The organism is Streptomyces sp. ASQP_92 (assembly GCF_025399895.1).
Lineage (GTDB): Bacteria > Actinomycetota > Actinomycetes > Streptomycetales > Streptomycetaceae > Streptomyces.
In genome coordinates this window covers 457,492-687,166 of record NZ_JAODUA010000001.1, presented here as the reverse complement: position 1 = coordinate 687,166, position 229,675 = coordinate 457,492, and the positions used below count along the sequence as shown (strand labels likewise).

Genomic DNA, 229,675 nt, shown 5'->3' with positions numbered 1-229,675 from the left:
CGACCTCCTCGGGGGTCGGCTCGTAGCCGCGTTCCTGGAGCATCCGGCGCTGGACGCGCACCACGCGGTTGATGAGTTCGACGACATGCACGGGGACGCGGATGGTGCGGGCCTGGTCGGCGAGCGCCCGCGACATGGCCTGGCGGATCCACCAGGTCGCGTACGTCGAGAACTTGTAGCCGCGCGCGTAGTCGAACTTCTCGACCGCCCGGATCAGCCCGAGGTTTCCCTCCTGGACCAGGTCGAGCATGGTGAGTCCGCGGCCCACGTACCGTTTGGCGACGGAGACCACCAGACGGAGGTTGGCCTCGATGAGGCGCCGCTTGGCCATCCGGCCCATGACGACCAACTTGTCGAGATCCAGGGCCAGTTGGGAGTCCAGGTCGGGGGCGCCGGCCAGCTTCTCCTCGGCGAACAGGCCCGCCTCCACGCGCCGCGCGAGCTCGACCTCCTCGGCCGCGGTGAGCAGCGGGATGCGGCCGATCTCGCGCAGATACTGGCGGAAGAGGTCGGAGGACGGCCCGCCGGTGTCCGCCCGGCCCGGACGCGGTTCGGGCACCTCGGGGGCCTCTTCCTCGGTGAGCGGCCCGGCCACCGGGCCCGCCGGCGGCCCGCCCGGCTCCGCCTCGGGGTGATGGACGGCCCGCGACTGCTGCGGTACGGCCGTGACGACGTCGTTGTCGGTCAGGGTCTGGGTCTGCACGGGGGCGACCTCCAGGGTGATCGCTGCCGGATCGGGGGCGCCCGGCAGCGGGACGGGGGCGGCCGGGCCGCATTCCGTCCCGTACACATCGAGCGGATCCGCGGGGGCGAGGTGCCCACCTCCCGGGGTGGGCCGGCCGCGCTCCGAGGACTCAGGCACCGCACCCCAGTGTGGGGTACGACACACACTCGCCGCGACGGGCGTGCGACCACTTTCTGAAGCCGGTGCGTGACCGGGCGGTTACCCGGACGGATATGCCACCGCGCGCGCCCGGATCGCCCCGGAGGCCCTAGAGGGCCGCGACGCCCTTGTTGCGCAGAGCCTGCCCGTACTGCTGAAGGACCCACAACTCGTTCTGCACGGCGGCCAGTTGGGCCGGGTCGCCGTTCTGGCCCAGGCGCGCCAGGGTGCCCTGGATGTCCAGGAGGCGGCGGTCGACGGCCCGGCGCCGGACCGCCACCAACTGCTCGCCCGCGTACGCCTCGTCGACCGTGCGGGCGTGGATGGCCTCGACGGCGAGCTCGGTGACCAGGGCGCGCACCACGTCGTTGGGCGCGGAGTCCATCACGGCCGGCAGATAGTCGGAGGGCGCGTCGGTGGCGCCGCCCGCGTCCTGGATGCACTGGCGGACCGCGGCGTAGGGCGGGGCGGTGAACTCGTCGATGCCGTACGCGTCGAACGCCGGGGACACCAGGTGCGGGTGCTGCAACGCCAGCTTGAGGAGCTCGCGTTCGGTGCGGTGGGCGGGGCTGCGCAGGTTCAGGGCCGGGCCCGGGCCGCCGGCGGGGCGCGGGGTGGCGCTCTCGTACTGCTGACGGCGGTGCTGGGCGGGCGCGGGGCCCTTGCCGCCGCGGTCGCGGGCCCAGCGGGCGAGCTGGGCGACCCGCTTCACCACGAACTGGGTGTCCAGGATGCCGAGGATTCCGGCGAGTTGGACGGCCACCTCGTGCTGGGACGCCACGTTCTTGATGCGGGCCACGATGGGGGCCGCCTCGTCGAGGGCGGCGGCGCGGCCCGCCGGGGTCTCCAGGTCGTAGCGCTGGACGATCTGGCGGATCGCGAACTCGAAGAGCGGGGTGCGGGGCTGGACCAGGTCCGCCACCGCCTCGTCGCCCTTGGCCAGGCGCAGATCGCACGGGTCCATGTTGTCGGGCGCGATCGCGATGTAGGTCTCGGCGGCGAACTTCTGGTCGTCCTCGAAGGCGCGGAGCGCCGCCTTCTGGCCGGCCGCGTCCCCGTCGAAGGTGAAGATCACCCGGGCCGAGCCGTTGTCCATGAGGAGCCGGCGCAGGATCTTGATGTGGTCGACGCCGAAGGCCGTGCCGCAGGTCGCGATGGCGGTGGTGACGCCCGCCAGATGACAGGCCATGACATCGGTGTAGCCCTCGACGACCACCGCGCGGCTCGACTTGGCGATGTCCTTCTTCGCGAGGTCGATGCCGTACAGGACCTGGGACTTCTTGTAGATCGGCGTCTCGGGGGTGTTCAGGTACTTCGGCCCGTTGTCGTCGTCGCGCAGCTTGCGCGCGCCGAAGCCGACGACCTCGCCCGACACGTCGCGGATCGGCCACATCAGCCGGCCGCGGAAACGGTCGATGGGGTTGCGCCGGCTCTCCTGGGCGAGCCCGGAGGTCAGCAGTTCCTTGTCGGTGAAGCCCTTGCCGCGCAGGAAGCGGGTCAGATGGTCCCAGCCGGCCGGGCTGTAGCCCACCCCGAAATGAGCGGCCGCCGCCTGGTCGAAGCCGCGCTCCGCCAGGAACTTACGGCCGATCTCCGCCTCGGGACTGTCGAGCTGCTCGATGTAGAACTGCGCGGCCACCTTGTGCGCCTCGACCAGACGGATGCGCTCACCGCGCTGGTTGGACGGGTTGTAGCCGCCCTCTTCGTAGCGCAGCGTGATGCCCGCGGTGGCGGCGAGCCGCTCGACCGCCTCGGAGAACGACAGGTGGTCGATCTTCCGGATGAAGGCGATCGTGTCGCCGCCCTCCTGGCAGCCGAAGCAGTGGAAGAGACCCTTGCTCGGGCTGACCTGGAAGGACGGCGACTTCTCGTCGTGGAAGGGGCACAGGCCCTTGAGGTTGCCTCCCCCGGCGTTCCGCAGCTGGAGGTACTCGGACACGACGGCGTCGATCGGGACCGCGTCCCGTACCGCCTTCACGTCGTCATCGTTGATCCTGCCTGCCACGCGTGAAGTCTACGGGGACGGCAGGACCCTCAGGGTGCGAGGGAGTCGAGCGGGACGGACGGATCGGCGAGCGCCTCCGCGTCCACCGGGGCCCCGCCCCGGATCAGCGCCTGGATCGGCGCTGTGACATCCCACACGTTCACGTTCATTCCGGCCAGCACCCGGCCCCCGCCCAGCCAGAACGCGATGAACTCCCGCTTGCCGGTGTCGCCCCGGATCACCACCTGGTCGTAGGAGCCCGGCGGCGCCCACCCCGAGTACTCGAGCCCGAGGTCGTACTGGTCGGAGAAGAAATAGGGGATGCGGTCGTACGTCACGTGCTGGTCCAGCATCGCGCGAGCCGCGGCCGGTCCGCCGTTGAGCGCGTTGGCCCAGTGTTCGACGCGCAGCCGGGTGTCGAGCAGCGGATGGTGGACCGCGGCCACGTCGCCTGCCGCGAAGATGTCCGGGTCCGAGGTGCGCAGCGAGGCGTCCACGGCGATGCCGCCGCCATGCCCGCGGTCGACGAGGGCCAGCCCGGCCGTCTCGGCGAGCGAGGTGCGCGGGGCGGCGCCGATCGCGGCGAGCACGTCGTGCGCCAGGTGCTCCTCGCCGTCGTCGGTGCGGGCCGCCAGGACCAGGCCGTCCTGGCCGATGATCTCGGTGAGGCGGGCGCCGAAGTGGAAGCGCACCCCGTGCTCGGCGTGCAGGTCGGCGAAGAGCTGGCCCAGCTCGGGGCCGATCACGTTGTGCAGCGGGGTGGGCTCCGGCTCGACGACGGTGACCTCCGCGCCATACCCCCGGGCGGCGGCCGCGACCTCCAGGCCGATCCAGCCGGCGCCCGAGATGACGAGATGGCCGTTGTCGCGGCCCAGCGCCTTCAGGACGTGCCGCAGCCGCTCGGAGTGGGCGAGGCGGCGCAGATGGTGCACGCCCGCCAGGTCGGTGCCGGGGATGTCGAGGCGGCGCGGCTCGGCGCCGGTGGCAAGCAGCAGCCGGTCGTACTGGATGAGGGCGCCGTCCCCGAGCCGGACCGTCTTGGCCTCGCGGTCGATGGCGGTGACGGTCTGGCCCAGGTGCAGCTCGATGTCGTTCTGCGCGTACCAGGCGGCCTCGTGCACGAAGACGCTGTCGCGCTCCTCCTTGCCGGAGAGGAACCCCTTGGACAGGGGCGGGCGTTCATAGGGGTGCTCGCGCTCGTCGCCGATGAGGATCACCCGCCCGTTGAAGCCCTCGGACCGGAGCGTCTCGGCGGCTTTCGCCCCCGCGAGACCGCCTCCGACAATGACGAATGTCCGATCTGCGTCGACCACTTGATGCCTCCTCGGTGCTTGCTGCGCGGCGCCGCCACCTGCGAGCGTCCCGCACGGAGCGTGATGGGGGAAGAGGGCTTGCTCCGTCGGGACGCGGGGACGGCCGGGATTACCGGTGGTGCACGGTGAGTCTGGAGTGCAGCGAACGGGCCGCCGCGTCGGTGAGCGAGGCGATCTGATCGACGATCACCCGCTTCCTCGTCCGCTCGTCGTCCGCCTCCTCGTACAGCGCCCGGAACTGCGGGTCGAGGCCCTCGGCGGGCGCCCGGGCGGTCAGCGCGTCCGCGAGCTCGGCCAGCACCACGCGCTGGTCGGCGCGGAGCCTCTCCTGCTCGTCGCGCTGCATCACATAGCGGTCGGCCACCGCCTTCAGCACGGCGCACTCGTTGCGGGCCGCGCGCGGCACCACCAGCTCCGCGCCGTACCGGGTCAGGTGCCCGGTGCCGAACGCGGCGCGCGTCGCGCCCTCGGCGGCCAGGCAGAACCGGCCGATGAGCTGGCTCGTGGCGTCCTTGAGACGGGCCTGCGAGACCGCCGAACCGTCGTAGCGGTGCGGCCACCACTCCTGCTCGATCAACCGCTCCAGGGCCTCGGCCAACTCCTGCGGGTCGGTGTCGTCCGGTACGTAGCGGCCGATGGCGACCCGCCAGATGTCGGCCCGCTCCGCCTCCGAGCGCAGCGCGCCCGGGTCGATGTGCCCGGCGTGCAGACCGTCCTCGAAGTCGTGGACCGAGTACGCCACGTCGTCGGACCAGTCCATCACCTGGGCCTCGAAGCACTTGCTGTAGGGCGTGGCGCCCTCCCTGACCCAGGCGAAGACCGGCAGGTCGTCCTCGTACACGCCGAACTTCACCGACGCCGGGTCGGTGGGGTGACCGCCGCGCGCCCAGGGGTACTTGGTCGCCGCGTCCAGCGCGGCCCGCGTGAGATTGAGGCCGACACTGACCGGTTTCCCGCTCTGCGCGGCACGTACGAAGCGTTTCGGTTCGAGCCGGGTCAGCAGGCGCAGCGACTGGGCGTTGCCCTCGAAGCCGCCGATGTCCTTGGCGAAGTCGTTGAGCGCCTGCTCGCCGTTGTGCCCGAACGGCGGGTGGCCCATGTCGTGGGCGAGACAGGCGGCTTCGACCAGATCGGGGTCGCAGCCGAGGGCGGCGCCCAGCTCGCGGCCCACCTGGGCGCACTCCAGCGAGTGCGTCAGGCGGGTGCGGGGGCTCGCGTCCCAGGCCTGACTCCGTGAGCCGGGCGTGACGACCTGGGTCTTGCCGGACAGACGGCGCAGCGCCCCCGAGTGCAGCACCCGCGCGCGGTCGCGCTGGAAGGCGGTGCGGCCGGGCCGCTTGTCGGGCTCGGCGGCCCAGCGTTCTGTGTCGGCCTCGGCGTAGAACTCCATGCACCGACAGTAAACGGAGTCACCGACAACTGGGCTCAAGGGTGCGTCGAGGCTCGCCCGGGACGCGGACGAACGCGGAGGTCACGGCGGTGTCGCCGAGGACCGGGGAATACGTCAACGCCTGTGCGTAGCGGTGCAGTACGAGCCGCGCCATGGCCGGATGCGCCCCCATGGGCGCCGCGGCGATCCACGGCGCCCGCGCCGCGCTCTGGGCCGCGAACCGTCCCGGCGCAGTGAAGTACGAGGCGATCGCGACCCGCCGCATCCCGCGTGCCGCGAAGGCGTCGAGTGCCTGGGGCACGGTGGGCGAGGCCGCGGAGGCGTACGCGGGCAGCACGGGCACCCCGCCGAGCCGCTCGCCGAGCAGCCGCGCCGTACGGCGGGTGTCGGCTGCCGATTGGGGATCGCGGGACCCGGCGGCGGCGAGGACGACCCCCGTGCCGCCCCCGCCGGGCCCGTCGAGATCCCAGCCCGCTTCGAGGAGCCGCCCGTACAGCGCCTCGACGAGCAGCGGATGCGGGCCGAGCGGGGCGGCGACACGGGCGGTCAGATGCCGGCCCGCCACGGCGAGGGTCCCGGGGATGTCGTGCTTGACGTGGTAACCGCGGCCGAGCAGCAGCGGTACGACGACGGCCTCGCCCCGCAGGTCGGCGAGGGTGTCGGCCAGCAGCGGACGGTTGATCTCGATGTGGCCGAGCCGTACGTCGAGATCCGGGCGCAGGGCACGGACCCGCTCCAGGAGCGCGGTGACCGTCCGCAGCGCGCCGGGATCGCGGCTGCCGTGCGCGACGGCGACGAGGGCGGGGCGGGCGGTGGTCGTCATGCGCCGATCCTGTCGTGTCCACGTTGCCGGGTCGTTGCGGGGCGGTGACGGGTGATTTCGGCGGCCTCACGCGCGAACGAACCGGGGCGACGCCTTTGGCGTCCCTCTTCTCGTCAACCGATGGAGATCACCACAGGGGGCCCCATGTCGCACCCGCGACTCGAACGGTCGCGCCTGCGGGTCGAGCGACCCCGGCTGCCGCGCACACGCGTCGGCAAACGGCGCCTGGTGCGGGGCGTCGTCGTCGCGTGCGTCCTCGCGCTCACGCCCGCGACCTGGTTGTACGCGAGCACCGGCGACCGGGTCGGCACGGTGGCCGACGCGCCGGCGGCCGGGGTCGCGGTCGTCTTCGGGGCCGGCCTGTGGGACGGAAAGCCCTCGCCGTATCTGGCCCACCGGCTGGACGCGGCCGTGGCGCTGTACCGGGCGGGCAAGGTGAAGGCCGTTCTGGTCACCGGCGACAACAGCCGCGCCACCTACGACGAGCCCGACGCCATGCGCGGCTACCTCGTGCGGCACGGGGTGCCGGACACGAGCGTGGTCAGTGATTTCGCGGGCTTCGACACCTGGGACTCGTGCGTACGGGCCAAGAAGATCTTCGGCGTGGACCGGGCCGTGCTGGTCAGCCAGGGATTCCACATCCGGCGTGCGGTGGCCCTGTGCGAGGCCGCGGGCGTGCGCTCCTATGGTGTCGGCGTGGACGCCGTGCACGATATGACCTGGTACTACGGTGGCGCCCGCGAGATCTTCGCCGCGAACAAGGCGCTGCTGGACGCCGTGTTCCGTCCGGACCCGACGTTTCTGGGCCCGAAGGAGCCGGGGGTGGGGCGGGCGCTGGCGGATGACAGATGACAGATGACAGACAGCAGGTGGCTCATGCCCCATGGCAGTCGCCGACCCTCAGCCGGCAGCCGGCAGCCGGTCACCGCCGCTCCCCCGCCCCCGAACGAACCCCGAGCCCCGGCCCCCACCCCTCCTCACCATGCCCCCTCCCCCACAATGAGCCCCCCGCCCCGGCGGCGTAACCCGAGGGCGGGGGCGGGCGTAACACGGTCGGCGCAGGCTGAGGGCATGCTCACCGATGCTCTCGCGCCCGCCCCCGTGACCGCCACCCACTGCCCGTACTGCTCGCTCCAGTGCGGCATGGGGCTGCGGGCGGCGAGTGACGCGGCGGGCGGTCTCGATGTGGTTCCGCGCGACTTCCCGGTGAACCGAGGCGCGCTGTGCGGCAAGGGCAGTACCGCGCCCGCCCTGCTCGCCCGGCCGCTGCGGCTGACCGAGCCGCTGATCCGGCGGCCCGCGTCCGGGCGGCTCGAACCGGCGGGCTGGGACGAGGCGTTGGCGCTGGTCGCCGAGCGGCTGGGCACCGTACGCCGCGACCACGGCGCCGACGCGGTCGGCGTGTTCGGCGGGGGCGGGCTGACCAATGAGAAGGCGTACGCGCTGGGGAAGTTCGCGCGGGTGGTGCTCGGCACCTCGCAGATCGACTACAACGGGCGGTTCTGCATGTCGTCGGCGGCCGCCGCGCATCAGAGGGCGTTCGGTGTCGACCGGGGGCTGCCGTTTCCGCTGGAGGACGTGGCGCGGACCGGGTGTGTGATCCTGACGGGCTCGAACATGGCCGAGACCATGCCCCCCGCCGTGCGCCACCTCCGTGAACTGCGCGAGAACGGCGGCACGTTGATCGTCGTCGATCCGCGCAGGACGAAGACGGCCGAGCTGGCGGATCTGCATCTCGCGCCCCGCCCCGGCACCGATCTGGCGCTCGCGCTGGGCCTGCTGCACCTCGTGGTGGCCCAGGGCCACGTCGACGAGGAGTTCGTGCGGGAGCGTACCGCCGGATGGGAGGCCGCGCGGGCGGCGGCGATGGCGCACTGGCCGGAGCTGGTGGAGAAGATCACCGGCGTTCCGGTTCCCCAGCTCCGGGCCGCCGTGGACCTGTTCTGCGGGGCGGCGGACGGCATGGTGCTGACCGCGCGCGGCGCCGAGCAGCACAGCACGGGCACGGACACGGTCGGCGCGTGGATCAACTTCTGTCTCGCGACGGGCCGGGCGGGCCGCCCGCTGTCCGGATACGGCTGTCTCACCGGCCAGGGCAACGGGCAGGGCGGCCGTGAACACGGCCAGAAGGCCGACCAGTTGCCGGGCTACCGCAAGCTGGTGGACCCGGCGGCGCGGGCCCATGTCGCCGGGGTGTGGGGGGTGGAGCCGGACTCGCTCCCGGGCCCCGGCCGCAGCGCCTACGAACTCCTCGACGCGCTGGGCGGCGAGGTCAAAGCGCTGCTCGTGATGGGGTCGAATCCGGTCGTGTCGGCGCCGCGCGCCGCGCATATCGAGGGCAGGCTGCGGGAGTTGGACTTCCTGGCCGTGGCGGACGTGGTGCTCTCGGAGACCGCCGCGCTCGCGGACGTGGTGCTGCCGGTGACCCAGTGGGCCGAGGAGACCGGCACGATGACCAATCTGGAGGGGCGGGTGCTGCTGCGGCGGGCCGCGATCACGCCCCCCGAGGGCGTACGCAGCGATCTGTACGTCCTCAACTCCCTTGCGGCGCGGCTCGGTTCCCCGGAGATGGCCAAGGGGTTCCCGGCCGATCCGGAGGAGGTGTTCGAGGAGTTGCGGCTGGCGTCGGCGGGCGGGGCCGCGGACTATTCGGGCATCAGCTACGCGCGGATCGAGGCGGAGGACGGGGTGTTCTGGCCGTGCCCGCGGGAGGGGCATCCGGGTACGCCCCGGTTGTTCCTCGACCGGTTCGCGACGGACGACGGGCGGGCCAGGTTCGTGGAGGTCTCCTACCGCGAGGTGGACGAGGAGACCGACGCCGCCTATCCGCTGGTGCTCACGACGGGCCGGGTGCTCGCCCAGTACCAGTCGGGCGCGCAGACGCGGCGGGTGCCCGCGCTCAACGCGGCGGCGCCCGGCGCGTTCGTCGAGATGCATCCGCTGCTCGCGGACCGGCTCGGGGTGGGTGACGGCGATCCGGTGACGGTGACCTCGCGTCGCGGGCGGGCCACGGCCCCGGCCCGGGTGACCGGCGCCATCCGGTCGGACACGGTGTTCATGCCGTTCCACTGGGCGGGCGAGGGCCGGGCCAACAACCTGACGAACCCGGCACTCGACCCGGTCTCGAAGATGCCCGCGTTCAAGGCCTGCGCGGTACGGGTGGAGCGGGCCGCGCCGGCCGGCTGAGCCAGTCGCCGCCGGGGATCAAGGCGCCGTGGGCCAGCAGCTCGCGGGTCAGGCGCGGGGCGGCCAGATAGACCCAGGACCGTATGGGCTGCCCGTCGACGACCGCCTCGCGCTCCAGGCGGTCGTAGACGTTGCGGGGATGGCCGGGGCCCGCGTACTCCTCCAACTCGTCCAGCGCGGCGAGGAGTTCGGGGTGCGCGTCGGGGCCGACCTCGATCAGGACGCCGGTGATCGTGCCGTTCCCGGCTATGGCGTAGGGGTAGCCGGGGCCGTCGTACAGGAGGGCGCCGGGCAGGAGCGCGGGGCGCTCGCGCAGGGTGCGGCCGCGCAGGAAGCGCTGGTGGTAGCGCTGGCCGGGGCGGAGCGTGCCGTACACGAAGAAGGGGAGCGGGGGCTCGGCGGCGGAGGTCATCGGGCGACCGTCTCGGCGGTGATCCAGGACAGATAGGCGGGGCTGCCGGCCACCACGGGGGTGGCGATGATCTCGGGGGTCTCGTAGTCGTGGGCGGCCAGGAGGTGGCGTTCGAGCGCCGGGTAGCGGGCGGCGGTGGTCTTGAAGAGGACCTGCCACTCCTGGGTGGTCTCGATGCCGCCGGCCCAGTGGTAGACGGAGGTGACGGGGCCCGCCACCTGCGCGCACGCCGCGAGGCGGGCCTCCACCGCGCCCCGGGCGAGCGCCGCCGCCTTGTCCTCGCTGTCGGTGGTCGTCTGCACGGTCAGCGTTTCGGCCGATGTCATGGCTTCCTTCCTCGGTCGTGCGGCCGGGTCCGGCCGGGACGGCGGGGGTCGTCCGGCCGGGACGTCGGTCCCGATCCTGCCGGACGGGGCGGGGCATACGCACGGCTGCTACCTGGTGTCGGCCACCAGCCCATGACGGCCAGGCTGCCGGGATACGGAAGGACGAGGCCACCGGCCCGTGACGGACGGGCTGCCGGGGTGCGGAAGGGCGAGGCCACCGGCCCGTTACGGACGGGCTGCCGGGGTGCGGAGGGGGGCCGCCGGGAGGCAGGGGCGCTGGAAGGCAGGGGCGCCGCTCGCTCAGCCGGCGTACGGCCGCACCGCCTTCGCCTGGCGCAGGGCCCGCGCCCACCACGCCACCTGGTCGAGCATCTTCTTCACGGCCGCGTCCGCCTGCGAGGGCTCCCGGTGACGGCCGTCCTCGTCGAAGAGGCCGTGCACATGCTGGAAGCTGACCGTGTCCCGCACCGTGACCGCGTGCAATTCGGCGAAGACCTGCCGCAACTGCTCCACCGCGCGCAGGCCCCCGGAGATCCCGCCGTACGAGACGAAGCCGACCGGCTTGGCCTGCCACGGCGCGAAGTGCCAGTCGATGAGGCTCTTGAGGGCGGCGGGGAAGGAGTGGTTGTACTCGGGGGTGATCACGACAAAGGCGTCGGCGCCCGCCAACTTGGGTGACACTACGGCCAGTTGGGCCTGCACGGCGGGCGAGGGATGGTGGGAGAGGGCGGTCGGCAGGTCGGTCTCGGCGAGGTCGAGCACCTCGATGGCGAAGCCCTCGTGCTCGCGGGCCCGGGCGAGGAACCAGTCGGCGACGACCGGGGCGAACCGGCCCTCGCGGTTGGAGGCGACGACGACGGTGAGCTGAAGAGCGGCCTGTTCGGCCGTGGCGATGTCCATGCCGAGAAGGATTCGACCTCAAGTCAACTTGAGGTCAAGCCCGGCCGGGCGGCCGAACTATCTTGTGCCGCATGACACTTCCGTACGTCGAGATCGACGGCCGCCCCGCCGATGCCGAGAACCTGCTCGTCCCCGCCCTGAGCGGCGGCTACGGCCACTTCACGGCGATGCAGGTACGGGACGGAAAAGTGCGCGGCCTCGCCCACCATCTGAGCCGGCTCGACCGGGCCAACCGCGAACTGTTCGGACCCGGCCTGGACGGCGAACGCGTCCGCTCGCTGATCGCCCGCGCCCTCGACGGCTTCGGGCACACCGACGCCTCGGTACGGGTCCAGGTGTACGGGCCGCCCGACGCGCCCACCCCCATGGTCGTCGTGAAGGGGCCCGCCGAGATGCCGTCCACCGCGCAGTCGCTGCTCTCGGTGCCCTATGAGCGGCCGGTCGCCCACATCAAACACCTCGGCGGCTTCGCCCAGGGCTACTACAGCCGGCTCGCCCGGCGCCAGGGGTTCACCGAGGCGCTCCTGACCGGCCCCGGCGGCGTCGTCGCGGAAGGCGCCATCACCAACATCGCCTTCTGGGACGGCACTTCGGTGGTCTGGCCCGACCGTCCCGCGCTGCTCGGCATCACCAAGGCGGTTCTCGACCCGCGGCTCGCGGCGTACGGCCTGAAGTCGGCGCGGCGCGAGGTGACCCTGGCCGGGCTCGACGCGTACAGCGCGGCGTTCGTCACCAACGTGCGGGGCATCGCGCCGGTGGGCCGGATCGACGAGCACGCGTTCGCGGTCGACGCGGAGCTGATGAAGGTGGTGTGGCGGGCGTTCGAGGAGGCCCCCTGGGATGTGATCGCCCCCGGGTGACGGTCACCCGTACGGCCCACCCCCTCACTCTTTCGTCCCCCTCCGACGGGCGGAGCGGCCCGTACGCCTCTTGGGTCGTAGGCAGAAGCACTTGCCGCGCCCCCGGAGGATCCATGCGTTCTGCCCGAATCCTGACCAGTGCGCTGCTGACGTCCACCGCCGTGCTGGGCCCGGCGGGTGCGCTCGCGTACGCCGACAGCCCGCCCGGCGGCTCCCCCGCATACGCGGAGAACGCGCCGGGCGGCGCGCTCGAACTGTGGCCGACGAGCGCCTCTCCGGGGACCACGGTGACCGCGAACACCACGGCCTGCGGGTCCTCGGGGCGCGCCACGGGTGACGCGAACGCGGTGGGCTCGGGCGACTTCCCCCTGACAACCTCCACGCACAAGGAAGTGCTGGCCGGGCAGTTCCAGGTCGCGTCCCCCACCAAGCCGGGCAGCTTCCCCATCCGCGTGAGCTGCGAGAACGGCAAGGTCGTCGAGGCCCGGCTCACGGTCACCGGCAAGAGCGATCATGAGCACGACCAGTGGACGAAGGACAAGCCGTGGGACCCGGGCGCCCAGCAGGGCCGCGACAAGGGGTGGGGCCACGACGACCAGCACGGCCGCGACAAGGGCTGGGGCCACGACGATCCGGCGGGCCGGGACAAGGCGTGGGAGGGCAACGACCCGCACGGGCATGTGAAGACCGGAGTCGGCGGCAGCATCGGCCCCGACACCACCGAGATCGCGGCGGGCGTGGCGGTACTGGCCGCGGCCGCCGTGGGCGGCACCTGGCTGCTGCGTCGCCGGGCGAGCGGCGCGCAGGGCCGGGGCTGACCGCCCTTGCCGGCCCTGGCCCCCGTCCCGCCCCGCGCCCCGGCCTCGGTCCCGGTCGCCCGGCGCAACGCGGGCTGGCTGGTGGTGGTCGCCGCGTTCGTGGGGCTCTGGCTGATCGAGCACGGCCTGGAGTCCGTGGAGCCGCCGCGGCCGTCGTCCGCCGAGGCGTTCGCGGGGGGCCCGGCGGCCGCCCGTGACGGCCTGGGCGCCTCTCCCCCGGCGGGGTCCGCCACCCGGGCCCGGCTCGAACTCCCGCCCCCCGACGGCCTCCTGCCCTCCCCGCCCGTGCGGATCAGGATCGCCTCGATCGGGGTGGACGCGCCGGTGATGGGCCTCGGGCTCGGCGCGGACCACAGCCTGGACGTGCCGCCTGCGGGGAGCACCCACAAGGTGGGCTGGTACAAGGACGGCACCGCGCCGGGCGTCCGGGGCACCGCCGTGCTGGCCGGCCACGTCGACGACTCCCGCGGACCCGCCGTGTTCTACGCGCTCGGCGCCCTGAGGAAGGGCACCCGGGTCGAGGTCTCCCGCGAGGACGGGCGGACCGCGGTCTTCGACGTCGACGCGGTCGAGGTGTACGAGAACGAGGCGTTCCCGGACTCCAAGGTGTACGGGCCCGCCGCGCGACCCGAACTGCGGCTGATCACCTGCGGCGGCGGCTTCTCGAAGAAGACCGGCTACCGGGGCAATGTGGTCGCCTTCGCCCACCTGACCGGAGTGATCGAGACCGCCCCGCCGGGACATCCGGCGGACGTCCACTGAGCCCGCCCCGCCCGACTGCCCCTCCTCTGTCGCCCTTTCCGTCCCTACTGCCTTCCGGACGCCTGGGCGAGGTCCGGGCCGGGGGCGGTGGGGGCCCGGTCGGGGGCGGGTGGCGCGGCCGGGGTGACGGTGACGGCCAGGAAAGTGGCCGCGAGGGCGCTGACGGCGGTGAGCCCCATGGCGAGCCGGCGCCGGGCGCGGTCGAGGGGAACGGGGGTGGCGCACTTGCGGTGTCGGGCCATGGTGCGGCGATTTCCTCGTGTTCTGAAGGACCCTTCACAGGGCTCGCTGGGCTGTGCGGGACGGGGTGTTCGGGACGGGGTGTTCGGGACCGGGTGTTCGGGGCGGCCGGCGCTCTCGGCGCGGCGGGTGTCAGAAGCTGAACCGCTCGGTGTGGATGTGCTGTTGGGGCACACCGGCCTTGACGAGCGAGGCGATCGCCGCGTCCGCCATGGGTCCGGGACCGCACAGATAGACGTCGTGTTCGGCCAGGCCGGGGACGAGATTGCGCAGTGCCTGCGGGGCGAGCGGGTCGAAGGACGCGTCGGAGGGCCCCAGCAGATAGTGCAGCGCGGCCCCGCGCCCGGCGGCGATGGCCTCCAGCTCGTCGCGCAGCACCAACTGTGCGGCGTTGCCGGCCCGGTAGAGCAGGGTGAGGTCACCGGGTGCCGCGGGCAGCGTCTCGAACAGGACCCGCATGGGCGTGATGCCGACGCCGCCCGCCACCAGCAGCACTTTGCGACGGGTGCGGCGGTGCGCGGTCATCGCGCCGAAGGGACCGCTCGCCAGCACCCGCGTACCGGGACGAAGCCGCCGCATCCGCCGGCTGTGGACACCGAGGGCCTTCACCGTGATCCGTACGGTGTCGTCCCTGACCGGCGCGGACAGCGAGAACGGCAACGAGGTGTACCAGAGCCTGCGCTGCACGAACCGCCAGCGCAGGAACTGCCCGGGTTCGGCGCGCAGCGCGTCGAGCCCGGCGCCGCGCATGACGACGGACACGACGTCCGGGCTCTCGTCGCGCACCTCGACCACCCGCAGACCGTGCCGCAGCGCCTGCCGTACCGGGACGATGCCCCGGTACCAGACGATCAGCACGGCGACCGTGGCGTGCAGCATCGCCCAGACCCACACGGTCGGCGGACCGGAGGCCACGTCGGGGCCGACGAGCTGGTGGGCGAAGGCGAGCGCGGCACCCAGATAGGTGAGGAAGTGCAGCGCGCGCCAGGTCTCCCGCGAGAGCCGCGCCCGGGCCGCCCGCACCGAGCTGACCCCGGCGACGCCCAGCGCGGCCGTGCCGAACGCGGCGGCCACAATGCCCGGGTAGCCGAGCAGTCGCGCGGCCGAACGCAGCAGATCGTTCCCGGTGTACGCGGCGTATCCACACAGCGCCAGCACCATGTGCGCGCCCACCAGGCTCAGGACGTAACGGCCACCCAGCGCGTGCCAACGCGCCAGCCGGTCGGCGCCCACCCCGTGTTCGACAGCCGGCACGCGCGCCATGAGCGACAGCATCACCAGGATTCCGTAGCCCGCGAGCAGCCCCGACAGATGGGCCCCGCTCGCGAACAGCGCGTCCAGCCGCGCGGAGGGCTCGGCCTGGCTCCCCCACAGCAGCCCCACGGCCCCCGCCCCGGCCACTATCCCGCGCCGCATCACCCGGGGCCGAACCCGCAGCGCCCCCACACCACCACCCGGCCACGCCCGATTCCCCTCTCCGGCCCCCTCGCGCGCAGGGACACTCCCCTGCTGCGACTGGTGCGACTGGTGCGACTGGTGCGACTGGTGCGCAAGATAGGCGGACAGCGCCGGGTAGGCGGCTAGTTGCGGGTCGGTGGCCTCGATCGTCACGCCCGGCAGCCTAGGTCGGCCCAGCGCCCCAAAGGCCCTGGTCAGAGCCGGACCGGGGATCCTTAAGGCGCCCTTGAGGAGGGGCTGACCGCCGATTAAGCCGACCGGGCGCCCCCCTCACTCGGCGACCGCTCCGGTGGCCGGAACGGGCCGGTGATCGACGATCTCCCCGCCGCCCGATCACGTCACGTCCACCACCCCCACCCCTCAGTTCACGTTCCGGTCCAGATAGCGCAGGACCGCCAGCACCCGCCGGTGGCCCGACTCCGAGGGCGGCAGGTCCAGCTTGGTGAAGATGTTCGCGATGTGTTTCTCCACCGCTCGCTCCGACACCCCGAACCCCTCGGCGATGGCGTGGTTGGTACGGCCCTCCGCCATCAGTCCGAGCACCTCGCGCTCGCGCGGGGTGAGCCCGTCGAGCGCGGCGGCCCGCCGGCTCGCCCCGAACAGCTGGGCCACCACCTCCGGGTCGAGGGCGGTACCACCCGCCGCGACCCGCTCCAGCGCGTTCACGAACTCCCCGATGTCCACGACGCGTTCCTTCAGCAAGTAGCCCACCCCCGCCCCGCCGTCCCCGATGAGCTGCGCCGCGTACGTGGTCTCCACGTACTGCGAGAAGATCAGCACCCCGGTGCCGGGTGCGGTGCGGCGGATCTGCACGGCCGCGCGCAGCCCTTCGTCCGTCTGCGTCGGCGGGAGCCGGATGTCCACCACCGCCGCGTCCGGACGGTGTTCGGCGACGGCCGCGAGCAGCGCCTGCGCGTCCTGGACCGCGGCCACCACCTCCACTCCCCTCATCTCCAGGAGCTGGACGAGTCCGTCGCGCAGGATCGAGGAGTCCTCGGCGATGACGACGCGCATGAATGACCCACCCTGCTCTCGGCGTTCGCACCGTTCCCCGTGCGCGGACCGCTCACCTTTTCACCCTCATCTGAAAGGCAGCAGCACGCTCACCACCGTAGGCCCTCCCGGTGGGCTGTCGCAGGTCAGCGAACCGTCGACGGTACGCACCCTCGCCCGCAGCCCCGCGAGGCCGCTGCCCGCGCCGACCACCGCTCCCCCGCGCCCGTTGTCCTCGACGGTGAGCAGCAGGATCTTCGCCGCCCCGTGCACGGTGACGCTCACCTCCGAAGCCCCGCTGTGCTTGGCCGCGTTGGTCAGGAGTTCCGCCGTGCAGAAGTAGGCGATGGACTCGATCGCGGGGCTCGGTCTCCCCTCGATCCCTCCACTGACCCGCACGGGGAGCGCGCTGTCGGCCGCGAGGGTGGCGAGCGCCGTCTGTAGCCCCTGGTCGAGCGCGGGAGGGTGGATGCCCTTGACCAGGTGCCGCAGATCGGCGACGGCCTGCTTGGCGTTGCCTTGTGCCGTCTCGACGGCCTTGAGGATCCTGTCCCGCTCCGCGCCGCCCGCCACCAGTTCGCGGATCATCGTGAGGTGCATGCCCAGGCCCACCAGGCGGGCCTGCGTCCCGTCGTGCAGGTCGCGTTCGATGCGGCGCAGGGTGGCCGCCGCGTCGTCGACGGCCTGGGCGCGGGTCTCCTCCAGGGTCCGAATGCGCTGGTCCGCGCGGTCCGGCCCGAGGAGGGCGGTGAGCAGCAGCCGGTGCGGGGTGAGCGCGTGCCGGATCAGCCACGGCGCCGCGTACAGGAGCAGCAGACCGGCGGCGAAGGGCAGCAACCACCGGGGCCAGCTGTCCAGTTCCACTCCTCCCACCTCCAGGCCCACATGCCGTACGGAGCCGTCGGACTCCCGGATCGTGAAGTAGTTCCAGCGCTTGAGTACGGGATACAGGGTCAGCAGCACCCCCTGCACCACGCCGAGGTACACGGCGAGCAGAGGCAGGAGCGCGGTCAGCGGGGCCGCCAGGGCGCAGCCCACCGCCCGCCAGCCGGGCCGCCCGCCCAGCACCGAGCGCCGCCAGCCGAACACCCCGCTCCCCTCCATCCGCTCCGGCGGCTCGATGCCCAGCCCCAACAGCCGCCGCGCCAGGGCTCGTTGCACGCCGCCCAGAAGCAGCGCCCCGTGGACCGCGGCGGCGACGAGCCAGAGGCCGAGCGCCGTCCACGACAGCACCGCGCCGACGAACAGGACCGCGAGGACCAGGGCCAGGCCGGCCAGTGCGAGCGGCAGCGCGATGAGCGAGTAGAGCGCGGCGCGGGCGACCTGGGCCGGCCGGTCGCGCCGGTGCATGAAGTCCCAGGAGCCCAAGAGGCGCAGGCGGTGCATGAGGATCAACCCTAGGGGCGCGCCGGTCAGAGCTGGTGGATCACGGGTATGGACAGGAGCACGCAGAACGCGGCCACGGCGAGGGCCACACCTGTCGCCCCGAACAGCCCGGCCCGGTCGGCACCGAGGAAACTCTTGACCAGGCGGGCCTGGAGCAGGGTGAACCCCCTCATCACCCAGGGCGTGATCAGCAGGAACGACACGCCGCCCGCTATGCCGTGCAGCGCCCACGCACCGGCCATGGTGGGGCCGCCCCACGCGCTCGTCGGGTCGCTGTCGGGCCGCAGCGGATAGGCCAGGTTGATGACGACGACGGTCCAGAAGTAGCCCGACACGACGAGGGCGGTCAGATTGAGCGGCACGCTGATCACGGCGTGGGCCAGGGCGAGCGGCCCGGTACGCCGGGGCTCGGCCACCTCCACGCCGAGCAGTCTCCGGGCGAGCCCCCGCTGGATCCGGCCCGCCGGGCCGCCGACCAGGGCTATGGGGACGCACAGGATGCCGAGGGGCAGAGCGAGCAGGAGATAGGAGAAGCGCCGCCATGTCGCGGCACGGAACGGCTCCTGGAGCACTGTCCGCCACGGTGCGAGGCCGCCCGGGGTCCGTGCGGGTCGGCGGTCCTGGCCGGGTGCGGGGGCGTCCGGGGTGGGTGCGGGATGTCGCTGGTCGAGGTCCATGCGTCAAGGCTCCCGCCCCCGCCCCGCCGTTTCGATCGTGCCAGCACGGAACTTCATGGTTCGGTTTACCCCACCCCACCCCACCCCGCATCGACCTCCGCCGGCCCCCACCGCCGTGCCTCGCCCTCACCGGCCCCCACCACCGCACCGCGACCTCACCGGCCCCCACGTCACCCAGCGCCACCACCCCCCTCCCCGGGGATCCCGCGAGGGCGCGACGGCGGCCCGGCCCTCACACCTCGCCCTCCGACCCGCTGAGCTCAAGGTTCCCCCGTGGAAATCGGCGGGATGCGGCCGGGTAACAGCCGTCGCGCACGCTGGGCACATGAGTACGGACATCGTGGTGATCGGCGGCGGCACAGCGGGTGCCCGCCTGGCCCGGCATGTCCCGGTGACCGTCATCGGCGAGGAGAGCCACGCCCCGTACAACCGGGTGCTCCTCGCGGAGGTCCTCGCCGGGCGGTACGGGCCCGAGGTGATCGCGCTGCCGCCGGTTCCGGTGCGGCGCGGGGTGCGGGCGGTGCGGATCGACCGCGCGGCGCGCAGGGTGCACTGCGACGACGGGAGCGCCGTCCCCTACGGCCGCCTCGTGCTCGCGACCGGCTCGAACCCGGTGCTGCCGCCGCTGCGGGGACTGCGCGAGGGACGGCTGCCCGAGGGCGTCCACCCCTTCCGCACGCTCGACGACGCCCTCGCGCTGCGCGAGAAGGCGCGCGCGGGCACGCGTGCGGTGGTCATCGGAGGCGGGCTGCTCGGCGTGATGGCCGCCCGGGCGCTCGCCGAGTGCGGAGCCCAGGTCGTCCTCGCCCAGCAGGGCGAGCGCCTGATGGAACGGCAACTGGACGCCGAGGCATCCCTGTTGGTCCGTGCCCATCTCGAACTCCTCGGCGTGGAGGTACACACCGAGTGCCGGGTGCGGGGCCTGACCGGCCCGGCCGGCACGGACGTCGAACTCGCCGACGGATTCGTCCTCGGCGCCGAACTCGTCGTCCTGGCCACCGGCGTGCGCCCCCGGACCGGGCTCGCGCTCGACGCCGGCCTCGACGTCCGCCAGGGCGTCGTCGTCGACGACGAGCTGCGCACCTCGGACCCGCACATCCACGCCGTGGGCGACTGCGCCGAGCACCGGGGAACGGTGTACGGGCTCGCGGGTCCGGCGCTCGAACAGGCCGACGCGCTGGGCGCGTTGCTCTCGACCGGGCGCGGCTCCTACTCCGGGACGCGCGGTCTGACCCGGCTCACCCTGGGCGGCCCGCGCCCGCTGGACCTCGCCGCCTTCGGCGAGCCCACACCGCGCCCCGGTGACGACGTGGCGCATCTCGCGGACGCGACCCGGGGCGCCTACCGCAAGGTCGTCGTGCGCGGCGATCGCCTGGTCGGGGGCGTACTCCTCGGCGATCTCGGGGCGGTCGGGGCGCTCGCCCGGACCTGGGAGGGCTACGAGCCCGTTCCGGACGCGCCCCTGCTCCACCTGCTCACCCACGACGGAGGTTCCTGACGTGTCCACCGAACACCTTTCCACCCTCGTGGTCATCGGCCACGGCATGGTCGGCCAGCGCTTCCTGGAGGCCCTCGCCGAGCGTGGCGCCACCGAGAGGACCCGGGTGGTGGTGCTGTGCGAGGAGCCCCGCCCCGCCTACGACCGGGTCCAGCTCACGTCCTACTTCCAGGGGAAGACGCCCGACGAACTCAGCCTCGTTCCCGACGACTTCATGGCGCGGTACGGGATCGAGCTGTACGTCGACGACCCCGCCGAGTCGGTCGACCGGGCCGCCCGCACGGTCACCGCGCGCTCGGGGCGGACCTTCGCCTACGACACGCTGGTGATGGCCACCGGCTCGTACCCGTTCGTGCCGCCCGTGCCCGGCAAGGACCTCCCCGGTTGTTTCGTCTACCGGACGATCGAGGACCTCCTGGCCATCGAGGCGTACGCGAAGACCGCGACGACCGGTGCGGTGGTGGGCGGCGGGCTGCTCGGACTGGAGGCGGCCGGAGCGCTCGACGGACTCGGACTGGCCACCCACATCGTGGAGTTCGCGCCCCGGCTGATGCCGGTGCAGGTCGACGAGGGCGGCGGCGCGGCCCTCCTGCGCACCATCGAGAACATGGGCCTCACCGTGCACACGGGGGTCGGCACCCAGGAGATCACGGCCGACGACGAGGGCCGCGTCAATGGAATGACCCTTTCTGACAGCTCTCATCTGTCGACCGATCTCGTGGTGTTCTCCGCCGGTGTCCGTCCGCGCGACCAGCTAGCCCGCGACTGCGGCCTCGACGTCGGCGAGCGCGGCGGCATCGTCGTCGACGAGCAGTGCCGCACCAGCGACCCCGCCGTGTTCGCGATCGGCGAGTGCGCCCTGGCCGCCGACGGCCGGGTCTACGGCCTGGTAGCGCCGGGGTACGACATGGCCGAGACGGCCGCCGACGCGATCGCCGCCGCCGGCTCCCGCGCCTTCTCGGGGGCCGATCTGTCGACGAAGCTGAAGCTGCTCGGCGTCGATGTGGCGTCGTTCGGCGACGCGCACGGCACGGCCGACGGCTGCCTGGACGTCGTCTACTCGGACTCGCGCTCCGGCGTCTACAAGAAGCTCGTGGTCTCCTCCGAGGGCGTGCTGCTTGGCGGCGTCCTGGTCGGCGACGCGGACGCGTACGGCATGCTGCGCCCGCTCACCGGGCACGTGCCGCCCGTCGCCCCCGAGCAGCTGGTGCTGCCGGCCGGGCTGGGCGCGCCCGCGGCGCTCGGCCCCGAGTCCCTGCCGGACGACGCCGTCATCTGCTCCTGCCACAACGTCACCAAGGGCGCGATCACCGCCTGCTCCTCGCTGCCCGAGGTCAAGAAGTGCACCAAGGCCGGTACGGGCTGCGGGAGTTGCGTCAAGACGATCGGCATGCTGCTCCCCAAGTCCGGCGACGGCGGCCTGTGCACCTGCTTCGCGCAGACCCGTCAGGAGCTGTACGAGATCGCCCTCGCGCTCCGCCTGACCTCGTTCACCGAGCTCCTCGACGGGTACGGCCGCGAGGCGGCGCGCGGCGGCGAGGGCTGCGAGACCTGCAAGCCGGCGATCGCCTCGATCCTGGCCGCCCTCGGCAACGGGCACATCCTCGACGGCGAGCAGGCCGCCCTCCAGGACACCAACGACCACTTCCTCGCCAACCTGCAGCGCAACGGCTCCTATTCGATCGTGCCGCGCATCCCGGGCGGCGAGATCACCCCCGACAAGCTCATCGTGATCGGCGAGGTGGCCCGGGACTTCGGTCTCTACACGAAGATCACCGGTGGCCAGCGCATCGACCTGTTCGGCGCGCGCGTCGACCAACTCCCCTCCATCTGGACCCGGTTGGTGGACGCCGGCTTCGAGTCCGGTCACGCGTACGGCAAGTCGTTGCGCACGGTCAAGTCATGTGTGGGACAGACCTGGTGCCGCTACGGAGTGCAGGACTCGGTGCGGATGGCGATCGATCTGGAGCTGCGCTACCGGGGTCTGCGCTCGCCGCACAAGCTGAAGTCGGCGGTATCCGGCTGCGCCCGCGAGTGCGCCGAGGCCCAGTCGAAGGACTTCGGTGTGATCGCCACGGCCAATGGCTGGAACCTGTACGTCGGCGGCAACGGCGGAGCGAGCCCGCGCCACGCCGATCTGCTGGCGCAGGACCTGACAGATGACGAACTTGTCCGTCTGATCGACAGGTTCCTGATGTTCTACATCCGCACCGCCGACCGCCTGGAGCGCACCTCCGTGTGGCTGGAGCGGATCGAGGGCGGCCTCGCCCACGTCAAGGACGTGGTGGTGAACGACTCGCTCGGCATCTGCGCCGAGCTGGAGGCCCTGATGGCCGCGCACGTGGCGGGCTACCGCGACGAGTGGGCCGAGACCCTCGACGACCCCGAGCGGCTCTCCCGCTTCGTGTCCTTCGTGAACGCGCCCGGCGCGCCCGACCCCTCGGTCCGGTTCGTTCCCGAGCGCGATCAGATCAAGCCCGAACTCCCCCTCCTCACCCTGGGAGCAACCCGATGACGATGGTCCAACTCAAGCTGGACGAAGGCTGGTTCGAGATCTGCGAGGCCGCCCGCCTCACCCCCGGGCGCGGGGTCGCGGCGCTGCTGCCCGACGGCCGCCAGGCCGCCGTCTTCGCCGACCGGCGCGGCCGGACGTACGCGATCGACAACCGCGACCCGTTCACCGGCGCCTATGTGCTCTCGCGCGGGCTGCTCGGCTCGACGCCGGAGGGCCGCCCCTATGTCGCCTCCCCGCTCCTCAAGCACCGCTTCGACCTGGAGACGGGAGCCTGCCTCGACGACGAGGCACAGGCCGTCCAGACGTACTTGACCGATCGTTCCAGTAAGTCGTAGCGTTCCGGTGTGGCCAGGACCAAGGAATTCGACCCGGACGCCGCACTTCAGTCGGCCCTGGAGCTGTTCTGGCGGCGCGGCTACGAGGCGACGTCGATGGCGGACCTCGTCGACCACCTCGGCATCGGCCGCGCCAGCATCTACGCGACGTTCGGCAACAAGCACGAGCTGTACCTCAAGGCGCTCGACCGCTACAGCGAGCACCACGACCCCCGGCTGCTGACCGAGCTTTCGGGCCCCGGCGCCGCACTGCCCGCCGTGCGCGGCGTGGTGCGGCGCTTCGCCGCCGAGTCGACGGCGAGCGGATCCCGCGCGGCCGGCTGCTTCCTCACCAACACCGCGGCCGAGCTGGGCCCGCACGACAGCGCCGCGGCCCGGCGGGTCGAGCGCGGCTGGGAGCACCTGGAGACGCTGCTGCACTCGGCGCTCGTGCGGGCGCAGGCACAGGGCGAGCTGGCACCCGGCCGCGATCCGCGCGGGCTCGCCCGGATGCTGCTCGTCTTCCTCCAGGGGGTACGGGTCGTCGGCAAGGCGTCCGATGAGCCGCGCCGCGTACGGGATGCCACCGAACAGATTCTGACCATCCTCGACTGACACCTGCCATCAGCGGACGGCGGGATCACTCGCACGTCCTCATAACAGAACGATTGGTCAAGAATATGCAGGCCCCCATGCAGGCCCGTTTCGCGCACAAGACCGTTCTCGTCACCGGCGCCGGCTCCGGCCTCGGCCGTGCCGTGGCCCTCGCCTTCGCCGCCGAGGGGGCCCGGGTCGCCGTCGCCGGCCGTACGGCCGCGTCCCTCGACGAGACGGCCGCACTGATCACGCGGGCGGGTGGCACGGCGGCCGCGTTCGTCGCCGATGTCTCCAGCCCCCCGGCCGTACGCGCCCTGGTGGCCGGAGTGGCCGAGCGGTACGGCTCCCTCGATGTCGCGGTCAACAACGCCGGCGTCTTCCGCGGTGGCACGCCCCTCGTCGAGCTGTCGGAGGACGACTGGCAGACATTGATATCCGTCAACGTCACCGGCGTATTCCATGCCCTCCAGGCCGAGATCGCCCGGATGCGCACCCAGCCGTCCGGCGGCGCCATCGTCAACATCGCCTCCAACCTGGGCGCCCACAGCAGGCGCCCGGGGCTTGCCGCGTACGCCGCGTCCAAGGCCGCCGTCAGCGCGCTCACCAGGGGCGCCGCGCTCGACCACATTCGGGACGGGGTGCGGATCAACGCGGTGAGCCCGGGCCCCCTCGACACCACCATGTCGCTGCGCCCCGGCGAGAGCGAGGCGGATCGGGCGGCCCGGATGAAGGAGAACCAGCCGCTCGGCCGGGTCTCGACCACCGCGGAAGCCGCCGCGGCCGTGCTGTACCTGGCCTCCGACGACGCCGCCTCGGTCGTCGGTACGGATTTCGTCATCGACGGCGGCGCCTCCGCCTGACCCTCCGGGGTGCCCCTCCCGCCACGCCCTGCCCACTCGGCATACCGACCGGTACGGTGGGAGCATGACACAGGGGTGGAGTGCTCAGGACATACCCGACCAGGGCGGCCGCACGGCGGTCGTCACCGGGGCGAACAGCGGCATCGGCCTGGTCGCGGCCCGGGAGCTGGCTCGCAGGGGCGCGCGCGTGGTGCTCGCCTGCCGCAGCGAAGCGCGCGGACGGCAGGCCGAGGCGCGCGTCAGGGACGAAGTCCCGGGTGCCGAGGCCGAGTTCCGGCGGCTCGACCTCGCCGATCTGTCCTCGGTCCGGGACTTCGCGGCGACGTTTCCGTACGAGCGGCTCGATCTGCTCATCAACAACGCGGGCGTGATGGCACTCCCCTACGGCAGGACGGCCGACGGGTTCGAGACACAGTTCGGCGTCAACCACCTCGGCCACTTCGCGCTCACCGGGCTGCTGCTGCCGCGGCTGCGGGCGGCCGGGGCCGCGCGGGTGGTGAGCGTGTCCAGCGGGATGCACGCGCTGGCCAACATCGACCTTCGTGATCTCAACAGCGAGCGGGGTTACCGCCGTTGGGTGGCCTACGGGCGGTCCAAGACGGCGAACCTGTTGTTCATCCACGAGTTCGCGCGCCGGCTGCGAGCGGCCGGCTCGGACGTCGTCGCGGCGGCGGCGCACCCCGGCTATGCCGCGACCAACCTCCAGACGCAGGGCGTGCGCATGGAGGGCCGCAGGCGAGCCGAGCGGGTGGTCGCCCTCGGCAACCGTGTCCTGGCGCAGCCCGCCGAGGACGGCGCGCTGCCCACGCTGTACGCGGCGACCGCGCCGGGGGTGGGGCCCGACTCGTTCACGGGCCCGTCCCTGATGATGTGGCGCGGCGCGCCCGCCAGGTCCTGGCGGGCGAAGTGGACGCTGAACGACGTCGCGGGTGAGCGGCTCTGGGAGGCCTCGGAGCGGCTCACCTCGGTGACGTACGACCTGCCCTGAGGGCTCCGGCCCCAGGTTCGGCTCAGGCGGCGACGGCGGCCGGGTCCATGTACATGACCTCCCAGTGGTGGCCGTCGGGGTCCAGGAACGAGCGGCCGTACATGGGGCCCTGCTCCATCGTGTCCTGGGCGGGCGAGCCGCCGGAGGCGAGGGCGGTGTCGACCAGGCGGTCCACCTCCTCGCGGCTGTCCGCGCTCAGGCAGACGATCGACTCGACGGTGGTCGCGGTGTCGGCGATCTGGCGGCTCGTGAAGCCCTTGAAGAACGGCTCGGTCAGGAGCATGGCGTAGATCGTCTCGCTGATGACCAGGCACCCCGCGTTCTCGTCGGTGAACTGGGGGTTGAAGGAGTAGCCCAGCTTGCCGAAGAAGTCCTTCGAGCGGTCCAGGTCCTTGACCGGCAGATTGACGAAGATCATGGTGGGCATGTCGTGCTCCCTCGTGGGCTGTGGTGTCGCTTACGTAGGGGTAGACGGCGGCCCCCACGAAAACTCATCGCCGCACCGCGATTATTTTTTCGACGGCGGCAGAGTGCCCCCGTCCGGCCCCGGGCCGGGGCCCAGGGCGCAGTCCGGCCGCGCCCGGCCCGGTCGACACACCGGCGCAATACCCCTGTCGTAATCCCCCTGCATGGTTGATCGTTGAGCCGTACAGCGGAATGACGAACAGGGGGCGTACGCCATGACGATCAGCCGCCGGACACTGCTCGGCACCGGGGCCGCACTCGGCCTGCTCACCGCCTGTGGCTCCAACTCGGGCCGGGACAAGGGAGGTTCTGCGGACGGGAAGGTCGCCCTCGACCACTGGTACCACCAGTACGGGGAGGCCGGGACGGAGGCCGCGGTGCGCCGCTACGCGGCCGCGTACGGCCGGGCGAAGGTCGCCGTGCAGTGGCGGCCCGGTGCCTATGACCAGCAGACCGCCGCCGCGCTGCTCACCTCGTCGGGGCCGGACGTCTTCGAGGTCAACGGGCCGACCCTGGACCAGATCCAGGGGGGCCAGGTCGCCGATCTCACCGCGCTGCTCGACGGGGTGAAGGACGACTTCAACCCCGCCGTCCTCGCCCCCAAGACCTACGACGGCAGGATCTGGGGCATCCCCCAGGTCGTCGATACCCAGTTCCTCTTCTACCGCAAGAGCCTGCTGGCCCAGGCCGGCGTCCAGCCGCCGACCACGCTCGACCAACTCCTCGACGCAGCAAGGGCGTTGACCCGGAACACGGTCAAGGGCCTCTTCCTCGGCAACGACGGCGGGGCCGGTGTCCTCGGCGGTACGCCCCTGTACGCGGCCGGGCTCAGCCTGGTCGGCGCCGACGGCAGGGCCGGCTTCGACGACCCGGCCGCCGCGCGCACCCTCGGCAAGCTGCACCGGCTGTACGCCGACAAGTCGCTGCTGCTCGGCGCCCCCTCGGACTGGTCGGACCCCTCGGCGTTCATCCAGGGCCTCACCGCGATGCAATGGTCCGGGCTGTGGGCGCTGCCCGCCGTGCACAAGGCGCTCGGCGACGATTTCGGGGTGCTGCCGTTCCCCAAGGACGGGCCGGCCGGGAAGCCGTCGGTGCCGGTCGGGGCGTACGCGGCCGCGGTGTCCACCCGCTCGAAGCACCAGGCGGAGGCGAAGGAGTATGTGAAGTGGCTGTGGGTGGAACAGGCCGATTTCCAGACGGACTTCGCGCTCTCCTATGGTTTCCACATCCCGGCCCGGCTCTCGCTCGCCAAGAAGGCGGCCAAGCTGCGCGAGGGCGCGGCGGCGGACGCGGTGGCGTATGCGACGGACCACGGGTACGCCCAGCCGCTGCTGTGGACGCCGGTGCTCCAGACCGCCTACCAGGACGCGCTGAACCGGATCATCAAGGACGGGGCCAACCCTGATGGCGAGCTGAAGGCGGTCGTCCGCAAGACGAACGAGGAGCTTCAGCGGGTGAAGAGGCGCTGAGGGTGGGGTGGTTGGGGGGCGGTGGTCGCGGGATGACCGGCGTCGGACGACGGATGACGGATGACAGGGAGGCGCTGACAAACGTGCGACGACGGATTTCGGACAACACCCTCTGGTTCTGGATCTTCGTCGGCCCCTTCGCCGCCGGCCTCGCCCTCTTCACCTACGTCCCGCTCCTCTGGAGTGTCTACCTCAGCTTCTTCGACGCCCACAACACGGTCTCCCCCACCGACTTCGTGGGCTTCGGCAATTACACGGCGATGCTGCGCGACGGCGCGTTCACCTCCAGTCTGGGCACGTTCGCGGTGTTCTCGCTGTTCATTGTTCCGGCGACCTACGCGCTCGCGCTCGCCCTCGCGCTCATGGTGAACCGGCTCCGCCGCTTCCAGGCGTTCTTCCGCTCGGTCTTCTTCCTGCCCGCGGCGTGCTCGTACGTCGTCGCCGCGCTGATCTGGAAGTTGTCGATCTTCAACGGGGTGCGGTTCGGCCTGGCGAACACCGTGCTGGGCTGGTTCGGCGCCGATCAGACGGCCTGGCTGTCGACGACCCATCCGCCCTGGTACTGGCTGGTCATCGTGACCGTACGGCTGTGGCTCCAGGCCGGGTTCTACATGATCCTCTTCCTGGCGGGGCTCCAGCGGATCAGTCCGCGTCTGTACGAGGCGGCGGCCGTGGACGGTGCCCGGCCCGGCTGGCAGGTGTTCCGGCACATCACCTTCCCCCAGCTTCGGACCACCTCGGTCGCGGTGGTGCTGCTTTTGGTGATCAACGCGTTCCAGGCGTTCGACGAGTTCTACAACCTGCTCTCGGACGCCCGCGGCTATCCGCCCTACGCCCGGCCGCCGCTGGTCTATCTCTACTACACCGCCCTCGGCCAGGGGCAGAACCTGGGGATGGGCAGCGCGGGCGCGGTGATCCTCGCGTTGATCATCGCGGTGGTGACGGTGTTCCAGGCCCGCTGGTTCGGTCTGGGCGGGAAGGAGGCCGACTGATGACCGTGCCCCGTGCCACCGGCGGCGGTGGCGGCAAGAGGCCCGCCGGGAGCCGGCCCGAGGAGTCGCTGCTGCGGGTCGGGCGCGCGCTGCGGCTGGTGATCCTGGCCGCCCTCGCGCTGCTCTTCCTGGTCCCGTTCTACCTGCTGGTGCGCAACGGCCTGTCGGCCGAGCCGGACATCACCTCGCCCGGCTGGACGTTCTTCCCGTCCACCCTGCACTGGTCGAACGTGGCCGAGCTCTTCGCCGACCCGGCGGTGCCGATGGCGCGCTCGCTGCTCAACTCGGCGCTCATCGCCGTCGCCACGACGCTTGGGACGCTGCTGTTGGCCTCGCTCGCCGGGTACGGCCTGGCGCGCATCCCGTACCGGTTCGCCAACCAGGTCTTCTACGCGGTGATCGGCACGTTGATGGTTCCTTCGGCGGTCACGTTCGTACCAAGTTTCGTTCTTGTTTCGTCCCTCGGGTGGGTGTCGAGCTTGCGCGGGCTGATCGTGCCCACCCTGTTCTCCGGGTTCGCGTGCTTCGTCTTCCGCCAGTTCTTCACGGGATTTCCACGAGAGTTGGAGGATGCGGCGCGCGTCGACGGACTTGGATATTGGCGTACGTACTGGAGGATCGTCGTGCCCAATGCGCGTCCGGTCTTCGCGGCGGTCGGCACGATTGTGTTCATCGGCGCCTGGAATTCCTTTCTGTGGCCGCTGGTCATCGGCCAGGACCGGGACGCCTGGACGGTACAGGTGGCGCTCTCGACGTTCACCACCGCCCAAGTGGTGAACCTGCACGAGCTGTTCGTGGCGGCGGCCGTCTCCATCGTCCCGCTGGTCCTGGTCTTCCTGCTGCTCCAGCGCTACATCGTGGCGGGCGTGGAGCGCTCGGGGATCGACGACTGACGCGGCCTCGGGACGCGGGGGGTGCCGCCGCACAGCAGGGCGGAGCCGAGTGGGGTGAGGGTGTGCAGGACGGAGTTGCCGTGCCGGAGCGTGACGAGGAGGCCGGCGTCGCGCAGGACTCCGGCGTGCTGGCTGGCGGAGGCGAGGGACACGCCTGCCCTGCGGGCGAGTTCGCTGGTGGTGCAGCCGTTGCCGATGGACTGGAGCACGCTGGAGCGGGTGTGTCCGACGAGTCGGCCGAGTGAGGCGCCGCGGTCGGGGCCCGGCGGGGATTCGTAGGGGGCCTGGGTGTGGGTGACGGGGTAGACGAGGACCGGGGGCAGGGTCGGGTCCTGGAGGGCGACGGGGGTGCGGCGGCAGAAGAACGAGGGCTGGAGGAGCAACCCCCGCCCGCCCAGGTGGAGTTCGCGGTCCACCGGGTAGTCGGCTTCGAGGACGGGGGCGCGCCAGCGCAGCATGGGCGGGAGTGAGGCGAGGAGTTCGTCGGCGCCGCCGTCGAGGAAGGCGCGGCCGCGGGTGGCGCGGTCGGCGTCGACGCGGGTCTGTATGTGGGCCCAGTACGGGGAGACGGACGCTTGGTGGTAGGCGTTCAACGCGTCGGCGAGGCGGCCGAGTTGGGTGGTGCAGCCGTCGGCGAGGGAGGCGGCCCAGCCGGTGGTGGGCCGGCCGCCGGGGAGCCGGGAGAGTTCGGCGCCGAGCCGCTCGGGCGCGGTCTCGCGAATTCGTTCGAGGCCGGCTTCGAGGGAATGCGGTCCCTCGGGCGGCGTGAGAAAGTCGGGGAAATATCCTCGGCATGGGACGATTGCGGAGAGCAATCGTGTTTCTCCGCTCAGCCGGCCGCGAGTTTCCTGTCGCCATTCACCGAATACCGAGGAACCCCTGCGGTCCCTCAAACGGTGAAAGCTGAGAATCGTTTCCCACAGCGTGTCGGGACCCGGCGCCATACGGAGCCGGGCCAGATCCTCGCCGGTGAAATGAATGCGCAGCACCGAAACCCCACCTGTCCGCTGTGGTGCAACCTGTTGCCTCGTGTTGCACCCGCAATTGATCCCCCGATCGACTCGACTGAGTATGCCGCCCGTCACTGCCCGTGACCACGGGCCTTTCAGCCACAGTTGAAAGGCCTCGCGGAAGGGGTGCCGGGGACGAAAGGCTGTACCTCGTCGGGCACGACACCGGGCCGACCGGAAAGATTCTGCGAAGACCGTGGGGGGCTTCACAGTGTCTGGCGGCGGTGGGCGTAGGTGGCGGCTCCGTGCTCGACGCGGTTGACAGAGTGCGGTTCACGGGTGGGGATCCGTGAACCGCACTCTGCATTTCCGGCCACCACCCCGTTAAATGTCCGCCATTCAACAGGAATTAGGCGGCCGCACACCTGGGTGGTGTAGTGGGGACGCCCTCGGCAAACGCTTACGGGGCCGGGACGGCGGCGGGAAGGCAAAAGGGGCAGCCACCCCCGCACAGGGTTGCTGCCCCTTCTTGGTGTTCCGGAGCCGCCGCCGGATCGGTGGTGAGGGTCGGGGACCCGGCGGCGGCTCCGGGGTCTCAGCGGGAGTCGCTGCCCTTCGACTCGGCTGCCGCGCGGCCCGCTTCGAGGCGGGCGACGGGGATGCGGAACGGCGAGCAGGACACGTAGTCGAGGCCCACCTCGTGGAAGAAGTGCACCGACTCGGGGTCGCCGCCGTGCTCGCCGCAGACGCCGAGCTTGAGGTCGGGGCGGGTGGCGCGGCCGGCTTCGACGGCGGAGCGCACGAGGGAGCCGACGCCGTCCTTGTCGATGGTCTCGAAGGGGGAGACGCCGAAGATGCCCTTCTCCAGGTACGCGGTGAAGAAGCTGGCCTCGACGTCGTCGCGGGAGAAGCCCCACACGGTCTGGGTGAGGTCGTTGGTGCCGAAGCTGAAGAACTGGGCGGCTTCGGCGATCTGGCCGGCCGTCAGGGCGGCGCGGGGCAGTTCGATCATGGTGCCGATGGTCAGCTTGAGTTCGGTGCCGGTGGCGGCCTCGACCTCGGCGATGACGGTGTCGGCCTCCTCGCGGACGATCTCGAGTTCCTGGACGGTGCCGACCAGCGGGATCATGATCTCGGCGCGGGGGTCGCCCTTGGCGTTCTTGCGTTCGGCGGCCGCCTCGGCGATCGCCCGTACCTGCATGGCGAACAGGCCGGGGATGACCAGGCCCAGGCGTACGCCGCGCAGGCCGAGCATGGGGTTCTGCTCGTGCAGCTTGTGGACGGCCTGGAGCAGGCGCAGGTCGTTCTCGTTGGCGTCCTTGCGGGACTCGGCGAGGGCGACGCGGACCGACAACTCGGTGATGTCGGGCAGGAACTCGTGCAGCGGCGGGTCCAGCAGGCGGACGGTGACGGGGAGTCCGTCCATCGCCTCGAACAGCTCGACGAAGTCCTTCTTCTGGAGCGGCAGCAGGGCACTGAGTGCCCCTTCGCGCTCGTCGTCGGTGTCGGCGAGGATGAGCCGCTCGACCATTTCGCGCCGCTCGCCGAGGAACATGTGCTCGGTGCGGCACAGGCCGATGCCCTGGGCGCCGAAGCGGCGGGCCCGCAGGGCGTCCTCGGCGTTGTCGGCGTTGGCGCGTACGCGCAGGCGGCGTACGCGGTCCGCGTACGCCATGACGCGGTGCACGGCGGCGACGAGTTCGTCGGCGTCGTCGGCGCCCGCGTGCATGCGGCCCTCGAAGTACTCGACGACCGGGGACGGCACGACCGGTACCTCGCCCAGGTAGACCTTGCCGGTGGAGCCGTCGATGGAGACGACGTCGCCCTCTTCGATGACGGTGCCGGCCTGGGTCGTCATGCGGCGGCGCTTGGTGTCGACCTCCAGCTCCTCGGCGCCGCAGACACAGGTCTTGCCCATGCCGCGGGCGACGACGGCGGCGTGTGAGGTCTTGCCGCCGCGCGAGGTCAGGATGCCCTCGGAGGCGATCATGCCGTCGAGGTCGTCGGGGTTGGTCTCGCGGCGGATCAGGATGACCTTCTCGCCGGAGCGCGACCACTTGACGGCGGTGTACGAGTCGAAGACGGCCTTGCCGACGGCGGCGCCGGGCGAGGCGGCGATGCCGCGCCCGATGAGGTCGCTCTTGGCCGCCTCGTCGAAGCGGGGGAACATCAGCTGGGCGAGCTGGGCGCCGTTGACGCGCTGGAGCGCCTCGGCCTCGTCGATGAGGCCCTGGTCCACGAGCTGGGTGGCGATGCGGAAGGCGGCACCGGCGGTGCGCTTGCCGACCCGGGTCTGGAGCATCCACAGCTGGCCGCGCTCGATGGTGAACTCGATGTCGCAGAGATCCTTGTAGTGGTTCTCCAGGGTCTCCATGATGCCCATGAGCTGGTCGTACGACTTCTTGTCGATCGACTCCAGGTCGGCGAGCGGCACGGTGTTGCGGATGCCGGCGACGACGTCCTCGCCCTGCGCGTTCTGGAGGTAGTCGCCGTAGACGCCCTGGTGGCCGGAGGCGGGGTCGCGGGTGAAGGCGACGCCGGTGCCGGAGTCGGGGCCGAGGTTGCCGAACACCATGGAGCAGATGTTGACGGCGGTGCCGAGGTCGCCGGGGATGCGCTCCTGGCGGCGGTAGAGCTTGGCGCGGTCGGTGTTCCAGGATTCGAAGACCGAGCAGATCGCGAGGTCCATCTGCTCGCGCGGGTCCTGCGGGAAGTCGCGGCCGGCCTCGGTCTTGACGATCTTCTTGAACTGCTTGACGAGCTTCTTCAGGTCGCTCGCGTCGAGGTCGGTGTCGACGGCGACCTTCTTGGCGGCCTTGGCGTCCTCGAGGGCCTCCTCGAAGAGCTCTCCGTCGACGCCGAGGACGGTCTTGCCGAACATCTGGATCAGGCGCCGGTAGGAGTCCCAGGCGAAGCGTTCGTCGCCGGACTGCTTGGCGAGGCCGGTCACCGACTTGTCGGAGAGGCCGATGTTGAGGACGGTGTCCATCATGCCGGGCATGGAGAACTTGGCGCCGGAGCGGACGGAGACCAGCAGCGGGTCGTCGGCCTGGCCGAGCTTCTTGCCCATCGTCTGCTCGAGGGTGTCGAGGTGTGCGCTGACCTCGTCGCGCAGCTCGGCGGGTTCGTCACCGCTGTCGAGGTAGACCTTGCACGCCTCGGTGGTGATCGTGAACCCGGGGGGGACCGGGAGACCGAGGTTGGTCATCTCGGCGAGGTTCGCGCCCTTTCCGCCGAGGAGGTCCTTGAGGTCCCTGTTCCCCTCGGTGAAGTCGTAGACGAACTTCTGGGTGTGCTGGAGGTCTTTGTCTTCCGACACGGGTCTCGACTCCTCGAATCCGCGGTGGCTGCCCTGACGGCGAGGAACATACCCAGATCGAAGGTGTCTGGGTACGTCCACTTGCGCGTCACGGGGTCGTAACCACTCGTCCGCCCCCGGATCGAAAGTGACTGGCGCGTAAAGGCCCGCCCTGGCATTCCTTCATCACTTGAACGCAGTGCGGGTTGACTGGCCCGATATCCGCTCATGTGAGCGTTACGAGCGCCATTCGAGTTCACTAGTTGAACACCTAAGGGGTGGCACTGAGTGCCACCCCTTTCAGAGATGCAGCCACGCGAAAAGCGCTCATCTGAGCGCAACCCCTATCAGGGGTGGCGAGAATCACGCGCTCAGTCGAGCGGAATTCCAGCCTTCGGACCGCTCTTTGGACCGGTCCGGGCCGGTCCGGACCGTCGTGGATCAGCCGCCGGAGGTGTCCAGCTCGGCTTCCATGCTGAGGCCGGAGCAGTCATAGGGGTCCTTCAGCCAGCCGTCGGGCAGGACGACCCGGTTGTTTCCGGACGTTCTGCCGCGCGGGCCGTCGGCGCCCTCGGGCCAGGACTGGTCGAGGTCGAGCTCGCTCAACTGAGCGCCCAGTTCGGCCAGCGACGAGGTGACCGCGAGGGACTTGCGCATCTCGGAACCGACCGCGAACCCCTTCAGGTACCAGGCGACGTGCTTGCGGAAGTCGATCACACCGCGCGTCTCGTCGCCGATCCACTCACCCAGCAGCGTCGCGTGTCGCAGCATCACCTCGGAGACCGTGCGCAGCGTGGGGCGCGCGAAGGAGTCGGTGCCCTCGAAGGCGGCCACCAGGTCGCCGAAGAGCCAGGGCCGCCCGAGGCAGCCGCGGCCGACGACGACGCCGTCGCAGCCGGTCTCCTTGACCATGTGCAGGGCGTCCTCGGCGGACCAGATGTCGCCGTTGCCGAGCACGGGGATCTCCGGGACGTGCTCCTTGAGGCGGGCGATGGCGTCCCAGTCGGCGGTGCCGCCGTAGTGCTGGGCGGCGGTGCGGCCGTGCAGGGCGATGGCCGTGACGCCTTCCTCGACGGCGATCCGGCCGGCGTCGAGATAGGTGATGTGGTCGTCGTCGATGCCCTTGCGCATCTTCATGGTGACCGGCAGGTCGCCCGCGCCGGTGACGGCCTCGTGCAGGATCGCGCGCAGCAGCGGCCGCTTGTAGGGCAGGGCCGAGCCGCCGCCCTTGCGGGTCACCTTGGGCACCGGGCAGCCGAAGTTGAGGTCGATGTGGTCGGCGAGGTTCTCGTCCACGATCATGCGGACGGCCTTGCCGACCGTGACCGGGTCCACTCCGTAGAGCTGGATCGAGCGCGGGGTCTCGGTCTCGTCGAAGTGGATGAGCTGCATGGTCTTCTCGTTGCGCTCGACCAGCGCCCGCGTGGTGATCATCTCGCTGACGAACAGGCCCTTGCCGCCGCTGAACTCGCGGCACAGGGTGCGGAACGGAGCGTTGGTGATGCCGGCCATGGGTGCGAGCACCACGGGCGGCTGCACGGTGTGCGGGCCGATGGAGAGCGTGGTCATCTGTTCATTGTCACCCATGTGTGCCCCACCCCCGGGGAGTCATTAGTTAGGCGTACTATCGAAGCCATGTCCGAGCCGAATCACCGTCGACGGATGCTGATCCTGGCGATCTGCTGCATGAGTCTTCTGATCGTCAGCCTCGACAACACCGTCCTCAACGTCGCCCTCCCCTCCATGCAGAAGGAGCTCCATGCCGGGGTCTCCGGAATGCAGTGGACCATCGACGCCTACACCCTGGTCCTGGCCTCCCTGCTGATGCTGTCGGGCTCGACGGCCGACCGCATCGGCCGCCGCAAGGTCTTCAAGGCGGGCCTGATCGTGTTCACGATCGGGTCCGTGCTCTGCTCGCTCGCGCCCAACCTGGAATCGCTCGTGGCCTTCCGGATGGTGCAGGCGGTCGGCGGCTCGATGCTCAACCCCGTCGCGATGTCGATCATCACCAACACCTTCACCGACCCCCGCGAACGGGCCCGCGCCATCGGCGTCTGGGGCGGCGTCGTCGGCATCTCGATGGCCGCGGGGCCCATCATCGGCGGGGTGCTCGTCGAATCGGTCGGCTGGCGCTCCATCTTCTGGCTCAACCTGCCCGTCGGCCTGCTCGCCCTCGTCCTGACCTGGCGCTACATCCCCGAGTCCCGCGCCCCCAAGCCCCGCCGCCCCGACCCGGCCGGCCAGCTCCTGATCATCGCGCTGCTCGGCTCGCTGACGTACGCGATCATCGAAGTGCCCAGCGCGGGCTGGGACTCGCCGCAGATCCTGGCCTTCGCCGCGATCGCCGTCGCCTCGCTCGCGACCCTCCTGGTGTACGAGCCCCGGCGCGCCGAACCCCTCATCGACCTGCGCTTCTTCCGCAGCGCCCCGTTCAGCGGCGCCACCGTCATCGCGGTCGCCGCCTTCTCCGCGCTCAGCGGCTTCCTGTTCCTCAACACCCTCTACCTCCAGAACGCCCGCGGACTGAGCGCCTTGAACGCGGGGCTCTACATGCTGCCGATGGCCGCGCTCACCTTCGTGTGCGCGCCCCTGTCCGGACGCCTCGTCGGCAGCCGGGGGCCGCGCCTGTCGCTGCTGGTCGCGGGGGTCGCGATGGCCGCGAGCGGGCTGCTGTTCGCCGCCTTCGACGCGGAGCGCACCACGGCGCTGCTCTTCACCGGGTACGTCCTGTTCGGGCTGGGCTTCGGCATGGTGAACGCGCCCATCACCAACACCGCGGTCTCCGGGATGCCCCGCTCCCAGGCGGGCGTGGCCGCGGCCGTCGCCTCCACCAGCCGCCAGATCGGCCAGACCCTGGGGGTCGCCGTGATCGGCGCGGTGCTCGCGGGCGGCATGGCGGGCGTGGCCTCCGGCGCGTACGCCGAGCACTTCCCCGACGCGGCGCGGCCCGCCTGGTGGATCATCACGGGCTGCGGTGTGAGCGTGCTGGGCGTGGGCCTCGCGACCAGCGGGCGCTGGGCGCGCGAGTCGGCCCGGCGGACCGCCCGGAGCCTGGAGGCGCCCGCCGTTCAGACCCCGGCCGACGCCAACGCCTGACCGGACTCCGCGAGCGCCCGCAGCCGCTCCAGGCGCTCGCGGGTCTCGTCGTCCGCGGGCACGTACATCACCAGGCGCGGGCCCGCCGAGGGGCCGAGCCACAGATTGGTGTGCTCGACGCACAGCAGCCCGACGTGGGGGTTGCGCAGATACTTCACCTTGCCGCCCTGGCCCACCACCTCGTGCCGGGCCCACACCTCGCGGAACTCCGCCGAAGCGCCCTCCAGGCGCGCCAGCAGCGCCTTCCAGGCCGGCTCGGTCAGATGCTCGGCCATCGAGGCGCGGAACTTGGCGGCCATCACCCGGTTCATCTCGGCGAGATCCACCACCGAGGCCCGCCAGTCGGGGTCGGTGAAGGTCAGCCACAGGCAGTTGCGGTCCTCGGGCGCGAGCTTGTCGAGGTCGCACAGCAGCCGCCCGTAGGTGGCGTTGTAGGCGAGGATGTCGTACCGGCTGTTCTGCACGCAGGCCGGGATCGGGCCGAGCTGGTCCAGCATCGCGCGCAGCGCCGGGGTCACGCTCGGGCACGGCGTGTTGGGCGCCGGGTCGAGGGAGCCGGCCAGCGCGAAGAGGTGGCTGCGCTCGCTGGGGTCGAGCAGCAGGGCCCGCGCGAGGGCGTCCAGGACCTGCGGGGAGACCTGGATGTCGCGGGCCTGCTCCAGCCAGGTGTACCAGGTGACCCCGACGGCGGAGAGCTGGGCGACCTCCTCGCGGCGCAGCCCCGGGGTGCGCCGGCGCCGGCCGGGGGGCAGGCCGACCTGCTCGGGGGTGATGCGCTCGCGGCGGCTGCGCAGGAATTCGGCCAGCTCATGACGGCGGACATCGCTTGCCGGGGCCACAGTGCTCATGATCTCAGGGTGCCGCACCCGGCCGCCGTTGTCAGCGGGTTTCCGGGTAGTGCTGGTACCAGGATAAGGAGACTCTGGTACCAGGCTCAGGATCGGAGGATGGTCTTGTCCGTGAGTGAAACAACGGTACGGACGACCTCCCACCCCTCCCCCTCCTCCCTTGCTGCCCCGGTCACCCACCATGGGGCGGTCATCGGGCCGCTCGGTCTCTTCACGGTGCTGCTGGGCGCGGCCCTTCCTCTGATCGACTTCTTCATCGTCAATGTCGCCCTGCCGGCCATGGACAGCGACCTCAAGGCGGGCCCGGCCCTGCTGGAACTGGTGGTCGCCGGATACGGCGTCGCCTACGCCGTCCTGCTCGTGCTGGGGGGCCGCCTCGGCGACATGGCCGGGCGGCGCAGGCTCTTCCTGATCGGCATGGCGGCCTTCGGCGTCACCTCGCTGGCCTGCGGACTCGCCCCCAGCGCCTGGACCCTGGTCGGCGCGCGGGTGGCACAGGGTGCCGCGTCCGCGCTGATGCTGCCGCAGGTCCTGGCCACCATCCAGGCCACCACCCAGGGCCCGCGCCGCGCCAAGGCCATGAGCCTGTACGGGGCCACCGCGGGCCTGTCGATGGTCGCCGGGCAGATCCTCGGCGGTGTCCTGGTCGCGGCGGACGTGTTCGGGTCCGGCTGGCGCTCGGTGTTCCTGGTGAACGTGCCGGTCGCCGTCGTCGGACTGTTCCTCGCGGCCCGTACGGTGCCCGAGACCCGCTCGGACCGGCCGGCCACCATCGACGTGGCGGGCACCCTGCTCCTGGCGCTCTCGCTGCTCTCGCTGCTGCTGCCGCTGACCGAGGGCCGGGCCGCGGGCTGGCCGCTGTGGACCTGGATCTCGCTCGGCGTCTTCCCGTTCGCGGCCCTCGCGTTCTGCCAGGTGGAGCGGCGCGCGGACCGGCTCGGGCGGACCCCGCTGGTTCCGCCGAGCCTGCTGGACCTGCCCTCGCTGCGGCGCGGTCTGGTGATGGTGGTGCCGTTCTCGATCGGCTTCAGCGGCTTCATGTTCGTGGTCGCCGTGGTGCTCCAGCAGGGCCTGCGGCTGGGCCCGGTCGCGGCCGGCCTCGCCCTGGTGCCGATGGCGCTCGCCTTCTTCGCCGCCTCGCTCGCCGGGCCCCGGCTCATCGGCCGGTTCGGCACCCGCGTGGTGACGGCGGGCGGAGTGATCCAGGCCGTGGGCATCGCGCTGCTCACGCTGACCGTGTGGCAGGGCTGGCCGGGCCTGGGTGTCGCCGAACTCGCGCCGGGTGTGGCGATCGCCGGCCTCGGCCAGGGTCTCCAACTCCCGGTCCTCATCCGCCTGATGCTCTCCGACATGCCTGCCGACCGGGCCGGTGTGGGCGGCGGCGTGGTGGTCACCACCCAGCAGTCCGCGCTCGCCCTCGGCATCGCCACCCTGGGCACGCTCTTCCTCGCGCTGGCCTCCTCCCTCGGCATGCGCGACGCGCTCGTGGTGACGCTGCTCGTCCAGCTCGGCCTGATCGTGGTGACGGTGCTGCTGAGTCTGCGACTGCCGCGCGTCATGCGGTGACCGGGTGCGCCCCGACGGCGAAGGGCCCGGAACGTCTGTCACGTTCCGGGCCCTTCGCCGTTGTGCGCCCCGCACTCGCCGGGCGCTGCGGGTCAGCTCTCGTTCGACTCCGTCACCACGGGGTTGGCGCGCTCGCGCATCTTGCGCAGCAGCTCCTCCTTCTTGTCCACGGCCGCCTTCCGGTCGGCCGCACTCCCCTGGACCGAGCCCTGGTCTCCGTTGCCGGACACCTTCTTGCGCTGTCCACCGACACCGAGCAGGTTGTTACGACTCTTAGCCATGAGGGCGACGGTACCGGGCGCGAGGGGGTGGGGCGTACCAGTTATTGCCGATGGGGGACGGCGGTGGGGGTGAGGGCGGGGGTCGGAGTGGGGTTGGAGCGCGGGTGAGAGCAGGCGCGGGTGAGAGCAGGGGTGACGGGTATCAGGTGACAGGTGACAGATATTGAAATCTGTCACCTGTCATGTCATGGTGGAGAGGAACCACCCCCTCCACTCCCCACCCCCAAGGAGCCCCCCATGCGCACCCTCACCCTCGGCGCCACCGGCCCCCGCACCTCCGCGCTCGGCCTCGGCTGCATGGGCATGTCCGCGCTGTACGGCGAAGCCGACCGGGACGAGTCGATCGCCACCATCCATGCCGCACTGGACGCCGGCGTGACCCTGCTGGACACCGGTGACTTCTACGCGATGGGCCACAACGAGATGCTGATCGGCGAGGCGCTGCGCTCCGCCCCCGCCGCGGCCCGGGAACGGGCGCTGACCAGCGTGAAGTTCGGCGCCCTCCGGGACCCGGACGGCGGCTGGTCCGGGTATGACGGGCGGCCCGCCGCGGTCCGGAACTTCGCCGCCTACTCGCTCCAGCGGCTCGGTGTCGACCACATCGACGTGTACCGGATCGCCCGGCTCGACCCCGATGTGCCCGTCGAGGAGACCGTCGGCGCCATCGCCGAGCTGGTCCAGGCCGGTCACGTACGCCACATCGGTCTGTCCGAGGTGGGGGCGGACACGCTGCGCCGGGCGGCCGCCGTGGCACCCATCTGCGATCTGCAGATCGAGTATTCGCTGATCTCGCGCGGCATCGAGGACGAGATCCTGCCGACGGCGAGCGAGCTGGGCATCGGCGTCACCGCGTACGGGGTGCTCTCGCGGGGTCTGATCAGCGGGCACTTCTCGCGCGAGAGGCAGTTGGCGGCGGGCGACTTCCGGGGGATGAGCCCGCGCTTCCAGGGTGAGAACCTCCAGCACAACCTCGATCTCGTCGAGGCGCTGCGCAAGGTCGCCGAGGACAAGGGCGTCTCGGTGGCGCAGACCGCCATCGCGTGGGTGCTGGCGCAGGGGCCGCGCCATGGCGCGGACATCGTGCCGCTGGTGGGCGCGCGTCGCCGGGACCGGCTGGCGGAGGCGCTCGGCGCGCTGGAGGTGGAGCTCGGTGCGGCCGATCTCGCGGCGATCGAGGCGGCCGTTCCGGCCGGCGCGGCCGCGGGCGACCGCTACCCGCAGGCTCAGATGGCCCATCTGGACAGTGAGCGGTGAGCCCGTCGAGCGCGGTGTCCGGCCCGCGGAGGTGACCTGTGGACAAGCCGTTCACCGGTGTTGTCCACAGGCCCCGCGGGGCCTTTCGAGCGGCAGGTAACGTCATGGCCATGAGTACGGAACCACTGACCGCCGAGCGCATCCTCGTCGCGACCGAGGAGGTGCTGCGCCGCCACGGCCCGGCGAAGGCCACGGTCGTCGATGTCGCGCGTCAGCTCGGGGTGAGCCATGGCAGTGTCTACCGCCATTTCCGTACGAAGGCGGCGCTGCGTGAGGCGGTCACCGAGCGGTGGCTGAACCGTTCGACGGATCTGCTGCGCGACATCGCGTCGCGCCGGGATCTGGAGTCGGCCGTTGTGCTGCGTCTGTGGCTGAGCGAGTTGTTCCTGGCGAAGATGGCCAAGGCGGGCGACGATCCGGAGTTGTTCCGGACGTATGAGGTGCTGCTCCGGGAGAACAGCCGGGTCGTGGAGGAGCACATCGGGGAGCTGGTGGGTCAGCTCGCCGCGATCATTCAAGTCGGTGTGGAGCGGGGTGAGTTCGCGGTGCCGGACACGGCTGCCGTCTCGGCGCGGGCGGTGTTCGACGCGACGGGCCGCTTCCACGATCCGGTGTATGCGGCGGAGTGGTCGCGCCCGTCGATCCGGGACGATTTCGGCGCGGTGGCGGATCTGTTGCTGAACGGGCTGAAGCGCTAGGAGGGGTTCGGGGGCCGGGTCAGAAGCCCGGGTAGCCGACGTTCACGGAGCCGGAGCCGGTGGAGAGCTTCAGGAGCCGGTCGGAGTTGTTGTCGAGGAGTTCGTCCTGGATGTCGCGGCTGCCCGAGCCCGAGCTGCCGCTCACCCGGTAGCGGGTGCCTTCGGGCACGGTGACCGTGACGGAGCCCGATCCGGTGCGGGCCGTCACCTGGCGGGGCGCGGCCGAGAAGGTGGCGTCCAGGGATCCGGATCCGGTGTTCAAGGTGACGTATGGGGAGGTGAGTTGGGATGTCCGGAGTTCTCCGGAGCCGGTTTTGGCCGAGACGGTGCCCGCGAGTCCTGTCAGCTTGATGGAGCCGGAGCCGCTCCGGATGTCGACCGGCGCGCTCAGGTCGCGGATCACGGTTTCGCCCGAGCCGCTGCGCACCGTGAGGCGGGTCGTCGCGGGGATGGCCAGGTCGAGGTCGACCTGGCAGTTGCCGAAGACCTGGTCCACGAAGCCGACGCACCGGGTGCGCAGCTTGAGGGTGTCGCCGTCCCAGGTGCGTTCGACGCTGGGCCGTTTCACCGCCCAGGTGAGTCTGCCGTTGAGGGTGACGTGGTCGGCGGCGCTGGCCTTCACGGTGATCCGTGCGCTCCCGGCGTCCACTTCGACGGCGGAGACGGGGTGGGCGTGGCCGTTGTCGGGACTTTCGTAGCGGGCGGTCTGGCTGACGGAGTCGGCGAGCGTCCAGTAGAGGGAGGGTGCCACGACGAGCAGGGCGCCGAGGAAGGCGACGACGATCCAGGCGGTGCGGTGGCGCGGGCGTCCGCCGGTGGCGGTGTCGCCGGTCGCTGAGGCTCCTGCCGGTGGGGCGCCGGCCCCTCGGGTGGGCGTCTGGTGCTGCTCGGTGGTGCTCATGCCGGTCCGCCGTTCAGGAAGCGCAGGACGGCGAGGACGCGGCGGTGGTCGCCGTCGGCGACGGGCAGGTCGAGTTTGGCGAAGATGTTGTTGATGTGTTTGGCGACCGCGCTTTCGCTGACGACGAGTTCGGCGGCGATTCCGGCGTTGGAGCGGCCCTCGGCCATCAGGGCGAGGACTTCGCGTTCGCGGGGGGTGAGCCGTTCCAGCGGGTCGGGGCCGCCGCCGCGGCGGAGCAGCAGTTGGGCGACGACCTGGGGGTCGAGTGCGGTGCCGCCGGCCGCGACGCGCTTGAGGGCGTCGATGAACTCCTCGACGTCGGCGACCCGTTGCTTGAGGAGGTAGCCGATGCCGCCGGTCTGGGTGGCCAGCAGGTCGGCCGCGTACCGTTCCTCCACGTACTGGGAGAGCAGCAACACAGCTGTACCGGGCCACTGTTGACGGATCATCAGGGCGGCGCGGACGCCTTCGTCGGTGAAGCCGGGGGGCATCCGGACGTCGACGAGGGCGAGGGTGGGGCGGTGGTCCTCGACGGCCTTGAGCAGGCTGTCGGCGTCTCCGGCCTCGGCGGCGACGTCGAACCCGGCCATTTCGAGGACTTTGACGAGTCCGATGCGCAACAGCACGGAATCTTCGGCGATCACAGCCCGCACGGCAGCTCCACAGTGATGACGGTCGGGCCCCCGTGGGGGCTGTTGATCCTGATGGTTCCGTCGACCGACCCTACGCGCTTGCGCAGGCCCAGCAGTCCGGTGCCGCCCGCCGGGTCGGCGCCGCCGACGCCGTTGTCGCTGACGGTGATCGTCAGGAGCTGGGCGCGGCGGCGGACCTGGACGGAACAGCGGGTCGCCCGGGCGTGCTTGGCGACGTTGGCGAGGGTTTCGGACACGACGAAGTAGGCGACGGCCTCGACCGTGGGGGTGGGGCGTTGGGGCATGTCCACGGTGAGTTCGACGGGGAAGGTGGCGCGGGCGGCGATGCCGGAGATGGCGGCGTCCAGGCCGCGGTCCTCCAGGACGGCCGGGTGGAGTCCTCGTACGAGGTTGCTGAGTTCCTCGATGGCTTCCTTGGCCTCGCGGTGGGCTTCGTCGATGACGGCGCGGGCTTCGGGCGGCAGGTCGGTGAGGGTGGCGCGGGCGATGCCGAGGTTCATGGCGAGGGAGACGAGGCGCTGTTGGGCGCCGTCGTGCAGGTCCCGTTCGATGCGGCGGCGTTCCAGGTCGGCGGCGTCGAGGATGTCGGCGCGGCTCTCGGCGAGGTCCTCGACGCGGCGTTCGAGTTCCTTGGCCCGGTTGGGGCCGAGCAGGATGATCGCCGCGTGGGTGTCGAGCCGGGCGACGAGGGCGGCGAGCCAGGGCGTGGCGATCAGGAGCAGGGCGCCGAGGACGGTGAAGGCGACGTAGTCCTCGGTCCAGCCGGTGGGCCGGAGTCTGAGGGGCAGCGCCCATACCCAGGTGAAGACGGACGCGAAGGCGGCTCCGGTGACCCAGCCGAGGGTGACGAGGGCGCCGCCGAGCGCCGTGAGCGGGGAGACGAGCAGGTGGTAGCCGTACTGGCGCCAGGTCGACTCGGCGCGCAGCCGGCGGATGACGCCGTGGGGGTGGTACCAGGGGTGGGGCCAGTGGATCTTCGGGATGTCCCGTCCGGCCAGTGACCACAGGCGGCCGCGTTGCAGGGCGGTGAGCAGGGGGCGCAGCAGGAGGACGGAGCCGAGTGCTTTGAAGAGGTGCCCGGGCTCGGCGACCGTGTAGGTGAGCGCGAGGACGGCGGGGACCGCGACCGGTATGGACGCCGCTACGAGGGCGGTGTTGCGCCAGGCCCACGCCGACCACGGCGTGTGTGCCGCGGTCCAGTCGTATGCGCGCCGCAGCGGGCCGGGAGTTGCCATGGGCACAGCGTAGTTGGGCTGGTCAGAGCGCTGCCATCATGCTGCTGCCCGGGCGGGGGTATAGCCAGCACCACCCCGGGTTCGGACAGCCGCGCTACTGACCGGGGCGGCTCGGCGGGCGAGTGTTGGGGCTGTGCTCGGGCGGAGGGACCGCCGGGCCGGAAGGAGCGCCCGCCGCCATGACTCTCGTCGCCCCGCAGATCCGTACGCGCCGTAACTCCCGTGCTGTTGCGGGTACTTGGGCGTGGGCGCGCCGCCGGCCGCGTCTCGCGACGGTGCTCACGGGCGCCGGGGTGGCGCTGGTGCCGTGGATGGTGGTGTTGGCCAAGACGCTGCCGGCGACCACGGAGGTGTCCAACTGGTCGACGGCGTGGGTGGGTCTGGACGCGCTGCTCGCGGTGGGTCTGACCGGTACGGGTGTGCTGCTGGGGCGGAACGACCCGCGGGCCGCGCAGGTCGCCGCGGCGACCGCGGCGATCCTGGTGGTGGACGCCTGGTTCGACGTGACGACGGCGTCTCCCGGCGGGGAGCTCGCGACGGCGCTGACGCTGGCGGTGGCGGTGGAGCTGCCGATGGCGGTGACCTGCGCGGTGGTGTCCCTACGCAAGCCCTGACCCGAGTGCGCGCCCGCACGGTGGACTCCGCCCCCACCCCCCTGCCGCTCGTCCTCAAACGCCGGACAGGCTGAAATGCCTCCATGCAGGCCAGCACCAGCACTGCCAGGGGCGCGAGGAACTGCGCGAGACGCGACCACGGCCCGCAGCCGAAACCGGGGCTCTTGGGGCTCCGCCCCAGACCCCGTATCGCGCCTGAACGGCGCTCGTCCTCAAACGCCGGACAGGCTGAAATGCCCCCACGCAGGCCAGCACCAGCACTGCCAGGGGCGCGGGGAACTGCGCGAGAAGCGGGCACGGTCCGCAGACGGAGGGCTTGGGGGCGCGAGGAACTGCGCGAGAAGCGACCACGGCCCGCACACGACCGAGGGTATTGGGGGCGCGAGGAACTGCGCGAAAAGCGACCACGGCCCGCACCCCACCGAGGGCATTTGGGGGCGCGAGGAACTGCGCGACCAGGGTCCACCACCCGCGCCCGACAACGCAGTTGGGGCTCGCCCCCCGCAGGGGGAAGCCCCGGACGGGCCGCACCCCAGGGGAAGACCCCCCGGGGTGCGGCCCGGGTTCAGCAGCCGAGGAGGCGGCTGCCGAGGTACTGCTGGATCTGGTCCAGGGAAACCCGCTCCTGGGCCATCGTGTCGCGCTCGCGCACGGTGACCGCGTTGTCGTCGAGGGTGTCGAAGTCGACGGTGACGCAGAACGGCGTGCCGATCTCGTCCTGGCGACGGTAGCGGCGGCCGATCGCGCCCGCGTCGTCGAACTCGATGTTCCAGTTCTGCCGCAGGTCGGCCGCGAGGCCCTTGGCCTTCGGGGAGAGCTGCGGGTTGCGGGAGAGCGGCAGCACGGCGACCTTCACGGGCGCCAGGCGCGGGTCGAGGCGCATGACGGCGCGCTTCTCCATGACGCCCTTGGCGTTGGGCGCCTCGTCCTCGCTGTACGCGTCGAGCAGGAACGCCAGCATGGCGCGGCCGACACCGGCGGCGGGCTCGATGACGTACGGCGTCCAGCGCTCGCCGGCCTCCTGGTCGAAGTAGGCCAGGTCGTGGCCGGAGGCCTTGGAGTGGGCGGTGAGGTCGTAGTCGGTGCGGTTGGCGACGCCTTCGAGCTCGCCCCACTCGCTGCCGCCGAAGCTGAAGCGGTACTCGATGTCGGCGGTGCGCTTGGAGTAGTGGGAGAGCTTCTCCGCCGGGTGCTCGTACCAGCGCATGTTCTCCTCACGCAGGCCGAGGCCGGTGTACCAGTTCCAGCGCTGCTCCATCCAGTATTCCTGCCACTGCTCGTCCTCGCCGGGCTTGACGAAGAACTCCATCTCCATCTGCTCGAACTCGCGGGTGCGGAAGATGAAGTTGCCCGGCGTGATCTCGTTGCGGAAGGACTTGCCCATCTGGGCGATGCCGAACGGCGGCTTCTTGCGGGAAGCCTGGAGCACCTGGCCGAAGTTGGTGAAGATGCCCTGGGCGGTCTCGGGGCGCAGGTAGGCGACCGAGGCGGTGTCCTGGGTGGGGCCGAGGTGGGTGGAGAGCAGGCCCGAGAAGCTCTTGGGCTCGGTGAAGGTGCCCTTGTTGCCGCAGTTGGGGCAGTTGAGGTCGGCGAGGCCGCCCGCGGGGGCCTTGCCGTGCTTCTCCTCGTAGGCCTCTTCGAGGTGGTCCGCGCGGAAGCGCTTGTGGCAGGAGGTGCACTCGGTGAGCGGGTCGGTGAAGGTCGCGACGTGACCGGAGGCCTCCCAGACCTCGGAGGCCAGGATCACCGACGAGTCGATGCCGACGACGTCCTCGCGCGAGGTGACCATGTAGCGCCACCACTGGCGCTTCAGGTTCTCCTTCAGCTCGACACCCAGCGGCCCGTAGTCCCAGGCGGCCTTCTGGCCTCCGTAGATCTCGCTGCACGGGTAGACGAAGCCACGGCGCTTGCTCAGGTTGACGATGGTGTCGATCTTGTCGGCGGCCACGGTGCTCTCTTCATTAACGACGACGTGAACGGGGAACGGCGAAGCCTTCAGATTAGCGGCGGCCGCACCCCCTCTATCAAATCGGTTGCCCCGCGGGGCCCGTGCAGGGGGCCACCCGTACTGATTATTGACAACCGTTTCCATCTTTGTTGAAAATGGATGTCATGAACGTACGACGCCTCATACCCGCGGCCGCCCTCTCCTGCGCCGCCCTGCTCGGCCTCACCGCCCTGACCGCCTGCGGTTCCGGCGCGGCGGGCGAGGGCAGGAAGGACGGCAGGCTGGACGTGGTGGCGTCGTTCTATCCGCTGCAGTTCCTCACCGAGCAGATAGGCGGGGACCATGTGTCGGTCTCGGGTCTGACGAAGCCGGGCGTCGAGCCGCACGACCTGGAGATCAGCGCCCGCCAGACCGCCAAGCTCAACGACGCCGACGCGGTCGTCTACCTGCGGGGCCTCCAGCCCGCCGTGGACGCGGCGGTCCGCCAGGCCGAGGTCACCACGAAGGTCGACGCCTCGACGCTCACGTCGATGGAGAAGCACGGCAACGAGGTGGGCGGGCATGCCGCGGCGCACGACCACGCCGCCGGCGAGGACAACCACGGCGACGACCACGGCCACAGCCACTCCGAGTCCGGCGACGACCCGCACATCTGGCTGGACCCGGTGAAGTACGCCGAGGTCGCCCGGGGCATCGGCGCCGCCCTGGCGAAGGCCGACCCGGCGCACGCCGCCGACTACAAGAAGAACACCGACACCCTGGTCGGCAAGCTGGACGGCCTCGACAAGGAGTACGCCGCCGCCCTCGGCAAGGCCCGGACCAAGGTCTTCATCACCACCCACGCCGCCTTCGGCTACCTCGCCGAGCGCTACGGGCTGACCGAGGAGGCCATCAACGGCCTCGACCCCGACTCCGAGCCGAGCCCGGCCCGGATCAAGGACCTCCAGAAGATGGCGAAGGCCGACGGCGTCACGACCGTCTTCTACGAGACGCTGGTCAGCGACAAGACCGCCAAGACCCTGGCGTCGGACGCCTCGCTCAAGACCGATGTACTCGACCCCCTCGAAGGCATCACCGACCAGTCCAGGGGCACCGACTACTTCTCGGTCATGCGGTCCAACCTGACCGCCCTGACGACCGCGCTCGGCACCAAGTGACCACCCGCCCCTCTCCTGTGGAGGAAGCCGCCATGGAGCCCGTCATATCGCTCACCAAGGTGAGCGCCGAGCTCGGCTCGCGCCCCGTCCTGCGCGGCATCGACCTGGCCGTGCACCGCGGCGAGGTCGTGGCGCTGCTCGGCGCGAACGGTTCGGGCAAGTCCACCGCGATCCGCACGATCATCGGGCAGGTGCCGCTCAGCGGCGGCTCGGTGGAGCTCTTCGGCACCGCCCGCCGGCGCTTTCGCGACTGGGGCCGGGTCGGTTACGTACCGCAGCGCACCACCGCCGCCGGCGGGGTGCCCGCCACGATCCGCGAGGTCGTCTCCTCCGGACGTCTCTCGCGCACCCGTTTCGGGATCCTGCGCAGGGCCGACCGCGAGGCCGTCGACCGGGCCATCGACGCGGTGGGCCTGGCCGACCGGGCCAGGGACTCGGTGGACGCCCTCTCGGGCGGTCAGCACCAACGCGTCCTGATCGCACGGGCATTGGCCGCCGAACCGGAACTGCTGATCATGGACGAGCCCATGGCGGGCGTCGACCTCGAAAGCCAGGAGATCCTCGCGGCCACCCTGCGCGAACAGGTCGCGGCCGGCGCCTCGGTCCTGCTCGTCCTGCACGAACTCGGGCCCCTGGAGCCCTTGATCGACCGGGCGGTGGTGCTGCGCGACGGATGCGTCGTGCACGACGGGCCGCCGCCGAGGGCCGTGGGCCAGCACGCCCTGCCCGGCCACGACCACGTACATCCGCACACGGCCGCCGAGCCGGTACGCACGGGACTGCTGAGCTGACCATGATGGACATCCTGAACTCCCCCTTCATGCAACGGGCGTTGATCGCCGCGGTCCTCGTCGGGATCACCGCGCCCGCCGTCGGGATCTACCTGGTCCAGCGCCGCCAGGCCCTGATGGGCGACGGCATCGGCCATGTGGCGATGACCGGCGTCGGCCTCGGCTTCCTGCTCTCCACCTCGCCCGTGTGGATGGCGACGCTGATCTCCGTCCTGGGCGCGGTCACCATGGAACTGATCCGCTGGTACGGCAGGACGCGCGGCGACATCGCGCTCGCGATGCTCTTCTACGGAGGCATGGCGGGCGGCGTGCTCTTCATCAACCTCGCGCCGGGCGGCTCGACCGCCAACCTCAACTCCTACCTCTTCGGCTCCCTTTCGACGGTGTCGCGGTCCGACGTGTGGGCCATCGGCTTCCTCGCCGCGTTCGTCCTCGTGGTGACGGTGGGCCTGCGCCGCCAGCTCTTCGCGGTCAGCCAGGACGAGGAGTTCGCCCGGGTGACGGGGCTGCCGGTGCGCGCCCTGAACCTCCTGACGGCCATCACGGCGGCGGTCACGGTCACGGTCGCGATGCGGGTGGTGGGACTGCTCCTGGTGTCGGCCCTGATGGTGGTGCCGGTCGCGGCCGCCCAGCAGCTCTCCCGCAGCTTCGCCCTGACCTTCGCGATCGCGGTGGCGATCGGGGTGACGGTGACGCTGAGCGGGACGGTCGTCACGTACTACGAGGACGTGCCGCCCGGCGCCGTCATCGTGCTGTTCACGATCGCGATCTTCATCGTGCTGACGGCGCTGGCGACCCCGCTCGCCAAACGGCGGGCCCGTACCCGGGCGGCCGCGGCCGCCGAGGGCGAGTGCGGGCTCGACGTGCCCGCCCCCGCGAAGCCTCAGGCCGGCGAGGTCACGGCCTGAGCGGGAGCTGGCACAATGGCCCCAGGAGAGTTTGTACGGGTCGAGGCTTGGAGGCACCTGTGACGACAGCGCCGCTCGGCGGGTCGAATACCGCCCCCGTACGAGGCCGGTCGACCCGGCAGCGTGCCGCGGTGGCGGCGGCGCTGGACGAGGTCGACGAGTTCCGCAGCGCGCAGGAACTGCACGACATGCTCAAGCACCGGGGTGACTCGGTGGGCCTGACCACCGTCTACCGCACGCTCCAGTCCCTCGCGGACGCGGGCGAGGTGGATGTGCTGCGCACCAGTGACGGGGAGTCGGTGTACCGGCGCTGCTCCTCCGGTGACCACCACCATCATCTGGTGTGCCGGGTGTGTGGGAAGGCGGTGGAGGTCGAGGGGCCGGCGGTCGAGAAGTGGGCGGAGTCGATCGCGTCGCAGCACGGGTATGTGAATGTGGCGCACACGGTGGAGATTTTCGGCACGTGTGAGCCCTGCGCCAACCCCGCGACCGCCTAGCACCCCCTCCCCGGGGGCTCCCGCCCCCGGTCCCCCAACCCCCTTTCGTCCGCGAACCGTGCTCGCTTCTTGCGCAGTTCCCCGCGCCCCTGAAACCCGCTTACGGCTGCGGATCGTGGGCGCTGCTCGCGCAGTTCCCCGCGCCCCCCGCCGGGGTCGGCGCCGACCCGCATGAGCCTCTTCAGCCCGTCCGGCGTTTGAGGACGAGCGCCGTTCAGGCGCGAACGGGGTCTGGGGCGGAGCTCCAGGGGGTTAGGGGCGGGGGGCGTCGCCGGACTTGTCCAGGGCGGCGAGGGCCTCGTTGGGGATGGCACCCCCGAAGCGCCGGTCGCGGGAGGCGAACTCCAGGCAGGCCCGCCACAGGTCACGCCGGTCGAAGTCGGGCCACAGAACGTCCTGGAAGACCATCTCCGCGTAACTGGACTGCCAGATCAGGTAGTTGGAGGTGCGCTGCTCACCGCTGGGCCGCAGGAACAGGTCGACGTCCGGCATGTCCGGGTAGTACAGGTACTTCGCGAACGTCTTCTCGTTCACCTTCGACGGGTCGAGCCTCCCCGCCGCGACATCACGCGCGATGGCCTGTGCCGCGTCGGCGACCTCGGCGCGCCCGCCGTAGTTGACGCAGAAGTACAGCGTCATCGCGTCGTTGTCGACGGTCTGCTCCTGGGCGACCTGGAGCTCCTGGACGACCGACTTCCACATCTTGGGCATGCGGCCCACCCAGCGGATGCGGATGCCGAGGTCGTTCATCTCGTCGCGCCGGCGCCGGATGACGTCGCGGTTGAAGTTCATCAGGAAGCGGACCTCTTCGGGCGAGCGCTTCCAGTTCTCGGTCGAGAAGGCGTACAGGGAGAGGTTCTTGACGCCCATCTCCAGGCAGCCCTTGAGGACGTCGAGGACGACGCCCTCGCCGACCTTGTGGCCCTCGGTGCGGGGCAGCCCGCGCTCCTTGGCCCAGCGGCCGTTGCCGTCCATGACGCAGGCCACGTGGTTCGGCACCAGCTCGGCCGGGATCTTCGGCGGCACCGCGCCCGAGGGGTGCGGCTCGGGGGTCTTGTAGTCGCGCCTCGACCGCCCGCCCAGGATTCCGCGTACTGCCATGTGGAGCTCTCTCCCTAGATGCTCAGATGCTGCGCTGTACCGCTCAGTTCTTCTCTACGTACCGCAAGGAGCGCAGGCCGCGCTCCAAGTGCCAGTGCAGGTAGGCCGATACGAGCCCGCTGCCCTCCCGCACATGCCTCGGCTCGCTCGCGTCCGCGGTCTCCCAGTCCCCCGTGAGCAGCGCGCTGAGCAGGCCGATGGCCTCCGCAGAGGGTACGACGCTGCCGGGTACGCGGCAGTCACCGCATACGACGCCGCCGCCCGCGACGGAGAAGAACCGGTTGGGGCCGTGGATGCCGCATTTCGCGCAATCCTCGAAACTCGGGGCGTATCCGTTCACGGCGAGCGAGCGCAGCAGGAAGGCGTCCAGGATGAGGTGCGGGGCGTGCTCGCCCCGGGCGAGGGTGCGCAGGCCGCCCACCAGGAGCAGGTACTGCTGCACGGAGGGTTCGCCCTCGTTGTCGGTGAACCGTTCCGCCGTCTCCAGCATGGCGGTGCCCGCCGTGTAGCGGCCGTAGTCGCTGACGATGCCGCCACCGTAGGGAGCGATGGTCTCGCTCTGGGTGCACAGGGGCAGCCCGCGGCCGACCAGTTCGCTGCCGCGGGCGAAGAACTGCACGTCGACGTGGCTGAACGGTTCGAGGCGTGCCCCGAACTTCGACTTGGTCCGCCGTACGCCGCGGGCCACGGCGCGGATGCGGCCGTGGTTGCGGGTGAGGAGGGTGATGATGCGGTCGGCCTCACCCAGCTTCTGGGTGCGCAGCACGACGCCATCATCCCGGAACAGACTCATGCCCCCATTCTCCTGCACGCCCCCGGGGCTCCGCCCCGGCCCCCGCCATCGCGCCTGAACGGCGCTCGTCCTCAATCGCCGGACAGGCTGAAGGTGCCCCAGCACCGAGTGGTCAAGGGGCGCGGGGAACTGCGCGACCAGCCCCGCACGGCCCGCACCCGAAGGCGGGGTTGCCTGGGGCTCCGCCCCAGACCCCGTTCGCGCCTGCACGGCGCTCGTCCTCAAACGCCGGACAGGCTGAAATGCCCGATGCGGGCCAGCACCAGTACTGCCAGGGGCGCGGGGAACTGCGCGACCAACCACGCACGGCCCGCAGACCGGAGGGCTTTTAGGGGCGCGGGGAACTGCGCGAGAAGCGGGCACGGTCTGCGGACGGAGGCGGGGTCAGGGGCGCGGGGAACTGCGCGAGACGCGGGCACGGTCTGCGGACGGAGGCGGGGTGAGGGGCGCGGGGACCTGCGCGAAACGGTCACCCCCGGCCCCGGGGAGGAGAGGCCCCCCAGCACCCGGCCCCCTCCCCCACCCCCGCGGAGCGACGTGGCAGGGATCACCCCCCGCCCTCCACCCCTTGCCGCCCAAGCTCCCCGGACGCGCCCGGGTGCCCCGGTGAGGCCGGTTCGCGGCATGGGCACAGAACGATGGGGCACCATGGCGCCAAGCACGCGGGTTCTCGCCGTGTGCCGATGCCCCACTCCCCCTGGACGGACCGGAATGCCGCTGCCCACGACCGGCCGCCACGCCCGCGCGGCGGTGGCCTGCGCGCTCGCCGTGGTGGCGCTCGCGGGGTGTTCGGCGGGCGAGGGGGTGCGCGACGGCGGGCCGGCGGCCACGCCCTCCGCCTCGGTGACCGCCTCGCCGCTGTGGCCCGGCCACACCGCCTCCGCCGCGCCCGCCAAGCCCGGCCAGGGTTTCCACGCGCGGGGGCCGGTGCCGGGGGTGACGGTGCCGGACGGGGATCTGACGCGGGTCGAGGGGGCGCGGCTGCTGGCCGCGGACCCGGCCACCGACGAGGCGGTCAGAAGCAGCCTCAAGGAGTGCCCGGACCGTTCCTCGTGCCGGTTGCGGCCGCCCGCGTACGCCGATCTCACGGGCGACGGCAGGCGTGAACTCGTGCTGGCCTACGACGACTTGGGGCGCAGCATCCTGTGGGTGTACACCGCCGCGGGTGAGCGGGCGCACGCCGTTCTCGAATACGCGGGGCGGCCCGGGACGAGCGCGGAGACGCTGGGTGGTGATCTGGTGGTCACCGAGCCCGCGGGCGGCCGCGACCGCCGGTCGGAGACCACCCTGCACTGGAACGGCACCGAGCTCGCCCCGCTGCCCGCGGTCTCGGATTCGGCCGGGGGCGCCGCCAGGGCGCGGCCCTCGGAGGACTCCCTGATCGAGCCGGCCGACGGCACGAAGGAGCCGGGCAGGGGCTGAGCCCGGCGGGCCTCACGCGCCCGGCACCACGAGCCCGGATTCGTACGCCAGGATCACCAGCTGGGCCCGGTCGCGTACCCCGCACTTGCCCATGATCCGGCTGACGTGGGTCTTGGCGGTGAGCGGGCTCAGGGCTAGCGCGTCGGCGATCTCGGTGTTGTTGAGGCCGCGCGCGACCAGGGTGAGGACTTCGCGTTCGCGGTCGGACAGGGCGGACAGCGTCGCGGGCCCGCCGCCGGCCGCGGGGCGCGGGGCGCGCAGCACCCGGGCGATGAGGCCCGCTGTGGGGCCGGGCGAGAGCAGTGCGTCGCCGGCGGCCACCGTGCGGATGGCGTCGAGGAGTTCGGCGGGCCGGGTGTCCTTGACCAGGAATCCGGAGGCGCCGGCCCGGAGCGCGTCCAGGACGTTCTCGTCGGTGTCGTAGGTGGTCAGGACGAGTACCCGGACCTCGGCGAGGTCTTCGGCGGCGGCGATCAGCCGGGTCGCCTCGATGCCGTCGGTGCCCGGCATCCGCAGGTCCATGACGACGACGTCGGCGCGGGCCGAGTGGGCCAGCGCCACGGCTTCGTCGCCGGTGCCGGCCTGGCCGACGACGGCCATGTCGGGCGCGGACTCGACGAGCATCGCGAAGGCGGAGCGCACCAGGGTCTGGTCGTCGGCGAGCAGCACCCGGATGGGGTCGCCGGGCAGCGCGGTCATGCGGTCGCCTCCGGGGGGTGGCTGTGTGGGGGTGGTGGCGCGAGGGGCAGGTGGGCGGTGACCCGGAAGCCGCTGTCGGGGTGCGGGCCGGCCTCCAGGGTGCCGCCGACGCTGCGGGCCCGTTCGCGCATGCCGAGGATCCCGAAGCCGCCGAAGCCGGGGCCCTCGGCGGCCGGTCCCCGGCCGTCGTCGGTGACGGTGACGGTGAGTGCCCGGCCTCTCGCCTGGACGCGGACCCGGGCGGTTGTGCCGGGGCCCGCGTGGCGGACGGCGTTGGTGAGCGACTCCTGCACGATGCGGTAGGCGGCGGCGCCGACGGCGGGCGGTATCCGGGCTCCGTCGGTGTCCAGGGTGAGTTCCGCGTTCGCGCCGCGGGCCAGTTCGGGCAGGCCCGTGAGGTCGGGCAGCGGGCCGTGCTCGTCGGCGCGCAGCACGGTCAGGGTGGTGCGCAGTTCCGCGCGGGCCTCGCGGCAGGTGTCGGCGATGGAGTCCAGGGCGGCGGCGAGGGCCGCCCGGTCGATCCGGTCGGGGGTGGTGGTCAGGACGTGGGCGGCGACCGCGGTGCGTACTCCGATCAGGGTGATGCTGTGGGCGAGCAGGTCGTGCAGGTCGCGGGCGATGCGCAGGCGTTCCTCGGCGCGTCGGCGTTCGCTCTCGCGGGCGGCGGCGGCCCGCTGTTCGGCCACGTAGGTACGCGAGTTGCGCAGCGCGACGCCGAAGACGAGCGCGGCGACCAGCCAGCCGGAGGTGCGCAGCACGTCGAGGGCGTGGTGGACGCCGTTGAAGGACATGCCGGTGATGGCGAGGCCCACGACGCAGGCGCCGACGGTGGCGGTGCGGCGGACCGTGCCGGTGGCGGCGACCGTGTACATCGCGGTCATCGCGAGCGGCATGGGCCCCATGTGGGCGTTGTCGAGCAGTTGGTAGGGGGCGATGCAGGCCACGACCACGGCCAGGGTCGCCACGGGGTGGCGGCGCCTGGCCACCAGGGCGAGGGTGGCCACGGTGAGCAGGGCCCAGCCGGTGGTGTCCGGGCGCAGCGCGGTGTCGGCGTAGGCGATGGCCGCGCCGAGCAGTCCGGCTCCGGCGGCGAGCGCCGCGTCGGCCCGCAGCGGGTGCGCGCTGTCGCGCGGGTCGCGGTGCGTCATCGCGGTCACCCACGCGCCCGGCCCGGACCGCGTGCCGCTCGGTGTGTTCACGTCGCTCACCGGGCCATCCTCGCCCTCACCGGGCGGCGCTGACCAGCGCGGGGTCCGGCTCGGTGGCTCGCGGGGCGCGGGCGAGGCGTCCGGGCCACCACACGCGGCGGCCGAGGAGGAGGCCGGCGCCGGTCAGCAGGTAGGTGCGGACGAGGAAGGTGTCCAGGAGGACGCCGACGGCGATGATCGTGCCGAGTTCGACGAACATCACCAGCGGCAGCGAGGCGAGCACCGCGAACGTCGCCGCGAGTACCGTCCCGGCCGAGGCGATGACCCCGCCGGTGGTGCGCAGCGCGGTCAGCGCGGCCTCGTGCGGGCCGGCCCCGCGCAGGGTCTCCTCGCGGGTGCGGTGCATCAGGAAGATGCCGTAGTCGACGCCGAGGGCGACCAGGAAGACGAAGGTCAGCAGGGGAAGACCGGGGTCGAGGCCGGTGAAGCCGAGGACCGGTCCGAAGACCAGGCCGCCGATGCCGAGGGCGGCCCCCCATACGGCCACGACGGCGGCGACGAGCAGCAGCGGGGCGATCAGGCTGCGCAGCAGCAGGGCGAGGACGAGCAGGACGGAGGCGAGGACGAGCGGGATGACGATGAGCCGGTCGTGGGCGTTGGTGTCGGCCAGGTCGAGGGCCTGGGCGCTGGCGCCGCCGACGTGTGCGCCGGTCAGTCTCTGTCGCAGCCGCTCGATGGTGGCGTTCTCGGCGGCCGATTCGGGGGCGGCCCCGGCGGTGACGGTGATCTCGGTCCAGCCGCCGCCGCTGCGGCCGCGTTCGGCGCTCGCGACGCCGTGGACGGAGCGGGCGTCGGCGAGCGTACGGTCGGCCCGGCCGGTCGGGGTCATGACCTGGATGGGCCGGCTGCCGCGGTCGGGGAAGGCGGTGGCGAGGGTGCTCATGGCGCGGGTGGACTCGGGCTTGCTGGTGAAGCTGTCCTCCTGCTTGAGCGCGCCGGGCAGGTGGAACGTGCCGATCGCGAGAGCGCCCAGGAGCATAACTCCCGTGAGCAGTACGGTGGTTGGGCGTTTGGCGGTGGAACTTCCCATCGCGGCGAACAGGTTGCGGCGGCGCGCCGCGGGCTCGCTGCCGTAGGCGGGGATGAGCGGCCAGAACACCCGCCGGCCGAGCAGTACCAGGAGGGCGGGCAGCAGCGTCAGCATCGCGGCGAGCGCGCAGACCACCCCGACCGCGCCGACCGGGCCGAGCCCCCTGATGTTGTTGAGGTCGGCGGCGAGCAGGCAGACCAGGCCGGCCACGACCGTTCCGGACGAGGCGAGCAGGGCCGGTCCGCAGCCGCGCAGGGCGGCGCGCATCGCGTCGTACGGGAGCGGGGTGCGGCGCAGTTCGTCGCGGTAGCGGGCGACCAGGAGCAGCGCGTAGTCGGTGCCGGCGCCGAAGACGAGGACGGTCATGATTCCGGCGCTCTGGCTGGTCACGGTGGTCCCGAAGGTGGTGGCGAGGCCGTACACGGCGGCCCGTGCGCACACCGCGCCCGCGCCGACCGCGAGCAGGGGGACCAGCCACAGTACGGGGCTGCGGTAGGTGAGGATCAGGAGCAGGGCGACCACCAGGCCGGTGGCCAGCATCAGGGTGGTGTCCAGGGAGCCGAACACGCCGCGCGCGTCGACGTCGAGGGCGCCGTCGCCGCCGACCCGCACGGTCATCCCGTCGCTGTCCGTGGCCCGCGCGCGTACGTCGTCGACGAAGGTCTTGCGCGCGTCGTCGTTCTTGGCGGGCGCGGCCGTGGACACCGCGTACATGAGGGTGGCGCCGTCCTTGGACGTCACGGCGGGGCCGTGGGTGACGGCCGCGAAGTCCTTGGGATCTTGGGCGGTGCCCAGTGCGGCCGGCGACTTGGCGGCCTGGACTCCGGGCGCGACGGTGATCGCGGAGAGCTGCCGGGCGGCGGTGGCCCGGTCGGCGGCCGTCAGACCGCCGTCGCGGTGGTAGACGAGCACCAAGGAGGTGATCTCGCCGCCGGGCAGCTGCTCCTGGAGCGCGGCGGCCCGCGTGGAATCGGCGCCGGCCGGCAGGTAGTCGGCGGTCTGGTCACGCTGTACGTCCCCGAGCCGGCCGGCGAACGACCCGGCGACGGCGAGCACGATCACCCACAGCGCGAGCACGCCCCAGGGAACTGCCCTCCGCCGGCGCCCAGTTGACGACTGCGCCGTGACACCCGGCCCCGCTGCGTCCTTCGCGCCCGCCGTGTCTTTCGTGCCCGCCGTGTCCTTCGTGCCCGCCGTGTTCGACGTCCCCGCCGTGTTCGACCCCATCCCGGGCCCCCTCCGGCCGGACATCTCGGAAGGGCCCGTGCGGCCGGCCCGGCTGGTCCCAGCGTCTCGCCCGCCCGGGCCGTGTTCGTCCCGCCGGCGACCGAGATCGCGGTACTTCCCGGGGTGTCCGTGTGCCGGCCGTTACTCCCGGGGGAGTACGCGGCCGGACGACGGTACGAACGACGGGCGGTGGGGCTCGTCGCGGCCCCGGGGGCGGGGACTACCAGCCCACCCCGATCTGCGCCCGGTCGCCCAGGGCCGAGCCGGTCGTGCCGGGGTAGAAGTAGAGGGCGCCGGTGGCGGAAGCGGGGGCCTGGACCGCGTCCACGTCGCCCTTGCCGTCGCCGTTGAAGTCCGCGCCGACCAGCTGGCGCATGCTGTCCCAGCCGGAGCCGACGCGGGTGCGGGCGCCCAGGGTGGCGGTGCCGTTGATGGCCCCGGTGCCGGGGTAGCTCCACAGCGCGCCGGTGCGGTCGACGGCCACCAGGTCACCCTTGGCGGGGCTGGTCAGCTCGGTCATGGAGTCCCAGCCGGAGCCGATCTGGGCGCGGGAGCCCAGGGTGTTCGTGCCCTGGAGCGAGCCCGTGCCGGGGTAGACCCACAGCGCGCCGGCGCGGTCGATGGCGACGAGGTCGGCGCGGCCGTCGGCGTTGGCGTCCAGGGCGGTCAGCTCGCGCAGGTCGTTCCAGCCGGTGCCGATCCGGGTGCGGGCGCCGAGGGTGTTCATACCGGCCGCGGTGCCGCTGCCCGCATAGACGTACAGGGCGCCCGTGCCGGTGTCCACGGTGATCAGGTCGGCCTTGCCGTCTCCGGTGTAGTCACCGGCGGCGAGCTTGTCCATGGCACCCCAGCCGGAACCGATCTGGACCCGGTCGCCGAACGTGCCGTCGCCCTTGCCGGGGTAGAGCCACAGTCTGGCGGTGGCCGCCTCGACGCCGACCAGGTCCTTGCGGCCGTCCCCGGTGAAGTCGGCCGAGGTGACCTTGACCATGCCGGCCGGGGCCGGGGCGTCGGGCCAGGGGGTGTGGGCGACCACGCGCCCGCCCGGGACCTCGTTGACCATCCACAGCTCGTCGCTGCCCGGCCAGTACGAGAGGTTCTCCGTGTTGACGGCGGTACGGGTGACCAGGCGTACGGGCTGGTCGGCGCGGGCTTCGTAGAGGCAGCTCGGGTAGTTGACGACGGGCCTGTCCTTCGGCTGGTTCGCGGCCGCGATCCACTCGGGGCAGGCGCCCGAGAGGGCGAAGCGTCCGTTGTGCATGGCGACGCCCTGGACGCCGCCCATCGGCGAAGCGTAGGCCGCGGAGGCGGTGACGTGCCCGGCGGCGTCGGCCTTCAGCTTGCCGGTGGCCAGGTCGATGGGCCAGCGCACGATCGGGGCGGCGCCGCGGCCGAAGTCGGCCTCGGTCGGCTTCTCGTCGCCCTCGGCGGTGACCAGTGCGGGCGAGTCCCCGGAGGTATCGAGGGAGGCCGAGGTGAGGCAGGGCCGGTCGGGCACTCCGGCGTAGGCGCCACAGCCGCCGCCCGCGCCGGTGTAGGCGTAACTGCCGGTCCGGGGCAGGACGTAGGTGAATCCGCCGCCGTGCGTCCGGCCGTTGGCGTCCAGCCCGACCGTCGTGTCGGAGGTCGTGTCCATCTGCCACACGTCGTTGAGGTCGAAGACGTCGAAGCCGCTGCCGATCGACGACACGTACAGCCTGCTGCCGGACCAGACCACGCTGTTGGCGTGCCCCCCGGCGAGCTGTCCGAAGGTCCTGCTGTCGTCGGACAGGCCGGCCAACAGGGCGTGTTTGTAGGTGACATGGGCCGGGTCGGTCACATCGGTGAAGGTGACCCGCTCGCCCGCGTCGCTGGGGGCGTGGGCGCTGCTGATGAGCACCTTGCGGCCGTTGACCGACTGGGCGGCCTGCGGTGACTCGCCGGATCCGGTGAGGCCCTGGGGCACCCAGGGACCGCCGTCGTCGTCCGAGGACGGGCAGAAGCCCTGGGCGCCGGCGATGTTGGTGGGGTGGCACAGCGGTCGTGCGGCGATGTCGGCCCCGGAGTTCGCGAGGAGGCCGTTGACGGTGGTGCGGGTGAGGCCGGGGTGGGCTGACTCGAAGGTCGACACCCGGCCCGCGTCGCGGCCGTTGTCCCACTGGAAGCCCATGCCGGAGGCGTCGATGCGGGTGATGGCGTTGTAGGTGGCGATGGATCCGTCGGATATCGCGGTGGAGTCGGCGGCGGCCGGGCTCCCGCTCAGCGTTCCCGCGACGAGCGAGGTGAGCACCGCGACGGCGGCGCCTGTGGTGGTGCGGAAGCGGGTCTTCATGGCGGTGCTGGTCCTTTCGGACTCGTACGGGGCGGGGTGCGGGACGCGGGACGGGCCCGTCCGCGCATCGCAGTGACGCGCGAACGGGCCCAAGTGGTACGGAAGTTGAGCGCAATGCCCTACCAGCCGGTGCCGATCTGGGTGCGAGCGCCGAGGGTGTTCATGCCGTTGACGGCGCCGGTGCCGGGGTAGACGTAGAACTTGCCGGTAGCGCCGGGAGCCGCCTCGACCGCCGCGATGTCGCCCCTGCCGTCACCGTTGACGTCGGCACCGACGATGTCGGTCATCGCGCTCCAGCCGGAGCCGATCTGGGTGCGAGCACCGAGGGTGTTCGTGCCGTTGAGGGAGCCCGAGCCGGGGTAGACGAAGAGCTTGCCGGTCTCGTCCTTGGCGACCAGGTCGTTGATGCCGTCGGCGTTGAGGTCGCCGGGGGTGGTCAGGCTGCTCATCGAGTTCCAGCCGGAGCCGATCTTGACCCGGGCGCCCAGGGTGTTGGTGCCGGCGAGGGTGCCGGTGCCGGGGTAGGCGTACAGGTCGCCGGTGGCGGTCTCGACGGCGACGACGTCGGCCTTCCCGTCGTGGTTGACGTCCATGCGGGCCACGTCGTGCATGCTGGACCAGCCCGTGCCGATCTTGACGCGGCTGCCGAGCGTGCCCATGCCGTTGACCGCGCCCGTGCCCGGGTACAGGTAGAGGTCGCCGGCGGCGGAGTCGGTGGCCAGGACATCGGCCTTGCCGTCGCCGTTGAAGTCACCGATGGTCTCGTTGGTCATGGTGTTCCAGCCGCTACCGATCTTGATCCGGTTGCCCAGGGTGCTGGTGCCGTTGATCGAGCCGGTGCCCGGGTACATGTAGAGGTCGCCGGTGGTGACCTCGGTGGCCAGGACGTCGTGGGTGCCGTTGGCGTCCAGGTCGCCGCCGGCCAGGTGGGTCATGCCCGCCGCCGACGGAGTCGCCCCGGCATCGCTGTTGAGCACCGGCGAGATGTACCCGCTGATCGTCTGGCCCCAAGGCGCCGAGCCCACCGACCAGTTGGTGGTCGACTCGCGCTGGACGATGCCCTCGCTGTGGCCGCTGTTGTGGCCCTCGTTTCCGCCGACGACGGTCACCGTCGTGCCGTCGAATCCGGTCACCATCGCGACGTGGTCGGCGTACCCGCCCCGGTAGTTGTAGACGACCGCGTCGCCCACCTTCGGGGTGTCGTGCAGGGTGCCGTTCGCCTGTCCGTAGGCGAAGAAGCTGGCGGCGCCGTCGGTGAGCGAACCGATGTGGGCCACGTCGTAGTGCGACCAGACCCAGCCGACGAAGTCCGCGCACCAGGCGTGGGACTGGGTCCCGCCGCCTCCGCAGCTGTTGTTCTGGCTGTTGTTGTGGCTCCAGTAACCGCCCTGGCCGCAGGGGCCCTGGCCGATCTGACCGGCGGCGGTCGAGGCCATGGAGGAGGTGGCGTCGGCGTGGGCGGGGGCGGCGGTCAGTCCGGTGACGGCCGCGGCGGCGACGAGGCCGGCGAGGGAGGACTTCTTGAGCTTGTCGGCGATCTTCGACATGGTGGGTGTTCTCCAGGGAGGTCGATCCCCGGGCGCGCCGAACGGTGCGCCACACGGGGGAAGTTGAGGGCGTTGCGGGTGCTTCGGGATGCCGCGGCCGGCGCGAAGTCGGTGCCGGCCGGGGCCGGGGGCCTACCAGCCGGTGCCGATCTGGGCGCGGTCGCCGAGGCCGCCGCTGCCGTTGCCGGGGTAGAAGTAGAAGGTGCCGGTGGAGCCGGAGGGGGCCTGGACGGCGTCGAGGTCGCCCTTGCCGTCGCCGTTGAAGTCGGCGCCGACGAGCTGGTGCATGGTGTCCCAGCCGGAGCCGATCTGGACCCGGCCGCCGAGCGTGCCGGTGCCGTTGAGCGAGCCCGTGCCCGGGTAGTTCCAGAGTTTGCCGCCCTGGTCCACCGCGACGAGGTCGGCCCTGCCGTCACCGTTCAGGTCGCCGGGGCTGGAGAGTTCGGCCATGGTGTCCCAGCCGGAGCCGATCTGGACCCGGCTGCCGAGCGTGCCAGTGCCGTTGAGCGAGCCGGTGCCCGGGTAGGCCCACAGTGCACCGTTGTTGTCGATGGCGACGAGGTCGGGCTTGTTGTCCTTGTTGACGTCGAGGGCGGTGAGGTCCCGCATGGAGTTCCAGCCGGAGCCGATCTGCACCCGGTCGCCCAGGGTGTTCATGCCGCCGGCGGCGCCCGAGCCGGGGTAGACGTAGAGCTTTCCGGTGGCGTTCTCGACGGCGGCGAGGTCGGCCTTGCCGTCACCGGTGTAGTCGGCGGCGGCCAGGCCGCTCATGCCGCCCCAGCCGGAGCCGATCTGTACGCGGTCGCCGAGGGTGCCGTTGCCCTTGCCCGGGTACAGCCACAACTTGCCCGTGGCCGCCTCGATCCCGACGATGTCCTTCGTTCCGTCGCCGTCGAAGTCGGCCGCGCTGAGCTGGACGACACCGACCGGGGTGGGCGGTTCGGCCGGGTACGGGTCGGCGTGGTCGTTGGCGATTCCGCTGGGGCCGCCGCATACCGGCCAGGGGGCGGCGCCCCGGGCGGCCAGGAGCTTCTCCCCGATGAGGATCTGCTGCTTCTTGGTGGCCTGGTTGGGATACGTGGCGTACTGGCGGCCGCCGTAGGCGTTCCAGGTCTGGAGGTCGAACTGGAGCCCGCCGTAGTAGGTGTGGGTCGAGTCGACGATCGTCCAGTCGCCGGACCCTCGCACTGGGCGAGCTTGTCCCAGGTGGCGACGGACGCCGCACCGGCCGGGCCGGCTCCGGCGAGGGTCAGGGCGCTCGCGGCGACCCCGGCGAGGGCCAGGGCGGCGATGGCCGTCCTTCGCCTGGCAGGACGGGAGTTCGTTTCCGTGCCGGACGTACCTGTGCCGGACGTTTCAGTGGCGAGCGTTCCTGTTCTGGGCATGACAGATCCTCGGAGCTGGTTCGACGGAGAAGTCGCTGAAGGGTGGGAGCGGCGCGGCGCAAAGGGGGCCGCGGCGGGCCGGGCGGACCGACGTGTGGGGTCGGATGGACGGCTCGGCCCGGGTCGGGCTCAGGTCGGCGAGCCGGGCGGGTCAGCCCCAGATGTAGTCGGCCGGGGTCACGGTGGCGGTGCCCGTGGTGACGGCCGGGACGGCGGTGGTGGTGGCCGCGGGGGCGGAGGCGGGGGCCGGGGTGGCGGCGGGGGCCGCGGCCGGGGCGGTGAAGGAGTGACCGGCGAAGGCGGCGGCGAGACCGAAGGTGGCGACCGCGGCGGCCTTGGCGATACGGATGCGCAGCATGGTGGTTCCTTTCGTGCCGGGCGGCCGCTGGGCGACCGGTGCCGGCTCTGACGGCGATCGGGGTGTCCTGAACCGGTGCGCATCCCGCGGTGGTGCTTCCCGGTTTTTGCCTGCCGGGTGGTGTTCCCTGCCGGCGAGAACTACTTTCGTCGCTGGTCAGAAGGGGCGGAAGAGGTTTCCGGTGGCCCGAAGGGGCCTTGACCCTTTCCGTCCAGGCCCCCTCCCCCTGGCCGTTTTCGTCCAGGCCGCCCGTCCTCCCACGGTCCTTCCCGTCCAGGCGCCCCTCCCCCGGGCCCCGCCGTCCGGCGTGCTCATACCTGCCGGCCCGTACCGTCCGGCTCGAAGGCGCCGAGGGCGGAGGCGGGGGCGATGGCGGTGGAGAGCGCGTCGTAGAACGGGCCGACGAGGGGGACGTGCGCGTCCAGCAGCGACCAGCCGTCGAACACCCGGGTCGTCAGGGTGCGCCGGACCAGCGCGAAGGCACGCGCCTCGGCGGAGGCCAGGTCCGCCGCGCGGACGTACAGGCCGATCACGGGGTGCGGCCGGGCGTCGGCGTGGACCGTGACGTGCTCCAGGCCGTCCCGCGGTCGCGCCTTGACGTTCACCAACTCCCGGGCGGCGGCGGGCATGGGGGTGCCGGGGGGCCCGAGCAGTCGGGCATGCACGAGGTACATGGAGCCGACCCTCTCAAGCGGACAACACCCCTGGCCGCCGGGCGACATGGCCGGTTCGGGCTTTGGCCGGTTGTGTCCAGGCCCGTACGCGGATCGCTCCCGGCATGCCCTGGTCCAGACCGGCCGTGGCATGATCCGGAGAGTCGGGGGAGGGGGGGAGCTGGGGAGCTCTCCGCGTACTGGGGGGTTGGGGACATTGCTGACGACGTTGGGGCTGGACGCGGTCGCGGAGGCCGTCTACCGCACGATGCTGGCCGATCCGCAGGGTGGGGTGGCCGAGCTCGTGGCGGTGACGGGGGCGCCGGAGGCGGAGGTGCGCCGCGCGCTGGACACGCTGAGCGAACTCGCGCTGATCCGGCCGTCGGCCGAGCAGCGGGGCAGGCTCCGCGCGGTCTCGCCCGACATCGGGATGGAGATCCTGATGGCACGCCAGCAGGCCGAACTGGCCGCGCAGCAGCAGAAGTTGGAGGCCTCGCGGGCCGTCGCCGCCCAGCTGATCGCGGAGTACGCCGATCTGCGTCCGGCCGCCACCAGCCCGGGGGTGGAGCAGCTCATCGGGCTGGACCGGATACGGGACCGGCTGACCCGGCTGGCCCGCGAGACCCGTACCGAGGTCGCCACGTTCGCGCCCGACGGCGGCCAGTCGCAGGAGAACATCGCGGCGGCCAAGCCGCTGAACGAGGCGCAGCTGCGGCGCGGGATCCGGATGCGCACGGTGTATCTGGACAGTGTCCGCAACAGCCAGGTCACCGTGGACTACGTCAACTGGATCGCCGCCCTCGGCGGGCAGGTCCGCACGGTGCCTTCGCTGCCCACCCGGATGATCATCGTGGACCGTGCCACGGCCGTCATCCCGGTCAGCAGCAACGACACGGCGGCCGCGGCCGTGGTGCTCAACGGCCAGGGCACGCTCACCGCGCTGTGCGCGCTCTTCGACAGCGTGTGGGAGGGGGCCCGGCCGCTCGGCGCCGCGTCCGCGCGCGACGAGCACGGGCTGAGCCCCCAGGAGTCGACCACGATCACTCTGCTCGCGCAGGGGCACACCGACGAGGCGATCGCGAAACGGCTCGGGGTCTCCCAGCGCACCGCGCGGCGGATCGCGACGGACCTGATGGAGCGGCTGGGCGCGCGCAGCCGTTTCGAGGCGGGCGTACGGGCGGTCCAGCACGGCTGGCTGCCCACGCAACCCTCCTGATCGCGCGGGGAGTTCGGGCCGGAACGTCAGGAGGGCGTACGGGCCGCCGCGAGCAGCCGGGCGGTGTCGTCCGCGCAGAGCGAGAGCGCGCCGCCGACCGTGCTGAGCACCTCGCGTTCGGCCGGGCTGTACGGGCCGTCCGCGAGCGCGATGCGGGCACCCTGGAGCAGGATCGACTCGCGGCCGGCGGGGGCCAGGTGCGGGGCGAGCGGTTCGAGGGCCTCGTGGAGTTCGATCGCGAGGGCCGCGCCGCAGGGGTCCGTCTCGTCGACCGGGTCGGTGAGGAAGCGGCCGGTGTCGGCGGCCAGGGCCTCGATGAGGGCGACGAGCTGATCCTCGGTGCAGTCCTCGAACCCGGCGGCCCGCACGGTGGCGACGGCGGTGCCGGTGACCGTACGGGACGAGGTGCCGCCCGCAGCGAGGACGGCGAGGGCGACGGTGTGCACGGCGTCGCGCAGCATCGCGGAGAAGCGGGTCGTGGTGGGGTGGTCCAGGGCTTCCGTACCGAAGTGGCCCTGGCAGGCGGCGCACTCGACGACGGGGCCCGCGGCGCCGCGGGCGACGAGCGGGATGCCCAGGATCGTGAGGCGCTTGCGGCCGGTGCGGCGCTGGTAGTTCCGGTCGCCTCCGCAGTCGGGGCAGAAGAACTCGCCGTCTCCCACGGTGTGCCACTGCGTGCGGGTGGACCACAGACGGGGGCGGGGGCGGGTGCCGGGCGTGGGCCCGGTGCTCAGGTTCGTACCGTTCTGTCCCCGTGCTGGCCGCACCGCGCACCTCCGTAACGCTCCGGCAACGTTGCCGCGTTGACGTGATGTTAGCCACATCCGCGATGTGGCGTCAGCACCCCGGAAGAAGGCCCCCCCTCGGATGGCGAATTCCCGCCGCCCCTGGGGCTCCGCCCCAGACCCCGTATCGCGCCTGAACGGCGCTCGTCCTCAAACGCCGGACGGGCTGAGGTGTCCCATGCGGCCCGGCACCGAGTAGCTAGGGGCGCGGGGAACTGCGCGAAAAGCGACCACGATCCGCGGTCGAAGGCGGGTTTCAGGGGCGCGGGGAACTGCGCGAACAGCGAGCACGGCCCGCAGGGCCGAGGGGGGAGGGGCGGCGCGGCGCCGGGCACCCCCGCAGGGGGGCCCGGCGCCGGGGGTCAGCGGGCGGCGCGGTTGACCGCGGAGATGACCGCCTTCAGCGACGCCCGCGTCGTGTTCGCGTCGATCCCGATCCCCCACAGCACGACCCCGTCGATCGCACACTCGATGTACGACGCGGCCAGCGCGGACGCGCCCTCGCTCATCGTGTGCTCCTGGTAGTCCAGCAGCCGCGCGTCCACCCCCACCGCCGCCAGCGCGTCGAAGAAGGCCGAGATCGGTCCGTTGCCGGTGCCGGTCAGGACCGTGTCCGTGCCGTCGACGACCGCCTCGACGGTCAGGGTGTCGCGGCCGTCCTTGTCCGTCGTCGTCTGGCCCGAGCGCAGCTGGATGCGGCCCCAACGGGCCTCGGCGTTGTCGGGGTTGGGCAGGTACTCGTCCTGGAAGGTGGACCAGATCGCGGCGGGGGTGACCTCGCCGCCCTCCGAGTCCGTCTTCTGCTGGATGATCTTCGAGAACTCGATCTGCATCCGGCGCGGCAGGTCCAGCTTGTGCTCGTTCTTCAGGACGTAGGCGATTCCGCCCTTGCCGGACTGCGAGTTGACCCGGATGACGGCCTCGTAGGAGCGGCCGACGTCCTTGGGGTCGATGGGCAGGTACGGGACCGCCCATTCGATGTCGTCCACCGACTTGCCCGCGGCGGCCGCGGCCGCCTCCATCGCGTCGAAGCCCTTCTTGATGGCGTCCTGGTGGGAGCCGGAGAAGGCGGTGTAGACCAGGTCGCCCGCGTAGGGGTGGCGCGGGTGGACCTCCATCTGGTTGCAGTACTCGCTGGTGCGGCGGATCTCGTCGATCTGGGAGAAGTCGATCTGCGGGTCGACGCCCTGCGAGAACAGGTTCATGCCCAGGGTCACCAGGTCGACGTTGCCGGTGCGCTCGCCCTGGCCGAACAGGCAGCCCTCGACGCGGTCCGCGCCGGCCATGATGGCCAGTTCGGCGGCGGCCACCGCCGTGCCGCGGTCGTTGTGGGGGTGCGCCGACAGGCAGACGTAGGCGCGGCGGGTCAGGTTGCGGCTCATCCACTCGAAGCGGTCCGCGTGCGTCGAGGGGGTCGAACGCTCCACCGTGGCGGGCAGGTTGAGGATGATCTCGCGGCCCTCCTCGGGCTGCCAGACGTCGCACACCGCCTCGCAGACCTCCAGGGCGAAGTCAAGCTCGGTGTCGGTGAAGATCTCCGGCGAGTACTGGTAACCGAAGATCGTCTCGTCGCCCAGGATCTTGTCCGCGTACTCCATGACCAGCCGCGTGCCGTCCACGGCGATCTGCTTGACCTCGTCCCTGGTGCCGCGGAAGACGACCCGGCGGAAGGTGGGGGCGGTCGCGTTGTACAGGTGGACGGTGGCGCGGTGGGCGCCGCGCAGGGATTCCACGGTGCGCTCGATGAGCTCTTCGCGGGCCTGGGTCAGGACGGAGATCGTCACGTCCTCGGGGATCGCGCCCTCTTCGATGATGGAGCGTACGAAGGCGAAGTCGGTCTCGCCGGAGGAGGGGAAGCCGACCTCGATCTCCTTGTAGCCCATGCGCACCAGCAGGTCGAACATCTCGCGCTTGCGGGCGGGGCTCATGGGGTCGATCAGCGCCTGGTTGCCGTCGCGCAGGTCCGTGGAGAGCCAGCGCGGCGCCTTGGTGATGCGGGCGTCGGGCCAGGTGCGGTCGGGGATCTCGACGGCCTCGTAGCGGCCGTACTTGTGGATCGGCATCCCGGAGGGCTTCTGCGTCCGGGTGGCGTTGGTGATGGGGGTGGGGCGACCGACGGGCTGAGACATGGCGTGCGGCTCCTCGAGGCAGAGGGAGGGACGGCCGACTGTCGAGCGCAACACCAGATCCCGCGGGGAGGGGGTCGGCCTACGACTACAGGCCCTCGCCGCGGCAGCTAAGAAGAAGCAGCCCGATACGCATGATGCCGCAGCCTAGCCGAGGGACCGCGCGAGCGCGGGTCCCGTATCAGTATGCGGGACGCAGGCCTCGATTCGGACAAACGTGATGTATCCCTCGTCGAAGGCTCGGCATCCCGCGCGGCCGTGCGGGATCGGTCCGCGCACCCGCGTTCCGTCGCCGGGACCGCGGCCGCAATGGCCGGGAACAGACGTAGAAAAAGCACGCTTCACAATCATGGTGGCGACTGGTGACAGGCCCGTCACCCGGTGCCACATTGCCCGGCATGGACGCCACCACCTACCCGGTCTTCTGCACCATCGTCCCGCCCCACGTCTTCGACCGCCTCATCGAGGCCGAGGACCCCGCGCTCGTCCGGATCGCCCGCAGGACCCTCGTCGCGGACGCCGCCCAGCGCACCGAACGCCGCCTCACCACCGTCCTGGGCGCCGAGCCGCCCGCCGAGCCCGCGGACGCGAGCGCCGACCAGCCCCGGCGCACCGTGTACGACGCCGGGCACACCACCACGCTGCCCGGCCGCAGGGTGCGCGGCGAGGGCGAGGCCCCCGTCGCGGACGCGACGGTCAACCGTGCGTACGCGGGCCTCGGCGCGACCTTCGAGCTGTACCTCACGGCGTATCTGCGCCACTCCATCGACGGCCGGGGGTTGCCGCTGGACGCGACGGTCCACTTCGACCACAGCTACAACAACGCGTTCTGGAACGGCACCCAGATGGTGTTCGGCGACGGTGACGGCCAGATGTTCCTGGACTTCACGCTGCCGGTGGACGTCATCGGCCACGAGCTCACCCACGGCGTGACCCAGCACTCCGCGAACCTGACCTACTTCGGCCAGCCGGGCGCCCTGAACGAGTCGATGTCGGACGTGTTCGGCTCCCTGGTCAAGCAGTACTCCCTGGACCAGGACGCCCACCAGGCGGACTGGCTGATCGGCGAGGGACTGCTCGCGCCGGGCGTGCACGGGGAGGCGCTGCGTTCGATGAAGGCCCCCGGCACCGCCTACGACGACGTCGTGCTCGGCCGGGACCCGCAGCCCGCCACGATGGACCACTACGTCACCACGGGCCGCGACAACGGCGGCGTACACATCAACTCGGGCATCCCCAACCACGCCTTCTACCTGGTCGCCGACGCCCTCGGCGGCAAGGCCTGGGAGCGGGCCGGACAGATCTGGTACGACGTGCTCACCGGCGGGCACCTCGGCCCGCAGGCGATGTTCAAGGACTTCGCCGAGCTGACGGTGGCCGCGGCCCGGGCGCGCTACGGCGACGGCGCCGAGACGCAGTCGGTCCTGAAGGCGTGGGCGCAGGTGGGGGTTCCGGCCTCCTGAGGCGTTACCCGCTGACGTACCGCGCGAGGGCTGCTAGACAGAGGCCATGCGTATCCAGGTTTCCCGTTCAGGAGGATTCACCGGCATCGAGCGCCGGGCCGAGATCGACACCTCGGGCCGGCCCGATGCCGCCGCGTGGCGCACGCTCGCGAAGGCGGCGCTGGTCAAGGCCCACACCGGGCCGACGGCCGGCGTACCGGACGGCTTCCACTATGTGATCACCGTCGACGGCCATACGGTCCACTGCGCCGACCCCGACCTCACCGAGGCCCAACGCGAGCTGATCTCAAGGGTGTTGAAGGAGGGCGCGTAGGCGGCGCCGAAAAGGCGGGTGCGCGGGCCTGTCGTCACTGCTTTGATGCGCACCATGAGCACCACTTCCCACACCGCCCTGGCCGCTCTCGAGCGCTACTACGATGCCGCGCCCAGGAGTTCGGCGCGCGCCGAGGACTTCGGGCCGCTGACCCTCTTCGTCCGCGAGGGCGCCGGCTGGCCCTTCTACGCACGACCCACCCTCGGCCACGACGGGCCCGTCACGGCGGCCGACGTGGACGCGGTCCGGGCCCGCCAGCGCGAGGTCGGGGCGCCCGAGGCGTTCGAGTGGGTGGCCGAGGTGAGCCCGGGGCTGCGGGCGGCGGTCGAGAAGTCGGGCCTGGTGGTGCACGAGCACCCGCTGATGGTGCTCGACCCCGCGACACCGGCCGCCGAGCCCCATCCCCTGGTACGTGTCCTCGGCCCGGCCGACCCGCTGCTGCACGCCGCGCTGGTCGTGCCGCATCTCGCGTTCGCCGCGCCCGGTACGGGAGTTGGGCCGGCGGGCGCGGCCGAGCTGGCCGCGCGGATCACCGCCAGCGCCGGTGACGGCCGGGCCGAGCAGGTCGCCGAACGCATCCGCACGGGCCGCTCCGCGCTGGCGGCGGCCGTCGAGAACGGGCTGCCGCTGTGCTCCGGGATGCACAACCCGGTGGGCGCGGTCACCGAGATCGTGGCCGTGGGCACGCTGCCCGCCGCGCGCCGCAGGGGACTTGGACGCGCGGTCACCGCGGCACTGGTCGCCCACGCGAGGGCGGCCGGGGCGACGACGGTGTTCCTGTCGGCGGGCGACGCCGACGTGGCCCGGATGTACGCGACCCTCGGCTTCCGCCCGGCGGGCACCGCGCTGATCGCCGAACCGGCCGACGCCTGACGGCAGTTGGGGCGGCGTCGACCACCCCGCTCCCCAACTCCTTTCCCTGGCAACCGACTTCCCTTCTCCTGCGTACACCGTGCGCTTGCGTACACACAGCCCCGTGCGTACGCTGTTCGCACATGGGGGACGCTGTACGCATTCGGGAGGGGCGCGATGTCGAAGAACGTGAGCTGGGACCAGCGGGGGAACTGGCGGGCCGAGGGCGGATGGGGTGTCGGCGACTCGGGCGGCGAGCACTTCTACCGCGACCAGTGGCAGGCCCGGCTCGACCGGCTCCGCCGCACCCACCACGTGCCCGGCGCCACGCTCGCCGTGCTCACCCACGGCACGATCCACGAGCTGGCGAGCGGTGTGCTGCACACCGGGACCGGGGTGGAGGCCACCACCGACTCGGTCTTCCAGCTCGGCTCGCTCGCCAAGACGTACACCGCGACGCTGATCATGCGGCTGGCCGACGCCGGCAGGCTGGACCTCGACGCGCCGGTGCGCACGGTGCTGCCGGACTTCACGGTCGCCGACGAAGAGGCGGCCCGGACCATCACACCCCGCCAGTTACTCTCCCACACGAGCGGTCTGACCTGCGACTTCACCTTCGACTCGGGTCGCGGTGACGACTGCCTTGAGCGGTACGTGGACGCGGCCGCGGGCGTCGCCCTCGACTGCCCGCCCGGCAGCGCCTGCTCCTACAGCAGCCTCGGCTACAACGTGCTGGGCCGCATCGTCGAGGTACTGACCGGCACCACCTGGGACCAGGCGCTCAAGGATCTGCTGCTCACCCCGCTCGGCCTGACCCACACCATGACGCTGCCCGAGGAGGCGCTCGCGTTCCGGACCGCGATGGGACACCTCGGCGAGTACGGCCACGCCCCCGAACCGGCCCCGGCCTGGGACCTCATGCCGCGCTCGGCGGGCCCCTACGGCCGGGTCCTGGCCACCGCGGGTGACGTGGCCCGGTTCGCGCGGCTGCACCTCGCGGACGGCACGGCCCCCGACGGGGCCCGGCTGCTCAGCACGGACAGCGTGAGGGCGATGCGGACCCGCGAGGTCGACTCCCCCGACAAGTGGACCGTCCACGCGGACGGCTGGGGTCTGGGCTGGACGCTGTACGACTGGAACGGCGTGCGGGGCTTCGGCCACGACGGCGCCTCGATCGGCCAGTACGGCTTCCTGCGCGTGGTGCCGAGCGCCGGGGTCGCGCTCGCCCTGCTCACCAACGGCGGCGACGCCCGCCGCCTCTACGAGGAACTCTTCACCGACCTCCTCGCCGACCTGGCCGGGGTGCGGATGCCGCCGCCGTTCGGGCCGCCCGCCGCGCCGGTCCCGGTGGATTGCGCGCCGCTGACCGGGACGTACGAACGCGAGGGCGTCCTGATCACCGTCTCCGCGCGCGAGGACGGCAGGCCGCACCTGGTGTACGAGTTCGTCGGCGGGATGAAGGACTTCTCGCCGCCGCTGGAGATGGACCTCGTGGCGGTGACGGACACGGTGTTCGCCGGCGCGGGCTCCGGCGCGTACAGCGCGGACTGGATGCCGGTCGTCTTCTCCACCCTCCCCGACGGCACGGCCTGCTGCTACATCGGCATGCGGTGCGCTCCGAAGGTGTCCTGACGCGGGTCCCTCCCGGTACGCCTCCACCCCCGCCGGGCACTTCCGGCGGGGGTGGAGGCGTGCGCCGGGTCAGAAGCCGAGCTTGCGCAGTTGCTTCGGGTCGCGCTGCCAGTCCTTGGCGACCTTGACGTGCAGGTCGAGGAAGACGGGCGTGCCGAGCAGTGCCTCGATGTGCTTGCGGGACTTCATGCCGACTTCCTTCAGGCGCTTGCCCTTGGGGCCGATGATGATGCCCTTCTGGCTGGGGCGCTCGATGTAGACGTTGGCGTGGATGTCCAGGAGCGGCTTGTCGGCGGGCCGGTCCTCGCGCGGAATCATCTCCTCGACGACGACCGCGATGGAGTGCGGCAGCTCGTCGCGTACGCCCTCCAGGGCCGCCTCGCGGATCAGCTCGGCCACCATGACCTGCTCGGGCTCGTCGGTGAGGTCGCCCTCCGGGTAGAGCGGGGGGCTGTCCGGGAGCAGCGGGATGATCAGGTCCGCGACGAGCTGGACCTGCTGGTCGCCGACGGCCGAGACCGGGACGATCTGCGCCCACTCGAAGCCGAGCTCCGTGGAGAGCTGGTCCACGGCGATGAGCTGTTCGGCCAGCGTCTTGGAGTCGACCAGGTCGGTCTTGGTGATGATCGCGATCTTGGGGGTCTTCTTGATCCCGGCGAGTTCCTTGACGATGAACTTGTCGCCGGGGCCGAGCTTCTGGTCGGCGGGCAGGCAGAAGCCGATCACGTCGACCTCGGCCCATGTGGTGCGCACCACGTCGTTGAGGCGCTCGCCGAGCAGGGTGCGCGGCTTGTGGAGGCCCGGGGTGTCGACCAGGATCAGCTGGGCGTCCGGGCGGTGCACGATGCCGCGCACGGTGTGCCGGGTGGTCTGCGGGCGGTTGGAGGTGATGGCCACCTTCTGCCCGACCAGAGCGTTCGTGAGGGTGGACTTGCCCGCGTTGGGGCGGCCGACGAAGCAGGCGAAGCCGGCCCGGTGGGGCTGGGCGGCGGCGGTGTCAGCGGCAGGGGTACGAGCGCTCATGCGGCCATTCTCCCCGATCCCGACCCCGGCGCCGCCCAGCACCCCGCCCCGGGGGGTTTCGGCCCCCTCGCCCGCCCACCCGCCCGTGCGGCGGGGTTGGCTGGTTCCGGCCCACCTGGGGCTCCGCCCCAGACCCCGTATCGCGCCTCAAGGGCGCTCGTCCTCAAACGCCGGACGGGCTGAAGATGCCCATGCGGGCCCGCACCGGTCCTGCCAGGGGCGCGGGGAACTGCGCGAGACGCGGGCACGGTCCGCGGATCACCGGGGTTTAGGGGCGCGGGGAACTGCGCGAGAAGCGAGCACGGTCCGCACACGACCGAGGGTTTAGGGGCGCGGGGAACTGCGCAAGACGCGAGCACGGTCCGCACACGACCGAGGGTTTAGGGGCGCGGGGAACTGCGCAAGACGCGACCGCGGGCCGCAGGGTGGGGGGCACCGTTCACGGGCGCCAACAGCTGGGCGGAAGCTCAGGCGCGAGCCGTCCGGTGGCGGCGTACCGCCCGGTGGGTGGGGTAGGCCAGGGCCGCCGCCAGGAGGACCGCCAGGGGCAGCCAGGGCAGGGCCACGAAGGAAACCCCGGCGGAGCCCTGCGCATCCCTCGCCGTGGCCCTCAACTTCACGTCCCCCCAGTCGAGTTGGGGCGCCCCCCGCCACACCTCCGTGAGCGTGACCCGCTGCCCCGGCAGCAGTTCGGACGGCACCTTGGCAAGGCCGCGGCTGAGCAGCGTACGGCCGAAGAGCCCCGTCGCGCTCAAGGCGACCTTCGGGGTGAGCGTGACATTGCCCCGGTTGTGCAGCGTGTACGTGATGTCGGCGCGGCTCTCCCCCACGCCGGGCACCAGCGGCCGGTGCTGGGAGAGCGAGACGTCTTCGACGGCGAGCGCGGGCACGGTGGGCCCGCCGACCCGCAGATAGATCCGCGCCCCCACCGCCTGCTGGATGCCGACGGCGACCTTCCCGTCGGCGCCGGAGCCGGGCGCGACCCGGTCGTCGAGCGCGACGAGGGCGCCGACGTGGTCGCCGGGCTCGGCGTCCGGCGGCACGGTGAGCGTGAAGGCCACGGTGACCTGGGACCGGGCGGGCACGGTGAGCGTGGTGCGGCCCGGCTTCGCCCAGGCCCCCACCCCCGTCTGCCGCTCCTTCTCGGTGCGCACGGCGAACCCCCCGTCGCGCTCGGTGTTGTACGCGTCGGCCCCGTACAGCCGGAAACTCAGCGGCGCCGCCGTCTTGTTGGCGACGGTCACCTTGTCGTCGAGGGTGGTGCCGGGGTCGGCGGAGAGGTAGAAGTACGGGCGCTGGGCGGCGCCCGTGGACGCGGGGAAGACGGACCAGTTGCCGTTGTCGGCGGCGTGCGCCGCGGGCGCGGTGAGCCACCCGAGCGCGGTGAGCCAGGCGAGTACGGCGGCCAGGAGGAGTGCGGACGGCTTGCGCACGGTGCGGGACCCCCGGGGGCTGGTGGGCGGGGCGGGTGCGCGCCCGGCCCACGGTGGACGTCAGGTGAGGGTGAGGGTCAGTACGCCGCTGTAGGCGCCGGGCGCGGTGAACGCCGGCACGTCGAGCGAGAGCTTCGCGTCCACGGTGAACTCGCCGCCGGTGAGCGCCGCGTTCGGGGTGGAGGCGAGGGTCGCGCCCGCGCTGCCCACACTGCCGGCCGAGCCCGCGGCACACACGGACGGGGAGCCGGCCTTGGCGGAGCACGCCGGGGTCCAGCTCAGCCGGCCCGCGTCGATGGAGCCGGCGGGACCGGTGAAGTCGGTGACCTTGCCGGTCAGGGACCAGCCCGCGGGGCCGCCGCGGAAGTCCTGGACCGTCACCGTCTTCAGATCGCCGGTGGAGGCACCGCCCTTGCCGAAGTCGACGGCCTGGAGGTCGACGCTGTCGCCGGCCTGGGACATCGCCAACGTACCCGCGTTCACCGAGGTGTTGAGCTTCTGGGCGGGTCCGGTGGGCGGGGGTCCGCTGTTGACTTTGTACGCCACGGGGCCCGCGCCGTGCGCCGGATCCCAGGCCGCTCCCTCGTAGGCCACGATGCCGGTGGTCGCCGGGTCCGTGATCTTCGGGCGGGCGGTGAAGCCGCCGTTGGCGTCCGACTTGAAGGTGATCTTGTCGGCGGTGGTGGCGCTGCCGTTCCAGCCCGCGACGGTGACATCCGCGTTCGGGGTGAACTTGGACCCGGTGACGGTGGTGCGGTCACCGGCGTTGCCCGAGGCCGGGTCAGCCGCGATGGCCCGCTCGTTGACCTGGCCCCCGCCGTCCGTGGCATTGACCGTCTCGGAGACGGGCGCGGGCGGATTGGTGACCGTGCAGGGGGTGTCCAGCTCCATGATGTAGCTGGTGTGGATGTTGTAGTCGCCGGGCGACAGGGTGATCGCGCCGGCCTTGGTGGCGGTGAAGCTGCCGCTCATGGAGAACGCCGGGAACGCGCCCTTGCCGGGCACCGGGTCGTTCTTCTTCGGCCCGGCCACGTCGACCGAGCCGGTCTGGGCGCCCGCGAGGGTGACCTTGCCGGTCGGCGTCATGATGTCGGCGGGCAGGGCGATGTCGACCGGGTTGCTGGCGGCGGGCTTGTTCACCGTGTACGTGACGGTGACCTTGTCGCCGACCTTGGGTGCCGCGTTGTCCACGGTGATGGTCGCGTTCGTGGTGCCGTCGATGGGCGGGATGCCGGCGATGGCCGGCGGGATGCAGTGCGTGGCGAAGTCCACGGGCGTCGCGGCCAGCGCGCTCGCGGGCGCGGCGAGCGCGCCGGTCCCGGCGGCGAGTGCGACCGCCCCCAATACGGCGGCCAGACGCCGTCTTCGACGTTCCGACATGGGCGTGCCCCCCTTCGTGAAGTGGCACAGCGCGGCTCGGCTGCGCCGACAGGGGGCCATTGACGGCTCGGCGCGAGAAGAAGTCAATGGAATCCCGGTGCATCAACTGATGACCCATCAGATACTGTCAAGATCCCGGCATTTCACGTCTCCGGCGGGTGGGTACGGCAGGGTCGGCCTTCCGGGCCATGCCGGTCCTTACCGGCCCTTGCCGGACCTCGCGTGGCCTTGCCGGACCTCGCCGAACCTCGCGTGGCCTCGCCGAACCTCGCCGAACCTGCCGGGCCCGGGGTACGCGAAAGCCGGCGCCGCCCGGGACGGCACCGGCTCGTTCTGCGTGGGCGGACGTCAGAAGACGAACGGGCCCGGGGACTGCGAGGTCGTGGCGTCGCAGTTCACCGCGACACCGAAGATCGTCATCTTCAGTGCGGTACCGGCGAAGTACGAGTTGAGGCTGTCGCCGGCGGCGACCGTGCCCTTCAGCGGGCCGATCTTGACGGCGCTGCCCGCCGGCAGGGCGGGGTTGGCCTTGCCGCTGAACACCCTGGTTCCGCCGCCGCCCCGGGCGAGGGTCAGGGTCGCGCTGATCTGGTTGGCGCCGACGGCGACCGGGGTGGTGACGGCCGAGGTCAGCGTGATGGTCGCGGCCGTGCCGCTCTGGGTCGCGGTGAGCGTGGCGCCGCCGCCACCCCAGGCCCCGCAGTCGTACGTGGCGGTGGCCGTGGTGGGCGTGACGGCGGCGGCGCCCGGCGCGAAGGCGAGGCCCGCCACGGCCACCGCCCCCACGGCGAGTGCGGCCCGCGCGACCGGCCTGCTGGTGCTCCTACGCATGATTCCCCTTCCCATGACAGGGAGTTGATCGTCTGCCGCGTCCATCGACACACGACCGCGCAGCGGCCCCCGGCCCACGTGCACGGGTGCGCGGGCGTGCGGGCATGGCTGTACAGGGGCTGCGGTTCGCTGCGCGTCGGGAGCGCGTCCGACTCCGGTGCGGGGTTGCGGCTCTGCACCCCACGCCGGCCCGTCACCTTGACCTGACGGTCCGTCGGATCGACTGTCGTCCATTGATGCGCGGGGGTGTGTGGATTGCAAGGGGCATCGCGTTGATTCTTAGGGGGTGCCGGCCCCCGGGGGGGGTGGGGGCGGGGCCTGGTGCGGCTGCGGTTGCGGCGGGGCTACGGCTGCGGGCCGTGCGGGGCCGCTCGCGCGGTTCCCCGCGCCCCGGGGGGGTGGCCTGGGGCGGGGTTCTGCGCAGTTCCCCGCGCCCCAAAACCCGATTTCCTCCGCGGGCCGCGGGTGGCTGGTCGCGCAGTTCCCCGCGCCCCTGGGGGTGACCCGGGCCCGGGGTTTGCGCAGTTCCCCGCGCCCCTGAACCCGCCTTCGTCCGCAGACCGTGCCCGCGTCTCGCGCAGTTCCCCGCGCCCCCAACCCTCTCGATCCTGCGGACCGTGGTCGCTTCTCGCGCAGTTCCCCGCGCCCCTAAAAGCCCTCCGGTCTGCGGGCCGTGCGTGGTTGGTCGCGCAGTTCCCCGCGCCCCTGGCGGTGCTGGTGCTGGCCCGCATCGGGCATTTCAGCCTGTCCGGCGTTTGAGGACGAGCGCCCTTAAGGCGCGAACGGGGTCTGGGGCGGAGCCCCAGGGTCCCGGAACCAACCAACCCCGCCGCACGGGCGGGTGGGTGGGAAAACACCCCCGGGGCCGGGTCAGGAGGTCGGAGACCTCAGGGTGCCGTCGGGGGAGGCCAGGAGGATGGGCGCGCCGGGCCCCCCCAGGTCCCGTACCGCCGCCACATCCGCCTCCGCCAGCCCAACCGCCTCCGTCACCACCGCCGCCGCCTCCAGCGACCCCGCCCCACTGGCCACCGCCATCGCCACCGCGGTCTGGAGCGCGGAGAGCTTCAGGGAGGCCAGCGACACCGTGCCGGCCACATATGTGCGGCCGGTCTCGTCGCGTACGGCCGCGCCCTCGGCCACGCCGTTGCGGGCCCGGGCGCTGCGCGCCAGCGTGATGATCTTGCGGTCCTCGGGGTCGAGTTCGGTGCTCTCAGTCATGCCCCGAGCATAAGGAGTGCCGGGCCCGGGACCGCTGCGGGGCTCAGCCCTTGACCGCCTGGTCCAGCTTCTTGGCGACCGTGGCCGTGATGGTCTTGAACTCCGCGCCCGCCGCGCCCCCCGGCGTCTTGCTCTTCGTGGAGAACGTGCTCAGCGCCGCGCCCTTGCGGACCACGTAGTTGTCGAAGGCCATCTTCACCTGGGTCAGGTCGAGGACGAGCTGGTAGCCGTGGGCCTCGTCGCCCGCCTTGTCCAGGGTGAGCGGCTTGAGGGTGGCGGGGTACTTCTGGCCGTCCACCTCAACGCCGAAGGAGGCACACTGCGCGAGGCTCGCGTCGAAGCCCTTGAGGTAGCCGGCGGCCTTGTCGCCGTCGAAGCCGAAGACCTGCTGGCCGCCGTCCTCGAAGTTGACGGTCTGCCGGGCCGCGGCGCCCAGCGGGGCCGGCTCGCTCTGGACGATGTCGAGGAACTTCTGGCACTCGGCCTTGTCGGCCTTGCCCATGGTGGAGCCGCCCTCGGGGTCCACCTTCCAGCCCGCCGGAACGTCCTTCGTCGTCAGCAGGGCCGCCTTCAGCTGCGCCTCGGAGACGGTGCCACCCGCGGCGCCCGGGGCGGAGGCCGAGGGTGCCGAGGACTTGGCGGTGTCCTTGTCGGCGGCCTTGTCGCTCTTGCTGTCCGAGCCTCCGCACGCGGCGGCGAACAGCAGGGACGAGGCGACCAGGGTGACGGCGGCGGCGCGTCGGGCGGAGCGGGAAGCGGACATGGGCATGCGGGATCCCCCCAGGGATGGATGACTGTGGATCGCGCGCCTGACGGCGGGCTACCTGTGGACTTTATGTGAAAGGCGGCCCGCGCCGCCTCCCGATACCCGCCCGTGCGGCCAGGCCCACACCTGCCGCGGCCGCCGCACCTGTCTCATCCCGCCGGCACCCCGCGCCTCACCGGCCCCACTCGAAGCCCGCACCCGCCCCGCCCGTCACCCCGCGATCGGGTACATCGAGCCGCGCCGCCCCTCCGGCGAGGTCAGCCACTCCAGCTTCTCGGCGGTGTCGGTGTTCGGCAGCGGGGTGTGCAGCACGATCACCAGGTCCGGGCGGGCCGGCACCTGCAGCTGCGTCGACTCGACATGCAGGGCGCCGACCACCGGGTGCTCCATCTCCTTGCGGACCTGCCCGCCGGGCATGACGTCGCGCCGCTCCCACAGCTCCACGAACTCCGGGCTCAGCGCCCGGGTCTCCTCGACGATCGCCTGGAACCCCTCGTCGTCGGGCCGCTCCGAGCAGGCCGCGCGGAACTGGGCGACGACCGTGCAGGCGATCTCCTCCCAACGCTTGGCGCGCGAGCGGTAGATGGGGTCGGTGAAGAACGCGACCAGGCAGTTCTGCACGATCTCCGGGCGCATCCCGAGGACCAGCGCCGCCGCGTCGTTGTACATGACCGTGTTCCAGTACGCGTCCATGATGTGCGCGGGGAACGGCATCCAGGCGTCGATGAGCCGTTGCAGACCCTGGCACATGTCGGCGTTGGCCGGATCGACCTCGGGGGCCGGCGGGTTGAGCCCGGCCAGGACGTACAGGTGCCGGCGTTCGGCGCTGGTCAGCCGCAGCACCCGGCCCACCGAGTCAAGGACCTGCGGGGACACCGTGATGTCGCGGCCCTGCTCCAGCCACTGGTACCAGGACACCCCCACCCCGGCGAGGACCGCGACCTCCTCGCGGCGCAGTCCCGGGGTGCGGCGCCGGCCTCCGCCGTCGGGCAGTCCCGCCTGCGTCGGGGTGATCCTGGCGCGCCTGCTCATCAGGAACTCGCGGAGCTCACTGCGGCGGCGCTTGTCGATCGGTGTGGCCACGAACAACTCCCCCTGTCGGCTGCCTGGTGGTGCCGGCACCAGCATAAGTTCCCTCTCTCCACGGGCATTCCCGAGCCGCGAGGGTGGTGGACATGGCGATCGACACACCGACCACAGTCCCCGGGCCCGACACCGCGGCCCCCTCCCCCACCGCACCGCCGCCCCCGGCCGGCGTCCGGCTCAGCGGCCGGGCCAAGCTCGTCCTCTTCGTGCTCTGCGCCGCCCAGTTCATGGTGGCGCTCGACTTCTCCGTACTGAACGTGGCGCTGCCCGCCCTCGGCGCGGACCTGGGTCTGAGCCGGTCCGCGCTCCAGTGGGCGGTCACCGCGTTCGCGCTGCCCTCGGGCGGCTTCCTGCTCCTGTTCGGCCGCATCGCCGACCTGTTCGGCCGCAAGAAGCTGTTCCTGACCGGCCTCGTCCTGTTCGGTACGGCCTCGCTGCTCGCCACCCTCGCCTGGGACCCGGCGTCCTTCCTGACCGGGCGGGCGCTGCAAGGCCTCGGCGCGGCCGTGATCGTGCCGACCGGCATGTCGCTGCTGACCACGACGTTCCCCGAGGGTCCGCTGCGTGACAAGGCGCTCGGCATCTCCGGCACGCTGCTCTCGCTGGGCTTCACCGTCGGCATGGTGCTCGGCGGCGTCATGACCGACACCCTGGGCTGGCGCTCCACGATGGGCCTGCTCGTGGTCTTCGCGGTGGTCGTCCTGGCCCTGGCCCCCGGCCTGCTCCCCGAGTCCCGCACCCCCGAGCGCCCGCGCCTGGACGTACCCGGCGCCGTCACCGTCACCGGCGGTCTGCTCGCGGTGATCTACGCCCTGTCGACGGCGGCCCAGCGCGGCTTCGGCGGTGCGGACGTCCGGGGCACCCTGCTCGTGGGCATCGCCCTGCTCGTCGCGTTCGTCGTCGTCGAGTCGAAAGCGTCGGCGCCGCTGGTCTCGCTGCCGATGCTCAAGCGCCGCACGGTGGCCTGGGGCAATCTGGGCGGCCTGGTCACCTTCTCGATGATGTCGACGGTCGTCTTCGTGCTGACCCTCTACCTCCAGGAGACCCTGGGTCTCTCCTCGTTCGAGACGGGCCTGGTCTTCGGCGTCCAGGGCGTCGCCTCGGCCGTCGCCGGTTCCTACGCCGCCCGTCTGATCGGCCGCTTCGGCGCCCGCCGTGTCCTTGCCGGATCGCTGCTCGGCCAGGGCGCCTTCATCGCGGCGCTCCTCGGCCTCGGCACCCACTCGGGCGCCCTGCTCGCGACCGTCGCCGTCTCGCTGGCCAGCATGTGCCACCTCGGCGCGATCATCTCGTACGGCGTGACCGTGACCAGCGGGGTGCCCGACGAGGAGCAGGGGCTCGCGACCGGCCTCGTCACCACCACCCAGCAGGTCGGCCTGACCGTCGGCATCCCGCTGCTCGGTGTCCTGGCCACCACGCGGGGCTCCCTGTTCGACGGGGTGCGCACGGTCCTGTTGATCGACGCGGTGATCGTGGTCGCGGCGGCCGCGCTGGTGGCGGTGGGCCTCGGGCTCGGCCGCGGCCGCGGGAAGGCCTAGTGACCCCGGCGGCCGGGGCCCCCGGGGTGCGGGCCGTGAGAAGGCCCGGCGCCCTGGCGGTTCAGGCCCGGTCGAGCCGGAGCCGCTCGGCCTTCGGCAGGCCGGCGACCACCAGGTCGTACGAGTCCTCGATGAGCTCCCGGACCATCCGGTCCGGGAGTTCGGCCACGTTCACGGTGTTCCAGTGGCGCTTGTTCATGTGCCAGCCCGGCACGATCGCGGGGTGTTCCTCGCGCAGCCGGATCGCGTCGTCCGGGTCGCACTTGAGGTTGATGGTGAGCGGCTTCGCGTCGAGGGCGGTGAGCGCGAACATCTTGCCGAGCACCTTGAAGACGGACGTCTCCGCGTTGAACGGGAACTCCTCGGTGGCGGCGTTGAACTCCAGGCAGAACGCCCGCAGTTGCTTCGGGTTCACCGCGCTCCCTCCTTCTCCTCGTCGTCGTCCTTGGTCGGCTCCACGAGTACCGTGACGATCTTGTTGCGGCGGCCGGCCGGCGACTCGGCGGTGAGCCGCAGCCGGCGCGCGTCGGGCAGTTCGACCACGGCCGTGGCGCCGGCGATCGGCACCCGCCCGAGCGATTTGGCGAGCAGCCCGCCGACGGTCTCCACGTCCTCGTCGTCGTACGCGTCGAAGCCGAACAGCTCGCCCAGATCGCCGATGTCGAGGCGGGCGGTGACCCGGAAGCAGCCGTCCGCGAGCTCGGTGACCGGCGGCAGTTCGCGGTCGTACTCGTCGGTGATCTCGCCGACGATCTCCTCCAGGATGTCCTCGATGGTGACGATGCCGGCGGTGCCGCCGTACTCGTCGATGACGACCGCGACGTGGCTGCGCTGCTGCTGCATCTCGCGCAGCAGGTCACCGGCGTTCTTGGTGTCGGGCACGAAGGCGGCGGGCCGCATCGCGGAGGAGACGAGGTCGGCCTCGGAGTCCCGGTTGATGTGCGTCTTGCGCACCAGGTCCTTCAGATAGACGATCCCGACGATGTCGTCCTCGTTCTCACCGGTCACCGGGATGCGCGAGAAACCCGAGCGCAGGGCGAGGGTGAGCGCCTGGCGGATCGTCTTGTAGCGCTCGATGCACACCAGGTCGGTGCGCGGCACCATCACTTCGCGCACCAGGGTGTCGCCCAGCTCGAACACCGAGTGCACCATGCGGCGCTCGTCGTCCTCGATCAGCGACTCCGCCTCGGCGAGGTCGACCATCGCGCGCAGCTCGGCCTCGGAGGCGAACGGTCCCTTGCGGAAGCCTTTTCCGGGGGTCAGCGCGTTGCCGAGCAGGATGAGGAGCTGCGGGATCGGCCCCATGATCCTGGCCAGCGGCAGCAGGACGTACGCGGCGGCCGTCGCGGTGTTCATGGGGTGCTGCCGGCCGATGGTGCGCGGCGAGACGCCGACGGCGACGTACGACACGAGGACCATCACGGCGATGGCGACGAGCAGCGCCGCCCAGGTCTCGCCGAACTCCTCCAGGCACACATAGGTGACGAGGACCCCGGCGGCCATCTCGCAGGCGACCCTGACGAGCAGGGCCACGTTGAGGTAGCGCGTGGGGTCGGAGGCGATCTGGGCGAGCTTGGCGCTGCCGCGCCGGCCGGTGCGTACCGCCTCGGCGGCGCGGAAGGAGGAGATGCGGGCGAGCCCGGCCTCGGCGCAGGCGGCGAGCCAGGCGACGACGACCAGGGCGACGGCTCCCGCGATCAGTTGCCCGGTCATGAGACGGTCGGCGCCGGGGAGGGACCGGTCAGGCCCTTCTCCGCACGCCAGCCGTCGACGATGGCCGCCTGGAGGCCGAACATCTCGGCCTTCTCGTCCGGCTCCTCGTGGTCGTAGCCGAGCAGGTGCAACACCCCGTGGACGGTGAGGAGTTGGAGCTCCTCGTCCATGGAGTGCCGCGTCTCGGCGTCCTCGCCCTGCTGCTTGGCGACCTCGGGGCACAGCACGATGTCACCGAGGAGCCCCTGCGGGGGCTCCTCGTCGTCCTTCGACGGCGGCCGCAGCTCGTCCATCGGGAAGGACATGACATCGGTCGGCCCCGGCAGGTCCATCCACTGGATGTGGAGCTGCTCCATGGCCTCGGCGTCCACGACGATCACCGACAGCTCGGAGAGCGGGTGGATCCGCATCCGTGTGAGGGCGTAGCGGGCGATGTCGAGGATCGCCTGCTCGTCGACCTCGGTTCCGGACTCGTTGTTGACGTCGATCGACATGGTGCGCTCTGCTCTACTTCCCGTTGCGGCCGCTGTGACCGTTCTGGTCCTGGCGGCTGTCGTACTGCTCGTACGCGTCGACGATACGGCCGACGAGCTTGTGCCGTACGACATCCTGCGAGGTGAGCCGGGAGAAGTGCACGTCGTCGACGCCGTCCAGGATGTCCTGGACCTGGCGCAGACCGCTCTTGGTGCCGCCGGGCAGGTCGACCTGGGTGACGTCACCGGTGATGACGATCTTCGAGTCGAAGCCGAGGCGGGTCAGGAACATCTTCATCTGCTCGGTGCTGGTGTTCTGTGCCTCGTCGAGGATGATGAACGCGTCGTTGAGCGTACGGCCCCGCATGTACGCCAGCGGGGCGACCTCGATGGTGCCGGCGGCCATCAGCCTCGGGATCGAGTCCGGGTCGAGCATGTCGTGCAGCGCGTCGTAGAGCGGGCGCAGATACGGGTCGATCTTCTCGTAGAGCGTGCCGGGCAGGAAGCCGAGGCGCTCGCCGGCCTCCACGGCCGGCCGGGTCAGGATGATCCGGGTGACCTGCTTGGACTGCAGGGCCTGGACCGCCTTGGCCATGGCGAGATAGGTCTTTCCGGTACCGGCGGGGCCGATGCCGAAGACGATCGTGTGCTTGTCGATCGCGTCGACGTACCGCTTCTGGTTGAGGGTCTTGGGGCGGATCGTGCGGCCGCGGCTGGAGAGGATGTTCTGGGTGAGCACCTCGGCCGGGGTCTCGCCGTTCCCGTCGGCGGCCGCCTGGCCGCCGTTCGCGTTGCCGCTCGCCCGGAGCATGGCGATCGAGCGTTCCACTGCGTCCTCCGTCATCGGCTGTCCGGTGCGGAGCACCAGCATCATCTCGTCGAACAGGCGCTGGATGAGGGCGACTTCCGTCGCGTCCCCCACGGCGCTGATCACATTGCCCCGTACATGGATGTCGGCCGACGGGAAGGCCTTCTCGATCACGCGCAGCAGGGAGTCGCTCGAACCCAGAATGGTCACCATGGGGTGCTTGGCCGGGATGGTGATCTGGGCGTGCGCCTGCGGGTGTGTGGGTGTCTGCGTCATGGGCCGGCCCTGTGGCCTGCACATACCTCCCGTTGCAGGGTTCTCGCCGCTCGAGAGCCTCTGGAATACCAAGCGTACGACTTACGCCCCGGGGGTCCGAGCCCTTTTCCCCGGGCCCCGCCCCCGACCCGTTTCCCCCGGGCCCCCACCGGGATCGCCCGGCTCCACCCCTGAGGCCTCCCCCGCCCCCCAGGGGCTCCGCCCCCGGACCCCCGCTCCTCAAACGCCGGAGGGGCTGAATCGCCGGGATTGCGCTCGGCCCTCCCCGCCGCCTCCCTCGCCCCCGCTGTGGGCAATCGTCCCGCAGGGCGGGACGGGTGGGCACAGCCCCCGGTGCCGGGCACCGCATCGGTTCCGCCGTCACGCCCCCGCGGACCGCGTCCAGGGGCTCCGCCCCCGGACCCCCGCTCCTCAAACGCCGGAGGGGCTGAATTCGCGCCGGCCAGGGTCGGAGAGGGACCGAGGCCGGGAGCAGGGCGTCCAACCCCCGCGGGGTTGGACCGGCCAGGACCGGGAGGGCGGGCATCCAGGCCGCGCGGGATTGGGCCGGGCAGGGTCCAGCGACCCGGGCCGGAAAGGGAGGTCAGGACGGTGTGCGGAAGCCCAGGGTGGGGACGGCTCGGCGGAGGGGCCAGGTGCGGGCCGCGCCGGGGAGGAGGTCGGAGAGGAAGGCGTAGCGGCGCAGCGCCGCGGGGTCCTGGTTCTCCAGGGTCCGCACCCGCTCCCACCACCCCGCGATCTCCGCCCACCCCGGCGCCGACAGCGAGCCCCCGAACTCCTGGACCGAGAGCGCCGCCGTCAGCCCCGCGAAGGCGAGCCGGTCGGGCAGGGGCCAGCCCGCGAGGGTGCCGGTGACGAAGCCCGCCACGAAGACGTCGCCCGCCCCGGTCGGGTCGAGGGCCTCGACCTCGATGGCCGGCACGTCCGCCGTCTCCCCCGTCGCCCCGTCCACCGCGTACGCCCCCTCGGGCCCCAGCGTCACCACCGCGAGCGGCACCTTCTCGGCGAGCGCGCGGGCCGCCGCCCGGGGGCAGTCGGTCCCGGTGTAGCGCATCGCCTCGGCCGCGTTGGGCAGGAACGCCTCGCAGTGTTCGAGCTCGGGAAGCTCCGCCAGGTCCCAGCGTCCGGTGTCGTCCCAGCCGACGTCCGCGAAGATCCGCGCGCCGGAACGGGCGGCGTCCGCGATCCACCCCTCGCGCCGCCCCGGCACCAGGGAGGCGACGGCGGCCCGGGCGCGCGGCGGGCAGTTGGGCGCGGACAGTTCGTGGGGCGCCTCGTGGCCATGGGTGACCATGGTGCGTTCGCCCTCGTACGCCATCGAGACGGTGACCGGCGAGTGCCAGCCGGGCACGGTGCGCGACGGCGTCAGGTCGATGCCCTCGCCCTGTTCGAGCGCGTCCCAGCAGTATTCGCCGTAGTGGTCGTCGCCGAAGGCCGCGGCCAGGGAGGTGTGCAGGCCGAGGCGGGCCAGCGCGGTGGCCATGTTGGCGATGCCGCCCGGGCTCGAACCCATGCCCCGCGCCCAGGACTCGGTGCCGCGCACCGGCGCCGAGTCGAGCCCGGTGAAGATGATGTCGAGGAAGACCGTGCCGGTGAGGAAGACGTCGCAGGGCGGGTCGCGGGGGTCGCGCAGCCCGTCGAGCGGGTCGAGCCGGGAGGCCGGGCGCGGTTCGGCACTGGGAGCGGGCCGCCGGGGGCTCCGCTCCGACGGCCCCGACGGCCCCGACGGCTCGGCCGGACCGCCCATGCCCGGCCGCCCGGGCTCGTGGTGCGGGCCGCGGGGACGGTGCGACTGGTGGTGCGAGGGGTGGGGCGGCTGTTGGGGCGACCGCCCTCCGCTGGGTGGTGTCGTCACGGCGGACTCTCCGTTCGCGTACAGATCTGGCAAGTCTGCCCGATGTACGCGGGAGAGGTCCGGACGGCAGCAGGGCTGCCGGCGCGGGAGTCGCCCGGGGACGGCCCGGCGGCACGCACGCCCGCCGGACTTCCCGGAACGCGCTCCGGCCGCCCGCTACCAGCGCGGCAGCGCCGGAGTCGTCCAGTCGGCGTGTTCCGGGGCGCGGCGCATCGCGGCGGCGTCGTCGCGGTCGCGCAGGGTGCCGTCGTCGTCGAGCCAGCGGCGGTGCAGCCGGGCCAGTTCGACGCGGTCGAGCTGGACGCCGAGTCCAGGGGCGTCGGACACCGCCAGGCGCCCGTCGCGGAACTCGGGCCGGACGGTGATCACGTCCTCGGTACTCCACGGGTAGTGGCTGTCGCAGGCGTAGTCGAGGTTGGGGACGGTCGCCGCGACCTGGGTCATCGCGGCGAGGCTGATCCCCATGTGCGTATTGGAGTGCATGGACAGGCCGACCCCGAACGCCCGGCAGATCGCGGCGAGTTCACGGGTGTTGCGCAGCCCGCCCCAGTAGTGGTGGTCGGACAGGACGACCTGGACCGCGTCGGTCAGGAACGCCTGCCTGATCTCGGGGAACGTCGTCACGCACATGTTGGTGGCGAGCGGCACCCGCGCACCCCGGGCCACCTCGGCCATCGCGGCCGTGCCGGGCGCCGGGTCCTCCAGGTACTCCAGTACGTCCACGAGTTCGGCGGCCACCCCCAGCGAGGTCTCGGGGGTCCAGCCGCCGTTGGGGTCGAGCCGCAGCGGACGGCCGGGGAACGCGGCGGCCAGGGCGCGGATCGCGGCCACCTCCTGCTCGGGCGGGAAGACGCCGCCCTTGAGCTTGAAGGAACGAAAGCCGTACGCGTCCACGAAGCGGCGGGCCTGTTCGACGATCCCCGCGGGGTCGAGGGCCGCGCCCCAGGCGTCCTTGTGGCCGGCCCCGCCCGGGTGTTCGGCCCAGCGGTAGAAGAGGTAGGCGCTGTACTCGACCTCGTCGCGGACCTTGCCGCCGAGCAGGGTGTGGACGGGCACGCCCTGGATCTTGCCGAGCGCGTCCAGGCAGGCCACCTCGAAGGCGGAGACGACGGACAGGCGCAGCTTGTCGGCGGTCTGGACGCCCCGCAGTCCGCCCACGTCCACCGCGTGGTCGACCCGGGCCTCATCGACACCGATCTCGTTCACCAATGTGAACAGTCCATTGAGGTCGGCGATGTCGTGGCCGATCAGCGCGTCGGCGTAGGGACGGGCCAGTTCGAGGTATTTGGTGTCGCCGTACGTCTCACCGACCCCGGCCACCCCCTCGGCCGTGACGACCTCGACCACCAGCCGGGGGGTATAGGGCTGGTGCACGCCCTGGACGTTGAGGAGAGGCGGGTCGCCGACGAGGACCGGCGTGAGCCGCACCTCGGCGATCCGCTGCCCCCGCACCGCGGCCACTCGATTCATGACGCCCCGCCCATCCACCGTCCGTCCGCCATGCCGCCATGACGGATCACCATCCACTCATGAGAATGGAGACTAGGTATGTGAACAGGCATCGTCAAGGGTGACCGGTCTCGACCAGGGGCCCTCAACTCCCATGCCCCCGTGCGAAATTCGCGCTTTTACCCGACGAGACCCGGGGCAAACGAAACGTGACCCAGATCACTCCGTCCCAGCTTTTCGCGCACTCGGGACGCTTGATACAAATTGGGCCCGCGTTCCCGTACAACACCGGGCGCATCCCCCCTCTTTGACCTCCCTGCCCCCGGGCCCTGTTCCTTGGAACGCGCATGTCCGCACGCCCTCGTGCCGCCTGGCCCCTGGTCGCCGTCTTCACCGCCGGTTACCTCGCCGCCTATCTCCTTCCCACCGTCGTCGGCCGGCTCTCGGCCGGCCTCGGGCTCTCCCCCGCGGAGGCCGGACTGGTCGGCTCGACGCTGCTGTTGAGCTCCGCCATGGCCGGCTTCACGCTCGCCTCCAGAGTCGAACAGCAGGGCCCGCGCCGGCTCGCCCGCTGGGGCCTGCTCCTCGCGATCACGGGGTACGGCGGCGCCGCCCTCACCACACTGATGCCGGTCGTCGTGGCGGGCGCGGTGGTCGGCGGACTCGGCTCCGGCACCGCGACGGCGGTCGCCGCGGCCGGTATCGCCGCGCAGCGCGACCCCCACCGCGCCTCGACCCTGGGCCTGCTCTCCGTCTCGGCGACGGCGGGCGCCCTCTATCTGACCATCCCTCACCTCGGCGGCGGCCACGCGACCCCGCTCGCCTCGATCGCCCTCGTCGCGGCCCTGGTGTGGCCCGCGACGCGGTGGCTTCCGGGCGGGAGTGGGGTCGGTGTCGGTGCCGGTGGGCTCGGCGCGGGCCGAATGGCCGACTCCGTTGCGCCGCTCGAACCCGTCACGGCCGGCGAGGGAGCGGGCGGGCGGCTGCCGCACCGGCGCTCCGGTACGGTCCTGGCCGCGACCATGCTCTGCTGGTCCCTCGCGCAGAACGCGCTGTGGGGGGTGAGCGGACGGATCGGCCTCACCCAGGCCGGGCTGAGCGAGGTCACCGTGGGCATGGTCTTCGCGGCCGGGCTCGGCGCGGGGCTGCTCGGCGTGCTCGGCGCGGGTGCGCTCGGCGCGCGGCTCGGGCGGGCGGTGCCGATCGGCGCGGGTACGGCGATCATCGCGGGCTGCATCGTGGTCAGCGCCTCGGCGCGGGGGCTGGTGTCGTTCGCGGCCGGCGAGGTCCTGTGGAACGTCTTCTACCCGGTGGTCCTGTCGTATCTGATCGGCCTGTCCGCCTCGCTCGACCCGCGCGGACGCTGGGCGGTGCTCGCCGGCTCGGCGTCCTCGCTGGGGGTGGCCTGCGGGCCGCTCACGGGCAGCCTCCTGTCCCAGTACGCGGGGTACCGGGGCATGGGGATCGTGCTGTGCGCGCTGCTGCTGCTCATCGCGGCGCCGATGAGTGCGGTGGCGCTGCACACGTCGGGGCGGCCGCTGGTGCCGGGGTCCATCCGGCGTCGCGGCGGTACGCCGGCGGCGGTTGTCGCGGGGCGGGTGGGGGCGTCGGGGGCGGGGCTGCTTCCGCAGATCGGGGTGCGGGAGCAGGAGGTCGCGGAGATCGCGATCCGCTCCCGGGCGAGGAGGCGCCGCAAGGTCTTGGCGTCCTGAGTTCCCCCCACCCCGCCCCTCCCCGAAACCCTCCGGAGGCATGGCGGGCGCGCCCCCCACTCCCCTGGGGCTCCGCCCCAGACCCCGAGCACCATTGCCCACCCACCCGCCCGTGCATCGGGGTTGGATGGTTCGGGCCATCCTGGGGCTCCGCCCCAGACCCCGTATCGCGCCTGAACGGCGCTCGTCCTCAAACGCCGGACGGGCTGAGGTGTCCTGCGCTGGCCGGCGCCGAGTAGTTAGGGGCGCGGGGAACTGCGCGAGAAGCGACCACGGCCCGCAGGCGAAAACGGGTTTTGGGGGCGCGGGGAACTGCGCGAGGAGCGAGCACGGCCCGCAGACCGAAGGGCTTTCAGGGGCGCGGGGAACTGCGCGAGCAACCACGCACGGTCCGCAGACGAAAACGGGTTTTGGGGGGCGCGGGGAACTGCGCGAAAAGCGACCACGGCCCGCAGACCGTGACGCCGCTGAGGGCACGCCTCACCCACCCCGCACCCCCTGCGGAGCTACTCCGCAGAGAAGTCGTACGCCTCCACCTCCGCCAGATACCCCGCCCGCCTCCCCTCCTCGTCGTCCAGGAACGCCGCCAGGAAGGAGTTCCGGGCCAGCTCCCGCAGCCGCCCCCGGTCCAGCCCCAGCGCCTCGCGCACGGCGTGGAACGTGTCGTCCACGTACCCCCCGAAGTACGCCGGGTCGTCGGAGTTGACCGTGCACAGCAGACCCGCGTCCATCATCGCCGCCAGCGGATGCTCCTCCAGCGTGTCGATCGCGCGCAGCCGTACGTTCGACAGCGGGCACAGGGTGAGCGGGATGCGGTCCCGGGCCAGGCGGGCCACGAGGTCCGGGTCCTCCAGGGCGCGCAGGCCGTGGTCGACGCGCTCCACACCCAGTACGTCGAGTGCCTCCGTGATGTACGCCGGCGGGCCCTCCTCGCCGGCGTGGGCCACCCGGCGCAGACCGAGGGCCGCCGCCGCCTCGTACACCTCGCGGAACTTGGCCGGCGGGTGGCCGACCTCCGCGGAGTCGAGGCCCACGCCGGTGATCCGGTCCAGATACGGCCGCGCCGCCTCCAGGGTGAGCAGCGCCGACTCCGCCGACTCGTCCCGCAGGAAGCAGAGGATGAGCCGGGTCGAGATGCCGTGGCGTTCCTCGCTCGTGGACAGGGCGCGCCACAGCCCCTCCACCACCGTGCCGATCGGCACACCCCGCGCGATGTGCGCCTGCGGGTCGAAGAAGATCTCCGCGTGGCGTACGCCCTGAGCTGCGGCCCGGGTCAGATAGGCGTCGGCCAGCGAGGCGAAGTCGTCCTCGGTGCGCAGCACCCGCATCAGCGAGTAGTACAGGTTGAGGAAGGACTGGAGGTCGTCGAAGAGGTACGCCTTGCGCAGTTCCTCGGTGTCGGCGTACGGCAGCTCCACGCCGTTGCGTGCGGCGAGTTCGAAGGCCAGCTCGGGTTCGAGGGTGCCTTCGATGTGGAGGTGGAGTTCGGCCTTGGGGAGAGGCATGGGGGGCTTCCTAGCGGTCGTGCGTGATGCTTCAGAGCTTTGGGTACGTCAGGTGGGGCGGGAGCGGCCGGTCGGGCAGGAGCGGTAGAGGTGGCCGGTGTCCGGGGGCGCCAAGTATCCGGGGAGCACCAGGTATCCGGGGGCGCCAGGGTGTCTCAGGCCGGCGTGCGTTTGGGGACCGGGATCCGGACCAGGTCCGCGGCCACCGTCAGTTCGCCGGTGAATCCCGCGGCCCGGGCCTGCCGCTCGAACTCGTCGGGGTCGGAGTACCGCTGCGAGAAGTGGGTGAGTACGAGGTGGCGCACCCCGGCGTCGCGGGCCACCGCAGCCGCCTGACCTGCCGTCAGGTGGCCGTGGTCCAGGGCCAGTTGGGTGTCTCCGTCCAGGAACGTCGACTCGATGACCAGCATGTCGCAGCCCTTCGCCAGCGCGTGGACGCCGTCGCACAGGCGGGTGTCCATCACGAACGCGAACCGCTGGCCGCGCCGGATCTCGCTGACCTCGTCGAGGGTGACGCCGTTCAGCTCGCCCTCCCGCTGGAGGCGCCCCACGTCGGGGCCCTTGATGCCGCGCTCGGCGAGCAGTTCGGGCAGTATCCGCCGCCCGTCCGGCTCGACGAGTCGGTAGCCGTACGACTCGACGGGGTGCGAGAGCCGGCGGGCGTCCAGGGTGTACGCCGGTGTCGTGGCCAGCACCGCGCCGTCGCCCGCGACCGGCGCCTGGCCGAGCGGGACCGACTCGCGGTAGGCGGTGGCGTACCGCAGGCGCTCGAAGAAGTGCTCGCCGCTGAGCGGGTAGTGCGCGGTGACCGGGTGCGGGACCCGGTCGAGGTTGATCCGCTGGATCACTCCGGCCAGGCCCAGCGAGTGATCGCCGTGGAAGTGCGTGACGCAGATCCGGTTGATGTCGTGGGCCGCGACCCCGGCCCGCAGCATCTGGCGCTGGGTGCCCTCTCCGGGGTCGAAGAGGATGCCCTCGCCGTCCCAGCGCAGCAGGTAGCCGTTGTGGTTGCGGTGCCGGGTGGGAACCTGGCTGGCGGTGCCGAGGACCACCAATTCACGTACGGACACGGTGAGTTGCCTTGCTGTGCGGGCGGAGCTTATCCGGGCGGCCACTGGAGGCCGCGGCCTCCCAGGACGTGCGCGTGCGCGTGGAAGACGGTCTGGCCCGCGCCGCTGCCCGTGTTGAACACGATCCGGTACCCGGAGGCGTCGATGCCCTCCTGGGCGGCGACGTTTCCGGCCTCGCGCAGCACGTCCGCGGCGATGGCCGGTTCCGCGGCGGCGAGGGAGGCGCCGTCGGGGTGGTGGACCCGGGGGATGACCAGGACGTGGGTCGGCGCCTGGGGGTTGATGTCACGGAAGGCGACCGTGGTGTCGGTCTCCCGCACGACGGTCGCCGGGACATCGCCCGAGACGATTTTGCAGAACAGGCAGTCCGCCTGCGGCTCTCCGGCCACGATCCGGTCCTCCTTGGTCGCGTTGATCAGGTAACCGCATGCTACTCAACGCGTACGGGCGGGGGCGGGGGCCTCTTCGGGTGGGGGCGCCTCACTTGCCCTGGAAGGACTGGGTGACCGTCACGGTCACCGTCACGGTGGGGTGGCCGCCGGGGGCGGGGGTGACGCGGGTCGTGGTCGGGGCGGGCGCGGTGCAGTCGCCGAGGACGGAGGCGCGGAACACGGTCCTGTCGGCGACCTTGGCGGTCAGGTCGCCCTTCACACAGCGGCCCTCCACCTCCTGCGTGACCGTGCCCCTGACCGTGATCGGCCTGCCGTCCTTGGTCTCGCCGTCGCACGTCACGTCGGCGACGTCCTTGGTGGCGCTGCCGGCCGAAGGGGTCGCGCGGGGGCCGTTGTCGAGGTGGGCGGTGCACGTCAGCCACTTGATGTCGACGTGCTGGTGCTGGAGCGCCGCGGTCGCGACCTGGTCGGTGGTGACGGCGACGGCGGCGGAGTTGAGGCCGCCGACGGGGTCGCAGGCGGTGGTGAGCGCCAGCGCGGCGGCGGCGATGGCGGCGGCCAGGGCGGGGTGCGCCGCGCGGCGCGGGATGCGGTGTGACCTCGTGGCCCCCATGGGGGTCAGGGTGCCACCGTGTTCCCGCGCGCGGTAGACCTCTTGCGGCCATCCTGGCCCCGGGTCGAGGCGCGCCCCTCGCGCCACGCCCCCCGCTCGGCCCGGTCCGCGCCCCGGCGGACACGGGGGCTCCGCCCCGGACCCCGCTCCTCGAACGCCGGAGGGCTGAACGCGCGGCCGGGCGGAGAGGCGGGCCCGCGTCAGGACCAGCGGCCCGTTCGGGACATCAGGACCGCCGCCGCCACCGTCCCGGCCGTCGACGTGCGGAGCACGCTCGTTCCCAGGCGGTGGGGGCGGGCGCCCGCCTCGGCGAAGGCGGCGAGTTCCTCGGGGGACACGCCTCCCTCGGGGCCGACGACCAGGACGATCTCCCCGTGGGCGGGCAGCTCGGCCGTGGACAGGGCGGCCGAGGCGACTTCGGGGTCCTCGTGCAGGACCACGGCCAGGTCCGCCTCGGCCAGCAGGGCCGCGACCTGCTTGGTGGTCAGCGCCTCGCGCACCTCGGGGAAGCGGACGCGGCGCGACTGCTTGCCCGACTCGCGGGCCGTACTGCGCCATTTGGCAAGGGACTTGGCGCCGCGTTCGCCCTTCCACTGGGTGATGCAGCGCGCGGCCTGCCACGGCACGATCGCGTCCACGCCGGTCTCGGTCATCGTCTCCACGGCGACCTCGCCCCGGTCTCCCTTGGGCAGCGCCTGCACCACGGTGATCCGTACGGCGGGCTCGTCCTCGCTCGCGTACCCGGTGACGCGTACGGTCAGGCGGTCCTTGCCCTCGGCGGACACCACCACGGCGTCCGCCCGGTTCCCCGCGCCGTCGGTCAGGGTGACCCGCTCGTCGGGGCGCAGCCGTTTGACGGAGACGGCGTGGCGGCCCTCCGCGCCGTCCAGGACGAACTCGCCGCCGACGGGCACCGTGTCGACAACGAAGACCGGGGCGGTCATGACGCACTCCTCAGGTTTCTCAGGTTCCGCAGGGTCGCGGTCAACTCGGCTGCCGCGTCGTCGAGTTCGGCGGCCAGGACCTCGACGAGCCGGGCCGCCGGGAGTTCCCGGGCAAGACGGTGGCCCTGGCCCGCCCAGAGCGCCATGCCCTGCGGGTCACCGGCCTCGGCCGCGGCCTTGCGCAGGCCGAGGGTCAGCTGGTGCACCTGCGGGTAGGCGGCGGGGGCGTACGGGCCGTGCTCGCGCATGAAGCGGTTCACCAGGCCCCGCGCGGGCCGCCCGGAGAACGCCCGCGTCAGCTCCGTACGCGCGAAGAGGGGGTTGGTCAGCGCCTGCTTGTGCGGCGCGCTCGCGCCCGACTCGGGGCAGGACAGGAACGCCGTGCCCAACTGCGCCGCGTCCGCGCCCGCCGCGAGGACCGCCGCGATCTGGGCGCCGCGCATGAGTCCGCCGGCCGCGACGATCGGCAGGGGTACGGCTTCGCGTACGAGGGTGATCAGCGTGAGCAGTCCCAGTCCGGCGCCACCGGACTGCGGGTCGTCGCGGTAGGTGCCCTGGTGGCCGCCCGCCTCGACGCCCTGCACACACACCGCGTCCGCCCCGGCCCGGTGCGCGGTCTCCGCCTCCTTGGGCGTCGTCACGGTGACGATCGTGTACGTGCCGATCTTCGCGAAGGCGTCGAGCACCGTGCGCTCGGGGCAGCCGAAGGTGAACGAGACCACCGGCACCGGGTCCTCGCGCAGGATGGCCAGCTTGGCCTCGTAGTTGTCGTCGCCCCCGGAGTCGGCCTCCCCCAGCGGGGTGTCGTACCAGGTGGCCTCGCCCGCGAGCTGATGGCGGTATACCTCGACGGCGGCGGGGTCGGTGGCCGGTTCCTGGGGCATGAACAGGTTGACGCCGAAGGGCCGGCCGGTGAGCCCGCGCACCTGCTTGATCTCCTGGTACATGCCGTCGGCCGTCTTGTAACCGGCGGCCAGGAAACCGAGGCCCCCGGCCTCGGAGACGGCCGCGGCCAGCGCCGCACCGGAGGCGCCACCCGCCATGGGCGCCTGCACGATCGGATACCGGCAGAGATCGGTCAAAGCCATGTCCGCATCGTGCCACGGCGTTGCTCTCGCGCCGAATCGCCGGTTCCGGCCCCGCGCGCGTCCTCACCCGCGAGCATTCTCCCCGGCCCGGTTCCTTCCCCGCGCGGTTCCTCCCCCGGCGCGGTTCCTCCCCGCTCGGGCGGGGCGGGCGCCTGGTCGCGGTCCTGTCCCCGGGGCCCTGCTCCCGTAAGCCGACGAAAAGACGAAAAAAAGGAGGCCGCGGGGATGATCCCCGCGGCCCCCCTCCACTCGGCTCAGCGTCCGTTGAAGGCGTCCTTCAGACGGGAGAACAGACCCTGCTGACCGGGCTGGAACTGGCCCGTGGGCCGCTCCTCGCCGCGCAGCTTCGCCAACTGGCGCAGCAGATCCTCCTGTTGGGGGTCGAGCTTGCTCGGGGTCAGGACCTCGACGTGCACGATGAGGTCTCCCCGGCCGCCGCCGCGCAGATGCGTGATGCCGCGGCCGTGCAGCGGGATGGACTGGCCGGACTGGCTGCCCGGGCGGATGTCCACCTCCTCCATGCCGTCGAGCGTCTGGAGCGGCACCTTCGTGCCGAGGGACGCCGCCGTCATGGGGATGGTGACCGTGCAGTGCAGGTCGTCGCCACGGCGCTGGAACACATCGTGCGCCACCTCGTGGATCTCCACGTACAGGTCTCCGGCGGGGCCGCCGCCGGGGCCGACCTCGCCCTCGCCCGCGAGCTGGATCCGGGTGCCGTTGTCGACACCGGCCGGGATCTTCACGGTGAGGGTGCGCCGCGAGCGGATGCGGCCGTCGCCCGCGCACTCCGGGCACGGGGTGGGGACCACGGTGCCGAAGCCCTGGCACTGGGGGCACGGGCGTGAGGTCATGACCTGGCCCAGGAAGGACCGGGTGACCTGGGACACCTCGCCGCGACCGCGACACATGTCACAGGTCTGCGCGGAGGTGCCGGGGGCCGCGCCCTCGCCCGAACAGGTCGTACACACCACCGCGGTGTCGACCTGGATCTCCTTGGTGGTGCCGAAGGCCGCCTCGTTGAGGTCGATCTCCAGGCGGATCATGGCGTCCTGGCCCCGGCGGGTCCGCGAGCGCGGGCCGCGCTGCGAAGCCGTGCCGAAGAAGGCGTCCATGATGTCCGAGAAGTTGCCGAAGCCGCCCGCGCCGAAGCCGCCCGCGCCACCGCCGCCGCCCGACGACGACAGCGGATCGCCGCCGAGGTCGAAGACCTGCTTCTTCTGCGGGTCGGAGAGGACCTCGTAAGCGGCGTTGATCTCCTTGAACCGCTCCTGGGTCTTCGGGTCGGGGTTCACGTCGGGATGGAGTTCCCGCGCGAGCCTCCGGAAGGCCTTCTTGATCTCGTCCTGTGATGCGTCGCGGCGCACGCCGAGTACGGCGTAGTAGTCCGTGGCCACTTACGACTCCGCCAGGATCTGTCCGACGTAACGTGCCACTGCGCGTACCGCTCCCATCGTTCCGGGGTAATCCATGCGGGTCGGTCCGACCACGCCGAGTTTGGCGACCGCCTCGCCGCCGGAACCGTAGCCGACCGAGACGACGGACGTGGAGTTCAGGCCCTCGTGGGCGTTGTTCTCGTGCCCGATGCGTACGGTCATGCCCGATTCCTTGGCCTCGCCGAGCAGCTTGAGGAGCACGACCTGCTCCTCAAGTGCCTCCAGCACCGGCCTGATGGTCAGCGGGAAGTCGTGTCCGAAGCGGGTGAGATTGGCGGTGCCGCCGATCATCAACCGCTCCTCGGTCTCTTCGACCAGGGTTTCGAGGAGGGTGGCGAGGACCGTCGACACGGTACCCCGGTCCTCCGGTTCAAAGGACTCCGGCAGGTCCTGCACCAGTTGCGGCACGTCCGCGAAGCGGCGCCCCACCACCCGTGCGTTGAGCCGGGCCCGCAGGTCCGCGAGCGCGGCCTCGCCGAACGGCGCCGGGCAGTCGACCATCCGCTGCTCGACCCGGCCGGTGTCCGTGATCAGCACCAGCATCAGCCGGGCCGCCGCGAGTGAGAGAAGCTCCACATGCCGCACCGTGGACCGGGTCAGCGACGGGTACTGGACGACCGCCACCTGCCGGGTCAACTGAGCGAGCAGCCGCACCGTGCGGGCCACCACGTCGTCCAGGTCCACCGCGCTGTCCAGGAAGTTCTGGATGGCGCGCCGCTCCGGCGACGACAGGGGCTTGACACCCGCGAGCCGGTCGACGAACAGCCGGTATCCCTTGTCCGTCGGGATCCGGCCGGCGCTGGTGTGAGGCTGGGCGATGAAGCCCTCCTCCTCCAGGACCGCCATGTCATTGCGCACCGTCGCCGGCGAGACGCCCAGCGCATGCCGCTCCGTGAGGGCCTTGGAGCCCACCGGTTCCTCGGTGCCGACATAGTCCTGGACGATGGCGCGCAGCACCTCGAGCCTGCGTTCACTGAGCATCGCGCACACCTCCCGTTGCCGTCCGTTTGGCACTCACTGCGTTCGAGTGCCAGCAATCCCCGGCCAGTGTACGGCCGACCGGTACGCACCTAGCAAGGGCGGCCGACCACGCTACCGTGCGGCGACGTCCCGCGATTGCGGATAGCGTCGCGTCATGGACGTCCGTTGGGAAGAGTTCGGCTGGGAGCGGCTGGGTGACGGGGTCGGGCGCAGACGCCTGCCGATCTGGGACGCGACGGCCGCGCTGGTCGCCGGCGAGGACTCCCTCCTGCTGTGCGACACCGGGGCCACGCTGCGCGAGGGCGCCGAGCTGCGGGCCCAGGCCGAGGCCCTCTTCGGCCGCCGTGTGACCCACATCGCGCTCAGCCACCCGCACTTCGACCACGTCCTGGGGACGGCCGCCTTCTCCGGCGCCCAGGTGTACGGGGCGGTCGGCATCGAGCGTGCGCTGAGCCGTGAGGCGATGCGTGCCGCCGCCGTCGGCCACGGCGTGTCCGGACAGGACGCGGCCGAGGCCGCCGACGTACTGGTCCTGCCGCACCACGCGGTGTGCGGCGAGTGGACGCTGGAACTCGGCGGGCGCCAGGTGCTGCTCGCCAACGTGGGCCCCGGGCACAGCGGGCACGACCTCGCGGTCCTGGTGCCGGCGCGCGGCGACTCCCCGGAGATCGTCTTCTGCGGCGACCTCGTGGAGGAGTCGGGCGAGCCCCAGGCCGGCACGGACGCGCTCACCTCCCGCTGGCCGGCCGCCCTGGACCGGCTGCTCTCGCTGGGCGGCGAGGACGCGGTGTACGTGCCGGGGCACGGGGCGGTGGTGGACGCGGCGTTCGTACGGGCGCAGCGGGACCAACTCGCGGTGCGGTTCGGGGTGTCGTAGCGGAAGCGACTCGCGGGGGCGGTTCGAGGAGTCGTGGTGGAAGCGACTCGCGGGGCGGTTCGGGGTGTCGTGGCGGGGTACGGCCGTACCGTTCCGTCTTCTCCGTCTTCTCCGTCGTCTCCGTCGTCGCACTCTCCGGTCCGTCCGCCCCGCACGAATGATCTTTCCCGAATAATGAGGCCATGCGCAGCTACAGCCCTGATCTCACCCCGCCGTGGAAGAAGAAGCAGGCGCCCGTTCCCGAGGTGCCGGCCGAGACCGACCTCGTGGTCGAGGAGGTCTCCACGGGATTCTGCGGAGCCGTGATCCGCTGCGAGAAGACGGCCGAGGGGCCGACGGTCACCCTTGAGGACCGCTTCGGCAAACACCGGGTCTTCCCGCTCGCGCCCCGCGGGTTCCTCCTGGAGGGCAAGGTGGTCACCCTCGTACGCCCCTCCGCCTCCGCACCCGCCCCGCAGCGCCCCGCGCGCACCGCCTCGGGATCGGTGGCCGTGCCGGGGGCGCGGGCCCGGGTGGCACGGGCCGGGCGGATCTACGTCGAGGGGCGCCACGACGCGGAGCTCGTCGAGAAGGTGTGGGGGGACGACCTGCGGATCGAGGGCGTGGTCGTGGAGTACCTGGAGGGCATCGACGACCTTCCGGCGATCGTCGCCGAGTTCGCGCCCGGGCCGGACGCACGGCTCGGGGTCCTGGTCGACCACTTGGTCCCGGGCTCGAAGGAGTCCCGTATCGCGGCGTCCGTGAACCATCCGGACGTCCTGGTCGTCGGGCACCCCTACATCGACGTGTGGGAAGCGGTGAAGCCGGCGTCCGTGGGGATCGAGGGGTGGCCGGTGGTGCCGCGGGGTCAGGACTGGAAGACGGGGGTGTGCCGGGCGTTGGGGTGGGCGGAGAACACGGGGGCGGCGTGGCAGCGGATTCTGGCGGGGGTGCGGACGTATCGGGACCTGGATCCGTCTCTGCTCGGCTCCGTCGAGCACCTCATCGACTTCGTGACGGCCCCGTAGCCCCCTGGGGAGTTTCCCCACCCACCCGCCCGTGCAACGGGTTGGTTGGTTCCGGCCCCCTGGGGCTCCGCCCCAGACCCCGTATCGCGCCTGAACGGCGCTCGTCCTCAAACGCCGGACGGGCTGAAATGCCCCGATGCGGGCCAGCATCAGTACCGCTTAGGGGCGTGGGGAGCTGCGCGACCAGCCACGCACGGCCCGCAGATGAAGACGGGTTTTCTTAGGGGCGCGAGGAACTGCGCGAGAAACGACCACGGCCGCACGCCGACAGCGGGTTTAGGGGCGCGGGGAACTGCGCGACCAGCCACGCACGGCCCGCACGCCGACAGCGGGTTTAGGGGGCGCGGGGAACTGCGCAAGAGGCGGGCACGGGCCGCAGGATCGAGGGGGTCAGGGGCGCGGGGAACTGCGCAAGAGGAACCCCGGGCCGGGTCAGTCGACCAGGGCTCGGACGAGCGCGTCGGCCAGGAGCCGGCCCCGCAGGGTCAGAACCGCCCGCCCCGCCGAGAACGCGGACTCCGACAGCAACCCCTCCCCCACCGCCCCCCGCGCCGCGGAAAGCCCGGCCGGCCGCAGGATGTCGAGGGGGCACCCCTCGCGGAGGCGGAGTTCGAGGAGGATGCGCTCCACCCGGCGGTCCTCCGCGGACAGCAGCTCCCGCCCGGCCCCGGGCGAGCGCCCCGCCGCCAGCGCCGCCGCGTACGCACCGGGGTGCTTGACGTTCCACCACCGCACCCCGCCCACGTGGCTGTGCGCGCCGGGCCCCGCCCCCCACCAGTCCGCCCCGCGCCAGTACAGCTCGTTGTGGAGGCAGCGGCCCGCCTGGGTGGTGGCCCAGTTGGAGACCTCGTACCAGGAGTAGCCGGCCGCGCCGAGCACCTCGTCCGCGATGAGGTAGCGGTCCGCGTGCTCGTCGTCGTCGGTCATGGGCACCTCGCCGCGCCGGATCCGCCGGGCGAGCTGGGTGCCCTCCTCGACGATCAGGGCGTACGCGCTGATGTGGTCGGGGCCCGCGCCGACGGCCGCGGCGAGCGAGGCGCGCCAGTCCTCGTCGCTCTCGCCGGGCGTGCCGTAGATCAGGTCGAGGTTGACGTGGTCGAAGCCCGCCGCGCGGGCCTCGGCGACGCAGGCCTCCGGGCGCCCGGGGGTGTGGGTGCGGTCGAGGACCTTCAGGACGTGCTGCCGGGCGCTCTGCATGCCGAAGGAGACCCGGTTGAAGCCGCCCTCGCGCAGCTCCGCGAGGTACTCCGGGTTCACCGAATCCGGGTTGGCCTCGGTCGTCACCTCCGCGTCGTCGGCGAGGCCGAACTCCTCGCGTACCGCCGCGAGCATCCGTACCAGGTCGGACGCCGCGAGCAGGGTGGGTGTGCCGCCGCCGACGAAGACGGTCCGCACCGGGCGGGGGTCCCCGCCGAGGACCTTGCGGGCGAGGCGGATCTCCTCGACGACCATGTCCGCGTAGTTGTCGCGGGAGGCGAGGACGCCGCCCTTGCCGACCAGTTCGCTCGCCGTGTACGTGTTGAAGTCGCAGTAGCCGCAGCGCGTCGCACAGTACGGAACGTGCAGGTAGAAGCCGAGCGGCCGGTCCCCGGCGCCCTCCAGGGCATGGCGGGGCAGCGACCCGTCCTCGGGCATGGGCTCACCATCGGGCAGTACGGAAGGCATGACCCCATTGTCCGGCACGCGCGGCGCTCCCCGGGCCGGACGGGGTGAGGACCTGGCCGTACGGGTGCGGACCGGGCCCGCGGGGCGGTTCAGCCGGCCCGGAGCACGAGCAGGGCGAGGTCGTCGGCGGGCGGGGTGTCGCCGAACGCGTACACCGCCTCCTTGATCCGTTCCGCCACCTCGGCCGCGGTCAGTCCCGCGCAGCCGGCCAGCACGGTGGCGAGCCCGTCGGCGTCGTCGAACATGCGCCCTCCCGAGCGCCGCTCGGTGACCCCGTCCGTCACGCACAGCAGGGTGTCGCCCGGGTCGAGGCTGAGGCTCTCGCTCTCGTAGCGCGCGCCCTCGATGACGCCGAGCAGGATCTGCGGGGCGGCGGCCGCCCGTACCGAGCCGTCGGGCCGCAGCAGCAGGGGCAGCGGGTGGCCGGCGCTGGCCAGGGTGCAGCGCACCGGGCCTCCGTCGGCGTCCGGTACGAGCTCCCCGTACAGCAGGGAGAGGAAGCGGGCCTGGGGGCCCTCCAGCGGATCGTGCGGTCCGGGCGGCCCGGCGCGGGGAGGGGCCGGGGCGAGGCAGACCGCCGCCTCGGCGGCTTCGGTCGCGTCGTCGACGAGGAGCTGGTTGAGCCGGTGGAGCACCTCGTGGACCGCGTGCCCCTCGCGGGCGAGCAGCCGCAGCCAGGGCCGGGCGAGGCCGGTCACCACGGCGGCTTCGGGCCCGCTGCCCTGGACGTCGCCGAGCGCGAAGCACCAGCGTCCCTCGGCGCCGGGGAAGACGTCGTAGAAGTCGCCGCCGGCGAGCGCCTCGTCGCTGGGCTGGTAGATGAAGGCGCTGTCGATGCCGGGGATCACGGCGACGCGGCTCGGCAGCAGGCCGCGCTGGAGCACCCGGCTGATGGTGGCCTGCCGGGTGTACTGGCGGGCCGCTCCGATCGCGAGCGCCACCCGGCGCAGGAAGTCCTCGATCAGGCCGGTGATCTCGTCGGGGATGCGGGCCGGGCCTGCCTGGCCGAGCAGCAGCACGCCGACCTCCCGGCCGCCGGTGACGAGCCGGTACGCCAACGCCGCGCCGTCCGGGCCGAGTTCGGCCACCGAAGGCCAGGGCATCGGTACCGGTCCGCCGCGCGCGGCGGCGGACAGCCGGGGCGGTTCCTTCTCGACGGCGGCCCGCAGGGGCTCGACGGCGGCCTCCCTCGCGTGCCAGACGCGGGCGAGGCGGGGCGCGGCGAGCGGGCCGCCGGCCGCGTCGTCGAGCCAGATCGCGCACCAGTCGGCGAGCCGGGGCACCAGGAGCTGGGCGGCGAGCGTCGCCACGAGGTCCTCGTCGAACTGTCCGGCCAGCAGGTCGGAGGCCTCCGCGAGGAAGGAGAGGGCGCCGCGGTTGACCCAGTCCCGGTCATGGCGGCGGGGGGTGCGGTGGGGGGCGGGAGCGTGGGCGTCGGTGGCGCGCGCGGCGCGGTGGAGCGTTTCGCCGGGCCGGCGCGTCTCGTCGTGGTGGTCGGCGCCCTGCTCCGGCGGCTCGCCGTTCACGGTGAGCCGGGCCCAGACGGTCTTGAGGCCCGGGCGGTAGGTGATGCCCCAGCACTCGGCGAGCGCGGCCACGACATGCAGGCCGCGCCCGTGCTCGTACGCGAGGAGCTCGTCGTCCCGCACGGACCGCGGTGCGCCGCGCAGCGCGCGGGCGGGGTGGTGGTCGGAGACCTCGATGACGAGGGCGGCGGGTTCCGTGGCGTCGCCGCTCTCCAGGCGGCACAGCAGATCGACGGAGGTCCCGGCGTGCACGACCGCGTTGGTGACGAGCTCGTTGACGAGGATCCCGGCCTCGTGGACGAACTCCTCGCCGCAGTCCTGGAGTTGGGCCGGACCCCGCGGTCCCGGCTCGGCCCAGTCGGCGAGCGCGGCTCGTATGAAGCGCCGGGCCGCTCCCGGCGCGAGCGGGTTGCCGGGCAGGCTGGTGCGGGCGGTGGGGTGGGGGCTGGGAGCGGCGCCCGGGGCGGGCGGGCCCGGCTCCCCGGGAGCGGCGTGCGGCGCGGCGGGTGGGCTCGTCTCCGGGGCCGGGGCGGGAGCGGCGCAGGGCGCGGGGGCGGCGGAGTGCGGGCCCGGCTGCTCCGGCGCGGAGGGGGTCGGGGCGCAGGGGCGGTTCACGCTGTCCCGCTGGGCTGGAAAGGGTCCCACGGTGCGGCTCCTGACGGGTTCTCACAATGCGCCGCTCACGGCTTCGACAGAGTGACAGACTGAGCGGGCCCATAAGCGCCGAGTCACCGAAGTGGGCCCGCATGAACGAAGACAGTGCTATGCCGCCCGAGGGCGGCGGCTGGATCCGCGCCTGCGAACTGCGGCCGCTGCTCGCCGCGTTGACGGCGTTGCGTGACGGCGACTTCCGGGTGCGGTTGCGGGAGACCGACGAGGGGCTCCCGGCCGAGCTGGCCTCCTTGTTCAATCAAGTGGCCGCGCGCAACCAGCACTTCACCGACGAGCTGACACGGGTGCGCCGCGAGGTGGTCCGGCACGGGCGGCTCGACGAGCGGCTGGCGGCCAGCCCCGGTCAGGGCGCCTGGACCACCGGGATCGGTCATGCGAACACCCTGCTCGACGCCCTGGTGGTGCCGGCGGCCAACGCGACGCGGGTGCTGGACGCGGTGGCGGGCGGCGATCTGACCCAGCGGGTCGATCTGCACGACGGCAGCCGCCAGTTGCGCGGCGATCTGCGCCGGCTGGGCCGGGCGGTCAACACGATGGTCGACCAGTTGTCGCTGTTCACCGGCGAGGTGACGCGGGTGGCGCGCGAGGTCGGCACCGAGGGCCGGCTCGGCGGGCGCGCCAAGGCGCAGGGCCTGAGCGGGAGTTGGCGTGACGTGACGGAGGCCGTGAACACCATGGCCGCGCGTCTGACGGCCCAGGTCCGTGACATCGCGGCGGTGACCACGGCGGTCGCCCGGGGCGATCTGACGCGTACGGTGACGGTCGAGGCCACCGGTGAGCTGCTCGAACTGAAGCTGACCGTGAACACGATGGTGGACCAGCTCTCCGCCTTCGCCGACGAGGTGACCCGGGTGGCGCGTGAGGTCGGCACGGCGGGCCGGCTGGGCGGGCGGGCCCAGGTGCGGGGCGTGTCCGGGGTGTGGAAGGACCTCACCGACAACGTCAACTTCATGGCGTCCAACCTGACGTCGCAGGTACGCAACATCGCCCAGGTCACCACCGCCGTCGCCAACGGGGACCTCTCGCAGAAGATCACGGTCGACGCGCAGGGCGAGATCCTGGAGCTGAAGTCCACCATCAACACCATGGTCGACCAGCTCTCCGCCTTCGCCGACGAGGTGACCCGGGTCGCCCGCGAGGTCGGCACCGAGGGCAACCTCGGCGGGCGGGCCCAGGTGCGCGGGGTGTCCGGGGTGTGGAAGGACCTGACCGAGAACGTCAACTTCATGGCGGACAACCTGACCTCGCAGGTCCGCAACATCGCCCTGGTGTCGACGGCGGTCGCCCAGGGCGATCTCGGCAAGAAGATCACGGTGGAGGCGAAGGGCGAGATCCTGGAGCTGAAGACCACCATCAACACCATGGTCGACCAGCTCTCCGCCTTCGCCGACGAGGTGACGCGGGTGGCCCGCGAGGTCGGCACCGAAGGCAACCTGGGTGGTCAGGCGCAGGTGCGCGGGGTGTCGGGGGTGTGGAAGGACCTGACGGACAACGTCAACTTCATGGCGTCCAACCTGACCTCACAGGTGCGCAACATCGCCCAGGTCACCACCGCCGTCGCCAACGGCGATCTGTCGAAGAAGATCACGGTGGACGCCCGGGGCGAGATCCTGGAGCTGAAGGACACCGTCAACACGATGGTGGAGCAGTTGCGCGCCTTCGCCGACGAGGTGACGCGCGTGGCCCGCGAGGTCGGCACCGACGGCCGGCTCGGCGGGCGCGCCCAGGTGCTCGGGGTGTCCGGGGTGTGGAAGGACCTCACCGACAACGTCAACTACATGGCCGACAACCTGACGTCGCAGGTGCGCAACATCGCCCAGGTCGCCACGGCGGTGGCCCAGGGCGACCTGTCGAAGAAGATCGACGTGGACGCGCGCGGTGAGATCCTGGAGCTGAAGACCACCATCAACACCATGGTGGACACGCTGTCGTCGTTCTCCTCCGAGGTCACCCGGGTGGCCCGCGAGGTGGGCTCGGAGGGCCAACTCGGCGGCCAGGCACGGGTGGAGGGCGTGTACGGGACGTGGAAGCGCCTGACGACCAACGTCAACGAGCTGGCCCTGAACCTCACCACCCAGGTCCGCGCGATCGCCGAGGTCGCCTCGGCCGTCGCCCAGGGCGACATGTCGCGCTCGATCACCGTGGAGACCCGGGGCGAGGTGTCCGAGCTGAAGGACAACATCAATCTGATGGTGTCCAATCTGCGCGAGACGACCCGGGCCAAGGACTGGCTGGAGTCCAACCTGGCGCGTCTGGCGGGCCTGATGCAGGGCCACCGGGACCTGATGGAGGTCGCCGACCTGATCCTGCGCGAGCTGACGCCGCTGGTGAACGCCCAGTACGGCGCGTTCTTCCTGGCCGACCCGGACGGAGACGGCACCCCCTCGCGCACCACCAGCGCCACCAAGGGGCTCGCGTTCATCGCGGGGTACGGCTCGGCGCAGGGCGCGACCGTGGACACCACCGGCATGCCGGGGCACGGCCTGGTCCGGCAGGCGGCCCTGGAGAAGAAGCGGATCCTGCTCGAAGAGGCCCCGCCGGACTACATCAAGATCAATTCAGGGCTCGGCGAGGCGTCGCCCGCCAGCGTCGTCATCATCCCGATCCTCTTCGAGGACAAGCTGCTCGGGGTGATCGAGCTGGCGTCCTTCTCCCGCTTCTCCGATGTCCACCTGGCCTTCTTCGACCAGTTCGTGAACACGATCGGCGTCGCGATCAACACCATCATCGCCAACTCCCGCACCGAGTCACTGCTCAGCGAGTCCCAGCGCCTGGCCGTGCAGCTCCAGGAGCGCTCGGACGAACTCCAGCGCCAGCAGGCCGAGTTGAGACGCTCGAACTCCGCCCTGGAGGAGAAGGCGGCCCTGCTGGCCACCAGTTCCCAGTACAAGTCGGAGTTCCTGGCGAACATCTCGCACGAACTGCGCACCCCGCTCAACTCGCTGCTCATCCTCGCCCGGCTGCTCGCCGACAACCCGGACGCCCACCTGTCCGAGCAAGAGGTGCAGTTCGCGGCCACCATCCACCGCTCGGGCTCCGACCTCCTCCAGCTGATCAACGACATCCTCGACCTGTCGAAGATCGAGGCCGGCCGGATGGACGTACGCCCCACCAAGCTCCCGCTCATGAAGCTCCTCGACTACGTCCACGCCACCTTCCGGCCCATCACCCTCGACCGCGGCCTCGCCTTCGACGTGGCGGTGGGTGAGGACGTGCCGCGCGAGATGTACTCCGACGAGCGGCGCCTCCAGCAGATCCTGCGCAACCTGCTCTCCAACGCGATCAAGTTCACCTCGTCGGGCCGGGTGGAGCTGCGGGTCGACCGGGTCCGGGATCAGCGCGACGCGGCGGCGCCCGGCGAGGACCTGGTCGCCTTCGTGGTGCGGGACACCGGCATCGGCATCGCGCCCGAGAAGCTGCCGGTGATCTTCGAGGCGTTCCAGCAGGCGGACGGCACCACCAACCGCAAGTACGGCGGCACCGGGCTGGGCCTCTCCATCAGCCGCGAGATCGCCGGGCTGCTCGGCGGCCGCATCGTCGCCGAGAGCGAACCGGGCCGCGGCTCCACCTTCACCCTGTACGTCCCCGTCCTGCACCCCGGGAACGCCCCCGGCGAACCGCAGCCGGGCCCCGAGCCCGCCCTGGACGCCTCCGAACTGCTCTCCCGCGAGCACCTGGCGCTGCCCGACCAGGACGACGACTGGCCGGCCGGCGGCGAACTGGAGGAGTGGCGGGGCGGGCGGGCCGGTCAAGTCCTGTCCGGGCGGCGGGTGTTGATCGTCGACGACGACATCCGCAACGTGTTCGCACTCACCCATGTGCTCGGCCGGGTCGGCATGCCGGTGCTGTACGCGGAGAACGGGCGGGAGGGCATCGAGGTCCTGGAACGCGAGCCCGGCGTCGAGCTCGTCCTGATGGACATCATGATGCCGGAGATGGACGGCTACGAGACGATCGAGGCGATCCGGCGCAGTCCGCTCTGGGCCGACCTGCCGATCGTGGCTCTCACCGCGAAGGCGATGCCCGGCGACCGGGAGAAGTCCATCGCCCAGGGCGCCAACGCGTATGTGCCCAAGCCGGTGGACGTGGACCGGCTCCTGGGCGTGGTGTGCGCCCTGCTCGACCCCGACGGCGGGGCCGAGGGCGCCGGGAATGAGCGGGAGGGGAACGGCGAGAGCGGTCCGGAGGCGGCCGGGCCGGAGTCGGGTGAGGCCGACCCCGCCATCCCGGCGCAGCCGGACCGCCCCCAGAGACCGGCCACCACCCCACCGGGTGCGTGAGGCCGCGCGCCACGGGTAGCCCTGCTTGCGCAGTTCCCCCCGCCCCCAGAACCCGCGGTCATGTGCGGCCCGTGCCCGCTGCTCGCGCAGTTCCCCGCGCCCCTCAACCCTCTCGAACCTGCGGGTCGTGGTCGCTCCTCGCGCAGTTCCCCGCGCCCCTTAGCGGTACTGGTGCTGGCCCGCAGCGGGGCATTTCAGCCCGTCCGGCGATTGAGGACGAGCGCCCTTAAGGCGCGAACGGGGTCTGGGGCGGAGCCCCAGGAAACCCCGGTTCCGGCTGCGGACCGTGCTCGCTTCTCGCGCAGTTCCCCGCGCCCCTGGCAGGACCGGTGCGGGCCCACCTCGGACACCTCAGCCCGTCCGGCGATTGAGGACGAGCGCCGTTCAGGCGCGAACGGGGTCTGGGGCGGAGCCCCAGGAAACCCCGGTCCCGGCTGCGGACCGTGCCCGCTCCTCGCGCAGTTCCCCGCGCCCCTGGCGGGGTCGATGCTGGCCCGCATCGGGGCATTTCAGCCCGTCCGGCGATTGAGGACGAGCGCCCTTAAGGCGCGAACGGGGTCTGGGGCGGAGCCCCAGGAAACCCCGGTCTCGGCTGCGGGTCGTGGTCGCTCCTCGCGCAGTTCCCCGCGCCCCCGGCAGGACCGGTGCGGGCCCGCATCCACGCACCTCAGCCCGTCCGGCGATTGAGGACGAGCGCCCTCAAGGCGCGAAGCGGGGTCCGGGGCGGAGCCCCGGTGCGGGGGTCAGGCCTCGCGGGAGCCTGCGTACATCTCGTCGATAAGCGCCCGGTACTCGCGCTCGACAACCGGCCGCTTCAGCTTGAGGCTGGGCGTCAACTCGCCGTGCTCCACGTCGAGATCGCGCGGGAGGAGCCGGAACTTCTTGATCGTCTGCCAGCGCTGGAGCCCCTCGTTGAGGCGCTTGACGTAGCCGTCGACCAGCTCCACCGTCTGCGGGGCCGCCACGACCTCGGCGTACGAGCCGGTGATGCCCTGCTCCGCGGCCCAGCCGAGGATGGTGGGCTCGTCGAGGGAGATCAGGGCGGTGCAGAAGTTCCGGTCGGCGCCGTGCACCAGGATGTTGGAGACGAACGGGCAGACCGCCTTGAACTGGCCCTCGACCTCGGCGGGCGCGATGTACTTGCCGCCCGAGGTCTTGATGAGGTCCTTCTTGCGGTCGGTGATCCGCAGATAGCCGTCTGCGGACAGCTCGCCGATGTCACCGGTGTGGAACCAGCCGTCGGACTCCAGCACCTCGGCGGTCTTCTCGGGCAGCTGGTGGTAGCCCTCCATGATGCCGGGGCCGCGCAGCAGGATCTCGCCGTCGTCCGCGATCCGCACCTCGGTGCCGGGCAGCGGCTTGCCGACCGTGCCCGTGCGGTACGCCTCGCCCGGGTTGATGAAGGAGGCGGCCGAGGACTCGGTGAGCCCGTAGCCCTCCAGGATGTGGATGCCGGCGCCGGCGAAGAAGAAGCCGATGTCGGGGGCGAGCGCGGCCGAGCCGGAGACGCAGGCCCGCAGCCGCCCGCCGAACGCCTCGCGGATCTTGCTGTAGACGAGCGCGTCGGCGACCTTGTGCTTGGCCGAGAGGGTGAAGGGCGCCCCGGGGCGACCGGTGCGGCGGAAGTTGTCCTGGCTGACCTTCGCGTACTCGCGGGCCACCTCGGCCGCCCACTGGAAGATCTTGTACTTGGCGCCGCCACCCTCCCGGGCCTTGCTCGCGACGCCGTTGTAGACCTTCTCGAAGATGCGCGGCACCGCGGCCATGTAGGTCGGCTGGACCACCGGCAGATTCTCGATGATCTTGTCGATGCGGCCGTCGACCGCCGTGACGTGACCGACCTCGATCTGGCCCGAGGTGAGCACCTTGCCGAAGACATGGGCGAGCGGCAGCCACAGGTACTGCACGTCCTCGCCGGTGACCAGGCCGGTCGCCGCGATCGCCTTCGCCATGTACGACCAGTTGTCGTGCGGCAGCCGGACGCCCTTGGGCCGGCCGGTGGTGCCGGAGGTGTAGATGAGGGTGGCGAGCTGGTCGGCGGTGATGGCCGCGATCCGCTCCTTGACCGCCCCGGGGTTCTTCTCCAGGTGGGCGGCGCCGCGCGCCTCCAGGTCGGCGAGGCTCAGCACCCAGCCCTCCGGGTCGCCCTCGACGGGCTCCGCGCCGGTGGGGTCGACGACCACGACGTGGCGCAGGTTCGGCAGCTCGGCGCGCCGCTCGCGGGCCTTGGCCAGCTGGCCGGCGTCCTCGGCGATCAGGACGCGGCTCTCGGAGTCGGCCAGGATGAACGCCGACTCCTCGGCGTTGGTGGAGGGGTAGATCGTGGTGGTGGCGGCTCCCGCGCACATCACGCCGAGGTCGGCCAGGATCCATTCGACCCGGGTGGAGCAGGCCAGCGCGACCCGCTCCTCGCTGAGCACCCCGAGCTCCGCGAGGCCGGCGGCGATCGCGTAGACCCGCTCGGCGGCCTGGGCCCAGCTGAGCGACTTCCACTCGTCGGGGGTCCGACCGCTGCCCGGTACCGGGTAGCGGTAGGCCTCCGCGTCCGGCGTGGCGTCCACGCGCTGGACGAAGAGGGTCGCCACGGACGGCGGCCGGTTCTCGATCAAGGTCTGTGTGTCGCTCACGACGTCCTCCGGGCTGGCCTGCGGCAAGGCTGCGCGACTGGCTGGTTGTCCGAGTGCTCTGGCTGTCCGACGCTTGTTTAACTGGCGAGTAACCATCGGGCCGTGATCAGAGTAGAGCGCCGTCGGCCCCCGCGTAAGGGGCAACGGAGAGTGGTTTCATAACGAACGGACCCCCGTGCGAAGGCGCGGGGGTCCGTTGTGGCGGCCTTGCGAAGAGCCGGTGATCGTGGGCGTCCTACTTCTTCTTGGCGCCCGACTCGTCGCTGGAGAGCACCGCGATGAAGGCCTCCTGGGGGACCTCCACGGAGCCCACCATCTTCATCCGCTTCTTGCCCTCCTTCTGCTTCTCGAGCAGCTTGCGCTTACGGGAGATGTCGCCGCCGTAGCACTTGGCGAGGACGTCCTTGCGGATGGCGCGGATCGTCTCGCGGGCGATGACCCGGGAGCCGATCGCGGCCTGCACGGGCACCTCGAAGGCCTGGCGCGGGATGAGTTCGCGCAGCTTGGCGACCAGGCGCACGCCGTAGGCGTAGGCCGCGTCCTTGTGGCAGACGGCGGAGAAGGCGTCGACCTTGTCGCCGTGCAGCAGGATGTCGACCTTGACCAGGCTCGCGGCCTGCTCGCCGGTGGGCTCGTAGTCGAGCGAGGCGTAGCCGCGCGTCTTGGACTTGAGCTGGTCGAAGAAGTCGAAGACGATCTCCGCGAGCGGCAGGGTGTAGCGGATCTCGACCCGGTCCTCGGAGAGGTAGTCCATGCCGAGCATGGTGCCGCGCCGGGTCTGGCACAGCTCCATGATCGAGCCGATGAACTCGGAGGGGGCGAGGATGGTGGCCCGCACGACCGGCTCGTGCACCTCCGAGATCTTGCCCTCGGGGAACTCGCTCGGATTGGTGACGGTCACCTCCTTGCCGTCCTCCAGGACGACCCGGTAGACCACGTTGGGCGCGGTCGCGATCAGGTCGAGGCCGAACTCGCGCTCCAGGCGCTCGCGGATCACGTCGAGGTGCAGCAGGCCGAGGAAGCCGACGCGGAAGCCGAAGCCGAGGGCCGCGGAGGTCTCCGGCTCGTACACCAGGGCGGCGTCGTTGAGCTGGAGCTTGTCGAGGGCCTCGCGCAGGTCCGGGTAGTCCGAGCCGTCCAGCGGATACAGACCGGAGAAGACCATCGGCTTCGGGTCCTTGTAGCCGCCGAGCGCCTCGGTCGCCCCGTTGTGCAGGCTGGTGATGGTGTCACCGACCTTGGACTGACGGACGTCCTTCACGCCGGTGATGATGTAGCCCACCTCGCCGACGCCGATGCCGTCGGCGGGCGTCATCTCGGGGGACGAGACGCCGATCTCGAGGAGCTCGTGGGTGGCGCCGGTCGACATCATGCGGATGCGCTCGCGCTTGTTGAGCTGGCCGTCGATGACACGCACATAGGTGACGACGCCCCGGTAGGAGTCGTACACCGAGTCGAAGATCATCGCGCGGGCGGGCGCGTCGGCGACGCCGACCGGGGCGGGCACGTCGCGCACCACGCGGTCCAGGAGCGCGTCCACGCCGATGCCGGTCTTCGCCGACACCTTCAGGACGTCCTCGGGCTGGCAGCCGATGAGGTTCGCGAGTTCCTCGGAGAACTTCTCGGGCTGGGCGGCCGGCAGGTCGATCTTGTTGAGGACGGGAACGATGGTGAGGTCGTTCTCCATGGCCAGGTACAGGTTGGCCAGCGTCTGCGCCTCGATGCCCTGGGCGGCGTCGACGAGCAGGACGGTGCCCTCGCACGCGGCGAGCGAACGCGACACCTCGTAGGTGAAGTCCACGTGGCCCGGGGTGTCGATCATGTTCAGGATGTGGGTCCGGCCCTGGCCGGGGCCCTCGGTGGGGGCCCACGGCAGACGGACCGCCTGGGACTTGATCGTGATGCCGCGCTCGCGCTCGATGTCCATGCGGTCGAGGTACTGGGAGCGCATCTGCCGCTGGTCGACCACGCCGGTGAGCTGGAGCATCCGGTCGGCAAGGGTCGACTTGCCGTGGTCGATGTGGGCGATGATGCAGAAGTTGCGGATCAGCGCCGGGTCGGTACGGCTCGGCTCGGGCACGTTGGGAGGAGTCGCGGGCACGCAGGGTCCTGATTCTTGAGACGCGCGGGGTCGATCGCGACGTCTCGTCTCGGGTCGACGACGGTTCGATACATGAGGAACAGCCTCTATCGTCCCACGGCCGCGGGCCTGCGCCCGGTTTGGGCCGGTCGGGAAGCGGCTGGTAACGTGGACAGCTGTGTCTCGTCACCCTCGTGGCGGCAGGCACGACCGAAGATCGAATCATCGAACCTGCAAAGGCTCTTTCGTGGCGAACATCAAGTCCCAGATCAAGCGGAACAAGACGAACGAGAAGGCGCGCCTGCGCAACAAGTCCGTCAAGTCCTCCCTGCGCACCTTCATCCGTAAGGCCAACGAGGCCGTCGCCGCCGGTGACGTCGAGAAGGCCACGGCTGCGACCCGCGCCGCTTCGCGTCAGCTGGACAAGGCTGTCTCGAAGGGTGTCATCCACAAGAACGCCGCCGCCAACAAGAAGTCGGCGCTGGCGCACAAGGTGGCCGGCCTCCAGGGCTGACGCACCCCGCTTCATCTGATCGACCGCCCGACGGGATCAAGCGGCCCCTCTACCGCTCCCCGACGGCACCCCAGTGCCGCGCGCGGACGCGTTCGCCACGCGGGCGCGGTGCTAGTGAAGACGTAACGCGAAGGCCCCCTCGCCTCCTTCCCCAGGAGTCGAGGGGGCCTTCGTGCCGTCCGGGCCCGCTCAGTGCGGTACGCGGCCGACCAGGTCGACGACCTCGCCGAGGAAGCCCTCGTCGAGCATGGTGGAGACCGCCGTGTCCCCGTCGTCGCGCAGCCCCGCGTCGTGGCAGGCGACCCCCACCAGATAGCCGCCGTCGAGTTCGAAGGTGGCGAAGGCCCACTCGCCGTGCGAGGCGGGCTCGCCCTGGGGGGTGAGCAGGCTGGTGGCCTCGGCGTCGAAGCCGAACTGGGTGAAGCCCATCCGCATGCCCTGCCCGAGCGCCTTGGTGTACGCCTCCTTCAGCGTCCAGGTGCGCACCAGGCCGCGCTGCTGCTCGGCCTCCTCCAGGGTGCTCAGCCAGCGGCGCTCGGCGGGGGTGCACAGATGGCGCTGGACGGCGGAGTACTGGATGCGGCGGTCGGCGAGCTCGGTGTCGACGCCGATCCGGCCGCGCCGGTTGAGCCCCACCACCAGCAGGTCCCGGGTGTGACTGAGGCTGACCTCGATCTGGTCGCAGCCGCGCAGATAGGGGCGCCCGCCCGCCTTGGAGGCGAGCTCCACGGTCTCGGGCGGGGTCTGGAGGGCGGCGCCCGCGGTGTACTTCACGAGGAGGCGGGAGGCGGCGAAGCGGTCGCGGGCCTCGGGGTCGGGGAGGTTGTTGAGGCGCTGCCAGTCGCGGGGGCCGAGCAGCGGGCGCAGCTGGGGGTCGGCGATGGCCGCGGGCAGCCAGTCCCGCCAGTTCGCGTGCACCACCACATGGCCGTGCCACGCCATGGACTGCCGCACCCGGCTCCATGGGCTGTCGGGTCCCGGCATCAGAAGGGGTTCGGCGATGCCCGTCCGTGCGAGGGGGCTCATGGGGTACCTGCTTCCGCCAGAGGCGCGTCGTGGAGATCGAAACCGCGGCCGGCGCGAAAGCGCGCCAGCAGCTCCTCCGCCACCCGGTCGACGCAGTCCGGTGGCAGCGGAGGAAGGGTGAGGCCGAGCCTGCGCCCGTAGCGGTGCAGGGCGACCACCAGCCAGGCGGGGTCGGCGAGGAACCCGGAGCCGCGGCGGTGGTGCTCCCACACCGCGAGGGCGGCCCCGGCCGCGGACAGGACGGAGTGCCGGTCGGCGAGCGCGGCGGTGGCGGGGCTCGCGAGCGCGGCCCGGTCGCCGGGCTCGATGGCCAGGCACGCCTCGCGCACGGCCAGCAGGTCGGCGTGGAAGGCGGCCGCCATCGTACGGAGCGCCTCGCCGTGGGGTCCCTCGGGCGCCGCGCCGGCCAGGCGCGCGGCCGAGGCGGTGAGGGAGGCGGCCAGGAAGTCCCCGCCGCCCGCCACTTCGAGGGCGCCGATGTCCAGGTGGGGCAGGGGCTCGGCGGTGTCGTACAGGGCGGCGGGCGGTTCGGCCTCGCGACCCCACGCATGCCGGGCCAGGACCGGGAGCTGGGGAATCACCACGGCCTGGCAGGAGGCGGTTCCGGCGTGTCCGAGCCCGGCGGCGGGCAGGTCGCGCAGGAGTTTGCCGAGCATGCCCTGGTCGGTGTCGCGGCTGTAGCCGCCGGCGCCGAGCACCGTGGCGAGCTCCTCCAGGTCGTCCCTGAGCAGGTCCGGTACGAGGTACTTGAGTTCGGCCGCGGCCAGATGGGCCGCCCCGGGCAGCAGGGACAGGGCGCGCAGGACGGAGGTGGCCATGGCGTCCCCGGCGAGCAGGTCCGCGAACACCCCGGCCAGGACGCCGCGTTGGCGTCTTCCGAGGGTGCCGCCGGAGAGGGCGGCCCGCACCGAGGCGCGCAGCACGGTGTCCACGGAGGCGATGACGGCGCCGGTGATCAGGGTGCGGTTGAGCTGGAAGGTGCGCAGGGCAAGGCGCACCCCGGAGCCGAGGTCACCGACCAGTGCCTCACCCGGGACCTCGCACTGGTCGAACTCGTACCCGGCGAAGCGGCAGCCGCGCATACCGGTGGTGGGCTGCCGCTTGAGCAACCGCACGCCGTCGGGCGGGAGTTGGGCCGGGTCGAGCAGGAACACGGAGTGGGAGGCGGGGCCGGGGGCGGGGTCGGTGCGGACGTGGGCGACGACGGCGCCCGCGCGTTCGGCGTTGATGACCACGTCCTTGCGGCCGTCCAGGACGAAGCCGCCGGAGTACTGCATGGCGCCGAGCTCGCCGCGCAGCATCGCGCTGCCGTGGGCGAGCGAGCGGTGCACGATGGCCGCGCGGCCGCCCGACACCAGCAGGCGGGCCACGCTCGCGCGCTGGTCGGGCGAGCCGGCGGCGAACACCGGGGCGGCCGCGAACAGCGAGGTGATGCCGTAGCCGAAGGCGAGGGCGACATCGCGGCGGAAGACCGGGCGCAGCATCCGCATGAGCTCGTCGGCGTCGCGCAGCCGGCCGCCGAGCGCGCGGGGCACCAGCTCGGCGCCGAAGCCCTCCTCGTCGAGCAACTCCTCGGCTGCGGACAGGAGTTCACTGTTCCCGTCGGCGGCGAGCAGGGCGCGGAAGCCCAGGGGGTTGGCCGGGTCGCAGGGGTCGCCGAAGCGGAATTCCAGCCGCTCGGCGCGGTGGCGTACGTCCGGGTCGGTGACCCGGACGGCGGCGATGGGCATGGGCTCAGCCTCCTTCTGCGGCGTACGGAGGCGCCGATGCGTACAGCGGGCGCAGTTCGCCGCGCAGATAGAGCTCGCGCATGAGCGAGCGGCGGACCTTGCCGCTGGTGGTGCGGCGCACGGTGCCGGGGCGGACCAGGACCACGCCGCCGAGCGAGGCGCCGAACTCCTCGTGGAGGCAGCCGCGCACCCGCTCGGCGAGGTCGGCGAGCTGGCCCCGGCTCCAGCCGGCGCCCCGGATCTCCTGGATGGCCACGATCTCCTCGTGCTCGGCGGGCGTGGCCAGGACCACGGCGGAGCCGAACGGGGCTCCGGACTGGGCGAGTTGGCGTTCGGCCTCCTGGGGGTGCAGGGTGCGGCCGTCGACGAGCAGGGCGTCCTTGATGCGGCCGGTCGGATAGAGCTCGCCGTCGCGCAGTGCGCCGAGGTCGCCGGTGCGCACAAAGCCGTACTCGCCGGAGGTGGTGGCGTGCCCGAAGGCGGCGGCGGTCTCCAGGGGGCGGCGCCAGTAGCCGTCGGCGACGGCCTCGCCGCGCACCCAGATCTCACCGACCGACCCGTCGGGCAGCACGGCGCGGCTCTCGGGGTCGACGATGCGTACGGTGACGCCCCGCGCGGGTCCGCAGCTCGCCAGGGTGCGCACCGGGTGGCCCGGCACCGGCGGCGTCAACGCGCCCCGCTCCAGGCCTTCGGCGGACACGGTGGCCGGTGCGGGCGGCAGCCGGTCGGCGAGGCTGACCAGAAGGGTGGCCTCGGCGAGCCCGTATCCGGCGGCGAGCGCGCCGGGGCGCAGGCCCGCGGCGGCGAAGCGGTGGGCGAAGGCGGTGAGGGTGACGGCGGAGACCGGCTCGGAGGCGTTGACGGCGGTGGTCAGGGCGCTCAGGTCGAGGCCGGCGAGGTCGTCGTCGGTGACGGCGGCCAGGCACCGGGCGTACGCGGAGTCGGGGGCGGCGGTGACGGTGACGCCGTGCCGGGCCACCGCACGCAGCCAGCTCAGCGGGTCGGCGGCGAACCGGCGCGCGGGCATCAGGACGGCGGTGGCGCCGAGCCAGAGCGGGTGCAGGAGCTGGCCGATGAGGCCGAGGTCGTGGTGGAGCGGGAGCCAGCCGCCGATGCGGGAGTTCTCGTCGGTGCCGAGCGTGGCGCGCAGCGTCTCCATGGTGGCGAGGAGGTTGGCGTGGGTGACCTGGACGCCGCGCGGGGCGGCGGTGGAGCCGGAGGTGTACTGGAGCAGCGCGATGTCGGTGCCGTCCAGGGCGGGCGGCTGCCAGTCGGCGCCGTCCTCGGGCAGACAGTCGACGGCCAGGCACACCACCGCGGAGCGCCCCGCCTCGGCGAGGCGGCGGGAGAGTTCGGGGGCGTGCGCGGACTCGGTGAGCAGGACGGCGGCGTCGGTCTCGGCGGCGATGGCGTGGGTGCGTTCGGCGGCGGCCCGCGAGGCGTCCGGTGGCGGCACGGGGACGGCGACCGCGCCCGCGTACAGGCAGCCGAGCAGGGCGGCTACGGTGTGCGGGCCGCCGTCCATGGAGATCAGGACGGGCCGGCCGGCCGCGCGGCGGCGCAGCAGCGCGGCCGCGACGGCCCTGGCCCGCGCGTCGAGTTCCCGGTAGGTGTGCCCGTCGGCGTTGCCCTCACCGTCCAGGCGGAGCAGCGCGGTCCGTGCGGCTCTGTCGGCGAACCGGGCCGCCAGTGCCTGCGTGAAGCTCTTCGCTGGGGTCATCCTCTGCTCCCTGGTGCTCGGACGGATGGTTGGTCCTCCTACTCTGTTCCTCCGCCCTCGACGGGTACTTGAAGATCAACTGTGCTGGGGCGGCCGGGCCGCTCATCTTCTGTGTCCGGGCACCTCGTTCAGCAGGTCCTGCAGGAGCATGAGTTCCTGGCGGGTGAGCGGGACATCGGGGCGCAGCCGTTCGGGGTGGCCGGGCGGCGGCCCGTCGGCGTCGGTGCGCAGCATCAGACGGAAGCCGCTGTCGAGCGAGTGCAGCCGGGCCCGGTTCCCGTCGGCGGCGGTCAGATACATGTCGACACCGCCATGGACCATGAGGGCCTCGCCCACGGGTCGCAGACAGCGGCCGATGAGGCGACGCCAGCGGCCCTTGGGGCGGCGGCCGGAGCTCTCCGGTCCGTCCGGAACATCCTGGTTCTTCCGGCCGGGCATGTCAGAGAACACCTTCCGAGCTGGGGTGTCCGTTCATGTTCACGTCACCTCTCCCTTCCCCCTGGCCGCCGGACGGCGCCTGGGTGGAGGGAGGATGGGAGCAACCACTTGAGCCGTGGTCGGGTTCTGGCTGAAAGGCGCGGGTGCGGAATCCCTCGTACCGGTCCTGAAACGGCATGTGCCCAATTGGGCTCGGCCCCGGGTCCCGGCCCCGGCCTATTGCATAATCGCTACGACCGACCCATGATCCAGCACAACGGGGGGCACCATGGTGCGAGTTCTGATTGCCGAAGACATGCATATGCTGCGCAAGGCATTGGTGTCGCTCATTGAACTGGAGCCCGACCTGGAAGTCGTGGCCGAGCTGTCGTCCGGTACGGACATCGTGCCGACCGCGATGGCGATGCGGCCGGATGTCGCCGTTCTCGACATCGATCTGCCCGGCACCGACGGCATCACCGCCGCGGCCGGATTGCACACCTCGGTACCGGAGTGCCGCACGCTCATCCTGACCAGCCTGGGCAGACCGGGAAACCTCAGACGGGCGCTGGCCGCCCATGTCTCGGGGTTCCTGCCGAAGGACTCCGACCCCGACAGCCTCTGCGCCGCGATCCGCCAGGTGGCGGCGGGCGAGCGGGTCATCGACCCCCAACTGGCGCTCGCCACCCTGGACTCCGGCCCCTCCCCGCTCACCGACCGCGAGCGGGAGGTGCTGCAACTGGCCTCGGGGGGGATGGAGGCCGGCCAGATCGCGTCCCGGCTCCATCTGTCGTCCGGCACCGTACGCAACTATCTGACCTCGGCCGTCAGCAAACTCAACGCGCGTAACCGGGTCGACGCGATCCGCATCGCCCGCGAGGCGGGGTGGCTCCACTCGGTCTGACCGACCGGTCCGGGACAGGACCCGTGCCGTACGCGGAAGCCGGCGTCCCAGCACCGCGACCCAACCATCAAAACAGCGCCAGCACCGGCCCCAGCCCCAGCCGAATCGTTTCTGCTCCGCCGGGGCCGGGCCCGTGCGCTCTCCTCCGGCCAGGGGGCCCGGCCCGCCCGCTCTCCCGCGCCGGGGCCGGGTGGTCCCGTCCGCTCACGCCGCGAGCAGGGCCACCTCGGCGCGCAGCTCGAACCGGCCGTCCGGCCGGGGCCCCGCCGTCAGGCGGCCGTTGACCGCCTCGACCCGGGTGGTCAGATTGCCGATCCCGCTGCCGCCGCCCACCCGCGCGGCGACCGCGGCCTCGCCCACCCCGTACGCGCCGTCGTTGACGAGGGTCAGCCGTACCGCGCCCGCCGTGCGCTCGGCGGTGATCTCGCAGCACTCCGGCTTGCTGTGCCGCAGCATGTTGGTCAGGCCCTCGCGGACCATCGTGGCGAGCACCGTCTCCACATCGCCGGGCAGCTCGCCGCAGTCGAGGCGGACGGTGGCGTGGATGCCGGCGCCGGTGAGCATGGCGATGGCGTGCTCGGTCTCGTCGGTCAGACACATCCGCAGACTGCCGCCCGCCACCGTGCGCACATCGGCGAGCGCCTCGCGGACGATGCCGAGCACCTCGGTCAGCTCGTGCCGCGCCTGGATGGGCCGGGTCGGTGCGAGCCGGCGTACCAGCTCGCACTTGAGCGTGATCGCCGACAGGCTGAACCCGAGCAGATCGTGCAGGTCGCGCGCGAAGCGGAGCCGCTCGGTGCTCACCGCGAGGCGGGCGATCGCGGTGCGGGAGCGGTGGAGTTCGGTGGCCACCTGGGCCATTCTGGTCAGCCCGAAGACGACCACCGCGCAGATCGGGGTGTACGCGGCCTCGTAGATCACGTCCTGCACGGGGACGCCCACCGCGTACTGGGCGGCGGCGCTCGCGGCCGTGACGAGGACCAGAACCGGCCACGCGGCCACCGAGGGCAGCACGAGCAGCGCCGACCCGGCGAGGAAGCCGGGCAGCCCCGCCCACTGCTTGCCGAACGCCAGGAACGGCACGAACTGGAGAAGCGCCTGCGCCCCCAGCGCCCCGTACCGCAGCGGGCCCCGCCGGCGCGGCCCCCAGGAGTGGCGCCAGTGGAAGGACTCGGCGAGCTGGAGCGCGAGCGAGCCCAGCAGACAGAACTCCACGGTGGGCAGCCCGCGCGCGTACGGGGCGTAGGACCAGCCCTCGGCGGAGTACGCGAAGAAGTAGCCCACCAGCACCGCGAGGGTGATCGCGCCGGCCGCGCGGGGCATCACATCGGTGCGCCCGGGCCGGGCCGCCCTGCGCCGGTCGCCGCTCGGGCCGCGCCGGGCCGTGCACCCGGCGCGGGGCAGCCCCGCCTCATGCCGCAGCGGGACGACCGCCCGCAGTCTGAACCAGCCCCGGCCGTCGGCGCCATGGGTCAGGGTGCCGCCGAGTTCGCGCAGCCGGGAGTCGAGCGCGGCGAGGCCGCTGTGCGGCCCGGGCCGGCCCGAACGGCCGCCGCCGACACCGTCGTTGGCGAGGACGAGCACGGCGACGCCCCCGCCGCGCTCGGTGGTGATCACACAGCGCTCGGCCTTGCTGTGCCGCAGCATGTTGGTCAGGCCCTCGCCGAGCACGGTGGCGAGGATGGTGTCCACGGTCGCGGGCAGTTCGCCGCAGCGGTGGCGCACGGTGGTGTCGATCCCCGCCGCCGAGAGCATGGAGACCGCCGCGTTCGCCTCGTCCGAGAGGGACATCTGGCGGTAGCCGCGGCTGACCGACCGCACATCGGCGAGCGCCTTGCGCGCGGTGCGCAGCACCTCGCCGACCTCCTCCTGCGCCCGGGCGGGGGTGTCCGCGAGCAGCCGGTAGGCCAGCTCGCACTTGAGGGAGATCGCGGAGAGGCTGAGCCCGAGCACCTCGTGCAGATCGCGCGCGAACCGTAACCGCTCCCCCGCCACCGCGAGCCGGGACAGCTCCTCGCGCGAGGCGTGCAGCCGGTCGATCATGGCGGACATCCGCGAGAGCCCGATGACGACGAGCGGGATCAGTACCGCCTCGATGCCGCCGTACACGAAGTCGCCCGCGTCGAACCGCAGATGGTGGAAGAGCACGAACTCGCCCGCGACCGCGCACGCGAAGAGCGGCCAGCCCACCGCCGCGGGGAAGACGAGCACCGCGGAGGCCGCGAAGAACTCGGTCATCCCGCTCCAGGCGGCCCCGAACACGGCGATCGGCCCATACGAGAGCAGCCCGAGCAGCACCCAGGTCGCATAGCGGTAGAGCCCGAGCCGGGGGATGAACCCCGGGAAGGAATGGACCAGTTGCAGCCCCATGATCCCGGCGAAGCCGAACACGGCGGCCGCGCCGTGCCACACCGGGGGGTGCTCCGCCCAGACATGGCTGGCGTCGATCACGATGAAACCGAGCAGCACCCCCGCGGTGATGGCGACCGCGGTACGCCGCGGCAGCGCCCGGCCGTCCCCACGCGCCGGTGCCGGGCCGGCGCGGCCGACTGCGTCGGTCCTCCCGCCTCGCCCCTGCCCGCGCAACGGTCTTCCGTCCGCGCGGCCGACTGCCTCGGTCCCCAAGTCTCCCCCGTGAGCTTGCTTCTTCGATTGTGGTGATGCGTGACGCGTCCGGCGCGCCGGCGCCGCGAGCCCTCGGGCCTCAGGCGGCCGTGGTGAGGAGCGCGACCTCCGCCTTGAGCTCGAAGCGGCCGTCCGGTCGCGCCCCCGCCACCAGCCGGCCGTTCACCGCCTTGACCCGCGTGGTCAGATTACCGATCCCGCTGCCGCCGTTGACCTTCGAATCGAGACCCGGTGCGGCACCGCCGTCCACGCCGTCGTTGACCAGGGTCAGGCGCACTCCGGCCGGGGTGCGCTCCGCGGTGATCTCGCAGTGGACGGCCCTGCTGTGCCGCAGCATGTTGGTCAGGCCCTCGCGCACCATGGTCGCCAGGACGGTGTCCACGTCGCCCGGCAGCTCTCCGCAGTCGGTGTCCACGGTCGCCCGGATCCCGACACCGGCGAGCATCGCGGTGGCGTTCGCCGCCTCGGCGGTCAGGCTCATGCGCTGGCGGCCGTCGGCCACCGTACGCACGTCGGCGAGAGCCTGACGCGCGATCCCGAGCACCTCGGTCAGCTCGGCCTGGGCCTGCACCGGCTTGGTCTGCGCGAGCCGGCGTACGAGTTCGCACTTGAGTGTGATCGCCGACAGGCTGAAACCGAGCAGATCGTGCAGGTCGCGCGCGAAGCGGAGCCGCTCCGTCGTCACCGCCAGGCGCGCGATCTCGGCGCGGGAGCGGTGCAGTTCGGAGGCGAGCTGGGCCATGCGGGACAGTCCGAAGACCACGAGGCCGCACATGACCGTGTAAGCGCTCTGGTAGGTGATGTCCCACGTGGTGTTCCCCGCCAGGTGCAGCTCGACGCCGCACGCGGCCGTGACGGCGGCGACCAGCGGCCAGGCGGCCGCGGCCGGCAGCGTCAGGAAGGCCGCGCCCGCGACGAAGCCCGGCAGTCCCACCCACGTCGGGCCCAGGAACAGCGGCGGCACGAACTGGAGCAGCACGAGCGCGCCCAGGGCCGCGTACCGCAGCGCCGGGGGCCTGTGGGCCGTCCGGGCGAAGCGCCCCTGGAAGGACAGGACGAGCTGGATCACGAGCGTGGCGGAGAGGCAGAGCTCCACCGCCAGCCCGTGTCCGAAGGTGGGGTGATAGGCCATGGCGACTTCCGAGTACGCCAGGAAATAGCCCATCAGAACCGCGAAGGTGATCGCGGCGGCCGCGCGCGGGACCATGTCGGGGTGGCCGAATCCCCTGGCCGAGAGCGTCGGCCGGTCGGCGTCGTCGGCTTCGGGGACGACCGGTTTGCTCGTGCCGGGTTCGCGGTCCATCTGCGCGGGCAGGGGCACGACGGCTTCCAGGCGGAACCAGCCCTCGCCGTCGCAGCCGTGGGTGAGGGTGCCGCCGAGTTCCTGGACCCGGGAGCCGAGCGCGGCCAGTCCGCCGTGCGCGCCCGTCTTCGGCAGCCGTGAGCGGCCGATGCCGTCGTTGGCGAGGATCAACGCGGCTGCCCCGTCGCGCCGTTCGGCCGTGATCTCGCACTGCTCGGCCTTGCTGTGCCGCAGCATGTTGGTCAGGCCCTCGCGCAGCACGGTCGCCAGGACGGTGTCCACGGTGACGGGCAGGGCCCCGTCGTCGACCTTCATGCTGGTGCGGATGCCCGCGGCCTGGAGCATGGAGGCGGCCGCGTTGGCTTCGCCCGACAGTGACATCTCGCGGTAGCCGCGGCTGACGGAGCGCACATCGGCGAGCGCCTTGCGCGACGTGCGCAGTACCTCGCCGAGTTCCTCCTGCGCCCTGGCGGGCGCGTCCGCCAGCAACCGGTAGGCCAGTTCACACTTGAGGGAGATCGCCGACAGGCTGAAGCCGAGCACATCGTGCAGGTCACGGGCGAAGCGGAGCCGTTCGCTCGCGACCGCGAGACGGGAGAGCTCCTCGCGCGAGCGATGCAGTTTGACGATCATGTCGGACATCCGGGAGAGCCCGATCACGATCAGAGGAATCAGCACCGCCTCGATGACCGCGTACACGGCGGTCTCCCAACCGGTCCCGAAGTGGAAGAAGACGAGGCTGTCCCCGGCCGCCGCCAGACAGAACAGCGGCCAGCCGATCGCCGCGGGGAAGACCAGCACCGCGGAGGCCGTGAGGAACTCCGTCATCCCGCCCCAGCCGACCCCGAACGCGAGGATCGGCAGATACGTGAGCAGTCCCTGGAGGGCCCACGTCCCGTACCGGTAGCGCGGGGGCCAGGGCGCGAGACTCGGAAAGGAATGGCCGAGTTGCAACGCCAGGATTGCGGCGAAACCAAGGAAGGCGGCGGCGAGTTCCCACCGCGGAGGATGCTCGAACCACACATACGAGCCGTCGATCACGAAGAAGCCGAGCAGCACCCCAGCCGTGATGGCTATCGCTTTGCGAGGTGGCAACACCTGACTGCCGACATCGGCGGAGAAGACCTCCGCCTGGTCGGCTACTTCTGATTTCAACTGTCCCCCATGGTTTTCGGTGCTTGGTCAGAAGCACGTCTCCGGACCGGATCATAAGTAATCCGGAGGCCGAATCTGTAGTGCTCGACCGGTTCTCACAGTCGGACGGCACCGTTGAGATCCACCGCGGAGAGCATGCCGGCGGCGACCGCGTAGGCGCGGGCCGCCCGGACGACACTCCCCGGCAGCGGCCCGTCCAGCGGTGACCGGAAATCGCCCTCGCTGCCCTGCAGGTGGAGCAGCAGGCGCGGGCCGTCGGCTCCGTGCAGCTCGACGCGGTGGTCGCAGCCCTCGTACGCCAGCACGGGATCGTGTCCCGGTCTGCGCAGCACCACGCTCGTCGGCACTCTCAGTTCACGTCCGGGCGCGACCGGCGGCGGGGTGAAGGTGGCGTCGGGCGAGAGCGGGACCACGCTCAGGACCGGCGAGGCGCCGATGGCGATATGGCGCACGATCAGGTGCTGGAGCGGCGCGAGCGCGCCGAGCAGCTCCCGCGAGGCGTCGTTCCACTCGTCCTCGGGCACGTCGTAGCCGGGAAACCCCGGCACCACGTTGGCGAGGGACACCGGGCCGAGCTGCATCCGGTGCAGCGCCTCGCGCAGCAGCGCCCCCGGGCGCTCCAGGCGCAGCTCCCCCCATGGCGTGCGCAGCACGGTGCTCTGGCCGAAGAGCACCGTGACGTCCTCGCGCAGCGACCAGAACTCACCGAGTTCACGGGCCGCGAGGCGGTCGATACGCATGAGAGGGGGTCCTTCCACCGGCAGGTGTGGCGTTCGTGTGCGTCGTACGGATTTCAGAGGAAGAGCGGGACCGGGTTGAGCTCCTCGTAGGGGGTCGGCGCGGCCAGTCTGCCGAGTTGTACCGGGACGTCGAAGAGGCGTCCGGGGGCGAAGCGGGCCCAGTGCGATCTGAGTCCGGGCACCACCACCTTGACCACCGGCAGCCCGACGTCGGGTCTTGTCTGATCGAGGACGAGCAGTTCCATGCCCTTCCCGCGCAACAGCTCCACGACCGTCTCGATGTCTTCGTACAGGTCGTCGTGCGGAGTGTAGGCGTGCGTGGCGGGCCCGGTCGGGGCGCAGTCGGCGGGAAGCAGATAGGTGTGCTCCTCGACGGTCGCCGTACGCAGCCACTCGCGTACGTCGGGGTCCTCGGCGGCGGCGCGGGACACGCTTCCGTCGGGGGCCACCACATGGGGCATCATCTGGTTCAGCTCGGTCAGGGCGCGGCGGAGCGCGATCGCGGGGTCGAAATGGGCGCCGAAGCCGAACATGATGTCCTGCCGCTGCCCGGTTTCGGCGTCGGCAATCCTCGAAAGCGCCGCCATGACCGGGATGCCGAGGTCGGCGGTGAGATCGAGGACCCACACCTCGCGCCCCAACGAGGCGTGTACGCGCCGCAGTTCACCGATCCAGGGATCGTCGAAGGCGTCCAGGTCCACGGCCGGGTGGCGGGTGCGGTTGTACCACCACAGGGCCAGCGCGTCGCGCTCGACGAGTTCGAGGAAGCCCTGGAGCACGGCGTCCTCGATCGTTCCCCCGGCGGCGGTGCCGTTGGAGGTGGCCAGGCAGGAGAAGGCGCCGGATGGCTGGGGCGCCCCGTAGTAGAGCAGCGCGGTCGGGAGCAGCTTGTGGCGCTGCTCGGTCACCGACCACAGCGGTGTCCAGTCGGTGGGTCTCTCCCCTTCGAAGGGGTCGGCGACGTACTGGAAGGGCCCGTGCCGCTCGTTCCACTCGGCGCGGTCGGCGTACTGCCGCTCGTCGTAGAGCTGGACGGTGTCGGGGTGGATCGCGTTCGCGGCCAGCTCGCGGTAGGTGCCGCGAACCGTGGACTCGCCGCCCTCGAAGTGACCCGAGTGACGTTCGAGCGCCTCGGCCAGGGCGCTGACCCTGGCCTGGATCTCAGTGGCGCCCTTGCCTCCGCAGGAAGCTCGCAGCCCGCCGCGTATCGCGCCCAGGCCCTGGGTTCCGGCGGCCGGGTTGAGGCCGGCGGAGAACGAGTTGAAGAACTCCGGGCCGCAGGCGTGGCGGTTGATTCCCCGCACCAGGCCGGTGACCGGATCTACCAAGTGGCCGAAGCGGTCCAGGAGTTCCGCGGGTGTAAGACTGCGGTGGCCGTTGCCGTCGGTGTCCCGCTTGATGCGGGAGCGCAGCACGACGGGCGCCTCGACCTGGGCCGTGGTCATGCCGGGCTCGCCGCAGCTCGAACATTGGGGTCGGCGCACCACGGGGTGGAGTTCCCCGGCAAGGGTCAGTCCGTCGAGCGTGCGCAGCGCCTGCTGGGCGGCGTCACGGTATCCGGCGAGCCACTTGGCGGCTTCGAGGCCGGCCAGTTGCAGGGCGGCGAGCCGGGCGGCGGGCAACGTGCACGAGGGCCGGGGCACCGGGCCCGAGCGGCCCAGCATGCGCTGGACGTGGGCCTCCACCGGGCGGGTCCGCCACAGGCGTTCGGCCAGACACGCCCAGCAGGCCCCGTCGAGATCCCCGAAGAAGGGGCCGATCCACATCTCGGTGCCCTCGGTCTTCACGGGCAGCCACCGCCTGCCCGAAGCCCGGAACTCGGCGTCCAGGACGGCGAGTTCGGGATCCAGGTAGTCGTCGCACAGGACGAGGGTGAGCTCCGCGGGGCTGTCGGTGACGGTGAGCCCGGCGGCCGTGAGGCTCGCGGACAGTTCGGCGGCCTGTGTGCTGCCCACCGATACGACGCGTACCGCACCGCGGGCCAGGGCGGTCGCCGCCCTGTTTCCGTCCAGTCCCGCCGCTTCCCAGTACGCCTGCTCGGCGGTCTCCCGCTCGCTCACCTGGCGCTCACGGCCGCACAGCAGCCCGGCGCCGGTCAGCCGCGACACCAGCCGGGCGGCCTGCCCAGAAGGAAGCGCGTCCGCGGTGTCCTGGGCTATGCGCTCCAGGGGGCGGGTGCCGTCGAGGAAGGGGGCGAGCCGGGCGATCTGCTCACCGTGCAGTGCGGTGACCCGCTGGTCGGAGATCAGGTACACCGCTTCGCCGGGCACCTGCTCGACCCGCAGGTGCGGCTTGAACCCCAGCAGCGGGGCGGCGGTCTGGACGGCCGCCATCAGGCGGTGTACCGAGACGCGTCACGGGCGCCGGCCACGGGTACCGGGGTGACACCGGTGAGACCACAGGGAACCGAGGCCTGTCCGACCAGGAAGTGCCGCCCGAACTCCTCGATGACAAGGTCGTCCCCGGCGGTCACGACAAGACTGAGGTTCGCGTTCATCTGGATATTCCCCCTGGCAGACACTGATGGAGGCTCGGGGGCCCCGCCCCCTAGCCGTCGGCTCTCGACTCCTGGTCGGGCTGACGTCCAGAACTCTGCCGGGTCGGCCGAATCCGCCCCAGTGCCGCGGTCACGGGATGCACATGAAACTTTCATACTCGTCCCCAGGACACTCACATGCCGGGTTCAGGAGCCCGGCACTGCCCCAAGTCGGGTCCGGGTGACAGCTTTTGAGGGTGCTTGGAGCCGGGTCCGAAAACCATCGGGTCATCCGGCAGATCCGACCCCGGAGGAATCCCATGGAGATCAAGGTTCTCGGTCCGCTCATGGCCGAATCGGGCGGCACGTCGGTCGTCCCGAGCGCCGGCAAGCCCCGGCAGATACTGGCGTTGCTGTCCGTGTACGCCAACCAGGTCATGCCGGTGCCGACGCTGATGGAGGAGATCTGGGGCGCCGACATGCCCCGCAGCGCGCTCACCACGTTGCAGACGTACATCCTCCAGCTGCGCCGGCTGATCGCGGGAGCGCTCGGCCCGGACAGCCCCTACACCGCACGTGAGGTGCTCGCGACCCGGCACGGTGGCTACCTCCTGGAAGTGACGCCGGGCTCGGTGGACGTGCACGAGTACGACCACCTGGTGGCGACCGGGCGGAGCGCCGCCGAGCGCGGTGACGACGAGAGCGCCGCCGCGCTCTACCGCGACGCGCTCGCCATGTGGCGCGGGCCGGCCCTGGTGGATGTGCGCCTGGGCCCGCTGCTGGAGATCGAGCTCGTGCGTCTGGAGGAGAGCCGGCTCGGTGTCCTGGAGCAGCGGATCGACTCCGACCTGAGACTCGGCCGCCACATGCAACTGCTCGCCGAACTCACCTCGCTGACGGCCCGTCACCCGCTGCACGAGGGCCTGCACGCCCAGTGCATGGTGGCGCTGTACCGGTCCGGACGGCAGTGGCAGGCGCTGGACGTGTTCCAGAACCTGCGGCGCGGGCTCGCCGACGAGCTGGGGCTCGACCCCTCGGCGCGGCTCCAGCACCTGCACCGCGCGGTGCTCGCCGGTGACCCGGCGCTCGACTCGCACCTGGCCCGGCGTCGCCCGGTGCTCGACCTCTTCGCCGCCTGAGCGGCGCACGGGCGGCCTGACCGCCCGGCAGCAACGCGTCCGGACCCCGCCCTCTCCCCCCACAGGGCGGGGTCCGACGCGTGCGCGGCTCGATCCGGCCTCTAGGCCGTCGCCGCACAGTGCCCCCCGAACGTCGCCAACGACACTGGGGGTTACCTTGCGAGTCATCGATCTGTCGTCGCCCGTGGACGCGGCCGGCTGGGAGCCGGACCCCATCGTCCACGAGATCATGACGCCGGCCGAGGGCGCCGCCCACATGGCGGCGGAGATGAAGGAGCACTTCGGGCTCGACTTCGACCCGGCCGACCTGCCCGGGGGCGAGCTGCTCTCCCTCGACACACTCACCCTGACCAGCCACACCGGCACCCATGTGGACGCGCCCTCGCACTACGGCTCGGTCGGTGACTACGGCCGGCCCCGCAACATCGACGAGATGCCGCTGGACTGGTTCCTGCGCCCGGCCGTGGTGCTGGACGTGAGCGATGTCGGCATCGGCGCCATCGGCGTGGAGCGCATCGAGAAGCAGATCGCCGAGATCGGGTACACCCCGCAGCCGCTCGACATCGTCATGCTGCACACCGGCGCCTCCCAACACGCGGGCACACCGCGGTACTTCACCGATTTCGCCGGGCTCGACGGGCCGGCCACCGACTTCCTGCTCGACCTCGGCGTACGCGTCATCGGCACGGACGCCTGGAGCCTGGACGCGCCGTTCGGGCACATGATCCGCACCTTCCAGGAGACCGGCGACCAGTCGGTCCTGTGGCCCGCGCACTTCGCCGGGCGGCGCCGCGAGTACTGCCAGGTCGAGCGGCTCACCGCGCTCGACACCCTGCCCACGCACGGCTTCCGGGTGTCCTGCTTCCCCGTGAAGATCGCCGGAGCGGGGGCGGGCTGGACCCGGGCCGTCGCCCTGATCGACGCATGAGATCCGACACCGCGGTCCGCGAGGACACCGTGACGCCGTGGCTGTTCTGCTTCCACCACGCGGGCGCCGGGATCTCCTCCTTCGCCAAGTGGCAGAGGATCCTGGGCGACACGGCCGAGGTGGTCCCGGTGCTGCTCCCGGGCCGCGGCCCGCGCGCCAAGGAGGCCCGGATCACCGACGCCACCGAACTCATGAATGAACTGCGGGAGTTGATCACCCCGCTGCTCGACCGGCCCTATCTCCTGTACGGGCACAGCCTCGGCGGTCTCGTCGCGCACGCGCTGACCCGGACCCTGGAGGACGACGGCCTGCTGCCGCCGGCCCGCCTGGTGATCGGCGCCGTACCGCCGCCGCATCTGCGCAACACGCTGCTGCGCGGGGCGCGCCTTCCCGACCATGAACTCATCGATCTTTTGGTCGACCTGGAGGCGGCGCCCCCGGCGGCCGCCGGGCGCGACCGTTCGCTGTGGCAGCGCCAGGTGATCCCGGCGCTCCGGGACGATCTGCGACTGGGCGAGGCGCTCTGCCAGGTCAACGCCGACATGGCGGTGGGCACCCCGCTCACCGCGCTGGCCGGCCGGGACGACCCCATCGCGCCGCTGTGGGAGATGGCCGAGTGGGCCGACTACTCGGTGACCCGCTTCCAGCTCCAGACACTGCCCGGCGGCCACTTCTTCGTCCGCGAGCGCGGGGTGCCGGAACTGCTGCGCGAAGTGGCGCTCGAGCTGCGGGCGTCGCTCCAGGGGGAGTACGGCGGTGAGTCGAGCAGGCGTCAAGAGGGCGGGACCAGACTCCTTCCAACAGCGGATCTCACAGCGGACCTATCAGAGAGGTGACGCAGCCGTGCTGCACATTCCCGGGGCGCACCCCCAGGCCAAGACCCACGAGGGGGACAGGTGAGCCGACGCGTAGTCATCACCGGAATCGGTGTGGTCGCCCCCGGGGGCGTCGGCACCAAGGAGTACTGGTCCCTGCTGACCGCGGGACGCACCGCGACCAGGGCCGTCACGCTCTTCGACGCCTCGGCCTTCCGGTCGAAGATCGCCGCGGAGGTGGACTTCGATCCCGTGGCCCAGGGGCTCACCGAGGAGCAGGCGGGACGCCTGGACCGGGCGGCCCAGTTCGCTCTGGTCGGCGCCCGTGAGGCGGTCTCGGACAGCGGTCTGGACATGGCCGGCCTCGACCCGTTCCGTACCGGCGTCACCATCGGCAGCGCGGTCGGCGCGACCACCGGGCTCGACTACGAGTACGCGGCGGTCAGCAACAACGGCGCCGAGTGGCTCGTCGACCACGAGCGGGCCGTGCCGCACCTGTACGACTACTTCGTGCCCAGCTCGTTCGCGGCCGAGGTGGCCTGGGAGTTCGGCGCGCAGGGTCCCACCGCCGTGGTCTCCACCGGCTGCACCTCGGGCCTGGACTCGGTCGGCCACGCCGTCGAGCTGATCCGCGAGGGCAGCGCCGACGTCATGATCGCCGGGGCCACCGAGGCGCCGATCTCGCCGATCTCGGTCGCCTGCTTCGACGCCATCAAGGCCACCTCGAACCGCAACGACGAGCCGGAGACGGCCTCGCGCCCCTTCGACAAGTCGCGCAACGGCTTCGTCCTCGGCGAGGGCAGCGCGGTGTTCGTCCTGGAGGAGTACGAGCAGGCCGTGGCGCGCGGCGCGCACATCTACGCCGAGGTCGCCGGGTTCGCCTCGCGCTCCAACGCGTACAACATGACGGGGCTGCGGGCCGACGGCGCGGAGATGGCCGAGGCCATCGGCGCCGCCCTCGCGGAGGCCGGCATCCCGGGCACCGACATCGACTACATCAACGCGCACGGCTCGGGCACGCTCCAGAACGACCGGCACGAGACGGCCGCGTTCAAGAAGAGCCTCGGCGACCACGCGTACAACACGCCCGTCTCGTCGATCAAGTCGATGATCGGGCACTCGCTCGGCGCCATCGGCTCCCTGGAGGTCGCCGCGTCCGCGCTGGCCATCGAGCACGGCATGGTGCCGCCCACCGCGAACCTGCACGAGGCCGACCCCAAGTGCGACCTCGACTACACACCGATCCACGCCCGCGAGCGCGCCATCGACACGGTGCTCAGCGTGGGCAGCGGCTTCGGCGGATTCCAGAGCGCGATCGTGCTCACCAAGCCCGAGCGGAGGAAGACGGCATGACGAGCGAGCTGCTCGAACGTACGGCGGTGCGCTCCGCCACCGCGGTGTTCACCGGGATCGGCGTCACCGCCCCCAACGGGCTTGGTACACAAGCCTGGTGGGAGGCGACGGTGGCCGGCGAGAGCGGCATCCGCCCGGTCTCCCGCTTCGACGCCTCCGGCTATCCGGCGACGCTGGCGGGCGAGGTGCCCGGCTTCGACGCCGCCGAGCACATTCCCAGCAGGCTGCTGCCGCAGACCGACCACATGACCCGGCTCGCCCTGACCGCCGCCAAGGAGGCCCTTGAGGACTCCGGCGCGGACGTGGCCGAGATGCCGCCGTACTCGGCGGGCGCGGTCACCGCGGCCTCCGCGGGAGGCTTCGAGTTCGGCCAGCGCGAGCTCCAGGCGCTGTGGAGCAAGGGCGGCCAGTACGTCTCCGCGTACCAGTCGTACGCCTGGTTCTACGCCGTCAACACCGGCCAGATCTCCATCCGGCACGGGCTGCGCGGGCCCAGCGGCGTCCTGGTCACCGAGCAGGCGGGCGGCCTCGACGCGGTCGCCCAGGCCCGGCGCCAGCTGCGCAAGGGCAGCAAGCTCATCGTCACCGGCGGCGTGGACGGCGCGGTCTGCCCCTGGGGCTGGACCGCGCAGCTCGCAGGCGGCCGGATGAGCCCGGTCGCCGACCCGGCGCGCGCGTTCCTGCCCTTCGACACCGAGGCCAGCGGTTACGTCGCCGGAGAGGGCGGTGCCATCCTCGTCCTGGAGGACGCCGAGGCGGCCCGCGAGCGCGGCGCCCGGATCTACGGCGGGCTCTCGGGGTACGCCGCCACGTTCGACCCGGCGCCGGGTCGCGGCGGCGAGCCGGGCCTGCGCCGTGCGGCCCAACTCGCCCTGACCGAGGCCGGGTTGAGCGCGTCCGACGTGGATGTGGTCTTCGCCGACGCGTCCGGGGTGCCCGAGCTCGACCGCCAGGAGGAGGCCGCGCTCACCGCGCTGTTCGGCCCCCGCGGTGTGCCGGTGACGGCGCCGAAGACCATGACGGGCCGGCTGTCGGCCGGTGGCGCCTCCCTCGACCTGGCGGCGGCGCTGCTGTCCATCCGGGACGCGGTGATCCCGCCGACCGTCAATGTCACCTCCCCGGTCGCGGCCGACACGCTCGACCTGGTGACCGAGGCCCGGCGCGGGCCCGTACGCACCGCACTCGTCCTGGCCCGCGGGACCGGCGGCTTCAACGCCGCGGCCGTGGTGACCGCGGCGAACTGAACTCCACTGTTGTCATTGAGGATTGAGAGAGGCGAGCTTCATGAATCTCAAGGAACTGACCACGTTGCTGCGTGAGTGCGCGGGTGTCGGCGAGGGGGTCGATCTGGACGGGGACGTTCTGGACGTGCCGTTCGACGACCTCGGGTACGACTCGCTGGCGATCCTTCAGGTGACGGGGGTCATCGAGCGGGACTATCAGATCCAGCTGTCCGACGACACGGTTGCGGAGGCGTCGACGCCTCGGGTGTTGCTGTCGTTCATCAACGAGTGCCTGTCGTCTGCGACGGCGGCGGCGTAACCCCTCCCGGGCCCCGGGCCCCCTCGGCTGCCGCACCCCCCACGGGCGTGCGGCAGCCGTCGTCGTGCCCCGGGACGCGTTTCCCCACCCACCGACCCGCGCGGGGGGTTGTCAGGCCCCGGCCCCCCTGGGGCTCCGCCCCAGACCCCGGGACGTTTTCCCACCCACCCGCCCGTGACGGGGGTTGGATGGTTCCGGCCCTCCTGGGGCTCCGCCCCAGACCCCGTTCGCGCCTGAACGGCGCTCGTCCTCAAACGCCGGACGGGCTGAGGTGCCCTGCGCTGCCCCGCACCGAGTAGTTAGGGGCGCGGGGAACTGCGCGACCAGCCACACACAGCCCGCAGGCGAAGGCGGGTTTTCTTAGGGGCGCGGGGAACTGCGCGAAAAGCGACCACGGTCCGCAGGATCGAGAGGGTTCAGGGGCGCGAGGAACTGCGCGAAAAGCGACCACGGCCCGCAGGATCGAGAGGGTTCAGGGGCGCGGGGAACTGCGCAGGAAGCGCGCGGCCCGCACCCGAAAGGTTCCCCCTGCCGCGCACGCGAAAACGTTGCCCCACCCCCGCCGCGCACGCGAAAGCGCCCGCACGCCGGGGGATTCGCGTGCGGGCACTCGTCTCGGGGGGCCGGGCGCCCAGGCAACCGGGGCCAGGGGCAAGCCCGCAGCCGGGGGGCCGGGGGAAGCCCCAGGCACCGGGGGCCGGGGCAGGCCCGGGTGACCGGGGTCGGGGGGAGCGGCGGGGGTCAGATCAGGTCGTCGCGGGTGATCTGGCGGTCCTGGATCTGCCAGGCACCCCCCACCCGAACCACCCGGTCCACACACAGCGTGCTCGCCTTGATCTCCGGCCGCCCACCCCGCGGGGTCTCGATGACCAGGGCGTAGCAGCGGGCCGTCACGACGTCGCCGTCGACGCCCTCGACCGAGACCATGCCCAGCCAGTGGCGGCGCTGGACGCCCGCCTTGGCGTACGCCTCGGTCGCGGCGGCCGCGGCCGCGGTGATGGCCTCGCGGCCGACCGCCGGCACCGGCTGCGCGTTGGCGGCGAACACACCGTCGGTGGTGAAGGTGTGGGCCCACTCCTCGACCCGGCCGTCGTCGAGCAGATGCATCTGCTGCGCGTAGAACTGCTGGATCTCCGTGTACAGCCCGGCGGTGGTCGCCTGCGGCAGCTCGGTGACGCTCATGGGGGTCCTCTCCTCCTGGATCTTCCTGCCCCCTGAGCATCCGGGCCGCCACTCGACCCGTACTGGTGCCCCGGTGGGGGCCGCGCCCGGCCCTCGGGTTCCAGCCCGGCTCGATACCCGTTCGAGTGCCCCGGCGCACGTTGGCCGCGTACACCAACTCATCCGAGGAGATTCGTATGACTCAGCCCAAGGCCACCAGCGAGCGCCGGGTCGCGCTCATCACCGGGGGGACCAGCGGGATCGGTCTGGCGTCGGCGCGGGCGCTGGGCCAGGCCGGTCTCGCGGTGTTCATCTGCGCGCGCAGTGCCGAGTCCGTCGAGCTGACCGTGAAGGAACTCCGTGAGGAGGGCCTGGAGGTGTCGGGCGCGACCGCCGACGTGCGCAGCCCCGAGTCCGTCAAGGAGTTCGTGGCCGCCGCCGTCACCGCGTACGGCCGCGTGGACGTCGTCGTCAACAACGCCGGCCGCAGCGGTGGCGGGGTGACCGCCGACGTGTCGGACGAGGTGTGGGACGACGTGATCGACACCAACCTCAACTCGGTCTTCCGGGTCACCCGCGAGGTGCTCAACGCCGGCGGGATGCGGGAGCGCGGCTGGGGCCGGATCATCAACATCGCCTCCACCGCCGGCAAGCAGGGTGTGGTGCTCGGCGCCCCCTACTCCGCGTCCAAGCACGGCGTGGTCGGCTTCACCAAGGCGCTCGGCAACGAGCTGGCCCCGACCGGGATCACCGTGAACGCGGTGTGCCCGGGCTATGTCGAGACGCCGATGGCGCAGCGCGTACGGCAGGGCTACGCCGAGGCGTACGACACCTCCGAGGACGCCATCCTCGCCAAGTTCACCTCGAAGATCCCGCTGGGGCGCTACTCCACCCCCGAGGAGGTCGCCGGTCTGGTCGGCTACCTGGCCACCGACACCGCCGCGTCCATCACCGCGCAGGCCCTGAACGTCTGCGGCGGCCTCGGCAACTTCTAGCCGGCCCCCGAACTCCCCGATCAGAGAAGGAATTTCCCGTGTCCGTGACCGGAACGAAGCACCACACCCTCCACAGCGTCGCCGTCGCCGCCCCCGCCGAGGTCGTGTACGGCATCGTCGCCGATGTCACCAAGTGGCCGCTGTACTTCGGCCCCAATGTGCACGTCGAGCACCTGGAGCAGGACGACCGCGCGGAGCGCATCCACATCTGGGCGACCGCCAACGGCGCCGTCAAGAACTGGATCTCGCGCCGCACCTTCGACCCGGAGCGCCTGCGGATCGACTTCCGCCAGGAGGTCTCGACACCGCCGGTGGCGGGCATGGGCGGCGCCTGGGTGGTCTCCCCCGTGGACGCCGAGACCTCGCTGCTCGAACTCCACCACGACTTCGAGGCCGTCGACGACACCCCGGACTCGGTGGCGTGGATCAACGAGGCGGTGGACCGCAACAGCGCGGCCGAGCTGAACAACATCAAGGAACTCGCCGAGCGGCACGCCCAGTTGGACGAGCTGGTCTTCACCTTCGACGACACCGTCCACATGAAGGCCGACGCGGCCGATGTGTTCGACTTCCTGAACCGGGCCGACCTGTGGCCCGAGCGGCTGCCGCACGTGGCGCGTCTCGACCTCACCGAGGACGAGCCCGGTGTGCAGGTCATGGCGATGGACACCAGCACGGCCGACGGTTCGGTGCACACCACGGAGTCGATCCGGGTCGTGTTCGCACCGGACCGCATCGTCTACAAGCAGACCACCGTGCCGGGTCTGATGACCGCGCACACCGGCCGCTGGACGATCGTCGAGGTGGAGGGCGGCGTCGACGTCACCTCCCGCCACTCGGTCGCGCTGCGCACCGACACCATCGAGAAGTACCTCGGCGAGGGCAAGACCGTCGCCGACGCCCGCGCCTATGTGCACCGCGCGCTGTCGACCAACTCCACCAACACCCTGAAACTGGCCCGCACTTACGCGGAGGCGCTCCGTGGCTGACACCCTGCCCGAGGTGCCGGACCGGCTCGACCAGTTGCTGTCCCGGGCCGCCGCCGCGCACCCCGCGCGGGCCGCCGTGGTCACCGACGACTTCGCGATGGACTACGCCGCCTTCGACGCGCGGGTGACAGCTGTGGCCGCCGGGCTCCAGGCGCTGGCGCCCGAGCCGTCGGTCGTGGCGGTCGGCACCGTGCTGCACCCGGACGTCGCGGTCGCGTACTACGCGGCCGTGCGGGCCGGGCACACCGTCGCCGTGGTCAATCCGCTGCTGCGCGAGGACGATCTGCTGCATGTGCTCGGTCTCGGCGGGGCCCGCGTGGTGCTGCTCGACCCGGCCCTGAACGCGCGTCTTGAGAAGGTTCGGGATCAACTGCCCGAGCTGCGTGACGTCGTGCTCATCGGCGCCGGCACGGACGGCCTCGACCTGCTCGCCTCCGACGCGCCGCTCGCCGCCCACGCCAAGGGGCCCCAGGACACCGCGGCCCTGCAATTCACCAGCGGAACGACCGGACGGCCCAAGGCGGTCCGGCTCAGCCACCGCAATGTGACGGTCAACGCGGCACAGATCGCCCAGGCGCACCGCCTGGACGGGGACACGGTCAGCCTGAACCATCTGCCGACCTACCACCCGATGCACCTCAACTCGGCGATCGCGGCGGGCGCCACCCAGGTGCTGTGCGCCTCGCCCGAGCCGTACGCGGCGCTGATGACCGCCAACCGGCACCGGGCCACCATCCTGTACAGCCTGCCCGTGCGTCTGGCCCGGCTCGCGGCCGACCCGGATCTGGACTCGGTGTCGATGACGTCGGTCCAGCGGATCGCCTCGGGCGGCTCGGGCCTCGCGGTGCCGGCCGCGCGCCGCCTGTCCAGGCGGTTCGGGGTGCCGGTCTTCCAGGGGTACGGGCTCGCCGAGACCTCCCCGCTGACCCACAGCGACGACCCCGACCGGCCGGTGCACGGCTCGGTCGGCACCCCGGTCGCCGGGACCGAGTGCCGGGTCGTCGACCTCGACTCGCGCGCGGTGCTCGCGCCGGGCGGTGTCGGGGAGGTGCAGTTGCGCGGCCCGCAGGTGATGCAGGGGTACGCGGGCGGGCCCGACGGCGCCGGTCTGGAGCCCGACGGCTGGCTGAACACCGGCGATGTCGGCCGGATCGACGAGGACGGCCGGCTGTTCCTGGTGGACCGCCTCAAGGACGTCTTCAAGTGCGACAACTTCCTGGTCGCCCCCTCGGACGTGGAGCGCGTGCTGCGCCGGGACGAGCGGGTCCGCGATGTCGTCGTGGTCGAGCTCGCCGACGCCGGGCACGGTGCGGTCGCGGGCGCCCTGGTGGTGCTCGCCGACGGCCACACCGAGGCGCTCGCGGACGTCGTCGCGCGGGCCAATGACGCCCTGCCGTACTACCAGCACGTACGCGACGCCATGACGCTCGACGCGATCCCGCGTTCGGGCAACGGAAAGATCCAACGCCGGGTCCTGGCCGAGCAGTTGACCAGTCGCCTGCCCGTCGCGGGCTGAGCCGGAGAGGCACCGCATGTCCTTCACCGTCATCAACACCTTCACCCTGCTCGACCCGGCCGGCGCCGAGGAGTTCGAGGCCCGCTTCCTGTCCCATGTGGAGTGGATGCGCGCACAGCCCGGCTTCCTCGCGCACCAGGCGGTCCGCTCGGCCGACCGTCCCGAGGTGTACGTCAACCTCGGCTGGTGGGAGCGGCCCGAGGACTTCCAGCGGGTGCTGGCGAGCGCCACGTTCCAGGAGCACGCCGAGGAGTTCCACAAGATCGTCGCCGTGGAGGCGGACCCCTCGATGGGGGTCGCCCGCTTCGACGGCGCCCCGGGCGAGTCCGGCGATGTCGTGTTCGTGGACTCCTTCACCGTCGGGGGCGACGCCACCGAGGCCTTCGTCGGCGCCTACCAGGCCCACGCGCGGGCCGCCGCGGAGCTCGACGGCTTCGTCGCCGCCGACCTCGCCAAGTCGCTGTTCGCGCGGCCCGGCGGATTCACCGCGCTGAGCCGCTGGCGCGACGCGGAAGCCGCGCTCGCGGCGACCGGGCTGCCCCAGTACGCGGCGCTGGCCGCTCTCGCCGAGGTGCGCACCGTGCCCGCCACCCATGTCGCGGGCAACCGCGCCGAGTTCGCTCCCGCCGGGGCCTGAGGGCCCGGGAGGCGGGAGTCGACCGGAAACAGAAGGGATTCACCATGGAGTACCGCCGTCTCGGCGTCTCGGGGCCGGTGGTCAGCCGGGTCGCGTTCGGCAACTCGCTGACCGCGGGCAACCAGTTGGACGACCGGGCAGCCGCCGCCTGTGTGCGGGCCGCCCTGGACGCGGGCATCACCACGTTCGACACCGCGGACGCGTATGCCGAGGGCCGGGCCGAGGAGCACCTCGGCCGGGCCCTCGCGGGCGTCGACCGGGACACCGTCGTGATCTGCACCAAGGTCGGCAGGGGCGGCGGACCCGGCCCGGGCGCCCTGTCGCGCACCCGGATCGCCGCGTCCCTGGATGCCTCGCTGCGCCGGCTCGGCACCGGGCACATCGACCTGTACCAGGCGCATCTGTACGACGACTCGACGCCGCTCGACGAGACCATGGGCGCCTTCGCGGACGCCGTCGCCGCGGGCAAGATCCGCTATGTCGGCGTCTCGGAGTGGGCCGCCGACGAGATCGAGCGGGCCGCCGCCCTCGCCCGTGAGCTGAACATCCCCCTGGTCTCCAACCAGCCGCAGTACTCGATGCTGTGGCGGGTCATCGAGACCGAGGTCATGCCGGCCTGCGCGCCGCTCGGCATCGGGCAGATGGTGTGGTCGCCGCTGGCCGGCGGCGTGCTGACCGGGAAGTACAAGCCGGGCCTGAAGGCGCCCGCCGGTTCGCGGGCGGTGGCCGCCAAGGGCGGTGACGTCTCGATCCAGCGCTATCGCTTCCTGTCGGACGAGGTCCTGGCGGCCGTCGCCCGCGTCGGCGAGCTGGCCGAGGAGACCGGTCTGACGACGGCGCAGCTCGCGCTGGCCTGGGTGCTGCGCAACGCGCAGGTCGCCACGGCCGTCATCGGCGCCTCGGCGCCCGAGCAGATCGCCCGCAACCTCGCGGCCACCGAGGCGGTGCTCGACCCCGAGCTGCTCGTCCGGGTGGACGCGGCCCTCGGCCCGGTCGTGGTCACCGATCCCGAGCTCACCTTGAGCCGCATGCTGCGCGCCAAGGCCGCCGCCGCCCCCTCCCCCGCCACCCTCTGAGAGGTTCTGCTGTGAGCACTTCCACGACCGACAGGGAGATCCACCGGACGCGCGCCGGGATCGAGATCGACGCCCCGGCGGACACCGTCTACCGGGCGCTGACCGAAGTGGCCGACTGGCCGCTGCTCTACCCCTGGATCGCGTACACCGAGGTCCTGACCCAGCAGGGGCAGGACGACGAGGTGAAGTTCTGGGCGGTGCGCCCGGGCCCCGAGGGCGGTCTGCGCGTCTGGACGTCCCGGCGGACCCTGGACCCGGTGGCCCTGCGCATGGACTTCACCCAGCAGGGCTCGGTGGGCCCGATCAAGGAGCTCGGCGGCACCTGGGACTTCCTGCCCCGGCCCGACGGCGGCTGCCGGGTGGTGTCCGGGCACTGGTTCACCACCGACGCCGACCCGAAGGAGACCGCGGGCGAGCTCGACCGGCACGGCGGTCTCCAGATGCGCACCCTCAAGTCCAAGACGGAGCAGCCCAGTTCGCTGACGTCGGACGTGATCCGGGTCGAGGACAGCGTGGTGCTCGCCGGTTCGGTGACCGAGGCGCACGCCCGGCTCCTGGCCGCGCTGCCCGCCCGCGAGGGCGAGGAGAGCGCCTGGTTCGGCACCCAGGACGGCGCCCCGGCCGTGCAGATCGAGCACGGCGGCCACACCCTCGTACAGAAGCTGCTCACGCCGCCCGAGCCGGCCGAGCTCTACCGGCGCCGCTGGCGTCTGGCGGCGGCGCCCGGCGGGGTCTCGGTGACGGCGGACGTGCTCGCGGTGGCGTCCAACGGCCGCGACCGGGTGCTCGAACGCGCCGCGGGTGACGTGCGTGCGGCGCTCGCGCTGGCGGGGCAGCGATGACCGCGGCCGCCGAGGAGGTCCGTGCCGGGGCCCGCGCCGACGAGGAGCACCGCAGTGACGTGTGCGTCGTCGGGGCGGGCCCCGCCGGCCTGACCCTCGCTCTGCTGCTGCTCAAGTCGGGGGTGCGGGTGACCGTGGTGGAGCGTTCCCGCTCGCACCAGCGGGAGTTCCGCGGCGAGATCCTCCAGCCGGGCGCGATGACGGTCCTGGACCGGCTCGGGGTGCTCGCCGGGGCCCGCGCGCGCGGCTGCCACGAGCACGACCGCTTCCGTCTGGTGGAGCGGGACCGGGTGCTGCTCGACATCGACTACCGGGCTCTGCCCGCCCCCTACGACCACCTCCTGTCCATTCCGCAGTCCCATCTCCTGTCCGAACTCCTCGCACACTGCCGGGAGTTCGCCGATTTCGAGTACGTGGACGGCTGCCGGGTCAACGCGCTCGTACGGGACGAGCGGGGGCGGATCACCGGGGTCGCCGCCGACGGGCACGTCTTCCACAGCACCGTCGTGGTCGGCGCCGACGGGCGGTTCTCCAAGGTGCGCCGGCTGGCCGGGATCGAGGCGGGCCGCAGCGAGGCCTTCGACCAGGACGTGCTCTGGTTCAAGCTGACCAGCCGCACGCCCCAGGTCAGCCATGACGTACGGGTGTTCAGGAGCGCGGGCACCAGCCCGGCCCTCGCCTACGGCTCCTGGCCCGACCGCATCCAGGTCGGCTGGACGCTGCCGCACGGCGGCTACAAGCACGTCGTCTCCCAGGGCCTTGCTCATGTCAAGGCCGAGCTGGCGAAGGCGGTGCCGGAGTACGCGGACCTGATCGACGAGCAGATCACCTCGCTGCGCGATCTCAGCCTGCTCGACGTGTTCTCCGGGCGGGCCGAGCGCTGGGCCGACGACGGGCTCGTCCTGATGGGCGACGCCGCGCACACGCACAGCCCAATCGGCGCGCAGGGCATCAACTTGTCGGTGCAGGACGCGGTCGTGCTGCACCCGCTGCTCGTCGAGGCGGTCGGCCGCCAGGACGCGAGCGCCGCGTTCCTGTCCCGGTTCGAGGAGCGCCGGGCGCCGGACATCGCGACGATGATGCGGCTCCAGGGCATGCAGTCCAAGGCGATGCTGTCGACCGGTACGTTCGCGACCCGGGTGCGCCCCAAGCTGGCGGCCGTCGTCAAGCACACCCCGATCTACCGCAAGGTGCTGCGCACCATCGCATTCGGCAACCCCGCGATCGAGGTGGCCGACGAGCTCTTCACCGCTCGCTGAACCTCGTGACACGAAAGGCGGGCCGGGTCCTGAAGGACCCGGCCCGCCTTTGGTGTGCGGTGGTTCAGACGGCGACCTCGGTGCGGGCCGAGTCGACGACCGCGGTGTACAGGCCGCCCTTGACCTCGGCGTGCACCGCCATGATCGCCGCGTCGGCGGCCATCTCGGGGCTGCGCAGCACCGGCAGATAGGCCTGGGGGCCGCTCCACCAGCCGATGTTGACGTAGGCGCCGGTCTCCCGGTTGGAGTGCACGAGCTGGTGGCCGAGGAAGCCCTCGTGGCCCTTGACGAACGACAGATGACCGAGGAAGGAGCCCTCGAAGGCCTGCTGGTCGGCGCCCTCGCGCAGGGTGAAGGTGGTCAGCGCGACCGCCGCGTCCGCGGCCGGCACGGCCGTCCCGCCGAGCCCGTCGGCCGCGTTCTGGCCGGCCAGGACCGGGCCGTGCACGCTGGTGATGGAGGCGAGGTAGACGAAGCGGCTGGAGACGGCGGTGAAGAACTGCCAGTCGCCGACGACGGTGCGGTGCGCGTCGGCATCCCGCCACCAGGTGAGGATGACGAAGTTGTCGGGCTCCTTGATGCCGCGCAGCAGCGCGGTGCGCAGCAGGCCGTCCTTGGCGGCGACGGCGTCCTTGTACTTGAGGTAGGCCTTCTCGAACTCGGCGCCCTTCGCCTTGTGCTTGTCCTTGAGGACGAAGTGGGCGACCGCGACGACGGGGCTGTTCTCGCTCATGGGGTGTACCTTCCGCTTCTTGGGTTGGAGGGGTTACGCGGTGACGGGCTGGTGCGCATAGGCGTGGACGTACTTGTCGAGGACGCCGCGGTAGTAGTCGGGTCCGAAGCCGAGCCCGTACACCGGCGGCACGAGACGGCAGAGCTTGTCGATGGAGACGGGCTGCGCGCCGGACGCCTCCACATAGGACTTCTCGGCACGGGTGTCGAGCAGGTGCTCCATGTGCGTGACGATGTCCTCGATGCGCGGGGCGTGGCCCGAGGCCACGTTGACGACGTCGCGGGTGCGGCCGTCCACGAGCAGCGTGTGCACGATCTTGATGACGTCCTCGACGTCGATGAGGTCGCGCTGCGCGCCGCGGTAGACCTGGATGCGCCCGTCCATCAACTGCCGTACCAGGGCGGGCAGAAGCTGGTGGGCCGGCTGGTGGAAGCCGACGACGTGCGACAGGCGCAGGATCAGGTACTCGACGTCCGAGGACTTGACGACCGCTTCGAGGGACAGCTTGTGGCGCCCGTACGGGGTCGCCGGGTAGACCGGGCCGTCCTCGCGACCGGGCGAGGCGTCGGGCACCGAGTACATCCCGGCGGACGCGGTGGAGAAGAACACCAGGCGTTTGCCGGTCTTCTCGCAGTGCCGCAGCACCTCGTACAGGCGCTTGGACTCCCGGGTGTACTGCTCCGGCGGGATGTCACCGGCGGCCGAGACCCCGGCGGCCAGCGCCACCACGTCCCGGTGGTGATCGGCGATGCCTGCCAGGTGTCCGGCCAGGAAGCCCCTGCCGACTATCTCCATGGGATGTGCCAACTCCTTGTGACGGGCGGCTCGTTCAGGCCGCGGCGGGTGTGGCCCAGGCCGGGATCTCAAGGATTTCCAGCACGGCGGTGGTGATGGTGTAGCCGGCTCCGCCGCCGTAGAGCATGACGTGGTCGCCGGGCTTCAACTCGCCCGTGAGCAGCAGGTTTTCGAGCCCCGCGGCCCAGTCGCCGGCGCCGATGTGGCCGCTGCGGCGGGCGAACTCCCAGGTCGTCTCGGACTCGTCCACACCCAGCAGGTGGTGGATCTGGAAGGGGCCCTTGATACGGCCCGTGGAGGGGATGATGACGTACGCGATGTCGTCGATCCCGATTCCCGCGTCGTCCAGGACGGCCTGTTTGGCCTCCTGCATCACCTTGCCGAACCGGATGTTGGTCATCGTCTCGTCGCTGACGGCCTTGTGGGCGTCGCCGCGTGCGGTGAGGTCGATCTGGCGCTCGGCGGCGCGCGAGACGGGGCCGAACCCCTCGTCGCCCCGGGCCATCGGCTCAAGGGAGTTGTCGGCGACGGTCGCGGTGGCCACGAGGCGGGCGAAGCCCCCCTCGGTGGACAGGATGGTCGCGGTGGCGCCGTCGGCGTAGGCGTTGCCGTGCCGCAGCTGCCAGCGGTCGGCGCCGGGGCCGCCGAAGCGGTCGGCGGTGGTGAGCATGACCGCGCTGCCCTTGCCGTAGCCGACCGTGAGGTGGGCGGCGGCCAGGTCGAGCCCGCTGATGCCGATGTTGCAGCGCTGCTGCACGTCCAGGCCCGGCACGGTGGCGCCCACGGTCCGCTTGGCGATGTAGGACGCGGCGGGCCAGATGTCGAGGCCCTGGAACCAGGTGCTGCCGTGCAGGAGCAGCGAGTACGCGGACTTGTTCAGGCCGGAGCGCTCATGGGCGGTGCGGCCGGCGGCGACCGCCATGTCCGGCGGCGCGGTCCAGCCCTCCTCCTCGCTCTCGCGGGCGATCCGCACGGACTCGTACCCGAAGTCGTCGATCCACTCCTGGCCGCACTCCCCGGCCGCGACGGCCTCGGCCACCGGGACGGGCTCGGGCAGCCAGCTGCCGAGCGAGGCGACATAGATCTCGTTCCAACGCATCCAGCTACTCCCCTGTTCGGCGGTTCGGTCGAATCCTTCGGGCATACGGCATGCGCCCAAGGTCGCCACCGCCTCTCGAATCGGACTTGAGTGCGGCAGGGGAAAGCCCGGCCAAGGGCGGCTCGAGTCCGAATCGAGTGGAGGCCGTCACGCTCTGGGGCATGACCGACGGGCGGCCCTCAAGGGGCCGCTCCCACCCCCCAATCGGAGACCCGCCGTGCGCATCCTGTTCACCGCCCATGCGGGCAAGTCGCATCTGCGTCTGCTGATCCCCCTGGCCCAGGCAGCCGTCCGGGCCGGGCACACCGTCGCCGTGGCCGACGACGAGTCCATGCGCGAGGAGAGCGAGAGGTACGGACTCCCGTTCTTCCCGGCGGGGTTCGACTGGTCCAAGGACCCGTTCTGCATCGAGGCGATCGCACTGCCGCTGTTCCGCGGCGACCAGGAAGCGTACGAGGACGGTCTGGTGCGCTGTGTGCTGGGGCCGCCCGCCCTGGCCGCGGCCCGCGACATCCTCGCGATCGCCGCCGACTGGCAGCCCGACCTGATCGTCCGCGAGGGCGAGGAGATGGGCGGTCTGCTCGCCGCGGAGAAGCTCGGCATCCCGCACATCGCGGTGGCCGGCGGTTCGACGCATCTGCTGCCGCCCGCCGTCACCCACGCCCCGCTGAACGCGCTGCGGGCCGAACTCGGCCTGCCCGAGGCGGCGCAGGACAACTGCGCCTACCGGCACGGCCTGATCAGCTGGCTGCCCGCCGAGTGCACCGGCGACGACCTGGACCCGCGCACCCTGCGCCACTACCGCCAGACCGCGCCCTACCGCAGCGACGACACGGCCCTGCCCTGGCTCGCCGAACTGCCCGACGACAAGCCGGTGGTGTACGCCTCGATCGGCACCATGGCGCCGTCCATGCCGTGGAAGTCCGACGAGGTGCTGCACGCCGTGATCGAGGCGGTGTCCGGGCTCGACTGCACCGCCCTGGTCTCGATCGGCGTGGGCCGCGACCCCGACGAGTTCGGCGACGTGCCCGCGCACGTACGCCTGATCACCGAGTGGGTTCCGCAGGACGTGCTCCTGGAGGCGGCCGACGTGTTCATCACGCACGGCGGCCACAGCAGCATCCGCGAGGGCCTGCGCAGCGGTACGCCGATGCTCGTCACGCCGATGTACGACGACCAGCCCAACTCGGCCGAGCACGTCGCCGACGTCGGCAGCGGCCTCAGCGTGCCGGCCTACTGGGTGACCGAGGAGACGGTCGCCGAGGCCCTGGAGCGGCTGCTCACCGAGCCCTCCTTCCGGCTGCGCGCGGCCGCCGTGCGGCGCTCGGTCCTTGCCTGCCCACCGGTGGAGCAGTTGGTCACCGATCTCGAAGCCCTTGTTGCCGCGACCGCCCAGGAGGAGACATGCGCGTCCTGGTGACCGCACTGGTACCCAGCCACATCGTGCCGATGGTGCCGCTGACGTGGGCGCTGCGCGCCGCCGGCCACCAGGTGCTGGTGGCCGGTGACGCCGAGCTCGTGAAGTTCGCGGCCGCGGCCGGCCTCGACACCCGGCTGGTCGGCGGCGGCGAGACCCGCCAGCGGCTGACCCGGCCCGGCGCCGTGGCGATGCCCGACCGGGCCGGCATGGACCGCCGCGCCGACTCCGAGTGGGACGCGGTCGGCGAGCGCTGGCGCACCCGGCTCGGCGGCTACATCGACGACCTGGTGACGCTCGGCCGGTCCTGGGAGGCCGACCTGGTGGTGACCGACCCGGTGGAGTTCGGCGGGCTCGTCGTCGCCGGCGCCCTGAAGGTGCCCGGTGTCATCCACCGCTGGGGCCCGGACGACTTCACCAGCCCCCTGCTGAGCCAGGCCAAGGTCCAACTCCACGACCTGTGCGCCGAGTTCGGGGCCGAGGGCTTCCCCGACCCGGCGCTGATCATCGACCCGAGCCCGGCCTCCCTGCTCCCCGAGGGCGACAACACCCCGGGCCTGCTCTCGCGGTACGTGCCGTACTGCGGCACCGCCGAACTGCCCGACTGGGCGGTCCAGCGGCCCGCGCGGCCCCGGGCCCTGCTCTGCCTGGGCATGTGGCACGGCCGGGTCCTCGCCGAGACGGGCGAACTGCCGCTGGGCTTCCGCCACGTCCTGGACGCCTGCGTCGAGCAGGACCTGGACGTGCTGTTCCCGATCGACGCCCAGTACCACGCGGCGCTCGCCGGCATCCCGTCCTCGGTGAAGGTCGTCGACCGCTTCCCGATCGGCCCGGTGATGCGCCACACGGCGCTCGCCATCCACCACGGCGGCAGCGGGACCAGCATGACGTCCTTCGCCTCGGCGGTCCCGCAACTGGTACTGCCCGGCGACAAGCCCTTCCTCCAGACCACCGGCCGGCTCGTCCAGGAGTCCGGCTGCGGCATCAGCCTCGCCACCGAGGCCGAGCAGCACGACCCCCAGCTCGTCCGTGACGCCCTTAAGGGCCTCCTCCAGGACGAACGTCACCGCAAGGCCGCGCTCGACGTACGCGCGGAGATCGAATGCCTGCCAGGCCCCACGGAACTGGTCCACACCTTGGAAGGGCTGATCTGACATGCGTCCACTCACACAGGAAAGGGAACAGGTGCCACCCCCCATGGCAGAACAGCACGGCCCGCCCGCGGTCGTCTTCAAGGATGTCGTCAAGGAGTACGGCGGCGTCCGCGCCGTCGACGGGATCGATCTGACGATCCACCGCGGTGAGACGGTCGCGCTCCTCGGCCCCAACGGCGCCGGCAAGTCCACCACCATCAACATGCTCCTCGGCCTGTTCCCGCCGGACCAGGGCCACATCGAGGTCTTCGGCAAGAAGCCAGAACTGGCCATGCGCGCCGGGCACTTGGGGGCCATGCTCCAGGAGGGGAAGATGATTCCCCGGGTGTCGGTGCGCGAGCTGGTCGACTTCGTGCGCCAGACCTACCGCAAGCCGCTGCCGCTCCAGGAGATCCTGGACCTCGCCGAACTCACCAAGATCGCCAGTCGCAACGTGGACCGGCTCTCGGGCGGTCAGGCCCAGCGGGTGCGCTTCGCCCTCGCCCTGGCCGGCGACCCGGACCTGGTGGTCCTCGACGAGCCGACCGCCGCCCTCGACGTGGAGTCGCGGCGCGAGCTGTGGGCCGCGATGCAGCGGTACGCGGAGCGCGGCAACACCGTGCTGTTCTCCACGCACTACCTCGAAGAGGCCGACAACAGCGCCGACCGCGTCGTCGTCATCGCCTCGGGCCGGGTGGTCGCCGACGGCACCACCTCGCAGATCAAGTCCATGATCGAGGGGCGCACGGTCAGCTTCGTGCCGCGCGGCGGCCAGAGCGGCTTCGACATGCTGCCGGGCGTCAGCTCCGTGGAGTACCGCGGCGGCCGCATCCACCTGCGCACCAGCGACTCCGACTCGACGGTGCACGCGCTGTCGCGCGCCGACGCCTTCAGCGACCTGGAGGTGTCGGGCGTGGGCCTGGAAGAGGCCTTCATCGCGCTCACCCACCAGTCGCGCCACGCGCCCGCTCCGGAAGGACGGACCAGCTGATGCTCGGTTACATCCGCCTCGAAATCCTGCGGCTCGTCCGCAACGGCGGCTACCTCATGATGAGCCTCATCATGCCGGTCGGCCTGTACGTCACCCTCGCGGGCGGCGGCCCCGACCAGGAGTCCATGGTGCGGGCCATGGTCGGCGCGGCCGCGTTCGGCGCGCTCGGCGTGGTCATCACCAACGGCACCGGCATCGCCGAGGACCGCTCGCTCGGCTGGCTGCGCCAGCTGCGGCTCACCCCGCTCTCGCCGGTGCAGGTCGTCATCGCCCGCGGCGCCGTCGCCACCTGCCTGGGCATCCTGCCGATCGTCGTCATCGGTCTGATCGGCAAGTTCTACCGGGGCGTCGAGCTCTCGGCCGGAACCTGGCTGGAGATCTTCCTGCTGCTCTGGGTCGGCATCGCCCCGCTCGCGATGCTCGGCATCGGCATCGGCTATCTCTTCAAGGCGCAGATCGCGCAGATCGCCGGCACCGTCTCGTATCTGACGCTGACGCTGCTCGGCGGCCTGATGATGCCGACCGACACGCTGCCCAGCTGGCTTCAGCCGCTGTCGCGGGAGACCCCGGTCTACCGCTACGCGCAGCTCTCGTGGGACGCGGCCGCCAACTCCGCGCCCAGCGGCACCGGCCTCGGTGTGCTCGCCCTGTGGACGGCGCTGCTCGCGGCCTTCGCCGCCTTCGCCTACCGCAGGGGCGGTCGTCGCGCCTGACCCGTACCGCGTCCGAAGTGCCCGCAGGGACTCCCCCTGCGGGCACTTTCGTGTTCGTACCGGACGCGAGTCGCATTCGAGCGGGTGACCCCACCCTTGCCCTGCCACTGACCGTACGCGATGGAGTGAGGCAACTGAATGCGCGTGTTGTTCGTGGGGCACGGCCCGGCCCATGTCCCCTGGATCATCCCGCTCGCCTGGGCCTGCCGCCTTGCCGGCCACGAGGTACGGGTGGCGGTGCGGCCCCAGTGCGTGGCCCCCGTCACCCGGGCGGGCCTGGTGGCCGTGCCCGTCGGCGACGAGGCGGCCACCGGGGCGGTCGCGGCCCGCCAACTCGGCCTGGGGCCGGGCAGGTTGAAGGCCGCCAACGCCTCGGCGGCCGTCCTGGACGCCGATCTGAGCGAGGCGCTCATCGAGAAGATGATCGCCGTCGCCGACACCCTCACCGACGACCTCGTCGACTTCGCCCGCTTCTGGCGCCCGGACATCGTGGTGCACGACACCGCCGCCGCCGCGGGCCTGGTGGCCGCCGCCGCGGTCAAGGTGCCGGCCGTCGGGCACACCTGGGGCGTCTCGCTCGGTGTGCACTGCGAGAGCGAGGCGGAGCTGCGCCCCTCCTACGCCCGGCTCTTCGAACGCTTCGGCGTGGAGCCCGTGGTGGGCCCCTCGGTGTGGATCGACCCGTGCCCGCCGGGCCTGCGCCCGCCGCACGGGGTGCGCCGCGCCAACATGCGCTACGTCCCGTTCGCCGGACCGGCCGCGCTGCCCGGGTGGCTGCGCTCGGAGCGCCCCTCGGGGCGCCCGCTGGTCTGTGTCACCGGCGGGGTGACCACCTCCGCCCTGGACGAGGTGCGCGACCACGTGGTCCGCTCGCTGCTCGCCCTGGACACCGATGTCGTCCTCGCCGTCACCCCCGAGCAGGCGGCGGGCGCCGGTCAACTCCCGGACGGCGTACGGATGGTGGAGTCGTTCCCGCTGGACGTGCTGCTCGCGCACTGCGACGCGCTCGTCCACCACGGCGGCGTCGGCAGCGGCCTGATCGCCGTCACCCACGGCCTTCCCCAGCTCCTGCTGCCGCGCAACGCCTTCCAGGAGCACTGGTCGGATCTGGTCCGCGCGTCCGGCGCGGGCACCGCGCTGCCCGCCGACGCCGAGGAGGGCGCGGTCGGCACGGCCGTCCAGGACCTGCTGACCCGCCCCTCCTACCGCGAGCGCTCCCGCGCGCTGCGCGCCGAGACCGACCGGATGCCCACCCCCGACCAGCTCGTGGGCTTCCTGGAGGAGTGCGTGAGAGCCGGTCGTACGGACGTACCCACACCTGAGGAGACAGGAAGACGATGACCGTACTCCTTGAGCCCACGACGGGCACGCACCACCGCTTCGTGCGGGGCGCCACCATGCACGGCCTGTTCCAGGACGCGGCCCGCCGCTTCCCCGAGGCGATCGCCGTCTCCCACCGCGGGTCCGGCGTCTCCTACCGCGAGCTCGACGCCGCGTCCGACGGCTACGCGGCGCTGCTCCAGGCCCACGGCGTGCGCCGGGGGCACCTGGTGCCGGTGCTCATGGAGCGCGGCACCCCGCTGATCGCGGTGCTGATCGCGCTGTTCAAGTGCGGTGCGGCCTATTCGTTCCTGGACGCCCGGTGGCCCGTCGACCGGCTCGAGGCGGTGATCGGCCAGCTCGGCGCGCCGCTCCTGGTGACCGGCGTGGAGGGCGACTGGCCGGTGCCGGTGTGGACACCGCCCGCCGAGGACCTCGCCGTCACCGCGGCGCGCGGTCTGGCCCCGGCGCCGGTCGCGGTGGACGGCGCGGACGCCTGCTCGGTGTTCTTCACCTCCGGCTCCACCGGCACCCCCAAGGGCGTGGTGTCCAGCCACGAGAACGTGGTGCGCCTCTTCGACGGCGACGACTTCTACGCCGAGCTGGGTCCCGGCACCGTGATGCCGCAGACCGCCCCGCCGACCTGGGACGGCTTCGCGCTCGACTGCTGGAGCATGCTCCTGACCGGCGGCCGCACGGTGCTCCTCGACGAGACGGTGCTGGTGCCGCGCACCCTGCGCGCGCTGATCGCCGAGGAGGGCGTGAACGCGGCGTTCATGACGACGCAGCTCTTCAACATGCTGGTCACCACCGATGTGGGCGCCTTCGCGGGGATGAAGTGGCTGTCCATCGGCGGCGAGCGGGCCGCCCCGACCCGGGTGCGCGCCTTCCTCGCCGAGCACCCCGGCATCCGGCTTCTCAACGTGTACGGGCCCGTGGAGTGCGGGGCGGTCGTCACCGGGCACCCGGTGCGCCCCGAGGACTGCGACGACCCGGCCGGCATCCCACTGGGCCGCGCGCTCGCGCACACCGATGTGTACGTCCTGGACGGCACCCGGGGGTGTGCTCCCGGCGAGACCGGGGAGCTGTGCCTGGGCGGCCCGGGCCTCGCCCTCGGCTACCTCGGCAACCCGGACCTCACCGCGGAGGTCTTCGTCACGGTGGAGATCGAGGGCCGACCCCAACGCCTGTACCGCACGGGCGACTTGGGTCACCGTTCGGCGGCGGGCGTCTTCCACTACACCGGCCGCGGCGACCGCCAGATCAAGATCCGGGGACATCGGATCGAGCCCGCCGAGGTGGAGCGCACCGTGGAGCGGGTGGCGACGGTGACCGGCGCCGCGGTCGTGCCGATGCCCAAGCCCGACGGCTCCTACCACGGGCTCGCCCTGTTCTACACGCGGAGCGAGGACGGCACCGGGCCCGAGGCGCTGCGCGAGCGGCTCGTCGCGCTCCTTCCCGAGTATCTGGTGCCCCGGCGCGTCCATCTCCTGGACCAGTTCCCCCAGTTGGCGAACGGCAAGATCGACCGGCGCGCGCTGGCCGCCCAGATCCGCCCGGAGCACGACCGTTCCGAGGCGGCGCAGGAGTCGTTCGAGGGCACGGCGGCGCTGGTCGCCGACGGGTTCGCCTCGGTGCTCGACCTCGACCGGGTGCCGGGCGACGTGTCGTTCTTCGAGCTCGGCGGCAGCTCCCTGGAGGCGGCCCGCCTGTGCCAGCACCTGGACGCGGTGCTCGGCGCGGCCGTCCAGCCCTCGCAGATCTTCCGCACCCCGAGCGTGCGCCGGCTCGCCGCCTGGCTGGACGCCACCGCGCGCTCCGCGCGGGCCGCCGACGCCCCGGTGCCGGGCCTCGCGCCCGGCGAGATCCTGCTGCCGCCCGAGCAGTCCGGCTTCCTGTTCGCCGCCGCCCACGACAAGGACGGGCTCGGCGGGCTGTGCCGGATGACCTGGTGGATCGAGGGCCCGCTCGACCTGGACGCCCTCGCGGCGGCGGCCGGTGACGTCCACGGGCGCCATCAGGCCCTGCACGCGCGGTACTTGATCCGCGACAACGAGATCGGGTACGCGGTGGTGCCGGACCGTCCGGCCGGGGCCGAGGTGCTCCGGCTGTCCGACGCCCCCGACGAGGGGGCCGCGGTCACCGCCTGGCTGGCGGCGGCGTTCACCCCGCTCGCCGTGCGCGAGGCGCGGGTGTGGCGGTGCGCCGCCGTACGCGCGAAGGACACCGGGCGCACCCTGTTCGGGCTGGTCGCCCACCATGTCGCCTTCGACGGGGCGTCCGAGACGGTGCTCGCCCGGGATCTGTCGCTGGCCTACGCCGCCCGGCGCGCGGGCCGTGCCCCCGCCTTCCCGGCGCCCGCGCCGACCCTCGCCGAGGTGTCCGCCGACCACCGCCGGGTGATCTCCCGGGTGGACCTGGCGGCGCAGGCGGAGTACTGGGAGGACCACCTGGAACTCCAGGAGCCCCTGGAGCTGCCGGGCCGCGCCGACAACGACCTCAACGCCGGTCCCGGCTACTCCCCCGCGCTGACCGTGACCCGGGCCGAACTCGCCCGCTGGGACGAGCGGGCCCGCACCCTCGGCACCACCCGCTTCGCGTTGCTCGCGGCCCAGTTCGGCCTCGTGCTGCGCGAGTTGACCGGCCAGCAGGACATCGCGGTGAAGGTCCCGGTGGCCCGGCGCGGCAGCGAGGTGCTCGCCGGCGCCGTCACCTGCCGGGTCGACCTGCTGTTCCTGCGTTTCTGGCCGCCGCACAAGGACGACGGCTCGGGCCTGCTCGAACAGGCCGTCTCCCATGTCGACGAGGCGCTGGCCGCCCAGGAGACCGGCGGCGCCCGCCTCGCCCGCACCGTGGTGCTGACCGGCGGCGGCGAGTCGCTGCGCCCGATGCCCAGCTTCCTGATGCAGGACGACCCGGACCCACGCCTCGAACTCGCCCACTGCACCGCCCAGTTGTCGCGCATCGGCGCACCCACCATGTTCACCGAGCTGGAGCTGGATGTCCGCACCACCGCGGACGGCGCCCTGATCACCGCCTCGGTACGCACCGACCGGATACCGGCCGAGATCGCCGACCGGGTGGTGACCGCCTACACCGAGGGCCTGCGCCGCGGCCCCGGCGCACCGGCCGAAGCCCCCGCCGCCTCCCTCACCTCCAAGGACACCTCATGCGTGTACTGATCCTGAGCAGCCCCGAGTCCACCCACTTCACCTGCATGGTGCCGCTGGCCTGGGCGCTGCGCGGCGCCGGGCACGAGGTGCTGGTCGCCGGGCAGCCCGACATCATCCCGATGGCGCGTTCCGCGGGACTCAACACGGTCTCCGTGGGGCGGCAGTTCTTCGGCAAGGACCTGCTGAGCCCGCCGCTGCCCCCCGACAAGCGGCCCATCGAGATCGTCGGCCCGCTCACCCCGAAGATGACCATGATCGGCTCCCGGGTGTGGGTGCTGCACACCCGCTACATGGCGCCCAAGTACCTGGAGGTCGCGAGCCGGTTCAAGCCGGATCTCGTCATCTCGGAGATCTTCGACTGGGCCGCCTGCCTCATCGGCGGCGTCCACAAGATCCCGGTGGTCTCGCACCGCTGGGGCGTCGACCCGATGAGCCACCTGATGCGGGCCACCGCCGAGGACCTGCTCCAGGGCACCTGTGAACGGCTCGGCATCGAGGGCGGCCTGCCCAGGCCCGATCTGCTGCTCGACCCGGCCCCGCCGCAGCTCCTCGTGGAGGGCGCCCCGGCCGGCGCCCCCATCCGGCACATCCCGTTCAACGGCGCGGGTTCGGTGCCCGGTTGGCTGCGCCGGCGCGGCGACAAGCCGCGGGTCTGCGTGACCATGGGCCGCCAGACCATCTCGCTCGGCGGGCTCCCGATGTTCCGCGGCATCGTCCAGGCCTTCGGTGACCTGCCGGAGACCGAGGCGGTGATGACGGTGCAGGAGGAGTTCGTCGACGAGCTCGGCACCATCCCGTCCAATGTGCGCGTCATCGCGCCGACCCCGCTCAACGGCTTCCTCGACACGACGGACGCGGTGGTCACCCACGGCGGCGCCAACACCCTGCTCACCGTGGCCGGTTTCGGTGTCCCGCAGTTGATCATGCCGCAGCTGGTCGACCAGTTCGAGGGCGGCGATCTGCTGGCCGCGGCGGACGCCGGCCTCACCCTGCGCACCGCCGACGCGCAGAACGACCCCGCCCAGGTGGCCGAGGCCGTGCGCACCCTGCTCGCCGACGAGCGGATCGCCAAGGGCGCGTCCGTCCTCGCCGAGACCATGGCCGCCATGCCGAGCCCCGCCGCCGTCGTCCGTGACCTGGAGAACCTCCGATGCGCGTACTGATCATCGCCACCCCCGTCGACACGCACTTCCTGCCCATGCTGCCCCTGGTGCGGGCGCTCACCGACGCGGGCCACGACGTGCTCGTGGCCGGGCAGCCCGATGTGACCGGGCCCGCCGAGGCGGCGGGCCTGGCGACCGCCACGTTCGGCGAGGCCTTCCACTACCAGGACCTGCGCCGGGGCCGGCGGCGGAAGGGCCTGCGCCCCATCGAGGTGGTGGGCCGCCCGCCGGCCCCGCAGATCGACGGCGCCGCCCAGATGTGGCGCAACCACGCCCCCTACTTCCTGTACGACTACCTGGAGCTGGCCCGTGAGTGGCGGCCGGACCTGGTGCTCGGCGACCACATGGAGTTCGCGGGCCCCGTCATCGCCAAGGCGCTGGGCGTCCCGAGCGTCTGGCACCGCTGGGGCACCGCACCCACCAGCACCTTCATGCTCGGCCAGACCCGGATGTGGCTGGGCCCGCTGTGCGAGCGGCTCGGCCTGGACTCCGTACCCGAACCCGATCTGACGCTCGACCCGGCGCCGCCCTCCCTCGCGAGCACCGACGCACCGCCGGCCCGCCCGATCCGCCCCGTGCCGCACACCGGCGACGGCACGCCCTGGACCTACACGGCAGTTCCCGGGCGCCGGGTCGCGGTGGCCCTCGGCGGCTACACCCTGGACCTCGACGGCGCCCCCTTGCTGCGCCGCGTCCTGGACGCGCTGGCCGCGGCGGGCGGTGTGGAGGCGGTCGTCTCGGCGGCGCCCCGGCACCGCGCCGCGATCGGCGAACTGCCCGAGGGCATGACGTACACCGACCGGACCGAGCCGGGCCTGCTCTTCAAGGACGCCGACCTCGTCGTCCACCACGGCGGGCCCGGCTCCACGCTGGCCGCGGCCGCGTTCGGCGTCCCCCAGCTGGTCCTCCCCCAGCTCGACGAGACGTTCGTCGCGGGCGACCGGGTGGCCGCGGCGGGCGCCGGCGTCAGCCTGGACACCGCCGAGCTCCAGAACGACGACGCCCAACTCGCCGACACCGTCCACGCGTTGCTGACCGAATCCGGCTTCCGCGAGGGCGCGCTGCGCCTGCGGACGGAGGTCGAGGCCATGCCGACCCCGGCCGACACGGTCCCCCTGCTCGAACAGTTGACGACACGCCAGGAGGTACTCGCGTGAGCACCGACGTGACCGCCGGAGCCGCCAGCGGCACGGCGACGGAGAAGCCGGCCGCCCAGAAGGAGGCCAAGGAGAAGAAGCCCAACCCGTACGGCATGAGCGACGTCAAGGTCCTGGTGTTCATCGCCTGCGCCATGGCCATCATGACGCTGGCCCTGCTCGACGGCTCGATCATCTCCTCGGCCGTGCTGCCCATCGTGCGCGACCTCGACCCCGCGCACGGCATCGACCGCTTCCCCTGGCTGATCACCGCGTATCTGCTGGCCGCGACGGCCGCGCAGCCGCTGTACGGCAGGCTCAGCGACAGCTACGGGCCGCGCCGGGTCTACCTGGCCGCGCTCGCCACCTTCCTCGCCGGTTCCGCGCTCTGCGCGACCGCCGGCTCCCTCACCCAGCTCATCGTCTTCCGCGCGGTCCAGGGGCTCGGCGGCGGCGGCCTGATGAGCATGACCCTGATCGTCATCGCCACCCTGTACCCGCCCAAGTCGCGGGCCGGACGCTCCAACGCGGGCGGCGCGCTCATCGCGGCCGGCATCATCGCCGGGCCGATGATCGGCGGCCCCCTCAGCGAGAACCTCTCCTGGCGCTGGATCTTCCTGTTCAACGTGCCGGTCGCCGGACTCGCGCTCATCGGCGTGGCCTGGGCGCTGCGCCTTCCGGTGAAGGGCACCCGGCAGAAGGTCGACATCCTCGGCTCGGTGCTCATCGCGGCCGCCACCTGCGCCCTGCTGCTCGGGGTCAAGGAGTACGGCGAGACCCACTCGTTCTCCGGGTCGGTGCTGCCCTACTTCTACGGCGGCGTGCTGATGGCCGGCGGCTTCGTGACCCGGCAGCTGAAGGCGGCCGACCCGCTGATGCCGCTCACCCTGTTCAAGGACAAGGTGTTCCGGCCCGCCGCGATCCTCCAGTTCGTGGGCGGCTTCGCCCTGCTGTCCCTGCCGGTGTTCTTCATCAACTACCTGAACATCGTGCGGGGTGTGTCCCTCGACGCCGTGGGCCTGCATCTGATCCCGCTGGCCGTCGGCGTGGTCCTGGTCTTCCTCGGCTGGGGCAAGCTCATCGCGCGTACCGGCAAGTGCAAGTCGGTCCTGGTGGCGACGACGGCGACGGCGACCGCCTCGGTGGCCGGGCTCGGCCTCACCGTGACCGACGCGCCCGTCTGGCAACTCGACGTCCTGCTCCTGCTGCTCGGCGTGGGCCTGGGCGGCGTCACCTCGATCGCCCTGTTCATGACCCAATCGGCGGCCTCCGCCGACCAGTTGGGCGTGGTCACCACCACCTCGCGGTTCGCCACCATGCTGGGCACCACCATCGGCGGCACCGTGCTCGGGGCGGTGCTCAGCGCCCGCTTCGCCTCGGCCGCGGGAGCCTCGGGCATCAAGGACCCGGACACCGCCGCGGCCCAGCTCACCGGACTCGACGCGGTCCACCGTCACCTGGTCACGGACGCGTTCGCCCACGCCACGTCCACGCTGCTCCTGACGGCCGCCGGACTCCTCTCGATCGCCCTGGTGACCGCCCTGGTCATGAAGGACGTCGACGTGAACGCCCTGGCCGCGGCGGCCGAGACCCCGGCCGAGCAGCCCGCCGCCCCCGCCCACGCCACCCCCGAACCGGCCGACGAGGCCCCCCGAGCGTCCGAGGAGGACGACGACGATGCGCGTACTGATGCTGAGCACCCCCTTCCCCACCCACTTCACCCCCATGGTGCCGCTGGCCTGGGCGCTGAGGGGAGCGGGTCACGAGGTGACGGTCGCCGCGCAGCCTGACGTCACCGACGCGGCCCGCGCCGCCGGGATCTCGGCCGTCGACATCGGCGACCGCTTCCACGGCCTGGACGTCCTCCAGCGCCATCTCCCGGACGGCGTACGCCCGTTGGAGCTGATGGGACCGACCCCGCCGGAGAAGATGGCGGGCACGACCAAACTCTGGGAAACCCACGCCCGCTATCTGGTGAGCTCCTACCTGGAGTTCGCCCGCGACTGGGGGCCCGACCTGATCATCTCGGAGCAGATGGAGCTGGCGGGCCAGCTCGTCGCGGGCGCCCTCGGCATCCCCTCGGTGCAGCACCGCTGGGGCGTCGACCCGCTGAGCGGCCCCTCGCGCGCCTCGGCCCGCAACTTCCTGTACGGGACCGCCGAGCGGCTCGGCCTGGACGGGCTGCCCGACCCGACCCTGCTCCTCGACCCGTGCCCGCCCGCGCTGCGCCACCCGAGCGCGGCGCCGGGCGCGCCGATCGGCTACGTCCCGTTCAACGGCACCGGCACCGTGCCCGACTGGCTGCACCAGCCGGCCGCCGACGGGGTGCGCCGCGTCGTGGTGTGCCTGGGCCGCCAGACCCTCGTCCTCAACGGCACCGGCCTGTACCGCTCGATCATCGCGGCGTTCGAGGGCCTGGAGAACGTCGAGGCGGTGGTGACGGCGGACGCCGCCTTCCACGCCGGCTTCGGCGCGGTGCCGGACAACGTCCGGGTCGTCGAGCCGGTCCCGCTCAACCTCTTCCTGCGGGACTGTGACGCCGTCATCCACCACGGCGGCGCGAACACGACCCTCACGTCGTGCTCGTTCGGTCTCCCCCAGGTGGTGCTGCCCCAGATCGTCGACCAGTTCGCCTCGGCCGAACTGCTCGCCGCGGCCGGCGCGGCCCGGGTCCTCGGCGAGGCGGCCCCCCAGAACGACCCCGCCCAGGTCCGCGAGGCGATCCGGGACGTGCTTGACGATGCGCGCTATCTGAAGTGCGCGCAGGAGTTGCGGGCGGACATGGTGGAGATGCCGAGTCCGGCGCGGGTGGTGGAGGACCTGGAGCGCCTGGCCACGGCCTGACCCCCCCCCTCGCCCCCAGGGCCCTCGCCACCCCGGCGGGGGCCCTCCAGCACGCCCGGCCCGGCCCCGTCGAACCCTCAACCCCTCCCGACCCTGCGGACCGTGGTCGCTTCTCGCGCAGTTCCCCGCGCCCCTGAACTACTCGGTGCCGGCCAGCACCCTCAGCCCGTCCGGCGATTGAGGACGAGCGCCGTTCAGGCGCGATACGGGGTCTGGGGCGGAGCCCCAGGAAGGCCCGAACCATCCAACCCCCGTCACGGGCGGGCGGGTGGGCAAAGGTGCCCGGGGTCTGGGGCGGAGCCCCAGGAAGGCCCGAACCATCCAACCCCGATGCACGGGCGGGTGGGTGGGCGAGGTGCCTCGGGGTCTGGGGCGGAGCCCCAGGAAGGCCCGAACCAACCAACCCCGGTGCACGGGCGGGCGGAGCCGCGGGCGCATGCGGAAGGGGCCCGCCGGCCATGAGGCACGGCGGACCCCTCCGGGTCCCGCAGGCGTACGGACTAGCCGCGACGCTTCTTGAGCGCGTCCCCGCCGAACTTGATGACGAGGCAGACGACGACGGTGACGGCGAGACCGATGATGAGGTGGCTCATGGTGTCCTCCAACGGACGTTAAGGGGTGGGGGGTTGGATGGTGCGGCGGAAACCGGGGGTCGGGTCAGGCGCGCTGGGCGGCGAGGACCGCCCACAGCGCACCCGGCGACGCGAAGGTCGCGGACGTGAGCTTGTCCTCGGGAATCTCCACGTCGTACTGGTCCTCCAGGCGGACCAGAAGTTCGATCGTGGCCATCGAGTCGAGGCCGACGGCCTTGAGGTCGAGGGCGGGGTCCAGCGGGCCCGTGACACGCGGCAGGACCGAGGTCAGCAGCTGCTCGAAGCCGGCGTCCCACGAGACGTCAGTGGTGGTCATGGCTCAATCTCCTTACGGGGTGACTTCAGTCACTTCTGTTCGCGGCGCAGGCGCTGCTTGTCGGTCTTGCCGTTCGGGGTGAGGGGAAGCGCGTCGAGCAGATGGCAGGCGGCGGGGACCTTGGCGGCCTCCAGACGCTCGGTGAGCTGCGCGAGCACCTCGTCGGCCGAGAGCTCGGTGACGGCGTACAGCGTGAGGTCCTGGCCCTCGGCCGGGGCCAGGGCGGCGGCGGCCGTGACGCCCTCGATGTCCAGGGCGGCCGTCTCGATCTCCAGGGTGCCCATGCGGACGCCCTTGCGCTTGAACAGGTCGTCGCGGCGCCCCTCGAAGTAGAGGTGGCCGTCGGTGTCGAGGTGGCCGTAGTCGCCGGTGTGCAGGGTGGTCTCGCCGGTCACCGGGTCGGGGCGGAACCGCAGCGCGGTCTGCTCCGGGGCCTGCCAGTAGCCGGTCATGATGTGCGGTCCGCGTACGCAGATCTCGCCGACCGTGCCGGGCGGCAGGAGCCGGCCGTCGTCGTCCAGGATCAGCACCTCGGTGCCGTCCAGGGCGCGTCCGACCGAGCCGGGGCGCGCGATGTCGCCGTCCGGTTCGAGCACGGTGATGCGCTTGCACTCGGTGGTGCCGAACATCGGCGACACCTGGGCGGCGGGGAACGCGGCCCGCAGCTGGGCGATGACGGGCCCGGTGAGGGCCGCGCCGGTGTTGGTGAACAGCCGCACCGGGGGCGCCTCGCGGCGGTCCCGCCTGGAGAGCGTGAGCAGCATCTCGCCGAGCGAGGGCACCAGCGGAACGACCGTGACCCCGTACTCGTGCAGCGTGGACAGCAGCCGCACATGGCGGTCCGGCGAGGTGAGCACCACCTGGGCGCCCGCGATGACGGACAGCAGGATCTGGTAGAGCCCGTAGTCGAAGGAGACCGGCACCGCGACCAGGACGACGTCGTCCTCGCGGTAGTCCAGCCGGGCCTGGATGGCGCGGGCGGCGAAGACGATCGGGGCGTGCGTGCTGACCACGGCCTTGGGCGCCGAGGTGGAGCCCGAGGTGTAGATGAGCAGACCGAGGCCGTCCGGGGCGACGGGCGCCTCAAAGGCTCCGGGGGCCGCGTCGTACAGCGCCTCGGCGCCGAGGCGTACGTCGTCGAGCTCGAAGACCGGACGGTCCGTCAACTCCCGTAGGACCGCGGTGTCCTGGGCGTCCTGGCCGATCACGAGGACCGGGTCGCAGTCCGGCACCACGGTGTTCAGGTGGAACCGCTTCATCGCCGGGTTGACCGGCACGAAGGCGATGCCACGGCGCAGCGCGCCGAACATCAGGGCGGTGAATTCACGGGTGTTGCCGACGCGGACCAGGATCCGGTCCGCGTGTCCCACACCCTGGGCGGTGAGCCAGTCGGCGTACGCCCGTGACCAGGCGTCCAGTTCCGCGTAGGTCCACACGCCCGAGGCGTCGCGCACCGCGGGGGCGTCGGGCCGGGCGGCCACGGCGGCCGCGAGCAGTCCGTGGACGGTGTCGGTGCCGGTGTCCGCGGCAACCAGCGTCTGAGTCGTCATCCAGCAACCTCGTGGTCATCGGAACGGAAGGTGGTCACCCTGAGCGTGGGGGGGTTGTCTCGACCCCGGGTCGAGTGGCGGTGGACACGGGCCCGCGGAGCCGGAACCCAGCACCTTCCGGGTGCTCGTCTTCGGCTGCGGTCCGTCCGTGGCTGGTCGCGCAGTTCCCCGCGCCCCTTGGCGGGCTGGTGTCGCCGCGCACCCCATGTCGAGCCCTCCTCGGATCTCGCTCGAATCCATCACAACGGGGCCCGCTCGCAGCGCACTTGAGCCGCACTGGAGCGGCGCGGGCCTGCCCGGGACTCAAGTCCGGTGCGAGGAGGGCGTCCCATGGTGTCGCCGGGCAGCAAGCCCCCATGGTGACGACCCCGCCGCGACGACGTCCGACGGGGAAGGAGGCAGCGCTAAATGAACGCGGATTCCCGGCAGACCGGCAGCCACGGTGCGCACGGCTCGGCAGGTGAGCGGCCGCTGGACTTCGGTGTCTTCTTCTTCGCCGCGGTCGGCGACCGGGCTGAGGAGACCTACCGGCTGATGCTGGACGCGGCCCGCCGCGCCGACGAGCTGGGCTTCGGTTTCGTATCGACGCCCGAGCGGCACTTCCACCGCTTCGGCGGTGCCTTCCCCAACCCGGCGGTGACCTCGGCGGCCATCGCCGCGGTGACGAGCCGGATCCAGATCCGGGCCGGCAGCGTCGTGACGCCGCTGCATCCGGCCGCCCGCATCGTCGAGGACTTCGCGATGGTGGACGGCATCTCGGGCGGCCGGGTCGCGATCTCGGTGGGCTCCGGCTGGAACGTCAACGACTTCGTGATCGCACCGGAGAAGTACGAGACCCGGCGCGAGCAGATGATCAAGGATGTCACCGACATCCGGACCGCCTGGCGCACCGGGCACTGGACCGGGCCCAACCCGCTGGGCGTCGAGACCACCCTGCCCGTCTTCCCGCGCCCGGTGCAGGAGGACCTGTCGGTGTGGGTGACCGCGTCCCGCAGCGAGGGCACCTTCCGCGAGGCGGGCCGGCTCGGCTGCAACATCCTGACCCATCTGGAGAACCAGGACGTCGAGTCGCTCGGCGACAAGATCGCCCTGTACCGGTCGGCGCGCGCCGAGGCGGGCTGGGACGGTCCAGGCAAGGTCACGGTCATGATGCACACCTACGTCGCCGACGACGCGGCGACCGCCCGCGAGGTGGGCGGCGGCGCCCTGCGCGACTATCTGCTCTCCGCCATCGACCTGGAGGCCCTCGCGGTCGAGGCCGGCGGCCGGATGAGCGGCAACAAGCAGGGCCGCGAGGTGCTGTCCGCCGTGAAGGCCCAGCGCAAGCTCGCAGAGCTCGGCGTCAACCGTTATCTCTCCGGAAACTCGCTGATCGGTTCGGTCGAGGAGTGCACCGAGACCGCCCGCCGGGTGCGCGCGGCCGGCGTCGACGAGATCGCCTGCCTGGTGGACTTCGTCGCCGACCCGCAGCTGGTGCTCGCCTCCCTGGAGCGCGTCGCCGCGGTACGCCGCGAGGCAGCGAGGGCCGCCGAGCCGGTCCTGGCCGCCTGACCCCCGGGCGGCGTGCCGCCCCCCAGCGTCTGTCCCCATCCTCGATCAGGAGGTTGTCCATGGCGACGATCCTCGCCGTCTCCGGCAGTCCCTCGCCGGTCTCCAGCACCCACCAGGTACTCACGCTCGCGGCGGACCGGCTCGCCGGCCGCGGGCACCGGGTGGAGACGCTCGCCGTGCGCACCCTGCCCGCGGCCGAACTCCTACGGGCCGATGTCCACCATCCCCAACTCGCCGCAGCAGCCGAGCAGTTCGCGCGCGCCGACGCCATCGTGCTGGCCACCCCCGTCTACAAGGCGGGCTACTCGGGGCTGCTCAAGTCCTTCCTGGACGTACTGCCGCAGTTCGCCCTGGAGGGCAAGGTGGTGCTGCCGCTGGCCACCGGCGGCTCGCTCGCCCATGTGCTGGCCCTCGACTACGGGCTGCGCCCGGTGCTGATGTCGATGAAGCCGCGGGCGGTCTCGGAGTCCTTCTTCGTGCACGCGGGCGGCATCCGCAAGGGGCCGGGCGGCTTCGCCGGCCTGGAGCCCGACACCCAGAGCCTGCTGCACCAGGCCACCGACACGTTCGCCCACCTGGTGGAGCACCTCACCGGGGCCACCGCCCCGGCCGTCCGGCTGGTGCCCGCCGCCTGACCCGCGGCCTCGGGGGGCGTACCGCTCCCCAACGTCCCTCATTCATCCGCCTGTTGATGCGTTGATCACGACAGTACCCGGCAAGAACCCCACGGAAGAGGACCCTCCATGAAGGCTCTGGTTCTGAGCGGCGGTACGGGAAGCCGACTGCGCCCGTTCAGCTACTCCATGCCCAAGCAGCTCATCCCGATCGCCAACAAGCCCGTCCTTGAGCGGGTGCTCGACAACATCCGCGACCTCGGTGTCACCGAGATCGGCATCATCGTCGGCAACCACGTCGAGGAGATAGCCGAGGCACTCGGCGACGGCTCCCGGCTCGGCGTCGCGATCACCTACATCCCGCAGGAGAGCCCCCAGGGGCTCGCCCAGTGCGTGCAGCTCGCCCAGGACTTCCTCGGCGACGACGACTTCGTGATGTACCTCGGCGACAACATGCTCCCCGACGGCATCACCGAGGCCGCCGCCGAGTTCCACGCGCTGCGCCCGGCCGCGCAGGTCCTGGTCGCCCAGGTCGAGGACCCGCGCGCCTTCGGCGTCGCCGAGGTCGACGCGACCGGCGTCGTGGAGCGGCTCGTCGAGAAGCCCCCGGTGCCGCGCTCCAACCTGGCGCTCATCGGCGTCTACTTCTTCACCCCGGCCATCCACGAGGCCGTCGACTCGATCGTGCCGAGCGCGCGCGGCGAGCTGGAGATCACCGACGCCATCCAGTGGCTGGTGACCAACGGCTCCACCGTCCGGGCCCAGGAGTACCGCGGGTACTGGAAGGACACCGGGCGCGTCGAGGACGTCCTGGAGTGCAACCAGATGCTGCTCGACGCCATCGAGCGCCGGGTGGACGGCGAGGTCGACGACCAGAGCGTGCTGATCGGGGCGGTCGTCGTCGAGGCCGGCGCGAGGATCTCGCGGTCCTTCGTGGAGGGCCCCGTCGTCATCGGCGCGGGCACGGTCCTGGAGGACAGCCACGTCGGGCCGCACACGTCCATCGGCCGGGACTGCGTCCTGTCCGGCACCCATCTCGACTACTCGATCGCCCTGGACGGTGCGACGATCTCCGCGGTGCGGGGCCTGCACGGCTCCCTGCTCGGCAGGTCCGCGGCGGTCACGGGCATCGACCTGGCCAGCCGCCACCACCGCCTCGTGGTCGGCGACCACACCCGCGTGGAGGTCGCGGCATGACGCACCCCGGCACGGAGAAGAGCGGCACGGACATGAGCGGCACGGAGAAGAGCGGCATGAACAAGATCCTGGTCACCGGCGGCGCGGGCTTCATCGGCTCGCACTACGTCCGCACGCTCCTCGCGGGCGGCTACGAGGGGTACGAGAACGCCGAGGTCACCGTCCTCGACAAGCTCACCTACGCGGGCAACCGCGAGAACCTGCCCGCCGAGCACCCCCGCCTCACCTTCGTCGAGGGCGACATCTGCGACCTGGAACTGCTCCTGGAGCTGTTCCCCGGCCACGACGCGGTCGTCCACTTCGCGGCCGAGTCCCATGTGGACCGCTCCCTGGAGTCGGCCGCCGAGTTCATCGCCACCAACGTCGGCGGCACCCAGAACGTCATGGAGGCCGCCCTGCGCGCCGGCGTCCGGCGCGTCGTGCACGTCTCCACCGACGAGGTGTACGGCTCCATCGACGAGGGCTCCTGGACCGAGGAGTGGCCGCTGCTCCCCAACTCCCCCTACGCCGCCTCCAAGGCCGGCTCGGACCTGATCACCCGCGCCTACTGGCGCACCCACGGCCTGAACGTGTCGATCACCCGCTGCTCCAACAACTACGGGCCCTACCAGCACCCCGAGAAGCTGATCCCGCGGTTCGTGACCAACCTGCTCGAAGGCGAGACGGTCCCGCTGTACGGCGAGGGCGCCAACATCCGCGAGTGGCTGCACGTCGACGACCACTGCCGCGCCATCCAGCTCGTCCTCGCCAAGGGCCGCGCGGGCGAGATCTACAACGTGGGCGGCGGCAACGAGCAGACCAACCGCCAGATCACCGAACGTCTCCTCGAGCTGACCGGCAACGACTGGTCGAAGGTGGTCCGGGTCGCCGACCGCAAGGGTCATGACCTGCGCTACTCGCTGAGCGAGGCGAAGATCGCCGAGGAGCTCGGCTACGCGCCGCGCATCTCCTTCGAGGACGGCCTGGCCGAGACCGCCGCCTGGTACCGCGACAACCCCGGCTGGTGGAAGGCGGTCAAGCACGCGCCGCAGGAGGGCCAGAAGTGACACAGCTCGACATGACGGCGCCCGCACCCCAGGTGCTGGTCGTGGGCGCCGGGCCGGTCGGGCTCAGCGCCGCCCACGAGCTGGCCCGGCACGGCGTCCGGGTCCGCCTCGTGGACGCGGCGGCCGGCCCGGCCACCACCAGCCGGGCGCTCGCCACGCACGCCCGCACCCTTGAGACGTACGACCAGATGGGCATCCTGGACGAGCTGCTGCCGCGCGGCCAGCGCGTGGAGCACTTCACGCTGCACCAGAACGGCCGGCGCCTGATCCGCTTCGACACGGACTACAGCCGGCTGCCCACCCGCTTCCCCTTCACGCTGATGGTCGACCAGGTCATCACCGAGGAGGTGCTGCGCACCGCGACGGCCCGCCGGGGTGTGGAGATCGAGTGGGGCGTGCGCCTGACGGAGTTCGAGGACCTGGGCTCCGACGGCGTACGGGCCCACCTGGTCCACGCCGACGGGTCCACCGAGACCATGACGGTCGACTGGCTGGTCGGCACGGACGGCGGACACAGCACCATCCGCAAGCAGCTCGGCCTGAAACTCGAAGGTGAGTCGAGCGAGACCTGGCTGATCGCGGACGCCACCGTCCACTGCGACCTGCCCAAGGACAGCATCCACTGGATGCGCACGCCCACCGGCACCGTGATGATGGTGCCGTTCCCCGAGCCCGGCAAGTGGCGCCTGCTCGACACCGCGGAGACGTCCTACGGCGGCGACGACGCGATGGTGGCCCGGCGCTTCTCGGCGAAGATCAGCACCGGTACGGGCAGGCCCGCGGTGGTCGAATCGCCGTCCTGGGTCTCGGTGTTCACCATCCAGCAGCGCATGATCGGACAGATGCGCAACGGGCGCGTCCTGCTCGCCGGTGACGCCGCCCACGTCCACAGCCCGGCCTCCGGGCAGGGCATGAACACCGGTGTCCAGGACGCCGTCAACCTCTCCTGGAAGCTCGCCACGGTCCTGCGCGGCGAGGCCCCGGAGACCCTCCTGGACAGCTACAGCGACGAACGGGTCCCGGTGGGCGCGGAGTTGCTGCGCACCACCAAGATGGCGACGATGCTGGTCCAGTTGCGCAGCCGCAAGGCGGCGGCCGCGCTGCGTGCCGCGTTCACGGTGCTGCGCTCGCTGCCGCCCATCAAGGGGCGCATCCAGCGCAAGATCATGGGCGGCATGTCGGCGCTCGGCCTCGGCTACGCGGCGGGCCCCCTGGCCCACGCCTCGACCCCGTCCGCCGGGGTGCGTCCCGGCGAACGCGTGGCCCGCGTCACCACCCCGGACCTGGCCACCAGCCCCGGCTGGCAGGAGGTCATCGCCGAACTCCAGCGCCCGCAATGGCTGTTGCTGACCTTCGGGCCGGCCCCCGAGGACCACTACGGCCCCTCGGTACGCGTCCGCACGGTCAACACCCCCGGCCCGGACACCCTGTCCGACCCGTCCGGCCACCTGTCCACCGCCCTGGGCGCCCCTTCGGGCACCTGGCTCCTGATCCGCCCCGACGGCTACCTGGCCGCCCGCGGCACAGCGAAGGAGTCCCCATCGACCGCACTGACCACCCTGGGAATCCACCCCGCGGCGTCGCCTCAACTCACCCACTGACCACACGACTTGGGCCCGCCCCCGGAACTCATCCGGAGGCGGGCCCAAGCGATGCGACGCCGGACGGGCCGAGGTGTCTCGATGCGGGCCGGCACCGGTCCTGCCAGGGGCGCGAGGAACTGCGCGACCAGCCCCGCACGACCCGCAGACGCAAGGGCACCTCGGGGCTCCGCCCCAAACCCCGTTTCGCGCCTAAAGGGCGCTCGTCCTCAAACGCCGGACAGGCTGAAAGTGCCCCAGCACCGAGCACTTAAGGGGCGCGAGGAACTGCGCGAGAAGCGACCACCGGGCCGCACCCGAAAAAGGGGGCTCCCTGGGGCTCCGCCCCAGACCCCGTATCGCGCCTAAAGGGCGCTCGTCCTCAAACGCCGGACAGGCTGAAAGTGCCCCAGCACCGAGCACTTAAGGGGCGCGGGGAACTGCGCGAGAAGCGACCACCGGGCCGCGGCCGAAAGGGGGCTCCCATCGCCGGACGGGCTGAGGCGACCCATGCGGGCCGGCACCGGTCCTGCCAGGGGCGCGGGGAACTGCGCGAGAAGCGACCACCGGGCCGCAGCTAAAAAGGGGCCCCGGGGCTCCGCCCAGACGCCGAGGTGTCTCGATGCGGGCCGGCACCGAGTAGTTAAGGGGCGCGGGGAACTGCGCAAGAGGCGACCACCGGGCCGCAGGCCGCCGAGCGCCCTGCGGCCCCTACGCCGCCCGGCGCGACCCCTCCGAACCCCTCCCGTAGAGGGAAACACACTGCGCATACGTAGGAAGCAACCCGAGCTCCAGGGCCTCCGCGACGGTAGGAGCCCCCGCATCCTTCTCCGACAACACCGGCTCCCCCGTGAGCCACCGCGCCCAGGGCAGCCCCAACTCCGGGTCGAGCGCCCGCAGATCGAGCTGCGTACCCGGCACGTACTCGGTGGAGCAGAGATAGCTGATGCACGTGTCGTCGGTCAGCGCCACGAACCCGTGCGCGAGCCCCTCCGCCACGAACATGGCCCGCCCCTCCCGCGCGTCCAGGATCGTGGTGATGTGCTCACCGAAGGTGGGAGACCCCACGCGCACGTCGACGACCACGTCCAGGAGCGCCCCGCGCACACAGCTCACCAGCTTGGCCTGGCCCGGCGGGATGGCCACGCCGTGCAGCCCGCGCACCGTATTGCGCGAGGAGGCCGAGTAGTTGACCTGGCGCGGCACGAACTCGTGCCCGGTCTCGGCGGCGAGCAGGTCATAGCGGTACGACTCGTGGAAACTGCCGCGGGGGTCCGTCAGCAGCTTCGGCATGATGCGGTACGCGTCCGGTACGGCGGTCTCTTCGATCCTCATGGTCCCGGACGGTAGGCGCCCCGACTCAAGTTCCGGTAGCGCCACCCACCACCTCCAGCGGTCCCCGAGCGCCACCCGTCACAGTGCCGCTCAAACCGCGCATACAGGAGGTAGCCACGGTGTCGGTGAACGACCGAAGAACAGGCGGCACAGAAGGCGGCGGCGCCGGATCGGTGGTGGTGCTCGGCGCCACGGGGTTCGTGGGCCGGCACATCTGCGAGGTGTTCGACGCGGCGGGCTGGACGGTGACCGGCGTCGCCCGCAGCACCCGGAGCACGTCAACTCCCCACCACATACGCCCACTTGACGTGGTGAGCGCCGAGCCGGAGCGCATCGCGGAGCTGCTCGCCGAGTGCGGCGCGCGGGTGGTGGTGAACGCGGCGGGCGCCGTGTGGCAGGCCACCGAGGACGACATGACGCGCGCCAACGCCGACCTGGTGGAGCGCCTGGTCGCCGCGACCGCCCCGCTCCAGGCGCCGCCCCGGCTGATCCAGCTCGGCTCGGTGCACGAGTACGGCCCGGTGCCGCGCACCGGCATCACCGAGGACACCCCGACCGCGCCGGTCACCCCGTACGGCCGCTCGAAGCTGGCCGGGGCCCGTGCGCTGCTCGACGCGGCGGCGTCGGGGCGGGCGCGGGGTCTGGTGCTGCGGGTCTCCAATGTGTCGGGGCCCGGAACGCACCGGGCGAGCCTGCTCGGCATGGTGGCCCACCACCTCGTCACGTCCGCCCCCGAGCCTCTGCGGCTCGCCCCGCTCCTTGCCCACCGCGACTTCGTGGACGTGCGCGACGTGGCGGACGCGGCGCTCGCCGCGGCCGGCTCCGACATCAGCGGCCAGGTCCTCAACATCGGGGGCGGGCAGGCGACATCGGTGCGCTCGCTTGTGGCCCGGCTCACCGAACTCGCGGGCGCCACCGCCGAGATCATCGAGGCGCCCAGCGCGGGCGGCCGGCCGCCCGAGGCCGAGTGGCAGCGCATGGACATCGGCCGCGCGAAGCGGCTTCTGGGCTGGTCACCGCGGCGGAGCCTGGACGATTCGCTGCGCGATCTGCTGGCCCACGCCCGCCTCGCCGCGCATCGCGAGCCGTTGTCCAGTGCCCTTCAAGTCGTTCCCACAACGATGGCCGTGTCGGATCACCGCTGAGGGCTTCGTGCCGAACTGACGACCATGGAGGCAGCCAAAATGAGTGACACCAAGGCACGGATTCTCGAACAGGTGCGGGAGTACCACCTGGAGAAGGAGCCGTCCCATGAGTTCGTGCCGGGAGTCAGCGAGATCTGGCCCTCCGGCGCGGTCCTGGAGCCCGCCGACCGAGTGGCTCTGGTGGAGGCCGCGCTGGACATGCGGATAGCCGCCGGCACCAGCTCCCGCAAGTTCGAGTCCCGCTTCGCCCGCTACATGAAGCGGCGCAAGGCCCACCTGGTGAACTCCGGTTCTTCGGCCAACCTGCTCGCCATGTCGGCGCTCACCTCGCCGCACCTGGAGGACCGCCGCCTCAAGCCCGGCGACGAGGTCATCACGGTGGCCGCCGGCTTCCCCACCACCGTCAACCCGATCCTCCAGAACGGCCTCGTCCCGGTCTTCGTGGACGTCGAGCTGCGGACGTACAACACGACCGCGGAGCGCATCAAGGCCGCCGTCGGTCCCAAGACCCGCGCCATCATGGTCGCGCACGCGCTCGGCAACCCCTTCGAGGTCGCCGAGGTCGCGCAGATCGCCGAGGAGAACGACCTCTTCCTCGTCGAGGACAACTGCGACGCGGTCGGCTCCCTCTACAACGGTCAACTCACCGGCACCTTCGGTGACTTGACGACGGTGAGCTTCTATCCCGCGCACCACCTGACGATGGGTGAGGGCGGCTGCGTGCTGACCTCGAACCTGGCGCTGGCCCGGATCGTGGAGTCGCTGCGCGACTGGGGCCGGGACTGCTGGTGCGAGCCGGGCGAGAGCGACCGCTGCTTCAAGCGCTTCCAGTACCAGCTGGGCACGCTGCCGGCCGGCTACGACCACAAGTACATCTACTCGCACATCGGTTACAACCTGAAGGCCACCGACCTCCAGGCCGCGCTCGGTCTCACCCAGCTCGACAAGGTCGACGATTTCACCGCGGCCCGCCGCCGCAACTGGCAGCGTCTGCGCGAGGGCCTGGAGGGCGTGCCGCACCTGATCCTGCCGGAGGCGACCCTCGGCAGCGAGCCGAGCTGGTTCGGCTTCGTGATCACCGTCGACCCCGACGCGCCGTTCAGGCGCAAGGAGTTGGTGAACTTCCTCGAAGAGCGGAAGATCGGCACCCGCAACCTGTTCGCCGGCAATCTGACCCGCCAGCCCGCCTACGTGGACGCCCCGCACCGCGTCGTGGGCGACCTGACCAACTCCGACATCATCACCGAGCAGACCTTCTGGATCGGCGTCTATCCGGGGCTCACCGATGAGCACACCGACTTCATGACGTCTTCGATCCGGGACTTCGTCGCCGGCTGGTGACGGACCCCCGACACCCCTCCACCCCAGCACCCTGACGAGGAGAGAGCGTACATGTCGTCGACACTTGCGGAGCTGACTGAGCTTCAGCCGGTGGTCCAGCCCCGTGAGCCGGTGTCGGTAGCCGACCGGATCGCGGCGTCCGCGGCCACCACCGGCGGGACCCTGTCCACCTGGGACTTCCACCAATGGTTCGCCGAGCGCCGCAGGACGGGCGGCTTCCGCATCGAGCGGATCCCCTTCTCCAAGCTGCGCGGCTGGTCCTTCGAGCCGGGCACCGGGAACCTGGTGCACTCCAGCGGCCGTTTCTTCAGCGTCGAAGGGCTGCACGTCACCACCGACGACGGCCCCCACAAGGAGTGGTACCAGCCCATCATCAAGCAGCCCGAGGTCGGCATCCTCGGCATCCTGGTGAAGGAGTTCGACGGCGTACTGCACTTCCTGATGCAGGCCAAGATGGAGCCGGGCAACCGCAACCTGCTCCAGCTCTCCCCCACCGTGCAGGCCACCCGCAGCAACTACACCAAGGTCCACCAGGGCACGGACGTGAAGTACATCGAGTACTTCACGGGCGGTGGGCGCGGCCGGATCCTCGCCGATGTACTCCAGTCCGAGCACGGCTCGTGGTTCTACCACAAGAGCAACCGCAACATGATCGTCGAGGTGGACGGCGACGTCCCGCTGGACGACGACTTCTGCTGGCTGACGCTGGGTCAGATATCCGAACTCCTGCACCAGGACAACCTGGTGAACATGGACTCGCGCACCGTCCTCGCCTGTCTGCCGGCGTACGGCGCGGGCGCCGTGCGGGGCGACGAGTTCAGCCAGTCCCTGGCCCGCTCGCGCGACCCCGAGGCGGGCGCCCTGCTCACCGATGTCGACCTTCTGTCCTGGTTCACCTCCGAGCGCTCGCGCTACGACGTGCGCGCGGAGCGGATCCCGCTGGACCACGTGCCGGGCTGGACCCGTGACGAGGCGCGCATCGGCAAGGACGACGGCCGCTGGTTCAACGTGGTCGCGGTCGAGGTCCAGGCCGGCAACCGCGAGGTGACGAGCTGGACGCAGCCATTGATCGAGCCGTGCAGCCGGGGCATCGCGGCCTTCTTGACCCGTTCCTTCGACGGCGTGCTGCACGTCCTGGCCAACGCCAAGGTCGAGGGCGGCTTCCTCGACACGGTCGAACTGGCCCCCACCGTGCAGTGCTCCCCGGACAACTTCGAGGGCCTCCAGGTCCGCCCGCCGTTCCTGGACCTCGTCCTGGAGGCGGCGCCCGAGCGGGTCCGCTACGACGCCATCCACTCGGAGGAGGGCGGCCGCTTCCTGTACGCGGAGAACCGCTACCTCGTCATCGAGGCCGACGAGCGGGACGCACCGATCGAGCCGCCGACCGGCTACCAGTGGGTGACGGTCAGCCAGCTCACGGCGCTGATCAAACACGGGCACTACGTCAATGTGCAGGCCAGGACGCTCCTCGCCTGCCTCAACGCCATGGGACATCTGACGGATGACTGAACGACCCCTGCGCATCGCCGTCCTCGGCACCGCCGACATCGCCCGCCGACGGGTGCTGCCCGCCATGGCGGCCGACCCCGACATCGAGCTGACCGCGGTGGCGAGCCGGGACGGCGGCCGCGCTCGGGAGGTCGCGGACCGGTTCGGCTGCGCGCCCGTCGAGTCCTACGACGCGGTCCTCACGCGGGACGACGTGGACGCGGTGTACGTGCCCCTGCCGATCTCCCTGCACGCCGAGTGGGCGGGCCGGGCGCTGCGCGCGGGCAAGCACGTCCTGGCCGAGAAGCCGCTCACCGCCGACCGGCCGACCACCGAGGCGCTCCTCGACCTGGCGCGCGCCTCGGGCCTGGTCCTGATGGAGAACGTCATGTTCGTCCATCACCCCCAGCACTCGGTCGTACGGGAGCTGGTGACGAGCGGGGCGATCGGTCAACTCCGGGCGTTCAGCGCCGCGTTCGCGATCCCGGGCCTGCCCGCGGGCAACATCAGGCACCGCCCGGAACTGGGCGGCGGCGCCCTGCTGGACGTCGGCTACTACCCGGTGCGGGCCGCGCTGTACTTCCTCGGCGCGGGTCTGGAGATCGTCGGCGCCGCGCTGGAGAACACGGGCGGCTCGGCGGTGGAGACCTCGGGCGCGGTACTGGTCCGCTCCCCCGCCGGGGTGCTCGGCCAGCTCGCCTTCGGCATGGAGCACGCCTACCGCTCGGCGTACGAACTGTGGGGCAGCGAGGGCCGGATCCGTGTCGAGCCGGCGTTCACGCCGTCCGCCGACCACAAGCCGATGGTGTGGATCACGGACGCGCACGGGCCCCGCGAACTGACGCTGGCCCCGCACGATCAAGTGGCCGCCACCGTCCGGGCGTTCGTGCGCGCGGTGCGCTCCGGCGCGCTCCAGTCGCCGGACGCCGGGGAGTGTCTGGAGCAGGCGAGCCTGCTGGACGCGGTCCGCGCGCGGGCGACTCACGCGTGGGCTCCGCGTCCATGACGTGCCGCCGCGCGCCGCGTTCCCTCTCGACCTCGACCCACTTCGACTCCGGATATGAAAGGACCGACCGTGACCGTGACTGAGCAGCCGTCGCCGGGGACCGCGGCCGTACGCGTGGCCGAACTGCACGTCCTGCGCGAGCAGGCCAGGCTCGGCCCGAGCGAGAAGGCCACCGAGGCGCAACGCGCCAAGGGCAAGCTGACCGCCCGCGAGCGCATCGACCTGCTCCTGGACCCGGGCACCTTCCAGGAGGTGGAGCAGTTGCGCCGCCACCGGGCGGTGGGCTTCGGCCTGGAGGCGAAGAAGCCGTACACCGACGGCGTGGTCACGGGCTGGGGCACGGTGGAGGGCCGCACGGTCTTCGTGTACGCCCACGACTTCCGTATCTTCGGCGGCGCGCTGGGCGAGGCCCACGCCACGAAGATCCACAAGATCATGGACATGGCCATCGCGGCCGGCGCGCCGCTGGTCTCCCTGAACGACGGCGCGGGCGCCCGCATCCAGGAGGGCGTCAGCGCTCTCGCCGGCTACGGCGGCATCTTCCAGCGCAACACCAGAGCCTCCGGGGTGATCCCGCAGATCTCGGTGATGCTCGGCCCGTGCGCGGGCGGCGCCGCGTACTCGCCCGCCCTCACCGACTTCGTCTTCATGGTCCGCGAAACGTCCCAGATGTTCATCACCGGCCCCGACGTGGTGCAGGCGGTGACCGGCGAGGAGATCACCCAGAACGGGCTCGGCGGCGCCGACGTGCACGCCGGGGTGTCGGGCGTGGCCCACTTCGTCCACGACGACGAGGAGACGTGCCTGGCGGAGGTCAGGTATCTGATCTCGATGCTCCCCTCCAACAACCGCGAGATGCCGCCGGCGCTGCCCCCGGGCGACGACCCGGCCGACCGGCGCAACGATGTCCTGCTCGACCTCGTACCGGCCGACGGCAACCGCCCGTACGACATGCGCAAGGTCCTGGAGGAGATCGTCGACCACGGCGACCTCCTGGAGGTCCACGAGCAGTGGGCCCGCAACATCATCTGCGCGCTGGCCCGGATCGACGGCCGGGTGGTCGGCATCCTGGCCAACCAGCCCCAGTTCCTGGCGGGTGTCCTGGACATCGAGGCCTCCGAGAAGGCGGCCCGCTTCGTCCAGCTCTGCGACGCGTTCAGCATCCCGCTGCTCACCATGGTCGACGTGCCGGGCTTCCTGCCGGGTGTCTCCCAGGAGCACGGCGGCATCATCCGCCACGGCGCGAAGCTGCTGTACGCGTACTGCAACGCGACGGTGCCCCGCATCTCCCTGATCCTGCGCAAGGCCTACGGCGGCGCGTACATCGTCATGGACTCCCAGTCCATCGGCGCGGACCTCACCTACGCCTGGCCCACCAACGAGATCGCGGTGATGGGCGCGGAGGGCGCGGCGAACGTCATCTTCCGCCGGGAGATAGCGAGTTCGGACAATCCGGAGGCGGTCCGGGCGGAGAAGATCGCGGCGTACAAGTCAGAGCTGATGCACCCGTACTACGCGGCCGAGCGGGGCCTGGTGGACGACGTGATCGACCCCGCCGAGACGAGGAAGGTCCTCGCCGCCGCGCTGTCGATGCTGCGCACCAAACACGCCGACCTGCCGTCCCGCAAACATGGCAACCCCCCGCAGTAAGGAGCGAGCGTGTCGAGCGAACCCCTGTTCCGCGTACTGAAGGGCTCCCCCACGGAAGCCGAACTGGCCGCCCTGGCGGTGGTCCTCCTCTCCCTCACCGGAGAATCCCCCACCCCCGCCCTGGCCCCCGTAATCCCCCTGGCCGCCTGGCGCCGCCACCCCTACCACCCCCCCGTAAGCTGGCGCCGAGCAGCCTGACCCAAACCCCTTGCGCCCCCCGGCCCCGGGTCGTGGGGCGCGGGGTTCATCGGGGGTGCGGGGGGTTCGGCGCAACCAGGCCCCTTGGGGGCGCGGGGGGGCCGGCGCAGCCAGGCCCCTCAGGGGCGCGGGGAACTGCGCGACCAGCCCCGCACGAACCGCAGCCGAAAAGACCCGGGGGCGGTCTCCACCAGCCCTTCAAGAACGCCGGGGGCGTGCGCAGCCAGGCCCTCCGGGGGGCACGGCGGGGCCGGCGCAGCCAGACCCCTCAGGGGCGCGGGGAACTGCGCGAGCAACCCCGCACGAACCGCAGCCGAAAAGACCCGGGGGCGGTCTCCACCAGCCCTTCAAGAACGCCGGGACCGACGCAACCAGCCCCTCCGGGGGCACGGCGGGGCCGGCGCAGCCAGACCCCTCAGGGGCGCGGGGAACTGCGCGACCAGCCCCGCACGAACCGCAGCCAAAGGGGCCCGGGGCAGAGCCCCGACAAAACCCCGCTCACCCCCGACCCGAAGCGGAGCGCTACCGCCCCGCCCGAGCCGCCCGAGCAATCGTGACCACGGCCTTCTCCAGGGCGTACTCAGGATCATCCCCCCCGCCCTTGACCCCCGCATCCGCCTCGGCCACGGCCCGCAGGGCCAAGGACACCCCGTCCGGCGTCCACCCCCGCATCTGCTGCCGCACCCGGTCGATCTTCCACGGCGGCATCCCCAACTCCCGTGCGAGATCGGCCGGTCGGCCGCCCCGCGCCGAGGACAGCTTCCCGATCGCCCGCACCCCCTGCGCGAGCGCGCTGGTGATCATCACCGGTGCGACCCCGGTCGACAGCGACCACCGCAGCGCCTCCAGGGCCTCCGCGGCCCGCCCCTCCACCGCCCGGTCGGCGACGGTGAAGCTGGACGCCTCGGCCCGTCCCGTGTAGTAGCGCCCGACGATCTCCTCGTCGATCGTCCCCTCCACGTCCGCGCAGAGCTGCGACGCCGCCGAAGCCAGCTCCCGCAGATCGCTGCCGATGGAGTCGACAAGCGCCTGGCACGCCTCGGGCGTGGCCGAACGCCCCAGCGCCCGGAACTCCTGCCGGACGAACGTGAGCCGCTCGGCCGGCTTCGTGGTCTTGGGACACGCGACCTCCCGCGCCCCCGCCTTGCGGGCCGCGTCGAGAAGCGCCTTGCCCTTGGCGCCGCCCGCGTGCAGCAGCACCAGCGTGATCTCTTCGGCGGGCGCGCCGAGATACGCCTTCACGTCCTTGACCGTGTCCGCCGACAGGTCCTGCGCGTTGCGTACGACCACGACCTTGCGCTCGGCGAAGAGCGAGGGACTGGTCAGCTCGGCCAGCGTGCCGGGCTGCAACTGCTCGGAGCTGAGGTCTCGCACATCGGTGTCGGCGTCGGCGGCGCGGGCGGCCGCCACCACCTGCTGCACGGCGCGGTCGAGCAGCAGGTCCTCCTGGCCCACGGCGAGCGTGACGGGGGCGAGCGGATCGTCGGTGGAATTCTTCCTGGTGGCCATCGCCGTCCAGCATCCCACGCCCCACTGACAGCCCCCTCCTGCCGCCGCGGCCCCGCGCCTCATGCCGGAGAATGGCCAGGTGAACGATGTGACCCGACACGTACTGGTACTCCCGGACCGCGACACCGCCGAGGAGGTGTCGACCGAGCTGACCGACCTGTTCGGCCTCGCCGAGGAACCTCAGCTCGTTCGCGACGCCCTGGCCGGCGAGGACGACGCCGAGGACGCCCAGTGGCTGGTCGTCGTCGAGGACCCGAGCGCCCGGCTCGACCCGAAGGCCCTGGACGCGCTGGCCGCCGAACACGACGGCTGGCTCGAAGCCCCCTGAGCCGCCGGGCGTGCGGGCACGCGCAGAGGCACAGGCACGGCTCCGGCAGGACCTCGGCCATGGGCACATGCAGCACAGGGGGGAGAGAGTAAGCCTCGCCCCCACGCCCGCCACCACCACCCCCGCCCGGGGTCAGCCCGCCTTGGGGACGACCTGAATGTCGAGGTCGATCGAGATCGAGGACCCGATCGCCGCGATCCCCCGCGCCAGCATCGTCTGCCACGTGAGCGTGAAGTCCTCGCGGTGCAGCTCGGTACTGGCCCGGCAGGCCCCCCTGGTCTCGCCGCCGAGCCCGGTCCCCAGGCCCAGGTACTGCGTGTCGAGCGTCACCGTACGGCTCACGCCGTGCAGCGTCAGGCCGCCGATGATCGCCCACCGACCGCCACCCCGGTGCACGAAGCGGTCGCTGTAGAACTCCATCGTCGGATAGCTGCCGACGTCGAGGAAGTCGCCCGACCGCAAGTGGTCGTCGCGCATTTTCACCCCCGTGTCGATGGAGGCGGTGTCGATGACGACGTGCATCGCCGCCCCCTCCATGCGCTCACCGATCCGGATGGCCCCGGCGAACGTGTTGAACCGGCCGTGGATCCGGGCCAGTCCGATGTGGCTCGCGGTGAAGCCGATCTGGGAGTGCGTCGGGTCGAGCTCCCACTCCCCCGGGTCCGGCAGCGTCGGCGGGGCGGCGACCTGGAGCGTGATGTCGCCGAGCGAGGCGAGCCCGCTCGCGGTGACACTGGCGTTCCCGTAGAAGGGCGTGTACCCGTCGGCCGTGACGGCCAGCCGATATTCGCCCGCCGGAACCGTCGTGACGACCGTCCCGAACGGGTCGGTCTCCCCGGCCACGACCTTGCGGCCCGAGGCGTCGCTGACCGTGAACTCGGCCCGCTGGACGGGCTCGCTGACCGGGTCGAGCACCCGGCAGCTGAGCACGCCCGCGGTCGGCGGGACGGAGAGCCCGGCCAGGGGCCCGGAACGAAGCGGAGAACTGGTCGAGCTCCTGCCGAACCAGCGGCTGAACACTGTGCACGCACCCCCGTGCGAAGAAGTTTCTGTCGGGCCGCGCGGGGGCCGGACCTCCTCGTCCGTCCCCGCCACAACAGGTCCCCGGCCCCTTGACGAAGACGCATTCGATCACTGATGTGCCGTTCGAGGCAAACGCGGTACGTGGGCGATGATGAGGCACCTGTCACCAGAGGCCCGAATTGGCCATTCCGTTTCCCCGGGCCCCTCGGACCGCGTGCCACCCCCACCGCACCCGGCCCACCGCCATCCGACCTAGGACTAGCGCCCGAGGCACGACGTACCCAACGCCCATTAGCGTGACCCGACATGACGACATCAGAGCCGCCGCGCAGTCGCGAACAGCGCAAGCAGGACGTCCTGACCCGCCTCGAAAAGGACGAGGACGCCTGGGTCGCGACCGCGTCCGCCGCCGGTGAACCGCATCTCATGCCTCTCTCCTTCGTCTGGGAACAGAGCACGCTCCTGATGTGCACCCGCATCACCAACCCCACCCTGCGCAACCTGGAGTCCGGCGACCGTCCGGTCCAGGTCACGCTCGGCCACACCCGGGACGTCGTCCACATCACGGGCACCGCCGTCCTCGTCCCGACTCCCGAACTCCCCTCCGCATCGGCCGATGCCTTCGCCGCCAAGGTCGTGTGGGACCCGCGTAACAGCGACCCCTCGTACACCTTCTTCCGTGTCGTCCCCCAGCGCGTCCAGGCCTGGCGCGAGGCCAACGAGATCCCCGACCGCGACCTGATGACCGACGGCACCTGGCTCGTCTGAACAGCAACTCCGGTTGACCACAAGGCAGTTGGACCCTACGGCCCTCGATCCCGGGGCACGGCCCTCAGCCCGTCGCCCACCCCCGTCACCGCCACGGCTCCGTCCGTGTCCGTGCGCAGCACCGCCGCTCCCGCCGCGCGCAGTACGGCTACGGTGCGGGGCGCCGGGTGGCCGTACCGGTTGCCCCGTCCGACCGAGATCAGCGCCAGCCTCGGGCGTACGACCCCGAGCAGCGCAAGATCCTGGTGCGCCGAGCCGTGGTGGGCGACCTTGAGGACGTCCACCCGCGGGAGCCCCGGGTTCTGCCTCAACAGGCCCTGCTGCGAGGCCGGTTCGAGATCGCCGGGCAGCAACAGCGTCAGCCCGGCGGCGGTGCGGGCGAGCAGGGTGACGCTGGCGTCGTTCGGGCCGTCCGGGGCGGGACCCGGCGCGGGCGGGGGCCACAGCACCTCCCAGGAGAGCCCGCCGAGCGCCCGCCGCTCGCCGTACCGGGCCGGCACCACCGCCACCCCGTCCGCCGCCGCGGTCCGCCGCACAAAGGCGGCCTGGTCGGGCGGCTCACCGAACCCCGTCGTCTCGATCACCCCGACGGACCGGCCCCGCAACACCCCGGCGAGGCCGCCCACATGGTCGGCGTGGAAGTGGGTGAGCAGGAGCAGCGGGACGCGGCTCACGCCCAGCTCATGCAGGCATCGGTCGACCGGCTGGGGCTCCGGCCCGGCGTCGATCACCACCGCGGTCCCCGCGCCCGCCGCCAGCACCGTGGCATCACCCTGGCCCACATCGCACATGGCGTACGACCAGTCCGGCGGCGGCCACCCGGTGACGATCCTGGTCAGCGGGACTGGACGCACCACCGCGAGCAGCAGAAGCAGTGCGAGCGAGGCGGCCACCCAGGGATGCCGGAGCAACCTCCGCCCCACCAGCACCACGAGGCCGGTCGCGACGGCGAGCAGCAGCCCCCCGCCCCAGCCTCCCGGCCACTGCGCCTGCGCTCCGGGCAGAGCCCCTCCGGTGCGGGCCACCGAAGCGATCCATCCCGTGGGCCACCCCGCACACCAGGCGAGGAGTTGGGCAAGCGGCATCACGACCGGCGCGGCGGCGAGGGCGGCGAAGCCCAGGACCGTGGCCAGCGCCACCGCCGGCTCGGCCAGCAGATTGCAGGGGACGGCGACCAGGCTGACCCGTGCGGCGAACACCGCCACGACGGGCGCGCAGACCGCCTGCGCCGCTGCCGCCGCGGCCAGCACCTCGGCCATCCCGTTCGGCACCCCGCGCCGCCGCAGCACCGCACTCCATCCCGGCGCGATCGTGAGCAGCGCCCCCGTGGCCAGCACCGAGAGCAGGAACCCATAGCTGCGGGCCAGTTCGGGCGCGTACAGCACCAGGAGCAGTACGGCGGCGGCCAGGGCGGGGATCAGCGATCTGCGCCGGCCCGTACCGATGGCCAGCAGGGTGACCAGGCCGCAGGCGGCGGCCCGCAGCACGCTCGGCTCCGGCCGGCACACCACGACGAAGGCGAGCGTGAGCGCCCCGCCGAGCAGTGCGGTGGTCCGCAAGGAGATCCCGAGCCTCGGCGCGAGACCACCCCGCTCGGCGAGCAGGGCCCGCCCCGGCGTCCCGATCAGCAGCGCGAGCATGATTGCCAGATTGCTTCCCGACACGGCCATGATGTGCGTGAGGTCGGTCGCCCGGAACGCGGCACGCAGTTCGGGAGTGACCCGTGAGGTGTCACCGACGACAAGCCCCGGCAGCAGCGCCCGCACATCCGGCGCCAGCCCTCCGGCCGCCTCGCGCAGTCCACTGCGAAGCTCACCGGCCCTTCGCTGCACGGCAGTTGGTGGCCCGGTGATACGAGGCGGCCCGTTCGGCGCTCTCAGTACGGCGGCGACATCCCCCTCGCCCGGCGCGAGCCGCCCGCTCACCCGTACCCGCGTCGACGGCAACAGGCCCTGCCAGCTCGCGGGTGCGATCACCAGGACCGGCGTATGGACCCGCTCCGTCCTACCCCCCGGCCCGAGGACCTTCTCCACCTCGGCGTCCACCGCGTACGAGGCGCCGCCCCAGCCCGCCGACCGGGTCGCCTTCGGATCGGCGCGGACCACCAGCTCCACGGTGGCCTGACGGAACCCGGCCGCGAGCCCGGGCAGCGGCCCCCTCCGCGCCTCGGCGGCATGCAGCCCTCCGGCCAAGATCCCGGCCGCCGCGCAGACCAGCACCCCGGCGGCGGCGCCCCGATACCTCCAGACCGCTCCACTCCCCGCATCCCCGTCGCGCCCCCGGCCCCGTTCACCCCGGCTCCCTTCGTCCTGCCCCCGATCCCTCTCACTCCGATCCCCCTCACCCCGGCTCCCTTCGTCCCGGCCCGGCTTCTCCTCTCCCCGCGGCCTGGTGTCGGCTGCCCGCAGCGGGACGGGCCTCGATGTCAGGGCCCCGCGCCGCAGGCCCTTTCGCGGGAGTGCCTCTCGCGTGGGCAATCCCCGGGGCAGCGATCCAAGGCGCAGAGCCCGGCGTACGGCCGGCGCCACGAGGGCCACCGCTGCGGCCAGGCACAGCGCCGATCCCCAACTCGCTTCGGCGGCAGATGAGTTCAACGCTGCGGCCGCACCGCCCCAGGCACCCAGGGCGGGTCCGATCAGGCGCAGGTCCGTCGGCCCCTCCCGGTAGGGGTTGGCCGAGCCCAGCCGGTGGTCCGCCCCGGCATGGACCTCCAGGCGGTTCACAGCCGCACCAGGGATTGCAGGTCGTTGAACCGTCGGGCGCCGATCCCATGGACCTCGCGCAGTTCGCCGACGGAGCGGAAGCCGCCGTGCTGGGCGCGGTAGTCCACGATGTGCTGAGCGAGCACGGGGCCGACCCCCGGCAGCCCGTCCAACTGCTCCACCGAGGCGGAGTTCAGGCTGATCGGCCCACCAGAACTGCCACCCGGGCCACCGCCGCCACCCCCGCTTCCACCTCCGCCGGCACCACTTCCCGCCCCGGAAGCAGCCCCTCCCGGGACCCCGGCCAGCACCTGCTCGCCGTCCATGAGCGGCCGCGCCCGGTTGAGGCTGGTCAGATCGGTGCCGTCCCGCACACCGCCCGCTGCGGCCAGCGCGTCGGCCACCCGGGATCCGCTGGGCAGCCGGTAGATCCCCGGGTGTCGTACCTTTCCGCCCACGTCCACCACGAGCGCTCCCGCCGGTGTGGGTGCCGCGTTCGCCACCGGGCGGGGCGTGGCGTCGGAGCCCGTGCCTCCGGAGCGGGCCGGTCCGGTCCCGCTGCCCGCACTCTTCGCCTCGGACAGCGGGGGCGCCGGTCCCTCGACGAGGTCGGGGGCTCGTACGGACTGGGGGCGCCCGGCCCAGAAGTGGTGCACGGCGAATCCCGCGGCCACCAGCAGGACCAGGCACAGGGCGGCCAGACTGCGCGGCGCGAGGCCGCACCTCGTCTGGGCCCACACCGGAAGCCGTTCACGCACCGCTGCCAAGGCCCTCTCCCGCACCCCGGGAGCGCCGAGGCCGGGCCGCGCGCCGGATGACCGTCCGACCTCGTCCCGATCGGTGGCGTCGACCGGTTCGGCGAAACCGTCGCGGGAGGCGAAGGCCGACTCCCCGAGGGCGCGCGTCGTCGGGGAGGCGGGTTCGTGCGGTGGGGCGGCCGTGCCCGGTGGGGGCGGGAGGAACAGCGCGTCCGCGCGCCTGCGGGCGGTCAGGACGGAGAGTGGGGCGTCGGCGGCCCCGTTGCGGTGACCGCGACCCGTGCGGGCCCGGCCGTCCGAACCGGGGGCTCGGCCCGGTCCGCTCGTGGCGGTGCGTGGTGATCGGATTGCCATGTCACGAGAGGCTAGACACCTCGGCCGGAACCCGCTGATCACCATCAATTTCCGTGGACAACCTGCCAGTTGTGGATAACTCGGTCACCCGGAGGAGGGAGCGGGGCAGTCGGAGGGCACGTCGGGGTGGGCGCCCGCGAAGGGTTCGGCAGGTCGGGGCGGCGTCGCTCAGCGCGGCGGCGCGGCGGTGCGGCGGTGCGGCCCGAAGACTTGGCGCAAGCCCGGCGTTTGGGCATGCGGCCCGGCGTCTGGGCATGCCGCCGAGGTCTGGGCATGCGGCCCGGCGTCTGGGCATGCCGCCCGAGGGCTGGGCACGCGGCCCGCGCAGTGGGGAAAGCCATGCACTGACGCCTCCCGGCCGGGCGCCCCGCTCAGCGCGGCGAGACGATGGCCCCCAGCAGGCCCGGCCCCGTGTGCGCGCCGATCACCGCTCCGACCTCGCTCGTGTGCAGGTCGACCAGGCCCGGTACCCGCGCCCGCAGCCGCTCGGCGAGGGTGGCGGCGCGTTCCGGCGCGGCGAGATGGTGGACCGCGATGTCGACCGGGGTGCTCCCCGCCCGCTCGACCACGATCTCCTCCAGCCGTGCGATGGCCTTGGAGGCGGTGCGTACCTTCTCCAGCATGTCGATCCGGCCGCCGTCGAGCTGGAGGAGCGGCTTGACGGCCAGGGCCGAGCCGAGCAGCCTCTGCGCGGCACCGATCCGGCCGCCGCGGCGCAGATAGTCCAGGGTGTCGACGTAGAAGAAGGCGGAGGTCGCGCCGGCTCGCTTCTCCGCGGCGGCCACCGCCTCGTCGAGCGTGCCTCCCGCCTCGGCGACTTCGGCCGCGGCCAGGGCGCAGAAGCCGAGGGCCATGGCGACCATCCCGGTGTCGACCACGCGCACCGGCACGGGGGCGTCGTGGGCGGCGAGCACCGCGGCGTCGTAGGTTCCGGAGAACTCGGCCGACAGATGCAGCGAGACGATCTCGGTCGCACCCGCCTCGGCGATCTTGCGGTAGGCAGCCGCGAACACCTCGGGGCTGGGCCGGGACGTGGTGACGGGACGTCGTTTTTGCAGGGCGAGCGCCAGGGAGCGCGCCGAGATCTCCGTGCCCTCCTCCAGCGCCTGGTCCCCCAGGACGACGGTCAACGGCACTGCGGTGATGCTGTGCCGCTCCATCGTCTGCGGCGGCAGGTAGGCCGTGGAATCGGTGACGATCGCGACATGGCGGGACATGAGCGGGAGGTTACCCGCCGAGGCCGCCGCGCGGCAGCCCGGCCCTGGCGCAATGATCGGTTCGGGGCAGCCCCGACCGCCCTGCCGCACCGCCTTGACCTGCTGTTCGCCGGCTCAACTCGTGGCTTCCGGGCGGGGTGCCTTCTGCCAGGGGTAGGTCACCGGCGGCTTCGCCGCGCCTATCGCCTGCGGTGCCTGGGCGGCCGGCCCCGGTCGGTCCGTCGCGTCCCGCTCGGCCGACGGCGAGGACGACGAACGGGATGAGCCCGCCGAGGACGAGGCGCCGTGCGAGGGCGCCGGGTTGTCCGAAAGGGCGTCCCAGGAGGCGGGTTCGCCGTTGGTTGGGCCCTTGGTCGACCAGTCGCGCAGGGCGCCCGACTCCATCTCGATCTGCTGGCTGAGCGCGGCAAGCTCGTCGTCGGCGAACTGCCGGGCCCGGTCCCGGGCCGCCCAGCGCAGCGAATCGGCGGAGTGCGTGATCCGCTCGGTGCGCTCGCGGAGCTCGGGCATGCGCTCCGCGGTCCTGCGCCGGTCCGGCTCGCGCTCCAGGCGCCTGAGCTCGTCGTCCAGTTCATGACCGTGCGCGCTGAGCCGCTCGAACAGGGCGATGGACTCCCTCAGCGACTCGTCCTCGGCCACGCGCGCGTGGAGCGCCTCCTGGGTGGCCCGCATCGAGGTGCGCAAGGAAAGCCGCAGCTGGGCGAGGTGTCCCGGGACGCCGGGCTGGCCCACGCTCTTGGCGCGCAGCGTGGTGTCCTCGACCGTCCTGCGGGCCTGGGTGACCGTGCGCTCCACCCCGCGCTTGGCGGCGCCGACCGCCTTGACCGTCACGTACACGCCGAGCGCCACGAAGGCGACGAACAGCAGCGCCATGATCAGGATCGCGGCTTCCATGAACGTCCCCTCGGTCGGTCGGCATCGTCCCCTCCACCGTAAACGGAACGGGCAGGCCGTGGGTTCCCGCGGAACCCTCAACCTGCCCGTAGGGGAAAGCCCCCAGTGCCGCTTCGGCCCTTACGCGGGGACGATGTTCACCAGCTTCGGCGCGCGCACGATGACCTTGCGGATCCCCGCGCCACCCAGCGCGGCGACGACCGCCTCGTCCGCCAGGGCCAGCTTCTCCAGCTCGTCGTCGGAGATGGCCGGCGGCACCTCCAGGCGCGCCTTGACCTTGCCCTTGACCTGAACGACGCAGGTCACGGCCTCGTCCACGACATACGCCGGGTCGGCGACGGGGAAGGCCCGGTGCACCACCGAGTCGGTGTGGCCCAGCTTGCGCCACAGCTCCTCGGCGATGTGCGGGGCCAGCGGCGCCATCAGCAGCACCAGCTGTTCGGCGACCGGTCGTGCCAGGGGGCCGCCCGTCTTGGTCAGGTGGTTGTTCAGTTCGGTGATCTTGGCGATGGCGGTGTTGAACCGCAGCCCCGCCAGGTCGCCGCCGGCGCCGTCGATCGCCTTGTGCAGGGCGCGCAGCGTCGCCTCGTCGGGCTCGGCGTCGGTGACGGTGACCTCACCGGTCGCCTCGTCGACGATGTTGCGCCACAGCCGCTGCAGCAGCCGGTACTGGCCGACCACGGCCCGGGTGTCCCAGGGCCGCGAGACGTCCAGGGGGCCCATCGCCATCTCGTACAGGCGCAGCGTGTCGGCGCCGTACTCGGTGCAGATCTCGTCCGGAGTGACCGCGTTCTTCAGGGACTTGCCCATCTTGCCCAGCTCGCGCTTGACGGGCTCGCCCTCGAAGAAGAACTTCCCGTCGCGCTCCTCGACCTCGGCGGCGGGCACCGGGAAGCCGCGGCCGTCCCGGTAGACGTACGCCTGGATCATGCCCTGGTTGTACAGCTTGTGGTACGGCTCGGCCGAGGAGATGTGGCCCAGGTCGAACAGCACCTTGGACCAGAAGCGCGCGTACAGCAGGTGCAGCACGGCGTGCTCGGCGCCGCCGACGTACAGGTCGACGCCGCCGGTCGGCATGGACTCGCGCGGGCCCATCCAGTACTGCTCGATGGCCGGGTCGACCAGCTTGTCGCTGTTGTGCGGGTCCAGGTAGCGCAGCTGGTACCAGCAGGAACCGGCCCAGTTGGGCATGGTGTTGGTCTCGCGGCGGTACTTCTTGACGCCGTCGCCCAGGTCCAGCTCGACGTTGACCCAGTCCTCGTTGCGGGACAGCGGGGTCTCGGGCGAGGTGTTGGCGTCGTCGGGCTCGAAGGTGCGCGGCGAGTAGTCGTCGACCTCCGGCAGCTCCAGGGGCAGCATCGACTCGGGCAGCGGGTGGGCGATGCCGTCCTCGTCGTAGACGATCGGGAAGGGCTCGCCCCAGTAGCGCTGGCGGCTGAACAGCCAGTCGCGCAGCCGGAAGTTGACGGTTCCCTCACCGATGCCGCGCTCGCTCAGCCAGTCGGTCATCCTGGCCTTGGCCTCGACGACGCCCAGGCCGTCCAGCGAGATCTCGTCGTTGGCGGAGTTGACCAGCTTGGCCTCAGAGGAGGCGAACGCCTCGTCCCACGTCGAGGCGTCGGTGCCGCGGTCGTCGGAGGGCTGCACGACGCAGCGCATGGGCAGTTCGAAGGCGCGGGCGAAGGCGAAGTCACGGCTGTCGTGCGCCGGCACCGCCATGATCGCGCCGGTGCCGTAGCCCATCAGCACATAGTCGGCGATGAAGACGGGAACCTTTTCGCCGCTCACCGGGTTGAGGGCGAACGCTCCGGTGAAGACGCCGGTCTTCTCCTTGGCGTCGGCCTGGCGCTCCACGTCGGACTTGGAGGCGGCGAACGCGCGGTACTTGGCGACGGCCTCGGCCGGGGTCGCGTGCCCACCCGTCCACACCTCGTGGGTGCCTTCGGGCCAGGCCGCCGGAACGATGGTGTCGACCAGCTCGTGTTCGGGCGCCAGCACCATGTAGGTGGCGCCGAACAGGGTGTCCTGGCGGGTGGTGAAGACGGTGATGGCGTCCGATTCGCCGACCTTGAAGTCGACCCGGGCGCCCTCGGAGCGGCCGATCCAGTTGCGCTGCTGCAACTTGATCGCGTCCGGCCAGTCCAGCGCGTCCAGGTCGTCCAGCAGACGGTCCGCGTAGGCCGTGATGCGCATGTTCCACTGGCGCAGCTTGGACTTGAACACGGGGAAGTTGCCGCGCTCGGAGCGGCCGTCGGCGGTGACCTCCTCGTTGGCCAGCACGGTGCCCAGGCCGGGGCACCAGTTGACCGGCGCGTCCGAGGCGTACGCCAGGCGGTACTCGCCCAGGACGTCGGCGCGCTCGGCGGCGCTCAGGGCGGCCCAGTCACGGCCGCCGGGGACCTCGCGGCTGCCGTCCTCGAACGCGGCGACCAGCTCGGCGATCGGGCGGGCCCTCTTCGCGTCGGCGTCGTACCAGGAGTTGAAGATCTGCAGGAAGATCCACTGGGTCCACTTGTAGTACTCGGGGTCGATCGTCGCGACCGACCGGCGCTTGTCGTGGCCCAGACCCAGCCGGCGCAACTGCCGCTTCATGTTGTCCATGGCGGCCTCGGTCGACACCCGGGGGTGCGTGCCGGTGGCGACGGCGTGCTGCTCGGCGGGCAGGCCGAAGGCGTCGAAGCCCAGCGTGTGCAGCACGTTGTGGCCGGTCATGCGCTGGTGGCGGGCGTAGACGTCGGTGGCGATGTAGCCCAGCGGGTGGCCGACGTGCAGTCCCGCGCCCGAGGGGTACGGGAACATGTCCATGATGAACTTCTTGGGCCGGGCGGCGACCTCGGGGTCACCGGCCAGGTCGCCCGTCGGGTTCGGCGCCGCGTAGGTGCCGTCGGCGTCCCAGAAGTCCTGCCAGCGTGCCTCGATGTCGGCGGCCATGGCCGCCGTGTAGCGGTGCGGCGCGGCCGTCTCTGCGGCGGCAGCGGTGTTCGTCTCGCTCATGTCCTCAAAGCTCCATCGATCGTCTCTGCCAGCGGTTACGAGCGTTCGTCCGTCGATCCGCCATCGAATCGCCAAACGAAAAAACCCCTCGCACAGGAGGGGGCGCCGCGCCGAGTCCGACCGGATCTCTTCATCGGTCGGGAGTGTTCAGCGCGGCTCGCTAAGCAGAAGGCGTACGGCACGCATGGCGTCAGGGTACCGCAGGCCCCACAAGGCCCGCACAAAGTACCCGTGGGGGGTTCCGCAGGCCCCTCCGGGAGGGTCGCGGGGCGAGGTTACTCCGCGTACCGCCCTCTTCTGGGGCAACCGTTCAAACCCCGTACTGGCTGGTATGGGGCGACCTAGCATGCCGCCACGGGACCGCTTTGCCGAACCACTCGGAGTCGCCCCACCATGAAACCTCGCAATCCGCTCAACCCGCACCATCCGCGCCACAATCCCGCCCGGGGCCGTCCGCCCCGCAGAGGCGGGCTCTCCGCCGCCGCACTGGGCGTCGTCGCCCTCCTCATACCGCCGCTCGCCCTCCTCTCGTCGGGGGCCCTGCGCGCCGCCGTGGACTTCACCTCCGGCGTCCTGTCCCTGGTCTCCCTCACGGCCTCCGTCGCCTGGGGTCTGCTCGCCACCGACCGGCTGCTCCTCACCCCGCGCGACCGCCTCTTGGCCCAGGGCGTCCACCGGGCGACCGCCGTCGCCTCGATCGGCTTCCTCCTGCTGCACGTCACCGTCAAGATCGCGCTGGGGCATGTGGGCCTGCTGGGCGCCGTGGTGCCGTTCGGGCTCGGCCTGACCGGCTCGTCCGGGCTGATCGGCTTCGGGTCGCTCGCCGGGGTCCTGATGGTCCTCACGGCCGCGACAGGCGCGATGCGCAGCGCCTTCACCACCCCGGGCCGCATCGCGGCGCGCTGGCGCGCGGTGCACATGCTCGCCTACCCGGCCTGGTGCTCGGCGCTTGTGCACGGCCTGTACGCGGGACGCCCGCCGGCCGCCTGGGTCGTCACGATGTACGCCCTGAGCCTCGCGGGGGTCGCCGGCGCGCTGGCCGTACGCGCGCTGCCCCGCCCGGTCAAGCGCCGCATCGCCGCCCGGCTCGCCCCCTTCAGGCCGCGCCCGGAGAGCGAGCCCGCGGAAACCCCCGTACCGCCACGGCCCACCACGCCGCCCTCTTACGAGGCTTCCGCGATGCCGCCCCGGCCGCCCTCTTATGACCCCGCTTACGCGACGCCGTACGACACCTCTTATGAGGAGCAGTCCACGCAACCACTACGTGGTGTCAGGCCCCCGCGCGAAGTCCTGGAAGAGGCGCGGCAGTTCGAGGGGGCCGGGTACCAGCCGCCGCATGAGGCGCTGCCCCGCTACCGCCCCTTCGAGGCGGCCCGCGGCGGTGCGGGCACCGGCATCTCGGCCGCCTATCGCGCGGTTTCCCTCGCGCCGTCCACCCCTGGGGCCCCTCGCTGGCCGGCGCCCTCGCCACGCCCACCGGAGTCGATGCCCGCTCCCGCGCCGTCCACGCCCTATCAGCCGCCGGCCGCCGGCGAGCCCTGGCACAGCCAGCCGGGCCCCTCGGAAGAACGCCCGTGACGGTGCCCGCAACAGCAGGAGTACGACCATGAACACGCCCCTCCCCGATGTTCCCGAGGTCCGCGTCGTGGGCCTGCCCCATCTGACGGCGGGTTTCGATCTCGTCGAGCGCCTGGCCCTGCCGATGCACCTCAAGGTGCACGGCCCGCTGAAACCGGTCGACGGCGAACGTCTGGCCAAGCTCGCCGACGACATCTCCCTCAACGGCCGCGGCGGCGCCGGTTTCCCCTTCGGCCGCAAACTGCGCGCGGTGGCCTCCGCCGCGATCCGGCGCGGGATACGCCCGGTCGTCGTCGTCAACGCCAGCGAGGGCGAGCCCGCCTGCCGCAAGGACACCGTCCTGGTGTGCCGGGCCCCCCATCTCGTCCTGGACGGCGCTCTGCTGGCCGCCGAGGCGCTCGGTGCCCGCACTCTGGTCGTGGCCGTCACCCGTGATTCCACGGAGGCCTCGGTGCGCGCGGCGCTCGCCGAGCGCGGCCTCACCGACAAGCGCGGCCCGGCCCTGCGCGCGCGGGTGGTGCGCACCCCCGAGCGCATGGTGTCCGGCGAGGCCTCGGCGGTGATCCGGGCCGTCGACGGCGGGCCCGCCCTGCCACCCGGCCGCCGCGAGCGGGCCGCCGACTCGGGTGTCGGCGGCGCCCCGACACTGCTGTCCAACGCCGAGACGTTCGCCCAGCTCGCGGTGGCCGCCCGGCTCGGCCCGCAGCGTTTTTGCCACACCGGCGAGCCGACCGAGCCCGGCACGGTGCTGCTGACCCTGTCCGGTGCGGTCGCGCGCCCGATGGTCGTCGAGGTCCCGACCGGGGTGCCGCTGCGCTACGTCCTCCAGCTGGCCGGGGCACCCTCGGTGCCGCAGGGCGTACTGACCGGCGGCTATCACGGAAGCTGGCTGAACTCGGTGGCCGCCCACGACGCGGCCGTCTCGCGCGCCTCGCTGTCGGCGCTGGGGGGTGCTCTCGGGGCCGGCGCGATCCTGCCGATCGGCCCGGGTACGTGTGCGCTCGGCGAGGCGCTGCGGGTCGCCAACTGGCTCGCGGCCGAAACGGCGGGCCAGTGCGGCCCCTGCCGGCTGGGGCTTCCGGCCGCGGCGGGCGGGCTCGCCGATGTGCTGAACGGCGGCGGCCCGGCGGCTCTGGAGGCGCTGCGCGAGGTGACGGGGGCGGTGAAGGGCCGCGGTGCCTGCAAGCATCCCGACGGCTCGGCCCGTTTCCTCGCCTCGACGCTCGCCGCGTTCACGGACGACCTCGCGGCCCATGTGCTCGGCGGGGGCTGCGGTCGGCCGACGCTCGGCGTGCTGCCGCTGCCCTCCCCGGGTTACCAGGAGGAGGGCGTGCCGAGCGGCGAGAAGGTGCTGGTGGACTGGACGTTGTGCGAGGGCCACGGGCTCTGCGCGGACATCGTGCCGGAGCTGATCCGCCTCGGCCCCGACGGCTATCCGCTGGTCGCCGACGCCACGGTGCCGATGCATCTACGGGGGCGCGCCCAAAGGGCCGTGCGCCGCTGCCCGGCGCTCGCGCTCCGGATCGAGCAGGCTCCGGCCGCGCTCCCCCAGATCAGCCGCAAAGCCCTGGGCAGCGGCCGGAGTTGACCGGTTCCCGATCGGACCGTTGGTGAGCGTTACGGCGTCCTGAACAGGACGCGCGTACTTCCGAGGGGATCCCAGGGGCCCAGGCCTCTGGGATCCCCTCGGGCCCCGGGGACCCTGGGGAGGGGACAACACGAAGGCGGGCCATCCGAATCATCGGATGGCCCGCCTTCTCACTGTGGAGCTAAGGAGAATTGAACTCCTGACCTCCTGCATGCCATGCAGGCGCTCTACCAACTGAGCTATAGCCCCTTGTTTTGCTGCCGTCCGGTTTCCCGCGGCGACATCGAGAACATTACACGGTCCCCCCGGTGCTTCACCAAATCGGTTTCCGTTCTGTACGAGGAAGGGCGGTAACGTCCACCTTCGTGACCGTGAAGGTGCTCGCGCACACCGCCGCTCGCCTCCCTGCGGCCCGCCGTCCCCCGCCGCTCGCCGCCGCCGTCTGCCTGCTGTCCTTCGCGCTCTTCTGGGCCGCTCAGCGGGCCGCCGGGGTCTCGATGATCGACCTGATGGTCTATCGGGCCGAGGGCCTGACCGTACGGGCGGGCGCAGACCTCTATGCGATGCGCGCGACCGAGGCCCGGCTGCCCACCACCTACCCGCCGTTCGCGGCGCTGGTGTTCACCCCGCTCACCCTGCTCGGCGTTCCGCAGCTGCGGGCCCTCGCCACCGTCGCGAACCTCGGGCTGCTGCTCGCCCTGGCCCACCTGTCGCTGCGGCTCGCCGGATGTCGCAGGCCCGGGGCCGCGCTGTGGGTCGCCGCGCTCGCCGTGTGGTGCGAGCCGGTGTGGACCACGCTGCGCTACGGCCAGATCAATCTGCTGCTCGCCGTCGCGGTGCTCTGGGACCTCACCCGTGAGCGGGGCCACCGCTGGGCGGGCACCGGCATCGGACTGGCGGCCGCGCTGAAGCTCACCCCGGCCCTGTTCGCCCTGTTCCTGCTGATCAGCGCGGCCGCCCGGGCGCGGAGCGGCGCCGCCGAAGACCGGCCGGCCATGTCCGGGAGGGCCGCTTCGGCGTTCTGCGCCGCCACGGCGGCGGCCGCCGTGGTGCTCCCGTACGACTCGCTGCGTTTCTGGACGTCGATGGTGTTCGAGGCGGGCCGGGTCGGTCACGCCGAGGACACCGCGAACCAGTCGCTGCGCGGGGTGCTGGCCCGGCTGCTGCACACCGGCGATCCGGGGCCGTGGTGGACGGTGGTCGCGGCCCTCACCGTGGCGCTGGGCCTCGCCGTCGCCGTACGCGCGGAGCTGCGCGGGGAGCGGGCCTGGGCGGTGGTGGGCTGCGCGGTGACGGCGCTCCTGGTGAGCCCGGTCTCCTGGTCGCACCACTGGGTGTGGTGCGTGCCCGCCGTGGTGCTGCTCGCCGTGGAGAGGTCGCGCTGGGCTCTGCTCGGGATCGTCTTCTGCGCGTACGCGCTGTGGTGGGTCCCGCACGGCACGAGCCGGCCCGAACTCGCCCAGAGCGGCGGCCAGATGGCGCTTTCGGCCCTGTACCCCCTGGCCGGGGCGGGCCTTCTCGTGCTGGCGGCGGTCAGGCCGTCGCGAAGGAGTAGAAGCGCTTCAGCGTGCAGTGCGCCTCCAGGAGGCGACCGTAGATCGGCTCGCCTTCCAGTTCCCGATAGGTCTCGATCGGGTCGCCCTTTATGATCAGCGCCCTGGCGCATTCCTCGCACCAGTACTGGTAGTCGGTGTTGACCGGATCCATGTCCCTGACGATGGGCGTACCACTGCCGCACCAGTCGCATTTCCGCCTGTGTGCACCCATGTTCAGCTCCAGCTGTGGCCGCAGGCCGTGCACACGTAGGACACCCCGCCGTTGTCGCCGAGCATCTGGGCGACGTGGGCGGAGCCGCAGGAGGGACAGCTCAGGTGGGCGCTGGTCGCCGGGGCTCGCGGACCGCCGGACGGCTGCGGGAATTCTTCGCGACTCGCGGGCATCGCGCACTCCCTCCCGTTCGGTCCGTCGTCCCCCTCCGGCCGTCCCGATTCTGCCATGCCCTCGCAAGAGGGTCAGTGCTGTCACCGTACGAGACCGGACACGCCGCCCAGGACGGACCCGACCGCCGGTGCGAAGGGGCACTCACGGGGCGCACGGGCACAAGTACGCGCCCCACGCGGAGTGACCGCCGGGCGGCCGTATCCGGTCGGGACCGCACGGGACAACAAGAAGATCCCGCCCCCACGAGGGGACGGGATCCGATTGTGGAGCTAAGGAGAATTGAACTCCTGACCTCCTGCATGCCATGCAGGCGCTCTACCAACTGAGCTATAGCCCCGCTGTCCGCTGTGTTTCCGCCTCTTCGGCGGTCCCGCGCTGCGAACAAGAAGAACTTTAGCCTGTGACCTGCCGGAAAGTGAAATCCGGCCTTCACCGCCTCTGAGCAGCGGTTAGTCGTCGTCTCCGAGGACCGGCTCGGGGAGCGTGCCGGCGTTGTGCTCCAGCAGGCGCCAGCCGCGCGCGCCCTCGCCGAGGACGGACCAGCAGCAGTTGGTGAGGCCGCCCAGGCCCTCCCAGTGGTGCGCTTCGAGACCGAGGAGCCGGCCGATGGTGGTGCGGATGGTGCCGCCGTGGCTGACGACGACGAGGGTGCCGCCGTCGGGCAGCTTGTCGGCGTGCCGCAGCACGACCGGGGCGGCCCGGTCGGCGACCTCGGTCTCCAGCTCGCCCCCGCCCCGGCGCACCGGCTCGCCGCGCTTCCACGCCGCGTACTGCTCGCCGTAGCGGGCGACGATCTCCTCGTGCGTGAGCCCCTGCCAGGCGCCCGCGTACGTCTCCCGCAGGCCCGAGTCGTGCTCGACCGGCAGGCCGGTCACGGCCGCCAGCTCGGCGGCGGTGGCCGCGGCCCGCTGAAGGTCGGAGGCGATGATCGCGTCGGGCTTCAGCGCGGCCAGCAGGCGCGCGGAGCGATGCGCCTGGCCGATGCCCGTCTCGGTCAGCTCGATGTCCGTGGAGCCCTGGAAGCGGCGCTCCAGGTTCCAGGCCGTCTGGCCGTGCCGCCACAGGACTATCCGGCGGCCCCGGCCGCCCTTGGTGGTGCCGTTCAGCTCAGCTCACCGTCCGTCTCGTCGGCGCCGGTCAGCGCGGCGTGCTCGGCGGCCTTGCCGCGGGTCTTCATGGCGTCGTCCGGAAGCGGCAGCTCGGGGCAGTCCTTCCACAGGCGCTCGAGGGCGTAGAAGACGCGCTCCTCGCTGTGCTGGACGTGCACGACGATGTCGACGTAGTCGAGCAGGATCCAGCGGGCGTCGCGGTCGCCCTCGCGGCGTACCGGCTTGGCGCCGAGCTCCTTGTTGAGCCGCTCCTCGATCTCGTCGACGATCGACTTGACCTGGCGGTCGTTGGGCGCGGAGGCGAGCAGGAAGGCGTCGGTGATCGACAGCACATCACTGACGTCGTACGCGATGATGTCGTGCGCGAGCCGGTCGGCAGCCGCCTGAGCGGCGGCGGTGATGAGCTCGATGGAACGGTCCGTGGCGGTCACATGCAGGCTTTCGTCGGCGGTCAGATCGGATCAGATCGAATTCCAGGATCTCACGGACCGCCGACAGTCCCGAAAGGGTCGCTCCCGGGACGCCTGTGGCATCACTTCGCGATCTTGTAATCCTTGCCGATGACGACCGACACATCGGCGTTGGCGGCCGTCTTGCCCTGCTTGACGGCGCTGTCCGGCAGATTGAGCGTCTTGGCGACCTCGACCGCGCTCGCCTTCTTCGCCGCGTCGCCGTACAGGACCTGAGAGGTGGCCTGCGCACCGGCGCTTCCGGCGTCCACGAACCCGTAGCCGCCGTTGATCAGGGCGACCCGGGCGGCCTCGGCGGCCTTGGCGTTGCCGCTGGCGTTCTTGACACCGACCCGAAGCGCCGAGCTCTGGTCGCCGCCGGCGCCGAGCTTGCCGCCCAGGACGTCCTTGACCACGCTGTCGCTCGTCTGCTGGCTGAGCGTGCCGTCCGGCTGCACCGGCAGGAGCGCCGTCTTGTACGCGCCGACCTTGGCGTGTTCGGCGAGCTTGGCCAGCGCGGCCCCGAGGTCGCTGTCCGGCAGCGACGGGTCGAGGATCTGCGCGAGCGTCTGCACGGTGACGGTGGCGGCCTTCGGATCGTCGGAGATCTTGCGCAGCACCCCGTACATCACCGTGCCGAACCGCTGGAGCTGCTTGGTCTCGGCCTCGCCGGGGCCCCGGTAGGTGGCGTAGGCGACGGCCATCTGACCGGTGAGGGTCTGGTCGTCGCCCTTCTTCACCAGCGGGTCGCCGCCCTGCTTGGCACCGGGGACGTCCGCATCCGTACTGATGTCGATGTTTCCGACGAGGTCGACGAGGTTTTCCAGGTACGGGGTGTCCAGCCGCCAGGAGCCGGTGATCTTGGCGCCGAGCAGGTTGGAGAGCGAGTCACGGGTGCTCTGCGAGCCGTCGGCGTCCACCGACTTGCCCAGGGTGGTGCGGTTGCCGTCGTCGTCGGAGACCGCGAGCGAGTTGGGCAGCAGCACGGTGGTGCCCTGCTTGGTGGTCACGTTGTTGACGAGCAGCGCCGTGGAGGTGCCGCCCGCCTTGGTGTTGTGCAGATGGACCACGATGACGTCGCGCTGCTGCGGGCCGGCCGCGGCGGCGGCGCCCTTCTTGGCGTCGGAGGAGGACGAGAGGCCGGGCAGCTTGCCGGCGAACCACAGATAGCCGATGCCACCCACCGCGACCAGGGCGACGGTCACGACCAGCGCGACGACGCGGTTGCGGCCCCGGCGCTTGGCCTCCTCGCGGCGCTCGCTGCGGCTCTCGGTGAACTTGAGCCAGTCGATGACGTCCTCGGAGTCCTCGTCGGGCTCCTCGATGAACGAGAACTGCTCGGTGCGGTAGTCGCGTTCGGCGCCGTCACCGTGTTCCTCGCGCCGCTGCTGGGGCACCACGGGCGTGCCCTGCGCCTCGGCGTCCGGCGCCGGGGGCGCCTGGACGGCCGGCTGCTGCGCGGTGCCGTAGTCCTGCCCGTAGTCCTGCTGCGGAAACTGCTGGGTTCCCTGGAACTGCTGGGCCTGCTGCGGGTGTTGGGGCTGCTGGGCCTGCTGGTGCGTCGGCTGGTGCTGCTGCTGTTGTTGTGGCTGCTGCGGCTGCGCATAGGGGTCGTACGTCGACTGCTGCGGAACGTACGTCTGGTCGTACCCGTACCCCTGCTGCTGTTGCTGCGGGGGCTCCTCGGGCCGGCCGTAGGGGTCGTACGCCTGCTGCTGCGGCTGGACCTGCTGGTACACCGGCCGGCCGTACTCGTCGTACCCGACCAGCTGCACCTGGGGCGCATACGGGTCGTACTGGCGGTCGTTCACCGGTGGCCTTCTCTCACTCGCCGACGTACAGGCGGTACAGCTGGACTCACTCGCCGCGGTAGAGCTGGCGCTTGTCGATGTAGCGGACCACACCGTCGGGAACCAAATACCAGACGGGGTCGCCCTGCGCGACCCGTGCCCGGCAGTCCGTCGAGGAGATCGCGAGGGCCGGCACCTCCACCAGCGAGACCCCGCCCTCGGGCAGCCCGTCGTCCGTCAGGACGTGGCCGGGCCGGGTCACTCCGATGAAGTGGGCCAGCGAGAACAGCTCCTCGGCGTCGCGCCAGGTGAGGATCTGGGCGAGCGCGTCGGCCCCGGTGATGAAGAACAGGTCCGCGTCGGTGTTGCGGTCGCGCAGATCCCGCAGGGTGTCGATGGTGTACGTCGCACCGCCGCGGTCGATGTCGATGCGGCTCACCGAGAACTGGGGGTTGGACGCGGTGGCGATGACCGTCATGAGATAGCGGTCCTCGGCCAGGGAGACCAGCTTGTGGCTCTTCTGCCACGGCTGCCCGGTCGGCACGAACACGACCTCGTCCAGGTGGAACTGCGAGGCCACCTCACTGGCGGCCACGAGGTGTCCGTGATGGATCGGATCGAACGTTCCGCCCATCACACCGATGCGTCGCTTCACCGGACCGGTAGGCACTTCCTGCTCTCCCATGCGTGCAGAGCCTACTGGCCCGGCTTTTCGGCCCCGACTCAGCGGTCGCGGTTGAAGCGGGTGGTGATCCAGAGCAGGAGGAGCAGGGCGAGCAGCGCGCCGCCGCCGGTCATCCAGGGCTGAAGGCTTTCGTGGTTGCCACCGTGCTCGGCGCCGCCTTCGGCGAGCGAGACCAGGTTGGCGGCGGTGCTGTGGAGGCTCATCTTCGGCAGGACCTATCCGGGAGTCGGGGCGGAGACTTCGCGCACATCGTATGCGGGCGGCCCGGGCACGCTCACGCCGACTCAGTCGTTGTGGTTGTCGTCGCCGCCGTTCGAGCGGTATCCGCGCAGCAGGAACCAGGCCAGGAGGGCGGCGCCGACCATGGAGGCCAGCAGCAGGATCCGCAGCAGGGCGCCCGGCCCCTGGCCGGACGCGTCGGCGAGAGCGGTGACGGCGTCCGGCATGAAGCCCGGCAGTGCGTCCGGCATGGCTGGTCTCCTCGAAAGTTATCCACAGGCCCCCGGGCCACGGTATCCCCACCGCCTAGTGTGGATGTCGTCAGGGGGACGAGCCGACGACTCGAACGACAGGGGGCACCCATGACCGAGGACATCAACGACAACGTGCCGAGCAGGCAGCGGCGCAGGTTTCCCGGAATCTCCTCCCGGGCCTACGAACACCCCGCCGACCGCTCGGCGCTGGTCGCGCTGCGCAGGCTGACCGGTTTCGACACCGTCTTCAAGGCGCTGAGCGGGCTGCTGCCCGAACGAAGCCTGAGACTGCTGTTCCTCTCGGACTCGGTACGGGTGAGCGACGCCCAGTTCGCCCACCTCAACTCCATGTTGCGGGACGCCTGTTACATCCTGGACCTGGAGAAGGTCCCGCCGATGTACGTCACTCAGAACCCGCAGCCGAACGCGATGTGCATCGGCCTGGACGAGCCGATCATCGTGGTGACGACGGGTCTGGTCGAGCTGCTCGACGAGGAGGAGATGCGCGCGGTCGTCGGCCACGAGGTCGGTCACGCCCTGTCCGGCCACTCCGTCTACCGCACCATCCTGCTCTTCCTCACCAACCTCGCCCTCAAGGTCGCCTGGATCCCGCTGGGCAACGTCGCGATCATGGGGATCGTGACGGCGCTGCGCGAGTGGTTCCGCAAGTCGGAGCTGTCCGCGGACCGGGCCGGACTGCTGGTGGGCCAGGATCTGAAGGCCTCGATGCGGGGGCTGATGAAGATAGCGGGCGGCAACCACCTGCACGAGATGAACGTGGACGCCTTCCTGGAGCAGGCGCAGGAGTACGAGTCCGGGGGCGACCTGCGCGATTCGGTGCTGAAGATCCTCAATGTGCTGCCCCGCACCCACCCGTTCACCACGGTGCGTGCCGCCGAGCTGAAGAAGTGGGCGGAGTCCCGCGACTACCAGCGGATCATGGACGGCCACTACCCGCGCCGGGACGAGGACAAGGACACCTCGGTGACCGACTCCTTCCGCGAGTCGGCGGCCTCGTACGCCGACGCGGTCAAGAGCAGCAAGGACCCGCTGATGAAGCTGGTCGGTGACATCGCCGGCGGCACGGCGGATCTCGGCGGCAAGCTGCGCGACCGGTTCACCGGCACGGCGACACGACCGTCGCCCCCGGACGGCACGACCGGCCCCGGCACCGAGCCGCCGACGGACGGAAAGCCGGGGCAGAACGGGCAGGGCTAGGCGGAGGCGCGGGGGCGGGCGCGGAGGTGCCGGCGGGTCGGGTGCCGGTCTGCCGCGCGCCGGCGGCCGGGTGCCGGTATGCCGGGTGCCGGTATGCCGCGTGCCGGAGGTCGGGTGTCGGCGGCCACGTGCCGGGAAGCCGGGCGTCGGCGGCCACGTGCCAGGAGGCCACGCGTCGGGAGGCCACGTGCCAGGAGGCCACGCGTCGGGAGGCCAGTGGCTTACGGACCGGGTCCTGCCGGGCCTGGCCCTTCGGGCCCGGCGGCTTCCGGGGGATCGACGCGAGGTCACCCGCCCGGTGACGGCTGGGCTCCGGTGGCCAGGGTGCCGCAGAGCGCCTCGGGGGCGGGGCCGGTGGCGTACGGGTCGGTGCCGGCCGGGCCCCGCGCACTCGCCCGCTCCCCCGCGAGGAGCGGCCGCAGCCGGCTCGCGACCTCGGCCGAGCACGCCTGCGGACCGGCCTCGACGGTGCTGGCCTGGATCTCGGTGCGGTTGACCCGCAGGTCTTCGCGGTCGAGCCGGAAGTGCAGCTCGCGGCGGACCGTGAACAGCGAGGCGCCGGCCGGGTGCGGGGCGTTCCCGGCGGGCCGCAGGGCGTACACGAAGACGTAGTCGGCGGCGATCGTGAGCGCGTCCGTGCCGGACTCCGCGTAGCTCATCGAGCCCTGGACGCGGATCCGGGGATCGGCGAGGGCCACCGTGGCCGGATCGAAGCGCACCAGCCAGCCGGTCGCGGAGTGCCGTCCGTCACCGGCCGGAGTGGCCAGGCTCTGGTCGAACTGGGCCATCAGATCGGGGTCGAGCAGCACCCGGATCTGATGGTCGGGGCCACCGGCGAGCACATCCGGATCGAGGGAGGACTTGATCAGGTAGTCCTTGGCGATGGACAGCGCGTTCATCACCTGCGACTCGGAGAAGTGCGCCGTCTTGGAGGCCGACGGGAGGCTGATGCCCGATCCGCCGACGCGGAACCGGGCGGCGGGGCTGTGCGCGAAGAGCCGCTCGGCGTCACCGCCCGGGACCGGGCCCTCGGGGGCCAGCGGGATCACCGTCATCCGCAACGGCTCGGGGTGGCCGGTGAGCGGCGGCTGATAGGGGTGGCGGATGCCCATGTAGATGGCGGTACTGAAGGCTATGAGGAGCAGCAGCACCAAGGCGACGGCAGGTTTGGAGGAGGCTCTGAGGGACCAGCTCGGACGGGACCGTACGGCCCGCGCGTGTTCGCGCATCCGCTCCTGGGCGGAGAACTCCTGGAGGCGTGCAGCGCGGACGAACGATTCGTCGAAGACGACGGACCGGTACTCGTCGTCACCACCGCCGGGGAGGCCCTCCGGTGTCCCCTCGGGTGGCTCTCCGCGCCCTGCCATACCTTCAGGGTAGGTCTCGCGGGGGGCAGGTAAACGCGCTGGTACACGACAACTTCTGACGATTTCCGACGCGATGGTTCTCGGGCGGTTCAGGCGGGCGGGTGGGGCCGGGGAGGCAGGGAAACAGCCGGGCTCGGGCCGTCGGCCGGAGCCTGAGTGCGGTCCGCTCCCCCGGCGCCGCCCGAAGGCACTTCGCCGACCGGAGCCGCGGTCTCAGCCCCGCCCGCCGGGCCGCCCGCACCGGCCGTACTCGCCGCGAGGGCCGCGACGGTCGGGTGGTCGACGTTGCTCGTGGCCGGGGGTGAGGGCGGGATCTTGTCCTCGTGGTCGGAGGAGGCGCCCCGGTAGACGGCGGAGAAGGCGAGGGCGACCATGCCGATGCCCATGATCACGGCCAGGAGCCAGGCGACGGGGCGGTGCCAGCGGGCGTGCCCGCGGTAGGGGCGCAGGGCGCCGCCGAAGCGGCCGTAGGGGCCGGCTTCGGCGCCGCCGGACAGGCCGGGGCCGCCGATGTCGCCCGGGTCGCGGGCGGGGCGGTAGGGGTCGGGGTCGTAGCCGTCGTCGTAGGGCTCGTCGTCGGGGGCTCCGGCGCCCGCGCGGGCGCGGGCCGCCTCGGCTTCGGCGCGGGCCTGGGCGGCGGCGAGCAGGCGCTCGACGGCGCTGGGTTCGTGGATTTCGGCGGCTCGTACGAAGTCCTCGTCGAATACCACGGAGGCGAAGTCATCGTCCGCGCCCCCGCGGTCGTCGTCGGGCTCCCAGCCGTCCGGGAACGGCCCGCCCCCTGCGTCGTCCGGCACCCGTTCAGGGTAGCCGCGGGCGGGCCGGTTTGGGCAGCCGGTGACGGAACTCGCCCACCCCGAAAGGGAGTCAGGGACGGTTACCGGATGTGTCCGTCGCCGGTGACGATGTACTTCGTCGAGGTCAGCTCGGGCAGCCCCATGGGGCCGCGGGCGTGCAGCTTCTGGGTGGAGATGCCGATTTCCGCGCCGAAACCGAACTGACCGCCGTCGGTGAACCGGGTGGAGGCGTTGACGGCGACGGTCGTGGAGTCCACGAGCTGGGTGAAGCGGCGGGCGGCGGCCTGCGAGGTGGTGACGATGGCCTCGGTGTGTCCGGAGGTCCACCGCCGGATGTGGGTGACGGCCGCGTCCAGAGAGTCGACGACGGCCGCGGCGATGTCGTACGAGAGGTACTCGGTCTCCCAGTCCTCGGCCGTGGCTTCGACGACGGTGGCCTTGGAGGCGTCCGCGTACGACCGCACCCGCTCGTCGGCGTGGACGGTGACTCCGGCCTCGGCGAGCGCGTCCAGGGCACGCGGCAGGAAGGCGTCCGCGATGTCCTGGTGGACGAGGAGGGTTTCGGCGGAGTTGCAGACCGAGGGGCGCTGGGCCTTGGAGTTGATCAGGATGTCGACGGCCATGTCGAGGTCGGCCTGGGCGTCGACGTAGACGTGGCAGTTGCCGGTGCCGGTCTCGATGACGGGGACGGTGGATTCCTGGACGACGGTGCGGATCAGGGAGGCGCCGCCGCGCGGGATGAGGACGTCGACGAGGCCGCGGGCGCGCATCAACTCCCGTACGGATTCGCGGGATTCGCCGGGTACGAGCTGGATGGCGTCGGCGGGCAGACCCGCGTCGGCGACCGCGTCGCGCAGGACGCGGACGAGGGCGGTATTGGAGGCGTAGGCCGAGGACGAGCCGCGCAGCAGGACGGCGTTGCCGGACTTGAGGCAGAGGGCCGCCGCGTCCACGGTCACATTGGGCCGGGCCTCGTAGATGATGCCGACGACGCCGAGGGGGACGCGGACCTGGCGCAGGTCGATGCCGTTGGGCAGGGTGGAGCCGCGGACGACCTCACCGACGGGGTCGGGCAGGGCCGCCACGTCGCGCACGTCGGAGGCGATGGCGCGAATGCGCTCCGGGTCCAGGGTGAGCCGGTCGATGACGGTTTCGCTGGTGCCGGCCTCGCGGGCCTTGGCGACGTCGAGGGCGTTGGCCTCGACGATCTCGGCGGTCCGCGCCTGGAGGGCGTCGGCGATCGCGTGCAGCACCTCGTCCTTGACCGCGCGCGGAAGTGGCGCGATCTCGGCGGCCGCGGCGCGCGCCCGCTGGGCGGTCCGGGTGACCGGGGACAGGTCGTCGTGGGCAGGAGCCGGGGAGGGCGAGGAGTGCGAAGCCATGTCCGCAGGGTAATGCGCGGGGGCGGGGCGTTTCGCCCCGGTTCCACTCCCCGAGACGGGGTGGGCGGCGGGGTCAGAAGGGTCAGAAGGGATGGACGCCCACGGGTGCGGCCGGTGGCGGCCCATATCCTTCGGCGAGCCGCTGGTGGTAGGTGCCGCGGTCGATGACTTCCAGGCCGACGATCTCCCAGGGCGGGAGTTTGGCGGTGGAGCGGTGCTCACCCCACAGGCGCAGGGCGACGGCGGCCGCGTCGTGGAGGTCGCGGGCCTCTTCCCAGTAGCGGATCTCGGCGTGGTCGTTGGCGTAGCGGCTGGTCAGCAGGAAGGGGTGGTCGTGGGCGAGCTGTTCGAGGCCCCGGCGGACCTCTTTCAGCGGCGCCTCCGCTCCGCAGACGCTCAGCGTGATGTGCCACAGCCGGGGGGTGTCCCCGGCCTTCTCGGGTACCTCTGTGGCTTCGACGTCGGCCCCCGTCCCCACACTGGTCAGGGTCCGCTCAGCCGTCGTCCCTCGGGGCGCCGCCCCCGGGCGCGCTCGTCTCACCGGCGGCCTCCTGTGCTGCTGTGTGCGATGCGGTGCGGTACTGCGCGGGTTCCGGTCCACGCGTACCCCCGACTTCAAAGTTGACCAGCCCGAGGCCGGGCGCGGGGTGGTTTTCCTGAAGGTGTCTGTCTTATGGCTGGACTTTCAGCCGTTTCAGGGGTGCAGGACGACCAGATCGTCCCTGTGTACGACTTCGCGCTCGTAGCCGGGGCCGAGCTCTCTGGCGAGGTCGCGGGTGGAGCGGCCCAGGAGTTGGGGCAGTTCCTTGGCGTCGAAGTTGACGAGACCCCGGGCGACGGCGCGGCCTTGGGGGTCGCGCAGCTCGACGGGGTCGCCCGCGGCGAAGTCGCCTTCGACGGCGGCGATTCCGGCGGGGAGCAGTGATTTGTGGCCGTCGACGATGGCGTGGACGGCTCCCTCGTCGAGGATCAGGGCGCCCTGGGGGGTGGAGGCGTGGGCGAGCCACAGCAGGCGGTCGGCGGAGCGGCGTCCGGTGCGGTGGAAATAGGTGCCGGTGGCGCGTCCGGCCAGTGCGTCGGCGGCGTGGCTGGCGGAGGTGAGGACGACGGGGATGCCGGCGGCGGCGGCGATGCGGGCCGCTTCGACCTTGGTGACCATGCCGCCGGTGCCCACGCCCGCCTTGCCGGCGCTGCCGATCTGGACGTGGGCGATGTCGTCGGGGCCGCGCACTTCGTCTATGCGCGAGGTGCCGGGCCTGGCGGGGTCGCCGTCGTAGAGGCCGTCGACGTCGGAGAGCAGGACGAGCAGGTCGGCGCGGACCAGATGGGCGACCAGAGCGGCGAGGCGGTCGTTGTCGCCGAAGCGGATCTCGTCGGTGGCGACGGTGTCGTTCTCGTTGACGACGGGCAGGGCGCCCATGGCCAGGAGCTGGTCCAGGGTGCGGTAGGCGTTGCGGTAGTGGGCGCGCCGGCTGGTGTCGTCGGTGGTGAGCAGGACTTGTCCGACGCGTACGCCGTAGCGGGCGAAGGAGGCGGTGTAGCGGGCGACGAGGAGGCCCTGGCCGACGCTGGCGGCGGCCTGCTGGCGGGCGAGGTCCTTGGGCCGGCGGCGCAGTCCGAGGGGGGCGAGGCCGGCGGCGATGGCACCGGAGGAGACGAGGACGATGTCCTTCTCGCCCCCGCTGCGTGCCTTGGCGAGCACGTCGACGAGGGCGTCGACCCGGTCCGCGTCGAGTCCGCCGGAGGCGGTGGTCAGCGAGGACGAACCGATCTTGACTACAATTCTGCGGGCCTGTGCCACCTGCTGCCTTGCCTCTGTCACACGGTGAAATCTATGTCAGGACGGGCTGGGGGCGCTTGGAAGTTCCAATCGGCGGACAGTCTCCCCGTGACCGTGCAGCTGACCTTTAAGCTCGAAAAAGTGTGAAAACTGGGGATGTCGTGGTGGGACGGGGTGCTGAAGCCCACACGTCCGTACCGTGCGGTTTTATACCGGCCGGGCAAATTTCGCGGCGGAAGTGAAACCTGGGGAGCCGCTATGCCCTCCCTCCTGATGACTGTTCGAACAACTCCATGGCGGACGCCCGGGGGACTCGGGGCACATGGATGCGACAAGGAGCGTGCCGAATGCCGTCGTCACCATCTCGCCGACGTCTGCTGCAGGTCGCCGGGGGCGGCCTGGTGGCGGCGCCGCTGGCCTACGGCGGATGGCAGTGGCTGGCGCCCCGGGGCGGGGGCGGTCTCGCGAGTCCGTCCACGGGGACGACGACGGGCAAGCCGGCCTCGGATTCGGCCAATCAGGCGTATCTCCATGTGATCGCGCACGCCGACGACAGCATCTACTTCATGAACCCGGACCTGGAGCAGTCGATACGCAGCGGCGCCCTCTCGGTGACGGTGTGCATGACGAGCGGCGAGTCGGACGGGCGGAACGCGCCGGGCAAGTCCCCGCAGTTCAAGACCATGAAGACGGACCGCCCGGGCTTCGCGCGGGCGCGGATAAACGGGCTGCGGGCCGCCAACGCGATGATGGCGACGGGCGACGACAACAGCCCGTGGACGGTGGAGCCGGTGGAGTTGCTGCCGGGCTTCCGTTCGGAGCTGCACTACCTCCAGTCGGCCCCGCATGTGCAGTTGATCTACATGGGGCTGTGCGAGGCGCGGTATGTGAGCGTGCCGCGTCCGGTGAGTCTGCGGGGTCTGTGGCTGGGCGCCGTCAAGGAGTTGCCGACGCTTCCGGGCACGGGCAGCACGGTGCGGATGCCGCGCGCCTATACGCGTGACCAGATCATCGACGCCCTGGTGGCGACGATCGCGCGGGTGGACCCGACGGTGATACGGACGCTGGATCCCACTCCCCTGCACGCGCCCCGGGAGACCGTGGCGATGATGAGCGCGCCGACGATACTGCGGGGCCTGAGCTATCTGGACCACCAGGACCACACCTCGTCGGCGCAGTTCATGCAGGCCGCCATGGAGCGGTACTGGGGTGGCGGCAAGCGGCGTCCGGCGTCGGTGTCCAGCTACATCGGCTATCCGACGAACTACACGCCGCCGTCGCTCGACGCGGCGACCACACGGCGTACGGCTCAACTGCTGAACGCGTACGGCTGGGTGGACCGCCGGGACTGCGGGGACGCGGCGGGCTGCGGTGACCTCAAGGTCGGGGCGAACGGGCTGAAGGGCGGCGGCGCCGGCTGGGCGCGCGGCACCCGTACCCGTACGCCGGGCACCTCGCGGTGGCTGGCACCGCTCAAGGACGGCCGGCTGGCGGCGTTCGCGATCCTCAACGGCGCGGTGCGCTGCTGGGTGGAGCGCGAGGCCGGCAAGGGGCCCTGGGCGGGGCCGTTCGACGTGGTGGGCAGTGCGGGCGGTCCGCTGGATCCGCAGGTGGAGGTGGCGCGTCACCCTGATGGAACGCTTCAGCTGTTCGCCACGCGTACCGTGCTGCCGTTCAAGGGCCGTAAGCACCACAAGGAGTTGGTGTGCGTCCTGCAAAACGGTGTGAGCCCCGACGGGGCGCCCACGTTCGGGGCGTGGTCGTCGCTGGGTACGCCGGACGCGGCTCCCGAGAAGTCGCTGGAGACCGGCTATCCGGCGGTCGCGGTCTCCCAGGACGGCACGGTGCATGTGCTGGCCCGGAACTGGGCCGGTGACATCGCGCTGCGCAGCGGCAAGGGCGGCAAGGGCTGGGGGGCCTGGCAGTTGCTGGACCACCCGCCGGGCAAGGAGCCCGTGCACCCGCTGGTGGTGGAGGGCATCGACGCGCTGGTCGACACCGCGGGCCGCCTCCATGTGGCGGCTCCGACCGCCCAGACGGTGTTGCACTGGGTGTCCCCGGCGCCCGGCGAGTTGCCGAAGCTGTCGGCGCCGACGGGTCTGACGCCGTCGGGCAGCGCGGTCAGTCTGGTCGCGGACGGCAAGGGCGGTGCGCTCGCGGTCTACCGCCAGGCGGGCACCGCCCAGGTGGCGGTGGCCTCTCCCGAGGCCGCTCCGGGTGTGTCGGGCGTGGCGTGGAAGGTGGCGCGGCGTACTCCGGCGGGCGGCTACGGGCGGGTCTCGGCGTACCGGCTGAGCGGGAACGGCGGGGCGCTGGTGCTGGCGGCCAGGGACGAGCAGGGCCGGGTGGTGCCGGCGTCGGACGCTTCCGGTCGGCAGAGCGCCGGCTGGGAGGCTCCGGGCGTGCAGTTCGTGGGGATACCGGGGGTGACGCAGGACGCGGGGGGCCGTGCCGTCCTCGCGGCGCTCGGTACGGACGGCCAGCTCTACGCGGCCCGGCAGTCGCGGCCCGGGGCGCGGTTCGGCGAGTGGACGATGGTGGGGCAGGAGAGCGCCGGCAGCCGCGTCTAGCGGGGCACGCGAAAGGGGGCGGACACCGTGGGTGTCCGCCCCCTTCGTCGTGGGTCGTGGCCCGCCTACTTGACCGGGATCTTCGGCGCGGGGCTCTGTGTCCCGTCCGTCTCGGGCTGCTTGGGCACCAGGATCCGGCGGGACAGCAGGTAGGTGAAGGGGATCGCCACCACGGCGGCGACCAGAGGGGCGATCGTCTTGTTCATCCCCACCCAGTGCACCAGGGCGAACAGGCCGGCGCTCTGCACCACGAAGTTGGTGACGTTGGTGAGCGGGAAGAGCAGGAACTTCTTCCAGCTCGGCTTGGTGCGGTAGGTGAAGTAGGTGTTGAGGAAGAACGAACCGACCATGCTGAGCAGGAAGGCGATGGTGTACGCGACGAAGTACGGCAGCTTCGCCAGGTGCAGCAGGGGCCAGTAGAAGGCGTAGAAGGTGCAGGTGTTGACTCCGCCGACGAAGCCGAATCTGACCACCTGCCCGAGCTGACTGGGCATCAGAGAACCCTGTCCTCCTGCTTGTTGCGGTACACCTCGCGGCGCTGGACGCCCTCGGGCTTGCCGGGGAAGCCGTGAGCCTCCTTGACCAGGAAGTGCGGGCGGCGCTTGGTCTCGTAGTAGATGCGGCCGATGTACTCGCCGATCAGGCCCAGCATCACCATCTGCACACCGCCGAGGCCGACGATGATGGCGACGAGGGTGACGTAACCGGGGGTGCTCACGCCGTAGGCGATGGCGGCGACGGTGATCCACAGGGCGTAGGCCGCGCCGACGCCGGCGAGCAGGATGCCGAGCCAGATCGCCAGGCGCAGCGGCTTGTTGTTGAAGGAGATCAGGCCGTCCATGCCGTAGTTCAGCAGCGAGCCGAACTTCCACTTGGTCTCGCCGGCCTCGCGCTGGGCGTTCTGGTAGTCGAAGGTGACGGTGTCGAAGCCGATCCAGGAGAACAGGCCCTTGGAGAAGCGGTTGTACTCGCCGAGCGAGAGCAGCGCGTCCACGGCGGGCCGCGACAGCATGCGGAAGTCGCCGACGCCGTCGGTGAGTTCGACGTCGACCCACTTGTTGACCGCGCGGTAGTAGATGCGGCTCAGGGCGGAGCGGACCTTCTTGTCGCCTTCGCGGGTGCGGCGGGCGATGATCTGGTCGTGGCCCAGCTGGTAGAGGTCCAGCATCCGCTCGATGAGCTCCGGTGGGTGCTGGAGGTCGGCGTCCATGATGACGACGGCGTCACCGGTGGCCTCGCGCAGCCCGGCGAGCATGCCGGCCTCCTTGCCGAAGTTGCGGCTGAAGGAGACGTAGCGGGTGGCGTCGGGGTGGGTGTCGGCGAGCGCTCGCAGGTGCTGGAGCGTCTTGTCCCGGCTGCCGTCGTCCACGTAGCAGATCTCGTACTCGATCCCGAGGGTGTCGAGCACGCTGCGGGTCTTGGCGTCGAATTGGTCGATGACCGCTTCTTCGTTGTAACAGGGGACGACGACCGACAGCTTCATCATCAGTGCTTTCCGTTGGCAGAAGACGGGGAGGAGGAGCGGGACGACCGGGTGCGGACGGCGCCGCCGATCCCGACGGCGAGCAGCGCCACCAGGGCCAGCCCGCTCGCCAGGAGCCCGGGCTTGAGTCCGGGCGTCCGGAAGGAGCACGAGAGCCGCGATGCGCCGTCGCCGAGGTTGACGGCCATCAGCCCGCCAAGAGTACCGGGGGCCCGCGCGGGCTTGCCGTCGACCGAGCACTGCCAGCCGGTGGCGGCCGGGGTGGAGATCACGGCGGTGCCGGTGGTGCCCTTGCGGAAGGTGGCGTCGATGGTGTGGCCGCCGGCGGTGACCTTCAGGGGCGCGGTGGCCTTGAGGTGATCCACGGCCGCGTCCAGCTTGGCCTGGTTGAGGCAGCCGACGGGGAACTGCGGGACGCCCTGGGCCTTGTGGGTGCCGAGCGCGACGGTGAAGGTGCCGCTCGCGGGGACGGTGCCGAGCGGCAGCAGGGTGTTGCTGGTCATGTTGTTGCGGCCGTGCTGTTCGGTGGTGGTGCCGAGGGCCTGGACGCTGCCCGCGTACCAGGGTCCGTACCAGTAGGCCTGGCTGCCGGGGGTGCAACTGGCCGTGAACGACGTCCACTTGCCGCCCTTGGCGTTGCCGGGCAGCCACCAGTCGTTGTAGCGCCCGGTCTTCGGCGTGGGGCCGCCGGCCGGGGTGAGGGCGGGCACGTCGTAGACGGTGGCGCCGAGCACGCGCTCCTGGCGGGCGAAGACCGAGGCGTCGTGGGTCTTGGCGTCGGTGGCGTTGCCGGGGCGCAGCGTGACCACGGGCGGGGCGGTCACCGAGTGCTGGGTGAAGCCGTCACCGTTCTTGGCCCAGTCCAGGTAGCTGCCGACGCCCATGATGGCGCGGCCGACCGGGTCGGTGAAGCTCAGGGTGTGGCGACCCTGTATGTACCAGCCCGCGCCGAGGGCGTGCAGGGCGGCGGCGGTCTTCGCCGGGACGTAGCTGCTGTAGTACGAGCCGCCCTGGCCGCCGAGCAGCAGGGGGTCGTTGTTGGCGAACTCGTGCGGGCCGGGGTCGCTGCGGGTGGCGGGCCAGTCGTCGTGGGCGCGGACGGCGTCGTAGGCGGCGCGCGAGTGGCTGTCCAGGGTCCGCTTGGGCTGCCACCAGGCGTTGCCGTCGCGGATGACGGTGACGGAGAAGACGGTGTAGGCGGTGGACAGGAACACGCTGCACGCGAGAGCACCGGTCAGCACGACGCGCATCCGGCGCTCGCCCCGGTGGCGGTGCAGCAGGAGCAGCAGCACCAGGGCGAGGATTCCGCCGCCGATGGTGAGGATCCAGGTGGCGCGCGAGGCGTAGGGGCCCCGGAGGGCGATCAGCGCGACGGCGGCGGTCACGGCGGCGCCGTACAGCAGTTCCCGGGGACGCGGGCGGCGGGACAGCGCCAGCCAGGCGACGATCACCAGCATCGAGGTGAGCGCGATGGAGGCGCGGTAGGGGCTGCCGTTGGGCATGGCAAGACCGTGCCAGAGCAGGATCGTCGGCGCCCAGATGTAGGAGAGGGCGACCAGGACGAGCAGCACGCACCAGGCGACGCGCTCCTTGCCGGGCACCCGGCGCATGAACGGGAACGCGAGGACGAGGAGCAGCGGCAGGATGCCGACGGAGATCTGGGGCGCGTTGCCGAGCAGCCCGCCGGGCAGCAGGTGGGCGACGTAGTCGGTGGCGCCGGGCGCGCCCTTGTAGGAGGCGTCCGGGGCGGGCTGGGAGAGCTTGCTGGCCTTGAGGCCGACGGTGAGGACGGGGGCGGCGAGCAGCAGCCCGGTCGCCGTCATGGCACCGGCCCGCAGAGCCACGTTCAGGCGGTGGCGGACCGGGGTGTCCTCCAGGATCAGCCGGACGAGGAAGACCAGGCCCATGCCGATGGTGGCCATCGCGGCGATGTAGAAGTTGCCGGCCCAGGCGGCGAAGACGAGCAGGGCGCCGGGGATCCAGTGGCGGCCGCGCAGGCACCAGTCGGAGGCGATACCGAGCATGGGGAAGGCCGCCAGGCCCCACATCCACATCGGGTCGGAGAACCCGTCGGAGATCATCCAGGCGCTGACGGCGTAGCCGACCGAGAGCAGGGCGCGCAGCCAGGGCGAGCCGGGGCGCAGCCGGCCGAGGAAGACGGTCATCAAGAAGGCGGCGAGACCGACGCTCAGCAGGGTGACCAGGAAGACCGGTATCTCGACCTGGTCCCGCGGGAAGAGCCCGACGAGCCAGGAGAAGGGGTTCATCAGATAGGTGAAGAAGTCCCCGAGGAAGGGGACGCCGAAGCCGCTCCCCCAGTTGAAGGCGAGGTCACCCGAGGTGTTGCCGTGCATCAGGTCCCACAGGTGCGCGTGGAACGGCACGAACTGGTTGCCGAGGTCGTTGACGGCCCGCGAGCGCGCCCCGAAGGGGTACGTGCCGTGAACGGCCATCGCCAGACAGTAGGCGCCCATGGAGATCAGCGCGGAAAGGGTGGCGGCAACCGTCTGGGCCCCGAGGATCTTCCTGCGGGGGCGGCTGCTGTCTTCGGTCGTCGCCGGTTCCGCGGGGGAGGTTTTCAGCACCGTGCCTTCTCGTTCGCTCGCTGTGTGACTTTTTCGCCCGCAGTGTCCTGCCGTGGCGGCAATGGACAGGGTCCAGGAGAAGTATGACGTTCCCGCCCGGGGTGTGCCGCTGGCGCCACCTCATCGAAAGATGACCGGGAGGGTTCGTTGGTTGCCCGGTCTTCTTTCACGGTTGCGTAACGAACCGTGGGGGCGCCGTGGTGCGAGGCTCCTGGCACGGGCGGTCGCGGCCGCCGGGCGGCTGCCTGAGGCCCGATGGATACCAGGTAGCGTTGAACCGCATGCCATTAGCACAAATAGATTGAGGTGCCAGTGCCTGACGTCTCCGTGATCGTCATCGTCTACAACGATGCCGATCGACTGCCGACGGCCGTGCAGTCTGCCCTGGACCAGACGCACAAGAGCGTCGAGGTCCTGATCGTCGACGACTGCAGCAAGGACCGCTCCTACGAGGTCGCCCAGGAGCTCCAGGCCGCGAACCCGGGACGGGTGAGGGCATTCCAGCTGCCGCAGAACAGCGGCGGCTGTGGAGCGCCTCGCAACCACGGCATCTCCGAGGCTCTTGGCACGTACGTGATATTCCTCGACAGCGACGACGTGCTGGAGGCGAACGCCTGCCGGAACATGGTCGCCGCGGCCGAGCGCACCGGTGCCGACCTCGTCTCCGGCATGTGTGTGCGGGTTCACGTGGACAACCGGCACGGCAAGACCGTCGACTGGTATCCGTGGATCTACTCGACGAGCCGCACCCTTGAGTCGATCACCGAGATGCCCGATCTGCTGGTCTTCGACACCCTGTCCACGAACAAGTGCTATCGGCGCGACTTCCTGCTGGAGCAGGGTCTGTCGTTCCCGGTCGGCATCCACTACGAGGACCTGCTGTTCTCCGCGCAGGCCTATGTCGCCGCCCGCCGCATCGCGCTCATCCCCAACCACGTCTACTCGTGGAACGTCGTGGAGAACGCCGCGGCGAAGTCGATCAGCAACCGGCGTCACGAGATCGCCAACTTCGTGCACCGCATGGAGATCCACCGGCGCATCGACGAGCTGCTGGAAGAGAAGGGCTATGAGGACCTCAAGTTCCGCAAGGACGTCAAGTTCCTCAAGCACGACCTGGTACTCCATCTGCGTGATCTCCCGCTGCTCGACACCGCTTACCGGCACGAGTTCGCCGAGCTCGCCAACAGCTACCTCGCGACGATCTCCCCGCAGGCCTATGCCGAGGTGCAGCCCATCCAGGCGATCTGCGCCTACCTCCTGGGCAAGGAGGACTGGACGAACCTGCTGCCGGCGGCCGACGCCCTCATCAGCCCCGGCAAGGTCTCCGCGCCGCTGGTGGAGAAGAACGGCCGGATCTACTGGTGCGCCGAGCACCTGGACGACCCCGAGGGCGCCCGCATCCTCGACGTCACCGACGCCGGTTACCACACCCGCCCGCTGGCCAAGCTCTCGCTCGGCAACCGCCTCACCTCCTACGCCGACGACGGCCAGGGCAAGGTGCGGCTGAGCGGCTCCGTGGTGAACCCGCTGGGCCGAATCAAGCCCGACGCCGAGCTGAGCGGCACCCTGGAATTCCGGGCCCGCCGCACCAGCCTGCAGTCCTTCCGGTTCCCGCTGACCTCACTGACCCACGCGGGGCGCACCCTCGACTGGACAGCCGAGGCGGACATCGCGCGCAAGCTGCGCCCGCTGGGCATCATCGACGTGGTCTGGGACGTCCGGCTCGACCTGGACGTCGACGGCGACACGATCTCGACGCGGGTCTCGGCCGGCAGCATCGACGTGAACTCGGGGCATCCCCTGCACGTGCGGCCGCGCCTGACCCGTCTGGTCTCCGACCGGATCGAGCCGTCGGTCTCCAAGAAGGGCAATCTGTCGTACGTCCTGACCGCGTCGAGCGCGGCCACCGTGCGTACCCAGAGCCTGATCGAGGAGGCCCTGCGGAGCAAGGCCGCCGGGGTCGCCAAGAAGGGGCTGCGCAAGGCCCGCCGGGTGAAGAAGGACCTCAACTCGGGCGACACCAAGGTGCGGGTCTACCACGAGGTGCTGTCCAAGCTGCCGATCCGCAAGAACCTGGTGGTCTTCGAGAGCCACATGGGCAAGCAGTTCAGCGACAGCCCGAAGGCGATCTACGACGAGATGCGCCGCCAGGGCGTCGACTTCGAGGCCGTGTGGTCCTACGAGGGCGCCAAGCCGACCGGCTTCCCCAAGGACGCCACGCTGGTGCGTCGCTGGAGCTACCCGTACCTGCGGGCGCTGGCCCAGGCCGAGTTCTGGATCGACAACCAGGGCTTCCCGGCGGTGCTGACCAAGCGTCCCGGCACCACCTACATCCAGACCTGGCACGGCAGCGCGCTCAAACGGATGGGTTTCGACCTGCCGCAGATGAAGGTGCTCAGCCGTCCCGAGCGGGAGCGCCACCAGCAGGGTCTGGACCGCTTCGACCACTTCCTGGTCCGCTCCGAACACGACGTGCGCACCCTGGCCCGCGGCTTCAGGCTGCGCGAGGACCGGCTGCTGCGCACCGGATACCCGCGCAACGACGAGCTCGTCAGGGCCCGGGAGAAGGAAGCCGCGTCGGGTGTGCGCGAGCGCGGGCCGCTGGCCGCCGCGCTGAAGATCGACCCGGCGAAGAAGGTCCTGCTGTACGCGCCGACGTTCCGGGCGACGCCGCAGGGCGCGGTGCGCCGTTTCGAGCTGCCCTTCGACGTCGAGGCCTTCGCGGACCGGTTCGGCGAGGAGTACACGCTCCTCATCCGCTCGCACTACCTCAACCAGGTCGTGCTTCCGCCGTCGGTGCGCGGCCGGGTGATCGACGTCTCGCAGGGCTACGACATCTCGCCGCTCCTGGTCCTCGCGGACGGTCTCATCACCGACTACTCGTCGTTGATGTTCGACTACACGCTCCTGGACCGCCCGATGGTGTTCTTCACGTACGACTACGAGGAGTACGCGGGCGAGACCCGCGGCACCTATTTCGACCTGCGGGAAAAGGCGCCGGGTCCGGTCGTGGAGACCGAGGCCGCGCTGTTTTCGGCGGTGGACGAGCTCAAGTCGGCGGACACCGAGCACGCCGGGGCGCGGGAGCGTTTCGCGGCCGAGTTCGGCGAGTACGACAAGGGCACCGCCGCCCAGCAGATCGTTTCCAAGTTCTTCACCCCCGGGAGCGGCAAGTGACCGAGCAGACCGCCAGGGACCGCGGCCGTGACATCTTCTTCGTCTCGAACGCCGTCAACGAGCTGGGCGGCGTGGCCACTTGGTCGCACCAGATGGCCGGGCTGTTCGCGGCCGGCGGCAACCGGGTGCACATGGTCGGCATCACCCCGCCCAGCCACCCCTTCGAGCCGGGCGACGACCTGCCGTATCTGACGACGACGCTGTACGACGTCCATCCGCCGTCGGTGCCGGGCCCGCGCGGCCTCAAGGGCAAGCTGAACGTGGCCGACCGCCGCCGTCGCTCGGCCCGTGCCGCGGGCATGCAGGAGCAGGCCGCGAAGCTCACCCGGATGTTCCGGCAGGCCCGGCCCGGGGCTGTCGTCATCGTCACGCAGGTGTGGGCGATGGAGTGGGTGGCGCTGGCGGACACGTCGTCCGTGACGGTCATCGGCATGACTCACGAGTCGTTCGAGGCGTGCCGCAAGTCCTCCCGGTTCGGGCGGGTCAAGCGGTTCTACAAGGACGTCGACCGGCTGCTCGCGCTGACCCGCGAGGACGCCGATCTGTGGGCCCAACAGAGGCTCGACAACGTCGACTTCATGCCCAACCCGCTCCCCTTCTTCCCCGAGACTCCCTCGGAGCGCACCGCCAAGCACGTGGTGAGCATCGGCCGGCTCCACGAGGAGAAGGGCACCGATCTGCTCCTTGACGCCTGGGCCGGGGTGGCTCCCCTGCACCCCGGCTGGACGCTGCGGATCTACGGTTCGGGCTCCGACGAGGAGGCGCTGCGCCGCCAGTGCACCGAGCTCGGTCTCGACGGCTCGGTGGAGTGGATGGGCCGCACCGACGACCCGGCGGGCGCGCTGAAGGACGGCGCGGTCTTCACGCTGGCCTCGCGCGGCGAGGGCTTCCCGCTCTCGCTCCTTGAGGCCATGGCGACGGGCGTTCCGTGCGTGGCCTTCGACGTGGCACCCGGCATCCGCGAGATCATCCGGGACGGCGAGGACGGCCTGCTCGCACCGCCCGGCAACACTCTCCTCTTCGCGCGCCGCCTGGAGTCCCTCCTGGCCGACCAGGAGCTGCGCGACCGGCTCGGCGACGCGGCCCGCGAGAACATCCAGCGCTACCGGACGGACGAGATCGTCCGGCGCTGGGAGGATCTGTTCGCGTTCCTGGAGCGCTGAGCGACGCTCCACGCGAAAGGCCCCGCCGATCCGGCGGGGCCTTTCGTATGAGCGGGAGCGACCGGTCAGCCGTCGCGGTGGTGGCGCCAGCCGGACCAGGCCGAGGAGATCATCGAGCGGACGTCGTGGTGGGCCTTCCAGCCGAGTTCGGCGGCGATGCGGTCGGCGGAGGCGACGACGCGGGCCGGGTCGCCCGCGCGGCGCGGGTGGACCTCGGGGGCGATGCCGCGGCCGCTGATCTCGTTGATCAGGTCGACCATCTCGCGTACCGAAACGCCTTCGCCACGGCCGATGTTGACGGTCAGGTCACCGTACTCGCCGGCCCGCGCGGCCTCGGCGAGCTTGCGGGCGGCCGCCAGGTGGGCGTCGGCGAGGTCCTCGACGTGGATGTAGTCGCGCACACAGGTGCCGTCGGGGGTGGCGTAGTCGTCGCCGAAGATGCGCGGCGGCTGCCCGTCCTCCAGCTTCTCGAACACCATCGGTACGAGGTTGAAGATGCCGGTGTCGGCGAGCTCGGGGGTGGCTGCGCCGGCCACGTTGAAGTAGCGCAGGCAACCGGTGGCGATGCCGTGGGCCTTTCCGGCCGCGCGCACCAGCCACTCGCCCGCGAGCTTGGTCTCGCCGTACGGGCTCATCGGCAGGCAGGGGGTGTCCTCGGTGACGAGGTCGACGTCCGGCATGCCGTACACGGAGGCGGAGGAGGAGAACAGGAAGGTGCGCACGCCCGCGGAGGCGACCGCCTCCAGGAGCACGGTCAGGCCGAACACGTTCTCCCGGTAGTAGTGCAGCGGGATCTCGACGGACTCGCCGACCTGCTTCTTGCCCGCCAGGTGCACGACGCCGGTGACGGAGTGCTCGGCGAGGGTGCGGTCCACGAGCTCGCGGTCGAGGACGGAGCCGACCACCAGCGGCACACCCTGCGGCAACCGGCCGGCGTCACCGGTGGACAGGTCGTCGAGGACGACGACGCGCTCCCCCGCCGACGTCATGGCCCTCACGACATGGGAGCCGATGTATCCGGCGCCGCCAGTGATCAGAAAAGTCATATGCGAGTCCACGTCCTCATCGTCGCCTTGATCGAGCCGTCCGGGCCAGTCTGCGCAGCTTCCCGCCGACCACCCCGAAGGCCCCCTGCACTCCGGGCGCGAGCCGCACCGCGAGCGATCCGCTCGACGTCCGGTACGGCTGCACCAGCAGAACACCGTACCGGCTGCCGGGGACGGCCGTGCGCCGCAGCCCCGCCGCCCGGGCCCGCACCGCGGTGCGCGCGCCGGGCCCCGCCGGGGTGTTCAGGCGGACCCGAAGGTCCCAGATCTGGGTGCCGCGCCCGCCGTACGCCGCGAGCCGGGCCAGGGACACGGGGACCTGGCCGCTCCAGCCGCCGTCGCTCTCGCGCAGCGGCGCGGTGACGGTCAGGGCGCTCTCGCCGCCGTCCCTGGGCACGAACTCGACGTCCGCGCTCGTGGGGGCGCCGGCGGCCGCGAGTCGTCCGTACAGCTCGTGCACGCGCAGCTTGAGGACCCCGCGCCGGCCGGCGAGCAGCGTCGCGTCCACGGTGACGGGGAGCCGGTCGGCGGGCAGCGCCTCGAACCCGTCCAGGGGGACGTCCACGAGGTCGTCGGCCCACACGGGGGTGGATCCTTCGGCGGCGTACGGCGGGGTGAGGCGGGCGGGGTCGGCGGCGAGCTGGGAGAGCCGGTCCAGGTCGCGGGGCTCGTCGGCGGCGAGCACGACGCGCGCGAGCCAGCGGGACGGAGCGGCGGCCGCGGCCACGTCGGCGGCCTCGAAGCCGGCGAGGTGTGCGCGGGTCAGCTCCCACCATCGGGCTTGGTAGACGGCGTCGCGTACGCGCAGCTCGCGCAGGTACAGACACAGGTCGTAGTCGACGAACTTGGTGCGACAGGCGGCCGCGAGCGCGGGGCGCCCGGCGGCCCGGAACGCCTCGACGGCCTCGGTGTGGGCGGTGATACGTGCCTGCCAGTTGGCGACGTCCTTGCGGGCGAGCGAGAGGGACACCTGGGCGGCGGCGCGGCGCACATGCCAGATGTAGACGAGCTCGGGCACCACGGCGACGCGGGGCGCGGCGGCGTACACGCGGGCGGTGAAGACGAAGTCCTCGTACACGAACTTGCCGTCGGGGAAACGAATATGACGACTCGTCAAGAAGTCTCGCCGGTAGAGCTTGTTGACGCACAGCGTGTCGTGCAGCAGGGCCGGCTCGTCCTCGGGCGACTCGTACACGGCCGCCTCCCGGTAGAGCCCGGGCTGCCAGCGCACATCGCGCCCGGCGGGCAGTTCACGGCGCACGGCACGGCCGACGGTGATCTCGGTGCCGTGCTTCTCGGCCGCGGTCAGGAGCGCCTCGACGGCTCCGGGGGGCAGCACGTCGTCGCTGTCGAGGAACATGACGTACGCGCCGGTGGCGGCGGCGATCCCGTCGTTGCGGGGTGTTCCGCAGCCGCCGCTGTTCTCGGTGCGGCGCACGACGCGCAGCCGGGGCTCGGTGGTGGCGAGCTGGTCCAGAACGGCGGCCGTGTCGTCGCTGGAACAGTCGTCGACCGCCACGACCTCGCCGACGGCGGGGCCCTGTGCCAGAGCCGAGCGCACGGCGGCGCCCACGAGACCGGCGTCGTTGTAGGCGATGACGACGACGCTGACGCGCTGGGGGCCGCCCGAAGAAGTGGAACTCTGGCTCACCCAAGAATCCTACGGGAGCCCCCACCCCCTGGGCCTCCGCCCCGAGCCCTGGGGGCCGCCCCCTGGGGCTCCGCCCCAGACCCCGATCGCGCCTGAACGGCGCTCGTCCTCAAACGCCGGACGGGCTGAGGTGTCCCGTGCGGACCCGCACCGAGTAACTAGGGGCGCGAGGAACTGCGCGAGAAGCGAGCACGGTCCGCAGCCAAAAGCCCCTGGGGCTCCGCCCCAGACCCCGATCGCGCCTGAACGGCGCTCGTCCTCAAACGCCGGACGGGCTGAAATGCCCGGTGCAGGCCAGCACCGACCCCGCCAGGGGCGCGGGGAACTGCGCGGGAAGCGAGCACGGTCCGCAGGATCGAGAGCGTTTAGGGGCGCGGGGAACTGCGCAAAAGGCTTGGTGCCGCGGAAGCTCGCGGTGGAGCCGGGCCGGGTCCGGGGAAGGCCCCGGGGAGCGGCCCGGCCCAGCCTCAGAAGGGGCCGAACTCCTTGAACTCCTGGTCCGCCTCGTCCCGCTCCGCATCCCGGTCCCGGCGCCGCTGCGCGGCCGGACGCGGCGCCTCGAGGCGGTGGTCCTCGCCACGCCGCCCCAGCATCTCCGCACCCGCCATCATCGTCGGCTCCCAGTCGAAGACGACCGCGTTCTCCTCGGGGCCGATGGCCACGCCGTCGCCCGCGCGCGCACCGGCCTTCATCAGGGCCTCCTCGACGCCGAGGCGGTTGAGGCGGTCGGCGAGGTAGCCGACGGCCTCGTCGTTGTTGAAGTCGGTCTGGCGGATCCAGCGCTCCGGCTTCTCGCCACGCACCCGGTAGACCTCGTTCGCCTCGTCGAAGACGACGGTGAAGCCCGCGTCGTCGACGGCACGGGGCCGGATGACGATACGGGTCGACTCCTGCTTGGGCTTGGCGGCCCTCGCCTGCGCGACGATCCCGGCGAGCGCGAAGGACAGCTCCTTCAGGCCCGTACGGGCGACGGCGGAGACCTCGAAGACCTGGTAGCCGCGGGCCTCCAGGTCCGGGCGGATCATCTCCGCGAGCTCCTGGCCGTCCGGGATGTCGATCTTGTTGAGGACGACCAGGCGCGGCCGGTCGTCGAGACCGCCGTACTGCTTGAGCTCCTCCTCGATCATGTCGAGGTCGGAGACCGGGTCGCGGCCGGACTCCAGCGTGGCGGTGTCCAGGACGTGCACGAGCACCGAGCAGCGCTCGACGTGGCGCAGGAACTCCAGGCCGAGGCCCTTGCCCTGGCTGGCGCCGGGGATCAGGCCGGGGACGTCGGCGATGGTGTAGACGGTCGAGCCGGCCGTCACCACACCGAGGTTGGGGACGAGCGTCGTGAACGGGTAGTCCGCGATCTTCGGCTTGGCTGCGGAGAGCACCGAGATCAGCGAGGACTTGCCCGCGCTCGGGTAACCCACCAGGGCCACGTCGGCGACGCTCTTGAGCTCCAGGACGATGTCGGCGGACTCGCCCGGGACGCCGAGCAGCGCGAAGCCGGGGGCCTTGCGGCGGGCCGAGGAGAGCGCCGCGTTGCCGAGGCCGCCGCGGCCGCCCTGGCCCGCGACGTAGGTGGTGCCCTCGCCGACGAGGTCGGCCAGCACGTTGCCCTGCTTGTCGAGGACGACGGTGCCGTCGGGCACGGGCAGGACCAGGTCCTGGCCGTCCTTGCCGGAGCGGTTGTCACCGGCGCCGGGCTGGCCGTTGGTGGCCTTGCGGTGCGGCGAGTGGTGGTAGTCGAGAAGCGTGGTCACGGACTGGTCGACGACCAGGGTGACATCGCCGCCACGGCCGCCGTTTCCGCCGTCCGGGCCGCCCAGCGGCTTGAACTTCTCACGGTGGACGGAGGCACAGCCGTGGCCTCCGTTACCCGCGGCGACGTGCAGCTCGACGCGGTCCACGAAGGTGGTCATGGGATGTGCCTCCTGAGGCCCCCGTCCGTTGCCGGGCCGGGGGAAGATACGGGGATGTCTATTCTGTAACACGCGAAAGGCGGACCCGCTTCCCGAAAGGGAAGTGAGGTCCGCCTCCGCTGGAATCGCTCTACAGATGCCTAAGTGATCAGGCAGCCGGAACGATGTTCACGACCTTGCGGCCACGGTGGGTGCCGAACTGCACCGCACCGGCCTCCAGGGCGAACAGGGTGTCGTCGCCACCGCGACCGACGCCCGCGCCCGGGTGGAAGTGGGTGCCGCGCTGGCGGACCAGGATCTCACCGGCGTTGACGGTCTGGCCGCCGAAGCGCTTGACGCCGAGCCGCTGAGCGTTGGAGTCGCGACCGTTCCGAGTGGACGATGCGCCCTTCTTGTGTGCCATGTCTCCTCAGTCCCTTACTTCGCAGCCGTGGGGATGCCGGTGACCTTGATCGCCGTGTACTGCTGGCGGTGGCCCTGGCGACGGCGGTAACCGGTCTTGTTCTTGTACCGAAGGATGTCGATCTTGGCACCCTTGTGGTGGTCCACGATCTCGGCGGTGACCTTGATCCCGGCCAGCACCCACGGGTCGCTGGTCACGGCGTCGCCGTCGACAACGAGCAGGGTCGAGAGCTCGACCGTGTCGCCAACCTTGGCAGTGGAAATCTTGTCAACCTCAACGATGTCGCCGACAGCAACCTTGTGCTGGCGACCACCGCTGCGCACGATGGCGTACACGCGGATCTCTCTCTCGCTCGATACGGGACCCTTGAAGCCAGCCCTCCCGCAGAAAGCAGGGGGCCTCCCCCGGCGGACCGGGAGGTGAGGTGCTCAGGGGCAGGCGCGTATATAAACACGCCGAGGGACAAGGCTACGGGGCCGGACGTGGTGGGTCAAACCAGCGTCATTACCCGCGCTGCTCAGCGACCAAACCCCGCCCATTAGCCGCCCGTACGACGGAGCCCGCCCCCGGTGTCCGGGGGCGGGCTCCTGGGCCGCGTGCGGGCCAACTGCTCGGCGCGGGGCGGCAGTTGTCAGCCGTTGCCCACTGCCTGGTGGCGGCCGGCCGATAGCCGATGACTGTCAGGCGTTGTCTGACACCTGATATCCGTCACCTGATATCCGTCTGCGGCCACCTGCCGGCCGTCAGCTCTCGGTCGAGACCGAGACCGACGACTGCTGCTGCTCGGCCGCCGCCGTCTTCTTGGCCGTGGCCTTCTTGGCGGTCGTCTTCTTCGCCGCGGTCTTCTTGGCCGCCGTCTTCTTGGTGGCGGCCTTCTTCGCGGTGGCCTTCTTCGCCGTCTTGCGGGCCGCCTTCTTGGCCGGTGCGGCCTCCTCGGCGGACTCCGTCGGCTCGGAGGCCGGCGCCGTCTCGGCGGGCTGCGTCGACTCGGTCCGCTCGGCCGCCGGGGCGGCCTCCACGACGACGATCGCGGCTTCCTCGGCGCCCGAGGGCGAGCCGGCCGGGGCCGTCGCCTTGCGGGTGGCGCGGCGGCGCGCACGCGGCGGGGCGGCGGCGGGCGCCTCCTCGACGGCGGGCGCGGCCGCTTCTGCCACCGGCTCCCGCACCGCGGGCTCCTCAACCTTCGGCTCGGGCTCGGTGACGACGACCACCGGTTCGGCGACGGCCGAGGCCGGAGCGCCGGCCGGGGCGGACACCTTGCGGGTGGCGCGGCGACGGGTGCGGCCGCGCGGCGCGTCGTCCTCGATGAACGAGGCGACCGTCACCGCCGCCGGAGCCTGCTCGGCCTCCGGCTCCACGACCGCCGCGGCCGGGGCCTGCGGCGTCTCGTCGGAGGCCGTACGGGGCGCACCGGCCGGAGCCGAGGCCTTGCGGGTGGCGCGGCGGCGCGAGGTGGCACCCTGCTGCCCCCGGCCGCCCCGGCCGCGTCCGCCGCGAGCGGCGGCCTCCGCCTCGGCGACGCTTCCGTACAGCTCCTCGTCGGGCACGAACTCGGGCTCGGCGAGCGCGATCGGCGCCGCGATCTCCGCGGCGACCTCGGCCTCGGACTCGACGGCCTCCAGCTCGGCGTCCTCGGGCTCGACGAGCTCGGCGTCCACGACGTCGTGCTCGTGCTCGTGGGTGTGCTGGTCGTGCTCGGCGCCGCCGCGGCCGCGCTTCTTGGCGCGCTTGCCGGTGCCGCCGCCGACCGAGGTCGGCTGCTCCATGTGCACGATCACGCCGCGCCCGTTGCAGTGGACACAGGTCTCGGAGAACGACTCCAGCAGGCCCTGGCCCACGCGCTTGCGCGTCATCTGCACCAGGCCGAGCGAGGTGACCTCGGCCACCTGGTGCTTGGTGCGGTCACGGCCCAGGCATTCGAGCAGCCTGCGCAGGACGAGGTCGCGGTTGGACTCCAGGACCATGTCGATGAAGTCGATGACCACGATGCCGCCGAGGTCGCGCAGCCGCAGCTGGCGCACGATCTCCTCGGCCGCTTCGAGGTTGTTCCTCGTCACGGTCTCTTCGAGGTTGCCGCCCTGGCCGGTGAACTTGCCGGTGTTGACGTCGACGACGATCATCGCCTCGGTCTTGTCGATCACCAGCGAGCCGCCGGACGGCAGCCAGACCTTGCGGTCCAGGGCCTTGGCGAGCTGCTCGTCGATCCGGTACGTCGCGAAGACGTCGACCTCGCTGGTCCAGCGGGTCAGCCGCTCGGTGAGGTCCGGGGCGACGTGCTGGACGTAGCCGTGGATGGTCTCCCACGCCTCGTCACCGCTGACGATGACCTTCGTGAAGTCCTCGTTGAAGATGTCGCGGACGACGCGGACGGTCATGTCCGGCTCGCCGTAGAGCAGCGACGGCGAGGACGTCGAGATCTGGTTGGCCTTCTTCTGGATGTCGGTCCACTGCGCCTGGAGGCGCTCGACGTCGCGGCGCAGCTCGTCCTCGCTGGCGCCCTCGGCGGCGGTGCGCACGATGACGCCCGCGTCCTCGGGGACGATCTTCTTGAGGATGGTCTTCAGACGCGCGCGCTCGGTGTCGGGCAGCTTGCGGCTGATGCCGGTCATCGAGCCCTCGGGCACGTAGACCAGGTAGCGGCCGGGCAGCGAGACCTGGCTGGTCAGGCGGGCGCCCTTGTGGCCGATCGGGTCCTTGGTGACCTGGACGAGCACCGACTGGCCGGACTTGAGGGCGGCCTCGATGCGGCGCGGGCCGTTGCCCATGCCGAGCGACTCGAAGTTGACCTCGCCGGCGTACAGGACGGCGTTGCGGCCCTTGCCGATGTCGACGAACGCGGCCTCCATGGACGGCAGCACGTTCTGGACCTTGCCCAGGTAGACGTTGCCGACGTACGAGGTGGCCTGCTCCTTGTTGACGTAGTGCTCGACGAGCACGTTGTCTTCCAGGACGCCGATCTGGGTGCGCTCGCCGCTCTGGCGGACGACCATGACGCGCTCGACGGCCTCGCGGCGGGCCAGGAACTCGGCCTCGGTGATGATCGGGACGCGGCGGCGGCCCTGCTCGCGGCCCTCGCGGCGGCGCTGCTTCTTGGCCTCCAGACGCGTCGAGCCCTTGATGGACTGGACCTCGTCGGAGGAGGTGGAGCCGGACGCGGACTCGATGCGCTCGCGGGCCGTGCGCGGCTCGCGGACCTTGACGACCGTACGCTCCGGGTCGTCGGGGCCCTGCTCGCCGTCGGGGCCGGAGTCACCCGAGCGGCGACGGCGGCGGCGCCGGCGGCGGCTGCTGCTGGTTCCGGCGGCGGACGGCGTGCCGTCCTCGTCCTCGTCCTCGTGCTCGTCGTGCTCGTCGTCGGACTCGACGGCCTCGGTCTGGTCGGCCTGCTCGTCCGGGTGCTCCTCGGCGGCGTCCTCGGCCTCGGCGGGCTCACCGCGGCGGCGGCGACGGCCGCCACGGCGGCGACGGCGCGAGGGGCGGTCGTCGTCGGAGTCGTCGGACTCCGCTTCGGCGTCGGCCTCGGCGGCCTCATCGACGTGCTCGTCGACCGACTCGTCGAGGGCCTTGTCCGGTACCGGCTCGGCGGCCTCGCCACGGCGGCGGCGACGGCGCGAGCGGCCCTGCGGCTCGGCGGCCGGCTCGGGTGCCTCGATGGTCTCGACGGCCTCGACGGAGACCGGCTCGGCCTCCTCGGGCTCCTCCACGCGGGCGGCGGCAGCGGCGGCCGCGGCCGTCTCCGGGGTCTGGAACATGGGCTCGGTGAAGACCGGCGCCTGGAACACGGCGACGGCGGGGCGCGTGGCGCGGCGGCGGCCGGAGGCGCCGCGGGTACGGCCCGTCGTGGGCTCCTCCGCCTGCGGCGCGGGCTGCGGCTCCGGCTCGACCGGGGTGAACTGCGGGGTGGACACGGGGCGGGCGGCCCGGCGGCGGCCGCGGCCGCGCGGCGCGTCGTCCTGCGCGGCGGCCGGGGTCTCGGCCTCGGCCACCTCCTCGGCCGGGGCCTGGGGCGCGCCGGCGGGGGCGGTGGCCTGGCGGGTGGCGCGGCGGCGGGTGCGGGGCGCCGGAGCCTCGGCGGGCTCGTCGGCGACGGGGGCCTCGGCGACGGCCTCCGGGGTCTCCTCCGCCTCTTCGTCCTCGTCGTCCGGGACGATCTCGGCGGGGGCCGCGACCGTGGTCTGCGGCGCGGTGGCCTTGCGGGTCGCACGGCGGCGGGTACGCGGCGCGGCGGCCTCGGGGGCTTCCTCGACGGTCTCGGACGCGCTCTCGGGCGCCTCGGCGACGGCGGCCGGGGCGGACTCGACGACTTCCTCGGCGGCCTGGGGCGCACCGGCGGGAGCGGTCGCCTTGCGCGTGGCACGACGACGGGCACGCGGCGCCGGAGCGGCCTCGGCCTCCTCGGCGGCGGGCACCTCGGCCACGACCGGGGCGGCGGCGGCCTCCACGATCTCCTCGGCGGCCTGCGGCGCACCGGCCGGAGCCGTCGCCTTACGCGTGGCACGACGACGGGCACGCGGCGCCGGAGCGGCCTCGGCCTCCTCGGCGGCGGGCACCTCGGCCACGACCGGGGCGGCGGCGGCCTCCACGATCTCCTCGGCGGCCTGCGGCGCACCGGCCGGAGCCGTCGCCTTGCGCGTGGCACGACGGCGGGTGCGCGGCGCCGGAGCGGCGTCGGGCTCTTCGGCCGCGGGCGCGGCCGGCTCGGCGGCCTGTGCCGTCGGCTCGGTGGCCTGCTCGCCGGGGGTGGCACCCACCGGCGGTCCCGCGGGCCGCGACGCCGCGCGGCGCCTGCGGCGCGGCGGCAGCGTGTCGCTGGGGCTGTTCTGGTCGTTGTCCCGGGTGGTACCGGATTCGTTCTGCTCAAGCATGCGGGCGTAGCTCCCGTCACGCTCCCGGGCGCCGCGCCTGTTCCGGTCCGGCGGCACGGCCCGCGTGATGTGCGCGGGTGCCGCCGTCCGGGGCGCGGGCGCCGCACGGGAGCTGTTATGTCTGGCTCGCCGGTTCCGTACGCGGTGTGTGTACGGCCTGGCGAAAGTCTTCAGGTCAGTGCGCGGCCCGACCCAGGTGGCTCCGAGTGCCAGGGCTGCGCTTCAACGACCGCCCTTACGCGGCGGGACCTTCCGGCGCCGTCGCAGAGACGGTCCCGGCGGCCGTTTGTGGAGCGGCCGGGGCTGCCTCGCGGTCGGGCGCGAGCGGGTCGGTCACCGTGCCGGACTCCTCGTCGAAGAGCCCCTGCGCCAGCCTGGTCACCGCTGCGGGGACCGGCGGCGCCAGGTCGGCCACAGCTCGGAGACCGGACAGGACGTCGTCGGGTCGTACGGCAGGTGTCAGGTGCCGCACTACCAGCCGCAGTATCGCACAGGCGTCGCCGAGAGGCCTATCGGCCTGCGGGGCGAGCGCCTGAAGCTCGGCGACGGCGCCTCTGGTGTCGAAGGTGCGCATGCCGTTCTTGGTCTTGCGCTGGACCTCGACGGTCTCGGCGGCCAGGAACGTGTCGACGGCCTTCGCGGCCGCCTCCACGGTGACGCCCTCCAAGCGGAGCTCCCAGATGGAGGCGGTGAGCCGGTCGGCGAGGCCCGAGGTGCGGGCTTCGACGGCGTCGATGATGTCGAGCCCGGTGGGCAGCGACTCGTCGAGCAGGGCGCGCAGTTTCTCGGGGTCGCGCCGTGCGGTGAGCGCGATCTCCAGGTATTCGGCCTCGGAGCCGACGCCGGTGGGCGCGGCGTTCGCGTAGGAGACCTTGGGGTGCGGGGTGAAGCCCGCCGAGTAGGCCATGGGCACCTCGGCGCGGCGCAGGGCCCGCTCGAAGGCGCGCTGGAAGTCACGGTGGCTGGTGAACCGGAGGCGGCCGCGCTTGGTGTAGCGCAGTCGGATGCGCTGCACCGCAGGTGCGGGCGGCGGGCCTTCGGGCTGTCGCTTGCCCAGTGGTTCTTCTCCTCGGTGCGGGGCGGACGCGGTGGGCGCCGCCCACCGTCCAGTGGGGGCCCCTCCGGTCACGGACCGTACGCCGCCCGGCTCATCCCTCCGCTTTGCTGAGGGAGATCTCGGGGGCGGGCACCGCGCCGGAGGCAGTAGTTGTACTACCCAGAGTACGCGCCCGGTCCCCGGTCCGTTCCCGGGGCGACCCGCCGACCAGCGCCCGCCACGCTTCCTGCCGGGCGGCGCGCACGGTCTCGCGGGCCGAGGCCAGCGCCTGGCGTGCGGCGCGGCCCGCCTCGCGCACGGCGCGGGCGGCCGGTCGCAGCACGGCGTTGCGCACCCCGTGGCCCAGCGGCGTCAGGATCACCGTGTACACCCAGCGCGTCGGGCGCCCCACGAGGTTGCGGGCGAGCCATCTCAGGCCCCGGCCGATCGCCCGTGAGAGGTGTCCGGCGACCCGCCAGGCGTGGCCGATCGCGTGCCCGATCTCCCGTACGACGAGGACCAGCCCCCGCCCGAGCGGCGTCAGCACCCACCGGTACAGCCACACCGCCGGCACCACCACCAACGCCACGCCCAGCGCAGCGATCCCCCGCCCCAGCGCCCTGAACCCGGCGCCGATGAGCGCGGCCAGCCGGCCGATCGCGTACCCGATGCCCCGTACGGCGGCGGCGATCCCCCGCCCGAGCGGCGTCAGCACCCACCGGTACAGCCACACGACCGGCACGACCACCAACAGCACGCCCAGCGCCGCGATCCCTCGCCCCACCGCCACGAGACCGGCCCCGATCAGCGCGGCCAGTCGGGCCAGGGCGTGGCCGGTGGGTGTGAGGGCGGCGCGGTAGAGCCAAGCGGCGGCGGTCTTGAGGGTGCGGCCAAACCAGGCCGCGGGCAGGAGGATTCCATAGCGCAGCAGCGGCTTCAGGAGCCGGCGCCACAGGGTGACCGGGGGCCACACGAACACCGCCCACAGCGTCCGGGCGAGGCCGAGCACGACGCCCTTGACGGCCCGGCCAATGATCCGGGCGAGCGGCTTGAGCACGCTGCGGTACAGCCAGGCCGAGGGGGCCGCGATCAGCGTCACCAGAACCCAGGCGACGGCAGTCCCGAACGCCTCCCCCACCGCGGCGAGGACCGCGCCAACTCCCCTTGCCAGCCAGGCCGTTGAGCGCCCCAGCGGGGTCAGCACCCACCGGTACAACCATCCGAACGGGATCACCACGAGCCCCCGCCACAGGGGCGCGAGCACCACCCGCCGCAGGCCCTTGGCGCCGACCACCAGGAGGTCCCAGACGATGCGTACGGGCACGACGAGGACCAGCACCACGATGCGCACCGGGATGCGGATCGCCACGGTCAGGCAGCCTTCGGGGCCCTGCGGGGCCGGGCGGTTCTCCAGTTGGACAGGGACGCACGTTGGGCCCCGGCCGTTGCGCGAGTTCGGCACACCCGCACTGTCGGGGAGCGAGCAGGTGCCGTCGCCGGACGTCACGCCGACTTCGGCCTCGCTGTCGTGAGGGCTCAAGCCGGCCGGTCACTCTCGTGCTCAACTGCCGTGACGGCGACCCGCACCGAGCCATCGGCCGATGCCGCGACACGGGCGAGACTGCCGTCCGCGGGGTGACGTGCCACGATCGTTTCCTCATCACTCTGCGGAGACAGGACCCGCACGTCCCATCCCGCTCCACCCAAACTGTCGCGCCCGCGGCGCATCACGCCCTTTCGCGCTTCCCCGCCGAGGGGCACGGTCGACCACGTGTGATGCGTCAGCACGTCCGTGCCGTCCTCGACGCGACTCACCCCGTCGTCGGTCCCTGGCTGGTGACGCACCCCCAAGGCTTCGTAGATCCGGCTCGAGTGCCCCAGCACGCGACGTTCCGCGTCCGACGTCCCGGGCGACGTCCGGTAAGCGGCCGGCCCGGCTCCCGAAGGCGTGCTTGCGGTGCCGGCAAAGCAGGGAGACGTGACGGAAATCGCCGCGATGCCCTCGCCGGTCTCCTTGTTGGTCGGGCCGATGAGGCCGTTCATCCAGAAATCGTCGGTGGACGTACGCATGAAGAACTTGGGGAACGGAACGCTCCAGTCGGCGTCGGAAGAGGTGAAGGTGTACCCCTCCTTGACCCAGGCATCGCGAGCATGACGGAGCAACTGCTTGGCCGCGCTTCCCGGCACATCGGTCAACTGGTAGGTGAGACCGACCTGCCTGCGTCCGGTTGCCGCGGCATTGTCATCAGCCAGGCACGGGCCCACCGGCGCGGGACCGATCCGCTTCAAGGTCGGCTTGGGCACCATCCCGTCCACGGCTTGGTGGATGATCTCCTCTGCCCGCTTGGTCGCCTGCTGCCCATCCATCGTGCCGACCCGATTCTGTGTGGTCCTGCCGCTCTCGCCGCTGTTTCCGATGCCACATGCCGCCACTCCCACCATCATGATCGAGATCGTCGTGGCCATGACGACCGAGCGAAGTCTCACGGCTTTCCTTCGGTCGCGATCGTTGCCATGTTTGCGAGCGATTCGCCCTCCCAGTACTGCGAGTGGGCGGGCATGAACCCGTCCGACCCCGGGGCCTTCCCGTCCGCCACATGGAACGTCTGCCCTCCGAAGTCGTCGGACGTGGGGTCATAGCCGTAGAGGATCGAGTGGTCGTCGAACAGGTGCATGTACGCCTTGGGGTTGAGGGGAGCCAATGCGCCTGACGGTGGTGGAGCGAGATTGATGAGGTCGTTCTTTGCCGTGGCCGCCCACACGTGGTCGGCCGGGATGTTCAGGTCCTTCGCGTGGTTCACTCCGAGCCCCGGGCTGCCCACCATGATCGCGTTGTCGACCGGGAGCTCGGGGTGATCGCGCAGCGCCTCACCCGCTACGAGGGAGCCATAGCTGTGGCCGAGGACAGTTGAGTTCACGTTGCCACCATGGGCTGTATCCACCCCGGTGAGGAAGTCACTCAGTGGATCTTTGGCAGCGTCGGCGAACGCGGGATCCATTGCGTCGCCCATGACGTCCTGGGGAGCGTCATAGCCGAGCCACATGATGGAAGCGGTGGAGTGCAGGGGGTCGGTGGACGCCGCCTTGGTCTGCAACTGCTCGGCACGACGTATCGCCCCGTCGATCTCGGTGAGCTTCGCGCCCGTCCCCGGTACATATGTCGTCACATTGTCAGCCGTACCCGGGTTGCCGATCGACATGATGACGTGGCCCGGCTTCTTGTCGTCGAACCCCAGCAGGTACGGACGGACCGTGGGGTCTCCGTTGAAGGTGTCGTATCGCATCTGGATCTGCCCCATGGCCTTGACGGAATCGGTCAACTGAGCCTTCCGATCCGCGTACTTCTTGTTCCACTCCATCCATTCGTCGGTGTAGACCTTCGAGGCGTATCCGCCCGCTGTGATGTAGGTGTACTTGTTGGTTGGCTCCGGGGGGATCGAGTCCAGTTCCACCTGGTCCTGGGCGCGCTTTTCCGTGAGGATCGAGCGATTGGCCTCGTCGCGTACGTCCGCGGGCAACCCGTTCAGGGCGCCGATCGTGTCGGGGTGGACCGACAGGTACGCGGAGCGATCTTCGGCGCTGAGGGACTTCCACCAGTCCGCGTTCTGTTGCGGAGTTCCTCGTTCGGGCGGCGCAAGGGAGTGGAGGTACTCGTCCGCGACCTCGGCGACTCCCTGCGTGTCGGACTCGGCATCAGCCCAGTCGCGTGCCGAAACGGTCAAGTCGTCATCCGCTGTCAGCGCTTGGATTTTCGGAGCCCATTTGGTGTCGGCCTCCGTCGCTTCCTTCAATGCCGCGGCGATACGATCCGCGCACTCCTGTGCGAGCCGAAAGCCGGGGTTGGGATCGAAATTGGCGGCTTGGCGGTTGAGCGCCTGGGCGGTGGGGTCCGTCTGTCCAGACGTCTTGCCACCCGGAGCAGGCGCGCGGGCACTCGGTTTGCCGCCGGCCGGGTAGCTCACGGAACCGTCCGGGTTCACGGTGAGCTTATTGGCCTCAGCATCGGCGATCGCGGCATCCAGCTTTTTCTTCGCCGCCTCGATGTCGTGCGAAAACCCATTCAGGGCCGCACTGATCAGCCCGCATTCAGCCTGGGTGTACTGGAAATTCTCCACCAACTGCTGAATCTTCCCGATCGCCGCAGCCGCGGCGTCACCGGAAAGAGCTTCACGCATTCCGGGAACGACTCGATTGGTCAAGTCGTCCCTCGATGCACCCGCCCGGTCGCTGAGAGCTCGGTATCCGTCCGCGGCCGCGGCGAATGCGTACGGCTTGAGCTTCCGCAGAGTCGCAAGGTCCATGGCCGCGGATCACCGGTTCCGCGCGTCGCCACCGACAGCGGGCGTGTCCTGATACTTGATCTGCACTTGCTCCAGCGCACCCGTGACCGTCTTGTCGGTCCGCAGCAGATCGTGGCCCGTCTGGTCGAGAATGCCTTGCAGCGACCCACATTTCTCATTGAGGTCCCGCACATAGCGCGCCCACGACGCGTACACCTTGTCCTGCGCCGCGGCCGTCAGGCAGCCCTCGGTCAAGCCGAGGCCCTTCTGGCCCTCACTCAGCGCGGTCAGTGCCTTCCCCAGACCTTCCCGCTGGTCGCCCACGCCGACTCCGGCCTTCATCCACGCGGCCTTGGTCGTCTTGAGTCCCCCGGTGACTTCACTCCCCGCCGACGCGTTCGCCCCGTCCGGCGGAACACCATTGATCTGCATGCGGGTTGCGCCGCCGTCGCGCGCGACGGCATCGGCCTTGAGCTGTTCCCACTCGTCCCACGCCATGTGCGGTCCCCTCCCCGTGGCCCCGGGCCCGGTGGGGGCGCCCCGTTCGGCCGGTGCACTCGTCGATCTTGCTGCCCACACACGTTACAAAACAGCTGTTCCCCAACTGTCCGTGCGGTCGCTCACATCGTCTGAGTATCCGTACCCAGGCCCCTGCACGACGTTGCCGTGTCCATCTG

General features: G+C 71.9%; 188 protein-coding genes, 2 tRNA genes and 1 pseudogene (1 of these 191 cut by a window edge). 79 read left to right on the top strand and 112 right to left on the bottom strand.

All coding sequences use genetic code 11. The annotated features are described in order from the left end of the window. The 5 genes from N4G70_RS02955 to N4G70_RS02935 all read right to left on the bottom strand — a co-directional run. Positions 1–862, bottom strand: partial view of an RNA polymerase sigma factor gene (locus N4G70_RS02955; protein ID WP_261710774.1) — the 5' portion only. 389 nt of this gene lie to the left of the window's left edge; only the first 862 of its 1,251 coding nucleotides appear in the window; its start codon is at positions 860–862; its stop codon lies off the left edge, out of view. A 130-nt stretch (positions 863–992) separates the two neighbouring features. After that, positions 993–2,888: a DNA primase gene (gene dnaG, locus N4G70_RS02950; protein ID WP_261710773.1), complete on the bottom strand. Its 1,896-nt coding sequence runs from the start codon at positions 2,886–2,888 to the stop codon at positions 993–995. A gap of 29 nt (positions 2,889–2,917) precedes the next feature. After that, positions 2,918–4,180 (bottom strand): NAD(P)/FAD-dependent oxidoreductase, encoded by a 1,263-nt coding sequence (locus N4G70_RS02945; RefSeq protein ID WP_261710772.1) that lies wholly within the window; start codon positions 4,178–4,180, stop codon positions 2,918–2,920. 109 nt (positions 4,181–4,289) lie between these two features. Then, entirely contained in the window at positions 4,290–5,570 is a 1,281-nt protein-coding gene (locus N4G70_RS02940) for a deoxyguanosinetriphosphate triphosphohydrolase (RefSeq protein ID WP_261710771.1), read from the bottom strand. A gap of 19 nt (positions 5,571–5,589) precedes the next feature. Beyond that, positions 5,590–6,393, bottom strand: coding sequence for a sirohydrochlorin chelatase (locus tag N4G70_RS02935; protein WP_261710770.1), 804 nt, complete (start codon positions 6,391–6,393; stop codon positions 5,590–5,592). 144 nt (positions 6,394–6,537) lie between these two features. Here N4G70_RS02935 and N4G70_RS02930 point away from each other — a divergent pair, with 144 nt between their 5' ends. Beyond that, on the top strand, positions 6,538–7,245 hold the full coding sequence (locus tag N4G70_RS02930; protein ID WP_261710769.1) for a vancomycin high temperature exclusion protein: 708 nt from the start codon (positions 6,538–6,540) through the stop codon (positions 7,243–7,245). Between the two features lie 219 nt (positions 7,246–7,464). Then, the gene (locus N4G70_RS02925; RefSeq protein WP_261710768.1) at positions 7,465–9,579 is read left to right on the top strand and encodes a molybdopterin oxidoreductase family protein; all 2,115 of its coding nucleotides are present in this window, start codon (positions 7,465–7,467) and stop codon (positions 9,577–9,579) included. On the opposite strand, the gene N4G70_RS02920 is transcribed toward N4G70_RS02925, so the two are convergent. The 3 genes from N4G70_RS02920 to N4G70_RS02910 form a co-directional block, all read right to left on the bottom strand. Next, complete coding sequence (locus N4G70_RS02920) at positions 9,533–9,991, bottom strand: gamma-glutamylcyclotransferase family protein (protein WP_261710767.1); 459 nt, start codon at positions 9,989–9,991, stop codon at positions 9,533–9,535. The genes N4G70_RS02925 and N4G70_RS02920 overlap by 47 nt on opposite strands. Continuing rightward, the gene (cutA, locus tag N4G70_RS02915) at positions 9,988–10,317 is read right to left on the bottom strand and encodes a divalent-cation tolerance protein CutA (RefSeq protein WP_261710766.1); all 330 of its coding nucleotides are present in this window, start codon (positions 10,315–10,317) and stop codon (positions 9,988–9,990) included. Before cutA ends, N4G70_RS02920 begins: the two co-directional genes overlap by 4 nt. 300 nt (positions 10,318–10,617) lie before the next feature. Further along, positions 10,618–11,217, bottom strand: a complete 600-nt coding sequence (locus N4G70_RS02910; RefSeq protein WP_261710765.1) for an NADPH-dependent FMN reductase — start codon at positions 11,215–11,217, stop codon at positions 10,618–10,620. Positions 11,218–11,288: 71 nt separating this feature from the next. Between N4G70_RS02910 and N4G70_RS02905 the strand changes: the two genes are divergently transcribed. The 3 genes from N4G70_RS02905 (at position 11,289) to N4G70_RS02895 (ending at position 13,657) form a co-directional block, all read left to right on the top strand. Further along, positions 11,289–12,077, top strand: a complete 789-nt coding sequence (locus tag N4G70_RS02905; protein WP_261710764.1) for an aminotransferase class IV — start codon at positions 11,289–11,291, stop codon at positions 12,075–12,077. A gap of 113 nt (positions 12,078–12,190) precedes the next feature. Then, a complete protein-coding gene (locus N4G70_RS02900; protein ID WP_261710763.1) occupies positions 12,191–12,895 on the top strand; it encodes a hypothetical protein in 705 nt (234 codons plus the stop codon). A gap of 15 nt (positions 12,896–12,910) precedes the next feature. Continuing rightward, on the top strand, positions 12,911–13,657 hold the full coding sequence (locus N4G70_RS02895; protein ID WP_261711351.1) for a class F sortase: 747 nt from the start codon (positions 12,911–12,913) through the stop codon (positions 13,655–13,657). Between the two features lie 44 nt (positions 13,658–13,701). Here N4G70_RS02895 and N4G70_RS02890 read toward each other — a convergent pair whose 3' ends face one another. The 5 genes from N4G70_RS02890 to N4G70_RS02870 form a co-directional block, all read right to left on the bottom strand. Continuing rightward, positions 13,702–13,899 (bottom strand): hypothetical protein, encoded by a 198-nt coding sequence (locus tag N4G70_RS02890; protein WP_261710762.1) that lies wholly within the window; start codon positions 13,897–13,899, stop codon positions 13,702–13,704. A gap of 130 nt (positions 13,900–14,029) precedes the next feature. Further along, the gene (locus N4G70_RS02885) at positions 14,030–15,508 is read right to left on the bottom strand and encodes a ferredoxin reductase family protein (protein WP_261710761.1); all 1,479 of its coding nucleotides are present in this window, start codon (positions 15,506–15,508) and stop codon (positions 14,030–14,032) included. A 207-nt stretch (positions 15,509–15,715) separates the two neighbouring features. Beyond that, positions 15,716–16,369, bottom strand: coding sequence for a response regulator transcription factor (locus N4G70_RS02880; protein ID WP_261710760.1), 654 nt, complete (start codon positions 16,367–16,369; stop codon positions 15,716–15,718). A gap of 66 nt (positions 16,370–16,435) precedes the next feature. Continuing rightward, on the bottom strand, positions 16,436–17,734 hold the full coding sequence (locus N4G70_RS02875) for a sensor domain-containing protein (protein ID WP_261710759.1): 1,299 nt from the start codon (positions 17,732–17,734) through the stop codon (positions 16,436–16,438). Between the two features lie 26 nt (positions 17,735–17,760). Continuing rightward, the gene (locus tag N4G70_RS02870) at positions 17,761–18,411 is read right to left on the bottom strand and encodes a hypothetical protein (protein WP_261710758.1); all 651 of its coding nucleotides are present in this window, start codon (positions 18,409–18,411) and stop codon (positions 17,761–17,763) included. A gap of 325 nt (positions 18,412–18,736) precedes the next feature. Here N4G70_RS02870 and N4G70_RS02865 point away from each other — a divergent pair, with 325 nt between their 5' ends. The 6 genes from N4G70_RS02865 (at position 18,737) to N4G70_RS02840 (ending at position 25,183) form a co-directional block, all read left to right on the top strand. Further along, positions 18,737–19,909, top strand: coding sequence for an NAD(P)/FAD-dependent oxidoreductase (locus N4G70_RS02865; protein ID WP_261710757.1), 1,173 nt, complete (start codon positions 18,737–18,739; stop codon positions 19,907–19,909). A 46-nt stretch (positions 19,910–19,955) separates the two neighbouring features. Further along, on the top strand, positions 19,956–22,424 hold the full coding sequence (gene nirB / locus N4G70_RS02860) for a nitrite reductase large subunit NirB (protein WP_261711349.1): 2,469 nt from the start codon (positions 19,956–19,958) through the stop codon (positions 22,422–22,424). Beyond that, positions 22,421–22,759 (top strand): nitrite reductase small subunit NirD, encoded by a 339-nt coding sequence (nirD, locus tag N4G70_RS02855; protein WP_261710756.1) that lies wholly within the window; start codon positions 22,421–22,423, stop codon positions 22,757–22,759. Before nirB ends, nirD begins: the two co-directional genes overlap by 4 nt. A gap of 9 nt (positions 22,760–22,768) precedes the next feature. Continuing rightward, positions 22,769–23,353 (top strand): TetR/AcrR family transcriptional regulator, encoded by a 585-nt coding sequence (locus tag N4G70_RS02850; RefSeq protein WP_261710755.1) that lies wholly within the window; start codon positions 22,769–22,771, stop codon positions 23,351–23,353. A gap of 77 nt (positions 23,354–23,430) precedes the next feature. Then, complete coding sequence (locus N4G70_RS02845) at positions 23,431–24,195, top strand: SDR family NAD(P)-dependent oxidoreductase (RefSeq protein WP_261710754.1); 765 nt, start codon at positions 23,431–23,433, stop codon at positions 24,193–24,195. A 64-nt stretch (positions 24,196–24,259) separates the two neighbouring features. Then, the gene (locus tag N4G70_RS02840) at positions 24,260–25,183 is read left to right on the top strand and encodes an oxidoreductase (RefSeq protein WP_261710753.1); all 924 of its coding nucleotides are present in this window, start codon (positions 24,260–24,262) and stop codon (positions 25,181–25,183) included. A 22-nt stretch (positions 25,184–25,205) separates the two neighbouring features. Here the strand turns inward: N4G70_RS02840 and N4G70_RS02835 are convergent, their stop codons facing one another. Further along, positions 25,206–25,610: a VOC family protein gene (locus N4G70_RS02835; protein ID WP_261710752.1), complete on the bottom strand. Its 405-nt coding sequence runs from the start codon at positions 25,608–25,610 to the stop codon at positions 25,206–25,208. Between the two features lie 253 nt (positions 25,611–25,863). Between N4G70_RS02835 and N4G70_RS02830 the strand changes: the two genes are divergently transcribed. Genes N4G70_RS02830 through N4G70_RS02820 form a run of 3 tightly spaced genes read left to right on the top strand, consistent with a single transcriptional unit; the run spans position 25,864 to position 29,002 of the window. After that, positions 25,864–27,117: an ABC transporter substrate-binding protein gene (locus N4G70_RS02830; protein WP_261710751.1), complete on the top strand. Its 1,254-nt coding sequence runs from the start codon at positions 25,864–25,866 to the stop codon at positions 27,115–27,117. A gap of 53 nt (positions 27,118–27,170) precedes the next feature. Then, positions 27,171–28,109 (top strand): carbohydrate ABC transporter permease, encoded by a 939-nt coding sequence (locus N4G70_RS02825; RefSeq protein WP_261710750.1) that lies wholly within the window; start codon positions 27,171–27,173, stop codon positions 28,107–28,109. Then, positions 28,109–29,002: a carbohydrate ABC transporter permease gene (locus N4G70_RS02820; protein WP_261710749.1), complete on the top strand. Its 894-nt coding sequence runs from the start codon at positions 28,109–28,111 to the stop codon at positions 29,000–29,002. Before N4G70_RS02825 ends, N4G70_RS02820 begins: the two co-directional genes overlap by 1 nt. Here N4G70_RS02820 and N4G70_RS02815 read toward each other — a convergent pair. From N4G70_RS02815 to dusB, 3 genes are all read right to left on the bottom strand, one after another. Further along, positions 28,960–29,991, bottom strand: coding sequence for a helix-turn-helix transcriptional regulator (locus tag N4G70_RS02815; protein WP_261710748.1), 1,032 nt, complete (start codon positions 29,989–29,991; stop codon positions 28,960–28,962). The two genes, N4G70_RS02820 and N4G70_RS02815, sit on opposite strands and share 43 nt — an antisense overlap. Positions 29,992–30,547: 556 nt before the next feature. Continuing rightward, positions 30,548–33,271 carry a pyruvate, phosphate dikinase gene (ppdK, locus tag N4G70_RS02810; RefSeq protein WP_261710747.1) on the bottom strand — a complete coding sequence of 908 codons (2,724 nt, stop codon included), beginning with the start codon at positions 33,269–33,271 and terminating at the stop codon, positions 30,548–30,550. Between the two features lie 420 nt (positions 33,272–33,691). Further along, complete coding sequence (gene dusB, locus N4G70_RS02805; protein ID WP_261710746.1) at positions 33,692–34,837, bottom strand: tRNA dihydrouridine synthase DusB; 1,146 nt, start codon at positions 34,835–34,837, stop codon at positions 33,692–33,694. A gap of 48 nt (positions 34,838–34,885) precedes the next feature. On the opposite strand from dusB, the gene N4G70_RS02800 reads away from it, so the two are divergent. Further along, entirely contained in the window at positions 34,886–36,346 is a 1,461-nt protein-coding gene (locus N4G70_RS02800) for an MFS transporter (protein ID WP_261710745.1), read from the top strand. Here N4G70_RS02800 and N4G70_RS02795 read toward each other — a convergent pair. Next, positions 36,319–37,194, bottom strand: coding sequence for a helix-turn-helix domain-containing protein (locus N4G70_RS02795; protein ID WP_261710744.1), 876 nt, complete (start codon positions 37,192–37,194; stop codon positions 36,319–36,321). The genes N4G70_RS02800 and N4G70_RS02795 overlap by 28 nt on opposite strands. Before the next feature lie 99 nt (positions 37,195–37,293). Here N4G70_RS02795 and N4G70_RS02790 point away from each other — a divergent pair, with 99 nt between their 5' ends. After that, positions 37,294–38,760, top strand: coding sequence for an MFS transporter (locus N4G70_RS02790; RefSeq protein ID WP_261710743.1), 1,467 nt, complete (start codon positions 37,294–37,296; stop codon positions 38,758–38,760). A gap of 92 nt (positions 38,761–38,852) precedes the next feature. On the opposite strand, the gene N4G70_RS02785 is transcribed toward N4G70_RS02790, so the two are convergent. After that, on the bottom strand, positions 38,853–39,041 hold the full coding sequence (locus tag N4G70_RS02785) for a DUF6243 family protein (protein WP_261710742.1): 189 nt from the start codon (positions 39,039–39,041) through the stop codon (positions 38,853–38,855). A 237-nt stretch (positions 39,042–39,278) separates the two neighbouring features. On the opposite strand from N4G70_RS02785, the gene N4G70_RS02780 reads away from it, so the two are divergent. Both N4G70_RS02780 and N4G70_RS02775 read left to right on the top strand, forming a co-directional pair. Continuing rightward, positions 39,279–40,295 carry an aldo/keto reductase gene (locus N4G70_RS02780; RefSeq protein ID WP_261710741.1) on the top strand — a complete coding sequence of 339 codons (1,017 nt, stop codon included), beginning with the start codon at positions 39,279–39,281 and terminating at the stop codon, positions 40,293–40,295. A gap of 104 nt (positions 40,296–40,399) precedes the next feature. Continuing rightward, the gene (locus N4G70_RS02775; protein WP_261710740.1) at positions 40,400–40,993 is read left to right on the top strand and encodes a TetR/AcrR family transcriptional regulator; all 594 of its coding nucleotides are present in this window, start codon (positions 40,400–40,402) and stop codon (positions 40,991–40,993) included. Between the two features lie 19 nt (positions 40,994–41,012). Here the strand turns inward: N4G70_RS02775 and N4G70_RS02770 are convergent, their stop codons facing one another. From N4G70_RS02770 to N4G70_RS02760, 3 genes are read right to left on the bottom strand one after another with little or no spacing between them, the layout of a single operon-like run. Continuing rightward, positions 41,013–41,894, bottom strand: coding sequence for a DUF4097 domain-containing protein (locus tag N4G70_RS02770; RefSeq protein WP_261710739.1), 882 nt, complete (start codon positions 41,892–41,894; stop codon positions 41,013–41,015). Beyond that, positions 41,891–42,547 carry a response regulator transcription factor gene (locus N4G70_RS02765; RefSeq protein ID WP_261710738.1) on the bottom strand — a complete coding sequence of 219 codons (657 nt, stop codon included), beginning with the start codon at positions 42,545–42,547 and terminating at the stop codon, positions 41,891–41,893. Before N4G70_RS02765 ends, N4G70_RS02770 begins: the two co-directional genes overlap by 4 nt. Next, on the bottom strand, positions 42,535–43,782 hold the full coding sequence (locus tag N4G70_RS02760; RefSeq protein WP_261710737.1) for a sensor histidine kinase: 1,248 nt from the start codon (positions 43,780–43,782) through the stop codon (positions 42,535–42,537). The genes N4G70_RS02765 and N4G70_RS02760 overlap by 13 nt, the downstream gene beginning before the upstream one ends. A gap of 179 nt (positions 43,783–43,961) precedes the next feature. Between N4G70_RS02760 and N4G70_RS02755 the strand changes: the two genes are divergently transcribed. Beyond that, on the top strand, positions 43,962–44,396 hold the full coding sequence (locus N4G70_RS02755; RefSeq protein ID WP_261710736.1) for a hypothetical protein: 435 nt from the start codon (positions 43,962–43,964) through the stop codon (positions 44,394–44,396). 565 nt (positions 44,397–44,961) lie between these two features. Here N4G70_RS02755 and N4G70_RS02750 read toward each other — a convergent pair. Continuing rightward, positions 44,962–46,344, bottom strand: coding sequence for a glycine--tRNA ligase (locus N4G70_RS02750; RefSeq protein ID WP_261710735.1), 1,383 nt, complete (start codon positions 46,342–46,344; stop codon positions 44,962–44,964). 164 nt (positions 46,345–46,508) lie between these two features. On the opposite strand from N4G70_RS02750, the gene N4G70_RS02745 reads away from it, so the two are divergent. The 4 genes from N4G70_RS02745 to N4G70_RS02730 are packed head-to-tail and all read left to right on the top strand — an operon-like array spanning position 46,509 to position 49,697. Beyond that, entirely contained in the window at positions 46,509–47,501 is a 993-nt protein-coding gene (locus N4G70_RS02745; protein ID WP_261710734.1) for a metal ABC transporter substrate-binding protein, read from the top strand. Positions 47,502–47,533: 32 nt separating this feature from the next. Beyond that, positions 47,534–48,292, top strand: coding sequence for a metal ABC transporter ATP-binding protein (locus N4G70_RS02740; protein WP_261710733.1), 759 nt, complete (start codon positions 47,534–47,536; stop codon positions 48,290–48,292). A gap of 5 nt (positions 48,293–48,297) precedes the next feature. Further along, the gene (locus tag N4G70_RS02735) at positions 48,298–49,200 is read left to right on the top strand and encodes a metal ABC transporter permease (RefSeq protein WP_261711348.1); all 903 of its coding nucleotides are present in this window, start codon (positions 48,298–48,300) and stop codon (positions 49,198–49,200) included. A 59-nt stretch (positions 49,201–49,259) separates the two neighbouring features. Beyond that, complete coding sequence (locus N4G70_RS02730) at positions 49,260–49,697, top strand: Fur family transcriptional regulator (protein WP_261710732.1); 438 nt, start codon at positions 49,260–49,262, stop codon at positions 49,695–49,697. 252 nt (positions 49,698–49,949) lie between these two features. Here the strand turns inward: N4G70_RS02730 and N4G70_RS02725 are convergent, their stop codons facing one another. Continuing rightward, a complete protein-coding gene (locus N4G70_RS02725; RefSeq protein ID WP_261710731.1) occupies positions 49,950–50,798 on the bottom strand; it encodes an isoprenyl transferase in 849 nt (282 codons plus the stop codon). 43 nt (positions 50,799–50,841) lie between these two features. Next, positions 50,842–51,591 (bottom strand): DNA repair protein RecO, encoded by a 750-nt coding sequence (recO, locus tag N4G70_RS02720; RefSeq protein WP_261710730.1) that lies wholly within the window; start codon positions 51,589–51,591, stop codon positions 50,842–50,844. 711 nt (positions 51,592–52,302) lie between these two features. Here recO and N4G70_RS02715 point away from each other — a divergent pair. Continuing rightward, positions 52,303–53,013 (top strand): hypothetical protein, encoded by a 711-nt coding sequence (locus tag N4G70_RS02715; RefSeq protein WP_261710729.1) that lies wholly within the window; start codon positions 52,303–52,305, stop codon positions 53,011–53,013. Positions 53,014–53,025: 12 nt separating this feature from the next. Here the strand turns inward: N4G70_RS02715 and N4G70_RS02710 are convergent, their stop codons facing one another. From N4G70_RS02710 to N4G70_RS02675, 8 genes are all read right to left on the bottom strand, one after another. Beyond that, a complete protein-coding gene (locus tag N4G70_RS02710; RefSeq protein ID WP_261710728.1) occupies positions 53,026–53,712 on the bottom strand; it encodes a response regulator transcription factor in 687 nt (228 codons plus the stop codon). After that, positions 53,709–54,920 (bottom strand): sensor histidine kinase, encoded by a 1,212-nt coding sequence (locus N4G70_RS02705; protein WP_261710727.1) that lies wholly within the window; start codon positions 54,918–54,920, stop codon positions 53,709–53,711. Before N4G70_RS02705 ends, N4G70_RS02710 begins: the two co-directional genes overlap by 4 nt. 16 nt (positions 54,921–54,936) lie before the next feature. Beyond that, complete coding sequence (locus N4G70_RS02700) at positions 54,937–57,177, bottom strand: MMPL family transporter (RefSeq protein WP_261710726.1); 2,241 nt, start codon at positions 57,175–57,177, stop codon at positions 54,937–54,939. A 220-nt stretch (positions 57,178–57,397) separates the two neighbouring features. Continuing rightward, a complete protein-coding gene (locus N4G70_RS02695) occupies positions 57,398–59,488 on the bottom strand; it encodes a VCBS repeat-containing protein (protein ID WP_261710725.1) in 2,091 nt (696 codons plus the stop codon). A 119-nt stretch (positions 59,489–59,607) separates the two neighbouring features. Beyond that, positions 59,608–61,035 (bottom strand): FG-GAP-like repeat-containing protein, encoded by a 1,428-nt coding sequence (locus N4G70_RS02690; RefSeq protein WP_261710724.1) that lies wholly within the window; start codon positions 61,033–61,035, stop codon positions 59,608–59,610. A gap of 132 nt (positions 61,036–61,167) precedes the next feature. Then, complete coding sequence (locus N4G70_RS02685) at positions 61,168–62,223, bottom strand: FG-GAP-like repeat-containing protein (RefSeq protein WP_261710723.1); 1,056 nt, start codon at positions 62,221–62,223, stop codon at positions 61,168–61,170. Between the two features lie 348 nt (positions 62,224–62,571). After that, a complete protein-coding gene (locus tag N4G70_RS02680; protein ID WP_261710722.1) occupies positions 62,572–62,778 on the bottom strand; it encodes a hypothetical protein in 207 nt (68 codons plus the stop codon). Between the two features lie 311 nt (positions 62,779–63,089). Further along, positions 63,090–63,452: a hypothetical protein gene (locus N4G70_RS02675; RefSeq protein ID WP_261710721.1), complete on the bottom strand. Its 363-nt coding sequence runs from the start codon at positions 63,450–63,452 to the stop codon at positions 63,090–63,092. A gap of 196 nt (positions 63,453–63,648) precedes the next feature. Between N4G70_RS02675 and N4G70_RS02670 the strand changes: the two genes are divergently transcribed. Further along, positions 63,649–64,647: a LuxR C-terminal-related transcriptional regulator gene (locus N4G70_RS02670; RefSeq protein WP_261711347.1), complete on the top strand. Its 999-nt coding sequence runs from the start codon at positions 63,649–63,651 to the stop codon at positions 64,645–64,647. 26 nt (positions 64,648–64,673) lie between these two features. On the opposite strand, the gene N4G70_RS02665 is transcribed toward N4G70_RS02670, so the two are convergent. Then, complete coding sequence (locus tag N4G70_RS02665) at positions 64,674–65,414, bottom strand: TerB family tellurite resistance protein (RefSeq protein ID WP_388720731.1); 741 nt, start codon at positions 65,412–65,414, stop codon at positions 64,674–64,676. A 380-nt stretch (positions 65,415–65,794) separates the two neighbouring features. Next, on the bottom strand, positions 65,795–67,561 hold the full coding sequence (gene leuA / locus N4G70_RS02660; RefSeq protein ID WP_261710720.1) for a 2-isopropylmalate synthase: 1,767 nt from the start codon (positions 67,559–67,561) through the stop codon (positions 65,795–65,797). 395 nt (positions 67,562–67,956) lie between these two features. Between leuA and N4G70_RS02655 the strand changes: the two genes are divergently transcribed. The 4 genes from N4G70_RS02655 (at position 67,957) to N4G70_RS02640 (ending at position 71,818) form a co-directional block, all read left to right on the top strand. Continuing rightward, the gene (locus N4G70_RS02655) at positions 67,957–69,021 is read left to right on the top strand and encodes a M4 family metallopeptidase (protein WP_261710719.1); all 1,065 of its coding nucleotides are present in this window, start codon (positions 67,957–67,959) and stop codon (positions 69,019–69,021) included. 46 nt (positions 69,022–69,067) lie between these two features. Beyond that, positions 69,068–69,334 carry a protealysin inhibitor emfourin gene (locus N4G70_RS02650; protein WP_261710718.1) on the top strand — a complete coding sequence of 89 codons (267 nt, stop codon included), beginning with the start codon at positions 69,068–69,070 and terminating at the stop codon, positions 69,332–69,334. Between the two features lie 54 nt (positions 69,335–69,388). Further along, a complete protein-coding gene (locus tag N4G70_RS02645; RefSeq protein WP_261710717.1) occupies positions 69,389–70,207 on the top strand; it encodes a GNAT family N-acetyltransferase in 819 nt (272 codons plus the stop codon). A 156-nt stretch (positions 70,208–70,363) separates the two neighbouring features. Further along, positions 70,364–71,818, top strand: coding sequence for a serine hydrolase (locus tag N4G70_RS02640; RefSeq protein WP_261710716.1), 1,455 nt, complete (start codon positions 70,364–70,366; stop codon positions 71,816–71,818). Positions 71,819–71,887: 69 nt separating this feature from the next. On the opposite strand, the gene era is transcribed toward N4G70_RS02640, so the two are convergent. From era to N4G70_RS02605, 7 genes are all read right to left on the bottom strand, one after another. After that, positions 71,888–72,841: a GTPase Era gene (era, locus tag N4G70_RS02635; RefSeq protein ID WP_261710715.1), complete on the bottom strand. Its 954-nt coding sequence runs from the start codon at positions 72,839–72,841 to the stop codon at positions 71,888–71,890. A 467-nt stretch (positions 72,842–73,308) separates the two neighbouring features. Continuing rightward, the gene (locus N4G70_RS02630) at positions 73,309–74,274 is read right to left on the bottom strand and encodes a DUF916 domain-containing protein (protein ID WP_261710714.1); all 966 of its coding nucleotides are present in this window, start codon (positions 74,272–74,274) and stop codon (positions 73,309–73,311) included. Between the two features lie 60 nt (positions 74,275–74,334). Continuing rightward, a complete protein-coding gene (locus tag N4G70_RS02625; RefSeq protein WP_261710713.1) occupies positions 74,335–75,654 on the bottom strand; it encodes a beta-xylosidase in 1,320 nt (439 codons plus the stop codon). 348 nt (positions 75,655–76,002) lie between these two features. Then, complete coding sequence (locus N4G70_RS02620) at positions 76,003–76,485, bottom strand: hypothetical protein (RefSeq protein ID WP_261710712.1); 483 nt, start codon at positions 76,483–76,485, stop codon at positions 76,003–76,005. A gap of 870 nt (positions 76,486–77,355) precedes the next feature. Then, entirely contained in the window at positions 77,356–77,703 is a 348-nt protein-coding gene (locus tag N4G70_RS02615; RefSeq protein WP_261710711.1) for a cytidine deaminase, read from the bottom strand. A gap of 43 nt (positions 77,704–77,746) precedes the next feature. Beyond that, positions 77,747–78,472, bottom strand: coding sequence for a hypothetical protein (locus N4G70_RS02610; RefSeq protein ID WP_261710710.1), 726 nt, complete (start codon positions 78,470–78,472; stop codon positions 77,747–77,749). Positions 78,473–78,679: 207 nt separating this feature from the next. Next, positions 78,680–79,501 (bottom strand): helix-turn-helix transcriptional regulator, encoded by an 822-nt coding sequence (locus N4G70_RS02605; protein ID WP_261711345.1) that lies wholly within the window; start codon positions 79,499–79,501, stop codon positions 78,680–78,682. 143 nt (positions 79,502–79,644) lie between these two features. Here N4G70_RS02605 and N4G70_RS02600 point away from each other — a divergent pair, with 143 nt between their 5' ends. Then, the gene (locus N4G70_RS02600) at positions 79,645–81,093 is read left to right on the top strand and encodes an MFS transporter (RefSeq protein ID WP_261710709.1); all 1,449 of its coding nucleotides are present in this window, start codon (positions 79,645–79,647) and stop codon (positions 81,091–81,093) included. Positions 81,094–81,154: 61 nt separating this feature from the next. Here N4G70_RS02600 and N4G70_RS02595 read toward each other — a convergent pair whose 3' ends face one another. The 6 genes from N4G70_RS02595 to N4G70_RS02570 form a co-directional block, all read right to left on the bottom strand. After that, complete coding sequence (locus N4G70_RS02595) at positions 81,155–81,508, bottom strand: MmcQ/YjbR family DNA-binding protein (RefSeq protein ID WP_261710708.1); 354 nt, start codon at positions 81,506–81,508, stop codon at positions 81,155–81,157. Then, positions 81,505–82,806, bottom strand: coding sequence for a hemolysin family protein (locus tag N4G70_RS02590; protein ID WP_261710707.1), 1,302 nt, complete (start codon positions 82,804–82,806; stop codon positions 81,505–81,507). Before N4G70_RS02590 ends, N4G70_RS02595 begins: the two co-directional genes overlap by 4 nt. Further along, complete coding sequence (gene ybeY, locus N4G70_RS02585) at positions 82,803–83,300, bottom strand: rRNA maturation RNase YbeY (protein ID WP_261710706.1); 498 nt, start codon at positions 83,298–83,300, stop codon at positions 82,803–82,805. Before ybeY ends, N4G70_RS02590 begins: the two co-directional genes overlap by 4 nt. A gap of 13 nt (positions 83,301–83,313) precedes the next feature. After that, positions 83,314–84,363, bottom strand: coding sequence for a PhoH family protein (locus tag N4G70_RS02580; RefSeq protein ID WP_261710705.1), 1,050 nt, complete (start codon positions 84,361–84,363; stop codon positions 83,314–83,316). A gap of 583 nt (positions 84,364–84,946) precedes the next feature. Then, positions 84,947–86,110, bottom strand: coding sequence for a carbohydrate kinase family protein (locus tag N4G70_RS02575; protein ID WP_399034302.1), 1,164 nt, complete (start codon positions 86,108–86,110; stop codon positions 84,947–84,949). Positions 86,111–86,374: 264 nt separating this feature from the next. After that, the gene (locus tag N4G70_RS02570) at positions 86,375–87,688 is read right to left on the bottom strand and encodes a glucarate dehydratase family protein (protein ID WP_261710703.1); all 1,314 of its coding nucleotides are present in this window, start codon (positions 87,686–87,688) and stop codon (positions 86,375–86,377) included. A 326-nt stretch (positions 87,689–88,014) separates the two neighbouring features. Between N4G70_RS02570 and N4G70_RS02565 the strand changes: the two genes are divergently transcribed. Beyond that, on the top strand, positions 88,015–89,379 hold the full coding sequence (locus tag N4G70_RS02565) for an MFS transporter (protein ID WP_261710702.1): 1,365 nt from the start codon (positions 88,015–88,017) through the stop codon (positions 89,377–89,379). Between the two features lie 506 nt (positions 89,380–89,885). Here the strand turns inward: N4G70_RS02565 and N4G70_RS02560 are convergent. The 8 genes from N4G70_RS02560 to hrcA form a co-directional block, all read right to left on the bottom strand. After that, positions 89,886–90,884 carry an adenosine deaminase gene (locus tag N4G70_RS02560; protein WP_261710701.1) on the bottom strand — a complete coding sequence of 333 codons (999 nt, stop codon included), beginning with the start codon at positions 90,882–90,884 and terminating at the stop codon, positions 89,886–89,888. Between the two features lie 155 nt (positions 90,885–91,039). Next, on the bottom strand, positions 91,040–91,954 hold the full coding sequence (locus N4G70_RS02555; protein ID WP_261710700.1) for a ribonuclease Z: 915 nt from the start codon (positions 91,952–91,954) through the stop codon (positions 91,040–91,042). 29 nt (positions 91,955–91,983) lie between these two features. Beyond that, on the bottom strand, positions 91,984–92,343 hold the full coding sequence (locus N4G70_RS02550) for a histidine triad nucleotide-binding protein (RefSeq protein WP_261710699.1): 360 nt from the start codon (positions 92,341–92,343) through the stop codon (positions 91,984–91,986). A 91-nt stretch (positions 92,344–92,434) separates the two neighbouring features. Continuing rightward, positions 92,435–92,959, bottom strand: coding sequence for a hypothetical protein (locus tag N4G70_RS02545; RefSeq protein WP_261710698.1), 525 nt, complete (start codon positions 92,957–92,959; stop codon positions 92,435–92,437). A gap of 200 nt (positions 92,960–93,159) precedes the next feature. Continuing rightward, entirely contained in the window at positions 93,160–93,903 is a 744-nt protein-coding gene (locus N4G70_RS02540; RefSeq protein ID WP_261710697.1) for a 16S rRNA (uracil(1498)-N(3))-methyltransferase, read from the bottom strand. Continuing rightward, positions 93,900–94,991 carry a nitronate monooxygenase gene (locus N4G70_RS02535; RefSeq protein WP_261710696.1) on the bottom strand — a complete coding sequence of 364 codons (1,092 nt, stop codon included), beginning with the start codon at positions 94,989–94,991 and terminating at the stop codon, positions 93,900–93,902. The genes N4G70_RS02540 and N4G70_RS02535 overlap by 4 nt, the downstream gene beginning before the upstream one ends. A 254-nt stretch (positions 94,992–95,245) precedes the next feature. Then, entirely contained in the window at positions 95,246–96,385 is a 1,140-nt protein-coding gene (gene dnaJ, locus N4G70_RS02530; protein WP_261710695.1) for a molecular chaperone DnaJ, read from the bottom strand. Continuing rightward, positions 96,386–97,405: a heat-inducible transcriptional repressor HrcA gene (gene hrcA, locus N4G70_RS02525; RefSeq protein WP_100578282.1), complete on the bottom strand. Its 1,020-nt coding sequence runs from the start codon at positions 97,403–97,405 to the stop codon at positions 96,386–96,388. Positions 97,406–97,559: 154 nt separating this feature from the next. On the opposite strand from hrcA, the gene N4G70_RS02520 reads away from it, so the two are divergent. Then, positions 97,560–98,282, top strand: coding sequence for an MBL fold metallo-hydrolase (locus N4G70_RS02520; protein WP_261710693.1), 723 nt, complete (start codon positions 97,560–97,562; stop codon positions 98,280–98,282). A gap of 182 nt (positions 98,283–98,464) precedes the next feature. After that, positions 98,465–99,289 carry a DUF3097 domain-containing protein gene (locus N4G70_RS02515; protein WP_261710692.1) on the top strand — a complete coding sequence of 275 codons (825 nt, stop codon included), beginning with the start codon at positions 98,465–98,467 and terminating at the stop codon, positions 99,287–99,289. Between the two features lie 432 nt (positions 99,290–99,721). Here the strand turns inward: N4G70_RS02515 and hemW are convergent, their stop codons facing one another. Beyond that, positions 99,722–100,954, bottom strand: a complete 1,233-nt coding sequence (gene hemW, locus N4G70_RS02510; RefSeq protein WP_261710691.1) for a radical SAM family heme chaperone HemW — start codon at positions 100,952–100,954, stop codon at positions 99,722–99,724. Positions 100,955–101,043: 89 nt separating this feature from the next. Beyond that, positions 101,044–102,900, bottom strand: a complete 1,857-nt coding sequence (locus tag N4G70_RS02505; protein ID WP_261711344.1) for a SpoIIE family protein phosphatase — start codon at positions 102,898–102,900, stop codon at positions 101,044–101,046. Between the two features lie 344 nt (positions 102,901–103,244). Here N4G70_RS02505 and N4G70_RS02500 point away from each other — a divergent pair, with 344 nt between their 5' ends. Beyond that, a complete protein-coding gene (locus tag N4G70_RS02500; RefSeq protein ID WP_399034299.1) occupies positions 103,245–107,432 on the top strand; it encodes a HAMP domain-containing protein in 4,188 nt (1,395 codons plus the stop codon). A gap of 743 nt (positions 107,433–108,175) precedes the next feature. Here N4G70_RS02500 and N4G70_RS02495 read toward each other — a convergent pair. Together N4G70_RS02495 and lepA are read right to left on the bottom strand one after the other, a co-directional pair. After that, positions 108,176–110,059, bottom strand: coding sequence for a long-chain fatty acid--CoA ligase (locus tag N4G70_RS02495; RefSeq protein ID WP_261710689.1), 1,884 nt, complete (start codon positions 110,057–110,059; stop codon positions 108,176–108,178). Between the two features lie 235 nt (positions 110,060–110,294). Next, a complete protein-coding gene (gene lepA, locus N4G70_RS02490; protein WP_261710688.1) occupies positions 110,295–112,160 on the bottom strand; it encodes a translation elongation factor 4 in 1,866 nt (621 codons plus the stop codon). Positions 112,161–112,386: 226 nt separating this feature from the next. Here lepA and rpsT point away from each other — a divergent pair, with 226 nt between their 5' ends. Then, positions 112,387–112,653 carry a 30S ribosomal protein S20 gene (rpsT, locus tag N4G70_RS02485; RefSeq protein WP_053726104.1) on the top strand — a complete coding sequence of 89 codons (267 nt, stop codon included), beginning with the start codon at positions 112,387–112,389 and terminating at the stop codon, positions 112,651–112,653. Between the two features lie 189 nt (positions 112,654–112,842). Here the strand turns inward: rpsT and N4G70_RS02480 are convergent, their stop codons facing one another. The 4 genes from N4G70_RS02480 to N4G70_RS02465 form a co-directional block, all read right to left on the bottom strand. Beyond that, positions 112,843–113,679, bottom strand: a complete 837-nt coding sequence (locus N4G70_RS02480; protein ID WP_261710687.1) for a 4'-phosphopantetheinyl transferase superfamily protein — start codon at positions 113,677–113,679, stop codon at positions 112,843–112,845. Then, positions 113,676–115,409 carry an acyl-CoA dehydrogenase gene (locus N4G70_RS02475; RefSeq protein WP_261710686.1) on the bottom strand — a complete coding sequence of 578 codons (1,734 nt, stop codon included), beginning with the start codon at positions 115,407–115,409 and terminating at the stop codon, positions 113,676–113,678. Before N4G70_RS02475 ends, N4G70_RS02480 begins: the two co-directional genes overlap by 4 nt. Before the next feature lie 4 nt (positions 115,410–115,413). After that, positions 115,414–117,129, bottom strand: a complete 1,716-nt coding sequence (locus N4G70_RS02470) for a fatty acyl-AMP ligase (RefSeq protein WP_261710685.1) — start codon at positions 117,127–117,129, stop codon at positions 115,414–115,416. A 102-nt stretch (positions 117,130–117,231) separates the two neighbouring features. Then, a complete protein-coding gene (locus N4G70_RS02465; protein WP_261710683.1) occupies positions 117,232–117,567 on the bottom strand; it encodes a DUF6059 family protein in 336 nt (111 codons plus the stop codon). Positions 117,568–117,835: 268 nt separating this feature from the next. On the opposite strand from N4G70_RS02465, the gene N4G70_RS02460 reads away from it, so the two are divergent. Next, positions 117,836–118,450: a DNA-binding response regulator gene (locus tag N4G70_RS02460; protein ID WP_120723506.1), complete on the top strand. Its 615-nt coding sequence runs from the start codon at positions 117,836–117,838 to the stop codon at positions 118,448–118,450. A gap of 204 nt (positions 118,451–118,654) precedes the next feature. On the opposite strand, the gene N4G70_RS02455 is transcribed toward N4G70_RS02460, so the two are convergent. The 5 genes from N4G70_RS02455 to N4G70_RS02435 all read right to left on the bottom strand — a co-directional run bounded on the left by N4G70_RS02455 (position 118,655) and on the right by N4G70_RS02435 (position 126,770). Continuing rightward, a complete protein-coding gene (locus N4G70_RS02455) occupies positions 118,655–120,919 on the bottom strand; it encodes a sensor histidine kinase (protein WP_261710682.1) in 2,265 nt (754 codons plus the stop codon). Positions 120,920–121,154: 235 nt separating this feature from the next. Continuing rightward, positions 121,155–123,533 (bottom strand): sensor histidine kinase, encoded by a 2,379-nt coding sequence (locus tag N4G70_RS02450; RefSeq protein ID WP_261710681.1) that lies wholly within the window; start codon positions 123,531–123,533, stop codon positions 121,155–121,157. A gap of 95 nt (positions 123,534–123,628) precedes the next feature. Continuing rightward, positions 123,629–124,273, bottom strand: a complete 645-nt coding sequence (locus N4G70_RS02445) for a hypothetical protein (RefSeq protein WP_261710680.1) — start codon at positions 124,271–124,273, stop codon at positions 123,629–123,631. Positions 124,274–124,326: 53 nt separating this feature from the next. Next, positions 124,327–126,606 carry a TOMM precursor leader peptide-binding protein gene (locus N4G70_RS02440; RefSeq protein WP_261710679.1) on the bottom strand — a complete coding sequence of 760 codons (2,280 nt, stop codon included), beginning with the start codon at positions 126,604–126,606 and terminating at the stop codon, positions 124,327–124,329. Beyond that, positions 126,606–126,770 (bottom strand): hypothetical protein, encoded by a 165-nt coding sequence (locus N4G70_RS02435; RefSeq protein WP_261710678.1) that lies wholly within the window; start codon positions 126,768–126,770, stop codon positions 126,606–126,608. The genes N4G70_RS02440 and N4G70_RS02435 overlap by 1 nt, the downstream gene beginning before the upstream one ends. A 299-nt stretch (positions 126,771–127,069) precedes the next feature. Here N4G70_RS02435 and N4G70_RS02430 point away from each other — a divergent pair, with 299 nt between their 5' ends. The 6 genes from N4G70_RS02430 to N4G70_RS02405 all read left to right on the top strand — a co-directional run bounded on the left by N4G70_RS02430 (position 127,070) and on the right by N4G70_RS02405 (position 132,526). Beyond that, positions 127,070–127,888 (top strand): AfsR/SARP family transcriptional regulator, encoded by an 819-nt coding sequence (locus N4G70_RS02430; protein ID WP_261710677.1) that lies wholly within the window; start codon positions 127,070–127,072, stop codon positions 127,886–127,888. Between the two features lie 157 nt (positions 127,889–128,045). Beyond that, positions 128,046–128,816, top strand: a complete 771-nt coding sequence (locus N4G70_RS02425) for a cyclase family protein (RefSeq protein ID WP_261710676.1) — start codon at positions 128,046–128,048, stop codon at positions 128,814–128,816. Further along, positions 128,813–129,652, top strand: a complete 840-nt coding sequence (locus N4G70_RS02420; protein WP_261710675.1) for a thioesterase II family protein — start codon at positions 128,813–128,815, stop codon at positions 129,650–129,652. Before N4G70_RS02425 ends, N4G70_RS02420 begins: the two co-directional genes overlap by 4 nt. 60 nt (positions 129,653–129,712) lie before the next feature. Continuing rightward, complete coding sequence (locus tag N4G70_RS02415; protein WP_261710674.1) at positions 129,713–130,984, top strand: beta-ketoacyl synthase; 1,272 nt, start codon at positions 129,713–129,715, stop codon at positions 130,982–130,984. Beyond that, on the top strand, positions 130,981–132,228 hold the full coding sequence (locus N4G70_RS02410; RefSeq protein WP_261710673.1) for a ketosynthase chain-length factor: 1,248 nt from the start codon (positions 130,981–130,983) through the stop codon (positions 132,226–132,228). The genes N4G70_RS02415 and N4G70_RS02410 overlap by 4 nt, the downstream gene beginning before the upstream one ends. A 40-nt stretch (positions 132,229–132,268) precedes the next feature. Then, entirely contained in the window at positions 132,269–132,526 is a 258-nt protein-coding gene (locus tag N4G70_RS02405) for an acyl carrier protein (protein WP_261710672.1), read from the top strand. Between the two features lie 741 nt (positions 132,527–133,267). Here N4G70_RS02405 and N4G70_RS02400 read toward each other — a convergent pair. Further along, a complete protein-coding gene (locus N4G70_RS02400; protein WP_261710671.1) occupies positions 133,268–133,708 on the bottom strand; it encodes a nuclear transport factor 2 family protein in 441 nt (146 codons plus the stop codon). Positions 133,709–133,884: 176 nt separating this feature from the next. Between N4G70_RS02400 and fabG the strand changes: the two genes are divergently transcribed. The 7 genes from fabG to N4G70_RS02365 are packed head-to-tail and all read left to right on the top strand — an operon-like array spanning position 133,885 to position 141,001. Then, positions 133,885–134,682 (top strand): 3-oxoacyl-ACP reductase FabG, encoded by a 798-nt coding sequence (gene fabG / locus N4G70_RS02395; protein ID WP_261710670.1) that lies wholly within the window; start codon positions 133,885–133,887, stop codon positions 134,680–134,682. A 38-nt stretch (positions 134,683–134,720) separates the two neighbouring features. Further along, the gene (locus N4G70_RS02390) at positions 134,721–135,671 is read left to right on the top strand and encodes an aromatase/cyclase (protein WP_315904217.1); all 951 of its coding nucleotides are present in this window, start codon (positions 134,721–134,723) and stop codon (positions 135,669–135,671) included. Then, positions 135,664–137,187: a class I adenylate-forming enzyme family protein gene (locus tag N4G70_RS02385; protein ID WP_261710669.1), complete on the top strand. Its 1,524-nt coding sequence runs from the start codon at positions 135,664–135,666 to the stop codon at positions 137,185–137,187. The genes N4G70_RS02390 and N4G70_RS02385 overlap by 8 nt, the downstream gene beginning before the upstream one ends. A gap of 16 nt (positions 137,188–137,203) precedes the next feature. Beyond that, a complete protein-coding gene (locus N4G70_RS02380) occupies positions 137,204–137,824 on the top strand; it encodes an antibiotic biosynthesis monooxygenase (RefSeq protein WP_261710668.1) in 621 nt (206 codons plus the stop codon). A gap of 44 nt (positions 137,825–137,868) precedes the next feature. Continuing rightward, positions 137,869–138,900, top strand: a complete 1,032-nt coding sequence (locus N4G70_RS02375; RefSeq protein ID WP_261710667.1) for an aldo/keto reductase — start codon at positions 137,869–137,871, stop codon at positions 138,898–138,900. An 11-nt stretch (positions 138,901–138,911) separates the two neighbouring features. Continuing rightward, the gene (locus tag N4G70_RS02370; RefSeq protein WP_261710666.1) at positions 138,912–139,742 is read left to right on the top strand and encodes an SRPBCC family protein; all 831 of its coding nucleotides are present in this window, start codon (positions 138,912–138,914) and stop codon (positions 139,740–139,742) included. Beyond that, positions 139,739–141,001: an FAD-dependent monooxygenase gene (locus N4G70_RS02365; protein ID WP_261710665.1), complete on the top strand. Its 1,263-nt coding sequence runs from the start codon at positions 139,739–139,741 to the stop codon at positions 140,999–141,001. The genes N4G70_RS02370 and N4G70_RS02365 overlap by 4 nt, the downstream gene beginning before the upstream one ends. Before the next feature lie 64 nt (positions 141,002–141,065). Here N4G70_RS02365 and N4G70_RS02360 read toward each other — a convergent pair whose 3' ends face one another. From N4G70_RS02360 to N4G70_RS02350, 3 genes are read right to left on the bottom strand one after another with little or no spacing between them, the layout of a single operon-like run. Next, a complete protein-coding gene (locus N4G70_RS02360; RefSeq protein WP_261710664.1) occupies positions 141,066–141,734 on the bottom strand; it encodes an antibiotic biosynthesis monooxygenase in 669 nt (222 codons plus the stop codon). Positions 141,735–141,767: 33 nt separating this feature from the next. Further along, on the bottom strand, positions 141,768–142,529 hold the full coding sequence (locus N4G70_RS02355) for an NAD(P)-dependent oxidoreductase (RefSeq protein WP_261710663.1): 762 nt from the start codon (positions 142,527–142,529) through the stop codon (positions 141,768–141,770). Between the two features lie 34 nt (positions 142,530–142,563). Further along, positions 142,564–143,628, bottom strand: a complete 1,065-nt coding sequence (locus tag N4G70_RS02350) for a ketoacyl-ACP synthase III family protein (protein WP_261710662.1) — start codon at positions 143,626–143,628, stop codon at positions 142,564–142,566. A gap of 217 nt (positions 143,629–143,845) precedes the next feature. Between N4G70_RS02350 and N4G70_RS02345 the strand changes: the two genes are divergently transcribed. The 10 genes from N4G70_RS02345 to N4G70_RS02300 all read left to right on the top strand — a co-directional run bounded on the left by N4G70_RS02345 (position 143,846) and on the right by N4G70_RS02300 (position 157,518). Then, on the top strand, positions 143,846–145,048 hold the full coding sequence (locus N4G70_RS02345; RefSeq protein ID WP_261710661.1) for a glycosyltransferase: 1,203 nt from the start codon (positions 143,846–143,848) through the stop codon (positions 145,046–145,048). Next, on the top strand, positions 145,033–146,199 hold the full coding sequence (locus N4G70_RS02340) for a nucleotide disphospho-sugar-binding domain-containing protein (protein ID WP_261710660.1): 1,167 nt from the start codon (positions 145,033–145,035) through the stop codon (positions 146,197–146,199). Before N4G70_RS02345 ends, N4G70_RS02340 begins: the two co-directional genes overlap by 16 nt. Before the next feature lie 43 nt (positions 146,200–146,242). Then, positions 146,243–147,169, top strand: coding sequence for an ABC transporter ATP-binding protein (locus N4G70_RS02335; protein ID WP_261710659.1), 927 nt, complete (start codon positions 146,243–146,245; stop codon positions 147,167–147,169). Further along, complete coding sequence (locus N4G70_RS02330) at positions 147,169–147,882, top strand: ABC transporter permease (RefSeq protein WP_261710658.1); 714 nt, start codon at positions 147,169–147,171, stop codon at positions 147,880–147,882. The genes N4G70_RS02335 and N4G70_RS02330 overlap by 1 nt, the downstream gene beginning before the upstream one ends. A 138-nt stretch (positions 147,883–148,020) precedes the next feature. After that, complete coding sequence (locus tag N4G70_RS02325) at positions 148,021–149,223, top strand: nucleotide disphospho-sugar-binding domain-containing protein (RefSeq protein ID WP_261710657.1); 1,203 nt, start codon at positions 148,021–148,023, stop codon at positions 149,221–149,223. Beyond that, positions 149,220–152,384 carry an amino acid adenylation domain-containing protein gene (locus N4G70_RS02320; protein ID WP_261710656.1) on the top strand — a complete coding sequence of 1,055 codons (3,165 nt, stop codon included), beginning with the start codon at positions 149,220–149,222 and terminating at the stop codon, positions 152,382–152,384. Before N4G70_RS02325 ends, N4G70_RS02320 begins: the two co-directional genes overlap by 4 nt. Continuing rightward, positions 152,372–153,538, top strand: a complete 1,167-nt coding sequence (locus N4G70_RS02315; protein ID WP_261710655.1) for a nucleotide disphospho-sugar-binding domain-containing protein — start codon at positions 152,372–152,374, stop codon at positions 153,536–153,538. Before N4G70_RS02320 ends, N4G70_RS02315 begins: the two co-directional genes overlap by 13 nt. After that, a complete protein-coding gene (locus N4G70_RS02310; RefSeq protein ID WP_261710654.1) occupies positions 153,526–154,695 on the top strand; it encodes a nucleotide disphospho-sugar-binding domain-containing protein in 1,170 nt (389 codons plus the stop codon). Before N4G70_RS02315 ends, N4G70_RS02310 begins: the two co-directional genes overlap by 13 nt. Then, a complete protein-coding gene (locus N4G70_RS02305; protein WP_261710653.1) occupies positions 154,692–156,464 on the top strand; it encodes an MFS transporter in 1,773 nt (590 codons plus the stop codon). The genes N4G70_RS02310 and N4G70_RS02305 overlap by 4 nt, the downstream gene beginning before the upstream one ends. Then, a complete protein-coding gene (locus N4G70_RS02300; protein WP_261710652.1) occupies positions 156,352–157,518 on the top strand; it encodes a nucleotide disphospho-sugar-binding domain-containing protein in 1,167 nt (388 codons plus the stop codon). The genes N4G70_RS02305 and N4G70_RS02300 overlap by 113 nt, the downstream gene beginning before the upstream one ends. Before the next feature lie 657 nt (positions 157,519–158,175). On the opposite strand, the gene N4G70_RS02295 is transcribed toward N4G70_RS02300, so the two are convergent. Beyond that, positions 158,176–158,427, bottom strand: a complete 252-nt coding sequence (locus tag N4G70_RS02295; protein ID WP_261710651.1) for a phosphopantetheine-binding protein — start codon at positions 158,425–158,427, stop codon at positions 158,176–158,178. Positions 158,428–158,456: 29 nt separating this feature from the next. After that, positions 158,457–159,977, bottom strand: a complete 1,521-nt coding sequence (locus N4G70_RS02290) for a class I adenylate-forming enzyme family protein (protein ID WP_261710649.1) — start codon at positions 159,975–159,977, stop codon at positions 158,457–158,459. Between the two features lie 408 nt (positions 159,978–160,385). Between N4G70_RS02290 and N4G70_RS02285 the strand changes: the two genes are divergently transcribed. The 5 genes from N4G70_RS02285 to N4G70_RS02265 all read left to right on the top strand — a co-directional run bounded on the left by N4G70_RS02285 (position 160,386) and on the right by N4G70_RS02265 (position 165,986). Then, complete coding sequence (locus tag N4G70_RS02285; RefSeq protein ID WP_261710648.1) at positions 160,386–161,528, top strand: MupA/Atu3671 family FMN-dependent luciferase-like monooxygenase; 1,143 nt, start codon at positions 160,386–160,388, stop codon at positions 161,526–161,528. Positions 161,529–161,587: 59 nt separating this feature from the next. Continuing rightward, positions 161,588–162,163 carry an NADPH-dependent FMN reductase gene (gene ssuE / locus N4G70_RS02280; RefSeq protein WP_261710647.1) on the top strand — a complete coding sequence of 192 codons (576 nt, stop codon included), beginning with the start codon at positions 161,588–161,590 and terminating at the stop codon, positions 162,161–162,163. 108 nt (positions 162,164–162,271) lie between these two features. Then, the gene (locus N4G70_RS02275; RefSeq protein WP_261710646.1) at positions 162,272–163,339 is read left to right on the top strand and encodes a glucose-1-phosphate thymidylyltransferase; all 1,068 of its coding nucleotides are present in this window, start codon (positions 162,272–162,274) and stop codon (positions 163,337–163,339) included. Between the two features lie 56 nt (positions 163,340–163,395). Further along, a complete protein-coding gene (gene rfbB, locus N4G70_RS02270; protein WP_261711341.1) occupies positions 163,396–164,385 on the top strand; it encodes a dTDP-glucose 4,6-dehydratase in 990 nt (329 codons plus the stop codon). Further along, complete coding sequence (locus N4G70_RS02265) at positions 164,382–165,986, top strand: FAD-dependent oxidoreductase (protein WP_261710645.1); 1,605 nt, start codon at positions 164,382–164,384, stop codon at positions 165,984–165,986. Before rfbB ends, N4G70_RS02265 begins: the two co-directional genes overlap by 4 nt. A gap of 690 nt (positions 165,987–166,676) precedes the next feature. On the opposite strand, the gene N4G70_RS02260 is transcribed toward N4G70_RS02265, so the two are convergent. Continuing rightward, a complete protein-coding gene (locus N4G70_RS02260) occupies positions 166,677–167,300 on the bottom strand; it encodes a dTDP-4-dehydrorhamnose 3,5-epimerase family protein (RefSeq protein WP_261710644.1) in 624 nt (207 codons plus the stop codon). Positions 167,301–167,419: 119 nt separating this feature from the next. On the opposite strand from N4G70_RS02260, the gene N4G70_RS02255 reads away from it, so the two are divergent. The 6 genes from N4G70_RS02255 (at position 167,420) to N4G70_RS02230 (ending at position 174,128) form a co-directional block, all read left to right on the top strand. Continuing rightward, complete coding sequence (locus N4G70_RS02255; RefSeq protein WP_261710643.1) at positions 167,420–168,445, top strand: NAD(P)-dependent oxidoreductase; 1,026 nt, start codon at positions 167,420–167,422, stop codon at positions 168,443–168,445. Between the two features lie 39 nt (positions 168,446–168,484). Continuing rightward, positions 168,485–169,786: a lipopolysaccharide biosynthesis protein RfbH gene (gene rfbH, locus N4G70_RS02250; protein ID WP_261710642.1), complete on the top strand. Its 1,302-nt coding sequence runs from the start codon at positions 168,485–168,487 to the stop codon at positions 169,784–169,786. A 51-nt stretch (positions 169,787–169,837) separates the two neighbouring features. Further along, positions 169,838–171,295: an NDP-hexose 2,3-dehydratase family protein gene (locus N4G70_RS02245; protein WP_261710641.1), complete on the top strand. Its 1,458-nt coding sequence runs from the start codon at positions 169,838–169,840 to the stop codon at positions 171,293–171,295. Beyond that, a complete protein-coding gene (locus N4G70_RS02240) occupies positions 171,288–172,280 on the top strand; it encodes a Gfo/Idh/MocA family protein (protein ID WP_261710640.1) in 993 nt (330 codons plus the stop codon). The genes N4G70_RS02245 and N4G70_RS02240 overlap by 8 nt, the downstream gene beginning before the upstream one ends. 69 nt (positions 172,281–172,349) lie before the next feature. Further along, the gene (locus N4G70_RS02235; protein ID WP_261710639.1) at positions 172,350–173,930 is read left to right on the top strand and encodes an acyl-CoA carboxylase subunit beta; all 1,581 of its coding nucleotides are present in this window, start codon (positions 172,350–172,352) and stop codon (positions 173,928–173,930) included. A 9-nt stretch (positions 173,931–173,939) separates the two neighbouring features. Next, a complete protein-coding gene (locus N4G70_RS02230) occupies positions 173,940–174,128 on the top strand; it encodes an acyl-CoA carboxylase subunit epsilon (protein WP_261710638.1) in 189 nt (62 codons plus the stop codon). A gap of 522 nt (positions 174,129–174,650) precedes the next feature. Here the strand turns inward: N4G70_RS02230 and holA are convergent. Continuing rightward, positions 174,651–175,637 (bottom strand): DNA polymerase III subunit delta, encoded by a 987-nt coding sequence (holA, locus tag N4G70_RS02225; protein WP_261710637.1) that lies wholly within the window; start codon positions 175,635–175,637, stop codon positions 174,651–174,653. 79 nt (positions 175,638–175,716) lie between these two features. Here holA and N4G70_RS02220 point away from each other — a divergent pair, with 79 nt between their 5' ends. Continuing rightward, on the top strand, positions 175,717–175,965 hold the full coding sequence (locus N4G70_RS02220) for a hypothetical protein (protein ID WP_261710636.1): 249 nt from the start codon (positions 175,717–175,719) through the stop codon (positions 175,963–175,965). Between the two features lie 132 nt (positions 175,966–176,097). Here the strand turns inward: N4G70_RS02220 and N4G70_RS02215 are convergent, their stop codons facing one another. Continuing rightward, a complete protein-coding gene (locus N4G70_RS02215) occupies positions 176,098–176,985 on the bottom strand; it encodes a YceI family protein (RefSeq protein ID WP_388720555.1) in 888 nt (295 codons plus the stop codon). A 309-nt stretch (positions 176,986–177,294) separates the two neighbouring features. Between N4G70_RS02215 and N4G70_RS02210 the strand changes: the two genes are divergently transcribed. Continuing rightward, positions 177,295–177,756, top strand: coding sequence for a pyridoxamine 5'-phosphate oxidase family protein (locus N4G70_RS02210; RefSeq protein WP_261710635.1), 462 nt, complete (start codon positions 177,295–177,297; stop codon positions 177,754–177,756). Between the two features lie 35 nt (positions 177,757–177,791). On the opposite strand, the gene N4G70_RS02205 is transcribed toward N4G70_RS02210, so the two are convergent. The 5 genes from N4G70_RS02205 to leuS form a co-directional block, all read right to left on the bottom strand. Beyond that, a complete protein-coding gene (locus N4G70_RS02205; RefSeq protein WP_261710634.1) occupies positions 177,792–179,948 on the bottom strand; it encodes a ComEC/Rec2 family competence protein in 2,157 nt (718 codons plus the stop codon). Between the two features lie 527 nt (positions 179,949–180,475). Continuing rightward, on the bottom strand, positions 180,476–181,570 hold the full coding sequence (locus tag N4G70_RS02200; protein WP_261710633.1) for a ComEA family DNA-binding protein: 1,095 nt from the start codon (positions 181,568–181,570) through the stop codon (positions 180,476–180,478). A gap of 371 nt (positions 181,571–181,941) precedes the next feature. After that, the gene (locus tag N4G70_RS02195; protein WP_261710632.1) at positions 181,942–182,787 is read right to left on the bottom strand and encodes a DegV family protein; all 846 of its coding nucleotides are present in this window, start codon (positions 182,785–182,787) and stop codon (positions 181,942–181,944) included. 114 nt (positions 182,788–182,901) lie between these two features. Then, entirely contained in the window at positions 182,902–183,681 is a 780-nt protein-coding gene (locus N4G70_RS02190; RefSeq protein WP_261710631.1) for a hypothetical protein, read from the bottom strand. Positions 183,682–183,801: 120 nt separating this feature from the next. Continuing rightward, a complete protein-coding gene (leuS, locus tag N4G70_RS02185; RefSeq protein WP_261710630.1) occupies positions 183,802–186,675 on the bottom strand; it encodes a leucine--tRNA ligase in 2,874 nt (957 codons plus the stop codon). A gap of 393 nt (positions 186,676–187,068) precedes the next feature. Here leuS and N4G70_RS02180 point away from each other — a divergent pair, with 393 nt between their 5' ends. Then, a complete protein-coding gene (locus tag N4G70_RS02180) occupies positions 187,069–188,253 on the top strand; it encodes a hypothetical protein (protein WP_261710629.1) in 1,185 nt (394 codons plus the stop codon). A gap of 28 nt (positions 188,254–188,281) precedes the next feature. Then, positions 188,282–189,841, top strand: a complete 1,560-nt coding sequence (locus N4G70_RS02175; protein WP_261710628.1) for an NADH-quinone oxidoreductase subunit NuoF family protein — start codon at positions 188,282–188,284, stop codon at positions 189,839–189,841. 176 nt (positions 189,842–190,017) lie between these two features. Here N4G70_RS02175 and N4G70_RS02170 read toward each other — a convergent pair. Further along, positions 190,018–190,090, bottom strand: a tRNA-Ala gene (locus N4G70_RS02170). Between the two features lie 116 nt (positions 190,091–190,206). Here N4G70_RS02170 and N4G70_RS02165 point away from each other — a divergent pair. Then, a pseudogene (locus N4G70_RS02165) lies at positions 190,207–191,481 on the top strand (glycosyltransferase 87 family protein); the annotation flags it as partial. On the opposite strand, the gene N4G70_RS02160 reads toward N4G70_RS02165, so the two are convergent. The 9 genes from N4G70_RS02160 to N4G70_RS02120 all read right to left on the bottom strand — a co-directional run bounded on the left by N4G70_RS02160 (position 191,375) and on the right by N4G70_RS02120 (position 196,285). Beyond that, positions 191,375–191,608, bottom strand: coding sequence for a hypothetical protein (locus N4G70_RS02160; protein WP_053726163.1), 234 nt, complete (start codon positions 191,606–191,608; stop codon positions 191,375–191,377). The pseudogene N4G70_RS02165 and the gene N4G70_RS02160 overlap by 107 nt on opposite strands. 2 nt (positions 191,609–191,610) lie before the next feature. After that, positions 191,611–191,781, bottom strand: a complete 171-nt coding sequence (locus N4G70_RS02155; RefSeq protein WP_261710627.1) for a hypothetical protein — start codon at positions 191,779–191,781, stop codon at positions 191,611–191,613. A gap of 265 nt (positions 191,782–192,046) precedes the next feature. After that, positions 192,047–192,119, bottom strand: a tRNA-Ala gene (locus N4G70_RS02150). Between the two features lie 112 nt (positions 192,120–192,231). Further along, positions 192,232–192,888, bottom strand: a complete 657-nt coding sequence (locus N4G70_RS02145) for a histidine phosphatase family protein (RefSeq protein ID WP_261711339.1) — start codon at positions 192,886–192,888, stop codon at positions 192,232–192,234. Then, positions 192,885–193,322 (bottom strand): ribosome silencing factor, encoded by a 438-nt coding sequence (gene rsfS, locus N4G70_RS02140; RefSeq protein WP_100578254.1) that lies wholly within the window; start codon positions 193,320–193,322, stop codon positions 192,885–192,887. Before rsfS ends, N4G70_RS02145 begins: the two co-directional genes overlap by 4 nt. Positions 193,323–193,423: 101 nt before the next feature. Then, positions 193,424–195,151 (bottom strand): LCP family protein, encoded by a 1,728-nt coding sequence (locus N4G70_RS02135; RefSeq protein WP_261710626.1) that lies wholly within the window; start codon positions 195,149–195,151, stop codon positions 193,424–193,426. A gap of 46 nt (positions 195,152–195,197) precedes the next feature. Next, positions 195,198–195,815 (bottom strand): nicotinate-nucleotide adenylyltransferase, encoded by a 618-nt coding sequence (nadD, locus tag N4G70_RS02130; protein WP_261710625.1) that lies wholly within the window; start codon positions 195,813–195,815, stop codon positions 195,198–195,200. A gap of 38 nt (positions 195,816–195,853) precedes the next feature. Further along, positions 195,854–196,018, bottom strand: a complete 165-nt coding sequence (locus tag N4G70_RS02125; protein ID WP_162952611.1) for a hypothetical protein — start codon at positions 196,016–196,018, stop codon at positions 195,854–195,856. An 81-nt stretch (positions 196,019–196,099) separates the two neighbouring features. Further along, a complete protein-coding gene (locus tag N4G70_RS02120; protein WP_261711394.1) occupies positions 196,100–196,285 on the bottom strand; it encodes a hypothetical protein in 186 nt (61 codons plus the stop codon). A gap of 111 nt (positions 196,286–196,396) precedes the next feature. Here N4G70_RS02120 and N4G70_RS02115 point away from each other — a divergent pair, with 111 nt between their 5' ends. Next, positions 196,397–197,506, top strand: a complete 1,110-nt coding sequence (locus N4G70_RS02115) for a M48 family metallopeptidase (RefSeq protein WP_261710624.1) — start codon at positions 196,397–196,399, stop codon at positions 197,504–197,506. 287 nt (positions 197,507–197,793) lie between these two features. Here N4G70_RS02115 and N4G70_RS02110 read toward each other — a convergent pair whose 3' ends face one another. From N4G70_RS02110 to proB, 5 genes are all read right to left on the bottom strand, one after another. Next, on the bottom strand, positions 197,794–198,873 hold the full coding sequence (locus N4G70_RS02110; RefSeq protein ID WP_261710623.1) for a hypothetical protein: 1,080 nt from the start codon (positions 198,871–198,873) through the stop codon (positions 197,794–197,796). 89 nt (positions 198,874–198,962) lie between these two features. Beyond that, positions 198,963–199,670 (bottom strand): hypothetical protein, encoded by a 708-nt coding sequence (locus N4G70_RS02105; RefSeq protein WP_261710622.1) that lies wholly within the window; start codon positions 199,668–199,670, stop codon positions 198,963–198,965. Between the two features lie 80 nt (positions 199,671–199,750). Continuing rightward, a complete protein-coding gene (locus N4G70_RS02100; protein ID WP_261710621.1) occupies positions 199,751–201,052 on the bottom strand; it encodes a glutamate-5-semialdehyde dehydrogenase in 1,302 nt (433 codons plus the stop codon). Positions 201,053–201,134: 82 nt separating this feature from the next. Beyond that, positions 201,135–201,593: a hypothetical protein gene (locus tag N4G70_RS02095; RefSeq protein ID WP_261710620.1), complete on the bottom strand. Its 459-nt coding sequence runs from the start codon at positions 201,591–201,593 to the stop codon at positions 201,135–201,137. Positions 201,594–201,746: 153 nt separating this feature from the next. Continuing rightward, positions 201,747–202,874: a glutamate 5-kinase gene (gene proB, locus N4G70_RS02090; protein ID WP_261710618.1), complete on the bottom strand. Its 1,128-nt coding sequence runs from the start codon at positions 202,872–202,874 to the stop codon at positions 201,747–201,749. A gap of 305 nt (positions 202,875–203,179) precedes the next feature. On the opposite strand from proB, the gene N4G70_RS02085 reads away from it, so the two are divergent. After that, the gene (locus tag N4G70_RS02085; protein ID WP_261710617.1) at positions 203,180–205,402 is read left to right on the top strand and encodes a PIG-L family deacetylase; all 2,223 of its coding nucleotides are present in this window, start codon (positions 203,180–203,182) and stop codon (positions 205,400–205,402) included. Positions 205,403–205,467: 65 nt separating this feature from the next. Here the strand turns inward: N4G70_RS02085 and N4G70_RS02080 are convergent, their stop codons facing one another. The 3 genes from N4G70_RS02080 to N4G70_RS02070 are packed head-to-tail and all read right to left on the bottom strand — an operon-like array spanning position 205,468 to position 209,470. Beyond that, a complete protein-coding gene (locus N4G70_RS02080) occupies positions 205,468–205,896 on the bottom strand; it encodes a GtrA family protein (protein ID WP_261710616.1) in 429 nt (142 codons plus the stop codon). Beyond that, a complete protein-coding gene (locus N4G70_RS02075; RefSeq protein ID WP_261711338.1) occupies positions 205,896–206,885 on the bottom strand; it encodes a glycosyltransferase family 2 protein in 990 nt (329 codons plus the stop codon). Before N4G70_RS02075 ends, N4G70_RS02080 begins: the two co-directional genes overlap by 1 nt. Positions 206,886–206,887: 2 nt before the next feature. After that, positions 206,888–209,470 carry a YfhO family protein gene (locus tag N4G70_RS02070; protein ID WP_261710615.1) on the bottom strand — a complete coding sequence of 861 codons (2,583 nt, stop codon included), beginning with the start codon at positions 209,468–209,470 and terminating at the stop codon, positions 206,888–206,890. 306 nt (positions 209,471–209,776) lie between these two features. On the opposite strand from N4G70_RS02070, the gene N4G70_RS02065 reads away from it, so the two are divergent. Both N4G70_RS02065 and N4G70_RS02060 read left to right on the top strand, forming a co-directional pair. Then, a complete protein-coding gene (locus N4G70_RS02065; protein WP_261710614.1) occupies positions 209,777–212,647 on the top strand; it encodes a bifunctional glycosyltransferase family 2 protein/CDP-glycerol:glycerophosphate glycerophosphotransferase in 2,871 nt (956 codons plus the stop codon). Then, on the top strand, positions 212,644–213,810 hold the full coding sequence (locus N4G70_RS02060; RefSeq protein WP_261710613.1) for a glycosyltransferase: 1,167 nt from the start codon (positions 212,644–212,646) through the stop codon (positions 213,808–213,810). Before N4G70_RS02065 ends, N4G70_RS02060 begins: the two co-directional genes overlap by 4 nt. Before the next feature lie 65 nt (positions 213,811–213,875). Here the strand turns inward: N4G70_RS02060 and galE are convergent, their stop codons facing one another. From galE to N4G70_RS02005, 11 genes are all read right to left on the bottom strand, one after another. Continuing rightward, positions 213,876–214,856: a UDP-glucose 4-epimerase GalE gene (galE, locus tag N4G70_RS02055; protein WP_261710612.1), complete on the bottom strand. Its 981-nt coding sequence runs from the start codon at positions 214,854–214,856 to the stop codon at positions 213,876–213,878. 16 nt (positions 214,857–214,872) lie between these two features. Next, positions 214,873–216,507, bottom strand: coding sequence for a glycosyltransferase family 2 protein (locus N4G70_RS02050; RefSeq protein ID WP_261710611.1), 1,635 nt, complete (start codon positions 216,505–216,507; stop codon positions 214,873–214,875). A 467-nt stretch (positions 216,508–216,974) separates the two neighbouring features. Further along, positions 216,975–218,414 carry a GTPase ObgE gene (gene obgE, locus N4G70_RS02045; RefSeq protein WP_261710610.1) on the bottom strand — a complete coding sequence of 480 codons (1,440 nt, stop codon included), beginning with the start codon at positions 218,412–218,414 and terminating at the stop codon, positions 216,975–216,977. A 148-nt stretch (positions 218,415–218,562) separates the two neighbouring features. After that, positions 218,563–218,817 carry a 50S ribosomal protein L27 gene (gene rpmA, locus N4G70_RS02040; protein ID WP_120723414.1) on the bottom strand — a complete coding sequence of 85 codons (255 nt, stop codon included), beginning with the start codon at positions 218,815–218,817 and terminating at the stop codon, positions 218,563–218,565. A gap of 14 nt (positions 218,818–218,831) precedes the next feature. Beyond that, positions 218,832–219,152, bottom strand: coding sequence for a 50S ribosomal protein L21 (rplU, locus tag N4G70_RS02035; RefSeq protein ID WP_120723413.1), 321 nt, complete (start codon positions 219,150–219,152; stop codon positions 218,832–218,834). Between the two features lie 408 nt (positions 219,153–219,560). Then, positions 219,561–223,682, bottom strand: coding sequence for an Rne/Rng family ribonuclease (locus N4G70_RS02030; RefSeq protein WP_261710609.1), 4,122 nt, complete (start codon positions 223,680–223,682; stop codon positions 219,561–219,563). Positions 223,683–223,917: 235 nt separating this feature from the next. Next, positions 223,918–224,697, bottom strand: coding sequence for a TIGR03936 family radical SAM-associated protein (locus N4G70_RS02025; protein ID WP_261710608.1), 780 nt, complete (start codon positions 224,695–224,697; stop codon positions 223,918–223,920). Between the two features lie 133 nt (positions 224,698–224,830). Continuing rightward, positions 224,831–226,258, bottom strand: a complete 1,428-nt coding sequence (locus N4G70_RS02020) for a hypothetical protein (protein WP_261710607.1) — start codon at positions 226,256–226,258, stop codon at positions 224,831–224,833. Beyond that, entirely contained in the window at positions 226,255–227,184 is a 930-nt protein-coding gene (locus N4G70_RS02015; RefSeq protein WP_261710606.1) for a hypothetical protein, read from the bottom strand. Before N4G70_RS02015 ends, N4G70_RS02020 begins: the two co-directional genes overlap by 4 nt. A gap of 17 nt (positions 227,185–227,201) precedes the next feature. Beyond that, on the bottom strand, positions 227,202–228,893 hold the full coding sequence (locus N4G70_RS02010) for an alpha/beta hydrolase family protein (RefSeq protein ID WP_261710605.1): 1,692 nt from the start codon (positions 228,891–228,893) through the stop codon (positions 227,202–227,204). A gap of 135 nt (positions 228,894–229,028) precedes the next feature. Continuing rightward, positions 229,029–229,496, bottom strand: a complete 468-nt coding sequence (locus N4G70_RS02005) for a hypothetical protein (protein ID WP_261710604.1) — start codon at positions 229,494–229,496, stop codon at positions 229,029–229,031. Between the last annotated feature and the right edge of the window lie 179 nt (positions 229,497–229,675).

What these genes read in the sequence shown, in the direction of transcription:
- N4G70_RS02330 (WP_261710658.1), top strand. Translation starts at nt 147,169, where the DNA reads ATGCTCGGTTACATCCGCCTCGAAATCCTGCGGCTCGTCCGCAACGGC.
- N4G70_RS02120 (WP_261711394.1), bottom strand. Translation starts at nt 196,285, where the DNA reads ATGCCGGACGCACTGCCGGGCTTCATGCCGGACGCCGTCACCGCTCTC.
- nirB (WP_261711349.1), top strand. Translation starts at nt 19,956, where the DNA reads ATGGTCGGCCAGCGCTTCCTGGAGGCCCTCGCCGAGCGTGGCGCCACC.
- recO (WP_261710730.1), bottom strand. Translation starts at nt 51,591, where the DNA reads ATGAGTCTGTTCCGGGATGATGGCGTCGTGCTGCGCACCCAGAAGCTG.
- N4G70_RS02725 (WP_261710731.1), bottom strand. Translation starts at nt 50,798, where the DNA reads ATGGCAGTACGCGGAATCCTGGGCGGGCGGTCGAGGCGCGACTACAAG.
- N4G70_RS02310 (WP_261710654.1), top strand. Translation starts at nt 153,526, where the DNA reads ATGCGCGTACTGATCATCGCCACCCCCGTCGACACGCACTTCCTGCCC.
- galE (WP_261710612.1), bottom strand. Translation starts at nt 214,856, where the DNA reads ATGACTTTTCTGATCACTGGCGGCGCCGGATACATCGGCTCCCATGTC.
- nirD (WP_261710756.1), top strand. Translation starts at nt 22,421, where the DNA reads ATGACGATGGTCCAACTCAAGCTGGACGAAGGCTGGTTCGAGATCTGC.
- N4G70_RS02180 (WP_261710629.1), top strand. Translation starts at nt 187,069, where the DNA reads ATGAAACCTCGCAATCCGCTCAACCCGCACCATCCGCGCCACAATCCC.
- N4G70_RS02380 (WP_261710668.1), top strand. Translation starts at nt 137,204, where the DNA reads ATGTCCTTCACCGTCATCAACACCTTCACCCTGCTCGACCCGGCCGGC.
- N4G70_RS02030 (WP_261710609.1), bottom strand. Translation starts at nt 223,682, where the DNA reads ATGCTTGAGCAGAACGAATCCGGTACCACCCGGGACAACGACCAGAAC.
- N4G70_RS02320 (WP_261710656.1), top strand. Translation starts at nt 149,220, where the DNA reads ATGACCGTACTCCTTGAGCCCACGACGGGCACGCACCACCGCTTCGTG.
- N4G70_RS02300 (WP_261710652.1), top strand. Translation starts at nt 156,352, where the DNA reads ATGCGCGTACTGATGCTGAGCACCCCCTTCCCCACCCACTTCACCCCC.
- N4G70_RS02840 (WP_261710753.1), top strand. Translation starts at nt 24,260, where the DNA reads ATGACACAGGGGTGGAGTGCTCAGGACATACCCGACCAGGGCGGCCGC.
- rpmA (WP_120723414.1), bottom strand. Translation starts at nt 218,817, where the DNA reads ATGGCACACAAGAAGGGCGCATCGTCCACTCGGAACGGTCGCGACTCC.
- N4G70_RS02740 (WP_261710733.1), top strand. Translation starts at nt 47,534, where the DNA reads ATGGAGCCCGTCATATCGCTCACCAAGGTGAGCGCCGAGCTCGGCTCG.
- N4G70_RS02210 (WP_261710635.1), top strand. Translation starts at nt 177,295, where the DNA reads ATGACGACATCAGAGCCGCCGCGCAGTCGCGAACAGCGCAAGCAGGAC.
- N4G70_RS02440 (WP_261710679.1), bottom strand. Translation starts at nt 126,606, where the DNA reads ATGGCGGCCGTCCAGACCGCCGCCCCGCTGCTGGGGTTCAAGCCGCAC.
- N4G70_RS02780 (WP_261710741.1), top strand. Translation starts at nt 39,279, where the DNA reads ATGCGCACCCTCACCCTCGGCGCCACCGGCCCCCGCACCTCCGCGCTC.
- N4G70_RS02755 (WP_261710736.1), top strand. Translation starts at nt 43,962, where the DNA reads ATGACTCTCGTCGCCCCGCAGATCCGTACGCGCCGTAACTCCCGTGCT.
- N4G70_RS02615 (WP_261710711.1), bottom strand. Translation starts at nt 77,703, where the DNA reads ATGACTGAGAGCACCGAACTCGACCCCGAGGACCGCAAGATCATCACG.
- N4G70_RS02475 (WP_261710686.1), bottom strand. Translation starts at nt 115,409, where the DNA reads ATGCCCATCGCCGCCGTCCGGGTCACCGACCCGGACGTACGCCACCGC.
- N4G70_RS02580 (WP_261710705.1), bottom strand. Translation starts at nt 84,363, where the DNA reads ATGACGCAGACACCCACACACCCGCAGGCGCACGCCCAGATCACCATC.
- N4G70_RS02565 (WP_261710702.1), top strand. Translation starts at nt 88,015, where the DNA reads ATGTCCGCACGCCCTCGTGCCGCCTGGCCCCTGGTCGCCGTCTTCACC.
- N4G70_RS02905 (WP_261710764.1), top strand. Translation starts at nt 11,289, where the DNA reads ATGACACTTCCGTACGTCGAGATCGACGGCCGCCCCGCCGATGCCGAG.
- fabG (WP_261710670.1), top strand. Translation starts at nt 133,885, where the DNA reads ATGACTCAGCCCAAGGCCACCAGCGAGCGCCGGGTCGCGCTCATCACC.
- N4G70_RS02870 (WP_261710758.1), bottom strand. Translation starts at nt 18,411, where the DNA reads ATGGACCTCGACCAGCGACATCCCGCACCCACCCCGGACGCCCCCGCA.
- N4G70_RS02115 (WP_261710624.1), top strand. Translation starts at nt 196,397, where the DNA reads ATGACCGAGGACATCAACGACAACGTGCCGAGCAGGCAGCGGCGCAGG.
- N4G70_RS02935 (WP_261710770.1), bottom strand. Translation starts at nt 6,393, where the DNA reads ATGACGACCACCGCCCGCCCCGCCCTCGTCGCCGTCGCGCACGGCAGC.
- N4G70_RS02295 (WP_261710651.1), bottom strand. Translation starts at nt 158,427, where the DNA reads ATGACCACCACTGACGTCTCGTGGGACGCCGGCTTCGAGCAGCTGCTG.
- N4G70_RS02085 (WP_261710617.1), top strand. Translation starts at nt 203,180, where the DNA reads ATGCCGTCGTCACCATCTCGCCGACGTCTGCTGCAGGTCGCCGGGGGC.
- N4G70_RS02865 (WP_261710757.1), top strand. Translation starts at nt 18,737, where the DNA reads ATGAGTACGGACATCGTGGTGATCGGCGGCGGCACAGCGGGTGCCCGC.
- N4G70_RS02930 (WP_261710769.1), top strand. Translation starts at nt 6,538, where the DNA reads ATGTCGCACCCGCGACTCGAACGGTCGCGCCTGCGGGTCGAGCGACCC.
- N4G70_RS02715 (WP_261710729.1), top strand. Translation starts at nt 52,303, where the DNA reads ATGCCGCTGCCCACGACCGGCCGCCACGCCCGCGCGGCGGTGGCCTGC.
- N4G70_RS02350 (WP_261710662.1), bottom strand. Translation starts at nt 143,628, where the DNA reads ATGCGTTGGAACGAGATCTATGTCGCCTCGCTCGGCAGCTGGCTGCCC.
- leuA (WP_261710720.1), bottom strand. Translation starts at nt 67,561, where the DNA reads ATGTCTCAGCCCGTCGGTCGCCCCACCCCCATCACCAACGCCACCCGG.
- N4G70_RS02200 (WP_261710633.1), bottom strand. Translation starts at nt 181,570, where the DNA reads ATGGCAATCCGATCACCACGCACCGCCACGAGCGGACCGGGCCGAGCC.
- N4G70_RS02940 (WP_261710771.1), bottom strand. Translation starts at nt 5,570, where the DNA reads ATGGAGTTCTACGCCGAGGCCGACACAGAACGCTGGGCCGCCGAGCCC.
- N4G70_RS02540 (WP_261710697.1), bottom strand. Translation starts at nt 93,903, where the DNA reads ATGACCGCCCCGGTCTTCGTTGTCGACACGGTGCCCGTCGGCGGCGAG.
- N4G70_RS02245 (WP_261710641.1), top strand. Translation starts at nt 169,838, where the DNA reads ATGTCGTCGACACTTGCGGAGCTGACTGAGCTTCAGCCGGTGGTCCAG.
- N4G70_RS02625 (WP_261710713.1), bottom strand. Translation starts at nt 75,654, where the DNA reads ATGTCGGAACGTCGAAGACGGCGTCTGGCCGCCGTATTGGGGGCGGTC.
- hrcA (WP_100578282.1), bottom strand. Translation starts at nt 97,405, where the DNA reads ATGCTCAGTGAACGCAGGCTCGAGGTGCTGCGCGCCATCGTCCAGGAC.
- N4G70_RS02825 (WP_261710750.1), top strand. Translation starts at nt 27,171, where the DNA reads ATGACGGATGACAGGGAGGCGCTGACAAACGTGCGACGACGGATTTCG.
- N4G70_RS02375 (WP_261710667.1), top strand. Translation starts at nt 137,869, where the DNA reads ATGGAGTACCGCCGTCTCGGCGTCTCGGGGCCGGTGGTCAGCCGGGTC.
- N4G70_RS02175 (WP_261710628.1), top strand. Translation starts at nt 188,282, where the DNA reads ATGAACACGCCCCTCCCCGATGTTCCCGAGGTCCGCGTCGTGGGCCTG.
- N4G70_RS02760 (WP_261710737.1), bottom strand. Translation starts at nt 43,782, where the DNA reads ATGGCAACTCCCGGCCCGCTGCGGCGCGCATACGACTGGACCGCGGCA.
- N4G70_RS02445 (WP_261710680.1), bottom strand. Translation starts at nt 124,273, where the DNA reads ATGCGTATCGACCGCCTCGCGGCCCGTGAACTCGGTGAGTTCTGGTCG.
- hemW (WP_261710691.1), bottom strand. Translation starts at nt 100,954, where the DNA reads ATGCCTTCCGTACTGCCCGATGGTGAGCCCATGCCCGAGGACGGGTCG.
- N4G70_RS02365 (WP_261710665.1), top strand. Translation starts at nt 139,739, where the DNA reads ATGACCGCGGCCGCCGAGGAGGTCCGTGCCGGGGCCCGCGCCGACGAG.
- N4G70_RS02920 (WP_261710767.1), bottom strand. Translation starts at nt 9,991, where the DNA reads ATGACCTCCGCCGCCGAGCCCCCGCTCCCCTTCTTCGTGTACGGCACG.
- nadD (WP_261710625.1), bottom strand. Translation starts at nt 195,815, where the DNA reads ATGGGAGAGCAGGAAGTGCCTACCGGTCCGGTGAAGCGACGCATCGGT.
- N4G70_RS02080 (WP_261710616.1), bottom strand. Translation starts at nt 205,896, where the DNA reads ATGCCCAGTCAGCTCGGGCAGGTGGTCAGATTCGGCTTCGTCGGCGGA.
- N4G70_RS02500 (WP_399034299.1), top strand. Translation starts at nt 103,245, where the DNA reads ATGCCGCCCGAGGGCGGCGGCTGGATCCGCGCCTGCGAACTGCGGCCG.
- N4G70_RS02795 (WP_261710744.1), bottom strand. Translation starts at nt 37,194, where the DNA reads ATGAGCACTGTGGCCCCGGCAAGCGATGTCCGCCGTCATGAGCTGGCC.
- N4G70_RS02845 (WP_261710754.1), top strand. Translation starts at nt 23,431, where the DNA reads ATGCAGGCCCGTTTCGCGCACAAGACCGTTCTCGTCACCGGCGCCGGC.
- N4G70_RS02325 (WP_261710657.1), top strand. Translation starts at nt 148,021, where the DNA reads ATGCGCGTGTTGTTCGTGGGGCACGGCCCGGCCCATGTCCCCTGGATC.
- N4G70_RS02410 (WP_261710673.1), top strand. Translation starts at nt 130,981, where the DNA reads ATGACGAGCGAGCTGCTCGAACGTACGGCGGTGCGCTCCGCCACCGCG.
- N4G70_RS02590 (WP_261710707.1), bottom strand. Translation starts at nt 82,806, where the DNA reads ATGACCGGGCAACTGATCGCGGGAGCCGTCGCCCTGGTCGTCGTCGCC.
- N4G70_RS02075 (WP_261711338.1), bottom strand. Translation starts at nt 206,885, where the DNA reads ATGAAGCTGTCGGTCGTCGTCCCCTGTTACAACGAAGAAGCGGTCATC.
- N4G70_RS02125 (WP_162952611.1), bottom strand. Translation starts at nt 196,018, where the DNA reads ATGAGCCTCCACAGCACCGCCGCCAACCTGGTCTCGCTCGCCGAAGGC.
- N4G70_RS02470 (WP_261710685.1), bottom strand. Translation starts at nt 117,129, where the DNA reads ATGACCCCAGCGAAGAGCTTCACGCAGGCACTGGCGGCCCGGTTCGCC.
- era (WP_261710715.1), bottom strand. Translation starts at nt 72,841, where the DNA reads ATGAGCGCTCGTACCCCTGCCGCTGACACCGCCGCCGCCCAGCCCCAC.
- N4G70_RS02435 (WP_261710678.1), bottom strand. Translation starts at nt 126,770, where the DNA reads ATGAACGCGAACCTCAGTCTTGTCGTGACCGCCGGGGACGACCTTGTC.
- N4G70_RS02285 (WP_261710648.1), top strand. Translation starts at nt 160,386, where the DNA reads ATGAACGCGGATTCCCGGCAGACCGGCAGCCACGGTGCGCACGGCTCG.
- N4G70_RS02160 (WP_053726163.1), bottom strand. Translation starts at nt 191,608, where the DNA reads ATGGGTGCACACAGGCGGAAATGCGACTGGTGCGGCAGTGGTACGCCC.
- N4G70_RS02925 (WP_261710768.1), top strand. Translation starts at nt 7,465, where the DNA reads ATGCTCACCGATGCTCTCGCGCCCGCCCCCGTGACCGCCACCCACTGC.
- N4G70_RS02360 (WP_261710664.1), bottom strand. Translation starts at nt 141,734, where the DNA reads ATGAGCGAGAACAGCCCCGTCGTCGCGGTCGCCCACTTCGTCCTCAAG.
- N4G70_RS02290 (WP_261710649.1), bottom strand. Translation starts at nt 159,977, where the DNA reads ATGACGACTCAGACGCTGGTTGCCGCGGACACCGGCACCGACACCGTC.
- N4G70_RS02645 (WP_261710717.1), top strand. Translation starts at nt 69,389, where the DNA reads ATGAGCACCACTTCCCACACCGCCCTGGCCGCTCTCGAGCGCTACTAC.
- leuS (WP_261710630.1), bottom strand. Translation starts at nt 186,675, where the DNA reads ATGAGCGAGACGAACACCGCTGCCGCCGCAGAGACGGCCGCGCCGCAC.
- N4G70_RS02570 (WP_261710703.1), bottom strand. Translation starts at nt 87,688, where the DNA reads ATGAATCGAGTGGCCGCGGTGCGGGGGCAGCGGATCGCCGAGGTGCGG.
- N4G70_RS02820 (WP_261710749.1), top strand. Translation starts at nt 28,109, where the DNA reads ATGACCGTGCCCCGTGCCACCGGCGGCGGTGGCGGCAAGAGGCCCGCC.
- N4G70_RS02600 (WP_261710709.1), top strand. Translation starts at nt 79,645, where the DNA reads ATGGCGATCGACACACCGACCACAGTCCCCGGGCCCGACACCGCGGCC.
- rfbH (WP_261710642.1), top strand. Translation starts at nt 168,485, where the DNA reads ATGAGTGACACCAAGGCACGGATTCTCGAACAGGTGCGGGAGTACCAC.
- N4G70_RS02640 (WP_261710716.1), top strand. Translation starts at nt 70,364, where the DNA reads ATGTCGAAGAACGTGAGCTGGGACCAGCGGGGGAACTGGCGGGCCGAG.
- N4G70_RS02100 (WP_261710621.1), bottom strand. Translation starts at nt 201,052, where the DNA reads ATGGCTTCGCACTCCTCGCCCTCCCCGGCTCCTGCCCACGACGACCTG.
- N4G70_RS02830 (WP_261710751.1), top strand. Translation starts at nt 25,864, where the DNA reads ATGACGATCAGCCGCCGGACACTGCTCGGCACCGGGGCCGCACTCGGC.
- N4G70_RS02335 (WP_261710659.1), top strand. Translation starts at nt 146,243, where the DNA reads ATGGCAGAACAGCACGGCCCGCCCGCGGTCGTCTTCAAGGATGTCGTC.
- N4G70_RS02890 (WP_261710762.1), bottom strand. Translation starts at nt 13,899, where the DNA reads ATGGCCCGACACCGCAAGTGCGCCACCCCCGTTCCCCTCGACCGCGCC.
- N4G70_RS02875 (WP_261710759.1), bottom strand. Translation starts at nt 17,734, where the DNA reads ATGCACCGCCTGCGCCTCTTGGGCTCCTGGGACTTCATGCACCGGCGC.
- N4G70_RS02400 (WP_261710671.1), bottom strand. Translation starts at nt 133,708, where the DNA reads ATGAGCGTCACCGAGCTGCCGCAGGCGACCACCGCCGGGCTGTACACG.
- N4G70_RS02195 (WP_261710632.1), bottom strand. Translation starts at nt 182,787, where the DNA reads ATGTCCCGCCATGTCGCGATCGTCACCGATTCCACGGCCTACCTGCCG.
- N4G70_RS02315 (WP_261710655.1), top strand. Translation starts at nt 152,372, where the DNA reads ATGCGTGTACTGATCCTGAGCAGCCCCGAGTCCACCCACTTCACCTGC.
- N4G70_RS02005 (WP_261710604.1), bottom strand. Translation starts at nt 229,496, where the DNA reads ATGGCGTGGGACGAGTGGGAACAGCTCAAGGCCGATGCCGTCGCGCGC.
- ssuE (WP_261710647.1), top strand. Translation starts at nt 161,588, where the DNA reads ATGGCGACGATCCTCGCCGTCTCCGGCAGTCCCTCGCCGGTCTCCAGC.
- dusB (WP_261710746.1), bottom strand. Translation starts at nt 34,837, where the DNA reads ATGGGTGACAATGAACAGATGACCACGCTCTCCATCGGCCCGCACACC.
- holA (WP_261710637.1), bottom strand. Translation starts at nt 175,637, where the DNA reads ATGGCCACCAGGAAGAATTCCACCGACGATCCGCTCGCCCCCGTCACG.
- N4G70_RS02340 (WP_261710660.1), top strand. Translation starts at nt 145,033, where the DNA reads ATGCGCGTCCTGGTGACCGCACTGGTACCCAGCCACATCGTGCCGATG.
- N4G70_RS02465 (WP_261710683.1), bottom strand. Translation starts at nt 117,567, where the DNA reads ATGCCCGGCCGGAAGAACCAGGATGTTCCGGACGGACCGGAGAGCTCC.
- N4G70_RS02695 (WP_261710725.1), bottom strand. Translation starts at nt 59,488, where the DNA reads ATGAAGACCCGCTTCCGCACCACCACAGGCGCCGCCGTCGCGGTGCTC.
- N4G70_RS02785 (WP_261710742.1), bottom strand. Translation starts at nt 39,041, where the DNA reads ATGGCTAAGAGTCGTAACAACCTGCTCGGTGTCGGTGGACAGCGCAAG.
- N4G70_RS02605 (WP_261711345.1), bottom strand. Translation starts at nt 79,501, where the DNA reads ATGAGCAGGCGCGCCAGGATCACCCCGACGCAGGCGGGACTGCCCGAC.
- N4G70_RS02675 (WP_261710721.1), bottom strand. Translation starts at nt 63,452, where the DNA reads ATGTACCTCGTGCATGCCCGACTGCTCGGGCCCCCCGGCACCCCCATG.
- N4G70_RS02240 (WP_261710640.1), top strand. Translation starts at nt 171,288, where the DNA reads ATGACTGAACGACCCCTGCGCATCGCCGTCCTCGGCACCGCCGACATC.
- N4G70_RS02405 (WP_261710672.1), top strand. Translation starts at nt 132,269, where the DNA reads ATGAATCTCAAGGAACTGACCACGTTGCTGCGTGAGTGCGCGGGTGTC.
- N4G70_RS02680 (WP_261710722.1), bottom strand. Translation starts at nt 62,778, where the DNA reads ATGCTGCGCATCCGTATCGCCAAGGCCGCCGCGGTCGCCACCTTCGGT.
- N4G70_RS02480 (WP_261710687.1), bottom strand. Translation starts at nt 113,679, where the DNA reads ATGAGCCCCCTCGCACGGACGGGCATCGCCGAACCCCTTCTGATGCCG.
- N4G70_RS02745 (WP_261710734.1), top strand. Translation starts at nt 46,509, where the DNA reads ATGAACGTACGACGCCTCATACCCGCGGCCGCCCTCTCCTGCGCCGCC.
- obgE (WP_261710610.1), bottom strand. Translation starts at nt 218,414, where the DNA reads ATGACCACCTTCGTGGACCGCGTCGAGCTGCACGTCGCCGCGGGTAAC.
- N4G70_RS02800 (WP_261710745.1), top strand. Translation starts at nt 34,886, where the DNA reads ATGTCCGAGCCGAATCACCGTCGACGGATGCTGATCCTGGCGATCTGC.
- N4G70_RS02460 (WP_120723506.1), top strand. Translation starts at nt 117,836, where the DNA reads ATGGTGCGAGTTCTGATTGCCGAAGACATGCATATGCTGCGCAAGGCA.
- N4G70_RS02430 (WP_261710677.1), top strand. Translation starts at nt 127,070, where the DNA reads ATGGAGATCAAGGTTCTCGGTCCGCTCATGGCCGAATCGGGCGGCACG.
- N4G70_RS02620 (WP_261710712.1), bottom strand. Translation starts at nt 76,485, where the DNA reads ATGCGTAGGAGCACCAGCAGGCCGGTCGCGCGGGCCGCACTCGCCGTG.
- cutA (WP_261710766.1), bottom strand. Translation starts at nt 10,317, where the DNA reads ATGACATCGGCCGAAACGCTGACCGTGCAGACGACCACCGACAGCGAG.
- N4G70_RS02690 (WP_261710724.1), bottom strand. Translation starts at nt 61,035, where the DNA reads ATGTCGAAGATCGCCGACAAGCTCAAGAAGTCCTCCCTCGCCGGCCTC.
- N4G70_RS02575 (WP_399034302.1), bottom strand. Translation starts at nt 86,110, where the DNA reads ATGGGCGGTCCGGCCGAGCCGTCGGGGCCGTCGGGGCCGTCGGAGCGG.
- N4G70_RS02560 (WP_261710701.1), bottom strand. Translation starts at nt 90,884, where the DNA reads ATGCCTCTCCCCAAGGCCGAACTCCACCTCCACATCGAAGGCACCCTC.
- ybeY (WP_261710706.1), bottom strand. Translation starts at nt 83,300, where the DNA reads ATGTCGATCGACGTCAACAACGAGTCCGGAACCGAGGTCGACGAGCAG.
- N4G70_RS02835 (WP_261710752.1), bottom strand. Translation starts at nt 25,610, where the DNA reads ATGCCCACCATGATCTTCGTCAATCTGCCGGTCAAGGACCTGGACCGC.
- N4G70_RS02010 (WP_261710605.1), bottom strand. Translation starts at nt 228,893, where the DNA reads ATGCGTGAAGCTCTTTCCGGTGACGCCGCGGCTGCGGCGATCGGGAAG.
- N4G70_RS02610 (WP_261710710.1), bottom strand. Translation starts at nt 78,472, where the DNA reads ATGCCCATGTCCGCTTCCCGCTCCGCCCGACGCGCCGCCGCCGTCACC.
- N4G70_RS02520 (WP_261710693.1), top strand. Translation starts at nt 97,560, where the DNA reads ATGGACGTCCGTTGGGAAGAGTTCGGCTGGGAGCGGCTGGGTGACGGG.
- N4G70_RS02535 (WP_261710696.1), bottom strand. Translation starts at nt 94,991, where the DNA reads ATGGCTTTGACCGATCTCTGCCGGTATCCGATCGTGCAGGCGCCCATG.
- N4G70_RS02110 (WP_261710623.1), bottom strand. Translation starts at nt 198,873, where the DNA reads ATGGCAGGGCGCGGAGAGCCACCCGAGGGGACACCGGAGGGCCTCCCC.
- N4G70_RS02420 (WP_261710675.1), top strand. Translation starts at nt 128,813, where the DNA reads ATGAGATCCGACACCGCGGTCCGCGAGGACACCGTGACGCCGTGGCTG.
- N4G70_RS02770 (WP_261710739.1), bottom strand. Translation starts at nt 41,894, where the DNA reads ATGAGCACCACCGAGCAGCACCAGACGCCCACCCGAGGGGCCGGCGCC.
- N4G70_RS02775 (WP_261710740.1), top strand. Translation starts at nt 40,400, where the DNA reads ATGGCCATGAGTACGGAACCACTGACCGCCGAGCGCATCCTCGTCGCG.
- N4G70_RS02710 (WP_261710728.1), bottom strand. Translation starts at nt 53,712, where the DNA reads ATGACCGCGCTGCCCGGCGACCCCATCCGGGTGCTGCTCGCCGACGAC.
- N4G70_RS02790 (WP_261710743.1), top strand. Translation starts at nt 37,294, where the DNA reads ATGGTCTTGTCCGTGAGTGAAACAACGGTACGGACGACCTCCCACCCC.
- N4G70_RS02650 (WP_261710718.1), top strand. Translation starts at nt 69,068, where the DNA reads ATGCGTATCCAGGTTTCCCGTTCAGGAGGATTCACCGGCATCGAGCGC.
- N4G70_RS02735 (WP_261711348.1), top strand. Translation starts at nt 48,298, where the DNA reads ATGGACATCCTGAACTCCCCCTTCATGCAACGGGCGTTGATCGCCGCG.
- N4G70_RS02260 (WP_261710644.1), bottom strand. Translation starts at nt 167,300, where the DNA reads ATGAGGATCGAAGAGACCGCCGTACCGGACGCGTACCGCATCATGCCG.
- N4G70_RS02880 (WP_261710760.1), bottom strand. Translation starts at nt 16,369, where the DNA reads ATGCGCGTCGTCATCGCCGAGGACTCCTCGATCCTGCGCGACGGACTC.
- N4G70_RS02900 (WP_261710763.1), top strand. Translation starts at nt 12,191, where the DNA reads ATGCGTTCTGCCCGAATCCTGACCAGTGCGCTGCTGACGTCCACCGCC.
- N4G70_RS02515 (WP_261710692.1), top strand. Translation starts at nt 98,465, where the DNA reads ATGCGCAGCTACAGCCCTGATCTCACCCCGCCGTGGAAGAAGAAGCAG.
- N4G70_RS02275 (WP_261710646.1), top strand. Translation starts at nt 162,272, where the DNA reads ATGAAGGCTCTGGTTCTGAGCGGCGGTACGGGAAGCCGACTGCGCCCG.
- N4G70_RS02655 (WP_261710719.1), top strand. Translation starts at nt 67,957, where the DNA reads ATGGACGCCACCACCTACCCGGTCTTCTGCACCATCGTCCCGCCCCAC.
- N4G70_RS02355 (WP_261710663.1), bottom strand. Translation starts at nt 142,529, where the DNA reads ATGGAGATAGTCGGCAGGGGCTTCCTGGCCGGACACCTGGCAGGCATC.
- N4G70_RS02910 (WP_261710765.1), bottom strand. Translation starts at nt 11,217, where the DNA reads ATGGACATCGCCACGGCCGAACAGGCCGCTCTTCAGCTCACCGTCGTC.
- N4G70_RS02545 (WP_261710698.1), bottom strand. Translation starts at nt 92,959, where the DNA reads ATGGGGGCCACGAGGTCACACCGCATCCCGCGCCGCGCGGCGCACCCC.
- N4G70_RS02015 (WP_261710606.1), bottom strand. Translation starts at nt 227,184, where the DNA reads ATGGCCACGACGATCTCGATCATGATGGTGGGAGTGGCGGCATGTGGC.
- N4G70_RS02155 (WP_261710627.1), bottom strand. Translation starts at nt 191,781, where the DNA reads ATGCCCGCGAGTCGCGAAGAATTCCCGCAGCCGTCCGGCGGTCCGCGA.
- rfbB (WP_261711341.1), top strand. Translation starts at nt 163,396, where the DNA reads ATGAACAAGATCCTGGTCACCGGCGGCGCGGGCTTCATCGGCTCGCAC.
- N4G70_RS02700 (WP_261710726.1), bottom strand. Translation starts at nt 57,177, where the DNA reads ATGGGGTCGAACACGGCGGGGACGTCGAACACGGCGGGCACGAAGGAC.
- N4G70_RS02190 (WP_261710631.1), bottom strand. Translation starts at nt 183,681, where the DNA reads ATGGAAGCCGCGATCCTGATCATGGCGCTGCTGTTCGTCGCCTTCGTG.